208 protein-coding genes and 3 pseudogenes (2 of these 211 running past the window's edge) are annotated in these 228,351 nt (G+C 64.6%); 105 read left to right on the top strand and 106 right to left on the bottom strand.

The genetic code is table 11. The features are described from left to right. The 3 genes and pseudogenes from ACS7SF_RS06315 to ACS7SF_RS06305 form a co-directional block, all read right to left on the bottom strand. On the bottom strand, positions 1-129 hold the start of the coding sequence (locus tag ACS7SF_RS06315) for a thioredoxin family protein (RefSeq protein WP_439892193.1). Its footprint begins 417 nt before the window's first position; the window shows 129 of its 546 coding nt (coding positions 1-129); the start codon lies at positions 127-129; its stop codon lies beyond the left edge, outside the window. A gap of 76 nt (positions 130-205) precedes the next feature. Continuing rightward, the gene (locus ACS7SF_RS06310) at positions 206-622 is read right to left on the bottom strand and encodes an organic hydroperoxide resistance protein (protein ID WP_439892192.1); all 417 of its coding nucleotides are present in this window, start codon (positions 620-622) and stop codon (positions 206-208) included. Between the two features lie 206 nt (positions 623-828). Beyond that, positions 829-1,554 (bottom strand): annotated as a pseudogene (locus ACS7SF_RS06305) (cytochrome c biogenesis CcdA family protein); the annotation flags it as partial. 203 nt (positions 1,555-1,757) lie between these two features. Here ACS7SF_RS06305 and ACS7SF_RS06300 point away from each other — a divergent pair. The 4 genes from ACS7SF_RS06300 (at position 1,758) to ACS7SF_RS06285 (ending at position 5,623) form a co-directional block, all read left to right on the top strand. Further along, entirely contained in the window at positions 1,758-2,501 is a 744-nt protein-coding gene (locus tag ACS7SF_RS06300) for a response regulator (protein ID WP_439892191.1), read from the top strand. Between the two features lie 8 nt (positions 2,502-2,509). Beyond that, on the top strand, positions 2,510-3,811 hold the full coding sequence (locus ACS7SF_RS06295; protein ID WP_439892190.1) for a sensor histidine kinase: 1,302 nt from the start codon (positions 2,510-2,512) through the stop codon (positions 3,809-3,811). A 187-nt stretch (positions 3,812-3,998) separates the two neighbouring features. Next, positions 3,999-4,430: a DUF1090 domain-containing protein gene (locus ACS7SF_RS06290; protein WP_439892189.1), complete on the top strand. Its 432-nt coding sequence runs from the start codon at positions 3,999-4,001 to the stop codon at positions 4,428-4,430. 110 nt (positions 4,431-4,540) lie between these two features. After that, positions 4,541-5,623 carry a M14 family metallopeptidase gene (locus ACS7SF_RS06285; protein ID WP_439892188.1) on the top strand — a complete coding sequence of 361 codons (1,083 nt, stop codon included), beginning with the start codon at positions 4,541-4,543 and terminating at the stop codon, positions 5,621-5,623. Between the two features lie 2 nt (positions 5,624-5,625). Here ACS7SF_RS06285 and ACS7SF_RS06280 read toward each other — a convergent pair whose 3' ends face one another. The 5 genes from ACS7SF_RS06280 to ACS7SF_RS06260 form a co-directional block, all read right to left on the bottom strand. Then, positions 5,626-6,513, bottom strand: coding sequence for an EamA family transporter (locus ACS7SF_RS06280; RefSeq protein ID WP_439892187.1), 888 nt, complete (start codon positions 6,511-6,513; stop codon positions 5,626-5,628). A 110-nt stretch (positions 6,514-6,623) separates the two neighbouring features. Continuing rightward, on the bottom strand, positions 6,624-7,988 hold the full coding sequence (locus ACS7SF_RS06275; RefSeq protein WP_439892186.1) for a peroxidase: 1,365 nt from the start codon (positions 7,986-7,988) through the stop codon (positions 6,624-6,626). 309 nt (positions 7,989-8,297) lie between these two features. Beyond that, positions 8,298-8,753, bottom strand: a complete 456-nt coding sequence (locus tag ACS7SF_RS06270) for a DUF2147 domain-containing protein (RefSeq protein ID WP_439892185.1) — start codon at positions 8,751-8,753, stop codon at positions 8,298-8,300. Positions 8,754-8,827: 74 nt separating this feature from the next. Continuing rightward, entirely contained in the window at positions 8,828-9,922 is a 1,095-nt protein-coding gene (locus ACS7SF_RS06265) for a collagen-like triple helix repeat-containing protein (RefSeq protein WP_439892184.1), read from the bottom strand. 130 nt (positions 9,923-10,052) lie between these two features. Continuing rightward, positions 10,053-10,829 (bottom strand): collagen-like triple helix repeat-containing protein, encoded by a 777-nt coding sequence (locus tag ACS7SF_RS06260; RefSeq protein WP_439892183.1) that lies wholly within the window; start codon positions 10,827-10,829, stop codon positions 10,053-10,055. 1,756 nt (positions 10,830-12,585) lie between these two features. Here ACS7SF_RS06260 and ACS7SF_RS06255 point away from each other — a divergent pair. Further along, complete coding sequence (locus ACS7SF_RS06255; RefSeq protein ID WP_439892182.1) at positions 12,586-13,194, top strand: histone H1-like DNA-binding protein; 609 nt, start codon at positions 12,586-12,588, stop codon at positions 13,192-13,194. A 257-nt stretch (positions 13,195-13,451) separates the two neighbouring features. Here the strand turns inward: ACS7SF_RS06255 and ACS7SF_RS06250 are convergent, their stop codons facing one another. The 10 genes from ACS7SF_RS06250 to ACS7SF_RS06205 form a co-directional block, all read right to left on the bottom strand. Continuing rightward, positions 13,452-13,919, bottom strand: a complete 468-nt coding sequence (locus ACS7SF_RS06250; protein WP_439892181.1) for a hypothetical protein — start codon at positions 13,917-13,919, stop codon at positions 13,452-13,454. 9 nt (positions 13,920-13,928) lie between these two features. Next, entirely contained in the window at positions 13,929-14,864 is a 936-nt protein-coding gene (locus ACS7SF_RS06245; protein WP_439892180.1) for a carbohydrate kinase family protein, read from the bottom strand. A 95-nt stretch (positions 14,865-14,959) separates the two neighbouring features. Beyond that, complete coding sequence (tpx, locus tag ACS7SF_RS06240; RefSeq protein ID WP_439892179.1) at positions 14,960-15,460, bottom strand: thiol peroxidase; 501 nt, start codon at positions 15,458-15,460, stop codon at positions 14,960-14,962. A gap of 51 nt (positions 15,461-15,511) precedes the next feature. After that, the gene (locus tag ACS7SF_RS06235) at positions 15,512-16,966 is read right to left on the bottom strand and encodes a DUF3426 domain-containing protein (RefSeq protein ID WP_439892178.1); all 1,455 of its coding nucleotides are present in this window, start codon (positions 16,964-16,966) and stop codon (positions 15,512-15,514) included. 96 nt (positions 16,967-17,062) lie between these two features. Further along, complete coding sequence (gene prmA / locus ACS7SF_RS06230; RefSeq protein ID WP_439892177.1) at positions 17,063-17,959, bottom strand: 50S ribosomal protein L11 methyltransferase; 897 nt, start codon at positions 17,957-17,959, stop codon at positions 17,063-17,065. Continuing rightward, positions 17,956-19,323 carry an acetyl-CoA carboxylase biotin carboxylase subunit gene (gene accC, locus ACS7SF_RS06225; protein ID WP_439892176.1) on the bottom strand — a complete coding sequence of 456 codons (1,368 nt, stop codon included), beginning with the start codon at positions 19,321-19,323 and terminating at the stop codon, positions 17,956-17,958. Before accC ends, prmA begins: the two co-directional genes overlap by 4 nt. Positions 19,324-19,461: 138 nt before the next feature. Beyond that, entirely contained in the window at positions 19,462-19,929 is a 468-nt protein-coding gene (gene accB / locus ACS7SF_RS06220; RefSeq protein ID WP_439892175.1) for an acetyl-CoA carboxylase biotin carboxyl carrier protein, read from the bottom strand. A gap of 146 nt (positions 19,930-20,075) precedes the next feature. Further along, entirely contained in the window at positions 20,076-20,555 is a 480-nt protein-coding gene (aroQ, locus tag ACS7SF_RS06215) for a type II 3-dehydroquinate dehydratase (RefSeq protein ID WP_439892174.1), read from the bottom strand. Positions 20,556-20,737: 182 nt separating this feature from the next. Further along, positions 20,738-21,262 (bottom strand): TlpA family protein disulfide reductase, encoded by a 525-nt coding sequence (locus ACS7SF_RS06210; RefSeq protein ID WP_439892173.1) that lies wholly within the window; start codon positions 21,260-21,262, stop codon positions 20,738-20,740. A 62-nt stretch (positions 21,263-21,324) separates the two neighbouring features. Next, positions 21,325-22,008, bottom strand: coding sequence for a UDP-N-acetylmuramate--alanine ligase (locus ACS7SF_RS06205; protein WP_439892172.1), 684 nt, complete (start codon positions 22,006-22,008; stop codon positions 21,325-21,327). Between the two features lie 78 nt (positions 22,009-22,086). Here ACS7SF_RS06205 and mpl point away from each other — a divergent pair, with 78 nt between their 5' ends. The 7 genes from mpl to mtgA all read left to right on the top strand — a co-directional run bounded on the left by mpl (position 22,087) and on the right by mtgA (position 29,568). Then, complete coding sequence (gene mpl / locus ACS7SF_RS06200; RefSeq protein ID WP_439892171.1) at positions 22,087-23,460, top strand: UDP-N-acetylmuramate:L-alanyl-gamma-D-glutamyl-meso-diaminopimelate ligase; 1,374 nt, start codon at positions 22,087-22,089, stop codon at positions 23,458-23,460. 7 nt (positions 23,461-23,467) lie between these two features. Beyond that, the gene (locus ACS7SF_RS06195) at positions 23,468-24,094 is read left to right on the top strand and encodes a YqiA/YcfP family alpha/beta fold hydrolase (RefSeq protein WP_439892170.1); all 627 of its coding nucleotides are present in this window, start codon (positions 23,468-23,470) and stop codon (positions 24,092-24,094) included. Next, positions 24,091-24,669 (top strand): chorismate--pyruvate lyase family protein, encoded by a 579-nt coding sequence (locus ACS7SF_RS06190; RefSeq protein ID WP_439892169.1) that lies wholly within the window; start codon positions 24,091-24,093, stop codon positions 24,667-24,669. The genes ACS7SF_RS06195 and ACS7SF_RS06190 overlap by 4 nt, the downstream gene beginning before the upstream one ends. Before the next feature lie 154 nt (positions 24,670-24,823). Continuing rightward, the gene (locus ACS7SF_RS06185) at positions 24,824-26,947 is read left to right on the top strand and encodes a ribonuclease catalytic domain-containing protein (RefSeq protein ID WP_439892168.1); all 2,124 of its coding nucleotides are present in this window, start codon (positions 24,824-24,826) and stop codon (positions 26,945-26,947) included. Between the two features lie 53 nt (positions 26,948-27,000). After that, entirely contained in the window at positions 27,001-27,915 is a 915-nt protein-coding gene (locus ACS7SF_RS06180) for an energy transducer TonB family protein (protein WP_439892167.1), read from the top strand. An 11-nt stretch (positions 27,916-27,926) separates the two neighbouring features. Next, positions 27,927-28,844, top strand: a complete 918-nt coding sequence (gene aroE, locus ACS7SF_RS06175) for a shikimate dehydrogenase (protein ID WP_426395015.1) — start codon at positions 27,927-27,929, stop codon at positions 28,842-28,844. Between the two features lie 19 nt (positions 28,845-28,863). Next, complete coding sequence (mtgA, locus tag ACS7SF_RS06170) at positions 28,864-29,568, top strand: monofunctional biosynthetic peptidoglycan transglycosylase (RefSeq protein WP_439892166.1); 705 nt, start codon at positions 28,864-28,866, stop codon at positions 29,566-29,568. A gap of 13 nt (positions 29,569-29,581) precedes the next feature. Here the strand turns inward: mtgA and corA are convergent, their stop codons facing one another. After that, positions 29,582-30,544 (bottom strand): magnesium/cobalt transporter CorA, encoded by a 963-nt coding sequence (corA, locus tag ACS7SF_RS06165; RefSeq protein ID WP_439892165.1) that lies wholly within the window; start codon positions 30,542-30,544, stop codon positions 29,582-29,584. Between the two features lie 216 nt (positions 30,545-30,760). Here corA and pyrF point away from each other — a divergent pair, with 216 nt between their 5' ends. After that, positions 30,761-31,576 (top strand): orotidine-5'-phosphate decarboxylase, encoded by an 816-nt coding sequence (gene pyrF / locus ACS7SF_RS06160; protein WP_439892164.1) that lies wholly within the window; start codon positions 30,761-30,763, stop codon positions 31,574-31,576. A 40-nt stretch (positions 31,577-31,616) separates the two neighbouring features. Further along, positions 31,617-31,835 (top strand): metal transporter, encoded by a 219-nt coding sequence (locus tag ACS7SF_RS06155; RefSeq protein WP_439892163.1) that lies wholly within the window; start codon positions 31,617-31,619, stop codon positions 31,833-31,835. A 1-nt stretch (position 31,836) separates the two neighbouring features. On the opposite strand, the gene ACS7SF_RS06150 is transcribed toward ACS7SF_RS06155, so the two are convergent. The 3 genes from ACS7SF_RS06150 to thiL are packed head-to-tail and all read right to left on the bottom strand — an operon-like array spanning position 31,837 to position 33,964. Beyond that, positions 31,837-32,337 carry a CinA family protein gene (locus ACS7SF_RS06150; RefSeq protein WP_439892162.1) on the bottom strand — a complete coding sequence of 167 codons (501 nt, stop codon included), beginning with the start codon at positions 32,335-32,337 and terminating at the stop codon, positions 31,837-31,839. 32 nt (positions 32,338-32,369) lie between these two features. Continuing rightward, positions 32,370-32,960, bottom strand: a complete 591-nt coding sequence (locus tag ACS7SF_RS06145) for a phosphatidylglycerophosphatase A family protein (protein WP_439892161.1) — start codon at positions 32,958-32,960, stop codon at positions 32,370-32,372. Next, the gene (thiL, locus tag ACS7SF_RS06140; protein WP_439892160.1) at positions 32,957-33,964 is read right to left on the bottom strand and encodes a thiamine-phosphate kinase; all 1,008 of its coding nucleotides are present in this window, start codon (positions 33,962-33,964) and stop codon (positions 32,957-32,959) included. Before thiL ends, ACS7SF_RS06145 begins: the two co-directional genes overlap by 4 nt. A gap of 240 nt (positions 33,965-34,204) precedes the next feature. On the opposite strand from thiL, the gene ACS7SF_RS06135 reads away from it, so the two are divergent. The 3 genes from ACS7SF_RS06135 (at position 34,205) to ACS7SF_RS06125 (ending at position 38,077) form a co-directional block, all read left to right on the top strand. After that, on the top strand, positions 34,205-36,550 hold the full coding sequence (locus tag ACS7SF_RS06135; RefSeq protein ID WP_439892159.1) for an NADP-dependent malic enzyme: 2,346 nt from the start codon (positions 34,205-34,207) through the stop codon (positions 36,548-36,550). A 463-nt stretch (positions 36,551-37,013) separates the two neighbouring features. After that, positions 37,014-37,445 (top strand): ribonuclease, encoded by a 432-nt coding sequence (locus tag ACS7SF_RS06130; protein ID WP_439892158.1) that lies wholly within the window; start codon positions 37,014-37,016, stop codon positions 37,443-37,445. Continuing rightward, the gene (locus ACS7SF_RS06125; RefSeq protein WP_439892157.1) at positions 37,442-38,077 is read left to right on the top strand and encodes a barstar family protein; all 636 of its coding nucleotides are present in this window, start codon (positions 37,442-37,444) and stop codon (positions 38,075-38,077) included. The genes ACS7SF_RS06130 and ACS7SF_RS06125 overlap by 4 nt, the downstream gene beginning before the upstream one ends. 86 nt (positions 38,078-38,163) lie before the next feature. On the opposite strand, the gene araH (ACS7SF_RS06120) is transcribed toward ACS7SF_RS06125, so the two are convergent. The 7 genes from araH (ACS7SF_RS06120) to ACS7SF_RS06090 all read right to left on the bottom strand — a co-directional run bounded on the left by araH (ACS7SF_RS06120) (position 38,164) and on the right by ACS7SF_RS06090 (position 46,851). Further along, positions 38,164-39,174: an L-arabinose ABC transporter permease AraH gene (gene araH / locus ACS7SF_RS06120; RefSeq protein WP_439892156.1), complete on the bottom strand. Its 1,011-nt coding sequence runs from the start codon at positions 39,172-39,174 to the stop codon at positions 38,164-38,166. 27 nt (positions 39,175-39,201) lie between these two features. Next, a complete protein-coding gene (araG, locus tag ACS7SF_RS06115) occupies positions 39,202-40,734 on the bottom strand; it encodes an L-arabinose ABC transporter ATP-binding protein AraG (RefSeq protein ID WP_439892155.1) in 1,533 nt (510 codons plus the stop codon). A gap of 68 nt (positions 40,735-40,802) precedes the next feature. Then, positions 40,803-41,807 (bottom strand): arabinose ABC transporter substrate-binding protein, encoded by a 1,005-nt coding sequence (locus tag ACS7SF_RS06110; protein ID WP_439892154.1) that lies wholly within the window; start codon positions 41,805-41,807, stop codon positions 40,803-40,805. Positions 41,808-41,863: 56 nt separating this feature from the next. Then, on the bottom strand, positions 41,864-42,802 hold the full coding sequence (locus ACS7SF_RS06105; RefSeq protein ID WP_439892153.1) for a Gfo/Idh/MocA family protein: 939 nt from the start codon (positions 42,800-42,802) through the stop codon (positions 41,864-41,866). 2 nt (positions 42,803-42,804) lie between these two features. Beyond that, positions 42,805-43,734: a dihydrodipicolinate synthase family protein gene (locus ACS7SF_RS06100; RefSeq protein WP_439892152.1), complete on the bottom strand. Its 930-nt coding sequence runs from the start codon at positions 43,732-43,734 to the stop codon at positions 42,805-42,807. Between the two features lie 41 nt (positions 43,735-43,775). Then, positions 43,776-45,098 carry an MFS transporter gene (locus ACS7SF_RS06095; protein WP_439892151.1) on the bottom strand — a complete coding sequence of 441 codons (1,323 nt, stop codon included), beginning with the start codon at positions 45,096-45,098 and terminating at the stop codon, positions 43,776-43,778. Between the two features lie 16 nt (positions 45,099-45,114). After that, a complete protein-coding gene (locus ACS7SF_RS06090; RefSeq protein WP_439892150.1) occupies positions 45,115-46,851 on the bottom strand; it encodes an IlvD/Edd family dehydratase in 1,737 nt (578 codons plus the stop codon). Positions 46,852-47,047: 196 nt separating this feature from the next. Between ACS7SF_RS06090 and ACS7SF_RS06085 the strand changes: the two genes are divergently transcribed. Further along, a complete protein-coding gene (locus tag ACS7SF_RS06085; protein WP_439892149.1) occupies positions 47,048-47,998 on the top strand; it encodes a LysR family transcriptional regulator in 951 nt (316 codons plus the stop codon). 78 nt (positions 47,999-48,076) lie between these two features. Here ACS7SF_RS06085 and ACS7SF_RS06080 read toward each other — a convergent pair whose 3' ends face one another. The 4 genes from ACS7SF_RS06080 to gcvA form a co-directional block, all read right to left on the bottom strand. After that, positions 48,077-48,664: a YidB family protein gene (locus ACS7SF_RS06080; protein ID WP_439892148.1), complete on the bottom strand. Its 588-nt coding sequence runs from the start codon at positions 48,662-48,664 to the stop codon at positions 48,077-48,079. 88 nt (positions 48,665-48,752) lie between these two features. Next, positions 48,753-49,511 (bottom strand): 16S rRNA (uracil(1498)-N(3))-methyltransferase, encoded by a 759-nt coding sequence (locus tag ACS7SF_RS06075; protein WP_439892147.1) that lies wholly within the window; start codon positions 49,509-49,511, stop codon positions 48,753-48,755. Positions 49,512-49,545: 34 nt separating this feature from the next. Next, the gene (locus ACS7SF_RS06070) at positions 49,546-49,968 is read right to left on the bottom strand and encodes a VOC family protein (RefSeq protein WP_439892146.1); all 423 of its coding nucleotides are present in this window, start codon (positions 49,966-49,968) and stop codon (positions 49,546-49,548) included. Positions 49,969-50,040: 72 nt separating this feature from the next. Then, a complete protein-coding gene (gene gcvA / locus ACS7SF_RS06065; RefSeq protein WP_439892145.1) occupies positions 50,041-50,967 on the bottom strand; it encodes a transcriptional regulator GcvA in 927 nt (308 codons plus the stop codon). Between the two features lie 175 nt (positions 50,968-51,142). On the opposite strand from gcvA, the gene ACS7SF_RS06060 reads away from it, so the two are divergent. From ACS7SF_RS06060 to ACS7SF_RS05995, 14 genes are all read left to right on the top strand, one after another. Then, positions 51,143-52,207, top strand: a complete 1,065-nt coding sequence (locus ACS7SF_RS06060; RefSeq protein WP_439892144.1) for a porin — start codon at positions 51,143-51,145, stop codon at positions 52,205-52,207. A gap of 34 nt (positions 52,208-52,241) precedes the next feature. Then, positions 52,242-53,255 (top strand): 2-dehydro-3-deoxygalactonokinase, encoded by a 1,014-nt coding sequence (locus ACS7SF_RS06055; RefSeq protein WP_439892143.1) that lies wholly within the window; start codon positions 52,242-52,244, stop codon positions 53,253-53,255. Positions 53,256-53,371: 116 nt separating this feature from the next. Next, a complete protein-coding gene (locus ACS7SF_RS06050) occupies positions 53,372-54,376 on the top strand; it encodes an arabinose ABC transporter substrate-binding protein (protein ID WP_439892142.1) in 1,005 nt (334 codons plus the stop codon). A 33-nt stretch (positions 54,377-54,409) separates the two neighbouring features. Then, complete coding sequence (gene araG / locus ACS7SF_RS06045; protein WP_439892141.1) at positions 54,410-55,945, top strand: L-arabinose ABC transporter ATP-binding protein AraG; 1,536 nt, start codon at positions 54,410-54,412, stop codon at positions 55,943-55,945. A 17-nt stretch (positions 55,946-55,962) separates the two neighbouring features. Then, entirely contained in the window at positions 55,963-56,982 is a 1,020-nt protein-coding gene (gene araH / locus ACS7SF_RS06040) for an L-arabinose ABC transporter permease AraH (RefSeq protein WP_439892140.1), read from the top strand. A gap of 10 nt (positions 56,983-56,992) precedes the next feature. Then, positions 56,993-57,907 carry an SMP-30/gluconolactonase/LRE family protein gene (locus ACS7SF_RS06035; RefSeq protein WP_439892139.1) on the top strand — a complete coding sequence of 305 codons (915 nt, stop codon included), beginning with the start codon at positions 56,993-56,995 and terminating at the stop codon, positions 57,905-57,907. Further along, positions 57,888-58,772, top strand: coding sequence for an aldose 1-epimerase (locus ACS7SF_RS06030; protein WP_439892138.1), 885 nt, complete (start codon positions 57,888-57,890; stop codon positions 58,770-58,772). Before ACS7SF_RS06035 ends, ACS7SF_RS06030 begins: the two co-directional genes overlap by 20 nt. Then, on the top strand, positions 58,769-59,566 hold the full coding sequence (locus ACS7SF_RS06025) for an SDR family oxidoreductase (RefSeq protein WP_439892137.1): 798 nt from the start codon (positions 58,769-58,771) through the stop codon (positions 59,564-59,566). Before ACS7SF_RS06030 ends, ACS7SF_RS06025 begins: the two co-directional genes overlap by 4 nt. A gap of 3 nt (positions 59,567-59,569) precedes the next feature. Next, entirely contained in the window at positions 59,570-60,205 is a 636-nt protein-coding gene (locus ACS7SF_RS06020; protein ID WP_439892136.1) for a 2-dehydro-3-deoxy-6-phosphogalactonate aldolase, read from the top strand. Then, positions 60,202-61,350 (top strand): galactonate dehydratase, encoded by a 1,149-nt coding sequence (gene dgoD / locus ACS7SF_RS06015; RefSeq protein WP_439892135.1) that lies wholly within the window; start codon positions 60,202-60,204, stop codon positions 61,348-61,350. The genes ACS7SF_RS06020 and dgoD overlap by 4 nt, the downstream gene beginning before the upstream one ends. Before the next feature lie 131 nt (positions 61,351-61,481). Then, positions 61,482-63,497 (top strand): transketolase, encoded by a 2,016-nt coding sequence (gene tkt, locus ACS7SF_RS06010; protein ID WP_439892134.1) that lies wholly within the window; start codon positions 61,482-61,484, stop codon positions 63,495-63,497. 74 nt (positions 63,498-63,571) lie between these two features. Further along, positions 63,572-64,570, top strand: coding sequence for a type I glyceraldehyde-3-phosphate dehydrogenase (gene gap, locus ACS7SF_RS06005; RefSeq protein WP_439892133.1), 999 nt, complete (start codon positions 63,572-63,574; stop codon positions 64,568-64,570). Positions 64,571-64,585: 15 nt separating this feature from the next. Beyond that, on the top strand, positions 64,586-64,831 hold the full coding sequence (locus ACS7SF_RS06000; protein ID WP_439892132.1) for a hypothetical protein: 246 nt from the start codon (positions 64,586-64,588) through the stop codon (positions 64,829-64,831). A gap of 13 nt (positions 64,832-64,844) precedes the next feature. After that, positions 64,845-65,885 carry a LysR family transcriptional regulator gene (locus tag ACS7SF_RS05995; RefSeq protein WP_439892131.1) on the top strand — a complete coding sequence of 347 codons (1,041 nt, stop codon included), beginning with the start codon at positions 64,845-64,847 and terminating at the stop codon, positions 65,883-65,885. A 72-nt stretch (positions 65,886-65,957) separates the two neighbouring features. On the opposite strand, the gene fur is transcribed toward ACS7SF_RS05995, so the two are convergent. Then, positions 65,958-66,389: a ferric iron uptake transcriptional regulator gene (gene fur / locus ACS7SF_RS05990; RefSeq protein ID WP_426394952.1), complete on the bottom strand. Its 432-nt coding sequence runs from the start codon at positions 66,387-66,389 to the stop codon at positions 65,958-65,960. Between the two features lie 153 nt (positions 66,390-66,542). Here fur and ACS7SF_RS05985 point away from each other — a divergent pair, with 153 nt between their 5' ends. From ACS7SF_RS05985 to ACS7SF_RS05950, 8 genes are all read left to right on the top strand, one after another. Beyond that, positions 66,543-67,211, top strand: a complete 669-nt coding sequence (locus ACS7SF_RS05985; protein ID WP_439892130.1) for an outer membrane protein assembly factor BamE — start codon at positions 66,543-66,545, stop codon at positions 67,209-67,211. A gap of 102 nt (positions 67,212-67,313) precedes the next feature. Then, on the top strand, positions 67,314-68,105 hold the full coding sequence (gene dapB, locus ACS7SF_RS05980; RefSeq protein ID WP_439892129.1) for a 4-hydroxy-tetrahydrodipicolinate reductase: 792 nt from the start codon (positions 67,314-67,316) through the stop codon (positions 68,103-68,105). Positions 68,106-68,281: 176 nt separating this feature from the next. Further along, positions 68,282-70,915, top strand: coding sequence for a leucine--tRNA ligase (leuS, locus tag ACS7SF_RS05975; protein ID WP_439892128.1), 2,634 nt, complete (start codon positions 68,282-68,284; stop codon positions 70,913-70,915). A gap of 24 nt (positions 70,916-70,939) precedes the next feature. Then, positions 70,940-71,458 (top strand): LPS-assembly lipoprotein LptE, encoded by a 519-nt coding sequence (locus ACS7SF_RS05970; protein WP_439892127.1) that lies wholly within the window; start codon positions 70,940-70,942, stop codon positions 71,456-71,458. 14 nt (positions 71,459-71,472) lie between these two features. After that, positions 71,473-72,549, top strand: coding sequence for a DNA polymerase III subunit delta (gene holA, locus ACS7SF_RS05965; protein ID WP_439892126.1), 1,077 nt, complete (start codon positions 71,473-71,475; stop codon positions 72,547-72,549). A 76-nt stretch (positions 72,550-72,625) separates the two neighbouring features. Continuing rightward, complete coding sequence (locus ACS7SF_RS05960; RefSeq protein ID WP_439892125.1) at positions 72,626-73,906, top strand: glutamate-5-semialdehyde dehydrogenase; 1,281 nt, start codon at positions 72,626-72,628, stop codon at positions 73,904-73,906. A 60-nt stretch (positions 73,907-73,966) separates the two neighbouring features. Beyond that, positions 73,967-74,389, top strand: coding sequence for a CopD family protein (locus ACS7SF_RS05955; protein WP_439892124.1), 423 nt, complete (start codon positions 73,967-73,969; stop codon positions 74,387-74,389). A 17-nt stretch (positions 74,390-74,406) separates the two neighbouring features. Next, positions 74,407-75,792, top strand: a complete 1,386-nt coding sequence (locus tag ACS7SF_RS05950) for a THUMP domain-containing class I SAM-dependent RNA methyltransferase (protein ID WP_439892123.1) — start codon at positions 74,407-74,409, stop codon at positions 75,790-75,792. Positions 75,793-75,829: 37 nt separating this feature from the next. Here ACS7SF_RS05950 and ACS7SF_RS05945 read toward each other — a convergent pair whose 3' ends face one another. The 9 genes from ACS7SF_RS05945 to ACS7SF_RS05905 all read right to left on the bottom strand — a co-directional run bounded on the left by ACS7SF_RS05945 (position 75,830) and on the right by ACS7SF_RS05905 (position 86,059). Then, the gene (locus tag ACS7SF_RS05945; protein WP_439892122.1) at positions 75,830-76,837 is read right to left on the bottom strand and encodes a response regulator; all 1,008 of its coding nucleotides are present in this window, start codon (positions 76,835-76,837) and stop codon (positions 75,830-75,832) included. Positions 76,838-76,910: 73 nt separating this feature from the next. After that, complete coding sequence (gene phcR, locus ACS7SF_RS05940; RefSeq protein ID WP_439892121.1) at positions 76,911-78,017, bottom strand: two-component system hybrid sensor histidine kinase/response regulator PhcR; 1,107 nt, start codon at positions 78,015-78,017, stop codon at positions 76,911-76,913. A gap of 8 nt (positions 78,018-78,025) precedes the next feature. Beyond that, on the bottom strand, positions 78,026-79,369 hold the full coding sequence (locus ACS7SF_RS05935; RefSeq protein WP_439892120.1) for a sensor histidine kinase: 1,344 nt from the start codon (positions 79,367-79,369) through the stop codon (positions 78,026-78,028). Beyond that, on the bottom strand, positions 79,370-80,764 hold the full coding sequence (locus ACS7SF_RS05930) for a class I SAM-dependent methyltransferase (protein WP_439892119.1): 1,395 nt from the start codon (positions 80,762-80,764) through the stop codon (positions 79,370-79,372). A 640-nt stretch (positions 80,765-81,404) separates the two neighbouring features. Continuing rightward, complete coding sequence (locus tag ACS7SF_RS05925) at positions 81,405-82,442, bottom strand: response regulator (protein ID WP_426394928.1); 1,038 nt, start codon at positions 82,440-82,442, stop codon at positions 81,405-81,407. A 150-nt stretch (positions 82,443-82,592) separates the two neighbouring features. Then, positions 82,593-84,053, bottom strand: a complete 1,461-nt coding sequence (locus tag ACS7SF_RS05920) for an NAD(P)(+) transhydrogenase (Re/Si-specific) subunit beta (RefSeq protein ID WP_439892118.1) — start codon at positions 84,051-84,053, stop codon at positions 82,593-82,595. After that, positions 84,050-84,388: an NAD(P) transhydrogenase subunit alpha gene (locus tag ACS7SF_RS05915; RefSeq protein WP_439892117.1), complete on the bottom strand. Its 339-nt coding sequence runs from the start codon at positions 84,386-84,388 to the stop codon at positions 84,050-84,052. The genes ACS7SF_RS05920 and ACS7SF_RS05915 overlap by 4 nt, the downstream gene beginning before the upstream one ends. Before the next feature lie 85 nt (positions 84,389-84,473). After that, entirely contained in the window at positions 84,474-84,836 is a 363-nt protein-coding gene (panD, locus tag ACS7SF_RS05910) for an aspartate 1-decarboxylase (protein WP_439892116.1), read from the bottom strand. An 83-nt stretch (positions 84,837-84,919) separates the two neighbouring features. Next, on the bottom strand, positions 84,920-86,059 hold the full coding sequence (locus ACS7SF_RS05905) for a Re/Si-specific NAD(P)(+) transhydrogenase subunit alpha (RefSeq protein ID WP_439892115.1): 1,140 nt from the start codon (positions 86,057-86,059) through the stop codon (positions 84,920-84,922). A 321-nt stretch (positions 86,060-86,380) separates the two neighbouring features. Between ACS7SF_RS05905 and ACS7SF_RS05900 the strand changes: the two genes are divergently transcribed. The 5 genes from ACS7SF_RS05900 to ACS7SF_RS05880 all read left to right on the top strand — a co-directional run bounded on the left by ACS7SF_RS05900 (position 86,381) and on the right by ACS7SF_RS05880 (position 92,940). Beyond that, positions 86,381-88,429, top strand: coding sequence for a TonB-dependent siderophore receptor (locus ACS7SF_RS05900; protein WP_439892114.1), 2,049 nt, complete (start codon positions 86,381-86,383; stop codon positions 88,427-88,429). Positions 88,430-88,431: 2 nt separating this feature from the next. Next, positions 88,432-89,574, top strand: coding sequence for a DUF1624 domain-containing protein (locus ACS7SF_RS05895; protein ID WP_439892113.1), 1,143 nt, complete (start codon positions 88,432-88,434; stop codon positions 89,572-89,574). A 73-nt stretch (positions 89,575-89,647) separates the two neighbouring features. After that, a complete protein-coding gene (locus tag ACS7SF_RS05890) occupies positions 89,648-90,142 on the top strand; it encodes an NUDIX hydrolase (RefSeq protein ID WP_439892112.1) in 495 nt (164 codons plus the stop codon). Then, complete coding sequence (gene mnmA, locus ACS7SF_RS05885) at positions 90,139-91,251, top strand: tRNA 2-thiouridine(34) synthase MnmA (RefSeq protein ID WP_439892111.1); 1,113 nt, start codon at positions 90,139-90,141, stop codon at positions 91,249-91,251. Before ACS7SF_RS05890 ends, mnmA begins: the two co-directional genes overlap by 4 nt. 90 nt (positions 91,252-91,341) lie before the next feature. Further along, complete coding sequence (locus ACS7SF_RS05880) at positions 91,342-92,940, top strand: FMN-binding glutamate synthase family protein (RefSeq protein WP_439892110.1); 1,599 nt, start codon at positions 91,342-91,344, stop codon at positions 92,938-92,940. 10 nt (positions 92,941-92,950) lie between these two features. Here the strand turns inward: ACS7SF_RS05880 and ACS7SF_RS05875 are convergent, their stop codons facing one another. Further along, the gene (locus tag ACS7SF_RS05875; protein ID WP_439892109.1) at positions 92,951-93,559 is read right to left on the bottom strand and encodes a glutathione S-transferase; all 609 of its coding nucleotides are present in this window, start codon (positions 93,557-93,559) and stop codon (positions 92,951-92,953) included. A 251-nt stretch (positions 93,560-93,810) separates the two neighbouring features. Here ACS7SF_RS05875 and purB point away from each other — a divergent pair, with 251 nt between their 5' ends. The 4 genes from purB to ACS7SF_RS05855 all read left to right on the top strand — a co-directional run bounded on the left by purB (position 93,811) and on the right by ACS7SF_RS05855 (position 97,375). Then, positions 93,811-95,190 carry an adenylosuccinate lyase gene (gene purB, locus ACS7SF_RS05870; RefSeq protein WP_439892108.1) on the top strand — a complete coding sequence of 460 codons (1,380 nt, stop codon included), beginning with the start codon at positions 93,811-93,813 and terminating at the stop codon, positions 95,188-95,190. A 250-nt stretch (positions 95,191-95,440) separates the two neighbouring features. Then, entirely contained in the window at positions 95,441-96,022 is a 582-nt protein-coding gene (locus ACS7SF_RS05865) for a cytochrome b (protein WP_439892107.1), read from the top strand. A gap of 127 nt (positions 96,023-96,149) precedes the next feature. Then, the gene (locus tag ACS7SF_RS05860) at positions 96,150-96,728 is read left to right on the top strand and encodes a YceI family protein (protein WP_439892106.1); all 579 of its coding nucleotides are present in this window, start codon (positions 96,150-96,152) and stop codon (positions 96,726-96,728) included. 50 nt (positions 96,729-96,778) lie between these two features. Then, a complete protein-coding gene (locus tag ACS7SF_RS05855) occupies positions 96,779-97,375 on the top strand; it encodes a YceI family protein (RefSeq protein WP_439892105.1) in 597 nt (198 codons plus the stop codon). 75 nt (positions 97,376-97,450) lie between these two features. Here the strand turns inward: ACS7SF_RS05855 and secF are convergent, their stop codons facing one another. The 5 genes from secF to queA form a co-directional block, all read right to left on the bottom strand. Further along, the gene (gene secF / locus ACS7SF_RS05850; protein ID WP_439892104.1) at positions 97,451-98,422 is read right to left on the bottom strand and encodes a protein translocase subunit SecF; all 972 of its coding nucleotides are present in this window, start codon (positions 98,420-98,422) and stop codon (positions 97,451-97,453) included. Positions 98,423-98,502: 80 nt separating this feature from the next. Continuing rightward, positions 98,503-100,392 (bottom strand): protein translocase subunit SecD, encoded by a 1,890-nt coding sequence (gene secD, locus ACS7SF_RS05845; protein ID WP_439892103.1) that lies wholly within the window; start codon positions 100,390-100,392, stop codon positions 98,503-98,505. A gap of 111 nt (positions 100,393-100,503) precedes the next feature. Further along, complete coding sequence (yajC, locus tag ACS7SF_RS05840) at positions 100,504-100,833, bottom strand: preprotein translocase subunit YajC (protein ID WP_426394897.1); 330 nt, start codon at positions 100,831-100,833, stop codon at positions 100,504-100,506. A gap of 105 nt (positions 100,834-100,938) precedes the next feature. Continuing rightward, positions 100,939-102,090 (bottom strand): tRNA guanosine(34) transglycosylase Tgt, encoded by a 1,152-nt coding sequence (tgt, locus tag ACS7SF_RS05835; protein ID WP_439892102.1) that lies wholly within the window; start codon positions 102,088-102,090, stop codon positions 100,939-100,941. 2 nt (positions 102,091-102,092) lie between these two features. Then, entirely contained in the window at positions 102,093-103,154 is a 1,062-nt protein-coding gene (queA, locus tag ACS7SF_RS05830) for a tRNA preQ1(34) S-adenosylmethionine ribosyltransferase-isomerase QueA (protein ID WP_439892101.1), read from the bottom strand. A gap of 92 nt (positions 103,155-103,246) precedes the next feature. Here queA and recG point away from each other — a divergent pair, with 92 nt between their 5' ends. Beyond that, a complete protein-coding gene (gene recG / locus ACS7SF_RS05825; RefSeq protein WP_439892100.1) occupies positions 103,247-105,433 on the top strand; it encodes an ATP-dependent DNA helicase RecG in 2,187 nt (728 codons plus the stop codon). 27 nt (positions 105,434-105,460) lie between these two features. On the opposite strand, the gene ACS7SF_RS05820 is transcribed toward recG, so the two are convergent. After that, positions 105,461-106,633 carry a metallophosphoesterase gene (locus tag ACS7SF_RS05820; protein WP_439892099.1) on the bottom strand — a complete coding sequence of 391 codons (1,173 nt, stop codon included), beginning with the start codon at positions 106,631-106,633 and terminating at the stop codon, positions 105,461-105,463. A gap of 154 nt (positions 106,634-106,787) precedes the next feature. Between ACS7SF_RS05820 and ACS7SF_RS05815 the strand changes: the two genes are divergently transcribed. From ACS7SF_RS05815 to ubiA, 5 genes are all read left to right on the top strand, one after another. Beyond that, on the top strand, positions 106,788-107,735 hold the full coding sequence (locus ACS7SF_RS05815) for a LysR substrate-binding domain-containing protein (RefSeq protein WP_439892098.1): 948 nt from the start codon (positions 106,788-106,790) through the stop codon (positions 107,733-107,735). A 268-nt stretch (positions 107,736-108,003) separates the two neighbouring features. Continuing rightward, on the top strand, positions 108,004-108,246 hold the full coding sequence (locus ACS7SF_RS05810) for a hypothetical protein (RefSeq protein ID WP_439892097.1): 243 nt from the start codon (positions 108,004-108,006) through the stop codon (positions 108,244-108,246). Between the two features lie 154 nt (positions 108,247-108,400). Further along, positions 108,401-108,901 carry a Dps family protein gene (locus tag ACS7SF_RS05805; protein WP_439892096.1) on the top strand — a complete coding sequence of 167 codons (501 nt, stop codon included), beginning with the start codon at positions 108,401-108,403 and terminating at the stop codon, positions 108,899-108,901. A 129-nt stretch (positions 108,902-109,030) separates the two neighbouring features. Next, complete coding sequence (gene katG / locus ACS7SF_RS05800; protein WP_439892095.1) at positions 109,031-111,196, top strand: catalase/peroxidase HPI; 2,166 nt, start codon at positions 109,031-109,033, stop codon at positions 111,194-111,196. A 64-nt stretch (positions 111,197-111,260) separates the two neighbouring features. Beyond that, the gene (gene ubiA, locus ACS7SF_RS05795) at positions 111,261-112,136 is read left to right on the top strand and encodes a 4-hydroxybenzoate octaprenyltransferase (protein ID WP_439892094.1); all 876 of its coding nucleotides are present in this window, start codon (positions 111,261-111,263) and stop codon (positions 112,134-112,136) included. A gap of 75 nt (positions 112,137-112,211) precedes the next feature. Here ubiA and proC read toward each other — a convergent pair whose 3' ends face one another. Both proC and ACS7SF_RS05785 read right to left on the bottom strand, forming a co-directional pair. Continuing rightward, positions 112,212-113,036, bottom strand: a complete 825-nt coding sequence (gene proC, locus ACS7SF_RS05790; protein WP_439892093.1) for a pyrroline-5-carboxylate reductase — start codon at positions 113,034-113,036, stop codon at positions 112,212-112,214. Positions 113,037-113,066: 30 nt separating this feature from the next. Next, a complete protein-coding gene (locus ACS7SF_RS05785; protein WP_439892092.1) occupies positions 113,067-113,789 on the bottom strand; it encodes a YggS family pyridoxal phosphate-dependent enzyme in 723 nt (240 codons plus the stop codon). Positions 113,790-113,911: 122 nt separating this feature from the next. On the opposite strand from ACS7SF_RS05785, the gene ACS7SF_RS05780 reads away from it, so the two are divergent. The 16 genes from ACS7SF_RS05780 (at position 113,912) to ACS7SF_RS05705 (ending at position 131,786) form a co-directional block, all read left to right on the top strand. After that, a complete protein-coding gene (locus tag ACS7SF_RS05780) occupies positions 113,912-114,955 on the top strand; it encodes a type IV pilus twitching motility protein PilT (protein WP_439892091.1) in 1,044 nt (347 codons plus the stop codon). Between the two features lie 58 nt (positions 114,956-115,013). After that, complete coding sequence (locus ACS7SF_RS05775) at positions 115,014-116,153, top strand: PilT/PilU family type 4a pilus ATPase (protein WP_439892090.1); 1,140 nt, start codon at positions 115,014-115,016, stop codon at positions 116,151-116,153. 220 nt (positions 116,154-116,373) lie between these two features. After that, positions 116,374-116,820, top strand: coding sequence for a type IV pilin protein (locus ACS7SF_RS05770; RefSeq protein ID WP_439892705.1), 447 nt, complete (start codon positions 116,374-116,376; stop codon positions 116,818-116,820). Positions 116,821-116,823: 3 nt separating this feature from the next. Then, the gene (locus ACS7SF_RS05765; RefSeq protein WP_439892089.1) at positions 116,824-117,321 is read left to right on the top strand and encodes a GspH/FimT family pseudopilin; all 498 of its coding nucleotides are present in this window, start codon (positions 116,824-116,826) and stop codon (positions 117,319-117,321) included. Continuing rightward, positions 117,321-117,908 carry a type IV pilus modification protein PilV gene (gene pilV, locus ACS7SF_RS05760; RefSeq protein WP_439892704.1) on the top strand — a complete coding sequence of 196 codons (588 nt, stop codon included), beginning with the start codon at positions 117,321-117,323 and terminating at the stop codon, positions 117,906-117,908. The genes ACS7SF_RS05765 and pilV overlap by 1 nt, the downstream gene beginning before the upstream one ends. Then, positions 117,905-118,957, top strand: coding sequence for a PilW family protein (locus tag ACS7SF_RS05755; RefSeq protein ID WP_439892088.1), 1,053 nt, complete (start codon positions 117,905-117,907; stop codon positions 118,955-118,957). The genes pilV and ACS7SF_RS05755 overlap by 4 nt, the downstream gene beginning before the upstream one ends. A 3-nt stretch (positions 118,958-118,960) precedes the next feature. Beyond that, the gene (locus tag ACS7SF_RS05750; protein WP_439892087.1) at positions 118,961-119,542 is read left to right on the top strand and encodes a pilus assembly PilX N-terminal domain-containing protein; all 582 of its coding nucleotides are present in this window, start codon (positions 118,961-118,963) and stop codon (positions 119,540-119,542) included. Positions 119,543-119,574: 32 nt separating this feature from the next. Next, the gene (locus tag ACS7SF_RS05745) at positions 119,575-122,802 is read left to right on the top strand and encodes a pilus assembly protein (RefSeq protein WP_439892086.1); all 3,228 of its coding nucleotides are present in this window, start codon (positions 119,575-119,577) and stop codon (positions 122,800-122,802) included. An 87-nt stretch (positions 122,803-122,889) separates the two neighbouring features. Then, on the top strand, positions 122,890-123,396 hold the full coding sequence (locus ACS7SF_RS05740) for a glutathione peroxidase (protein ID WP_439892085.1): 507 nt from the start codon (positions 122,890-122,892) through the stop codon (positions 123,394-123,396). A gap of 341 nt (positions 123,397-123,737) precedes the next feature. After that, positions 123,738-124,259, top strand: a complete 522-nt coding sequence (locus ACS7SF_RS05735; RefSeq protein WP_439892084.1) for a type IV pilin protein — start codon at positions 123,738-123,740, stop codon at positions 124,257-124,259. Beyond that, on the top strand, positions 124,259-124,921 hold the full coding sequence (locus ACS7SF_RS05730) for a pilus assembly FimT family protein (protein WP_439892703.1): 663 nt from the start codon (positions 124,259-124,261) through the stop codon (positions 124,919-124,921). Before ACS7SF_RS05735 ends, ACS7SF_RS05730 begins: the two co-directional genes overlap by 1 nt. Positions 124,922-124,967: 46 nt before the next feature. Beyond that, positions 124,968-125,393 carry a type IV pilus modification PilV family protein gene (locus ACS7SF_RS05725; RefSeq protein ID WP_439892083.1) on the top strand — a complete coding sequence of 142 codons (426 nt, stop codon included), beginning with the start codon at positions 124,968-124,970 and terminating at the stop codon, positions 125,391-125,393. Next, positions 125,390-126,634 (top strand): PilW family protein, encoded by a 1,245-nt coding sequence (locus tag ACS7SF_RS05720; protein ID WP_439892082.1) that lies wholly within the window; start codon positions 125,390-125,392, stop codon positions 126,632-126,634. Before ACS7SF_RS05725 ends, ACS7SF_RS05720 begins: the two co-directional genes overlap by 4 nt. Before the next feature lie 2 nt (positions 126,635-126,636). Beyond that, the gene (locus ACS7SF_RS05715) at positions 126,637-127,251 is read left to right on the top strand and encodes a pilus assembly PilX family protein (protein WP_439892081.1); all 615 of its coding nucleotides are present in this window, start codon (positions 126,637-126,639) and stop codon (positions 127,249-127,251) included. 71 nt (positions 127,252-127,322) lie between these two features. Next, positions 127,323-131,069: a pilus assembly protein gene (locus ACS7SF_RS05710; RefSeq protein ID WP_439892080.1), complete on the top strand. Its 3,747-nt coding sequence runs from the start codon at positions 127,323-127,325 to the stop codon at positions 131,067-131,069. A 78-nt stretch (positions 131,070-131,147) separates the two neighbouring features. Next, positions 131,148-131,786: a hypothetical protein gene (locus ACS7SF_RS05705; RefSeq protein ID WP_439892079.1), complete on the top strand. Its 639-nt coding sequence runs from the start codon at positions 131,148-131,150 to the stop codon at positions 131,784-131,786. Position 131,787: 1 nt separating this feature from the next. On the opposite strand, the gene ACS7SF_RS05700 is transcribed toward ACS7SF_RS05705, so the two are convergent. The 4 genes from ACS7SF_RS05700 to ACS7SF_RS05685 are packed head-to-tail and all read right to left on the bottom strand — an operon-like array spanning position 131,788 to position 134,583. Further along, positions 131,788-132,897, bottom strand: a complete 1,110-nt coding sequence (locus ACS7SF_RS05700; protein WP_439892078.1) for a TPM domain-containing protein — start codon at positions 132,895-132,897, stop codon at positions 131,788-131,790. Between the two features lie 11 nt (positions 132,898-132,908). Next, a complete protein-coding gene (locus ACS7SF_RS05695; protein WP_439892077.1) occupies positions 132,909-133,607 on the bottom strand; it encodes a helix-turn-helix transcriptional regulator in 699 nt (232 codons plus the stop codon). Between the two features lie 42 nt (positions 133,608-133,649). Further along, positions 133,650-134,129: a cupin domain-containing protein gene (locus tag ACS7SF_RS05690; RefSeq protein WP_426394833.1), complete on the bottom strand. Its 480-nt coding sequence runs from the start codon at positions 134,127-134,129 to the stop codon at positions 133,650-133,652. 58 nt (positions 134,130-134,187) lie between these two features. Next, a complete protein-coding gene (locus tag ACS7SF_RS05685; protein WP_439892076.1) occupies positions 134,188-134,583 on the bottom strand; it encodes a VOC family protein in 396 nt (131 codons plus the stop codon). Between the two features lie 637 nt (positions 134,584-135,220). Between ACS7SF_RS05685 and ACS7SF_RS05680 the strand changes: the two genes are divergently transcribed. Both ACS7SF_RS05680 and ACS7SF_RS05675 read left to right on the top strand, forming a co-directional pair. Then, positions 135,221-135,997, top strand: a complete 777-nt coding sequence (locus tag ACS7SF_RS05680) for an RNase A-like domain-containing protein (RefSeq protein ID WP_439892702.1) — start codon at positions 135,221-135,223, stop codon at positions 135,995-135,997. Between the two features lie 15 nt (positions 135,998-136,012). After that, on the top strand, positions 136,013-136,348 hold the full coding sequence (locus tag ACS7SF_RS05675) for a hypothetical protein (protein ID WP_439892075.1): 336 nt from the start codon (positions 136,013-136,015) through the stop codon (positions 136,346-136,348). Positions 136,349-136,444: 96 nt separating this feature from the next. Here the strand turns inward: ACS7SF_RS05675 and ACS7SF_RS05670 are convergent, their stop codons facing one another. From ACS7SF_RS05670 to ACS7SF_RS05630, 9 genes are all read right to left on the bottom strand, one after another. Continuing rightward, positions 136,445-137,176, bottom strand: coding sequence for an LrgB family protein (locus ACS7SF_RS05670; protein WP_439892074.1), 732 nt, complete (start codon positions 137,174-137,176; stop codon positions 136,445-136,447). Continuing rightward, positions 137,173-137,550 (bottom strand): CidA/LrgA family protein, encoded by a 378-nt coding sequence (locus tag ACS7SF_RS05665; protein ID WP_439892073.1) that lies wholly within the window; start codon positions 137,548-137,550, stop codon positions 137,173-137,175. The genes ACS7SF_RS05670 and ACS7SF_RS05665 overlap by 4 nt, the downstream gene beginning before the upstream one ends. A gap of 37 nt (positions 137,551-137,587) precedes the next feature. Then, complete coding sequence (glcF, locus tag ACS7SF_RS05660) at positions 137,588-138,832, bottom strand: glycolate oxidase subunit GlcF (RefSeq protein WP_439892072.1); 1,245 nt, start codon at positions 138,830-138,832, stop codon at positions 137,588-137,590. Positions 138,833-138,844: 12 nt separating this feature from the next. Further along, positions 138,845-139,978, bottom strand: coding sequence for a glycolate oxidase subunit GlcE (gene glcE, locus ACS7SF_RS05655; protein WP_439892071.1), 1,134 nt, complete (start codon positions 139,976-139,978; stop codon positions 138,845-138,847). 23 nt (positions 139,979-140,001) lie between these two features. Further along, complete coding sequence (locus tag ACS7SF_RS05650) at positions 140,002-140,922, bottom strand: ion transporter (RefSeq protein ID WP_439892070.1); 921 nt, start codon at positions 140,920-140,922, stop codon at positions 140,002-140,004. A 5-nt stretch (positions 140,923-140,927) separates the two neighbouring features. Then, positions 140,928-142,433 carry an FAD-linked oxidase C-terminal domain-containing protein gene (locus tag ACS7SF_RS05645; RefSeq protein WP_439892069.1) on the bottom strand — a complete coding sequence of 502 codons (1,506 nt, stop codon included), beginning with the start codon at positions 142,431-142,433 and terminating at the stop codon, positions 140,928-140,930. Between the two features lie 78 nt (positions 142,434-142,511). After that, complete coding sequence (locus tag ACS7SF_RS05640; RefSeq protein ID WP_439892068.1) at positions 142,512-144,506, bottom strand: PEP/pyruvate-binding domain-containing protein; 1,995 nt, start codon at positions 144,504-144,506, stop codon at positions 142,512-142,514. A 524-nt stretch (positions 144,507-145,030) separates the two neighbouring features. Further along, a complete protein-coding gene (locus ACS7SF_RS05635) occupies positions 145,031-145,915 on the bottom strand; it encodes a LysR substrate-binding domain-containing protein (RefSeq protein ID WP_439892067.1) in 885 nt (294 codons plus the stop codon). A gap of 27 nt (positions 145,916-145,942) precedes the next feature. Beyond that, entirely contained in the window at positions 145,943-147,361 is a 1,419-nt protein-coding gene (locus tag ACS7SF_RS05630) for an FAD-binding oxidoreductase (RefSeq protein WP_439892066.1), read from the bottom strand. Positions 147,362-147,502: 141 nt separating this feature from the next. Here ACS7SF_RS05630 and ACS7SF_RS05625 point away from each other — a divergent pair, with 141 nt between their 5' ends. Next, positions 147,503-148,060: a cob(I)yrinic acid a,c-diamide adenosyltransferase gene (locus ACS7SF_RS05625; RefSeq protein ID WP_439892065.1), complete on the top strand. Its 558-nt coding sequence runs from the start codon at positions 147,503-147,505 to the stop codon at positions 148,058-148,060. A gap of 69 nt (positions 148,061-148,129) precedes the next feature. Here the strand turns inward: ACS7SF_RS05625 and ACS7SF_RS05620 are convergent, their stop codons facing one another. Together ACS7SF_RS05620 and aroG are read right to left on the bottom strand one after the other, a co-directional pair. Further along, the gene (locus ACS7SF_RS05620; protein ID WP_439892064.1) at positions 148,130-149,032 is read right to left on the bottom strand and encodes a mechanosensitive ion channel family protein; all 903 of its coding nucleotides are present in this window, start codon (positions 149,030-149,032) and stop codon (positions 148,130-148,132) included. A 178-nt stretch (positions 149,033-149,210) separates the two neighbouring features. Further along, positions 149,211-150,291, bottom strand: a pseudogene (gene aroG, locus ACS7SF_RS05615) (3-deoxy-7-phosphoheptulonate synthase AroG). A 63-nt stretch (positions 150,292-150,354) separates the two neighbouring features. Between aroG and ACS7SF_RS05610 the strand changes: the two are divergent. After that, the gene (locus ACS7SF_RS05610; RefSeq protein WP_439892063.1) at positions 150,355-150,627 is read left to right on the top strand and encodes a hypothetical protein; all 273 of its coding nucleotides are present in this window, start codon (positions 150,355-150,357) and stop codon (positions 150,625-150,627) included. 58 nt (positions 150,628-150,685) lie between these two features. On the opposite strand, the gene tldD is transcribed toward ACS7SF_RS05610, so the two are convergent. Genes tldD through ACS7SF_RS05595 form a run of 3 tightly spaced genes read right to left on the bottom strand, consistent with a single transcriptional unit; the run spans position 150,686 to position 157,368 of the window. After that, a complete protein-coding gene (gene tldD / locus ACS7SF_RS05605) occupies positions 150,686-152,149 on the bottom strand; it encodes a metalloprotease TldD (RefSeq protein WP_439892062.1) in 1,464 nt (487 codons plus the stop codon). 30 nt (positions 152,150-152,179) lie between these two features. Next, a complete protein-coding gene (locus ACS7SF_RS05600; protein ID WP_439892701.1) occupies positions 152,180-153,031 on the bottom strand; it encodes a carbon-nitrogen hydrolase family protein in 852 nt (283 codons plus the stop codon). 32 nt (positions 153,032-153,063) lie between these two features. After that, positions 153,064-157,368 (bottom strand): YhdP family protein, encoded by a 4,305-nt coding sequence (locus ACS7SF_RS05595; RefSeq protein ID WP_439892061.1) that lies wholly within the window; start codon positions 157,366-157,368, stop codon positions 153,064-153,066. A gap of 183 nt (positions 157,369-157,551) precedes the next feature. Here ACS7SF_RS05595 and glnE point away from each other — a divergent pair, with 183 nt between their 5' ends. Both glnE and rrtA read left to right on the top strand, forming a co-directional pair. Next, on the top strand, positions 157,552-160,404 hold the full coding sequence (glnE, locus tag ACS7SF_RS05590) for a bifunctional [glutamate--ammonia ligase]-adenylyl-L-tyrosine phosphorylase/[glutamate--ammonia-ligase] adenylyltransferase (protein WP_439892060.1): 2,853 nt from the start codon (positions 157,552-157,554) through the stop codon (positions 160,402-160,404). Continuing rightward, complete coding sequence (rrtA, locus tag ACS7SF_RS05585; protein ID WP_439892059.1) at positions 160,401-161,018, top strand: rhombosortase; 618 nt, start codon at positions 160,401-160,403, stop codon at positions 161,016-161,018. Before glnE ends, rrtA begins: the two co-directional genes overlap by 4 nt. A gap of 82 nt (positions 161,019-161,100) precedes the next feature. On the opposite strand, the pseudogene mprA (ACS7SF_RS05580) reads toward rrtA, so the two are convergent. The 6 genes and pseudogenes from mprA (ACS7SF_RS05580) to ACS7SF_RS05555 form a co-directional block, all read right to left on the bottom strand. Next, positions 161,101-163,144, bottom strand: a pseudogene (gene mprA / locus ACS7SF_RS05580) (MprA protease, GlyGly-CTERM protein-sorting domain-containing form). A 188-nt stretch (positions 163,145-163,332) separates the two neighbouring features. Beyond that, a complete protein-coding gene (locus tag ACS7SF_RS05575) occupies positions 163,333-165,291 on the bottom strand; it encodes a S8 family serine peptidase (RefSeq protein WP_439892058.1) in 1,959 nt (652 codons plus the stop codon). 207 nt (positions 165,292-165,498) lie between these two features. Then, entirely contained in the window at positions 165,499-167,151 is a 1,653-nt protein-coding gene (mprA, locus tag ACS7SF_RS05570; RefSeq protein ID WP_439892057.1) for an MprA protease, GlyGly-CTERM protein-sorting domain-containing form, read from the bottom strand. A 267-nt stretch (positions 167,152-167,418) separates the two neighbouring features. Further along, positions 167,419-167,865, bottom strand: coding sequence for a hypothetical protein (locus tag ACS7SF_RS05565; protein ID WP_439892056.1), 447 nt, complete (start codon positions 167,863-167,865; stop codon positions 167,419-167,421). A gap of 102 nt (positions 167,866-167,967) precedes the next feature. Continuing rightward, a complete protein-coding gene (recN, locus tag ACS7SF_RS05560) occupies positions 167,968-169,674 on the bottom strand; it encodes a DNA repair protein RecN (protein WP_439892055.1) in 1,707 nt (568 codons plus the stop codon). 157 nt (positions 169,675-169,831) lie between these two features. Then, the gene (locus ACS7SF_RS05555; protein WP_439892054.1) at positions 169,832-170,806 is read right to left on the bottom strand and encodes an NAD kinase; all 975 of its coding nucleotides are present in this window, start codon (positions 170,804-170,806) and stop codon (positions 169,832-169,834) included. Between the two features lie 110 nt (positions 170,807-170,916). Between ACS7SF_RS05555 and hrcA the strand changes: the two genes are divergently transcribed. The 4 genes from hrcA to ACS7SF_RS05535 all read left to right on the top strand — a co-directional run bounded on the left by hrcA (position 170,917) and on the right by ACS7SF_RS05535 (position 174,804). Further along, on the top strand, positions 170,917-171,975 hold the full coding sequence (hrcA, locus tag ACS7SF_RS05550) for a heat-inducible transcriptional repressor HrcA (RefSeq protein WP_439892053.1): 1,059 nt from the start codon (positions 170,917-170,919) through the stop codon (positions 171,973-171,975). A 113-nt stretch (positions 171,976-172,088) separates the two neighbouring features. After that, on the top strand, positions 172,089-173,150 hold the full coding sequence (gene tauA / locus ACS7SF_RS05545) for a taurine ABC transporter substrate-binding protein (RefSeq protein WP_439892052.1): 1,062 nt from the start codon (positions 172,089-172,091) through the stop codon (positions 173,148-173,150). Beyond that, on the top strand, positions 173,147-173,938 hold the full coding sequence (locus tag ACS7SF_RS05540; RefSeq protein ID WP_439892051.1) for a taurine ABC transporter ATP-binding protein: 792 nt from the start codon (positions 173,147-173,149) through the stop codon (positions 173,936-173,938). The genes tauA and ACS7SF_RS05540 overlap by 4 nt, the downstream gene beginning before the upstream one ends. Beyond that, a complete protein-coding gene (locus ACS7SF_RS05535) occupies positions 173,935-174,804 on the top strand; it encodes an ABC transporter permease subunit (protein WP_439892050.1) in 870 nt (289 codons plus the stop codon). The genes ACS7SF_RS05540 and ACS7SF_RS05535 overlap by 4 nt, the downstream gene beginning before the upstream one ends. A 12-nt stretch (positions 174,805-174,816) precedes the next feature. On the opposite strand, the gene hutC is transcribed toward ACS7SF_RS05535, so the two are convergent. Then, entirely contained in the window at positions 174,817-175,530 is a 714-nt protein-coding gene (hutC, locus tag ACS7SF_RS05530; RefSeq protein WP_439892049.1) for a histidine utilization repressor, read from the bottom strand. A gap of 180 nt (positions 175,531-175,710) precedes the next feature. Here hutC and ACS7SF_RS05525 point away from each other — a divergent pair, with 180 nt between their 5' ends. From ACS7SF_RS05525 to hutI, 9 genes are all read left to right on the top strand, one after another. Continuing rightward, a complete protein-coding gene (locus ACS7SF_RS05525) occupies positions 175,711-176,895 on the top strand; it encodes an ABC transporter substrate-binding protein (RefSeq protein ID WP_439892048.1) in 1,185 nt (394 codons plus the stop codon). A gap of 27 nt (positions 176,896-176,922) precedes the next feature. Continuing rightward, complete coding sequence (locus tag ACS7SF_RS05520) at positions 176,923-177,786, top strand: branched-chain amino acid ABC transporter permease (protein ID WP_439892047.1); 864 nt, start codon at positions 176,923-176,925, stop codon at positions 177,784-177,786. A 10-nt stretch (positions 177,787-177,796) separates the two neighbouring features. Then, entirely contained in the window at positions 177,797-178,687 is an 891-nt protein-coding gene (locus tag ACS7SF_RS05515; RefSeq protein WP_439892046.1) for a branched-chain amino acid ABC transporter permease, read from the top strand. Beyond that, positions 178,684-179,484 carry an ABC transporter ATP-binding protein gene (locus ACS7SF_RS05510; protein WP_439892045.1) on the top strand — a complete coding sequence of 267 codons (801 nt, stop codon included), beginning with the start codon at positions 178,684-178,686 and terminating at the stop codon, positions 179,482-179,484. Before ACS7SF_RS05515 ends, ACS7SF_RS05510 begins: the two co-directional genes overlap by 4 nt. Beyond that, the gene (locus ACS7SF_RS05505) at positions 179,477-180,181 is read left to right on the top strand and encodes an ABC transporter ATP-binding protein (RefSeq protein WP_439892044.1); all 705 of its coding nucleotides are present in this window, start codon (positions 179,477-179,479) and stop codon (positions 180,179-180,181) included. The genes ACS7SF_RS05510 and ACS7SF_RS05505 overlap by 8 nt, the downstream gene beginning before the upstream one ends. 41 nt (positions 180,182-180,222) lie before the next feature. Next, positions 180,223-181,941 (top strand): urocanate hydratase, encoded by a 1,719-nt coding sequence (hutU, locus tag ACS7SF_RS05500; RefSeq protein ID WP_439892043.1) that lies wholly within the window; start codon positions 180,223-180,225, stop codon positions 181,939-181,941. A 121-nt stretch (positions 181,942-182,062) separates the two neighbouring features. Next, on the top strand, positions 182,063-183,619 hold the full coding sequence (gene hutH / locus ACS7SF_RS05495; protein WP_439892042.1) for a histidine ammonia-lyase: 1,557 nt from the start codon (positions 182,063-182,065) through the stop codon (positions 183,617-183,619). Between the two features lie 3 nt (positions 183,620-183,622). After that, on the top strand, positions 183,623-184,609 hold the full coding sequence (hutG, locus tag ACS7SF_RS05490; protein WP_439892041.1) for a formimidoylglutamase: 987 nt from the start codon (positions 183,623-183,625) through the stop codon (positions 184,607-184,609). Beyond that, positions 184,602-185,834 (top strand): imidazolonepropionase, encoded by a 1,233-nt coding sequence (hutI, locus tag ACS7SF_RS05485; RefSeq protein ID WP_439892040.1) that lies wholly within the window; start codon positions 184,602-184,604, stop codon positions 185,832-185,834. The genes hutG and hutI overlap by 8 nt, the downstream gene beginning before the upstream one ends. A gap of 63 nt (positions 185,835-185,897) precedes the next feature. Here the strand turns inward: hutI and ACS7SF_RS05480 are convergent, their stop codons facing one another. Beyond that, entirely contained in the window at positions 185,898-186,902 is a 1,005-nt protein-coding gene (locus tag ACS7SF_RS05480) for a CsgG/HfaB family protein (protein WP_439892039.1), read from the bottom strand. 260 nt (positions 186,903-187,162) lie between these two features. Between ACS7SF_RS05480 and hemH the strand changes: the two genes are divergently transcribed. Together hemH and ACS7SF_RS05470 are read left to right on the top strand one after the other, a co-directional pair. Continuing rightward, complete coding sequence (hemH, locus tag ACS7SF_RS05475) at positions 187,163-188,278, top strand: ferrochelatase (protein ID WP_439892038.1); 1,116 nt, start codon at positions 187,163-187,165, stop codon at positions 188,276-188,278. Continuing rightward, positions 188,275-188,670: an RNA-binding S4 domain-containing protein gene (locus tag ACS7SF_RS05470; protein WP_439892037.1), complete on the top strand. Its 396-nt coding sequence runs from the start codon at positions 188,275-188,277 to the stop codon at positions 188,668-188,670. The genes hemH and ACS7SF_RS05470 overlap by 4 nt, the downstream gene beginning before the upstream one ends. 13 nt (positions 188,671-188,683) lie before the next feature. On the opposite strand, the gene ACS7SF_RS05465 is transcribed toward ACS7SF_RS05470, so the two are convergent. Together ACS7SF_RS05465 and ACS7SF_RS05460 are read right to left on the bottom strand one after the other, a co-directional pair. Next, positions 188,684-188,875 carry a hypothetical protein gene (locus ACS7SF_RS05465; protein ID WP_439892036.1) on the bottom strand — a complete coding sequence of 64 codons (192 nt, stop codon included), beginning with the start codon at positions 188,873-188,875 and terminating at the stop codon, positions 188,684-188,686. An 11-nt stretch (positions 188,876-188,886) separates the two neighbouring features. Continuing rightward, on the bottom strand, positions 188,887-189,105 hold the full coding sequence (locus ACS7SF_RS05460; RefSeq protein WP_439892035.1) for a hypothetical protein: 219 nt from the start codon (positions 189,103-189,105) through the stop codon (positions 188,887-188,889). Positions 189,106-189,145: 40 nt separating this feature from the next. Between ACS7SF_RS05460 and grpE the strand changes: the two genes are divergently transcribed. From grpE to rnk, 3 genes are all read left to right on the top strand, one after another. Next, positions 189,146-189,781, top strand: a complete 636-nt coding sequence (gene grpE / locus ACS7SF_RS05455) for a nucleotide exchange factor GrpE (protein WP_439892034.1) — start codon at positions 189,146-189,148, stop codon at positions 189,779-189,781. Positions 189,782-189,794: 13 nt separating this feature from the next. Next, positions 189,795-190,220 (top strand): thioredoxin family protein, encoded by a 426-nt coding sequence (locus ACS7SF_RS05450; protein WP_439892033.1) that lies wholly within the window; start codon positions 189,795-189,797, stop codon positions 190,218-190,220. A 330-nt stretch (positions 190,221-190,550) separates the two neighbouring features. After that, positions 190,551-190,958 carry a nucleoside diphosphate kinase regulator gene (rnk, locus tag ACS7SF_RS05445; protein ID WP_439892032.1) on the top strand — a complete coding sequence of 136 codons (408 nt, stop codon included), beginning with the start codon at positions 190,551-190,553 and terminating at the stop codon, positions 190,956-190,958. 18 nt (positions 190,959-190,976) lie between these two features. Here the strand turns inward: rnk and ACS7SF_RS05440 are convergent, their stop codons facing one another. After that, entirely contained in the window at positions 190,977-192,284 is a 1,308-nt protein-coding gene (locus ACS7SF_RS05440) for a phospholipase A (protein ID WP_439892031.1), read from the bottom strand. 263 nt (positions 192,285-192,547) lie between these two features. Between ACS7SF_RS05440 and dnaK the strand changes: the two genes are divergently transcribed. The 3 genes from dnaK (at position 192,548) to ACS7SF_RS05425 (ending at position 197,697) form a co-directional block, all read left to right on the top strand. Beyond that, complete coding sequence (gene dnaK, locus ACS7SF_RS05435) at positions 192,548-194,500, top strand: molecular chaperone DnaK (protein ID WP_439892030.1); 1,953 nt, start codon at positions 192,548-192,550, stop codon at positions 194,498-194,500. A 135-nt stretch (positions 194,501-194,635) separates the two neighbouring features. Next, positions 194,636-195,775 (top strand): molecular chaperone DnaJ, encoded by a 1,140-nt coding sequence (dnaJ, locus tag ACS7SF_RS05430; protein WP_439892029.1) that lies wholly within the window; start codon positions 194,636-194,638, stop codon positions 195,773-195,775. Between the two features lie 35 nt (positions 195,776-195,810). After that, on the top strand, positions 195,811-197,697 hold the full coding sequence (locus ACS7SF_RS05425; protein WP_439892028.1) for a chorismate-binding protein: 1,887 nt from the start codon (positions 195,811-195,813) through the stop codon (positions 197,695-197,697). Here ACS7SF_RS05425 and ACS7SF_RS05420 read toward each other — a convergent pair. From ACS7SF_RS05420 to ACS7SF_RS05380, 9 genes are all read right to left on the bottom strand, one after another. Beyond that, entirely contained in the window at positions 197,641-198,339 is a 699-nt protein-coding gene (locus ACS7SF_RS05420) for an ABC transporter ATP-binding protein (protein WP_439892027.1), read from the bottom strand. The two genes, ACS7SF_RS05425 and ACS7SF_RS05420, sit on opposite strands and share 57 nt — an antisense overlap. Next, positions 198,336-199,043 carry an ABC transporter permease gene (locus ACS7SF_RS05415; RefSeq protein ID WP_439892026.1) on the bottom strand — a complete coding sequence of 236 codons (708 nt, stop codon included), beginning with the start codon at positions 199,041-199,043 and terminating at the stop codon, positions 198,336-198,338. Before ACS7SF_RS05415 ends, ACS7SF_RS05420 begins: the two co-directional genes overlap by 4 nt. An 11-nt stretch (positions 199,044-199,054) precedes the next feature. Next, positions 199,055-199,873 (bottom strand): 3-methyl-2-oxobutanoate hydroxymethyltransferase, encoded by an 819-nt coding sequence (gene panB / locus ACS7SF_RS05410; protein WP_439892025.1) that lies wholly within the window; start codon positions 199,871-199,873, stop codon positions 199,055-199,057. A gap of 64 nt (positions 199,874-199,937) precedes the next feature. Then, a complete protein-coding gene (locus tag ACS7SF_RS05405; protein WP_439892024.1) occupies positions 199,938-200,582 on the bottom strand; it encodes a deoxynucleoside kinase in 645 nt (214 codons plus the stop codon). Between the two features lie 38 nt (positions 200,583-200,620). Next, on the bottom strand, positions 200,621-201,136 hold the full coding sequence (folK, locus tag ACS7SF_RS05400; RefSeq protein ID WP_439892023.1) for a 2-amino-4-hydroxy-6-hydroxymethyldihydropteridine diphosphokinase: 516 nt from the start codon (positions 201,134-201,136) through the stop codon (positions 200,621-200,623). Beyond that, a complete protein-coding gene (pcnB, locus tag ACS7SF_RS05395) occupies positions 201,133-202,725 on the bottom strand; it encodes a polynucleotide adenylyltransferase PcnB (RefSeq protein WP_439892022.1) in 1,593 nt (530 codons plus the stop codon). Before pcnB ends, folK begins: the two co-directional genes overlap by 4 nt. A gap of 12 nt (positions 202,726-202,737) precedes the next feature. Further along, positions 202,738-203,412 (bottom strand): HAD family hydrolase, encoded by a 675-nt coding sequence (locus ACS7SF_RS05390; RefSeq protein WP_439892021.1) that lies wholly within the window; start codon positions 203,410-203,412, stop codon positions 202,738-202,740. Positions 203,413-203,473: 61 nt separating this feature from the next. Further along, positions 203,474-204,175, bottom strand: coding sequence for a DnaA regulatory inactivator Hda (hda, locus tag ACS7SF_RS05385; RefSeq protein WP_439892020.1), 702 nt, complete (start codon positions 204,173-204,175; stop codon positions 203,474-203,476). Between the two features lie 34 nt (positions 204,176-204,209). Continuing rightward, positions 204,210-205,280, bottom strand: a complete 1,071-nt coding sequence (locus ACS7SF_RS05380; RefSeq protein ID WP_439892019.1) for an AI-2E family transporter — start codon at positions 205,278-205,280, stop codon at positions 204,210-204,212. 152 nt (positions 205,281-205,432) lie between these two features. Here ACS7SF_RS05380 and purM point away from each other — a divergent pair, with 152 nt between their 5' ends. Then, entirely contained in the window at positions 205,433-206,488 is a 1,056-nt protein-coding gene (gene purM, locus ACS7SF_RS05375; RefSeq protein ID WP_439892018.1) for a phosphoribosylformylglycinamidine cyclo-ligase, read from the top strand. 73 nt (positions 206,489-206,561) lie between these two features. On the opposite strand, the gene ACS7SF_RS05370 is transcribed toward purM, so the two are convergent. The 8 genes from ACS7SF_RS05370 to mutL all read right to left on the bottom strand — a co-directional run bounded on the left by ACS7SF_RS05370 (position 206,562) and on the right by mutL (position 213,777). After that, a complete protein-coding gene (locus ACS7SF_RS05370; protein WP_439892017.1) occupies positions 206,562-206,981 on the bottom strand; it encodes a hypothetical protein in 420 nt (139 codons plus the stop codon). Positions 206,982-207,033: 52 nt separating this feature from the next. Next, the gene (gene ada, locus ACS7SF_RS05365; protein WP_439892016.1) at positions 207,034-208,104 is read right to left on the bottom strand and encodes a bifunctional DNA-binding transcriptional regulator/O6-methylguanine-DNA methyltransferase Ada; all 1,071 of its coding nucleotides are present in this window, start codon (positions 208,102-208,104) and stop codon (positions 207,034-207,036) included. Positions 208,105-208,206: 102 nt separating this feature from the next. Then, complete coding sequence (locus tag ACS7SF_RS05360) at positions 208,207-208,848, bottom strand: DNA-3-methyladenine glycosylase family protein (protein ID WP_439892015.1); 642 nt, start codon at positions 208,846-208,848, stop codon at positions 208,207-208,209. Between the two features lies 1 nt (position 208,849). After that, positions 208,850-209,506, bottom strand: coding sequence for a DNA oxidative demethylase AlkB (gene alkB / locus ACS7SF_RS05355; protein WP_439892014.1), 657 nt, complete (start codon positions 209,504-209,506; stop codon positions 208,850-208,852). Positions 209,507-209,516: 10 nt separating this feature from the next. Further along, complete coding sequence (locus ACS7SF_RS05350) at positions 209,517-210,257, bottom strand: 2OG-Fe(II) oxygenase (RefSeq protein ID WP_439892013.1); 741 nt, start codon at positions 210,255-210,257, stop codon at positions 209,517-209,519. A gap of 88 nt (positions 210,258-210,345) precedes the next feature. Then, complete coding sequence (locus tag ACS7SF_RS05345) at positions 210,346-210,870, bottom strand: GNAT family N-acetyltransferase (RefSeq protein WP_439892012.1); 525 nt, start codon at positions 210,868-210,870, stop codon at positions 210,346-210,348. Next, a complete protein-coding gene (gene miaA, locus ACS7SF_RS05340) occupies positions 210,867-211,847 on the bottom strand; it encodes a tRNA (adenosine(37)-N6)-dimethylallyltransferase MiaA (RefSeq protein ID WP_439892011.1) in 981 nt (326 codons plus the stop codon). The genes ACS7SF_RS05345 and miaA overlap by 4 nt, the downstream gene beginning before the upstream one ends. Before the next feature lie 7 nt (positions 211,848-211,854). Further along, positions 211,855-213,777 (bottom strand): DNA mismatch repair endonuclease MutL, encoded by a 1,923-nt coding sequence (gene mutL, locus ACS7SF_RS05335; protein WP_439892010.1) that lies wholly within the window; start codon positions 213,775-213,777, stop codon positions 211,855-211,857. Positions 213,778-213,912: 135 nt separating this feature from the next. On the opposite strand from mutL, the gene ACS7SF_RS05330 reads away from it, so the two are divergent. Then, positions 213,913-214,560, top strand: a complete 648-nt coding sequence (locus tag ACS7SF_RS05330) for a VTT domain-containing protein (RefSeq protein WP_439892009.1) — start codon at positions 213,913-213,915, stop codon at positions 214,558-214,560. 3 nt (positions 214,561-214,563) lie between these two features. On the opposite strand, the gene ACS7SF_RS05325 is transcribed toward ACS7SF_RS05330, so the two are convergent. Both ACS7SF_RS05325 and murJ read right to left on the bottom strand, forming a co-directional pair. Then, positions 214,564-215,409, bottom strand: coding sequence for a SirB1 family protein (locus ACS7SF_RS05325; RefSeq protein ID WP_426394713.1), 846 nt, complete (start codon positions 215,407-215,409; stop codon positions 214,564-214,566). Then, positions 215,409-216,962 carry a murein biosynthesis integral membrane protein MurJ gene (gene murJ / locus ACS7SF_RS05320; protein WP_439892008.1) on the bottom strand — a complete coding sequence of 518 codons (1,554 nt, stop codon included), beginning with the start codon at positions 216,960-216,962 and terminating at the stop codon, positions 215,409-215,411. Before murJ ends, ACS7SF_RS05325 begins: the two co-directional genes overlap by 1 nt. A 294-nt stretch (positions 216,963-217,256) precedes the next feature. Here murJ and rpsT point away from each other — a divergent pair, with 294 nt between their 5' ends. Next, positions 217,257-217,523 (top strand): 30S ribosomal protein S20, encoded by a 267-nt coding sequence (rpsT, locus tag ACS7SF_RS05315; protein ID WP_004631753.1) that lies wholly within the window; start codon positions 217,257-217,259, stop codon positions 217,521-217,523. A 141-nt stretch (positions 217,524-217,664) separates the two neighbouring features. On the opposite strand, the gene ACS7SF_RS05310 is transcribed toward rpsT, so the two are convergent. Continuing rightward, on the bottom strand, positions 217,665-217,988 hold the full coding sequence (locus ACS7SF_RS05310) for a DUF3579 domain-containing protein (RefSeq protein WP_439892007.1): 324 nt from the start codon (positions 217,986-217,988) through the stop codon (positions 217,665-217,667). A gap of 380 nt (positions 217,989-218,368) precedes the next feature. Between ACS7SF_RS05310 and argF the strand changes: the two genes are divergently transcribed. Further along, positions 218,369-219,295, top strand: a complete 927-nt coding sequence (gene argF, locus ACS7SF_RS05305; protein WP_439892006.1) for an ornithine carbamoyltransferase — start codon at positions 218,369-218,371, stop codon at positions 219,293-219,295. 83 nt (positions 219,296-219,378) lie between these two features. Here argF and argG read toward each other — a convergent pair whose 3' ends face one another. Both argG and ACS7SF_RS05295 read right to left on the bottom strand, forming a co-directional pair. Continuing rightward, positions 219,379-220,716: an argininosuccinate synthase gene (gene argG / locus ACS7SF_RS05300; RefSeq protein ID WP_021195855.1), complete on the bottom strand. Its 1,338-nt coding sequence runs from the start codon at positions 220,714-220,716 to the stop codon at positions 219,379-219,381. 32 nt (positions 220,717-220,748) lie between these two features. Beyond that, positions 220,749-221,066, bottom strand: coding sequence for a pyrimidine/purine nucleoside phosphorylase (locus ACS7SF_RS05295; protein WP_439892005.1), 318 nt, complete (start codon positions 221,064-221,066; stop codon positions 220,749-220,751). Positions 221,067-221,209: 143 nt separating this feature from the next. On the opposite strand from ACS7SF_RS05295, the gene ACS7SF_RS05290 reads away from it, so the two are divergent. Further along, positions 221,210-222,259 (top strand): patatin-like phospholipase family protein, encoded by a 1,050-nt coding sequence (locus ACS7SF_RS05290; protein ID WP_439892004.1) that lies wholly within the window; start codon positions 221,210-221,212, stop codon positions 222,257-222,259. A 4-nt stretch (positions 222,260-222,263) separates the two neighbouring features. On the opposite strand, the gene murB is transcribed toward ACS7SF_RS05290, so the two are convergent. Beyond that, complete coding sequence (gene murB, locus ACS7SF_RS05285; protein WP_439892003.1) at positions 222,264-223,292, bottom strand: UDP-N-acetylmuramate dehydrogenase; 1,029 nt, start codon at positions 223,290-223,292, stop codon at positions 222,264-222,266. A 106-nt stretch (positions 223,293-223,398) separates the two neighbouring features. Between murB and ACS7SF_RS05280 the strand changes: the two genes are divergently transcribed. Beyond that, positions 223,399-223,884: a YajQ family cyclic di-GMP-binding protein gene (locus ACS7SF_RS05280; RefSeq protein ID WP_009241389.1), complete on the top strand. Its 486-nt coding sequence runs from the start codon at positions 223,399-223,401 to the stop codon at positions 223,882-223,884. A gap of 60 nt (positions 223,885-223,944) precedes the next feature. On the opposite strand, the gene aspA is transcribed toward ACS7SF_RS05280, so the two are convergent. Further along, a complete protein-coding gene (gene aspA, locus ACS7SF_RS05275; protein ID WP_439892002.1) occupies positions 223,945-225,351 on the bottom strand; it encodes an aspartate ammonia-lyase in 1,407 nt (468 codons plus the stop codon). 209 nt (positions 225,352-225,560) lie between these two features. After that, positions 225,561-227,948 (bottom strand): acylase, encoded by a 2,388-nt coding sequence (locus ACS7SF_RS05270; RefSeq protein ID WP_439892001.1) that lies wholly within the window; start codon positions 227,946-227,948, stop codon positions 225,561-225,563. A gap of 158 nt (positions 227,949-228,106) precedes the next feature. Between ACS7SF_RS05270 and ACS7SF_RS05265 the strand changes: the two genes are divergently transcribed. Next, positions 228,107-228,351 carry the start of a GlxA family transcriptional regulator gene (locus ACS7SF_RS05265; protein WP_439892000.1) on the top strand. The gene runs 772 nt beyond the window's last position, so 245 of the gene's 1,017 nt are visible here — the first part of the coding sequence; its start codon is at positions 228,107-228,109; its stop codon lies beyond the right edge, outside the window.

Genomic DNA, 228,351 nt, shown 5'->3' with positions numbered 1-228,351 from the left:
GATGCCGGCAAACTCAGGCGCTGTCGCATTGGTGGCGGCGGTCTGGCTGAAAGCCGGCGCGCCGGTGCCGACAAAGTAGACGGCGCCGATAGCGAGGGCCGCAAGGGCGGCGCGGAGGGGTGTGCGCATGATGTGGAATTCCTGAAAGGTTGGAAACGGCGGCCCGCCCGCCGCTGGTGGCATGGATGGCGGGCCGTGCGGTGCGTCAGACCAGGTTCAGCTCGACGTGGATGTTGCCGCGCGTGGCCTTGGAATACGGGCAGAGCTGGTGTGCGGCTTCCACCACGGCTTGCGCCACTTCGCGGTCCAGGCCGGGCAGGCTCACGTTCAGGCGGGCTTGCAGGAAGAACGCGTCGTTGGTGGTGCCCAGGTCGACTTCGGTGTCGAGTGCCACGTCGGCAGGCAGCTTGACCTTCATCTGACTGGCCGCACGGCCCATGGCGCCGATGAAGCAGGCAGACCAGCCCGCGGCAAACAGTTGCTCGGGGTTCGTGCCGCGGCCGCTGCTGCCCGGGGGCGACAGCTTCAGGTTCAGGCGGTCGTCGTCGCTATGCGCCTGGCCGTCGCGGCCGCCGGTGACGTTGACCTTGGCGGTGTACAGCACGTTCTCAATGCGGGTCATGGTGAGGCTCCTGGTTGATCCATTGAAAAAAGGGGGGGAGAGGTGTGTCGCCGGCTGCCCGGGCCACGAGACGTATTAGAGAAGGCCGACGTATCCCAGACGTAGCGCGAAAGGGCCTTTCTGTCTGGGCATGTATCGGTGTCGAGGCTGGATACAAACGCGTACAAAAAGGCCGCGTTGTCGGCTTATGGCGCAGGCCGATTCACGCCTAGCCCGTTGACCAGCACTTGCTCAAGCTGCGTGGTGTTGCTGGAAGACAGCCGCGCCAGCAGGCCGGTATCTGCGCCGAGTGCGATGAGGGCCACGCCGCCCAGCACGCTGGCGCCCATGACACGGCGGACCCATTCGCCCATGCCCATGGAGCGCTTCATCGCGTTGAGCACGCGGCCACCGAGTCCCAGTGCCGCCGCCAGCGACGTTGCCGCGCCGGCCGCATACGCCGCCAACGCCAGCGCGCTCGACACGCTGGCGCCTTTGAGGGCCACACCTGTCAGCACCAGGCCAAGGATCGGACCCGCGCATGGCGCCCACAGCATGCCGGTGGCCACGCCCAGCAGCAGAGAAGCCGCCATCGACGGTTCTGCCGACGCATCCCCTGTAGCCGCCCGACCTGCGAGCCGGTTGCCCAGCGCCACCGCTGGCCGTGTCATCAGATCGGCCAGCGTGGGCCACAGCAGCGACAACCCGAACACCGCCAGCAGCGCGAGCGCCGCAAACCGGCCGACTTCATTGGCGTGCACGGCCCATGTGCCACCGGCCGAGAGCAACGTGGCAAAGCCGGCAAATGTCAGTGCCATGCCGGCGAGCATCGGCAGTTTGCCGCGCAGGAAGGGCTGTCCGGTACGGCTTAGGACGAAGGGCAGCACGGGCAGGATGCACGGGCTCAGGATGGTCAGCGCGCCGCCCAGGTAGGCGAGTATCAGCAGGCTCATGATGGACAGTCCTCTGCAAGGGTTGGAATGCCGTCCATCAGACGCCGCGCGCGTAGCTGGCATGTATCACTACGGGGGCGATTTGTATCGGACTGTACAAACGCGCTGGTCAGACGCATTGCGATACAAGGTGGGCGCCCTGCGTCACACGCAGCGGTGCAAAATGACGCCTACCTTCCATCTTCCATCGCGCCGAGGACACCATGGACGCCCACGTCGACCACATCCTGATCGTCGATGATGACCGCGAGATCCGCGAACTGGTTTCGACCTATCTCACCAAGAATGGCCTGCGTGTGACGGCATCGCCCGATGGGCGGCACATGCGTGCGTTCCTGGAGGCCAACACCGTCGACCTGATCGTGCTCGACCTGATGCTGCCCGGCGACGACGGTCTGGTGCTATGCCGCGAGCTGCGCGCCGGCAAGCACAAGGCCACGCCCGTGCTGATGCTCACCGCGCGCGACGATGAGACTGATCGCATCATCGGCTTGGAAATGGGCGCCGACGATTACCTCGCCAAGCCGTTTGCGGCACGCGAGCTGCTCGCCCGCATCAAGGCCGTGCTGCGCCGCACGCGCATGTTGCCGCCCAATCTACAGATCTCCGAAGCGGGGCAGATGCTGGCCTTTGGCGACTGGCAGCTCGACACCACCGCGCGGCACCTGGTCGATGCTGAAGGCACGATCGTCGCCCTGAGCGGGGCGGAATACCGGCTGCTACGCGTGTTTGTCGACCACCCCATGCGCGTGTTCAATCGAGACCAACTGCTCAACCTCACGCAAGGGCGCGAGGCCGAGATGTTCGAGCGCTCAGTCGACCTGCTGGTCAGCCGTCTGCGCCAGCGCCTGAATGACGATGCGCGCGATCCGGCCTACATCAAGACCGTACGGAGCGAAGGCTATGTCTTTTCCAAGCCCGTGGAGATCAAGGAGGCGCGCCAGTGAGTGCCCCGATGAACGCCAGTAAGTGGGCTTGGCCGCGCACGCTGGGCTCGCGCCTGTTCGTGATTTTGCTGGCGGGGCTGGTGGTGGCGTATGCGCTGTCGTTTGCCGTGCTGTTTTCCGAGCGCTACATGAGCGCGCGCGAGGTGATGCTGGGCACGCTGGAAACCGATGTGTCCACGGCCATCGCCATCCTCGACCGCCTGCCCGCGCACGAACGCCCGCAGTGGCTGCCGCGCCTGAACCGTGGCAACTACCAGTACATCCTGGGGCCGGGTTCGCCCGGCGTGCCGGAGATGACGCAGCGTGGCAAGGACATCGCCGCCCGCGTCACCGAGGCCAGCGGCGGGCGCTTTCCCGTGACGGTCGAGTCGATTCCCGGCGACGGCAAGCAACTGCAGGCGCACCTGACGCTGAGCGATGGCAGCACGCTCACCATCGACGTGCATCCGCGCATGACACCCATCGCGCAGTGGCTGCCGTATGTGCTGGTGGTGCAGCTGCTGCTGCTGATCGTGTGCTGCTGGTTTGCGGTGCGATTGTCGATCCGCCCGCTGGTGGCGCTGGCGGATGCCGCCGATGCGCTCAACCCCAACGCGCAGACGTCGCCGCTGGACGAAACCGGCCCCACCGAACTGGCACGCGCCGCGCACGCGTTCAACGCCATGCGCCAGCGCATTGCCCGTTTTGTGGAAGAGCGCGTGCAGATCCTGGCGGCCATCTCGCATGATCTGCAAACGCCCATCACTCGCATGAAGCTGCGCGCCGAGTTGGCCGAAGACTCCGAAGAAAAACGCAAGCTGGTGAGCGATCTGGCCGAGATCGAAACGCTGGTGCGTGAGGGTTTGGCCTACGCGCGCACCGCCCACGGCGACGGTGAAAAGCCATCACGCATCGACGTCGGCGCGTTTGTCGAAAGCCTGGCGTACGACTACCAGGACACCGGCAAGCCGGTCACGCTGGAGCAGAACGCCACCGGTGCCATCGTCACGCGCCCGCACGCGCTGCGCCGCGTACTGACCAACCTGACCGATAACGCCATCAAGTTTGGCGGCGCAGCCGAACTGTGCGTGCGCCGCGATGGCGACGCCGTGGTGATCGAGGTGCGCGACCGCGGCCCTGGCATTCCGGAAGACAAGCTCGACGCGGTGTTGCAGCCGTTTGTGCGGCTGGAGAATTCGCGCAGTCGCGAGACAGGCGGCACCGGGCTGGGGCTGGCGATTGCGCAGCAGTTGGCGGCCGCCGCGGGCGGTGCGCTCAAGCTGCGCAACCGCGAGGGCGGCGGCCTGGTGGCAGAAGTCCGGCTTGGATAAACCGACATGTGTCAGTGCCCGGTAGGACGCTGTCCAGGGATGGCCCCAGTCCTTGAAACTTGAAAACGGGTCCGTCAGGGCCTTTTTTATTGTTGCGACTGTTGAGAATGTGTTGATCCGTATGGGGCTGGGCTTCCGGTCGTCCTATGGTTCGCCTTCAGCCAAACTGACGACAAGGACATTCCTGATGAAAAAGACGCTACTTACCGCCATTGCTCCGTTGACTCTGCTGGCCGCGCCGTCGGCCTTTGCCGATAGCGTTGACTGCGCCACCAAGGTCCGCGCCATTGAGGCGCAGATCACCGAAGCCCAGCAGTACGGCAACGCCAACCGCGTGGCAGGCCTGCGGACCGCGTTGGCCAAGGCCAAAACCAACTGCAGCAACGCCGGTCTGGTCGACCAAGCCGAGCGCAAGGTGCGCGAAGCCCAAGAGGACGTCGACAAGGCACAGGCGGACGTGCGCGCAGCCCAAGACAAGCTGCGCGACGCCCGCTACGACGGCAACACCAAGAAGATCCGCAAGGCTGAGCGCAACCTGTCCGACAAACAACGCAAGCTGCGCGAAAAGACGGAAGACCTGCGCACCGCCGAAGCGGATCGGGCGGCAGTGAAGGGGTAAGCGTTGCGGCGTCCACTACACTGGCGGGCACGCTTTTCTGCTCCCCATTGAGTGCCCCCAGACCTGCCGCTTCGCGCCAGGCCCCCCGAGTTTTCTTGAGAGGTCGAGACATGGCGGTCGCACCGTTCTTCGCGCAGACGTACGATGAAGCGCGCAGCAAATTCCTGGCGGCTGCAGAGGCCCGTGGATTGCACATCGAGCGTCGTCTGCACCCGAATGCCGTCGGCCCCGCCGGCGAGCCGCTCTCAATCGACACGGCGCTGTTCTCGCCACCGCGGGCTGAGGCGCTGTTGATCGTCACCTCCGGCGTGCATGGTGTGGAGGGGTTCTGTGGGTCGGGCTGCCAAGTTGGCCTGCTGCACGATGATGCGCTCTTCACAGCGCTGGCATCGGCCAGGCTGGCATTGCTGCTGGTGCATGCCGTCAACCCCTATGGGTTCGCCCATCTGCGCCGCGTGAATGAAGACAACGTGGACCTGAACCGCAACCACGTCGACTTTGCCGAGGCCGCATCCGCCAACCCCGCTTACCTCGACGTCGATCCGCTGTTGCTGCCGCAGACCTGGCCGCCCAGCCAGGCAGATCAGGCCGCGTTGCAGCACTACCTGGCCACGCGCGGCGAGAGAGCCCTGCAAGACGCTGCAACGATGGGCCAGTACCGCGTGGCGGATGGCATGTTCTACGGCGGTACGCAGGCCTGCTGGAGCACGCGGCAACTACGCGAGACTCTGTCCCATCATGCCGTTGGATTCCGCCGCCTGGTGTGGATCGATCTGCATACCGGGCTCGGCCACTACGGCCACGGCGAGAAGATCTTCAACAGCCCCGATCCTGCCGAACTGGAGCGCGCTGTGCGTACCTGGGGTGCCGATGTTCGGCCCATTTCGGCGCCGGGCTCTGTCTCTTCGGTGGTGAAAGGCGAGTTGACGGGCTTGCTCTACACGCAGTTTCCCGGCGTTGAGAAAACGTGCATTACGCTGGAGTTCGGCACGCTGGCTCCGATGGCCGTACTGCAGGCGCTGCGTGCCGACCACTGGCTATATCGACACCCCGAACGCGGCGCCACGCAGGCGGCGGGCATCCGCCAGGCGTTGCGCGATGCGTTCTATTGCGATGCGCCCGAGTGGAAGGGCATGGTGTTCGCACAGATGCGCATGGCGGTGCTGCAGGTAGCGGCGCGATTCTCCGGCTAGTCCTACGCGCGCTTGGGCGCCCGCACCGTCAGCGCACAGCCGGCCGACGCGGCGATGATGGCCACGATCGCCACCCACTGCCGCCCCGTCAGTTGCTCATGCAGCACGATCGCCCCGGCCAGCGCGCCGATGGCGGGCTCCAGACTCAGCAGCACGGAAAACGTCTTGCCCGGCAGGTGCTTGAGCGCCACCATTTCCAGCGAATACGGAATGGCACTCGATAGCACGCCAATACCCAGCCCCGCCAGCATCAGCGACGGCGACAACAGCGCCGAGCCCGCCTGCGCCACGCCAAACGGCAGCGCAAACAGCGCTCCCACCGTCATCCCGAGCGATGTGGCTTGGCCCGCGTGCAGGCCACCGAGGTTCTTGCCCGTCAGGATATACAGTGCCCAGCACACGCCGGCCGCCAACGCGTAAGCCGCGCCCAAGTGGTCGACCTTGCCGACGGATTGATCCGCCACCGTCAGCATCAGCAAGCCCACCACCGCCAGCCCGATCCACACAAAGTCGAGCGCCCGACGCGACAGCACCACCGCCAACACCAGCGGCCCGGTGAACTCAATGGCGATGGCAATGCCGATCGGCAGCCGCTGGATCGACAGATAGAACAGCAGGTTCATGGTCGCCAGCGTGATGCCGTACAGCGCGATGCGACCTGCATCTGCGCGGCGCAGGTGCAGGCGCCACGGCCGCCAGAACGCCAGCAGGATCACCGCGCCGATGGTGACGCGGTATGTCACCGTGCCGGCTGCGCCCAGCGCGGGAAACAGCGTTTTCGCAAACGAATTGCCGAGGCACACGGAAGCCATCGAGCCCATCAACGCAAGAATGGGCATCCACGGTGACGACGAGGACGAAGCAGGGGAGGAGGAAGCAGCGGAAGGCATGGGTGATGGCGAGGGGCGCCCGGGCAGCAGCGCAACGCCACAGCATAGCCGAGCACCGCCGGACGCGCCTTGCGGTCCGTTGTTTGGCGGTGCGGGCTATTTCGGGGGAACTACAGGGCGGCGGCGCTGGGGCGGATCACGTCGATCAGCAGCACGCGCTGACCTTCGCGTTCACCATCGGGGCGTGGGGTCACACCGCGCTGCGGGCGCGGGGCGGCCAGTGGTGCCGGGTCTTCGGCGCTCATGCCGAATACCGCCAGCTTGGACGCCGCAATGCGCTGCAGCGTGCCGCGCACGCCGGGCACGTCCAGGTCTTCGGGGTCGAAGCCGGTGGTGGCCGTCCAGTCGTCGCGGGCAATGTCCTGCAGGCCGTTGGCCATTTCGAACTGCAGCGAGGCGCCAAAGCCCTTCTGCAGCGAATGCGTGCCGAGCAGGTATTCCGCCGTCAGAAAGCCGCGCAACCGTGTCCAGAACGCCAGCGAGCTGATGTTGCCGCTCTTGAGCGCATGGCTGGGCGCAACTTCCCAGCTATGGTCGAGCAGCTTGTTGATGAGGCGGCCCCAGGTCGGCACGTCGGTGCCGGCGGAGCAGTCCTCGCCGGGGCCTTCCGGGCGGGCGAGCTGGCGCAGCAAGCCCGTGAACGAGCCCGAACTCGGGCGCGTGCCACCGGCCTGCGGGCCCGAGGGCCAGCGCCATTGCAGCGGCGAGGGTGGCCGGGCGCCAGGCCACTGTGCGTACTGCTGCAGACCCATGCACGGCGTCAGATAGCGCCATTGACGCTGGTCCGGGCCGATGCGGCGCAGCGGCTCCAGATCGGTCAACAGTTCAAACTTGCCAAGGAAGGTGGCATTGCGCGACTTGATCGGCGAGCGGGCGTACACGTTGAAGTCTGGCCAGCCCTCGTACAGATTCACCTGCGGCAGTGCGTGATGCTTGTCCAGTGCATCATCCGGTTGGTCGATGCGGCGGGCGGTGAGGAACAGCGCGCGGCAATCCAGCGTCGGGACTGCGCCACGCAGGCGCAGCAGTACGAGCAGGTCGCCGAACTCCGCGGGGCGCGCTTCGGCGCGGGCGGGGTAGGCGTGCGGCTGCTCGTCGGGCCAGAAGGTGGTCAGGCGCAGGGCCGAGCCAGGAAACGCGCTGCGCAGTCCTTGCCGGAGCAAGCGCAGCCCGTCGGCGTGGCGCAGGATGCGCAGGACGGACAGATCGTCGTGCAGGGCGGCGTCGGGGTGCGGGGCGCGGCCACCGTGTTCAGCAGCCAGCGCAAAGCGCCACAGCGCGGTGTCGCTCGCCACATCCTGGGCGGCAAGCTGCGCCGCGCTGGGGGCGGTTGCGGAGCGGGCACCGGACATCGGCTCACGGGCGCTGCCGCGGGGGGCTCCGGGGTGGTCTCCCGTCGCGGCTTCGGCGCGGATGGTCGACCCGGCTATCGCGCCCAAAAGGCCCTTGTATGGCGGCCGGTTGCGCTCGGGCATGGTTATTCCAACGTTTGTTTGTATTGATTCCTCTGGCGCGCAGCATAGCACCATGCCGCATGCCCGAGAATGCGCCGACGCCCCTACCCTCGTTGGGATGCGGCGGCACACCCGGGCCATGCGGAATGCGGTTTCCCACAAAATCGGGGGCTTCCCAAGAAGTAACGGCGGCGAGGCGCGTGTTCTTGAGTTGCGCAGGGGCCTGGGCAAAAAAGAAGGCGCCGGCTTGCACCGGCGCCCCAAGAGACGGCACCCGCTCACAAGGAAAGGGTGCCGCCGCGCGTTGGAAGCTGCGTTATCGGCGGGCGGTCATTGCTCGCGGATCCACGTCTGCGTGCGGCCCAGCAGGCTGATCCCCAGGAAGCCGCGTACGTTGAGCTTCTGGCCATCTTCCGACAGCGACATCTTGGCGCTGTAGACCTTGCCGTTTTCAGGGTCCAGGATCTGGCCGCCATCCCAGTTGTTGTTGCCGTTCGGCTTCAGGCCCGTGAGGATGGTCAGCCCTTTGATGGGCTGGTCCTTGCGATCGTCCGTGCACTTGGTGCAGGTCTTGTTCTCGTCGCCGGGCACCAGGATCTTGCTGACCTTGCCAGTGAACACGCCGCCGTTATCGACGATGACGACTTCGCCCTTTTGCTTGCCGGTGTTGTCGTCGATCGTCTTCCAGGTGCCGGCCGGGGTGGCCTGCGCGAAGGCACTGCCGGTGACCAGTGCAAAGGCCATGGCGCCAGCCAGGCGCACGAGAGAGAGGTGAGTCGGTTTCATTGTGTGGTCTCCTTGTCAGAGTAGAAATTAGAAATAGAAAGAGGGGTAGGGCAGGCCGGCGCAGGCCTCGCGGGTCAATGGGTGCCGAGCGCGCCGGTCACGGTGGACAGCGGATTGCTGCCCGAGCCACCCGTGGTGTTTGTGACACCGCCGAGCGCATTCGTAATGGGGGCGAGCGGATTGCTGCTGCCGCCGGCTCCACTCAACGCGCCGGTGACGGGGGCAAGCGGATTGCTGCCGCCACCGAGGCCACCACCCAGTGCACCCGTGATCGGCGCAAGCGGATTGGTCGAGCCGCCACTGCCGCCATTCACCAAGCCACCGGCGCTGGCCACCGTGGCGCCCACGGCGCCGACCACGCCGCCCACGTCACGCGTGAGTGGGTTGCCACCGGCAGCGCCCACTTGTGCGCCACCGGACTGAAGTCCGCCGCCCACGGTGTTCAACGCCCCGGCCAGCGGGCCGCCGAGCATGGTTGCGGCGCCCGCCTGTTGCGTACCTTGAGCGACCTGCGATGACAGCGGCACGATCGCGTTGCTCGTCTGTTGCGTGATCTGCTGCACGGGGCCGCTCGACGTGCCGATGGTCACGAGCCCGCCCGCACCCTGCAGCACCTGGCCGAGCGCCGAGACACCGCTGCCCACCGGCGACGTCACCGGGTTCAGTGGTGCGAGCGGGCTGCCGGCCGCGCCGAGGTCCGACACAGTCTGCCCGGCGCTGCCCACCGTCACGCCAGCCGAGCGCACCACATCGCCCGAGCTCTGCACCGTGGTGCCGACCGGATCCGGCGTCGAGCCGATCTTGCCGAGCCCGCTGCTGATGCCATTGCCGAGCACCTGCACGGTGTTGCCCGCCGACGTCACGGTCGTGCCCAGATCCTTCTGCGCCGCCGTACCGCCGATGATGGGCACCGATGCCGTGCCGATCGTCGTGCCGAGGTCGCTGACTGTCTTGCCGGTCTGTGTGACGACGTTGCCGCCGTTGCTCGCCACGTTGCCGACCGGCACCGCGCCCGGATCGTTGTTGGCGGTCGACGCGGGTGTGTCACCGTTTGGATTGCCACCCGACGCGCAACCGGCCAGCGTCAGCACGGCGAGTGCGGTTGCGGCCAGCAGCGCGCGCGGCGAAACAGAAACGGAAGAAGCATGGAGCGGGGTTTGAGTCTTCATGGTGTGTCTCCTTGTTAGCGCGGCCCGTACCGCGTAAAACCGCCGGGTGTCAGAAGAACGCGCATCTGGCGTCCAGCGGGTAGCATCCGCGTGCGTTTGCCGTCGAATGCAAAGAAAGTTCTGTGGTGCGTCAGTGATGCGTCGTCGCTGTCACACCCGACAGCACGCCGCCTACCAACCCACCCACGGTGGAGCCGATGCTGCCCAGCCCACCCGATGGCGTGCTCGCACCACCGGTGCTCCCCAGCGTGCCGACGCCGGGAATCCCCGCCGTCAACGTGCCCACCGCCGATGTCACAGGCGCCAGCGCGCCGCCAAGGGCGCCAGTCAACGCGCCGCCCGGTGTGCTGGTTCCCGCCGACGGCGCCGTGGGTGACACCAGCGTCGACAGCCCACTCGTCAGCGTGCCGACAGTGCTGACCGTGTTGCCCAGCGTCGACACCAGTGCGTTGCCACCACCCGCCGACGTGATCGTGCGGCCCTCACTGCCGAGCGCACTGCCCAGCGTCGTCAATGCCGTGCTGACTGGTGCGCCGAGACCGGTCGCTGTGGCCAGCGTCTGCGTCGCGGAAGTCAGCGTGGAAGTGAGCGGCACGATGGCCGTGATGGAGGTGGTCGTCACCTGCTCAACCGGGCCCGTCAACGTGGCAACCGGCGTGCTGCCAGTCGAACCGTTGCTGCCCGACGATGTGTCGCTGCCGGTGCTCGACCACGTCGGTGAACTCGATGCCGTGATCGACGGCTTGGATTGCGAATCGCTACCGCCGCCAAGCGATGTACCCATGTCGCCGCTGCCGGAATTCGCGCACCCTGCCAGTACGGCAAGCGATGCCGCCGACAGTGCACACTGCAAAAACATCCGTCGCCTCGGCGGGTTTGATTTCAACAAGAACGCCAGATCGCGCATCTTGTGCCTCCACTGCTCAGAACGCTTGTGTTGGACCCCTTCTGTCTTGCGCTCTTTGTTCGTCGGGTGGGTCATCGCCGTGCCGCTGGCGTAGCGAAGGCCTCCCTGTCTTGTCACGGACCACGCGCAGGCCCGTGCCACACCGCCCGATCGATGCCGTGCTGATGTGGTGAGCGGATCGTGAAGTGAAACCGAATGACGTGGCAATCAGCGGCAACCTGACACGCCAATATGCGCTCGCAGCATTTCGTCAGATCGATTCTCTCTAGAGCGAGGTAGTGAGCCAACCTTCAGAGTTCTGGAGTGCAGCAAAAATGGCCTGCGAAGGACCGTAGAACAATCCTTCTATCGTCGCAAAACCACCTCGTTTCAAACGCGGTGGCACGAACTTTTCAGTCGTTGCTGAACAGGGTTTTCCCGCAATGTGCGAGGTGCCATTGCACACGCGCATCACCATGACGACGCAACTGCGTGCGCGAGATTTCCACCCACGTCGGCGACGCGCACATCAACACGCATCGCGATGGTCGCGTGACATGTCGCATTGCCATCGGCCTGCAGTCGGTCGATCGATCCATCTCGACATGCATTCGCATTTCGTTGATCACTCCTCCGATGCGCGGCACGCGACTTGCGGCTCGTCTTGTGCATGTCGACGGCCATGTCGAGCATCGCAACCGCATGCATTCGCTCCACGCGCATCGCACGCGAATGACATGCGCATCGGCAGCGTGTTGCTGGTGTCGATCGACACACGCAACACGTCGATGCACGCGCGTGCAACGCGTTGATTGCGTGCGAGCGGGTGAAAAATTCGCGCGCGTTGTCGCATCCACGCATCGTTTTTTTCGACACGCATCGCGTTGCTCACGCGTCAGCGCGCACGACGATGCGTTGCTCGCGCGCCGTGCATCCACGCGTTCATGATCGCCACGCGTGTCACAACGTGTGTTGCTGTAAACCGGCATGAACACTGGGTTTGCGGGAGGCGTGTGTCTGCGCAGAGCAACGCGTTGACGTGATGTTACGACGCAAGAAAATGCGCATTCACGAAGGTGATCACCGTGCATGCGCGATCCAAATCGTGTCGATGCACAGAGGCAACGCAATCCTTCACCAAAACTCACCGCGCTTTTTGCATAAATCTCTTAACATCACCGCGCAAACGAATTATGATTCGCCTTGACAAGACGTTGACTTCGATGCAAGGGCGCTTCGCGCGATCAACGACGATGCAGTTCCAAGCGACAAGTGAAAGGTAGTCGAGGAGCGTAACCACTTTGATGCACGCCACGCCGACAGGGCTGTTTGAACTCGGTGCCGTCTCTGCGATCCCCCCGTCGGGATGGGCGTACTACCCCCAAAAGAAAACGCGCGCTCTCCAGATTTCCGCTGTCCGCAAAGGCACGCTGCAAGCGGCTTTGCAACCTACACAGCGATTCGCGCAAGATCAGATTTCGACCGGTGTGGCCACGATGCCCCGGTCCTCTCAATTGATGAAGACTCGCCGGATGCGGTTCGTTCGGCCGGCTGCGGTTGCGCGTGTCTGCGCAGCCGAGGCGTGCAACTTGCTGCGTGTGTCTGCCGCGCGAGTTGCGGGTCTTCCTACCGAATTCATTAGCGTGCGACTGCCGTTGGGTGGCGCGCCGATGAATCGCTCGCTCGGTTGGTCTGGCGATGCCAATGCATCGTGGGATCGGGCCGGTCGGGTTGCTCAATCTCGATAGTTCGATACCCAATCTCGAAGGAGTTTCCCATGGCAACTGCTGCTAAGAAGAAACCGGCCGCCAAGGCCCCGGCCAAGAAGGCCGCTGCAAAGAAGGCTCCGGCCGCTAAGAAGGTCGCTGCAAAGAAGGCAGCTCCGGCCGCCAAGAAGGCACCGGCCAAGAAGGTCGCTGCGAAGAAGGTTGCAGCTAAGAAGGTCGTTGCCAAGAAGGCACCGGCAGCCAAGAAGGCCGCAGTGAAGAAGGTTGCCGCCAAGAAGGCACCGGCAGCCAAGAAGGCCGCAGTGAAGAAGGTTGCTGCCAAGAAGGCACCGGCAGCCAAGAAGGCCGCAGTGAAGAAGGTTGCTGCCAAGAAGGCACCGGCAGCTAAGAAGGCTGCAGTGAAGAAGGTTGCCGCCAAGAAGGCACCGGCTGCCAAGAAGGCTGCTGCTAAGCCGGCTGCCAAGAAGGCGCCTGCTGCGAAGAAGGCACCGGCTGCGAAGAAGGCTGCTGCCAAGCCTGCTGCGAAGAAGGCTCCGGCGAAGAAGGCTGTCGCCAAGCCCGCTGCTGCTCCGGCCGCTGCACCTGCTGCTGCACCCGCTGCCAAGACCGCGCTGAACCCGGCTGCTGCATGGCCGTTCCCGACTGGCAACCGTCCGTAAGTCATTCTTGCGACGGTGATCCTCCGGGACCACAGCGGCGCACGCGTTGCGCCCACCTGACCGGATACCGCGTATCCGGTCCGCAAGACCTCAGCGTCTTGCACCGCCCGCCGATCGGCTCACGCCCCGGCGGGCTTTTTCTTGGCTGCGCGATTACTCGTGCGCTTGTCCGTGCGACTTGTGCGGGCAAAAAAAACCGCACCGGCGCGATGCCGATGCGGTGTACTTGTGGCGCTAGACCGATCGTCTAGCCGCGATCAGTGCGTCACGCGCGTCACGCCGCCGGACGACAGCAGGCGCACACGTTCGCCTGGGCGGAAAGCCTCGTCGGCGTCTTGCGTGATGGCGCGGTATTCGCCGTTGTCCAGCTTGACGGTGATCTCCAGGCCGGGGCGCTTGTTCGCCTGACCTTCGATCGCGCTACCGGCGATGCCGCCGACGATGGCGCCCAGCACGCCCGCTGCCACCGAGCCGTTGCCGCGCCCGATGGCCGCTGCCGAACCGATGCCGCCGATGGCGCCACCGGCGATGGTGCCGACGCCGGTCTGCTCACGGTCGATCACGACGTTGCGCACGGAGTCGACCGTGCCGAAGCGCACCGTCTGCTCGCGCTGAGCCTGGCCCGACGTGTAAGCGCTGTTGGAGTTGGTGCCCATGGCGCAGCCTTGCAGGCCGAGCGCGGCGACCAGCAGGGTCGCGGCACCGATGCGATAGATGGGTTTCATGTGCGTTCCTTATTGATACCGGTACCCGAAAGCGGATTCAAAGCGCCGGGCAATCTCGTCCACGGGCAGGCCGTAGTTCTGCGGGCCCTGGCAAGCGATTTTAAGCGAGCCCATCAGGCTGGCAAGCCGGCCGGTGGTTTCCCAGTCCAGACCGTTTTCGATGCCGTAGAGCAGACCGCCGCGGAAGGCGTCGCCGCAACCGGTCGGGTCGACCACACGCTCGGCGGGCACGACAGGAATCTTATATTGCTGGCCGCCGGCGTGAATCTCCGCCCCTTCTTCCCCGCGCGTGACGATGAAAGCTTCGACGCGCTGCGCAAGCTCTGTCGCACTGTAGCCCGTGCGTGACAGCATGACCTGCGCTTCGTAGTCATTGACCACCACGTAGCTGGCGAGTTCAACGAAGCGGCGCAGGTCGTCGCCGTCAAACAGCGGCATCGCCTGGCCCAGGTCGAAGATGAACGGCACGCCCGATTCGGCAAATTGTGTGGCGTGATGCAGCATGCCGTCGCGGCTGTCGGGGCCGACCAGGCCCAGCTTGGCCGGCAGTGCATTCTTGACCGAATTGACGCTTGACTGGCTCATCGCGCCTGGGTGGAACGCGGTGATCTGGTTGTTGTCGCGGTCGGTCGTGATCATGGCTTGCGCCGTGAACGTGTCGGGAATCTCCGTGATGTGCTGCGTGGAGATGCCGAGCCCCTTCAGGTATGCGATGTACGGCCCAGCGTCTTGCCCGACGGTGCCCATGATGATGGGCTCGCCGCCCAGCAGCTTGAGCGAGTACGCAATGTTGCCTGCGCAGCCGCCGAACTCCCGGCGCATGCTCGGCACCAGGAAGGAGACGTTCAGGATATGAATCTTGTCGGGCAGGATGTGTTCGCGGAAGTGTCCGTCGAACGTCATGATGGTGTCGTAGGCAACCGAGCCGCAGATCACGCTGGCCATATTGAGGCGCTCCAGATATGACGCGGCCGCCCCAGTGGACGGCCGTGTGGTGAATGAGAGACCCGGACTATCTCACGGGCGGGTCTCGGTGCAGCTTACTTCAGCGCGGCCAGGGCAGCGTCGTAGTTCGGCTCTTCCTTGATCTCGGGCACGAGCTGGGAATACAACACGTTGTCGTTGCCGTCGAGCACGACCACGGCACGCGCGGTCACGCCGGCCAGCGGGCCGCTGGTGATGTTGACGCCGTAGGCTTGCTTGAAGCCCTTGTCACGGAAGGTCGACAGCGGCACGACATTCTCGATGCCTTCGGTGGTGCAGAAGCGGCCGGCAGCGAACGGCAGGTCGGCAGAGATGGAGAACACGACCGTGTTTTCCAGCTTGGCGGCGGCTTCGTTGAACTTGCGCGTGGAGGTGGCGCACACCGGGGTGTCCAGGCTCGGCACGATGTTCAGGACCTTGCGCTTGCCGGCAAAGTCAGCCAGCGAGACGTCCTTTAGGTCCTTGCCGACCAGCGTGAATGCCGGGGCCTTTGCGCCGGCGCTCGGGAATTGGCCGCCGACTTCGATCGGGTTGCCGCCAAGGGTCACGTTTGCCATGGTGTGCTGCTCCTTCGTTTTGATACGTGTTGGGGTGAGTTGGGAGTCCACTCAGGGGTAGAAAATCAGGACCCGATAGTTGGCCGTCGGGCGCTGGGACTGGAATCGTACCCGAATCGGCAGCTCGCCGCGGGCAGGGAGACCGGACTTGCTGTAAGCACGGTCGCTCGGGTTCAGATAGTCGGCCGGCAGCAGGGCTCTGCGCGACAGCAGTTGGTCCTGCAGGTCGGTGGTAATGAGTTCGATGGCGGGCAGCGCGACGGGGTTGCCGGCACGGTTGCGCAGCGTGGCGGTCAGCACGTACTGGTCGGACGTGTCGCCTTCCTGGCGTTGCAGTTGCGACGATTCGATCTGCAGCGCGTCGAGGTCACGCGGTGGGGCGAGCTGGCAATGCAACGGCTGGCAGAGCGATTCCCACAGCGGGCGGGTGGCCGGCACGCGGCGAGCGATTTCCGCACGGCCGAGAAACGCCACCTGTGCGACCGCTGTGATGATCAGCAAGCCGATCGCGACGCGTGCGAGGGCGCGGCGTCCGCTGGACTTGCGGACCTGCTCGCGCGCTTGCGCTGCACGCAGGAAATCCAGCGTGGCCGCAGAGACACCGTGATTCGGCCCGCGCGCCTTGCGTGGACGCGGTGCGCCGGTCAGCGTGCGCTGCGGCGTCGGGCCGGTGCCCTCAGCGTATTCATCGTGCGTGCGGCGGACCTGGTTGCCATGGCGGCGCGGCACCGGCGCAAACTGCGTGTGCGGATCGGGCTCGTGGCGCATCCACACCGAGTCGAGCTTTTCGTTCTCGGACTTGCGTGTTGCCGCGGGCGCGGGTGCCGGCACGATCGCGGGTTCGGTCGGCAAATCCGCCGACGGCTGCTTGGGGACGGCTCCCGCGAACGTCTCTTCGTCGTCGTCGAGTTCGCGGATGGGCGGTAAGCCGTGGAACGGGTCGGCGGGCGGCGCGGGCGGTTCCGCTGCGGCAGGTGCGACCGGCTCAGGCGCGGGTGCGGGTGCCTCGGGTTCTTCGGGTTCTTCGGGTTCTTCGGGTGCGGCTTCGGGCAGCGGGCGCGTATCGGGTGCCGTCGGCTGCGTGTCGGGGATGGGCGTCGCGCCTTCCACTTCGCCCAGGTGAACCTCGGCGACGCCGTCTTCGGCGATGTTCTCTTCCCAGATCAGCGTCATGCCGAAGCCGTGGTCGTCTTCAGCGGCGGGCTCTGCTGCGGGCGGTTCCGTTTGTGGGGCGGGGGATTCGGCCTGCTGTGGCTGGGGCGACGCGGGTGCGGGTGTGCTTGAGGCCGGCGTGTGCGGTGCCGGTGCAGCGGGCGCGGTTTCGGCGGGCGCTGGTGTGGCGCCAAGCTCGATCAGATGCGCGCGGCCATCGAAGACATGGTTGCAGCGCCCGCAACGGACGAGTCCGCCGCGCAGCCGAAGCTGGTCGGCAACAACGCGAAATGCGGTTTGACAGTTGGGACAGCGGGCGGCCAAACGTGGCGCAGCTTGTGGCGCAGTTGCCATGCGAGACGAGGAGAAGAAAGCCGACCGCGCGAGTATTGCAGACAGTGACGCCAGCGTCGACCTTTGCAGGTGACGCTGGCACGCAATCTCGCGAAATTACGCGGGCTTCACACCGTGCAGGCAGACCCAGCCGTCACGTGCACGCCACACCGTGAGCGGAATGGCCGATGCATAGGCGGCGGCAACTTCCTCCGCCTGGCGCTCCAGCACGCCCGACAGAATTAGCCGGCCGCCCGGGCGCACGCGTGCGCACAGCATGGCCGACATCAGCTTGAGCGGGTTCGACAGGATGTTGGCGACGACCAGATCGAACGTACCTTCCGGCGCATCGTCGGGCAGGGCGAAGGTGGCTTCAACATGGTTGCGCTCGGCGTTGTAGCGCGACGCTTCCACGGCGTTCGGGTCGATATCGACGCCGACGGTTTCACCGGCACCGAGCTTCTTGGCGACGATGGCCAGGATGCCTGAGCCGCAGCCGTAGTCGAGCGTACGTTCGCCGGGCTGAACGTGCTGCTCCAGCCATTCCATGCACAGGCGCGTGGTCGGGTGGCTGCCGGTGCCGAAGGCGAGGCCGGGGTCCAGCTCCAGCACCACGGCGTCGGGTTCAGGCGCATCGTGCCACGAGGGCACGACCCAGATGTGCTCGCCGATGTGGATCGGCTCGAACTGCGATTGCGTCACGCGCACCCAGTCCTGCTCTTCGACTTCGCGCACGGTGTACGCAGGGATGGGCGAGAGCTTGATCTCGTTGGCTGCGGCTGCCACCAGCAGTGCCGGATCGGCATCGTCGGCCAGCAGCGCGACCACGCGCGAACGGTTCCACGCCAGGCGGGTCGGCTCGTGGCCGGGCTCGCCGAAGAGCGGTTGTTCTTCCGGCGTGTCGGCATCGGCGTCTTCCACCGAAACCGACAGTGCGCCGAGATCAAACAGTGCCTCGGACAACGCTTCCGCGTCGTCGCGAGACACCTCAAGTACGCATTCGCGGTACGTCACTTGCCGCCACCCTTGGCCACTTCCTGTTGCGCCAGACGGTGCTCCAGGTAGTGGATGTCGGTGCCGCCTTCGACGAAGTTGGCGTCGAGCATCAGATCGCGGTGCAGCGGCACGTTGGTCGAGATGCCTTCCACCACCATTTCCGACAGGGCGATGCGCATGCGGGCAATCGCCTGCTCACGCGTGGCGCCGTACGTGATGACCTTGCCGATCATCGAGTCGTAGTTGGGCGGCACGAAGTAGCCGTTGTAGGCGTGCGAATCGACACGGACGCCCGGGCCGCCCGGCACGTGCCACGACGTGATGCGGCCCGGCGACGGCGTGAACTTGAACGGATCTTCCGCGTTGATGCGGCACTCGATGGCGTGGCCCTTGAGCGTGATGTCCTTCTGGCGGAAGCGCAGCTTTTCGCCGGCCGCCACGCGGATCTGCTCTTGCACGATGTCGACACCGGTGATCATTTCCGTGACCGGGTGTTCGACCTGCACGCGCGTGTTCATTTCGATGAAATAGAACTCGCCGTTCTCGTACAGGAACTCGAACGTGCCGGCGCCACGGTAGCCGATCTTCTTGCAGGCGTCGGCGCAGCGGTCACCAATGCGCTCGATCAAGCGGCGTGCGATGTGCGGTGCCGGCGCTTCCTCGATCACCTTCTGGTGACGGCGCTGCATGGAGCAATCGCGCTCGCCAAGCCAGATGGCATTGCGGTGTTGGTCGGCGAGGATCTGGATCTCCACGTGACGCGGATGCTCCAGGAACTTCTCCATGTAGACCTCGGGGTTGCCGAAGGCACGGCCGGCTTCTTCGCGCGTCATGTTGACGGCGTTGATCAGCGCAGCCTCGGTGTGCACCACGCGCATGCCGCGGCCACCACCACCACCGGCGGCCTTGATGATGACCGGATAGCCGACCTTCTTGGCCGTTGCCAGGATTTCCTTCGGATCATCGGGCAGGGCGCCATCCGAGCCCGGCACACACGGCACGCCGGACTTGATCATGGCCTGCTTGGCCGACACCTTGTCGCCCATCAGGCGAATCGATTCGGGCGTCGGGCCGATGAAGGTGAAGCCGGATTGCTCCACGCGCTCGGCAAAGTCGGCGTTTTCCGACAGGAAGCCGTAGCCGGGGTGGATCGCTTGGGCGTCGGTCACTTCAGCCGCCGAGATGATGGCCGGCATGTTCAGGTACGACAGCGGCGACGGTGCCGGGCCGATACACACGGCTTCGTCGGCCAGCTTGACGTATTTGGCTTCCTTGTCCGCCTCGGAATAGACCACCACGGTCTTGATGCCGAGTTCGCGGCAGGCGCGCTGGATGCGAAGCGCGATCTCGCCGCGGTTCGCAATCAGGATCTTGTCGAACATCGTGTTCTCGCTACAAAAAGGGGAGGCGAGGGCGCTGTGGCTAGGCCGTTCTCAACGGACCTGTGCACTCGGTTGCGTCAACTCGCGCTCGGATGCGGCGCGCTGGGCGCCGCACGATGAGGGTCAGATGCCGGAAGATCAGCCGATCACGAACAGCGGTTGGCCGTATTCCACAGCCTGGCCGTTGTCGATCAGGATTTCCTTGATGACGCCAGCCTTGTCCGCTTCGATCTCGTTGAGCAGCTTCATCGCTTCGATGATGCAGATGGTCTGGCCTTCCTTGACGGTGTCGCCCACCTTGACGAACTCGGCGGCGCCCGGCGACGGCGAGCGGTAGAACGTACCGACCATCGGCGAGGTCACGATGTGACCAGCCGGCAGGGCCGGAGCGGCAGCTTCAGCGCTGACGGCAGCCGGAGCGGCGGCGGGCACGCCCACAGCGGGTGCAGCCTGCATCGGCATCGGCGCGTATTGCATCGGTGCCATCACTTGCTGCGGTGCCGACTTGACGATGCGGACCTTGCCTTCGCCTTCGGTCACTTCGAGTTCCGAAATGCCCGATTCGGCCACCAGGTCGATCAGCGTTTTCAGCTTGCGCAAATCCATGAACGTTCTCCTGCAGCGTCGGCGGTCTGGGGCGAGCAATGCGCGCGAATGGCTCTTCAGCCACGCATCGTAAAGTCAGAGCGCTCCAGGCGCTGGCGTCGTTGCGTTGGTTAAGTGATTGAAATAAAAGGGAAGAAGACGGCTGGCTAGCCGCCGCGTTGATCGTTGCTTTGGTCGATGCAGTAGTCCAGTGCAGCCAGATAGCCGCGCCAACCCAGCCCACAGATCACGCCTACTGCCTGGTCCGCCAGATACGAATGGTGGCGGAACGGCTCCCGGCGGTGCACGTTGGACAGATGGACTTCAATGTACGGAATCGCCACCCCGGCCAGCGCATCGCGCAAGGCCACGCTTGTGTGCGTGTAGGCCGCCGGGTTGATGATGATGAATTCGACGCCTTCGCCCTTGGCTGCGTGGATGCGATCGACCAACGCGCCTTCGTGGTTGGACTGAAAGTGCGTCAGCGTGACACCACGCGTTTGGGCACGTTCGACCAAGGCGGCATTGATGTCGGCCAGCGTGGTCGCGCCATAGACTTCCGGCTCGCGTGTACCGAGCAGGTTGAGGTTCGGGCCGTGCAGGACGAGCACGTTGCGAGGCGCTTTGTCGTTCGGTTTGTCAGCCACGATTTGACGGGTTGAGCGAAGTTGGGCGCAATTTACAGCAACTTAGAATGCTTTGTCTAGTTTTTGCTAAAAAACTATCGAAGAGCCGGTGTTTTCGCCGATGTTGCCGTCGCCGCTCGGTGTTTTGCGCAAGAAGAAGGGGATTTGCGCGCACATGCCCGACATATGACGTTTTTGAACCTTCACGTGCGTTGCAGCGCGTCCCGCAGTTCCTCAGCATGCACCCGGCCCATCTTTCGGAAGGTGATCTCGCCGTGTGCGTTGAGGATCACGGTAAAGGGCAGGCCACCCACTTCGTTGCCAAACTGACGCCCCAGTTCGGTGCCACCAAAGCCCGCCACCGCTATCGGGTACGTGACCGGCACCTTGTTCAGGAACGTCTGAATATTGGCGGCGGTATCGATGCCGATGCCGACAAACTTTACCTTGGCCTTTTGCTCCTGGGCCAAAGCCGACAGTTCCGGCATCTCTTCTACGCAAGGACCGCACCATGGTGCCCAAAAGTTAATCACCACGGCTTGGCCTCGAAAGGCTGCCAGATCCAGTGGCGTGCCGTTGGCATCGGGAAGCTTGCTGCCGTAAAACGCGGCGACGGCGTTGTCGGCAGGTGTTTTCGGCGCCGTGGTGCGATGCCCAGCGTAGACGCCCAGCGCCGCGGCAACCAGGCCGGCGATCAGCAGGGCAATCAGGGTGGTGCGGCGGGACATGGTGTGCGGTCTCTATATATAGACAGAGGCGAAGCGTGCGGGATTGTACTCCTGTCGGCTGGCTACCCCGCCGAAAGGAGGGCGCGCACCGCCGTGGCGTCCCCGCGTTGCGTCTTGCCGCTGGCATCGGCGCGTCGGGCACCCCGCACGTCGTTCATGTCGTACAGGGCGATGTGGACGCCGACCGGTGTGCCGGTTTCCGCGCGCAACGCACGGGCCAGTTCCCGCGACTCGGGGCCCCCAGGCCATTGGCCGCGCCATAGAAAACTGAGGGTTTCCACCTCTTCGCGACCCGCGCGGCTCGCAAAATGGGCGCTTTCGGTGGTGTCGAAATCCACGCCGGCATTCAGCAGGAAGATCGCCACGTCCTTCGGGCTGTCGCAGAAGACTTGCAGGTGGATGTCGGAGTGCTCGCTGGCGGTGCCGTTGAACACGGCGCCGGCCAAGTAGGGATGATACGTCTCCAGCCCGTCCATCAGCACCAGGGCGATGCGGCGCAGCAGCGCCAGCACGCGCGGCTGCGATTGGGCCTGGAACAGCGCCTGGTATTCGCGGACTTCCGTTTCGACCTGCTCGTTATCGGGCAGCCACTCGCCGGCGGCGCGCGCTTCCGTGCCGAGGACCTGGCGCGCGGCCTTGCGCTTGGCGGTGGCGTAATCGGCACCATCCTCCGCGATCATGCGGGCGGCGACGGCGGCGATTTCCTCCCGCACGCGGGCGGGATCGAGGGTGGGGCGTCTGGACATGGCTCTATTTTACTGAAGCGCGCAAGCCGGCCTGAAGCGGCAGGTACAATGCCGCGCAACGAAGTTGAGATGGCTCCCATGCATATCCACATCCTTGGAATCTGCGGCACCTTCATGGGCGGCATTGCCCTGATCGCCCGCCAGGCTGGTCACCGGGTGACCGGCTGCGACGCCAACGTCTACCCCCCGATGAGCACCCAGCTCGAAGCCCAGGGCATCGAACTGATTGAGGGTTTCGACCCCGAACAGCTCTCGATCGGTGCGGATCTGTACGTGATCGGCAACGTGATCTCGCGCGGCAACCCGCTGATGGAAGCCATCCTGGATCGCAATCTGCCCTACATTTCGGGCCCGCAATGGCTGGGCGATAACGTCCTGCGCCAGAAGTGGGTGCTTGCCGTGGCAGGTACGCATGGCAAGACGACTACCACGTCGATGCTCGCCTGGATTCTGCAGGACGCCGGCTACAACCCCGGTTTTCTGGTGGGCGGCGTGCCGCGCAACTTCGGGCTCTCGGCACGGCTGACGGACTCCGACTTCTTCGTCATCGAGGCCGACGAGTACGACACCGCGTTCTTCGACAAGCGCAGCAAGTTTGTCCACTATCGCCCCCGTACCGCCATTCTCAACAATCTCGAATTCGATCACGCGGACATCTTCCCGGATCTTGCTGCGATCGAAACGCAATTCCATCATCTCGTGCGGACTGTGCCCGGCCAAGGGCGCCTGCTGGTCAATGGGCGCGAAGACAGCCTGAAGCGCGTACTTGAGCGTGGATACTGGTCAGAAGTCGAGGAGTTCGGGGCGGAAGGCGACCCCGGCTGGGAGATCGCCAATCTGGGCCACGATGATAGCTTTGAAGTCGTCTTCAACGGCCAAACGCAGGGCCGGGTACGCTGGGCGCTCCAGGGTGACCACAACCGAATGAACGCGCTGGCTGCCATCGCCGCCGTCCGTCACGTAGGGGTGCCGCCTGCGCAGGCCATTGAAAGCCTCGCCCGTTTCGAAAATGTGAAACGCCGCATGGAAGTGCGCGGCACGGTCAACGGCATCACTGTCTACGACGATTTTGCCCACCACCCCACGGCCATTCGCACGACGATCGAAGGCTTGCGCCGCCGTGTCGGTTCCGGCCGCATCCTGGCTGTGCTGGAGCCGCGCTCCAATACGATGAAGCTGGGTGTGATGAAGCAAGCGCTTCCCGACAGCCTGTCGGGTGCCGATCAGGTGTTCGCTTATGGCGCCGCCAACGGGCGCGACGCCATCGGCTGGGATCTGGCCGGTGCACTCGCGCCGTTGGGCGACCGCGCCACGGCGTTTTCGGATCTGACAGCCTTGGTCGATGCGGTGACGGCTGCTGCGCGCCCGGGCGACCACGTGCTAGTCATGAGCAACGGCGGGTTCGGCGGCGTGCATCAAAAGCTGCTCGACGCGCTCGGTACGGCCAACTGACTGCGATATGCCGGCCTCCATCGTCTATCTGCACGGATTCCGCTCGTCGCCGCGCTCATTCAAGGCCCAGTTGCTGGGCAAGCGCATGGCGTCCATCGGATTGGCGGACCGGTATGTGTGTCCGATGCTGCCAGTCTCGCCGCGCGAAGCAATCGTAGAAGTCGAGGCCTTGCTCGCTGAGGTAAGTACGCGGGACGGCGCCAAGCCGGTGTTGATTGGCTCTTCACTGGGTGGCTTTTACGCCACATGGTTGGCAGAGCGCCACGGCTTGCGTGCCGCGATGCTGAACCCGGCGACGCGGCCCGAGCGCGATCTCGCCAAGTACGTGGGCGAACAGCCGCTTTGGCACGGCGGCGGCACCATCCGCGTCGAGCCTCACCATTTGGATGAACTCCGGGCGCTGGCTGTGCCCGCCATCTCGCAACCTGAGCGCTACTACCTCCTTGCCGCCACCGGCGACGAGGTGCTCGACTACCGCGAAATGCTCACGCACTTCCCCGGCGCCACGACCAGGCTGATCGAGGGCAGCGATCACGGCATCAGCGATTTCGCCCAGTACATGGACGAAGTGCTCGTCTTCTGTGGCGTTCCTGCCGATTTGCTGGCCGCGCATCCGTTCGATAGCGCGGCATGACGGAATCCCCGTCGTATCCGCGCAGCTTGTGGCGCAGCGCGTTGCCCCCTGCCGTCGTCTACGGCCGGCATTGGGCGCGCTGGGCGGTGGGCGCCGATTCCCTGACTGCACGCTTGCGCGCCGCGTCGTCGAGTTTCCACGTGCAACTGCTCGGCCAGCATCGGGCGATGCCATTGCGCGATGAGTGGCGTTGCCTTGGCATGGTGGGCCCGGCGGAAACACTCGTTCGCGAAGTTTTGCTGATTTGCGACGACATTCCCGTGGTGTATGCGCACACCATCGTGCACCCGCGCAGCGTGGCGCTGGACTGGCCATTCCTGAAGGCGTTAGGGACCCAGCCGCTGGGGCATTCCCTCTTTGCCGATCCGCGTGTCAAGCGGAGCAGATTCGAGTTTGCGCTGTTGGATGCGCGCCACCCGCTGGTCCGCCGCGGGCACGCTGCGTTGGGCGATGTGCCGATGACGCGCACAGAGCGGCTGCCCGCTCGCCGCTCGGTGTTCCGGCGCGGGGCCAGCGCAATGCTGGTGACCGAGGTTTTCCTGCCGGCATTGGCGGATTTTCACCCGCCCCAGTAAGCGTATTTCGCGGGCCGGGCGGCCGGCCAGTGCGGTATCATCGCCCCCAACTTTTTGTCGCCGCGCGCAGGGCCTTCGGTGCCCGAACAGGCGGCTTATTCACCTCATTCAAAGCGGCGCGCTGTCGTGTGGGCGCCGCCATCCAGACAAATCCATGCAGTTGCTGTTTGAAGAAGGCGGCGAGATCCGCGCGGGCACCGTGTTGTCCCAGCAGGGCGAGGCCTATCAGGTTGAATTGCCGAGCGCCAAGCGCACCAAGGTCAAGTCGCGCGATGTGTTGCTGCAGTTCAACCAACCCTCGGCCGGCGAGCTGTCGAAGGCTGCGCAGGTGCTGTCGGCGGACATCGACCTGGATTTCCTCTGGGAATGCGCACCCGCCGATGAGTTTGGCTTTACCGATCTGGCGGGCGAATACTTTGGCGCCGGTGCGGACGCCACCCAACAAGCCGCGCTCGCGATGGCGTTGCACGGCTCGCCCGTTTACTTCCGCCGCAAAGGACGCGGCCGCTACCAGCGCGCGCCGGAAGATCAGCTGAAGGCTGCGCTGGCCGGGCTGGAACGCAAGAAGCAGCAGGCCGCCCTGCAAGCCGAGTACGAAGCTGAGCTGAAGGCGATGCGCCTGCCTGAGGCGTTCCGCGGCAAGACCCTGCAACTGTTGTTCAAACCGGACAAGAACAGCCTCGAGTACAAGGCGCTCGACGCGGCATGCACGGCACTCGGCCTGTCGCCGATGCGGCTGATGGTGGCGGTTGGCGGCGTCGCCAATGCGCGCGCCCTGCACGAGGCGCGCTTCCTCTCGGAGTGCTTCCCCAAGGGCACCGGCTTCCCCGACGTGACCGTGCCGGAACCCACGCTGGCATTGCCGGCGGCGGATGTGCAGGCGTTCTCCATCGATGACGTCACCACCACGGAAATCGACGACGCCATCTCCGTCACGCCCATCGACGATGCCACCGTGCGCATCGGCATCCATATTGCGGCGCCCGGCTTTGGCATTCAGCGTGGCGATGCGTTGGACGCCATTGCTCGCCAACGTCTGTCGACGGTGTACTTTCCCGGCGACAAGATCACGATGCTGCCGGAGTCGGTGGTCGATCGGTACACGCTCCAGGAAGGGCGCGCATGCCCGGCGCTGTCGCTGTACGCGACGGTGGACCGCGCCACGTGGACGGTCACGGCCAGCGAAACGCGCTGCGAATCCGTGACAGTGGCGGCCAACCTGCGCCACAACCTGCTCGACGACGTGATCACTGCCGAGGCACTGGCCGACGGCTCGGGCGAGTACCCGTTCAAGGCCGAACTGGCGGTGCTGTGGCCGTTTGCGTGCGCGTTGTACGACGGCCGCCAGCAGGCCCGTATTGCCAGCGGTCTGAAACCCGAAGGCGCGCAGAAGGGCGACTACTCGTTCTACATCGACCCGATTCCCGAGGCCGACCGTGGCGAGGGTGACGCAACTGAGCGCGTCCGCATTGAGCAGCGCAAGCGTGGCTCGCCGCTGGACAAGATCGTCGCCGAGATGATGATCCTGGCCAACAGCACGTGGGGCCGCATGCTGGCCGACGCCGGTGTGCCGGGCATCTACCGCACGCAGAAGGCGTGGGGCATGCACCGCACGCGCATGCAGACGTATCCGGCGCCGCATGAAGGGCTGGGCGTGGCGCAATACGCGTGGAGCACGTCGCCGCTGCGCCGCTATGTCAACCTGGTCAACCAATGGCAGATCGCTGCCGTGGCACAGCATGGCGTGACCGCCAAGCTGGTCGCCCCGTTCAAGCCGAAAGACGCCGATCTGCTGGCCGCCGTGGCCGACTTTGAAGCCACCTACGCCGCCTATGCCGAGCACCAGTTGACCATGGAGCGCTACTGGTGCCTGCGCTGGCTGAAGCAGGAAAATCGCACGCGCATGCAGGCCGTGGTGCTTAAGGACGGCGCTGTGCGCTTCGCCGAGATTCCGCTGGTGACGAAGGTGCAGGAGTTGGCGCAGACACCGCGTGGCACACACGTCGTGCTCGATATTCTGGACACGGACGAGATCGGCCTGGAAGTGTCGTGCCGCGTGGTGGAAATCCTCGCGCCCGCAGCCGATGCCCAGGCAGAAGCCGAGGCCATCGAAGCGGAACTGGCTGAGGCGGAAGCCGACGCGTCCGATGCGCCGGCCGAGCCACAACCGGCTGCCGACGGGGAAGAGGCCCGTGCGGAAGCCGCCGCTGTTCCTGATTCTGCTGTGGCGCCGCCGCCGCAGGGCGACGAGAGCGGTGGAACGCCCGCCGCTGCCTAACTACAATCGCAGTCTGACCGTTATCTCGCGCATCGCCCCAGGAACCGACCCCCATGGCCGCCCTCGCAAACCGTCCGGACTGGTCCGGCAGCAGCACGCTTACCAAGGCGCTAGTGGTGTCACTGGCCGTGCATGTGCTGCTGCTGTTCGTGCGCGTGGTGGCGCCCGAGGCGTTCGACATCAAGCGCGATGATCCCGGGCTGGACGTGGTGCTGGTCAATGCCAAGTCCTCCACTGCGCCGTCCAAGGCGACGGCCGTGGCGCAGGTCAACCTGAATGGGGGCGGCGAGTACGACCAACAGCGCGCCACCACACCCCTGCCGGCGGATACGAACGAGCAGACCGGCGATTCCATCAAGCTCACGCAGCGCCGCCTCGAGTATCTCGAACAGGAGCAGCGCCGCCTGCTCACGCAGTCGAAAGACCGCGCGCCGCTGGTCAATGATCGCCAGGTCAAGCCGGGCGAGCGCCCGCAACCGTCGCCCACCAACGGCACGGACGACCGCACCACACAGGATGAAATCGCCCGCCTGCAGGCCGAGATCGACCGCAACCTCGAGAACTACGCCAAGCGCCCGCGCCGCAACGTGCTGACCGCCGCCAGCGCCCGCCAGGTGGACTACGCCCGCTATTACGACGCCGTGCGCCGCAAGATCGAAACGCGCGGCACCGCCAATTTCCCCAGCCAGAACGGCCACCCGCTGTACGGCGAGTTGATCCTCGTCATCAGCATCAGTCGTGAGGGCCAGCTTGGTTACAACCAGGACGGCTACAAGATCGAAGGCATTGAAGTGGCCAAGAGTTCCGGCAATCCGGCGCTGGATCGCCAGGCCGTGGCGATCGTGCGGTCTTCCGCGCCGTTCGGCCCCTTCCCTGCGGAGATGCGCAAGCGCGTCGACATTCAGGATGTCGTCGCAACGTTCAAGTTCACCCGCGCAGGCCTGGAAACTCACCTGCAGACCCGCTGAGGTCGTTGTTTATGCCGTCGTCGTTTCAAGAGGCCATCCTCGCTGCCGCGAGTGCGCCCCCCACAGATCGCTATGGCGTGATCGGCAACCCGATCTCGCATAGCAAATCGCCCACCATCCATGCCGCGTTTGCCCAGCAGACCGAGCAGCTCATCCGCTACGACCGCATCTACGCCGAGCTGATCGCGTTTGAAGAAACCGTGCTGACCTTCGTGCGCGAAGGCGGGCGTGGGCTCAACGTGACGGTGCCGTTCAAGCTCGATGCGTATGCGATGTCGACTTCGCTGTCGCTACGGGCCGAATCGGCTGGCGCGGTCAACACGCTTAAGTTTGACGGTGACGAAATCTTTGGCGACAACACCGACGGCGTCGGCCTGATGCGCGACATCACGCACAACATCGGCAATGCGCTGCAAGGCGAGCGCGTGCTCCTGTTGGGTGCGGGCGGTGCGGCCCGTGGCGTGTTGCTGCCGCTGCTGGAACACAAGCCGGCGCGCGTGTTCGTTGCCAACCGCACGGCCGATCGCGCGAACAAGCTGGTCGATCGCTTCGAGGTCTCCGCCAAGCTGCACGAGGTCGAACTGGTGGGTGGCGGCTACGACGAGCTTGCCGTGGATGACGTGTTTGACGTCATCATCAACGCCACGGCGGGCAGTCTGCAGGCCGTGGTGCCGCCGATTCCCTCCACGGCGTTCGGCCCCAACGCCTTGGCCTACGACATGATGTACGGCTCGCGGCCAACGGTGTTCATGGAATTCGCCAAGCGCAATGGCGCGCGTGCCTGGGATGGCCTCGGCATGCTGGTGGAGCAGGCGGCGGAATCGTTCTTCGTCTGGCGCGGGGTGCGTCCGAACACGGCGCCCGTGCTGCTCGCCATGCGTGAAGGGCTGCAGGGCGAAGCCGCGGTCGCCGCGCGCGCCCAGCGCTGAACAAGAGCAGCGTCCCCCCATGATGCGTTGGCTCGGCTATGTGATCGGCTGCTTCGTGGCAGGCGTGGTCGCGCTCAACCTGTACTTCTTTGCGGCCATCGCCAGTTGGCAGGTGTTCGCGCCGTCCTCCACGGCATTCATGCGCGCCGAGCGCATGCGCCTGTGCGGCGCCAACGTCTTCACCTGCAAGATCGATCATCGCTGGGTCGGGTACGACCAGATCTCGCGCAACCTCAAACGCGCCGTCATCGCCAGTGAAGATGCCGACTTCGTCTCGCACAGCGGCTGGGAAGTCGATGCCATGCTCGATGCATGGGAGAAGAACAAAAAGCGCGGTCACGTGGTCGCCGGGGGTTCCACCATCACGCAGCAGTTGGCCAAGAACCTGTTCCTCTCGGGCGAGCGGCACTACCTGCGCAAGGGCGAAGAGCTCGTCATCACCTGGATGCTCGAGTTCTGGCTCGACAAGGAGCGCATTCTCGAGATCTATCTGAATTCGGTGGAGTGGGGCGAAGGCGTGTTCGGCGCAGAAGCCGCCGCGCAGCATTACTTCAAGCGCCCGGCTTCGCAGTTGACGGTGGGGCAGGCTGCGCGACTGGCAGCAGCGCTGCCCGCGCCCAAGTGCTTCGATAAGAAGAGCTATTGCGCCAATGTGCACGTCAACTTCACGCGCAAGGCCACTGTGATCGCCAACCGGATGGGCTCCGCCACGCTGCCGGACTGATCCGGTCCGGCGCTTACTTGAGCCAGCCCTTGCGCCGGAAATACACCAGCGGAATCGCCGCCGACACGATCATCATCACGATCGCATACGGGTAGCCTTGGGCCCAGTCCAACTCCGGCATCACCTTGAAGTTCATGCCGTAGATCGACGCGATCAGCGTGGGCGGCATCAGCGCTACCGACACCACCGAGAACAGCTTGATGATCTTGTTCTGGTTGATGTTGATGAAGCCGACCGTGGCATCCATCAAGAAGTTGACCTTGTCCGACAGGAACGCCGTGTGGTTCTCGATGGAGTCGATGTCGCGCAGCACCTGGCGTGCTTCGTCCTGCTGATCGGTCGAGAGCAACTGGCTGCGCAACAGGAATGAGATCGCGCGGCGCGTGTCCATTACATTGCGGCGGATGCGGCCGTTCAGGTCTTCCACCCGCGCGATGATTTCCAGCACGTCGGCAGCGGCGGCATCCGTCACTTCGTCGGCCAACACACGCTTGCTGGCGTCTTCCAGGCGTTCGTAGACTTCTTCGATGGAGTCCGCCGAGTATTCCGCGTCGGTGGCGTACAGGTCCATCAGCACGTCCTTCGCATTGCGCACGGAGCCCGGGCGCAGCCGAGCACGCATGCGCACCAGGCGGAAAGCGGGGAGGTCTTCGTCGTGGATGGAGAACAGCACATCCTTGGTCAGCACAAAGGCCACGCGCACGTTGCGCGAGGTGGTTTCTTCGTCGAGCAGGAAGTCGGTACGGATGTGGATGTTGCCGTCTTCGCCTTCAAAGTAGCGGGCGGAGGCTTCCAAGTCCCCCAGTTGTTCCAGTTCCGGGAGCACGACGCCGTAGGTTTCCTTGATCCACGCCAGCTCCTCGTCGTCCGGGTCGATCACGTCGATCCAGATCGGTTTGTGTTGCAGGAGTTCGCTGCGTTCTTCGACCTGTTCTTGCGCGAGACGGCCTTTTTGCACGACGAACAGGTTGATCATGGAGTTTCCTTGCTGCGATGCGTTGAATGGGACACGGCGAAAAATCGCGCCGAGTGTAGCGTAAAGGCGTGGCAGGTTCAGCCACAAACCGTGCCTCGGCGGGCCGGGCGTCGGGCTGAAGCCACGCTTCCGAAGAGGCCGCCACCGCGTCGCCCGACGGGTAAAATACGGTCAAGTCATGCGGCAGTCCGGCCGCGTCCTCACCTTCCCAACACCATGCGATTCACCGAACAACTGGCTGCCGCCTGGCAGCGCAACAATTCCCTGCTGTGCGTCGGGCTCGACCCCGATCCGGCGCGCCTGCCGGCGTCGTTGACTGGCACGGGCGGGGCGATCTTCTCGTTCTGCCGCGCCATTGTCGATGCGACTGCCGACCTGGTCTGCGCCTTCAAGCCGCAAATCGCCTACTTCGCCTCGCAACGCGCCGAAGACCAGCTCGAGCAGCTCATCAGCTACATCCACGAGGCGTATCCGGGCATCCCGGTCATCCTCGATGCCAAGCGTGGCGACATCGGCTCCACCGCCGAGCACTACGCCAAGGAAGCCTTCGAGCGCTACGAGGCCGACGCCGTTACGGTCAGCCCGTACATGGGTTTCGACTCGATGCAACCGTATCTCGCGCATGCCGACAAGGGCGTGATCGTGCTGTGCCGTACGTCCAACGCCGGCGGCAGCGATGTGCAGTTCCTCGAAACGGGCGGCCGCCCGGTCTACCAGGTTGTGGCCGAGCGCGCGCGCGACGTCTGGAACACCAGCGGCCAGATGGCCCTGGTGGTGGGCGCGACCTTCCCGGAAGAGATCGCCAAGGTGCGCGAGATTGTCGGCGATATGCCGCTGCTGATTCCGGGTGTCGGCGCACAGGGCGGCGATGTGGAAGCGACCGTGCGCGCTGGCCGCACCGCCAATGGCACCGGCATGATGATCAACTCGTCGCGCGCCATCCTGTACGCCAGCAGCGACAGCGATTTCGCCGATGCTGCCCGTAAGGTCGCCCAAGCCACCCGCGACCAGATCAATCAGTTCCGCAACTGATCGACGCTGTCGGTCCGGTTGCGGCGAGAGCGAGGACGCCATGACCACGCACCCGCATCATCCTGCCGCCGGGACCCACCGTGAGGAAACCGGCAAGGACCCGGACCGCAAGCTCGAGAAAGAGCGCGACGATACTCACGAACACGAAAAGACACGTCGCGATCATGACCGCGACCGTCGTCACGAGCACGACCACGAACATCAGCCGGAACACGATCACGACGATCGCCGCCGGCCGGACCATCCCAGCGAGATCTAGATCAGGACTCCGCTGTATCCAGAAAGTCGAGCAAGCCGCGCAGCGCATGCTCGGCGGCCTGCAGGCGAACCTGTTTGCGGTCGCCCTTGAAGTGGCGCGTTTCCACGCGGGTTTGCAGGCGGTTGCTCCAGCCGAAGCAGACCATGCCGACGGGCTTGTCGGGCGTGCCGCCCGTGGGGCCCGCCACGCCGGTAATCGCCACCGCCACCTGTGCGCGGCTGTTGAGCACCGCGCCTTCGGCCATCGCATGCGCCACCGGCTCGCTCACCGCGCCGTGCTCGCGGATCAGCGCCGCCGGCACGCCCAGCATCTGCGATTTGGCCTCGTTCGAATACACGACAAAGCCGCGCTCGAACCACGCAGATGAGCCCGATACGTCGGTGATGGCGGCAGATACCAGCCCGCCGGTACACGATTCGGCGGTCGCCGCCATCAGGCTACGCTTGTGCAGCGTGTCGCCAACCAATTCGGCCAATTGAGCCAGGGCGCGGGTTTCAGCCATTGCAGTACCTTCCGGGCTTCAGACTTCGGACTTCAGAACGAGCGCCACAGCGCAAACACGAGCAGCGTGTAGAACGCCGCCAGGATGTCGTCGACCATCACGCCATAGCCGCCGCGCAGGCCGAAGCCCTTGAGCTTGCGATCGTAATACCGGATGGGTGCGGGTTTGACCATGTCGAAAAAGCGGAACCACAGGAAGGCCGCAAACTGCCCCCCCAGCGTGGTCGGCGAGACAAACGCCAGCACCAGCCAGAATGCGATGATCTCGTCCCACACCATGGCGCCGTGGTCCGCGACACCGAGATCGCGCGACGTGCGCGCGCAGGCCCAAATGCCGATGACAAAGCCGATGGCGGAGATCAGCAGCCAGCCCGGTCCGGAAATCCACCGCGCCAGCACCACGTAGATGAGCCATGCGTACAGCGTGCCCATCGTGCCCGGCATGATGGGCGACAGCCCCGACCCGAAGCCCAGCGCCAGAATGCGCGCCGGATGGCCGAGCATGAAGCGGGCCGTGGGGCGGCGCACTTGCGCCGTCTGGCCGGCTTCGAGCACGACGGATTCAGGCTGGCCCGGTGTGTTGGAAGGCGAGGGGGGCGGGGGGAACGGTGCAGAAGACATCATGATGCGGACGAAAAATGGTCGAAGCTGCCGTGCGTGAACGTAATGGGCGCGCCTTGCCTGTCCACTAGGCGCAACCCAGGTTGGGCGTCGATATGGCCGATGCGGGTGACGGTAACGCCCGCTTGTTTGCCCGCGGCGAGCACAGCGTCGCGCGCCTCGGCGGGCGCGGTGAAGCAAAGTTCGTAGTCGTCACCGCCTGCCAGCGTGCATTGCAACTGGCGGGCTGCGGGTTGCGCGGCCAGCGTTGGCGAACGCGGCACGCGGTCCACGTCGACGGTTGCCCCGACGTGCGACTGGGTGAGGATGTGCCCCAGATCCCCCAACAGGCCGTCGGAGATGTCGAGCGCCGTCCGGGCAATGCCGCGCAATGCCAAGCCGAGCGCGATACGTGGCGTCGGCCTATCCATGCGCGGCTGCACGTGGGCGAGCATCTCTGGCGTCAGCGGCCACTCGTTGCGTAGGGCGCCCAGCGCGAGCCGCGCATCGCCGACAGTGCCGGAGACCCACAAATCGTCGCCTGGCTTGGCGGCATCGCGGCGCAACGCCACCGTGGCGGGTACGTCGCCGAACACCGTCAAGCTGAGCGTGAGCGGCCCGCGCGTGGTGTCCCCACCGATAAGTTCGCAGTGAAAGGCGTCGGCCAGCGCGAGCAAGCCTTCGGAAAACGGTGTGAGCCAAGCCGGATTGGCCTCGGGCAGCGCCAGCGCCAGTGTAAAGGCACGCGGCTCCGCACCCATGGCGGCCAAGTCGGACAGATTGACGGCCAGCGCCTTGTGCCCAAGTGCGCGCGGCTCCGCATCCGGGAAGAAATGGCGGCCGGCGACCAGCATGTCGGTGGAAATCGCCAGTTCGTGGCCGGGGCGCGGTCCAAGCAGGGCGCAGTCGTCACCCACCCCCAGGATGGCGTGACGTGCCGGACGCGTGAAATAACGCCGGATCAGCCCAAATTCGGACAATTCGGCGGGGGGATCAGCGGAGTAGGCGGGCGCGGCGGGCTTGGACACGGCAGCGACGATGGAAAAGAAGGGGTGACCCCGATGGTGCCGTGACAGGACGGTGGAATATTGTAGCGAATGCGCATGGCAGTCCCACCCAAATTCCCGTTGTGAGATCAGTTTTCACTATATAAAATGACGGGCCCAAGGAGGCGGACCGTAATCCCGTGACCCTCATGTGGTTTCCCGGTGGCCCGCTAGATGCGACGGCCGGCGCGTGCGCCGGTCACCCGATACGAGAGACACCTCATGACCACGGTGGATACCCAGCCTCAACAGCCCGCCCGCACGGACGAAGAACTCAAGGCGCAGCAACGCGCCGCCCTGCGTAAAGCCGCGCTGGAGTATCACGAGTTTCCGACCCCGGGCAAGATTTCCGTCACGCCGACCAAGCCGCTGTCGAACCAGCGCGATCTGGCCCTGGCGTACTCGCCCGGCGTGGCCGCGGCCTGCGAAGAAATCGTCGAAGACGTTGCCAACTCGTTCCGCTATACCGCCCGCGGCAACCTCGTCGGCGTGGTGACTAACGGCACGGCTGTGTTGGGCCTGGGCGACATCGGCCCGGAAGCCTCGAAGCCGGTGATGGAAGGCAAGGCCGGCCTGTTCAAGAAATTCGCCGGTATCGATGTGTTTGACATCGAGATCAACGAAAAAGACCCGCAGAAGCTGGTCGATATCATCGCCTCGCTGGAGCCGACCTTCGGCGGCATCAACCTGGAAGACATCAAGGCACCGGAGTGCTTCTTTGTTGAGCGCGAGCTGCGCAAGCGCATGAAGATCCCCGTCTTCCACGATGACCAGCATGGTACGGCCATCGTCGTGGGCGCTGGCATCACCAACGCGCTCAAGGTGGTCGGTAAGGACATCAAGAAGGTCAAGCTGGTGGCTTCGGGCGCGGGCGCTGCGGCGTTGGCCTGCCTGGACCTGCTGGTCGACCTGGGCCTGCCGCGTGAAAACATCTGGGTGACGGACTTGGCGGGCGTGGTCTACGAAGGCCGCACCGAACTGATGGACCCGGACAAGGCCGTGTTCGCGCAGAAGACCGACCTGCGCACGCTGGCTGAAGTCATCGACGGCGCCGACATTTTCCTGGGCCTGTCCGCCGCCGGCGTGCTCAAGCAGGACATGGTCAAGAAGATGGCCGACAAGCCGATCATCTTCGCGCTGGCCAACCCGAACCCGGAAATCCTGCCGGAGTTGGCCAAGGAAGTGCGCCCCGACGTCATCATGGGCACCGGCCGCACCGACTACCCGAACCAGGTCAACAACGTCCTGTGCTTCCCGTTCATCTTCCGCGGCGCGCTGGATGTGGGCGCCACGACCATCACGCGTGAGATGGAAGTTGCCGCTGTGCACGCCGTGGCGGAGTTGGCTCGCCAGGAGCAGAGCGACATCGTCGCCTCGGCCTACGGCATCCAAGACCTCTCGTTCGGCCCTGAATACCTGATTCCGAAGCCCTTCGACCCCCGCCTGATCGTCAAGATCGCGCCGGCCGTGGCGCAGGCCGCCATGCTCTCGGGCGTGGCACAGCGCCCGATCGAAGACATGGACGCCTACCGCCAGCATCTGCAGCAGTTCGTCTACCACTCGGGCACGCTCATGAAGCCGATCTTCTCGGCTGCTCGCAAGGTGCCGATGGAGAACAAGCGCATCATCTTTGCCGAGGGCGAGGAAGAGCGCGTGCTGCGTGCCGTGCAGATCGTTGTCGATGAAAAGCTTGCCAGCCCGATCCTGATCGGCCGCCCGGCGGTCATTGCCCATCGCATCGAACGCTTCGGCCTGCGCCTGCGCGAGGGTGCGGACTTTACCGTGGTGAACCCCGAGCACGATGAGCGCTTCCGCGACTACTGGGAAACGTATTACAAGCTGATGGCCCGCAAGGGCGTGACGCCGCAGTACGCGAAGCTGGAAGTGCGCCGCCGTTCGACGCTGATCGGCGCCGTCATGATCCACAAGGGCGAAGCCGACGGCATGATTTGCGGCACGGTCAGCACCACCGCTGCGCACCTGCGCTACATCGATCAGGTCATCGGCGGCACGAACTGCGTGTACGCCGCTATGAACGGTCTGGTCCTGCCTGGCCGTCAGATCTTCTTGACGGATACGCACGTCAACGTCAACCCGACCGCCGAGCAACTGGCCGAAATCACCATCATGGCCGCCGAAGAGCTGTGCCGTTTTGGTATTAAGCCGAAGGTTGCGTTGATGTCGCACTCGAACTTCGGTTCGTCGGAGGCGCCTTCCGCTGTCAAGATGCGCGAAACGCTGGCCATCCTGCGCGAACGTGCCCCGAATCTCGAAGTGGATGGCGAGATGCACGGCGATGCCGCACTCGACGAGAAGCTGCGTGATGCGCTGGTGCCGGACTCGACGCTCAAGGGTGAGGCCAACCTGTTGGTCATGCCCAACATCGACGCCGCCAACATCGCCTACAACCTGCTGAAGGCGGCCGCCGGCAACAACATCGCCATCGGCCCGATCCTCCTGGGCGCCAAGAAGCCGGTGCATATCCTCACGCCGTCCGCCACGGTGCGACGCATTCTCAACATGACGGCGCTGACCGTCGCGGATGCGGCGGCACAAGCGCAGCGCTGATCGACACTGCACCAAAAAGGGAGCGCACGATGCTGCGCTCCCTTTTTTTGTTCACTAAGTGTGCGTGTGCTTACATTTGTTCTATCTCAATCGTGGCGTCATAAACCCCTTCAAGGCTGTGCCGCCGGTTGATTGTTGTCATCGATGAGCGTACCCTTACGGGCTGAAGGGGTGCTTCTGAGCACATGAGGTCCGTACCAGGCCAGACGCGGTTTAAGGAAGCGGTTTTCCATGCACACGTCTGACCAAGTCGCCTCGATTGGTGCGCGCAATTTGCTGGCGGAAGGATTCCCCAAGTCTTCGGCAGTCGCCCGACTTGTCATTTTCCCGCAAGCTTTTACGCATTGAGCCGCTTCGCTTTTCAGCTGCAAACCGGCCGTCCGTTCTTCATTGGATGGCCACCTGCGCTTGTGACCTGCGCCGGTCTGTCCGGCTGGCGCGATTCTCCCGTTAGGGCCTGCTGATGACAAAGCGACTTGGAGCGTGGATCGGCCGCTCCGTATCTCAGGCAGTGGCGCGTGGCGCGCTGGCAGCAACGCTTGCGCTGGCCGTGGTCGGCTTGCCTGCCAACGCGGTTGCCCGGGACACCACCGGCATGTCTGCCGTCGTGGGAACCATTCGCTCAGCAGACTTGCCCAATGAGGCGCAGCGCACGCTGGCGTTGATCGAGCAAGGCGGCCCGTTCCCATATGGGAAAGATGGCACCACGTTCGGCAACTATGAGCGACGTTTGCCAGCACAGCGGCGCGGGTACTACCACGAGTACACCGTCAAGACGCGGGGGGCGCGCAACCGGGGTGCCAAGCGCATCATTTGCGGCGGCGATCAGCAGGCGGCCAACGACTGCTACTACACGGAAGATCACTACAACAGTTTTCAACGGATACAGCGATGACGACCAACATGTTTGGGCTGGACGACTCGCTCACCGCACGCGATGAGCGCGTGGCCCGCGAGGTGTGGCACAAGGCGCAGAATCTGTACGATGGCGTGGTCGGGATGCAATCCCTCGGCGCACGCATCGGCGGCGCGGCCAAGTTGCCCCAGAACGCGCCGCAAAATGCACCGCATAACATCATGACGCAGGACATCACCAAGACGGACGACGACGGAGCTCGTGAAGACGCCATGAACCTGTTCAAGACGGTGCGTCCGAATATCGTGCAATCGATCCGCGCGTTCCGGGTGGCGGATCTGGCGGAATCGGCGGCAAGCCTCGGTCAGCATTTTCTGTATGCGAACTGTGCGGCTGCCACTACCAAGAGCGAAGTGCTCGACGTGATCGCGCGCGAATTCCTGTTCCCCAAGCACTTCGGCAAGAACTTCGACGCGCTGGCGGATTGCCTGACCGACATGATCTACAAGGCTGGCCCGCAGCCGGGTTTCGTGATCGTGCTCGAGGGCCTGCCGTGCCAGCCGAAGTTTGACAAGGAAGCGCGCGAAGTGCTGCTCGACGTGTTCCGCGATGCGGCTGAATTCTGGGCCGAACGCAAGGTGCAGTTCCGCGTGTTCTACTCGTTCGCGTGAAGTTGTGCGCCGCCGATTGAGCGGCGTTGAAATGAAAAAGCCCGCAATTGCGGGCTTTTTTTTGCGTTTGGCGAACCGACCGCGTCTCAGGTCGCACGCTTGTTGCGGCGAATGCGGTCAAACCAGACCGCCAGCAGCAGAATGCCACCGCGGATCAGGTACTGATAGAACGTCGGCACATTCATCAGGCTCATCGCGTTTTGCACGGAGCCCATGATCAGCACGCCGACCAGCACGCCGGACACCGTCGCCACCCCGCCCGTCAGCGAGACGCCGCCCAGCACGCAGGCGGAAATCACGCCAAGCTCCAAGCCGACCGACGTTTTCGGGTCGCCCAGGCTCATGCGCGAGGCCAGCATCACGCCGGCAAAGCCCGTCACCAGGCCTTGCAGCACGAACACAGTGATCTTGATGCGCGTGACTGGCAAACCGGCCAGCAGGGCCGCCTCCTCGTTGCCGCCGACGGCGAGCACGTTCTTGCCGAAGACGGTTTTCTTGAGCAGGAAGCCGAACAGCACGAAGCCGATGATGTTGCTCCAGATCGGGTAGGAGATGCCGAGGAAGGCGCCGCCACCCAGGTCGAAGAAGCTTTCTTCCGAGATCATCACCGCGTCGCCGTTGGAGGTGATGTAGGCGAGGCCGCGTACGACTTCCATCATGGCCAGCGTGACGATCAGCGAGTTGATCTGATAACGCGCGACCAACACGCCGTTGACCAGGCCGACCAAGCCGCCTGCCAGCACGCCCGCCGTCACCCCGAGCGTCACGCTGTGTGTGGCAGTGATGAGCGTGGAGGCGACCACGCCCGCAAACGCGACGATGGACGCGACGGACAAGTTGACCTCGCCGAGCGCGAGCACGAACATCATCGTCACCGAGATCGAGCCGATGAGCGTGACGGAGAGCAGCAGGCCCTGGATATTGCGGCTGCTGAGAAAGCCCGGCACCGTGAACGCGAGCGCGGTGAACAGCAAGAGGAACACCAGCACGATGCCTGACCGGTTGAGCAGCTCCCAGGTGAGGGCGGCGCGGCCGGGCATGCCCGAGGATGCCAGTGGCGGACCGCCCGCCACGGATTCGGTGGATTGCGTTTGCATAGGATCGGTTTCCATGAGTGACGCGCTTTAGCGCGGCAGTGCGAGTTTGATGAGCGTGTCGGGCGAGGCTTGCTCGCGGGGCAGATCCCCGACGATGCGGCCTTCTTTCATGACGACGATACGGTCGGCCACGCCAATGACTTCAGCCAAGTCACTCGACACAACGATGACCGTGCGTCCGGCTTCGGCCAGGCTGTAGAGCAGGCTGTAGATCTCGCTGCGGGCCCCCACGTCGATGCCGCGTGTGGGCTCGTCCATCAGGAAGACGTCGATGTCTTCAGCCAGCCAGCGCGAGAGGATCACCTTCTGCTGATTGCCGCCGGAGAGCTTGCCGATGGGCGTTTCGCCATTGCGCGTTTTGATGGCGAGCTTGTCGATGAACGTCTTCGTGGTCTGCGATTCCTGCCGGTTGTTCAGCACGTTGAAACGGCTGAAGTGGCGCCGGCAGCTGATGTTCAGGTTGTCGGATACCGAAGCGATGGCAACGATGCCCTCTTGTTTGCGGTCTTCGGGGCAGAGCGCCACGCCGGCACGCACGGCTTCGCGCGGCGTATTGAACTGCACGCGCTTGCCTTTGAGATGGACTTCGCCGGCGGTCGGTTTGACTGCGCCGTAGAGCAGCTTCATCAATTCAGAACGTCCCGCACCGACCAGCCCGAAGAAGCCGACGATCTCGCCCGCGCGGGCGGTGAACGAGGCCGGCTCGCGCAGGCCGGGGCCCATCAGGCCGCGCACGTTGACCTGCACATCGCCGAGTGGACGTGCCCGGTAGCCGTACACGTCTTGGATGTCGCGGCCGACCATGCCGCGGATCAACCGTTCGCGGTCGAGACCCGCGCCGGCGTCAAACGTGTCGATGCGCCGGCCGTCACGGAACACGGTGACGCGGTCGCACAACTCGTACACCTCTTCCATGCGGTGGGTGACGTAGATGACCGCGCGGCCTTCGGCACGGAGTGCGCGGATGATGCGGAACAACTGTTGCGTCTCGCGCGAGGACAGCGAACTCGTCGGCTCATCGAACGCAATGACGCGCGCGTCGCGCATCAGCGCCTTGCCGATTTCGATCATCTGCCGCTGGCCGATCGACAGCTGCTTGACCGGCTGATTCGGATCGAGTTTTTCGCCGAGCCGTTCCAGCTCGCGCAGAGCGCGGGCGATCAGCGTTTTCTCGTCGAGCACGCCAAAGCGGTTGGGCAGCGCGCCGAGCATCAGGTTTTCGGCCACCGTCAGTTCGGGCACGAGGTGCAGTTCCTGATAGATGATCGCGATGCCCGCCGCGATGGCCGCGCGCGTGCTCGTGAACTGCTGCGGCACGCCGTCGAGCGACAGCGTGCCGGCTTCCGGTTGATTCACACCCGACAGCACCTTGAGGAGCGTCGACTTGCCGGCGCCGTTCTCGCCCATCAGGCCGTGCACTTCACTGCGGCGAATGTCGAGCGAGACGTGGTCGAGCGCCAGCACGCCGGGAAAGCGCACGGTGATGCCGTCGAGCTTCAGATAGGCATCGTGTGGGGCACCATCGGGCGCGCCGGCTTCATCAAGTGATAGGACTGTCATCGATTGCTCTTTGCGGATGCGCGTGGGCGCGGGTGGTTGCTACGAACCGGCCCGCGCCACGCGTTGCATCAAATGCCCAGTTCCTTGCGTACATCCTGCCAGTTGCTGCGCGTCATCAGCTTGCCGGTGGTTTGCGTGTCGGCCGGCGGTTGCTTGCCGCCCTTGATCCAATTGACGAGGTTGGCGGCGCTGTCCTTGCCATGGTTGGTCGAACTCACTGCGATCGTGCCGAAGAAGCCGGTCGGTTCTTTGCGCTGGAATTCGGCAAACGCCTCGCCGGCGCCGTTGATGCCCACGCCGATCACGTCGGCTGCGGGAATCTTCAACTGCTCGGTCGCGCGCACGCCGCCCAGCACGGTTTCCTCATTGAGCGCGAAGATCACCCACTTCTTGATATTCGGATGCTGCGCCAGCACCGGCGACGCGGCATTGAAGCCGCCCGCGTCATCGGTGGTCTTTTGCGGCGCGTCGAAGATGTTCTCTTTCTTGAAGCCGCCGGCCAGCAGCGTTTGCGTGGCGCCGTCGGTGCGCAGCTTGGCGGTCGGCAACTCGTAGTTGGTGATGCGCAGCGCGCCGACTTCCTCTGGCTTCCAGCCGCGGCGCTTCATCTCGTCTGTGATGGCCTGGCCGACCTGGTTGCCGATCTTGAATGCCGACATGCCGAGGTGCGGCACGTTGGCCAGCGGCTTGCCGGACGAGTTGACGAGCTGGTCGTCCACGGTGACGAATTTCATGTCGTACTTCTTGGCACGGGCGGAGATGGCCGGTCCCAAACGCACATCGGGCGCGCAGATAACGAAGCCCTTGGCGCCTTGCGCGCCGAGGTTGTCGATGGCGGACAGCACCTTTTCGCCATCGGGCGTGCCGATGTTCACGACCGAAAAGCCGTCCTTCTTGCCGAGGTCGGTGGCGGCCTTTTGCTCGTTGATGAACCACGCCTGCTCGGGCATCTTGACCAGGAAGCCGATCTTGAGCGGCTCGTCGGCATGGGCGGGCAGGCTGGCGGCGAGCGGCCCCAGGCACATGGCGGCAGCGAGGGCAGATAGGGTCAGCCGGCGAAGTTTGCGTTGCATGGTTTGTCTCCTCGTTGGTATGGCTCTAGTGGCACTACGTAAATGGGTGGCGGGTTTCAGGGCTCAAACGGTTCGACCAGATGGCGCCGGCCGAGCAGCATGGCGTCGGCAACGTGCTGCAGGGGGCGGACATCCACGTCGCTCTCGCCTGCGGCGATGAGTTCCAGAAAGCGGGCGTACAGGCTCGGGTATTCGCGCTCCGGGCCGACGTCGATTTCCGCGCCGTCGATGGTCAAATGCTTGCCGCCTTGAGCGAGCCGCAATGCGCCATCGCGCGTGGTGACGTCGATCTGCCAGAGCTCACCGGCGTCATGGCGCCAGTCGAATTCCGCTTGGATGTCGGTGCCGTGGATATCGGTAAAGGCGAGGTTGGCGGCGATCGGCGTTTGCTGATTGGCAGGCACCCACAGGTCGGCGGACTTCAGGAAGAACGCCTGCGGCAACACGCGCGTCAGGATCGACAACGCGTTGATGCCGGGGTCGAACACGCCCAGCCCGCCCGGCTCCCAGATCCATGCCTGGTTTGGGTGCCAGCGGCGCACGTCTTCTTTCCACTGCACGTTGACGGATACGATGGACTGGCTCGCCAGCCACGTGCGTGCCGCTTCAACGCCGGGTGCGTGACGCGAATGCCAGGACGCGAACAGTGAGCAACCATGCTGCTGTGCCAGCTCCGCGAGGATCGCGACCTCCGACACGCTCGCACCCGGGGGCTTTTCCAGCATCACGTGCTTGCCTGCGGCGAGTGCAGCACGGGCCTGCGCAAACCGCACCTGCGGGGGCGTGCACAGGGAGACAGCGTGCAACGCAGGCTCGACCGCCAACATCGCTTCGAGCGTGGTGTAGTGCGTCAGACCTTCGACGCGCGAATGCGGGCTCGCGCAGGCTGCAAGCCGGAACCCGGGCTCGGCGGCCAGTGCGGGCAGATGCTGGTCGCGTGCGATCTTGCCGACGCCGACAATGCCGATGGCGACTGGTGTGGTTTCGCGGCGCATGATCAGCGGCCCCAACGCAACACCAGCGGGTCGAGCCGCCGGGCAATGTCGATCAGTTGTCGCCGTGTGTCCGGATGCATCGGCGGCAACGGGTGGCGCGAGGCCTCGCAGGCAATCACGCCGCCTTCCTTCATCAGCGCCTTGGCGGTCAGGATGCCGCCCTGGCGGTTCTCGTGGTTAATGAGCGGCAGCCAACATTGATACCGCTCGAACGCCAGATCGAGCTGCCCTTGGGCGTGTGCCTCGATGATCGGCCGGATGCCATCGGGAAACCCGCCGCCCGTCATGCTGCCCGTGGCACCGGCATCCAGATCGGCCAACAGCGTGATGGCTTCTTCGCCATCCCACGGGCCTTCGATGGCATCGCCGCCCAGGCGGATCAGCTCACGCAGCTTGGCGGCCGCGCCAGCGGTTTCCATCTTGAAGTACGACACCTGCTCGATCTCGCGGGCCATGCGCGCGAGGAAGGCGGGCGACAGCACCGTGCCGCTGGCCGGCGCGTCCTGGATCATGATCGGAATATCGATGGCGTCGGACACGCGTGCGAAGAACTCGTAGATTTGCGGCTCGGGCACGCGGAAGGTGGCGCCGTGGTAGGGCGGCATCACCATCACCATGGCGGCGCCCATGTCCTGCGCCCGGCGGCTGCGTTGTGCGCAGACCTGCGTGCCGTAGTGCGAGGTGGTGACGATCACGGGCACGCGGCCGGCGACGTGTTCGAGCGCGGTGCGGGTGAGCACTTCGCGCTCGTCGTCGGCCAGCGAGAACTGCTCGGAAAAATTGGCCAGGATGCACAGGCCATCCGAGCCGGCATCGATCATGAAATCGATGGCGCGCTTCTGGCTGGCGAGGTCGAGTTCGCCGGTTTCAGTGAACGTGGTGGGTACCACGGGAAAGATGCCCTGATAGCGCGGCTTGTTGTGGCGGGTCATGGAATCTGTGAGGTCGGAAAGTCAGCAGAAGCGGTTGCGGTTCAGTGCGCGGGCCGCGTCGTCAGCAGGGCACGCACGACAAACGACATCACCACGGCAAACACGAGCGCAGCGGCGAGGAAGTACAGGCCGGCAGACAGGCTGCCCGTGGCGTTCTTGATAAGGCCAATGCCATAGGGGCCGATGTAGCCGCCCAGGTTGGCCAACGAGTTGATGGTCGCGATCCCCACTGCGGCGCTCGCGCCAGTCAGGAACTGCCCCGGCAACGCCCACACCACGGCCTGAATCGAATAGGCCGCGAATGCGAACAGGCAGAGGCAGGCCAGTTGCAGCACGGGCGTTTGCGCCCACGCGCTGGCCGCCATGCCGAGCGCAGCGAGTGCCGACAGGATGGCGATATGCCAGTAGCGCTCGCCGGTGCGGTCCGAATGGCGCGGCACGAGGAACAAGCCCACCACGGCAAACAGATAGGGCACTGCCGACAGCAAACCCGTGGTGGCATCGCTCACACCAAACTGTTTGATGATGGTCGGCAGCCACAGCGAGAGGCCGTAGATGCTCATCGGAAACGGCAGAAACAGCAGTGCCAGCATCAGCACGCGCATGTCCTTGAGTGCCTTGAGCGGGCTGCCGTGCGATTTCAGCGCATAGGCGGCGTGGTCTGCGGCCAGCTCACGCTCGATCCAAGCGCGGTCGGCCGCAGGCAGCCAGCGTGCGTGCGCGGGGGATTCCGGCAGGATACGCAGCGTCGGCAAGCACAGCAGCGTGGCCGGCAGACCGCTGAGTACAAACAGCGTTTGCCAATTCGACATGCCGAAGAACCCCGGCAACGACAGCAGCCACCCCGCCATGGGCCCCGTGATGATGAGCGCGATGGGCTGCGCCAGCACCAGCAAGCCGACGATGCGCGCACGGTGGCGCATCGGAAACCACTTGGTCAGGAAGTACAGAATGCCCGGATACAGGCCGGCTTCCGCCGCACCCAGCAGAAAGCGCAGCACATAGAAGCTGATGGGGCCGCTGGTCAGCGCCATGGCCATGGTGATGACGCCCCAGGTGAAGAGGATGCGCGCAAACCAGCGGCGCGCGCCGAAGCGTTCCAGCGCCAGATTGCTCGGCACCTCGCACAGGAAGTAGCCGATGAAGAACAACCCCGCACCCAACCCGTAGGCCGCGTCGCCGATACCAACAGCCGCATTCATGTGCAGCTTGGCGAAGCCGACCACGGAGCGGTCGATGTAGGCCACCACGTAGATCAGCGCGAGGAATGGCATCAGCTTGCGCGTGAGCAGGCTGATGATGCGTTGCTCCTGCGATGCGTCGCCCGAAGCCGGAACGGCGCCTGCGGTCTGGGAGATTTCCATCTGTCTCGCCTCCCGCTCAGTGCGAGTGGCGCGGCACAGCGGCGCCGCGGCATCCGACCAGGAAGTCGAGGTCGCAACCTTCGTCGGCCTGCAACACGTGGTTCACGTACAGGCGCTGGTAGCCACCTGCCTCGCCGTGCGAACGCTGCGGCTGGTAGGCCGCCAGGCGCTGCGCGAGTTCTTCGGGGCTGATGTCCAGGTGTAGCGTGCCGGCCTCGCAGTCGAGTTCGATCCAGTCGCCGTCCTGCACCGCGGCCAGTGGGCCACCGGACGCCGCTTCGGGCGCCACGTGCAGCACGACCGTGCCGTAGGCCGTGCCGCTCATGCGCGCGTCGGAAATGCGCACCATGTCTTTCACGCCCTGGCGCAGCAGCTTGGGCGGCAAGCCCATGTTGCCGACCTCGGCCATGCCCGGGTAGCCCTTCGGCCCACAGTTCTTCATCACCAGAACGGAGCTGGCATCCACCTCCAGGCTTTCGTCGACGATGCGTTCCTTGTAGTGCTCCAGGTTTTCGAAGACGACGGCGCGGCCGCGATGCTTGAGCAACTCGGGGCTCGCCGCAGACGGCTTGAGCACCGCACCGCGCGGCGCCAGATTGCCGCGCAACACGCGAATGCCGCCATCGTCGATCAGCGGATTGCTCAGCGGGCGGATCACTTCGTCGTCGGTGATGGGTGCGGTTTTCACGTTGTCCCACAGCGTCTTGCCGTTGACGGTCAGCGCATCGGGATGCGGCAGCAGGTTCGCCTCGCCCAGGCGGCGCAGCACCGCGGGCAGGCCACCGGCGTAATAGAACTCCTCCATCAGGAAGCGGCCCGAAGGCATCAGGTCGACGATGGTCGGTGTGTCTTTGCCGATGCGCGACCAGTCTTCCAGCTCCAGCGGCACGCCGATGCGCCCGGCAATCGCCTTGAGGTGGATGACCGCGTTGGTCGATCCGCCAATCGCAGCGTTGGCGCGGATGGCGTTTTCAAACGCAGCGCGCGTGAGGATCTTCGACAGCGTCAGTCCCTGCAGCGCCATCTCGACGATGCGGATGCCGGACATATGCGCCAGCACGTAGCGCCGCGCATCCACTGCGGGAATCGCCGCGTTGTGCGGCAGCGAGGTGCCGAGCGCCTCGGCCATGCAGGCCATGGTGGACGCCGTGCCCATCGTGTTGCACGTGCCGGCCGAGCGTGACATCCCCGCTTCCGCCGACAGGAAATGATGCAGATCGATCTCGCCCGCCTTGAGCGATTCGTGCAGCTGCCACACGGCCGTGCCTGAGCCGATGTTCTTGCCATCGAGCTTGCCGTTGAGCATGGGCCCGCCCGTCACCACGATGGCCGGCACGTCGCAGCTGGCCGCGCCCATCAGTAGGGCAGGGGTGGTCTTGTCGCAGCCGGTGAGCAGCACCACCGCGTCGATCGGGTTACCGCGAATCGCTTCTTCCACATCCATGGCCGCGAGGTTGCGCGTGAGCATGGCCGTCGGGCGCAGGTTCGACTCGCCGTTGGAGAACACCGGAAACTCCACCGGAAACCCGCCCGCCTCGTAAATGCCACGCTTGACGTGCTCGGCCAGTTTGCGGAAGTGCGCGTTGCACGGCGTGAGCTCCGACCACGTGTTGCAGATGCCGATGATGGGGCGACCGTCGAATTCATGATCGGGAATGCCCTGGTTCTTCATCCAGCTCCGATACATGAAGCCGTTCTTGTCGGCAGTGCCGAACCATTGGGCCGAGCGCAGCTTGCGTTTTGTTTCCGACATGGGTGCGTGTGACGGACGCAGGCGAGCGCTAGGCATGCGCACCGACCGGCTGCGTGGCAGGTCGCCGCGCGGCACGTCCGTTGTCTCCGGTGTGGTTGTGGTTTTGATCGGCCCGAGTGTACGGAGCGGCCTGATATCCTTCCAATGAAATATTGGTCTTCATTGATATCCAATCCGGTATCTCAGGGAAACCCCCATGTCGAATTCCAGCCCGTGGTATGTGCGTGCGCGCTTGAAGACGCGGCAATTGCTGCTGCTGATTGCGCTGGCCGAGGAAGGCAACATCCACCGTGCGGCGGCGGTGCTCAACATGACGCAGCCGGCGGCCTCCAAGCTGCTACGCGAGCTGGAAGCGATGCTGGATGTGCCGCTGTTCGAGCGCATGCCGCGCGGCATGCGGCCCACGCGTTACGGCGACGCGCTGATCCGCCACGCGCGCGCAGTGGTCGGCAGCCTGAATCAGGCGCAGGAAGAGGTGCTTGGGCTCAAGGCCGGCCATCTCGGCCACGTGGCGGTCGGCACCATCACCTCACCGGGCGTGCGACTGCTGCCGCCGGTGGTGGCACAGGTCACGCGCGAGCACCCGGGTTTGCGCGTCTCGCTGGAAATCGAGAACAGCAATGTGCTGCTGGAGCGACTCGCACAGGACAAACTCGACCTCGTCATCGGCCGGCTGTTTGCTGAGCACGACAAGCTGCACCTGCGTTACGAGCCGCTTGCCGACGAGCCGGTCGTGGCCGTCGCGCGGCCGGGGCATCCCTTGCTGGCAGAGCCGACGCTGACCCTGCACGACGTACAAGCCGCCACGTGGGTGGTGCCGCCCATCGGCAGCGTGCTACGCCACCGGTTTGACCTGATGTTCCAGCGAGCCAGCCTCACGGCGCCGACCAGCGTGGTGGAAACCTCCGCGCTGCTGTTTCTCACGCGCATCCTGCAGCAGAGCGACATGCTGGCCGTGATCGGCGTGGATGTCGCGCAGTACTACGCGTCGTATCGCATGGTGGAAATCCTGCCGCTGGCGATGCCCTGCCAGATGGACGACTTCGGCATCATCACGCGCACCGATCGGCTGCTGTCGCCGGCCGCCATGCATGTGGTGGAGGCGCTGCGCACGGCGGGGCGCACGGCCTACGACAGCCAGGGCTGATCCGGCGCCCGTCGGACATCGGAAACGAAAAGAGCCCGCAATTGCGGGCTCTTCAACATGACATGGCAGCGAGTGCGCTCAGGCAGCCGGCAGCGCACCTTGCGGCGTGAGATGGTTCACAGCTTCCGGCAGACCTTCGGCGAGCTGGTTGGCGAGATCGCTTTCGTTGATCCCGAAGCTGGACGCCAGTTTCGACACTTCTTCCAGCGCGCCCGTGCCGCTTAGCGCTTGCGTGATCTGCTCGCCGGACACCGGCAGGTTTTGGCCGTTGCCGATCCACGATTTGACCTGCTCGCCCAGACCGGCCTGCTCCAGGATCTGCTGCAGCGGGCCGAGACCGCCTGCCGCCGCCTGATCTGCGTTACCGCCGCCACCGCCGAGCAACCCGCCGAGCACGCCGCCAAGGCCGCCGGCACCGCCCAGCAGGCTGCCGAGCGCGCCGGCTCCACCTGCGGCGCCGAGCAGACTACCTAGCGAACCAAACAGGCCGCCGTCTTGCTCTTGCTGCGGTTGGGCACCGTTGCCGGCGTCTGGCGTTTTGCCGTGCTTCATTGCCAGATAGGCCAGCACGCCCACGGCGAGCAGCACTTTCTTGTTGCCCAGCAACGACGATTGCGCGCCGCTGGCGTCATTGCCGCCGCCGAGGATGGAATCGAGTAGACCCATGATGAAGCTCCTATGGTCAATGGCGGGACAGGGATAGGCGCCCGCCGGGGGATCAAACGGTCAGTGTTGCGTTGTCAGAACACAGAACTCAAAACTCGCCGAGCACGGCGTGCAGCGCGGACACGGCCACGAGCGCCGCCGATTCCGTTCTCAGAATACGTCGCCCGAGTGTCAACGGTAAGAAACCGGCGGCTTCGGCCAGCGCTTCCTCGTCGGGGGAGAGCCCGCCTTCGGGGCCGATCAGCAGGACGATGCCGCGGGCTTCAATCCGCTCGCGCGACTGCACGGCCCATTGCGTGAGCGATTGCGTGCCGCGCGGTGACAGCAACACGCGCGGCACGTCGGTCGCGTTCGTTGATTCGGCGCCCGCCAGCCATTCGCGCAGCGTGGCAATGGGTGCGACAGCCGGCACGCGTGCGCGGCCGCATTGCTCGCAGGCGGCCTGCACCAGCGCTTGCCAGTGCTGCACGCGCTTGGCGGCGCGCTCGCCGGAGAGTCGCACCACGGCGCGTTCGGTCTGCAGCGGAGCGATGGCGTGCACGCCCAGCTCCACCGATTTCTCGATCAGCCAATCCATCTTGTCGCCGCCGGCAATGCCCTGAGCGAGCGTGATGGCGTAGCGCGCCTCGGTGTCGGGCTGCGTCGCATCCGTCAGGCTGGCGGTGGCGTCGCGCTTGTTGATGGCATCCAGGCGGGCGCGGAACTCATTGCCGGAGCCATCGAACAGGCAGACCTCGTCGCCCGTGGCCAGGCGCAGGACATGGATATGGCGTGTGACGGCCTCCGGCAGCGCGATGGTCGTGTGCGGGGCGAGTGGGGTATCGACGTAAAAGCGGGGGAGCCCCATTACAGCAATCCTTATGGTGAATCGGGTGGGGCGATCAGGCGGCGGGCGCAGGCCGGCAGGCGAGACCCCAGCGGTAGCCGTCGGGGTCGCGCACGGCGGCGTAGCGCTCGCCCCAGAAGGCGTCGTGCGGCGCCATGATCGACGTGGCGCCCTGGTCGAGCGCCTGCTGGTAGGCGGCGTCGACGTCGTCGCAATACAGGTGGAAGCTCTGCGGGCATTCAAAGCCCGCACCGGCCGGGGCCTTGGCGGTGGAGCCGAATACGCCCTCGGGCGCGAACATCAGCATGAGCTGGCCTTGGTAGGTCATCTCGACGTGGATCGGCCGGCCGTGGTCGTGCACTTCGTCCTGTACCGCAAAGCCGAACGCGTTGCGATAGAAGCCGATGGCGGCGGACGCGTCGCGCACCGTCAGGTAGGGGACGAGCCACGGGGTATTGGCGGGGCGGGGGAAGCTCATGGCGGGCTCTTGAAATAGGAAAACGCCGGACGATTAGTGTAGAGCGCTTGCCACGCCACAATCAAAAAGAAATCAAAACACCTCGCCCGGCGCCTGTAGATTGCGCGCGCGGCCGGCACCGCGCGCCACTTCGTCGATGAGCCATTGCCGGAACAGCGCAAAGCCCGCGTGCTCCACGGCTTCGCGCGGGTGGATGAGGTAGTACGACAGCCGTAGCGAGGCCTCCGTCGCCAGGGGCCGCACCAGGCGCCCGGCGGCGATGTCGTATTCCACGAGGATGCCCTGGCCGAGCGCCACGCCCTGGCCGTCAATGGCGGCTTGCAGCGCCATCAGCGCTTCGGAGAACGCCGGCCCGCGTGTGGCGTCGATCTGGCGTACCCCCACCTCGTCGAGCCATTGCTGCCACGTCGGGTGATGTGCGAGGTGGCGTCCGCCGCGCTCGTGCAGCAGGGTGTGCGCAGCCAGGTCTTGCGGCATGCGAATCGCCGCTTGCATGGCGGCATTGCACACGGGGAAGAAATCGGTGGAGGTGAACCATTCGACGCGCAGGTTGGGCGCATTGATCTGCCGATCGTCGATGCAGAGGTCGAACTGGCCGTGGTCTTGCACGTCGGCGGTCGAGACCTCGACGCGCACATGTGGGTGCTGGTTGAAGAAGCGGTACAGGCGCGGCACCAGCCATTTGGCGCCGAAGGTTGGCGGCACGGCCACGCGCAATGGCGTGTCGGCGGTGTCCATCAGCAGGTCGGTGGCCTGTTCCAGCGCACGCAGGGCGTCGCGCACGCGGGGGAGGTAGTTCTCGCCGGCGTCCGTCAGCGTGAGCTGGTTGTTGCGGCGCGCGAAGAGCTTCTTGCCGAGATGATCTTCGAGCTGTTTGATCTGGTGGCTGACGGCGGCGTTGGTCACGCAAAGCTCGTCGGCGGCCCGGCTGAAGCTCAGGTGGCGGCCCGCAACTTCAAAGACGCGCAATGCGTTAAGGGGAGGTAGGCGTCTCGCCATGCGTTCTCGTTAAGAAAAATTTAACGTACCGCGAAGAATTTGTAGTTTGCCACGTTCTGCACACTGCAACTACAAATGCGCCTGGGGACGGTTTGCACTCGCCTGGTGTCTGCCTCCAGCGATCTCCATCCACGCGACGCGCCGGCCCCGCCTACAAAAACATTCAGGAGACGTCATGAATCGAACCACCGCTGTTCGCGGGATGCTGGCGTGCGGCCTTGCGCTCGCTGGCTGGACCGCTCCCGCCCTCGCACAAACCAACGTCACGCTGTACGGCCGCGTCGCCAGCGGCATCGACTACCAGAACAACGTCGCCCCCACGGCGACCGCGCCGGGCGGCAGCCTCTGGCGCGCCGCTGACAACCAGTGGGGGACCAGCATGTTCGGGTTCATGGGCAAAGAGGACCTGGGCGGTGGTTTGCAGGCCGTCTTCCGCCTGGAATCCGGCTTTGGCGCCGCGCAGGGTAAAACCAACGGGGATGCGCTCTTCAACCGGCGTTCGTACGTTGGCCTGTCCAGCCCCAGCTGGGGCACGCTGACCGCCGGTAAGAACCTCTTCATCAGCAACGACGTCTGGTTCCTCGACCCGACTGGCCAACAGTTCATCGGCTCCGCCACGCTGGTGCGCGGCCGCAACTGGCAAGGCGCCAACAACATCGTCGAATACCAGAGCCCCACCTGGGGCGGCTTCCAGTTCGGCCTGCAGACCGGCCTGGGCGAACAGCCTGGCTCCTTCACCAATAGCCGCCGCGATGGCGTGTCCGCCGTCTACACCGCCGGTCCCGTGGAAGTGCGCGCGATCTATGACGTGATCCGCGACGCCAACGGCAAGTACACCGACATCTTCAACTTCTCGAAGGAAGCGACGGTGGGCGGCACGTTCACCATCGGCAAGGCCAAGCTGTTTGCGGTGTACGAGAACCTGTCTGCACCCGATGCCCCGGTCGGTGCACCGACCAAGGCCAACCACTATTGGCTGGGCGTGAACTACGAGCTGACGCCAGCGCTTACGCTGATCGGCGCCGCCTACCGCGTCAACGTGAACCACGGCGGCGGCAACGCCAACCTGTTCATGGCCGGCGCCAACTACAACCTGTCCAAGCGCACGCTGTTGTACGCGAGCGTGGGCACGGTGCAGAACAGCGCCAACGCCAATTTCTCGGTGGAGGCGACCAACAACAACCCGGCGCCGGGCAAGAACCAGCTGGGGGCGTACACCGGCATCGTCCACTCGTTCTAACGCCCCCCGGGCCCACTCCCAAGCAATGCCACGCATGAACATCCTCACCATCGATACGGGTACCACCAACACGCGCGTCACCGTGTGGCGTGATGACGTTGCGCTCTGCCAGGCCGCGCGCCAGGTCGGGGTGCGCGACACCGCCATCACCGGCAACAAAACGACGCTGCAGCGCGGCGTGCAAGACACCATTGAAGCCGCGCTGCAGAAGGCCGGTTTCGGCATGAACCAGGTCGACCTGGTGCTGGCCTCCGGCATGATCACCTCCAACGTGGGGCTGCACGAGGTGCCGCACCTGACTGCGCCGGCCGGCCTGCGCGATCTGGCGGCGGGGATGGTGCAGGCGAGCATCGCCGAGGTGTGCGACAAGCCGATCTGGTTTGTGCCGGGCGTGCGCAATCCGGTGGACAACCTGGGCCTGCACAACATCGAGTCGATGGACATGATGCGTGGCGAAGAGGTGGAGACCATGGGGTTGGTCTCGCGCCTGGGCATCACGGAACCGGCGGTGATCGTGCTGCCGGGCTCGCACTCGAAGTTCGTGCATCTGGACGCCGACCAGCGCATCACCGGCTGCGTGACGACGCTGGCCGGCGAACTGCTCCACGTGATCACGCACAACACCATCCTGGCGGATTCGCTGGACTCCGACTTCGCCACGGAAGTCGATCCGGAGATGTTGCTGGCCGGTGCGCGCAGTGCCAGCAGCATCGGCCTAGGGCGTGCCTGCTTCATGGTGCGCACGCTGGGCCAGTTCACGATCTACGAACGCAATGCGCGGGCCAACTTCTTGCTGGGCGCGGTGCTGGGCGCGGATCTGCTCACGCTCAAGAACAGCAGCGCGATCCGCATGAACCCGGGCACGCAGTTCGTCATCACGGGCAAGCCGTTGCTGCGTGAGTCGCTGGCCGTGCTGGTGTCGGACGACGATTTCTTCTCCGGCAAGGTCACCGTGACGAGCAATGAACAGCAGGAACACCTGGCCGGCAGCGGCGCGATTGCCATCGCCCGCGAGCGTGGTTTGGTGAAGACGTTGAAGGCGGCGTAAGCCCAGTGCTGGCGCGGCCAAACCGATTTATCCACAACGGTTATCCACAGCAGTTGTCCACAGTGGTTATCCACAGCAAAACAGGTGTCGCCAAGACGACATCACAAGGAGACAAGATGAACCAACAACGACGCGGTACGTTTAAAGCCATCGCAGCTGCCACGCTGTTCGCCATGGCCGGCGGCTTTTCGGTGTTTGCCCATGCGGCGGACGACGTGAAGATCGGCTTCCTGGTCAAGCAGCCGGAAGAGCCCTGGTTCCAGGATGAATGGAAGTTCGCCGACCAGGCCGCCAAGGAGAAGGGCTTCAAGCTGGTGAAGATCGGCGTGCCCAGCGGTGGCGAAGTGCTGACCGCTATCGATAACCTCGGCGCGCAGCACGCGCAGGGTTTCGTGATCTGCGTGCCGGACGTGAAGCTCGGCCCGGCGGTGGTGGCCAAGGCCAAGCAGAACAACCTCAAGCTGATGACGGTGGATGACCGCCTGGTCGACGGCGCCGGTAAGCCGATCGAGTCGGTGCCGCACATGGGGATCTCGGCCACGAAGATCGGCGAGCAGGTGGGCGACGCCATCGCGCAGGAGATGAAGAAGCGCGGCTGGAACCTGTCGGAAGTCGGCGCCATCCGCATTGCGTACGACCAACTGCCGACCGCCAAGGAGCGCACCGACGGTGCCGTCGCGGCGCTCACCAAGGCGGGCTTCCCGGCCGCCAACGTGCTGACCAGCCCGCAGGCCAAGACGGATACCGAAGCCGCCTTCAACGCCGCCAACATCACGCTCACCAAGAACCCGAAGTTCAAGCACTGGATTGCGTTCGGCCTGAATGACGAAGCGGTGCTGGGTGCCGTGCGCGCAGCGGAAGGCCATGGCGTGAAGCCGGCGGACATCATCGGTGTGGGCATCGGCGGCAGCCAGTCGGCACTCAACGAATTCGCCAAGCCCGAGAAGACCGGCTTCTTCGGCACCGTGCTGATCAGCCCGAAGCGTCACGGCTACGAGACCTCGGTGAACATGTACGAGTGGATCAAGGCCAACAAGGCGCCCGAACCCCTCATCCTCACCAGCGGCCGCCTGATGACGCGCGACAACGAGAAGCAGGTCCGCCAAGAGATGGGTTTGTGATCTTGCGGACAACGTTGTTGAAGGAGACTTGCCATGTCGGCGTTTCTTGAGTTTCGTGGCATCAGCAAGGTGTTTCCGGGTGTGCGGGCGCTGTCCGATGTGTCGTTCGGCATCGAATGCGGCCGCGTGCACGGCTTGCTGGGCGAGAACGGCGCGGGCAAGTCGACGCTGTTGAAGATCCTCGGCGGCGATTACCAGCCGGATGGCGGGGAGATCGTCGTCGAGGGCAAGCCGACCGCGTTCCCGACCACGCGGGCGGCGCTGGCGGCGGGCATTGCGGTCATCCACCAGGAACTGCAGACGGTGCCCGAGCTGACGGTGATGGACAACCTGCTGCTCGGCCACCTGCCGGCCAGCGGCGGGTTTATCCGCCAGCGGGAGGCGATGGCCTGGACGCGCGAACAGCTCGGCCGCATCGGCGTGGATCTGGACCCGCGCGCCAAGCTGAAGCATCTGTCGATCGGCCAGCGCCAGATGGTCGAAATCTGTAAGGCGATCCTGCGCGATGCGCGCGTGATTGCGCTGGATGAGCCGACGAGTTCGCTGTCGATCCGCGAGACCGACATCCTGTTCCGTCTGGTGAAAGACCTGCGGGCGCAGGGCCGGGCGCTGATCTACATCTCGCACCGGCTGGATGAGATTTTCGAGCTGTGCGACGGCTGCACGATCTTCCGCGATGGCCGCAAGGTGGCGGATTTTCCGGCGATGGCCAATGTCACGCGTGACGAGCTGGTGGCGCAGATGGTCGGTCGCCAGATCGACGACATCTTTGACTACCGCGCGCGGCCGCTCGGTGAAGTGCGCTTGCAAGTGGAGGGCCTGATGGGCCCGAAGCTGGCGGAGCCGGCGAACCTGTCCGTACGGCGTGGTGAGATCGTCGGGCTGTTCGGGCTGGTGGGTGCAGGGCGCTCGGAACTGGCGCGTCTTATCTACGGTGCCGATCGCAAGACCGCCGGCAGCATCGCGCTGGACGGCGCGCCGATCCGCATCTGCGATGTGGCCGACGCCATCCGCCAAGGCATCGTGCTGTGCCCGGAAGACCGCAAGGAGGAAGGCATCATCGGCTGCCGCTCGGTGTCGGAGAACATCAACATCAGTTGCCGGCGCAACCAGCGCCGCTTCGGTTTGTTCGTCAACGACAAGCAGGAAGCGAGAACCGCTGATCACTACATCAACCGGCTGCGCATCAAGACGCCCAACCGCGAGCAGCCGATCCGCCTGCTGTCGGGCGGCAACCAGCAGAAGGCCATTCTGGCGCGCTGGCTGGCGGAAGACGACATGCGCGTGCTGATCATCGACGAGCCCACGCGCGGCATCGATGTCGGTGCCAAGAACGAGATCTACCAGGTGCTGTACGAGCTGGCCGAACGCGGCGTGGCCGTGCTGATGATCTCCAGCGAATTGCCGGAGATCCTCGGCGTGGCCGACCGCGTGCTGGTGATGAGCGAAGGCCGCATCGCCGGAGAACTGCCGCGCGAGCAGGCAAACGAACAGGCTGTGCTCAAGCTGGCACTGCGTCCTGAATCTGCGCCGCTGCCGTCCGCACCTTTGCCGCCGCTGGCTGCATGAGAACCCCGGAGTCCAAGATGTCCCAGTCTCAACGTTTGCAACATGCCGACGCCCTGGCTGCGTCGGCCCCGAATAACACAACTGCGTCTATGAACAAAACGCGCCTCCTTCGCCTGCTGGACGATTTCAGCCTGCCGCTGATTTTCGCCATCCTGTTTGCCGCGTTGTCGTTCTCGGTCGAGTACTTCTTCTCGTGGCAGAACATGGTGGGCTTGGCGCTCTCCGTCTCGCAGATCGGCATGGTGGCCTGCACCATGATGTTCTGCCTGGCCTCGCGCGACTTTGACTTGTCGATTGGCTCCACCGTGGCATTTGCCGGCGTGCTCTGCGCGATGATCATCAACGCGACCGGCAGCATCGCGCTGGGCATTGGCGCCAGTCTGGTGGCGGGGGCGGTCATCGGCGGCATCAACGGTTTCGTGATCGCCAAGCTGAAGATCAATGCGCTGATCACCACGCTGGCCACGATGGAAATCGTGCGCGGGCTGGCCTTCATTGCCTCGCATGGACAGGCGGTGGGCGTGGCCGATATGTCCTTCTTCGATCTGGGCAACACCATCGTCTTTGGTGTGCCGACGCCGGTGTGGGTGGCGGGGCTGTGCTTCGTGGTGTTTGGCGTGCTGCTCAACAAGACGATCTACGGGCGCAATACGCTGGCGATTGGCGGCAACCCGGAAGCGGCGCGTCTGGCGGGCGTGAACGTCAACATGACGCGCATCGTCATCTTCCTGATTCAGGGCGTGATTGCCGCGCTGGCCGGCGTGATTCTGGCGGCGCGCATCACCAGCGGCCAACCGAATGCGGCGCAGGGCTTTGAGCTGAACGTGATCTCGGCCTGCGTGCTGGGCGGTGTGTCGCTGCTGGGCGGCCGCGCCACCATCAGCGGGGTGCTGGTCGGCGTGCTGATCATGGGCACCGTGCAGAACGCGATGAACCTGCTGAACATCGACGCGTTCTATCAGTACCTCGTGCGCGGCGCGATCCTGCTGGCAGCGGTGCTGGTGGACCAATTGAAGAATCGCGGTGGTCGGGATTGAGGACGCAGAGATGACGAAAGCAACCATCCTCTCTGATCTGCGCTGCACGCTCGGCGAGGGCATCGTCTGGGACGACGAACTCAACGTGCTGTGGTGGACCGACATCCAGGAATCGCTGCTGTGGCAGCACGATCCCGCGACCGGCAAGGAGCGCCAATGGTCGCTGCCGCAGCGCGTGGGCTCGTTCGTGCTGACGGACGCTCCTGGTGTGCTGATTCTCGGGCTCGCCAAAAAGGTCGTCCTCTTCGATACGCACACCGGCACGTTGCAGCCGCTGGCCGACGTGGAGGCCGACAACCCCACCACGCGCGTCAACGACGGCCGTGCCGACCGCTGCGGCAACTACGTCTTCGGCACGATGCACGAAGGCGGCCCGGAGCCGACCGGCAGCTTCTACCGCTTCACGCCCATGGGCGTGCTGCAACGCCTGGCGCTGCCTCATATCGCCATCGCCAACAGCATCGCCTTCAGCCCCGACGGCGGGACGATGTACTGGTGCGATACGGAGAGTCGCCACATCCACGCATGCGACTACGACGGCCAAACCGGCAACGTCGGCAACATCCGCCTCTTTGCCGATCTGCGTGACCAAGATGCTGAAGGGCACCACAAGGGCTCGCCCGATGGCTCCACGGTCGATGCAGAAGGCTGCCTGTGGAACGCAGAGTGGGGCGGCAACCGCCTCACGCGCTATGCGCCCGACGGCCGCGTGCTGGCGCGCCTGTCTGTGCCGACGTCGCAGCCGACGTGCCCCGCCTTTGGCGGCGCTGCGTTCAATGCGCTGTATTTGACGACGGCGCGCGATGGCTTGTCGGCGCATCGCCTGGCAGAAGACCCGAACGCTGGCGCGACGCTCCAACTCGCTGTGCCCAACGTACGCGGATTGCCGGAGGCCCGTTTCGGCCATGCCCACGTTGCGGCTTGAGAACAGCGCATTGCGCGCCGACGTGCTCCCTGAAGCTGGCGGTGGGTTGCTGCGCTTCGATTGGCTTGGCGATGGCGACATCGTGCCCATCTTCCGGCCGGGCACTGTCGATGCAGCACTGCACGATCCGCGAACGCTCGCCTGCTTCCCGCTGGTGCCGTGGTCCAACCGCATCGGCGGCGGGCGCTTTACGTTCCAGGGGCGCACCGTCGACGTGCCACTCACGCGCGAAGGCGAAGCGTATCCACTGCACGGCCACGGTTGGCTGATGCCGTGGCGGGTGGTCTCGCAGACGGAGGTGTCGGTCGAACTGGCGGCTGTGGTCGACAGCGGTCAGCCGTTCCGCTACGCGGCGCGGCTGCGCTACACGCTGAGTGGCAATGCGCTGCACGTGGCGCTCTCCGTGCGGAACGAAAGCGCGCCGCTGCCATTCGGCTTGGGGCTGCATCCTTTCTTCCCGCGCACGCCGGACGTGCGGCTGCAAGCGTGTGCGACCGGCATGTGGCAGGCCGCGCCCGACCATCTGCCGAAGGTCTTGCAGGCGCCGCCCGCCGACGCGGATTTCCACAAGCTGCAGCCGCTCGCAGCGGGGGCCGACATCAACCACAGCTTCGAGGGCTGGGATGGCCAAGCCCAGATCGTGTGGCCTGGCCGGCGCCTGTCGCTGTCGATGACCGCGGATACCTCGCGCTACGTGCTCTACACACCAACGGGCTTCGACTTCTTCTGCTTCGAACCCGTCGACCACGCCATCAACGCGCACAACCTGCTAGGTTTGCCGGAAGACCACGGGCTGACCATCCTCGGCACCGGCCAGAGCCTGGCGCGCAGCTATCAATTCACCGCGAGCCGTTCTCACGCATGACCGCTTCTCCGACGTCTTTCCCCCCGCGCTTGGCCGGCAAGGTCGCCCTGGTGACGGGTGCCACGCAGGGCATTGGCGGCGCGATTGCCAAGCTGTTCGCACAACATGGCGCGCGCGTGATCGTCAACGCGCTGGTGCGTGACGAACGCGCGGAAGCGTTCGCCGCGTCCATTGGTGACGACGACAACATCCTCCTCATCCAAGCCGACGTGCGCGACCGCAGCCAGATCGACGCGATGGTCGCGGCGGGCGTCGAGCGCTTCGGCGGCATCGATGTGCTGGTCAACAACGCGGGCATCAACGTGTTTGCCGATCCGCTCGAGCTCAGCGAAGCGGACTGGGCGCGCTGCCTCTCCGTCGATCTGGAAGGCGCGTGGCACTGCGCGCGCGCCGTGCTGCCGCACATGCTGGCGCGTGGGGCGGGCAGCATCGTCAACATCGCGTCGGTGCACGGGCACAAGATCATTCCGGGCGCGTTTCCGTATCCGGTGGCCAAGCACGGGCTGATCGGGCTCACGCGTGCGCTGGGCATTGAATATGCGGCGCGCGGGATTCGGGTGAATTCGATTTCGCCGGGACTGATCCTCACGCCGATTGCCGAGGCGGGCTTTGCCGCCGCGCCCGACCCCGAAGCCGAGCGCCGTCGCCAAGCTGAGCTATTGCCCTGCAAGCGCATCGGCGAGCCGGAAGAAGTGGCCTACACCGCGCTGTTCCTCGCCTCCGACGAGGCCCGCTTCATCAACGCGACCGACATCCTGATCGATGGCGGCCGCTCGCAGCTCTATCACGAGTAACGCATGACCTGGACAACTCACCTTCCGCTGATCGCCATCCTGCGCGGCATCCGCCCCGACGAGGTGCTTGCGCACACGCAGGCGCTGGTCGATGCCGGCTTCGACGCGATCGAGATTCCGCTGAACTCGCCCGACTGGGCGCAGAGTGTGCAACTGGCCGGCCGTGCCTTCGGGGATCGCGCCCTGATCGGCGCCGGCACTGTGCTGCGCCCCGAAGATGTCGAGCTGATGGTCGCCGCCGGCGGCAAGCTGGTCGTCACGCCGAATACGAATGCAGATGTCATCCGCGCGGCGGCTGAGCGCAAGCTCGTCACCTGTATCGGCTGCATGACCGCCACCGAGGCCTTCATCGCCTTGGACGCTGGTGCTGAAGCGCTGAAGATCTTCCCCGCTGGCAATCTCGGCCCCGGCTACGTGCGCGCGCTCAAGGCCGTGCTGCCGCCTGAGGTGCCCGTGTTCGCTGTGGGCGGCATCACGCCGGAGAACCTCGCCGATTACCTCGCTGCGGGCTGCATCGGCGCAGGCCTTGGCTCCGACTTGTATCGCCCCGGCCAGCCCGTCGAACGCACCGCCGAACGCGCGCACGCCTTCGTCTCCGCCTACCGTTCTGTCCAATCCGACCGCACGATCCATCCATGAAAATCACCCGCCTGACCACCTACCGCCTGCCGCCGCGCTGGATGTTCCTGAAAGTCGAAACCGACGAAGGCGTCACCGGCTGGGGGGAACCCGTTATTGAAGGCCGCGCTCGCACAGTGGAGGCAGCGGTGCATGAGCTGTCCGACTACCTCATCGGCCAGGACCCCAGCCGTATCAACGACCTCTGGCAGACCATGTACCGCGCCGGTTTCTATCGCGGCGGCCCGATCCTGATGAGCGCCATCGCCGGCATCGACCAGGCGCTGTGGGACATCAAGGGCAAGGTGCTGGGCGTGCCGGTGTATGAACTGCTCGGCGGCCTCGTGCGCGACAAGATGCGCACCTATAGCTGGGTCGGCGGCGACCGTCCGGCCGATGTGATTGCCGGCATGAAGGCGCTGCAGGCCGGCGGCTTTGACCACTTCAAGCTCAACGGCTGCGAGGAGATGGGCATCATCGACACGTCTCGTGCGGTGGATGCGGCGGTGGCGAAGGTGGCGGAGATTCGCTCGGCGTTCGGCAACACGGTCGAGTTCGGGCTGGATTTCCACGGCCGCGTGTCTGCGCCAATGGCCAAGGTGCTCATCAAGGAGTTGGAGCCGTATCGCCCGCTCTTCATCGAAGAACCCGTGCTGGCCGAGCAAGCTGAGACCTACGCCCGCCTGGCCGCGCAGACCCATCTGCCGATTGCCGCCGGGGAGCGAATGTTCTCGCGCTTTGATTTCAAGCGCGTGCTGGAGGCGGGCGGGGTGTCGATCCTGCAGCCGGATCTGTCGCACGCGGGCGGCATTACCGAATGCGTGAAGATCGCCGCCATGGCGGAGGCCTACGATGTGGCGTTGGCGCCGCATTGTCCGCTTGGGCCGATTGCGCTGGCCTCCTGCCTGCACGTCGATTTCGTCAGCTGGAACGCCACGTTGCAGGAGCAAAGCATGGGCATCCACTACAACAAGGGCGCCGAATTGCTCGATTACGTGCGCAACAAGGCGGATTTCGCGCTGGAAGGCGGCTATATCCGCCCGCCGCGCCTGCCGGGCCTGGGCGTGGACATTGACGAAGCGCTGGTCATCGAGCGCAGCAAGGAAGCCCCCGACTGGCGCAACCCCGTGTGGCGCCACGCCGACGGTTCCGTGGCGGAGTGGTAAGCCTGGCGGGCGAGGGGGCCGGGAGGGGGCGCTGTCCCCCGTTTTTCTGACCGCGATCACCCCAGCGGGGACATGTCCGTCTGGTAAAATCGCGGTTTTCCCGCCTACCGTCTCTCCGCCCGCAGGTTCGCATGACCGCCCCCGCACTCCACTCGAATACCACCCAGCCCACTCAGCTGATGGCCAACGCCATCCGCGTGCTTGCCATGGACGCCGTCCAGCAGGCCAATTCTGGTCACCCCGGCGCGCCGATGGGCATGGCAGACATCGCCGTGGCGCTGTGGAGCCGCCACCTGCGTCACAACCCGCTGAACCCGCGCTGGCCGGACCGCGACCGCTTCGTGCTGTCCAACGGTCACGGCTCGATGCTGATCTACGCGCTGCTGCACCTGACCGGCTACGACCTGCCGATGTCGGAGCTGAAGAACTTCCGCCAGCTGCACAGCAAGACCGCCGGCCACCCGGAATACGGCATCACTCCCGGCGTTGAGACGACGACTGGCCCGCTGGGCCAAGGCATCACCAACGCCGTCGGCATGGCGCTGGCTGAACGCCTGCTGGGCCAGGAGTTCAACCGCCCCGGCTTTGACATCGTCAACCATCACACCTACGTCTTCCTGGGCGACGGCTGCCTGATGGAAGGCATCAGCCACGAAGCCTGCTCGCTGGCCGGCACGCTGGGCCTGAACAAGCTGATCGCGCTGTGGGATGACAACGGCATCTCGATCGACGGCGAGGTCGTCCACTGGTTCAACGACGACACCCCGAAGCGTTTCGAAGCCTACGGCTGGAACGTGATCCGCGCCGTGGACGGCCACAACGTCGACGCTGTGGACGCCGCTATCGCCGAAGCCAAGAAGTCGAGCAAGCCGACGCTGATCTGCTGCCGCACCGTGATCGGCAAGGGCGCGCCCAACAAGGAAGGCGGTCACGACGTGCACGGCGCCCCGCTGGGTGGCGTGGAAATCGCCGCTGCGCGTGAGGCGCTGGCATGGCCGCACGCTCCGTTCGAAGTTCCGCAAGCCGTGTACGACGCGTGGGATGCGAAAGGCCAAGGCCAAGCCGTGGAAAAGGCCTGGAACGCGCTGTTCGATGCGTACTCCGAGCGCCACCCGGCCGAAGCCGAACAATTCGAGCGCCGCATGCGTGGCGAACTGCCGGCCAGCTTTGAGAAGGCCGTCGACGAGTTCATCGAGAAGTGCGAACTCAAGGCCGAGACCATCGCCACCCGCAAGGCCAGCCAGAACACGCTGGAAGCCTACGGCCCGGTGCTGGGCGAGCTGCTGGGCGGCTCGGCCGACCTGACCGGCTCGAACCTGACCAACTGGAGCGGCAGCAAGGCCGTGCGCGTGGATGCATGGGGCAACCACATCAACTACGGTGTGCGCGAGTTCGGCATGAGCGCCATCATGAACGGCATCGCGCTGCACGGCGGCTACATTCCGTACGGCGGCACGTTCCTGACGTTCTCCGACTACAGCCGCAACGCGCTGCGCATGGCCGCGCTGATGAAGATCCGCTCGATCTTCGTCTTCACGCACGACTCCATCGGCCTGGGCGAAGACGGCCCGACGCACCAGTCGATCGAGCACGTCGCCAGCCTGCGCCTGATCCCGAACATGGATGTGTGGCGCACCGCCGACACCACCGAAACCGCCGTCGCCTGGGCCGCTGCCATCCAGCGCCAGCACGGCCCGAGCTGCCTGATTTTCAGCCGCCAGAACCTGCCGTTCCAAGCACGCAATCCGGCCACGCGCGAAGCCATCGCCCGCGGCGGCTACGTGCTGCGCGATGCGGCCAACGGCAAGCCGGACGTGGTGATCATCGCCACCGGCTCGGAAGTCGGGCTGGCGGTCGGCGCGGCTGACCAACTGGCTGCCGAAGGCATCCACGCCCGCGTGGTGTCGGTACCGGCCACCACCGTGTTCGACAAGCAGGACTCGGCCTACAAGGCCAGCGTGCTCCCGCATGGCGTGCCGCGCATTGCCGTGGAAGCCGGTGTGACCGACTTCTGGTGGAAATACCAAGTGCAGGCTGTGGTCGGCATCGACACGTTCGGTGAATCGGCTCCGGCAGGCGTGCTGTTCAAGCACTTCGGCTTCACCGTTGAAAACGTGGTGAACACCGCCAAGAGCGTCATTGCTTAATTGAATTTGCGCATGCGGCACCCACGAGGTGCCGCGTTGCTTTCGATTTCATCTTTGCTATCAGGAGACTGACCATGACCATCAAGATCGGCATCAACGGCTTCGGCCGCATCGGACGCATGGTGTTCCGCGCCGCCATCGCCAACTTCAAGGACGTCGAAGTCGTTGCCATCAACGACCTGCTCGAGCCCGACTACCTGGCGTACATGCTCAAGTACGACTCGGTGCACGGCCGCTTCGACGGTGAAGTCGCGGTCGACGGCAACACGCTCGTCGTCAACGGCAAGAAGATCCGCCTGACCGCCGTGAAGGACCCGGCCGAGCTGAAGTGGAACGAAGTCGGCGCCGACGTGGTGATCGAGTCGACCGGCATCTTCCTGACCAAGGAAGGCGCACAGAAGCACATCGACGCGGGCGCCAAGAAGGTGATCATGTCGGCCCCGTCGAAGGACGACACCCCGATGTTCGTGTTCGGCGTGAACCACGAATCGTACAAGGGCGAAGCGATCATCTCGAACGCCTCGTGCACGACCAACTGCCTGGCACCGGTTGCCAAGGTGCTGAACGACAAGTGGGGCATCAAGCGCGGCCTGATGACGACCGTGCACGCTGCCACCGCCACGCAGAAGACCGTGGACGGCCCGTCGAACAAGGACTGGCGCGGCGGCCGCGGCATCCTGGAAAACATCATCCCGTCGAGCACTGGCGCCGCCAAGGCCGTGGGCGTGGTGATCCCGCAGCTGAACAAGAAGCTGACCGGCATGTCGTTCCGCGTGCCGACCTCGGATGTGTCGGTGGTCAACCTGACCGTCGAGCTGGAAAGCGCTGCCACGTATGCTGAAATCTGCGCCGAAATGAAGGCGCAGAGCCAGGGCGCACTGAAGGGCGTGCTCGGCTACACCGAAGACAAGGTCGTTGCTACGGATTTCCGTGGCGATGCACGCACCTCGATCTTCGACGCTGAAGCCGGTATCGCGCTGGACGGCACCTTCATCAAGGTCGTGAGCTGGTACGACAACGAGTGGGGTTACTCGAACAAGTGCCTGGAAATGGCACGTGTGGTGGCCAAGTAATCGCCAAGTAACCTTGTGAAGCTGGAGAAAACGCGCCCGATGGCGCGTTTTTTCTATCAGGCGGCATCCTTTTGTGGGGTGTCGCCTTTTGTTTGTGTTCATTCGGAAACGTTTGCGCGCAAGCAACTGCCGGGCGAGGCTACAGGAATTTGCTTTGAAAATCAGGTTGCAGTCCGTACACTGAACAAATACTACATTCTGACGTGGCAACTATTTTTGTCGCGTCCGGCCCATTGCTGCGGCAAGGGCTGCTGTTCCTGAGCCAAGGCATCCCATGGTCAACGTCGATACCAAACTGTTGGTGATATTTGTCGAGCTGCTCAGCAAGCGGAATGCCACCTATGTGGCTGAGAAAATGCATATGACCGCGCCGGCGGTCTCTCATTCGCTGGGGCGCTTGCGCGAGATTTTCGATGATCCCCTTTTTATCCGCGTCCCGCACGGCCTGACGCCGACACCCAAGGCGCTCGAATTGGGTCCCAAAGTGCGCGAAATGCTGGACCTCTGGGCCGCTATCAACGAGGGCGATATCGCAACGTTTGATCCGGCAGAAGCCGCCGGCACATTCAACATTAGCTTTGCCGGCACGCTGGGCGACGCGCTCTTCGACCGCTTCCTGCTGCGCGTGAAGCGCCTGGCGCCGGGCTTGCAGGTGCGCCTGACGGAATCCTCGTCGTGGGAGTCCGACGTGGCGGCCATGCGCGCCAACGAGTTGGATTTGGCGTTTTCGCCGTTCCCCACGCGCCACGCCGAGATCATGGAAGAGGTGGTGACCTCCTTCAACATGTGGGTCTGCGCCCGCAAGGGGCATCCGATCCTGGCCGATCGCTGCACGCTCGAACAGTATCTGGAGTGCGAGCACATCTTTGTTGCGCAAGGCAGCCCGGGCAGCCGCGCGGCGCCGTCGCTCATTCCGCTGGACTATGCGCTGCAGCAGCGCGGTCTCAAGCGCAACTCGACCATGACCGTGCACGGCTGGCGCACGCAGGCCGAGGTGGCCGGGCAGACCGATATGGTGTTCACGGTCAACTCGCTGATGAAAGATCTGGTGTGTGACGCGTACAACCTGAACGCCTTTCCATTGCCGGCGGAGCTTGAAACCGTGCTTGGCCTGAACATGCTGTGGCACCGCAGCCGCAACACGCACCCCATGCTAGTGTGGGCACGCGGCCTGTTCAAGCAGGTGGTGGCGGAATACACCGGTCAGGCATCTGGCGCACCTGCGCATCCGCTGTCCGCCGGCGAGCCGGGCAAAGCCAGCAAGAGCGGCAAGGGCGATGCAGAAAAGGAGGATGAGACGCGGCTGTCCGCCTGACATCCACCGCTACCTCAGTCCCAACGAAAAACGGCCGCAGATGATGCGGCCGTTTTGCTTTGCGATGGCGCTTCAGCGTTTCGGGCGATGCGGGCAGGGGTCTTTCGTGCAGTTGCCGTAGAGCGACAGCGCGTGTTCCTGCAACGCAAAACCGCGTTCGCGGGCAATGCTTTGCTGCCGCTGCTCGATTTCCGCGTCAAAGAATTCTTCCACGCGCCCGCAATCGAGGCACACCAGGTGATCGTGATGTTTGCCTTCGTTCAGTTCGTAGATCGCCTTGCCGGATTCGAAGTTGTTGCGTGACAGCAGGCCCGCCTGCTCGAACTGCGTCAGCACGCGATAGACCGTGGCCAGGCCAATGTCCATGTGCTCGGCGAGCAGGATGCGGTACACGTCTTCGGCGCTCATGTGGCGCTCTTCGCTGGTCTGAAAGATCTCGAGGATCTTCAACCGCGGCACCGTGGCTTTCAGACCGATGTTCTTGAGGTCTGCAGGACTCGGCATGCGCCAGGCTCCCTAGAGTACAATGTTCGGATATTCCAATCATAAGGGTTTTGGCGGCAAAAGTCCCATTGACGGGCCTGCTCGATGTGCCTGGGCCGTCGCCGATTCCCCCCGTACCGGGTCACTCCGGAACCGTTTGAAGGCCGATCGCTCATGACCTTTTCCTTTGCGCGCAGTCCTGTCCGTTGTGCCCCTGTTGTTGCCCATGCCGCCCGTCGCGGCGGCCTTTTGGTGGGGGCCATGCTGGCAGTGTCGGCGCTGCTGGCTGGATGCGGCACCTACGACAGCACCACGCGCAAGATCGCCAATGCCATCACGCCGTATCGCATCGATATCGTGCAGGGCAACTTCGTGTCGCGCGAACAGGCGGCGCAGCTCAAGGAAGGCATGACGCGTGACCAAGTGCGTTTCGTGCTCGGTACGCCGCTGTTGACCGACATGTTCCACGCCAACCGCTGGGACTACATCTTCTCGTTCAAGCGCGGCAACGCGAGCGTGGTGCAGGAACGCAAGCTGACCGTGTGGTTTGATGGCGATCGCCTCGCCAAGTGGGTCGGCGCGGACGACCTGCCGTCCGAGTCGGAGCTGATCGCCGAAATCGACGGCATCAAACGCCCGAAGAAGGACGCCGCGGCTGCGGCCGCCGCTGCAGGCGCTGCTCCGGCATCGCGCGCACCGTCGATTCCGTCGGCTGAAATGAGCGACCGCGTGCAGTCGACCACCGGCGCCAAGAACAATGTGGATGTGACATTGCCCGAGCGCCGCACCGGCGGTGGCGGCACCGATACCAGCGTTCCGCCCCCGGCAACCACCTCGCCCTGAGCGCACGTAGCCAGCGCATCGGCACACCATCTTCGAGCGAGCGGCGGACCGGTTCCGCCGCTTGTGCGTTTTACAGACCGCCTCTCTTTTGTATCGACCAACATGAAAATCGCGATTGCAGGTGCTTCGGGCCGCATGGGCCAAATGCTGATCGACACCGTACTGCGCACGCCTAGCGTGACACTGGGCGCTGCGTTGGACCGCCCCGGTAGCGACATGGTGGGCCAGGATGCTGGCGCCAAGCTGGGCAAGACCACCGGTGTGATCGTGACCGACGACGTGCGCACGGGTCTTTCGCAAGCGGACGTGCTGATCGACTTCACCCGCCCGGACGCGACGATCAACCATCTGAACATCGCACGTGAGCTGGGTACCGCGGTGGTGATCGGCACGACCGGCTTCACGGCCGAGCAGAAGGCCAGCTTCAAGACCTATGGCGAGTCGATTGGCGTGGTCTGGGCGCCGAACATGAGCGTGGGCGTGAACGCCACCTTCAAGCTGATCGAAGTGGCCGCCAAGATCCTGGCGCAGGGCTATGACGTCGAGATCATCGAAGCGCACCACAAGCACAAGATCGACGCGCCATCGGGCACCGCGCTCAAGATGGGCGAGGTCGTGGCGGAGGCGCAGGGTACCAAGCTGGCCGACCGCGCCGTCTACACCCGTGAGGGCGAAACCGGCCCGCGTGAGTTGGGCACCATCGGCTTTGCCACCGTGCGCGGCGGCGACATCGTGGGCGACCACACCGTGCTGTTTGCCGGCGACGGCGAGCGCATCGAGATCACGCATCGCTCCAACACGCGCCAGTCGTATGCCGAAGGTGCCGTGCGCGCGGCGGTGTACGTGGCCGGCAAGAAGGGCCTGTACGACATGAACGACGTGCTCGGCCTGTAAGTCAGGCGGGCAGGAAAGGGCGTCGGCAGGCCTGTCCGGCGCCTTGTTGGCAGCGCCGCCATCGCCCGGTTGGGGTGGGTGGCGACGGTATAATCGGGCCTTTTCCGTTACTTACTTCTGGCCGCGCGCGCAACGCGAGGCTGCAATCGCCCGGGGCATCTGGGCGACCCATCGCCATGCAAGACAAATACTCCCCGTCCGACGTTGAACAGCAAGCGCAGCAACACTGGCAGGCCCAAGATGCCTACCGCGTGACCGAACACGCGCGCGCTGCTGACGGCTCGGACAAGCCCAAGTTCTACGCCTGCTCGATGCTGCCGTACCCGTCGGGCAAGCTGCACATGGGCCACGTGCGCAACTACACGATCAATGACGTGATGACGCGTCAGCTGCGCATGAAGGGGTACAACGTGCTGATGCCGATGGGCTGGGACGCCTTCGGCATGCCGGCGGAAAACGCGGCGCTCAACAACGGTGTGGCGCCCGCTGCCTGGACCTACGACAATATCGCTTACATGAAGAAGCAGATGCAGTCGATGGGCCTGGCGATCGACTGGTCGCGTGAAGTGGCGACCTGCAACCCGGACTACTACCGCTGGAACCAGTGGCTGTTCCTGAAGATGCTCGAAAAGGGCATCGCCTACCGCAAGACCGGCACCGTGAACTGGGACCCGGTCGACCAGACCGTGCTCGCGAACGAGCAGGTGATCGACGGGCGCGGCTGGCGCTCGGGCGCGGTGGTGGAAAAGCGCGAGATCCCGATGTACTACCTGCGCATCACCGAGTATGCGGAGGAGTTGCTGGCGGATCTGAACCCGCTGGGCTGGCCCGAGCGCGTCAAGCTGATGCAGCAGAACTGGATCGGCAAGAGCGAAGGCGTGCGCTTTGCTTTCCCGCACAGCATTCCCGGTGACGACGGCAAGCTGATCAACGATGGCAAGCTGTACGTCTTCACCACGCGCGCCGACACCATCATGGGCGTGACCTTCTGCGCCGTGGCCGCCGAGCACCCGATCGCCACGCACGCCGCGCAGACCAACCCGGCACTCGCCGCGTTCATCGACGAATGCAAGCACGGCAGCGTCATGGAAGCCGACATGGCGACCATGGAAAAGAAGGGCATGCCGACGGGCCTGACCGTCACGCACCCGATCACGGGCGAATCCGTGCCGGTGTGGGTCGGCAACTACGTGCTGATGACCTACGGCGACGGCGCTGTGATGGGTGTGCCCGCACACGATGAGCGCGACTTCGCGTTCGCCAACAAGTACGGTCTGCCGATCAAGCAGGTCATCGACGTGAAGGGCCAGCCCTACGACACGACCACCTGGGCCGAGTGGTACGGCGACAAGGAACACGGCGTGCTGTTCCACAGCGGCAAGTACGACGGCCTGAACTATCAGCAAGCCGTCGACGCTGTTGCTGCCGACCTTGCCGCCAAGGGCCTCGGCGAGAAGAAGACCACCTGGCGCCTGCGCGACTGGGGCATCTCGCGCCAGCGCTACTGGGGCACGCCGATCCCGCTGATCCATTGCGACAGCTGCGGCGTCGTGCCGGTGCCGGAGCAAGATCTGCCTGTGCGCCTGCCCGAAGACCTCGTGCCGGACGGCACGGGCAACCCGCTCGCCAAGGACCCACGCTTCCTGGAGTGCACGTGCCCGTCGTGCGGCAAGCCCGCACGCCGCGAGACCGACACGATGGATACCTTCATCGATTCGTGCTGGTACTACATGCGCTATACGTGCCCGGACGGCGCCACCATGGTCGACGCACGCAACGATTACTGGATGCCGATGGACCAGTACATCGGCGGCATCGAGCACGCGATCCTGCATCTGCTGTACGCGCGCTTCTGGACCAAGGTCATGCGTGACCTGGGCCTGGTCAAGTTTGACGAGCCGTTCACCAACCTGCTCACGCAGGGCATGGTGCTCAACGAGACGTACTACCGCGAAGACGCATCCGGCAAGAAGCAGTGGATCAACCCGGCCGACGTCGACGTGCAGACCGATGAACGCGGCCGCCCGGTGGGTGCCACGCTCAAGGCTGATGGCCAGCCGGTGGTGATCGGCGGTGTGGAAAAGATGTCGAAGTCGAAGAACAACGGCATCGACCCGCAAGCCTTGATCGACCAGTACGGTGCCGACACCGCGCGCCTGTTCACGATGTTCGCCGCGCCGCCTGAGCAACAGCTCGAGTGGAATGACGCCGGTGTGGAAGGCGCCTCGCGCTTCCTGCGCCGTCTGTGGAACTTCGGTGTGGCGCACGGTGATGCGATTCGTGCCGGCCATGGCAACGGTGTCGTCGCTGGTGCCACGGATGCCGACCGCGCCCTGCGCCGCGAGTTGTACACCGTGCTCAAGCAAGCCAACTACGACTACGAGCGTCTGCAGTACAACACCGTCGTCTCGGCGACGATGAAGATGCTCAACGCGCTGGAAGGTGCCAAGGACGCCGGCGCCGATGCGCGCCGTGAAGGCCTCGGCATTCTGCTGCGCGTGCTGTACCCGGTGGTGCCGCACGTCACGCACGTGCTGTGGCAAGAGCTGGGCTACGCCGGTGCCTACGGCGATCTGCTTGACGCCCCGTGGCCCCCGGTCGACGAAGGCGCACTGGTGCAGAGCGAGATCGAACTCGTGCTGCAGGTCAATGGCAAGGTGCGCGGCAGCATCGTGGTGCCGGCCGATGCCGACCGCGCGGCCATCGAGGCGATTGCCGCCAAGGACGAGGCGGTCCAGAAATTTGCAGAAGGCAAGCCGCCCAAGAAGATCATCGTGGTGCCGGGCCGTCTGGTGAACGTGGTGGCCTGATTGGTCATCTCACTCAAGGAACGCATGGTTATGTCGTTGTCTCGTCGCACTTTCGGCCGTTCTGTCTTTGCCCTGGCGGTTGCGCTGCCGGCGCTGTCCGCCTGCGGCTTCCACATGCGCGGGAATACCGATTTCGCGTTCAAGAAGCTGTACATCAACCTGCCGCAGAACTCGCTGATGCGCGCGCAGCTGCGCCGGTTGATCGACAACGGCTCCGACACCGTCATCGTGTCGGACAAGAAAGACGCCGATGCGCTGCTCGACGTGCTGGCCGAAGACCGCGTGAAGACCATCTCGTCGCTCACGCCGCAAGGTGTGGTGCGCGAATACCGCATCACGTATCGCTTCCGCTTCCAGTTGCGCGATGCGAAAGACAACATGCTGATTCCGCCGTCGGAGATCACGCAGTTCCGCGATCTCTCGTATAACGAGACGCAGGTGCTCGCCAAGGACTACGAAGAAGCGGCGCTCTACCGCGACATGCAGGGCGACGCGATCAACCAGCTCGTGCGGCGCCTGGCTGCCGTGAAGCTGCCGTCGTAAGTGGCAAGCTAGCCATGCAACTGCGGCTCGACGCGCTCGAAGGGCATCTCAAGCAGGCCGCTGCCAAGGGCCTGGCGCCGCTGTACGTGGTGCACGGCGACGAGCACCTGCTCGTGCTGGAAGCCGTCGATGCGCTGCGCCAGGCCGCGCGTGCGCAGGGTTTCTCCGAACGCGAGGTGATGAGCGTCGAGCGCGGCTTCTCGTGGTCGCGCGTGACGGAGGCGCAGCAATCAATGTCGCTGTTCGGCGATCGCAAGATCGTCGAGTTGCGCATTCCTTCCGGCAAGCCCGGCAAGGATGGCGGCGAAGCCCTGCGCGCACTGGCGGCAGGCACGCCCTCCGGCCCGGCCACCGACACCATCACGCTGATCACGCTGCCGCGCCTGGATTTTGCGACCGCCAAGTCGGCGTGGTTCGCGGCGCTGGAAGGCGCGGGCGTGTCGATCAAGGTCGATTCGGTGGACCGCACCAAGCTGCCCGGCTGGATCGGCGAGCGCCTGGCGCGCCAGCAGCAGCGCGTGGAGCCCGGTGAGCCCGGCCGACGTGCACTGCAGTTCATCGCCGACCGTGTGGAAGGCAACCTGCTGGCAGCGCATCAGGAAATCCAGAAACTCGGCCTGCTGCATCCACCGGGCGTACTGACGTTCGACGATGTGCACGATGCGGTGCTCAACGTGGCGCGCTATGACGTGTTCAAGCTGTCTGAAGCGATGCTGGCCGGCGACGTGCCGCGCCTGGTGCGCATGCTCGAAGGCCTGCGCGGCGAGGGCGAGGCCACGGTGCTGGTGCTCTGGACGTTGACCGAAGAAATTCGCGTATTATCAAAAATCGCCTCGGGCGTGGCCCAGGGTAAGCCAGCGGCTTCGATGCTGCGCGAACTGCGGGTCTGGGGCCCGCGCGAACGGCTGGTGCCCCAGGCGGCGCAGCGGCTCTCGCAGCGCGAGCTGGAAGGTGCGCTGTCCATGGCCGCCAAGCTGGATCGGCAGGTCAAGGGCCTGCGTGAACCATCACTGCCGGCCGAGCCGTGGGATGGCTTGCTGCAACTGGCGATGCGCATTGCGCGACCGGGCAGCCTTCCGGTTCCCGCGTAGTCCACGCGATTGGCGGCAACGCCATCCGAAGTGTCCTCACATTGAATTCGCCGGCAGCTTGCCGGCCGCGATCATCATGAAGCAGCTCGACGTGAACGAATACATGGCCCTGGTGGGCCGTCAGGCGCGCGCCGCCTCGCGTGGCATGGCGCGTGCCGGCACCGCGCAGAAGAACCGCGCGCTGCTGCACATTGCGGGTGCCATTCGCCGCGATGCCGCCAAGCTCAAAGAAATCAACGCCCGCGATGTCGAGCGCGCCCGCGCCAATGGCCAGGACGCCGCATTCATCGATCGCCTCACGCTCACCGACCGCGCGATCGACACCATGGCCGCTGGCCTGGAACAGATCGCCGCGCTGCCGGACCTGATTGGCGAAATCAGCAACATGAAGTTCCGTCCGACCGGCATTCAGGTCGGCCAGATGCGCGTGCCGCTGGGCGTGATCGGCATCATCTATGAATCGCGCCCGAACGTGACGGTCGATGCCGCGGCGCTGTGTATCAAGTCGGGCAACGCGACCATCCTGCGCGGTGGCTCCGAAGCGATCGAATCGAATGGCGCGCTGGCGGCGCTCATCGAAGAAGGGTTGGCCGATGCCGGATTGCCCGCCAACGCGGTGCAAGTGGTGGCCACCACGGACCGCGCTGCCGTCGGCAAGCTCATCACCATGACGGAGTACGTTGACGTGATCGTGCCGCGCGGCGGCAAGAGCCTGATCGCGCGCCTGATGGAAGAGGCGCGCGTGCCGATGATCAAGCACCTGGACGGCATCTGCCACGTCTACATCGACGCCGATGCCGACATCGAGAAGGCCGTGCGCGTGTGCGACAACGCCAAGACGCAGCGCTACGCGCCGTGCAACACGATGGAGACGCTGCTCGTGTCGCGCGACATCGCTGCGCGCGCGCTGCCGCCGCTGGTGAAGATCTACCAGGACAAGGGTGTGGAGTTGCGCGTCTGCCCGGCCACGCGCGTCACGCTGGAAGCCGCCGGCTTCGGCAATTTGAAAGACGCCGTTGAAGCCGACTGGCATACCGAATATCTCGCGCCGATCCTGTCGATCCGCACGGTCGACGGCCTGGACGCCGCCATCGAGCACGTCAACACCTACGGCTCCGCGCACACCGATTCGATCATCACCGAGAACTACTCGACAGGCATGCGCTTCCTGCGCGAGGTCGATTCGGCCAGCGTGATGATCAATGCGTCCACGCGCTTTGCCGACGGTTTCGAGTACGGCCTGGGCGCGGAGATCGGCATCTCCAACGACAAGCTGCATGCGCGCGGGCCGGTCGGGCTGGAGGGGCTGACCTCGCTTAAGTACGTCGTGTTCGGGCACGGCGAGATCCGCACCTAATTTGGCATTACCATCAGCGCGCCGCCACGAGCGGCGCGCATTGCTTCTAACGAGAACAACATGCTCTGGGTCAAGGCCTTTCACATCGTTTTTGTCGCGTCGTGGTTTGCCGGCTTGTTCTACCTGCCGCGCATCTTCGTCAACCTGGCGGTGGAAACCGAGCGCGCCGCCATCACGCGTCTGCTGATCATGGCGCGCAAGCTGTTCCGTTTCACGACCATGCTGGCGATCGTTGCGATCCTGCTTGGGGCTTGGCTGCTCTTTGGTTACCGCATCGGCATGTATCCGCCGAACGGTTGGATGCACGCCAAGCTCGCGCTGGTGCTGGTGACGATCGGTTACCACCATGGCTGCGGTGTGCTGCTGCGCAAATTTGAAGCGGGTGCCAACAAGCGCTCGCACGCCTTCTACCGCTATTTCAATGAACTGCCGGTGCTGTTGTTGCTGGCGATCACGATCCTGGTGGTCGTGAAGCCGTTCTGATTTTTTTTGGTTTTCCGATGGCAACTGCATACTTCGCGCCGTGCCCCCGCGGGCTGGAACAAGCGCTGGCCGATGAACTGGCCGAAATCTCCATCCGCCCTGAGGTGGATGAGCTCGCCGCGTTCGAGGTCGGCCGTACCGTGCCGGGCGGCGTGCATTTCTTCGGTACCCTGGGTGCGGCGTATGCCGTCAACCTGCATAGCCGCATCGCCAGCCGGGTGCTGATGCGTTTGGGCTCGCGCGGGTACCGCTCGGAAGACGACATCTACGCATTGGCCGCCGCGCAGCGCTGGGAAGACTATTTCACGCCGGACGAGATGATCCGTGTGGATGTGACCGCGCACAAATCGCCGCTGCAGAGCCTGAAGTTCGTTGGCCTACGCGTGAAGGACGGCGTGTGCGACCGCTTCCGCCAGCGCACGGGCGCGCGCCCCAGCGTCGACACCGTCTCGCCCGACGTGCGCATCTACGCGTACCTGACCGAGACGGATTGCACGATCTACCTCGACACGACCGGCGAGCCGCTCTTCAAGCGTGGCTGGCGCGAAGAGAAGGGCGAGGCGCCGCTGAAGGAAAACCTCGCAGCGGGCATTCTTCGCCTGACCGGCTGGACGGGCGCGAAGGGCGAACCGTTCTACGACCCGATGTGCGGCAGCGGCACGTTCCTTGTCGAAGCTGCGCAGCGTGCCTTGGGTATTGCACCCGGCAGCAAGCGCGCCTTCGCCTGCGAGTGGTTGATTGACCACGACGCCAAATGCTTCAAGCGCCTGCGCGAAGCTGCCGCCGATGCAGCTGCAGCTTCCATGCGCCGTGCGCCGCCGCTGGTGGCGGGCGCCGATATCTCCACCGACATGCTGGCCTACGCCGCCGCCAACTGGCAGCGCGCCGGTCTGCCGGGCGAGCCGATGCTCAAGCAGGTCGATGCGCGTTTCGGCAAGCCGCCGTTCGATGTGCCTGGCGTGCTGCTGATGAACCCGCCGTATGGCGAGCGGATCGCGGTGCGTGGTGCGCAGGGGTCGCGCCGCCGCCGGCCTGAGGGCGAAGACGATGGCACCGTCTTCGAGCGCGCAAGTCGAGCAATGGGCGCCCCGCGCGATGATTTCCGTCGCGAGCCCGAACCGCCGCCGCCCATCGATCCAGAGGAAGAGGCCAAGGCCAACGAATTCGCACAGGCCTTTGCGGGCACGCTCAAGCGTGAGTTTTCGGGCTGGAAGGCATTCGTCTTCACCGGCGATTTGTCGATGCCGCGTCGCATGCGGCTGAAGGAGTCGCAGCGCACGCCGCTGTACAACGGCAACATCGAATGCCGCTTGTTCCGCTTCGAAATGGTGAAGGGCGGCATGCGTGACCGACCCGAACGCGACGCAAAGGGCGACGCCTCAAACGACAACGCCGAAGCGTAGGCTCCGGCGTTGCGTTGAAAGCCAGCGGCAGAACGGCTCAGGCTGCCTGCTGCTCCTGGAAATGCTCCATCCAGCCAGCGAGCTGGTCCGGAGTGAGCTGCGTCTGATTGTCGAGCAAGCGCAGCTTGACGGCGGCTCCGTCGCGCTCCGCCTTGATGGACCAGCCCTGACCGTCCAGCCATAGCAGGAATGCCAGCCATTTGGCGTGCGGCTCCGATACCTTGTGGGTGGATGCCGCCTGCAGGTATTCCGTGAGCGTGCCCAAGTCGACCACCGCTGCGGCATCTGTGCCGGCTAGCGAAACCTTGCCGTTCAGCACCTCGGCCAGCACGTCCAGCGCCTGCGCGGCGGGTTTGCCGTCAAAGCGCGACGACAAGTCTTGATACGCCTGTCGTACCGCGTGGCTGAATTCGCCGGTGCGCAGGCTCTCTTCGCCGACGAGCTCGGTGTAGTCCTTCATCGCCCAGTCGGGCTGTTCGAGCGTGCTTAAGCCCACAGCAGCGGCCGCGCGAAGATAGTCGTTGACCGCGCTGAACGACGACAGCCCCGACACCGCCAAGTACAGCGTCTGCAGCGCGCCGATGCGATGCGTGAGCGTCTGGCTCTGGCGCACGGTCATCTTCTCGCGCAGCAGGGCGTCGCGCTCGCGGCGCAGGTCGGAAAACTCCAGCGCCTGCTTCAGTTCCACGCGCAGCGCCGTGATGTCCCACGGCTTCTTGATGTAGCGGTGGATCTGCCCCTGGTTCACCGCCTCCACCGTGTCTTCGATTTCCGAATAGGCGGTGGTGAGAATGCGTACCAGGTGCGGATAGCGCTCGCGTGCATAGCGCAGCAGCTCGTTGCCGAGTTCGCCGGGCATGCGCTGGTCCGATACGAGCACTCCCAGCGTGGCGGCGTGCTCGTCCAGCATGCGCTTGCCTTCTTCGACCGAGGTGGCGGTGACGACCGGCGCCAGTGAACCGATGGCACGGCCGAAGTACGTCAGCGCCAATGTCTCGTCGTCCACATACAGAATCTTGGGCTCATTGCCCCCGGAATTGGTCATCCATCACTCCTCATAGCAAATGCAGCAAACGCGCGGATCCGGTGCGGCGTGGTTCGTGTTGTTGATGGTGTTGTCATGGGAACGTCAAAGTCACGCGCGTGCCTGCGCTGGGGGCGGATTCAATGGCAATCGCTCCCCCGAACGATTGCATGATCCGCGTACAAAAAATCATGCCCATGCCGTTGCCGCCTTCCTCGGCGCGCGTGGTCACGGGGTCGATGGTCAATCGCCCGAGAACGTCGGGGGCGATGCCGGGGCCGTTGTCCTCGATGCGGATCATGTGACGCGCGCCCGTCGCTTCCGGCGCGTTGCCGGCGACAATCTCCAGCCGGGGGACACTGGTGTGGCGCAGGGCGTGCAGCGCATTGCTTGTCAGCGATGAGAGCACCAGCATCACGCAGTTGGGCAGGGTCGGGATCGGAAAATCCTGCTCCACGCGGTACGACACCCATTCACGTTGAGCGTTCGTGAACGGGTAGGTATCAAACAGCGAGCGGATCAACCCGTCGGCGCTATTGGGCGTGGCGGCCGTGACCGGCTTGCCATAGGTGTTGCGCACCGAATTGAGGAACGTGGCGATCACCGAGAGGCAGTAGCGCGCGTTGTCCTGCACGCGGTCAGCCGCGCGGCCGATCTCGGGCAGTGCGCCGGGTGTCGGCTCGGTCTGGTCCACGCGCATGCGGATGCCGCGCGCAAAGTTGGAGATCGCCGCCAACGGCGTGTTCAGTTCATGCGCGAGAAAGGCCAACGTTTCGTCGATGGCCATCAAGCGCTGCGTGCGCAGCAGGCGGTCTTGCCGCAGCGCCAGCGCCTCCTGCAGCGAACGCCGCACGTCTTCGGGCTGATAGGGCTTCTCCAGGATCTTGAACACACGCCCAGTGTTGACCGCCTGGATCAACAGGTCCTTATCGGCATACGCAGTGACGAGGATGGTGGCGATATCGCCGTACTCGGCATCGATGAAGCGCAGCAACTCGGTCCCGTCACCGCCGGGCATGCGGAAGTCTGTTAGAACCACGCTGATGCGCTCGTGCGCATCGTGCAGCACGGCCTTGGCTTCGTCGACGCTGTTAGCGGTCAGCACCTCGTAGCCGGCGCCGATCGTGCGCGCGAACCACTTGCAGGCCTGCGCTTCGTCGTCGACGTAGAGGATGGTGACGGTGTCCGGCGTGGCGTTCATGGTGCGTTTTACTCCGCGCGCGGCAGGTCGAAGGTGAAGCGTGCCCATTCGCCTTCCTGGCTGGTCACGGCAAGCGTGCCGCCGTGGCGCTGGATCACGCTGTAGCTGATCGACAGGCCGAGCCCCAGGCCCTTGCCGACATCACGCGTGGTGAAGAACGGCTCGAACACACGCGAGAGGTTCTTCTCGGAGATGCCGGGGCCATTGTCCGTCACCACCACGTGCAGGCGGTTGCCGATCCAGTCGGCGGCGATTTCAATGCGCGGGTTCGGGCGCTGCGCCTTCTGCATGGCCAGCGCCGCATTCGACAGCAGGTTGATCAGCACGCCGATGATGGCCGCTTCGTCACCGCGCACCAGCGTATCGGCCGGCAGCTTTCGCTCGAGGTTGACGCCGCGCAGTTCGTGGCTCGTCAGGCGGACGGCGGAATCCACGGCTTTTTCAAGCAGGAACGGGGCATCGACCTCGCCTTTCTCGGGGCTGCGGTAGGCGAAGGTTTTGAGGTCGGACACGATGTGCTGCACGCGCTGCATGCCTTCCTTGGCATCGATGAGGCATTCCGCCAGCATCGGGCTGGTTTTGGCGGTTGGGTCTTCTTGCGCCACGGCAATCGCCATCAGGCAGAAGTTGACCGGGTTGTTGATCTCATGCAGTAGGCCAGCGGAGAGCGTGCCGATGGCGGCCATCTTTTCCTGTTGCAGGAGCTGGCCCTTGATTTCAACCAGACTGCTGTTGGTGTTTTCAAGCTGGCTGTTCTTGTCGGCCACTTCTTCCTTGAGCTTGAAGAGTTCAAACCGGCTGCGCTCGTTAAAGTACGTGCAGAAGACCCCCAGCGTCGAGGTGAAGATCAGGAACTGCGAGTTCACGAAGAACGTGCTGCCTGCCACGCTGGCCGGATCGTGAATCAGGCAGGCCAGGAGATACAGCGTATAGGTGATCAGCCCGAATCCGATGGTCTGCTTGGTATTGAACGGCAGCACGCTGCCGGCCGCAAAGACAGCCAGATGAAGCCCCGTCGCATAGATCGAGTGCGCGCCCTGCGTGGCGGAGATCATCCACGCGATCATGATCTGTGGAAAACACAGCCAGAGGAGGGTCAGATACGACAGCCGCTGCCGTCCCCACCGGGTTGGCAGGATCAGATAGACCACGAAGATCAGCAGCGAAACAAAGACGCGCGCCAGGAAGAACGGCTTGAGGTTGCCCGGGTAGGTGTTGTAGTCCAGGCCGGCGCCCATCAGCACCAGAACGATACCGACGAGCGCGGTGGTTCGGCTGAACGACAGCCGGAAGCCTTCTCGCTCAGCGCTGTAGAACGCGCTCTTTAAGGGATCACTTGCGCTCTGGGCCATCTAGATCACCGTCGCCTCGCAGAACACGTTGACGCCGGTCGCGTCGACGTAGGCCTTGGTATCGCGGCATGCCTCTTCGGGGAATGTCGCGGCGAGCTGCTGTTCATCCCGATAGATGAGATACCACTCGAGCAGGTGCTCCATGGTAAAGAGCCGCTCCGGGTTGCTCGAATGCACGTTGGTGGCCAGGATGCGTCCTCCGGGGCGGGTGCGTGTCGTGAAATAGGTCAGCAGCCGGTTGCAGACCTTGTCCGAAATGTAGTCGAACAGCCCTGCACAATAGACGGCATCGCAATCGCGTACCTCTTCGGCCCTGCGTGCGGGGCGCTTGATGAGTTCGTGCACCGATTGGTGAATGAACTGGGCCGACAGCTTGGCACCGGCCTGCTTGGCGGCTTCGGTCAGCCGGGCTTGCGCGTAGTCCAGCGTTTCCTGGCTGAAGTCGATCAACTCGAACTCGAGCAGGTGGGGTTCTTCGAATTCACGCAGAAAGCGCTGCACTTCGACTGCCGGGCCGCAGCCGAGATTCATGACGCGGTACGGGCGCCCTTCGGCCTTGGCCCGCATTGCGAGCTCTTTGAGAAAGTTGACCAGGATGTCGATGCGATTGCGGTGCGCTTGTGCAACCTGCGCCTTCAGGAATGTGACGTTGATGATCTGGAAATACGTGCTCGGACCGTCCTGCGGGTCGCCCAGAATCTGGTTGACCATTTCGTAGTCGCCCGCATAGCCCAGGGGCTTGGTGAACGTGCGGTGTACGAACGGCGAGCGCAGCAGCAGCGGATGCAGCGCACTTTGCGCGAAGCCGCGATGAGAAGGTGCCAGGTTGGGCTCGATGTCGGCGGCTTCGCCTTCAAGGATGTCCAGGTAATGCTTGACCCGCAACATGACGGGCTCGGCCAACTCCATGAAGACATCGGGCCGCAGCTTGCTATCTTCCCGCGGCAGCGACTTCGATAAGTCGACCTGCTCGATCCAGCGCGAGACCTCCGCCAGGAAGGCGCGCATTTCGTTGATGACGATCTGGTACTCGCGGTGGATGCGGAAGCGTTCCTGCCATTCCTGCACGAACGTTCGCGCTTCTTCGCCCACTGACGCGGGCGTGTCCGCCACCTCTGACAACTCGCGCCATTCATCGATGAGCGTGAGCGACACGACGGCGGTCAGGCCGGTGTTGACCAGGCTGATCACCACGGCCTTGCCAAGATAGACCTGGCGCGTACCGATCTTGATGGCGAGCTCGGACAGAACCTCGCTGACCTGCACGATCGAGTACGGGTTGTAGATCTCCATCACCAGGGCACGTCGCTGCAACGTGATGATGGTGCCGCGGACCTGTTGACCCTGGGAGTTGCGGAAGCTGACTGCCGGATCGATTTGGTTAGGTGAGTACACGGTGCGAATTTGCCGGAGACTTCAGGGGAAACGTCTGCCAAATGGGACGCTCTCTCCAACAACCGCGCATCCGGAATCGCGCCGCAACGCCGGACACCGCGAACACAGCGCGCCCCGCCGACACCGCCGGGCATGCTGCCGCATCAGTCGTGAAAGCAGGCCTGAAGCCGTCCGCTGGCCGCGCGCATGGGCGCGGCCCGGGCGTCTCTCGCCCAAACCCGCTTCGAGAAGATCGGGGAAGGAGGTTGGCCGTCGCAAGGGCGATGCGCCTTCGCGTTTCGGCAATCCTCAGATCAACAGCGTGGCAACGGGAATCGTGCAACCGCGAACAAATTGGAGCGATGCACTCCCCTGATATCCGCAACACGCGCCGTCTTGACTACGCGTGGCCCGCTGCTGCATCCCAAATCGTCTTTCAAGGAGAATCCCGCACAGTAATGCATCCGGGGCGCCATATCGTATGTCGTCGGCGCCCTCGACCGCCATGATGCCGCAGCAAAGCCACGCATGCATCAGGGCGATTCAGCCGGTCCATGCTCTGACGTCATGGCAGCCGGGTGATTCAAACGATTGTACTTGTCCAAGATAGCCCACACAACGTAGAACCCCGCAGCACAACAGGGAGTGGGTTACGTGGTCTTCAGCGCAACTTGCGGCCGGTGAGTGCGTCCGGGTCCTGTTTGTAGTTGGCGAGAAACTGCGTGTAGCTATAGATCTGCGCCGGCAGCAGATGGCTAGGCATGTCGAACAGCGCGTAGTAGTACGGCTCGCGCCCCTGGCAGACCTCGGCTGGCAGGCAATACTGTTCCCACTCCACGCAGGCCGGGGTGTACATGCCATCGCCCGGCCAGAAGAACGGAACGATCTGCTTGTCGCGCAGCCCCTTGAGCAGCGCTTGCGGCGCGTTGTAGGCCTCGGCGTTTTCCAGGTGCGTGAGCATGCTTGCGTTGGTTTCGATGACCATCAGCGTGGCGCGCCCATCCGCTGTGAGCAACAGCACGCCGGCCGGGTGCGGGTACAGGTAGTACTCGATGAAGCGATACCGGGCCGAGAGCTCGCGCACGAGCTTGGTGACAGCCGGGTCCGACAGGAAGCTGAACGAGTGGCGCGACAGCAGGTCACGCAACGTGCTCGACAGGTTGCTGAAGTAGCGCATCTGCAGCGCTTCGATCTCCGCGCTCAGCCGCTCTGCCATGGCGGGGTGGTCTTTCTTGATGTAGCGGTCGATCAGGCCGTCGTTGAAGCCTTGCACCGCGATGTTCTCATCGGCCATGCCGGTGAGCAGGATCGTCATGCAGGGCAAGTCTTTGAGCTTGGCGCAGAACTCCAGCCCGTTCATGCGCGGCATGGAGTAGTCCACGACGATGACGGACGGCTGCAGGAAGCGGTTGACCTCGTGGATCTGGCGGTAAATGCGGTCGACGTCGAGCTGGATGGTGCGGCGCTCGGTAGAGAACGTCAGGTCGTCGTGGGTAACGCGCACCGGCAAAAAACCGGGCATGCGCAGTGAATGCCACTGGCGCAGCCACGCCAGCGCCTCTTCCGGGTCATTGAAGGCGAGCAGCGCACGCGACGGGTCCATCTGGAACCCGAGGCTTTCCACAAACGATTGACTGTCGTCGACCACCACGGTCAGGGTGGGGTGGAAATAGACCGGCAGGGCGCTGTCCTGTTGCATACGTCGGGAAAAATCGGAAGGAGGGCGGCGGCAGCGCCCGGCCGGTTGGGGCTGGCGCTGCCTGATTGCACTAAGTTACTGCCTGGCGCAGCCGGGGGCAAGCGGAACGATGCTGATGTGGCCGCGGGTTGATGGCCGTCAGCGCACGCCTTAGTCGACGGATTTCACCATATCTTCGACGACCTTCTTGGCGTCGCCGAACACCATCATCGTCTTGTCCATGTAGAAAAGCTCGTTGTCTAACCCCGCGTAGCCGGCGTTCATGGAGCGTTTATTGACGATGATCGTCTTGGCCTTATAGGCCTCCAGGATGGGCATGCCGGCAATCGGCGACTTGGGATCGTTCTTGGCGGCCGGGTTGACCACGTCGTTGGCGCCGAGCACCAGCACCACGTCGGCCTGGCCGAATTCACCGTTGATGTCTTCCATTTCGAAGACCTGGTCGTACGGCACCTCGGCTTCGGCAAGCAGCACGTTCATGTGGCCCGGCATGCGGCCGGCGACGGGGTGGATGGCGTATTTGACCGTCACGCCCTTGTCCGACAGCTTTTCGGTCAGTTCCTTCAAGGCGTGCTGCGCGCGCGCCACGGCCAGGCCGTAGCCGGGGACGATGATGACCGTCTCCGCGTTGCCCATGAGGAAGGCGGCGTCATCCGGCGAGCCCGATTTGACCGGACGTTGCTGCCCGCCACCGCCGGCTGCAGCGCCAGCCGAAGCCTCGGAACCAAAGCCGCCCAGGATCACGTTGAAGAACGACCGGTTCATCGCCTTGCACATGATGTAAGACAGAATTGCACCGGACGAACCGACCAGCGAGCCGGCGATGATCAGCATCGGGTTGTTCAACGAGAAGCCGATGCCGGCCGCTGCCCAGCCCGAGTACGAGTTCAGCATCGACACCACCACCGGCATGTCGGCGCCGCCGATCGGGATGATGATCAGCACGCCCAGCACGAAGGCGATGGCCGTCATGATGATGAACGGCAGCCAGCTCTGCGTCAGGAAGAAGAGGATGCCGAAGCCCAGCATGGCCACTGCCAGCAGCAGGTTCAGCATGTGCTGACCGGCAAACTGCACCGGCGCGCCCTGGAACAGGCGGAACTTGTACTTGCCCGACAGCTTGCCGAAGGCGATGACGGAGCCAGAGAACGTAATGGCACCGACGAACGTGCCGATGAACAGCTCCACGCGGTTGCCCAGCGGCAGCACGTTGTCACCGGCCATGGTGATGCCGAAAGCGTCCGGCTCAGCCACGGCGGCTGTGGCGATGCACACCGCTGCCAGACCGATCAGCGAGTGCATCGCTGCTACCAGTTCCGGCATCTTGGTCATTTCGACCGTGCGCGCCACGTAGGCGCCGATGCCGCCGCCGACCACCAGGCCCGCGAAGATCAGGATGAAACCTGTCGATGTGCCGCTCTCGGTGCCGGCAAACATCTCGGACTTGAGTTTGACGATGAGCGCGATGGTGGTGACGGCGGCAATCGCCATGCCCGTCATGCCGAACGCGTTGCCGCGCCGCGCCGTGGTTGGATGCGACAAGCCCTTGAGCGCCTGGATGAAGCACACCGACGCCAGCAGATACAGCAGGGTGACGAGGTTCATGCTCATTGCTTGGTCTCCCCGCTTGTGTCATTTGCGCCGGCCTTGGCCTTCGGTTCTTTCTTCTTGAACATCTCCAGCATGCGCTGCGTGACCAGGAAGCCGCCAAACACATTCACCGCCGCCAGCGCCACTGCGACCACGCCCATCGTGCGGCCCAGCCCCGTCTGCGTGAGGCCAGCCGCTAGCATGGCGCCGACGATGATGATGGCCGAGATGGCATTCGTCACAGCCATCAGCGGCGTATGCAGCGCCGGTGTGACCGTCCAGACCACGTGGTAGCCGACGTAGATCGCCAGCACGAAGATGATCAGGTTGATCACCGTGTGATTGACCAGCTCCATCTTGCTTCTCCTCTTACCCGCTTGCTTGTGCGATTTTTTGCGTTCGGGGGCGGTCGGCGGCACCGGTGGGCGCCGCCGCCGGCGGTCAGATTGCCTTGATTTCCTTGATCTTGTTGCCCTCGCCCAGCAGTACGACCTTGGGCTTGTAGCTGGCGATTTCCTCTTCGTTCATCGGCGCGTAGGTGCAGATGATCAACAGATCGCCCACGTGGGCGCGGCGTGCGGCGGCGCCGTTGAGCGAGATTTCGCCCGAGCCGCGCTTGCCCTTGATGATGTAGGTCGAGAAGCGTTCGCCGTTGTTGACGTTGTACAGCTCGATCTTTTCGTACTCGCGCATGTCGGCGGCGTCGAGGAGGTCCTCGTCGATGCCGCACGAGCCTTCATAGTCCAGATCGGCCTGGGTGACCGTCGCGCGGTGCAGCTTGGCGCGAAGCATGTTGCGTTGCATGAAGCTTTCCTTGAAACAAAAGATGAAATCGCCACTGGCGGCCAAGGCGGGATGTGACACCTGCCCGGCCGCCGTCTCCGTTCTTATTTGGCGGCGCTCGTGGCGGCGGGCGCGCGCACTACCTGGCCGCCTTGACTGAGTAGGCAGGCGGCCACGATGTCGTCTTCGCGGTTGATGACCAGGCCGCCGTCCTTGTCGACGATCAGCTTGAGGAAATCGAGCACGTTACGGGCGTAGAGGGCGGAGGCATCAGCCGCCACCATCGACGCGAGGTTGGTGTAGCCCACCAGCGTGACGCCGTGTTTGACGACGACGCGGTCGGCTTCCGTCAGCGGGCAGTTGCCGCCTTGCGCGGCGGCGAGGTTGACCACCACCGAGCCCGGCTTCATCGCCTGCACGGTGGCTTCGGACAGCAGCGTCGGGGCGCGGCGGCCGGGGATCAGCGCGGTGGTAATGACGATGTCAGCCTGCGTCGCACGCGTGTGTACGAGTTCGGCTTGGCGGCGCATCCAGTCGGGCGGCATCGGGCGAGCATAGCCGCCCACGCCTTGGGCGATCTCGCGCTCTTCGTCCGTCAGGAACGGCACGTCGAGGAATTTGGCGCCCAGCGATTCGATCTGCTCCTTCACGGCAGGGCGCACGTCGGACGCTTCAATGACGGCGCCCAGGCGCTTGGCGGTGGCAATCGCCTGCAGGCCCGCCACCCCGGCACCGAGGATCAGCACGCGCGCGGCCTTCACCGTGCCGGCGGCGGTCATCAGCATCGGCATGAAGCGCTGGTAGTGGTTGGCAGCGACCATCACGGCCTTGTAGCCGGCGATGTTCGCCTGCGAGGAAAGCACGTCCATGCTCTGCGCGCGCGTGGTGCGCGGCGCGGCTTCCAGCGCGAAGGCGGTGACGTTGGCGGCGGCCAGCCGGGCCGTGTTCTCGTCATCGAACGGGTTGAGCATGCCGACGAGCACAGCGCCGGGCTGCATCTGCGCCAGTTCCGCCGCTTCTGGCGAGCGCACCTTGAGCACGATCTGCGCGCCGAGCGCTTCGGCGGTGGTGCCGATCTTGGCGCCGGCAGCTACGTAGGCCTCGTCGGGCTGGGCAGCGGCGACGCCAGCGCCCGATTGCACCGTGACCTGATGGCCTTGCGCGACGTATTTCTTCACCGTCTCCGGTGTCGCGGCAACGCGCGTCTCGTCCGCCCGCGTCTCCTGCGGGATGCCGATGTGCATCGTGTTCTCCTCGTCGTGATGCGCGCGGTGCACGAGGCACAAAGGAGGCGCGCGGGTCGGTTTTTTGTTGAACGATGTGGAGCTTACCCGAACTTTTTCGCAGGCGGACCGGCCCTGAAGCCTTGCTCGATCATGAGCATTGGCTTAGCGGCAGACGGCGGAATGTCGCGTCGAGCCATCCTGTTGTTGCAACTCAATTGCAATTTCGATAGCGTGACCATTTTTCACGCGTTGAGTATTGCTATGCAGCGTAGACGACGTTCCATCCCCTCGCATGCCAGATGGAGCATTGCGGGAGTGGTTTTGTGCGGTGCATCAAACATGAGCAGCGCAGAGACTGCCCCAACGTTTGCGCTGGAGGAATCGATTGTGCGTGGCTCGGCAAGCGACGAACGTTTGCGCGTGCGGCGGGCGAGTTCCGCCACGCTGACGGATACGCCGCTCAAAGATGTGCCGCAGTCGGTGGGCGTCGTCACGCGTGGTGCGCTCGATGACTTTGGCGCAACACGTCTGGACACGGCGCTTGACTGGGTCAGCGGGATCAGCCGGCAGAACAATCTGGGCGGCGTGGCCGACAACTTTGCCATCCGCGGCTTTGCTGGCGATCTCAACACCGGCTCGGATTACCTCGTTAACGGTTTTTCGGCCAATCGCGCCAACAGCGTGCCGGTGGATGCCGTCAATATTGCGCGCATCGATGTGCTCAAGGGGCCATCGGCGGCGCTGTATGGGCGCAGCGACCCGGGCGGCCTCGTCAACATCGTCACGCGCACGCCCCAGTTCAAGCCCTCGCGCGAGATCACGCTCGCGGTGGGCAACCATGACCGATACCGGCTCGCGACAGAGATGACGGGCCCGCTGTCCGAGCGCTTTGCCTATCGACTGGGCGTGGCGGCGGAGAGCAACCAGAGCTTTCGCGATTTCTCGTCGAGCCGGCGATACGTCGTCGCCCCGTCGTTCACGTGGCTGGCGACGGACGACACCGTCGTGACGTATGCGTTCGAGGCGGCGCAACTGAAGACGCCGTTCGACCGAGGCATCGTGGCCATCAACAAGCAGTTGGGCGCGCTGCCGCCGTCGCGCTTTCTGGGGGAACCGGGCGATGGCGATACGACCGTCCGCACGCAAAGCCATCAGCTGACGGTCGAGCACCAATTGAACAGCGGCTGGAAGCTCAATGGCGGGCTGCAGTATCGATCGTCGGAACTGTTCGGCAAGTCGTCGGATGCGGCGAGCCTGCAAGCGGACGGCCGCACCCTGTGGCGCCAGGCCCGCGAACGCGACTACCACGCCAACGATCTCGCCGGCCGTGTCGATGTGCAAGGCGATGTGCACACCGGCGCGATCAAGCACACGCTGGTGGCCGGTGCCGATTTCTACAACTTCCGCTACGACCCGGTGCTGTATCGTGCCAACCCGAGCGCAGCCGCGCCGTATGCCATCGATATCTTCGGCCCAGTTTATGGGCAGCCGCGCCCCAGCGTGCGGCTCACCACCAGCACGCGCGAGACCCAGCGCGGTTTCGGTGCCTTCGTGCAGGACCAGATCACGCTGAGTCCGCAATGGAAGCTGCTGGCTGGCGTACGCATGGATCGCTTCCTGCAACATGCCGACAACCGCCTGACAAACACGCGCGTCGCGCAGCAGCAGACGGCCTATAGCCCGCGCATCGGCATCGTGTATCAGCCCATGCAGACGCTGTCGCTGTACGCCAATACATCGCGTTCGTTCCGGCCCAACACGGGCGTGGGTGCGCAGGGCAACGCGTTTGCGCCGGAGCGCGGGCGCGGCTACGAGGTGGGCGCCAAGCTGGAAACCGCCGATGGCCGGCTTGGCGGCACGCTGGCGCTCTATTCAATCGACAAGACGAATGTGCTGACGGGCGATCCGCGTGACCCGACGTTCCAGCGCACGGCGGGGGCAGTGCGCAGCCGCGGTGTCGAGCTCGATGTGTCGGGGCAGGTGACGGCGAACGTCAAGATGCTGGCCACGTATGCCTATACCGATGCCCAGGTCACCGCCGATACGGTGCTGCCGTCGGGCGCGCCGCTGTCGAACATTCCGCGTCATAGCGCCAGCCTGCTGGGCCTGTATGAGTTTGGTGCCGGTGCATTTGGCCGGGCGGGCGCAGGTGGCGGTGTGGTCTACGTGGGCGAGCGCGCCGGGAACAGTGTCGACAACGGCTTCAAGCTGCCTGCGTACACCACCGTGCGCCTGCATGGCTACGTGCAGCCGACGCGCGCGCTGCGTCTCTCGCTCACCATCGACAACCTGTTTGACAAGCGCTACTACGCCAGTTCGTACAACGAGTTGTGGGTTGCCCCAGGCGCTGAGCGGCAAATCACGCTGGCCGCAACCTACAAGTTCTGACGATGGCGCCAAGTTCTTCGCGGCTTGCCGCGGTGGATGTGCTGCGCGGCCTGGTGATGACGCTGATGGTGGTCGACCATCTGCGGGAGTTTTTCTTCCTGCACGCGCAGGTGACGGACCCGGTGGATCTGGCGGCCACTTCGCCGGCGCTGGCGCTGACGCGATTTGCCAGCCATCTGTGTGCGCCGGTGTTCGTGTTCTTGGCGGGCATGTCGGCGTGGCTGTCCGGCCAGAAGCACGGCGCAGACCTGCGCGGAGTGTCGGTGCACCTCGTCAAGCGTGGGCTGTTTCTCGTGGTGCTGGAGCTAACCGTCGTGAACTTTGCCTGGACGTTCACATTTCCGCCCACGACGGTCTACCTGCAAGTCATCTGGGCGATTGGCTTGTCGATGATCGCGCTGGCGGGGCTGATCTGGCTGCCACGCGGCGTGCTGCTGGCGGTCTCGCTGACGATTGTGGCGGGGCACAACCTGCTGACGGACGTGCACGTGGCGCCCGATGCATCGGGGCATGCGCTGTGGGCGGTGCTGCATCAGCGTGACTGGATCGTGCTGGCTGATGGCTTGCGGCTGCGCACGTCGTATCCCGTGCTTGCGTGGATTGGCGTGATCGGTTTGGGGTATGCGTTTGCGCCGGCCTATGCGCGGCGCTCGCCAGAAGCGCGGCGGGCGTTGTGTTGGCGGCTTGGCGTGGGGTGCCTGATCGGCTTGACGGTGCTGCGTGCGCTCAACGGCTATGGCGAACCGCAACCGTGGACGCACTCTCCCGATGCGCTGACGACCGCCGTGTCGTTCGTGAATCTCACCAAGTACCCGCCGTCGCTGGATTTTCTGTTGCTGACGCTGGGCTTGGGGGTGTGTGCGCTGGCGGGGCTCGACCGTCTGCCCGCACGCGCAGCCGACATGCTGCAGACGCTGGGCAGTGCGCCGATGTTCTTCTACGTGCTGCATCTGTATGTGCTGCACGTGGTGTATCTGGTGGCGCTCCAGGCGTTCGGGGCCAACCAGGGTACGCGTTTCAGCTTCGATTCCGTCTGGCAACTCTGGGCGGCATGGCTGCCGACACTCGCGCTGCTGTACTGGCCGACGCGCTGGTTTGCACAGCTGCGCCGCACGGGGCGCTATCCGTGGATGCGCTATTTGTGATGCAGCCGCCATTTCAAGCGGATGTGGTCTCGCCCGGCTACAATAACGCCTTGTTTTTGTTGCCTTTTTTGCCATGAACCAAGCCGTCCGCTGGAAACCCAGCGTCACTGTTGCCGCCGTCATTGAACAGGACGGGCGCTTTTTGCTGGTGGAGGAGCACACCGATGCCGGTCTGCGCCTGAACCAGCCCGCCGGCCATCTCGACCCCGACGAAAGCCTGGTCGACGCCGTCGCGCGCGAGACACTGGAAGAGACCGCGCACAGCTTCGTGCCGACCGCGTTCCTCGGCTGCTACATGGCGCAGTTCCAGCCGCCGCAAGGGGACCCCGTCACCTATGTACGGATGGCGTTCACCGGCGAACTCGGGCCGCAAGACCCGCGCCGCACGCTCGACGACGGCATTGTCCGCACCGTCTGGATGACGGCGGATGAAATCCGCGCCAGCCAGGATCGCCACCGCAGCCCATTGCTCTTGGCCTGCGTGGAGGACTACCTGGCCGGCAAGCGGTATCCGCTGGAAGTCATCCACACACACCCGAGCACCTATGGCCTGGGGGTGGAGCCATGAGCAAGAAGCGCGTGGTCGTCGGCATGTCCGGCGGTGTGGATTCCTCCGTTACGGCGTGGATGCTCAAGCAGCAGGGCTACGACGTCGTCGGCCTGTTCATGAAGAACTGGGAAGACGATGACGACAGCGAATACTGCTCGACCCGGCAGGACTGGATCGACGTGGTGTCGGTGGCTGACCTGATCGGCGTGGATGTGGAAGCCGTCAACTTTGCTGCCGAGTACAAGGACCGCGTGTTTGCGGATTTCTTGCGCGAATACTCGGCCGGCCGCACACCCAATCCCGACGTGCTCTGCAACGCCGAGATCAAGTTCAAGGCCTTCCTCGACCACGCGATGGCGCTGGGCGCCGACACGATTGCCACCGGCCATTACGCCCGCGTGCGCGAGGCCGATGGCCGTTTCGAACTGCTCAAGGCATTCGACCACACGAAAGACCAGAGCTACTTCCTGCACCGGCTGAATCAGTCGCAGCTCTCCCGCACGCTGTTCCCGCTAGGCGAGATTCCGAAGACGAAAGTGCGGGAAATTGCTGCGGAAATCGGCCTGCCGAATGCCAAGAAGAAGGATTCCACCGGCATCTGCTTCATCGGCGAGCGGCCATTCCGGGACTTCCTGAACCGCTACCTGCCGACCAAGCCGGGCCCGATCAAGACGCCGGACGGCAAGACCATCGGTGAGCACATTGGTTTGGCGTTCTACACGCTGGGACAGCGCAAGGGCATCGGCATCGGCGGCAGCCGCGATGGCAACGGTGATGCCTGGTACGTGGCGCGCAAGGACATGGCGGCCAACACGCTGTACGTGGTGCAGGGCCATGACCACCCATGGCTGTTGGCGCATACCGTGCACGCCGAGGACCTCAGCTGGGTCGCCGGCCATGCGCCGGCCGAAGGCACCCAGATCGGCGCCAAGACGCGCTATCGCCAAGCCGATGCGCCATGTACCGTCGCGCGTGCTACCGATGGCGCGCTCACGCTGACCTTTCCCGAGGCGCAGTGGGCCGTCACGCCCGGCCAATCCGCCGTGCTGTACGACGGTGAGATCTGCCTAGGCGGTGGGATTATTTCTGCAGCTGAGCCTGCTCTCGTCGAAAAGGCGGTCGCCTGACCGGTTTTCGCAACACTGCGTTGTGACGGCTGCGGCGGTTGCTGCGGTCGTTTAAGCTTGCGCCCTGTTTCGTCTTCCACAGGGTTTGTCATGCTGCCACGTCGCTACTGGGCCTTTGCGGGCGTTGTGCTGTTGTTTGCCGTCACCGCTGGGTTTGCGGGGGTGGGGCGCCTGCACTGGGTCTGTGCGGTCATTCCGGGCATGTTCGTGATCCTGGGCGTGCACGACATCACGCAGACGCGCCATTCGGTGCTGCGCAACTATCCGCTCTGGGGGCACTTCCGCTTCCTGTTCGAGTTCATCCGCCCGGAAATCCGCCAGTACTTTGTTGAGGACGACACCGACGAGCGTCCGTACTCGCGTGCCCAACGCAGCATCGTTTACCAGCGCGCCAAAGGTGAAGTCGATAGCCGCCCATTCGGCACCGAAGTCGACGTGAAGGTGGCGGGCCACGAGTGGATCGGCCACTCGCTGGCGCCATCGCGTATCGCTTCGTCGGACTTCCGCGTGATGGTGGGCGAGGGCCGTGCCCAGCCGTATTCGATGTCGGTGTTCAACATCTCGGCGATGAGCTTTGGGGCGCTGTCGGGCAACGCCATCCGCGCGCTCAACCGTGGCGCGAAGCTCGGCAACTTCATCCACGACACGGGCGAGGGTTCGATTTCGCCGTACCACCGCGAAGAGGGCGGCGACCTGATCTGGGAAGTCGCCTCGGGCTACTTCGGCTGCCGCGATGCCAATGGCCGCTTTGATCCGGACAAGTTTGCCGAGCAGGCGCGCAACCCGCAGGTGAAGATGATTGAGGTGAAGCTCTCGCAGGGGGCCAAGCCGGGGCACGGTGGGGTCTTGCCGGCCGCGAAGGTGACGCCGGAGATTGCGGCCACGCGTGGCATTCCGATCGGGCAGGACTGCATCTCGCCGGCCGCGCATTCGGAATTCAATTCCCCGCTGGGGCTGCTGCAGTTTGTGGACCGCCTGCGCACGCTGTCTGGCGGCAAGCCCACTGGCTTCAAGCTGTGCATCGGCCACCCGTGGGAGTTCTTCGGCATCGTCAAGGCGATGCTCGAGTCAGGGATCCTGCCGGACTTCATCGTCGTGGATGGCGCGGAAGGCGGCACGGGCGCGGCGCCGCTGGAATTTACCGACCACGTTGGCACGCCGCTGCAGGAGGGGCTGCTGCTGGTGCACAACACGCTGGTGGGCACCAACCTGCGCGACAAGATCAAGATTGGCGCATCGGGCAAGATCATCACCGCGTTCGACGTGGCCCGCACGCTGGCGATGGGCGCCGACTGGTGTAACGCGGCGCGCGGCTTCATGTTTGCGCTGGGTTGCATCCAGGCCCAGAAGTGCCACACCGACCGCTGCCCGACCGGTGTGGCCACGCAAGACCCGTCGCGCCAGAAGGCGCTGGTGGTGCCCGACAAGGCCGAGCGCGTGCACCAGTATCACAAACACACGCTGCATGCGCTGCTGGAGTTGACGCAGGCGGCCGGCCTGCAGCACCCGGCCGATTTCCGCGCGCACCACATCGTGCGGCGTGTGTCGGGTAACGAGGTGCAGTTGCTTTCCGCGTTGCTGAAGTACCTGGAGCCGGGCGATCTGCTGGCCGGGCGCTACCGTTATCAGCTGTACGAGCGGTATTGGCCGATGGCCCAGGCCGACCGGTTTGAGCCGGTGGCCGTGTAGCGGAAGAGGATTACTGCGGCTGGGTTTCGATGAAGCTCGGCCGCTTTTCCATGCGCGTGTAGAACGTCGCCAGGTTGGCGTGACGTTCGCGCCAGTCGATCTGCGGCTGGCGGAAATCCAGATAGGCGAGTGCGCAACCGACGGCGATGTCGGCCAGTGTCAGGTGGTTGCCGTTGCACCACGTCTTGTCGGCCAGGCCCTGCGACATGGCTTTCAGCGCGTCGTGGATCTTGTGGTTCTGGCGCGCGAGCCAGGTTTCGCTGCGCTGCTCAGGCGTGCGCTGCGTGTGTTCGATGCGCAGCATAAGCGCGGCGTCGAGCAGGCCGTCAGCCAGCGCTTCCCAGCAGCGCACTTCCACGCGCTCGCGGCCCGTGGGTGGAATCAGCCGCGCGACGGGCGACAGCGTGTCGGCATATTCGGCAATCACGCGCGAGTCGAACAGGGCGCCACCATCGTCCATCACCAGGCAAGGCACTTTGCCCAGCGGGTTGAACTGGTGGATCTGCGTGTCGGCGCTCCAGACGTCTTCCAGCACGAACTGGTAGTCGATTTTCTTTTCGGCCAGGACCACGCGCACCTTGCGGGTGTACGGGCTGGCGTGCGATCCGATCAGTTTCATAGGCATGTCATGTTGGAGGCCGAAGTATAGCTGCGCGCTCTTTCGCGTGCGCTGGGCGGCGCTTCCACCAAACGGAGGCTTGCCTTCCATGGTCAATCCGGCCAGATTGGCCATGGAAAGCAGGTGCCGGATGGTAAAATCGCGCGTTTACCGGGTGCGTGCCGGGTGCGCATGTGCACCTTGGTTCAACGCTCGATGCAGCGTCCGGGTTGTCCGGATTGCGTTTCCCTTCACATTTTTTCCCGCCTGCCATGTCGTCGCTTTCTGCCCTGACCGCCCTGTCTCCCATCGATGGCCGCTACGCTGCCAAGGCCGATCCGCTGCGTGAGTGGCTGTCCGAAGCCGCTTTCATGCGCAACCGCGTGAAGGTGGAGGTGCACTGGCTGATCGCCCTGTCGCAGGCCGGCTTGGCGGAAATCCCGCGTTTCTCCGCTGCCGCTGAAGGCGCGCTGCTGGCCCTGGTCGAGAACTTTGCCGAGGCAGACGCTGCCCGTATCAAGGAAATCGAAGCCGTCACCAACCACGACGTGAAGGCCGTCGAGTACTGGATGAAGGAGCGCGTGAAGGGCAACGCCGAGCTGGAAGCCGCCAGCGAGTTCATCCACTTCGCCTGCACGTCTGAGGACATCAACAACACCTCGCACGGCATGATGCTCAAGGGCGCGCGCGACACCGTGATCGTGCCGACGCTGCGCCGTGTGCAGGCCCGCCTGGTGGAACTGGCCCACGCCAACGCCGACGTGCCGATGCTCTCGCGCACGCACGGCCAGCCGGCCAGCCCGACCACGCTGGGCAAGGAAATGGCCAACGTGGCTGCCCGCCTGGACCGCGCTATCCGCCGCATCGAAGCGGTTGAGTTGCTGGGCAAGATGAACGGCGCCGTGGGCAACTACAACGCGCACCTGTCGGCGTATCCGTCGCTGGACTGGGAAGCCTTCTCGAAGAACGTGATCGAGACCCGCCTGGGCCTGACGTTCAACCCGTACACCATCCAGATCGAGCCGCACGACTATATGGCCGAGCTGTTCGACGCCGTGGCGCGCGCGAACACCATCATCCTGGACTTGGACCGCGACGTCTGGGGCTACATCTCGCAGGGCTACTTCAAGCAGAAGACCAAGGCCGGCGAGATCGGCTCGTCGACCATGCCGCACAAGGTCAACCCGATCGACTTCGAAAACTCCGAAGGCAACGTCGGCCTGGCCAACGCGGTGCTGCGTCACCTGTCGGAAAAGCTGCCCGTCTCGCGCTGGCAGCGTGACCTGACGGATTCGACCGTGCTGCGCAACATCGGCGTGGCGTTCGGCTACAGCCTGCTGGCCTACGACGCCTGCCTGCGCGGCCTGGGCAAGCTGGAAACCAACCCGGCCCGTCTGGCAGAAGACCTCGACAACTGCTGGGAAGTCCTGGCCGAGCCGGTGCAGACCGTCATGCGCCGCTACGGCATCGCCAACCCGTACGAGCAACTCAAGGAGCTCACGCGCGGCAAGGGCATCTCGCGCGAGGCGCTGCGTGACTTCATCGGCACGCTGGCGATTCCCGAAGACGCCCGCAAGTTGCTGCTGGACATGACGCCGGGCAGCTATATCGGCAAGGCAGACGAACTGGCGCGCCGGATCACCGCACAGTAATTGTTTCGAAAATTTGGTGGGTGCACCAAAAAACAGCCCCCTCCGTACAGCTACGGAGGGGGCTGTTTTGCTATGTGTGCTCGGTAGAATGAGCCGCCTTGTTATGTCAGCGGCTTGGCCAGGTTCATCAAGAAATTTGAATTTCTCGATGAACTTGGGGCGGTCCTGCGCGATCTGATCGGGCAAATAATGCACAATCGTTTGGCGCTGCAGTCCTCACCAACGCACGCCGCCTTCACCGAGGAAACCGATGTCCCACGCTGCTCAATCGAATTTCGCCATGCGCCGCGCCGCTGATGACGGCGCCTATGGCAAGCCCGCCATCGCGTTGCACTGGATCATTGCGCTGCTGATTTTCGCGGCGTTCGGGCTCGGTCTGTACATGACCGATATTCCGGGCTTTACGCCGACCAAGCTGAAGCTGTACTCGTATCACAAGTGGATCGGCATTACGGTGCTGATCTTCGCCGTGCTGCGTGTGCTGTGGCGCCTGACGCATCCGGCACCGGGTCCGGTGGCGGGCATGCCGAAGTGGCAGCACAAAGCGGCCGAAGGCGCGCATCTGGTGCTGTATCTGCTGATCCTGGCGGTGCCGCTCACCGGCTACTTGCTCAGCGTGGCGGCCGGTATCAAGGTCGTCTACCTTGGCCTGTGGGAACTGCCCATGCCGTTCGACAAGAGCGACGCGCTCAAGGACATCTTTGCCGAGGCGCACGAATGGCTGAACTGGACCATGGCGACCATCGTCGTGCTGCATATCCTCGCCGCGCTCAAGCACCACGTCATCGATCGTGACGGCACGCTGCGTCGCATGCTGCCCTTCTTGCGCTGAATTCGTGCGGTTGGCGGCCCTGACGCTTCCCTGATTTTCAAATGCACCGGTGTGTGCCGGTGCACCTTGCTTCTCCATCCTGACCAAGACTGCCGGCACCGCCCGGCCTGAACGAAGGAGTCTGACGATGAAACGTTTCGTGCGCCCCCGCGCGATTGCCCTGGTTGCCGCCGGCGCGCTGTCGATTGCCGCGCTGTCGGCGTCGGTTTCCGCCTTTGCCCAGGTGGATGCTGCCAAGAGCAGCGTCACCGCCACCGGCAAGCAGCTCGGCGTGCCGATGGACATCAAGTTCAAGAAGTTCGACGCCGCAGTGAACTACAACCCGGCCAACGTGGCTGCGTCCACGGCCAAGGTCAACATCGACATCAACAGCGTCGACGTGGGCGACAAGGCCTACAACGACGAACTGAAGAAGAAAGACTGGTTTGATGCCGCCAAGTACCCGAAGGCGACGTTCGTATCGTCGGCGTTCAAGCCGGGCGCCAATGGCAAGGTGGACGTGGTCGGCAAGCTGACCATCAAGGGCGTGACGCAAGACATCACCGCGCCCGTCACCTTCAAGCAGGACGGCGCCAATCAGGTGTTTGAAGGCGCGCTACCCATCAAGCGCAACGCATTCAAGGTCGGCGACGGCGAGTGGAAGGACACCTCCGTCGTTGCCGATGACGTGACGATCAAGTTCCGCGTCGTCATTGCCAAGAAGTAATCCAAGTTTTTTCGCCCCTTTATTTGCTGCTTTTCTCCGCAGGAGTTGTTATGAAATTGCGTACCCTCGTTGCTGCCCTGTCTGCTGTTGCCGCCACAGCCGCATTTGCTGCACCGGCCACGTACCAACTGGACCCGAGCCACACCTACCCCAGCTTTGAAGCCGACCACATGGGTGGCCTGTCGAAGTGGCGCGGCAAGTTCGAAAAGTCCAGCGGCACCGTCACGCTGGATCGCGAAGCCAAGAAGGGCACGATTGATGTGACCGTGCAGACCGACAGCGTCAACTTCGGCCATGCCAAGATGAACGAGCACGCCAAGAGCGCCGAGATTTTCGACGTGGCCAAGTACCCGACCGCCACGTTCAAGGGCAACTTCACCAAGTTCAAGGGCGATGTGCCGACCGAAGCCGAAGGCCAACTCACGCTGCATGGCGTGACCAAGCCGGCCAAGCTGGAAATCGACGCATTCAAGTGCATGCCGCACCCGATGATGAAGGTCGAGGTGTGCGGTGCTGACGCCGAGATGAAGTTCAACCGCGCCGATTTCGGCATCGACTTCGGCAAGGCCTACGGCTTCAACATGGAAACCAAGCTGAAGATCCAAGTCGAAGGTCTGAAGCAGGACACCAGCGTCGCGAAGCAATAAGCGCGTACGCGACCAACAAAAAACCCCGCAGAGTTTCGCGGGGTTTTTTGTTGCCTGACGGCCGGAGCAGGGCGCTCAGACCTGTGCGCCGAAGTTCGGATCGTCTTCCTTCGGGCCGCCGGCCTTCTTGTCGGACTTGACCAGATCTTCGCGCTTGACGCCCAGCCACATGCACAGCGCAGCGGCCACGAACACCGACGAGTAGATACCAAACAAGATACCGATGGTCAGCGCCAGGGCGAAGTAGTGCAGCGTCGGACCACCAAACACCAGCATCGACAGGACCATCAGTTCGGTCGAACCGTGGGTGATGATCGTGCGCGAGATGGTGCTGGTAATCGCGTGGTCGATCACCTCGTGCGTGTTCATCTTGCGGTACTTGCGGAACGCCTCGCGGATCCGGTCGAAGATCACGACCGATTCGTTGACCGAGTAACCGAGCACCGCCAGGATGCCCGCCAGCACCGACAGCGAGAACTCCCACTGGAAGAAGGCGAAGAAGCCCAGGATGATCACCACGTCGTGCAGGTTGGCGATGATGCCGGCGACTGCAAACTTCCACTCGAAGCGGATCGACAGGTAAATCACGATGCCGACCACCACGAACAGCAGCGCTAGCAAGCCGTCGGTGGCGAGTTCCTTGCCGACCTGCGGGCCGACGAACTCAACGCGCTGCAGCTTGGCGTCGGGGTTGGCGACGTTCAGGGCCGTCATCACCTGCTGGCTCTGCACGGCCGAGGCGATCGGCTTGCCGTCGGGGCCAGTCTTGAGCGGCAGACGGATCATCACGTCGCGCGAGGTGCCGAAGTTCTGCACCTGCGCATCGGCATAGCCGAGCTTCTCGACGTCGCCGCGGATCTTCGGCAGATCAGCGGGCTGGGTGTAGGCGACTTCCATCACCGTACCGCCGGTGAATTCCACCGACAGGTGCAGCCCCTTGTGGAACAGGAAGAAGACAGCGGCGATAAACGTCAGGAACGACAGCGCGTTGAGGATCAACGCGTGCTTCATGAACGGAATGTCGCGGCGGATGCGGAAAAACTCCATGGTCTGCCCTTTGTGGCCACCGCCCCCTTCGTTGGAGTGGGGCGGCGCCGGTTATGCGAGATTCGTTGTGGGTGGCGTACTTACTTGGCGGGCGATTCGGTATTCGTATTGCCCGGCTTCCACACCTGCCCGATGGCGACGCTCTGCAGCTTCTTTTTGCGGCCGTACCAGAGGTTCACGAGGCCACGGTTGAAGAACACCGCCGAGAACATCGACGTGCCGATCCCCAGGCAGTGCACGATCGCGAAGCCGCGCACCGGGCCCGAACCGAAGGCGATCAGCGCCAGGCCGGCGATCAGCGTCGTCACGTTCGAGTCCAGGATGGTCGCCCAGGCGCGGTCGAAACCGGCGGCGATGGCCATCTGCGGCGACGCGCCGTTGCGCAGTTCTTCTCGCACGCGCTCGTTGATCAGCACGTTGGCGTCGATGGCCATACCGAGCGCCAGCGCAATAGCAGCGATACCCGGCAGCGTGAGCGTGGCCTGCAGCATGGACAGCAGCGCGATCAGCAGGAACACGTTCACGCCCAGCGAGATCACCGAGAACGCGCCGAACAGCATGTAGTACAGCACCATGAACGCCGAGACGGCCAGGAAGCCGTACAGCGCCGAATCGAAGCCCTTCTTGATGTTGTCGGCACCCAGCGACGGGCCGATCGTGCGCTCTTCGATGATCTCCATCGGTGCTGCCAGCGAACCGGCGCGCAGCAGCAGTGCCAGATCAGACGCTGCCTCGGTTGAGCCCATGCCGGTGATCTGGAAGCGCGAGCCCAGTTCGGACTGGATGGTCGCCACCGTCAGCACTTCGCCCTTGCCCTTTTCGAAGAGCACGATGCCCATGCGCTTGCCGATGTTGTCGCGCGAGACATCGCGTAGCATGCGGCCGCCTTGGCCGTCGAGCGTGATGTCGACCGACGAATTGTGGTTCTGGTCGAAGCCGGCCGACGCACTGGTGATGCGGTCACCCGTGAAGATCACCTGCTTCTGCAGCAGCACTGGGGCGCTGCGGCCTTGCGTGAAGAGCTCGTCGCCCAACGGCACCGGATCGCCGGCACGCGGCGCGAGCGGCGCGTTCGGATCAGCCAGGCGCGCTTCCAGCGTGGCGGTACGGCCGATGATGTCCTTGGCCTTGGCCGTGTCCTGAACGCCGGGCAGTTGCACGACGATGCGGTCCGGGCCCTGCTGCTGGATCACCGGTTCGGCCACGCCGAGTTCGTTCACCCGGTTGTGCAGCGTGACGATGTTTTGCTTGACCGCGTTGTCCTGCACTTCCTTCATCGCAGCGGCGGTGAAGGTGCCGGTGAGCGTGGCGCCGTCGGCCGTCTTGTCGACGGTGTAGGCCAGTTCGCGGGTCGAGTCGGACAGCAGGCTGCGGGCGCGATCGGCGTCGTCGGCGCTGCTGAACTTGATGGTGATGGTGTTGCCGGCGCGGTCGATGCCGCTGTGGCGGATGTTCTTGTCACGCAACTGCGTGCGGATGTCGCCGGCGAGCGAGTCGAGCTTCTTCGTGACAGCGCCGTTCATGTCGACCTGCAGCAGGAAGTGCACGCCACCGCGCAAATCCAGGCCCAGGAACATCGGCTTGGCAAAGAGCGGCGCGCCGCTGAGCCAGCGCGGGGAGCCCGGCAGCAGGTTCAGCGCGACGATATAGGTCGGGTCGGTCTGGTCGGTGTTCAGGCCGTGGGCCAGGACGTCCTTGGCCTTGAGCTGCGTGTCGGTATCGGCAAAGCGCACGCGCACGCTGGCGGAGGTGCCGTTGTTGTCGAAGAACACGCCGTCGGGCTGGATGCTGGCTGCGGCCAGCAGGCTTTCGACCTGCTTCTGGACGTTCAGGTCGACCTTGACGGTGGCCTTGCCCGAGGACACCTGCACGGCAGGCGCCTCACCGAAGAAGTTCGGCAGCGTATAGAGGAACCCGATGGCAAGCGCCACCAGGATCACAAGGTATTTCCAGAGCGGATAGCGATTCATCTTGGAAAGGCAATGAGGCGACGCCGAGGGGCGCGGGCGCGGATTCTTAGAATAGGCGCTGCCTGGGGTTCCGGCGCCAGCGCAATCGTGCGCGGCACCGGGAGGGGCCGATTACAGCGCCTTGAGCGTGCCCTTGGGCAGCACGGTCGAGACGGCGCTCTTCTGGACGGTGATTTCGGTGTTGGCGGAGACTTCCACGGTGACGTACTGCTCGGCCACCTTGGTCACCTTGCCCAGGATGCCGCCGGCGGTGACGACTTCGTCGCCCTTGGCCAGGGCTTCGAGCATCGCCTTGGTTTCCTTCTGGCGCTTCATCTGCGGGCGGATCATGATGAACCACAGCACCACAAACATCAGGATGATGGGCAGGAAGCTCATCAGGCCACCTGCAGCACCACCTGTCGGTGCGGTTTGCGCGTAAGCGTCGGAAATGAGGAACACGTCAGAACTCCGTAATGGTTCGTCAATCGGTCAAAAATCGGACCGGACATTCTACCATTGCGGTGCTGCGGTAAATGGGCGCACCGGGCGCCCTGTGGCGCGAGGTTAGAGAGCGCCGCGTGCGCGATCTGCAGCAAAGCGCGCCTGGAATGCGGCAAAGCCGTGCGACTCAATGGCGGCGCGCATTTCGGCCATCAGTTCCAGGTAGTAATAGAGGTTGTGGATGGTGTTCAGGCGTGCACCCAGGATCTCGCCCACGCGCTGCAGATGGTGCAGATACGCGCGCGAAAAATTGCTGCAGGTGTAGCAGCCGCACGTCTCGTCCAGCGGGCGCGGATCATTGCGGTGCACGGCGTTCTTGATCTTGATGTCGCCAAAGCGGGTGAACAGCCAGCCGTTGCGGGCGTTGCGGGTCGGCATCACACAATCGAACATGTCGATGCCGGCAGCGACGCCCGCCACCAGGTCTTCCGGCGTGCCGACGCCCATCAGGTAGTGCGGCTTGTTGGCCGGCAGGCGCGGCGCCACGTGCTGCAGCACGCGCATCATGTCTTCCTTCGGCTCCCCGACCGACAGCCCGCCGATGGCATAGCCGCCAAAGCCTTGGCCGCCCGCATCGGCGTCAATGGCTTGCAGACCGGCCAGCGATTCGTCACGCAGGTTCTCGAACATGCCGCCTTGGACGATGCCGAACAGCGCGTTGGGATTGTTCTCCCGCTCGAATTCGTTACGCGAGCGTTGCGCCCAGCGCAGGCTCATGCGCATCGAGGTTGCGGCTTCCGCCTCCGTGGCAGGGCGGTCACCGATCTTGTATGGCGTGCACTCGTCAAACTGCATGACGATGTCGGAGTTCAGCCGGCGCTGGATCTGCATGGAGATTTCCGGCGACAGGAACAGCTTATCGCCGTTGATGGGCGAGGCGAACGTGACGCCTTCCTCGGTGATCTTGCGCAGATCACCCAGCGAAAACACTTGAAAACCGCCAGAATCCGTCAGGATGGGCTTGTCCCAGCCATTGAAGCCGTGGAGGCCCTTGTGCGCATCCATCACATCCAGCCCCGGCCGGAGCCACAGGTGGAAGGTGTTACCGAGGATGATCTGCGCGCCGAGGTCCTTCAGTTCCGCCGGCGACATCGCCTTGACCGCGCCATAGGTGCCCACTGGCATGAAGATGGGCGTTTCCACCACACCGTGGTTCAGGGTCATGCGGCCGCGCCGGGCGAGGCCATCGGTGGTGAGGAGTTCGTACTTGAGCATGATCAGGCGGAAATGGAATCTGCGGGTTTGAGTTCCGCGCGCGTGAGGAACATGGCGTCGCCGTAACTGAAGAAGCGGTAGCGCTGGGCAATGGCGTGCCGGTAGGCGGCGCGGATGGCCTCCGTGCCCGCAAACGCCGACACCAGCATCAGCAGCGTCGACTTGGGCAGGTGGAAGTTGGTCACCAGCGCATCCACTAGGCGGAAGCGGTAGCCGGGGGTGATGAAGATGTCGGTGTCGCCGCTGCCTGCATGGAGCGTGCCGTCGGGCTGTGCTGCGGATTCGAGCGCGCGCATCGATGTGGTGCCCACCGCGATCACGCGCCCGCCCGCAGCCCGAGTGGCGCGGATGGCCTCGGCCAGCGCGGGTGTGATTTCGTACCACTCGCTGTGCATGCGGTGCTCGGCGATGTCCTCCACGCGTACCGGCTGGAACGTGCCCGCGCCCACGTGCAGCGTCAGGAAGCCGCGCTGGATACCCATTGCATCCAATTTGGCGAACAGCGCATCGTCGAAATGCAGACCGGCCGTGGGTGCTGCAACGGCGCCCGGGTTGCGTGCATAGACGGTCTGGTAACGCGTTTCGTCAAAACTGTCGGGGTCGTGCTCGATGTAGGGCGGCAGCGGCAGGCGGCCGTATTGCTCGATCAGATCCAGTGCCGGCTGCGGGAAGCGCAGCGTGAAGAACGGCTCGGCGCGCGGGCCGACCGTCACATCGAAGGCATCGGCCAAGCGCAGCGTGGTGCCCTCGACCGGCGACTTGCTGGAGCGGATCTGGGCCAGCACCGTGTGCTCGTCCAGCAGACGCTCGACCAGCACCTCGACCTTGCCGCCGCTGGCCTTGTGGCCGAAGAAGCGCGCCTTGATGACGCGCGTGTCGTTGAAGACCAGCAGATCGCCGGGGCGAAGGTAATCGACCAGATCGGCGAACTGGCGGTCGTCAAAATGCACGCCATCTTCCGCGCGGCGGACGGCCAGCAGACGGCTCGCGGTGCGGTCGGGCAGGGCGGTTTGCGCGATCAGCTCGGGCGGCAGATCGAAATCGAAATCGGACAGCGTCAGCATGAAAAGTGGCGCAGACGTGGATTGCGCCAATTGATGGTGGCGGGCGCCGGTACAATCGGGCGACTCGCAAAGTTCGCCATTGTAAACGTCCTGTGCCGCCTCGCGCCCGTTCCGCCACTGATGCTGCTCTTACGCCCGACGCTGATACTGCGCCGACGCCGAAGCCCAAGCGGGAGACCGCAGCAGACAAGTCGGCCAAGACCGCCAAAACGGCACGTCCGGCCGACAAACTCGCCAAGCTGGGGCTGCACCGCGACGTCGATCTCGTCCTGCATCTGCCGATGCGCTACGAGGACGAAACCACGCTCCTGACCATTGCCGAAGCCACCGCCCGCGCCAATACCGGCTGGGCCGCGCAGGTGGAAGGCACCGTCACCCGCAACGAAGTGGCGTTCCGGCCGCGCCGGCAGTTGGTTGTGCATATCGCCGATGACTCCGGCGAACTCGTGCTGCGTTTCCTCAATTTCTACGGCAGCCAGGTCAAGCAGATGGCCGAAGGCGTGCGCCTGCGCGTGCGCGGCGAGGTGCGCGGCGGCTTCTTCGGCGCGGAGATGGTCCACCCAACCGTGCGCGCCGTGGCGGAAGACGAGCCGCTGCCCGATCGGCTGACGCCCGTGTATTCGACCGTTGCAGGCGTGCCGCAGGCGTATCTGCGCAAGGCGATTCTGAACACGCTCACGCGCACGCCGCTGCCGGAAACACTGCCGAATAGCCTCATCACGGGGCCGCTCGCACCGCTCAAGCTGATGGCGCCGGCCGAGGCCGTGCGCCTGCTGCACCAGCCCACGCCCGATGTCGACGAACACAGCCTCGTCGAGCGCACGCACCCGGCGTGGCTGCGTATTAAGTTTGATGAACTGCTGTCGCAACAGCTCTCGCTCAAGCGGGCGCAGGCCGCGCGCCGCATGCGCAATGCGCCCGTCCTGCGCGACAGCGGCAAGGAAGGTTTGCTCGCGCGCTTCATGGCTGCATTGCCGTTCAAGCTGACCGGCGCCCAGGCCCGCGTGTGGGAGGAGATCCGCGCCGACCTCGCGCACCCGTACCCGATGCAGCGGTTGCTGCAAGGCGACGTGGGCAGCGGCAAGACCGTCATCGCCGCGCTGGCCGCGTGCCAGGCCATCGACGCCGGCTGGCAAGCCGCGCTGATGGCGCCGACCGAGCTGCTGGCCGAGCAGCACTATCGCAAGTTATGCACATGGCTGGCGCCGCTGGGTGTGGATATTGTCTGGCTGGCCGGCAGCCTCAAACGCAAGCAGAAGGACGAAGCGGCGGCGCGAGTGGCGGCCGGCACCGCGCAACTGGTGATCGGCACGCACGCACTGATTCAAGACGCCGTCACGTTCGCGCGCCTCGGCTTGGCGGTGGTGGATGAGCAGCATCGCTTTGGTGTGGCGCAGCGCTTGGCCCTGCGGGGCAAGGCGAGCAATGGCGATGCACCGGTCGCCGCCAACGCGCAGGTGCCGCACCAGCTCATGATGTCCGCCACGCCCATCCCGCGCACGCTGGCGATGACGTACTACGCCGACCTCGACGTCTCCGCCATCGACGAATTGCCGCCCGGCCGCACGCCCATCGTCACGCGCCTGGTGAACGACGCGCGCCGCGATGAAGTGATCGAACGCATCTACGCCGCCGCGCGCGAAGGCCGGCAGGTCTACTGGGTGTGTCCGCTGATCGAAGAGAGCGAGGCGCTGCAACTGCAGACGGCGGTGGAAACGTTTGAGACGCTCTCGCAAAGCCTGGACGGGCTGAAGGTCGGCCTCGTACACGGCCGCCTGCCGTCCGCCGAGAAGGCCGCCGTGATGAGCGCCTTTGCCGGTGGCGAGTTGCATGTGCTGGTGGCCACCACCGTCATTGAAGTCGGTGTGGACGTGCCCAATGCCTCGTTGATGGTGATCGAACACGCCGAGCGTTTCGGCCTCGCGCAGTTGCACCAGTTGCGCGGGCGCGTGGGGCGTGGCACGGCGGAATCGGTGTGCGTGCTGCTGTATCAGGCGCCGCTGTCACCGACGGCCAAGCAGCGCCTGCAGACCATGCGCGAGACCACCGACGGTTTCGAGATCGCCAGGCGCGATCTGGAGATACGCGGCCCGGGTGAATTCCTCGGTGCGCGGCAATCGGGCGAGGCCATGCTGCGCTTCGCCGATCTGAACCACGATGCTTGGCTGGTCGAATTCGCTCAGGAAGCGGCGGAGGCCATGCTGGCACGCTTTCCCGAAGCGGTGGACACCCACCTCAAGCGCTGGCTGGGCGAGCGCGAGCACTACCTGCGCGTCTAGCGCGCACGGGTCGCGCTGACAGGCCATTCATCGCGCCGTAGGAATGGCCGGCTCCAATCTGAGCAACGTGATTTCCGACGGTGCGCCAAACCGCTTGGGCGGCCCCCAGTATCCGGTACCGCGGCTGGTGTAGATCCACAGGCGACCGAGCCGGTGCAAGCCCGCGGTGAACGGCTGTTGCAGCGGAACGAACAAGCTCCAGGGCCAGAACTGGCCGCCATGGGTATGCCCCGATAGCTGTAGATCAAAACCAGCCTCCGCGGCGGCGGGCGCAGTGCGGGGCTGATGCGCGAGCAGGATGGCAGGCGTCACGCCGGCAGGTGACCCGGCCAGTGCGCCACGCGGATCGCTCGCATGTGTTGCGTCGAATTGGCCCGCCGTGAAGTCCGTCACGCCGGCGATGATCAACGGCGCGCCGTCGTGCTCAAGCACCGCATGCGCATTCATCAGCACGCGCATGCCAAGCCGTTCGAACTCGGACACCCACGGGCCCACGCCGGAGTAGTACTCGTGATTCCCGGTCACCGCAAAAACGCCGTGCCGAGCCGACATGTCGGCCAGCGGCGCGATATGGGGGCGCAGGACTTCCACCTCGCCGTCCACCAGGTCGCCTGTGACGGCGATGACATCCGCCTTGAGCGCGTTGAGCCGCGCCACCACGCCTGCGACGTACGCACGCTTGATGGTCGGGCCGACATGCAGGTCGGTGATCTGCGCAATGGTGAAGCCGTGGAGCGGCGCGGGGAGGTCCGCAATCGGCACAGTCACATGCGCGACGCGCGGAATGCGCCGCGCGTTGATATAGCCGATCAAGGTGACCAAGGCAGCGAGGCCCGCAACGACCCAGGCGGAATCGTGGCGATAGACCGGGGGCAGCACGATCAGCGCGATGTCCCGCAGCACGGTCAGCACCAGCAGCGATGAGAACAGACCCAATAGCAACGCGCCAAACCACGTAGCCCGGTCTGCCAGCGAGATGGACCGGATCAAGAAGCGCGCCGCCAATCCGAGCGGGATCATCCAGGTCGATACGACCAGGAAGACAACGCCTGCCGCCCATCCTGTGCCGTTCAAGCCCAGGTCAGGCAACAGCCGCCACCCAATGTAGAAGTGCAGCACAGCCATCAGGAACACAGTCGTCGCCAGGAAGCGGCGCCTGCTGCGGGACAGAGTCGGTCTGTCATTCGGTTGATCAGGCATGCTGGGCCGTGCTCCTTTGGGTTTGTGCTGGGCGAATCTATGAAAGATGGGGGCGTAGCGGATGTTGTCAACGGCGGGTCGGTCACTCGAGCCGCGAGCAACATTCCGCGTCATAAGGTAAAATCTATCGACATTAAAAAGCCGATTGATTGCCATGACGCTCACCGAACTCAAATACGTCGTCGCCGTCGCGCGTGAACGCCACTTTGGGCGTGCCGCCGAGGCTTGCTTCGTCTCGCAGCCGACGCTGTCGGTCGCCATCAAGAAGCTGGAAGACGAATTGGCCGTGCAAATCTTCGAGCGCGGTGCCTCGGAAGTGAGCGTCACGCCGGTGGGCGAGCAGATCGTCACCCAGGCCCAGCGCGTGTTGGAGCAGACCATGGCCATCCGCGAGATTGCCAAGCAGGGCATGGACCCGCTGGCCGGGCCGCTGCGCCTGGGCGTGATCTACACCATCGGCCCGTACCTGCTGCCCGCGCTGGTCAAGCAGATGATCGACACCGTCCCGCAGATGCCGCTGATGCTGCAGGAGAACTTCACGGTGCGGTTGGTGGAGCTGCTCAAACAAGGGGAAATCGACTGCGCCATCATGGCCGAGCCGTTTCCCGAAGCCGGGTTGATGACGGTGCCGCTGTACGACGAGCCCTTCGTGGTGGCGGTGCCGCGCGGCCACGAGCTGTCCAAGGTGGATGCGGTGGACCCCGAAGCGCTCAAGCAGCAGACCATGCTGCTGCTCGGCAACGGCCATTGCTTCCGTGACCACGTGCTGGGCGTGTGCCCGGAGCTGTCGCGCTTCTCGCAGAACGCGGATGGCATCCAGAAGACGTTTGAAGGCTCGTCGCTGGAAACGATCCGCCATATGGTGGCCAGTGGCGTGGGCATTACCGTGTTGCCGCGCACGTCAGTGCCGAACATGCAGCCGGCCGCCAACGATCTGCTGACCTACGTGCCGTTCCAAGAGCCGGTGCCCGACCGCCGTGTTGTGCTGGCCTGGCGCAAGAGCTTCACCCGCATTGCCGCCATCGAGGCGGTGGCCAAGGCCGTCGCGCAATGCGACTTGCCGGGCATCAAGCCGCTGCCGTTCACGCCGCTCATTCACTGACACATCGGGATGGCCGTCTTTTTCATGACGCCCATAGCGCACGCCTAATCGATAGATTAAAACAATTAAATTAACGTATCGATAGTGTGTTGGTAGACTGCTTTCCATGGTGAGCCAGACGGGCTCGCCGCACTCACCGGGGAACCAGTCATGCCCGCGCACCTTGCCTCGAACGCCGTTGCAACCGTGCTGGAATGGCTCGCGGCCTACGGTGAATCGCATTGACCTAACGCTCCTGAAAGGGCGCAGGGTTGTAAGGAGAAAGATCGTGGCAATGGTGCGGATGTTCGTTTCGGAATGGCAGGGGTTTGCGGACACGGTTCGCGCTGCGCAAGCGGAGGTGCCGATGTTGTCGGGCATGCCAGGCAGCGCGGCGGGCGGCCGGGGCGCACGCCTTGCGGAGTCCGCCCGCCTGCAACGGAAGTGGGTGCGTAAGCAGATCGGTCTGGCCATTGTGGCGGCGGGCGCTATGATCGTGCTCCTGCACAGCATGGTGCAGTTGACAGTCTGAGTTCGGTTGCCGCGTGCGCGTGGTTTCGTCATAGGGCGATGCCATGCTCTGAACTCGCAGCAAGCGCAGCAACCGAAAGCAGGGCTGAATGCGCGTGGCTGACCGACTCGTCGGCATTCGCGATTTTGCACACCACTTTTCCAGGGGATTTCAGATGGCTAAGAAGAACGGCGGCGCAGTGGCCGCAGCCCAGATCAACATCGGTATTGCAGACAAGGACCGCAAGAAGATCGCCGAAGGCCTGTCGCGCCTGCTGGCCGATACGTACTCGCTCTACCTGAAGACGCACTACTTCCACTGGAACGTCACCGGCCCGATGTTCAACACGCTGCATCTGATGTTCGAGACGCAGTACAACGAACTGTGGAACGCCGTCGACCCGGTGGCTGAACGTATTCGTGCGCTGGGTTATCCGGCGCCGGGCTCGTACACCGAGTTCGCCAAGCTGTCGTCGATTCCGGAATCGAAGGGCATTCCCGAGGCGATGGACATGGTGCGCGAACTGGTGGCCGGCCATGAAGCCGTGACCCGTACCGCCCGTAGCCTGTTCCCGGATGTCGACAAGGCTGCCGACGAACCGACGGCGGACCTGCTCACGCAACGCATGGACATCCACGAAAAGACCGCGTGGATGTTGCGCTCGCTGCTGGCGTAAGCGCACCTGGCAGTCGTATCCGCACACCGACGGCAGGCGTTCTACAGCAGCAAACTTCCCCCACTTGCAGCGTCAGTCGCTGCGTTGCGGGTGGGGCCGCATCACCCCCCCAGACCTCACGAGAACACCATGACTTCTGAAGCCAAATGCCCGTTTTCGGGCCATGCTCCCGATGGGTCCCATGCCTTCGGTGGCGGTACGTCCAACAAAGACTGGTGGCCGAATCAACTGCGCGTTGATCTGCTGAACCAGCATTCCGAGAAGTCTGATCCGCTCGGCAAGCAGTTCAATTACCGCAAGGCCTTCAAGGCGATTGACTATGACGCCCTTAAGGCCGACCTGCGCAAGCTGATGACAGATTCGCAGGACTGGTGGCCGGCCGACTTCGGTCACTACGGCCCCCAGTTCATTCGCATGGCGTGGCACGCTGCCGGCACCTACCGCACGGGCGATGGCCGTGGCGGCGCCGGGCGCGGCCAGCAACGTTTCGCGCCGCTCAATTCGTGGCCCGACAACGTCAACATCGACAAGTCGCGCCGCCTGCTGTGGCCAATCAAGCAGAAGTACGGCCAGGCCATCTCGTGGGCTGACCTGCTGATCCTGACCGGCAACGTGGCGCTCGAAACCATGGGCTTCCGCACCTTCGGCTTTGCCGCCGGCCGTGAAGACACGTGGGAGCCGGACAACGACGTCTACTGGGGCAACGAGACTAAGTGGCTGGAAGCCACCCGCTATTCGGGCGAGCGCAACCTCGCGAACCCGCTCGCTGCTGTGCAGATGGGCCTGATCTACGTGAACCCGGAAGGCCCGGAGCACGCCCATGGCGATCCGCTCGCGGCGGCCAAGGACATCCGCGAAACCTTCGCCCGCATGGCGATGGACGACGAGGAAACTGTGGCGCTGATCGCCGGTGGTCATACCTTCGGCAAGACGCACGGTGCCGGTGCCGCAAGCCATGTTGGCGCCGATGTCGAAGCCGCACCGCTGGAAGCGCAAGGCCTGGGCTGGGCCAGCACGTTCGGCACCGGCAAGGGCGCGGATGCGATCACCAGCGGGCTGGAAGTCACCTGGACGCAGACGCCTGCGCAATGGAGCAACTTCTTCTTCGAGAACCTGTTCAAGTACGAATGGGTGCAGGAGAAGAGCCCGGCCGGCGCGCTGCAGTGGGTGGCCAAGGACGCTGAGGCCGTCATCCCCGGCCCGACGCCCGATTCGCCCAAGCGCAAGCCGACCATGCTGACGACCGACCTGTCGCTGCGCTTCGACCCGGCGTACGAGAAGATCTCGCGCCGCTTCCTGAACAACCCGCAGGCCTTTGCTGAAGCCTTTGCGCGTGCGTGGTTCAAACTGACGCACCGCGATCTGGGCCCGAAGTCGCGCTACCTCGGCCCGGAAGTGCCGCGCGAAGACCTGATCTGGCAAGACCCGCTGCCGGCCGCCACGCATAAGCCGACCGAAGCGGACATCACCGACCTCAAGGCAAAGATTGCGGCTTCGGGCCTGTCGGCATCGGAACTGGTGGCGGTGGCTTGGGCTTCGGCTTCGACGTTCCGCGGTTCGGACAAGCGCGGTGGTGCCAACGGTGCACGCATTCGCCTGGCGCCGCAGAACGACTGGGCCGTCAACCAACCGGTAGCCGGCACGCTGGCCAAGCTGGAAGACATCCAGCGCGCCTCGGGCAAGGCATCGTTGGCCGATGTGATCGTGCTGGCCGGCGGCGTGGGCATTGAACTGGCGGCCAAGGCTGCTGGTACGACCGTTACCGTGCCGTTCACGCCGGGCCGCGTCAACGCCACGCAAGAACAGACGGATGCCGTCTCGTTCTCCGTGCTCGAGCCGGTGGCCGATGGTTTCCGCAACTATGAGAAGACGAAGTTTGCGGTGCCGGCCGAAGTGCTGCTGCTCGACAAGGCGCAACTGCTGACGCTGACGGCGCCCGAGCTGACCGTGCTGATTGGTGGCCTGCGCGCCATCAACATCAACGCGGATGGCAGCCAGCGCGGTGTCTTGACGAAAACGCCCGGCGCGCTGACGAACGACTTCTTTGTCAATCTGCTCGACATGAACACCGAGTGGAAGCCCGCTGGCGACCTCTACGAAGGCTATGACCGCAAGACGGGCGAGCTCAAGTGGACGGGCACGCGTGTCGATCTGGTGTTCGGTTCGAATTCGATCCTGCGCGCGCTGGCTGAAGTGTTTGGCAGCGCCGACGGCAAGGACCGCTTCATTAGCGAGTTCGTGGCCGCCTGGGTCAAGGTGATGAATCTCGACCGGTTCGATCTGGCTGCCGCCTAAGCTGGTTTCGGCGGGACTAAAATGGCGCCTTGCCTCGTGCAGGCGCCATTTTCCTTTTTGGACCATGCAGTCTTCTACCGCCCAACCCAGCCGCCTCGTGCTTTACGCACGCCTCATGCGCATGGACAAGCCCATCGGCACCGTGCTGCTGTTGTGGCCGACGCTGTGGGCGCTGTGGATGGCAGCGGACGGGCATCCACCGGTTTCGTTCGTGTTGATCTTCGCGGTCGGCACGTTCCTCATGCGCTCGGCCGGCTGCGCCGTCAACGACTGGGCTGACCGGGATTTCGACAAGCACGTCAAACGCACCAAGGAGCGGCCGATCACGGCAGGCTTGATTGCCCCGTGGGAGGCGCTGGCTGTGGCGGCTGTGCTGTCCATCATCGCTTTCACGCTGATCTTGCCGCTCAATGCGTTGACCAAGTGGATGTCAGTCGCCGCCATTGTGATTGCCGGCACGTACCCGTTCTTCAAGCGGTTCTTTGCGATTCCGCAGGCCTATCTGGGGATTGCGTTTGGCTTTGGCATTCCGATGGCGTACGCAGCGGTGCAGGATCAGGTGCCTGTGCTGGCGTGGCTGATGCTCATTGGGAATGTGTTCTGGGCCATCGCTTACGACACCGCTTATGCGATGGTCGATCGGGATGATGATCTGCTCATCGGCATCAAGACTTCCGCCATTACTTTTGGCCGTTTTGATGTGGCGGCGATCATGCTGTGCTACGTGGCGTTCTTCGGGATCATGGCGTGGGCGGGCCATGTGATGGGGCTGGGGGTGGCGTATTGGATCGGGTTTGCTGCGGCTGTGGCGTTGGCGCTTTGGTATTACCCGATGCTGCGTACGCGCGATCGGATGAAGTGCTTTTTTGTGTTCCGGCATAACAACTGGCTGGGGGCCTGTTTGTTTGCTGGGGTGGCGGTGGCGTACTTGATGCGGTGAGTTTTTTTGGCTGCGGTGGTCCATCCCTTGTTTCATCCCCTGCCGGGGCCGATACCGGGGATGGACCAATCAGCTTCAATCCCGCCCGAATTCCTCACCCATCTCCTTGCCACGCGCTGCGGCAGCATGCATGGCACGTACGAAGGCGGCCTTGATGCCGGCACCCTCCATCGCCGTGAGTGCCGCGTAAGTCGTCCCACCCTTGGACGTCACGCGCTCGCGCAGCACCTCCACCGGCTCGCTCGACTGCCCGGCCAGCGTGGCCGCTCCAATAAACGTTTCCACGGCCAGCGTGCGCCCGTCTTCCGCTGACAAGCCCAACTCCTGCGCCGCCTGCTGCATCGCCTCGATGAAATAGAACACGTACGCCGGGCCGCTGCCCGAGATGGCCGTCACGGCATCGATCTGTGCCTCGGCGGGCACCCAAACGCTCTTGCCGACAGCATTGGCGATGGCGCTGGCCATGGCGCGATCCGCTTCAGACACGCCGGCGTTGGCCGCCAAGCCTGTCATGCCCAGGCCCGAGAGCGCGGGCGTGTTCGGCATCGCCCGCACGATGCGCGCATGCCCATTCAGCCAACGCGACATGTCCTGAATGCGGATGCCCGCCGCCACCGACAGCACCAGGCTGTTACCCAGATGCGGCGCCAGTTGCACGCACACTTCGCGCATCTGTTGCGGCTTGACGGCCAGGACGATCACGTCGCGGTCGGCTAGTTCGGCGCCGGGGGCGGCAGCGGTGCGGGCGCCCCAGGTTTGCTCGGCGCGAGCGCGGGCGGCATCCGTCGGGTCCACCACCACGATATTCGCGCCGTGCGCGCCCTTGGCGATCAGGCCGCCGATGAGGGCCGCCGCCATGTTGCCGCCGCCGATAAAGCCGAGTTTCAGAGTGTCGAGCATGAGAGTGGTGGTGTGAGAGAAAACAGGAATTCAGGCGGGCGCGTTGGCATAGTGCCGCGCGCCAAAGATGGCGCTGCCGACGCGCACGATGGTGGCGCCTTCGGCAATCGCGTCTTCCAGATCGGCGGACATGCCCATCGATAGCGTATCGAGTGGGACGCCGGCCCCACTCAGCTGATTCGCCAGGGCACGCAGATCAGCAAAGGGCTTGCGCTGGGCGATAGGGTCGTCGCTGGGTTCGGGCACAGCCATCAGGCCGCGCAACTGCAGGCGGGGCAGGGCCGCCACGGCGCGTGCCACGGCAAGCACCTCGTCGAAGTCGGGCAGCAGCCCGTGCTTGCTGGCCTGGCTGCTGATGTTGATTTCCAGGCAGACCTGCAACGGCGGCAGATTTTCGGGGCGCTGGGCAGACAGACGTTCGGCAATCTTGAGCCGATCGACGCTATGCACCCAATCAAAGCGCTCGGCTACGGCACGCGTTTTGTTGCTCTGCAGGGGGCCGATGAAGTGCCAGCCGATGGGGTCGGCGCCGGTGCGCAGGTCGGCCAGCGCGTCGATCTTGGCGATGCCTTCCTGCACGTAGTTTTCGCCGAAAAGGCGTTGCCCGGCGGCGTGGGCGGCGCGCACGGCATCGGCATCGAAGGTCTTGGAAACGGCCAGCAATGTGACACCCGCAGCATCGCGCGAAGCCAGTGTGCAGGCCGTTGTGATCCGTTGACGCACGGCTTGCAAGTTGGCGGCGATTACAGACATAATCCGGCGACGTTTGTTACAAATAAACAAGGCTCCGGCACGTTGTCAACAATGGCCGGCAGCCCCCGGGATGCGCCATTGCGACGCCTGGGCGACATAAAAAAGTCGGGGGTCATTATAAGATGGACATCGCGCAGCTTCTGGCCTTCTCGGCCAAGAACAAGGCGTCGGACTTGCACTTGTCGGCCGGCTTGCCGCCGATGATCCGGATCCACGGCGACATGCGCCGGATCAACGTGCCGCCGCTCACGCACCAAGATGTGCACGCCATGGTGTACGACATCATGAGCGACGGGCAGCGCAAGGTCTACGAAGAAAACCTGGAAGTCGACTTCTCGTTTGAGATCCCGGGGCTTTCGCGTTTCCGGGTCAACGCGTTCAACCAGAATCGCGGCGCTTCGGCCGTGTTCCGGACGATTCCGTCGAAGGTGCTCTCGCTGGATGACCTGAAGGCGCCGGCCGTGTTTGCCGACTTGGCGATGAAGCCGCGCGGTCTGGTGCTCGTCACGGGCCCGACCGGTTCGGGCAAGTCGACCACGCTCGCCGCGATGGTGAACCATCGCAACGAAAACGACATGGGCCACATCCTCACGGTGGAGGACCCGATCGAATTCGTGCACGAATCCAAGAAGAGCCTGATCAACCAGCGCGAGCTCGGGCCGCATACGCACTCGTTCGCCAACGCGCTGAAATCGGCACTGCGTGAAGATCCGGACGTGGTCCTGGTCGGCGAATTGCGTGATCTGGAAACCATCCGCTTGGCGCTCACCGCGGCGGAAACCGGCCACTTGGTGTTCGGCACGCTGCACACGAGTTCCGCTGCCAAGACCATCGACCGGGTCGTCAACGTGTTCCCGTCGGACGAGAAAGAGATGGTCCGGACCATGCTTTCCGAATCGCTGGAGGCGGTGATCTCGCAGACGCTGCTCAAGACGCGCGACGGCTCGGGCCGGATTGCGGCGCACGAGATCATGATCGCCACGCCGGCCATCCGGCACTTGGTGCGCGAGAATAAGATCTCGCAGATGTACTCGATGATGCAGACCAGCAGCGGCATGGGCATGCAAACGCTCGACCAGTGCCTGGCAGAGCTCATCAAGCGCTCGGCGATCAACTACGCGGATGCGCGCGCCATCGCCAAGAACCCGGACGCGTTCGCGAACTGACACTGACGCGCTGACCCACCGTTAGCGCGTCATCCATTTCTTTCAGGAGGGGCACGCCATGCTGGACCGCGAAGCCGCCACCAAATACATCCACGAACTCTTGCAGTTGATGGTGAACAGCCGTGGCTCGGACTTGTTCATCACCTCCGACTTTCCGCCCGCCATCAAGGTGGATGGCAAGGTCACGCCGATCTCGCAGCAGCCGTTGAACGCAGGTCAGGCGCTGGGCTTGGTCAAGTCGATCATGAACGACAAGCAGTTGCGCGAGTTTGAAGAGAGCTCAGAGTGCAACTTCGCCATTACGGCGCCGGGGGCGGGGCGGTTCCGCGTGTCGGCGTTCATGCAGCAGGGCCGCGGGGGCATGGTGCTGCGGACCATCAACTCGAAGATCCCCACGCTGGGCGAGTTGGATCTGCCGCCGATCCTTAACGAGATCGTGATGAGCAAGCGCGGGCTGGTGATCATGGTCGGCGCCACGGGCTCGGGCAAGTCGACCTCGCTGGCGGCGATGGTGGGCCATCGCAATGCGAATTCATACGGCCACATCATCACGATTGAAGACCCGGTGGAATACGTGCACGCGCACCAGAACTGCGTGGTGACGCAGCGCGAGGTGGGCGTCGATACCGAGTCGTGGCACGTGGCGCTGAAGAACACGCTACGCCAGGCGCCGGACGTGATCCTGATCGGCGAAATCCGGGATCGCGACACGATGGAATACGCCATCCAGTACGCGGAAACCGGCCACCTGTGCCTAGCCACGCTGCACGCCAACAGCTCGAACCAAGCCATCGACCGGATCATCAACTTCTTCCCCGAAGAGCGGCGTCAGCAGTTGTTGATCGACCTGTCACTGAACCTGCGCGCGATGATTGCGCAGCGCCTGTTGCCGCGCAAAGGCAAGAAGGGGCGCGTGCCGGCGGTAGAGATCATGCTCGGTACGCCTCTGGTGCAAGACCTCATCTTCAAGGGCGAGGTGCACGAGTTGAAGGAGGTCATGAAGAAATCCCGCGAGCAGGGGATGATCTCGTTCGACCAGGCGCTGTTCGAGTTGTACGAGGCCGACAAGATCACCTACGAAGATGCGCTGCGCAACGCCGACTCGCTGAACGATCTGCGCCTGCAGATCAAGCTGCACAGCAAGCGCGGTGGCCAGACCGATCTGTCGGCCGGCACCGAGCACCTGAATGTGGTGTGATGCGCGCCGCGTCCGTGTGACGCGGCAAAACAACTACGCCGTTTGAGGTAATTTGCGGCGCACAACGTTTGCGCCACTTCACCAGCCACCCAGAGTTCATTTTCATTCCTTAATATTTGCTGAGAATTGCCGTATAAACCGGCGAGCGCGTCTGTTCGATCACTCGATGGACGCGCGACAAAACGATAAGCACAACAGCAAATCCGGGTGGGTGAACAACGTGGCAAGCAAGCCTGTATGCCAGCGGGGCGCGTGCGCGCAAGCGGCGCGGGGTTTTACGCTGATCGAGGTCATGATCACGGTGGCGATCGTCGGCATCCTGACGGCCATCGCCTATCCCTCGTACGTCAGTTACATCGTGCGCTCCAACCGCGCGGCCGCCGAGTCCTACATGCAGGAAGTGGCCGCGGCACAAGAGCGCTTCCTGCTCGACAACCGGGCCTATGCGTCTGATCTGACGACGCTGCAGTACGCCAGCAACGTACCCGCCAACGTAGCGCCCAACTACACGTTCCTGCTGAGCGCCAGCAGCACGCCGCCTTCCTACCAGCTCACCGCCAGCCCGCAGGGTTCGCAACAGGCGAACGACACCGGGTGCGGCAAGCTCACCCTGACGAACACCGGCGCCAAGAGCGCGACCGGCACGGCGTCGAACTGCTGGAAGTGAGCCATGGACATGTCGCGCAAACCGCATCGCTCTGCCAAGGCGCTCTGCCGGGGTTTCACGTTGACGGAGCTGATGGTCACGCTGGCCATTCTGGCCATCCTCGTGGTGGTGGCCGTGCCGTCTTTTTCCAGCCTGATCGCCACACAGGCCACGCGCAACGCCTCGTTTGATTTGTCTTCGGCGATGGCGCTGGCGCGCAGCGAAGCGGTCAAGCAGAACACCACGGCCACGGTTTCCACCCTGTCCACCACCAGCACCTGGGCGACCGGCTGGGTGCTGACCGTGAACAGTGCCGTGGTGCGCACGTTTGGGCCCTACAACGGCGTCACCATCACGCCCAGCAGCGGCAACACGCTGGCTTTCGGCAATGATGGTCGGCCCACCGCGGGCACGGCCACCTTCCAAGTCACGCCGAGCGGGCAAGGGCAGTCCATCTCGCCAGCGTGTGTGCAGGTGGGCGGCACTGGGCGGGTCGCCATCGTGTCGGGGGCGTGCTCATGATGATGAGGCCCTCCACGCGTTTGCATCGTCGTGCGCAACAACGCGGCACCACGCTGATCGAAATCCTCATCTCCGTAGTCATTCTGCTGGTGGCCCTGCTGGGCGCGGCCGGCTTGATGGCGCGCTCCAACCAGTCGGAGATGGAGTCGTACCAGCGTGAACAGGCGTTGACGCTGCTGCAGGACATGACGGCGCGGCTCAATGCGAACCGACAGGTCGCCGTGTGCTATGCCGTGGCTGGCGCGACCACCACGGCGGGCAATGGCGGCGTGTCCGCACCCACATGTGCAGCGGGCACGGCTGCGCAGCAGGCCACCGTCGCGGCGGACTTGGCTGCCTGGAACACGGCCTTGCTCGGCACCGCAGAGAGCACCGCCAGCGGCACCATCGCCGTGGGCGCCATGATCGGCGCACGCGGCTGCATTGAAGCGGTGGACACCACCAACCAGATCTACCGCATCACCGTGGCGTGGCAGGGCTTGGTCCAGACGACGGCGTCGTCATTGCCCTGCGGCAGCGGCAGCTTTGGCAATGACGCCTACCGCCGTGCCATCAGCGTGCAGGTCCGCATGGGGGTGCTGTCATGAGGCAGATGCGCCCTTCGTTGCGCAGCCCGTTGCGCCGGCAGCGCGGTATCTCGCTGATCGAGTTGATGGTCGGCATGACGCTCGGTCTGCTGCTGCTGGCGGCACTGTCCAGCCTGTATGCATCGACCTCGCAGTCGCGCGTGCAACTGGGCAACAGCGCCACCCAGATCGAGAACGGCCGCTACGCGCTCGATGTCATCAATCAGGAAGTCGGCCTGGCGGGTTACCTGGGCGGTTTGAACCTGCGCGGCACGTCGGCGATCTCCACCCCGGACGTCTGCTCGGTGGCCACCAATGCGCTCGGCTTCAGCAACAGCCCGGCGACCGTGCCGGTGGCCATTTATGGCTACGCAGCGGGCAGCAACCCGGCAACGTGCCTGCCCAATCTGTCGAGCAACTCCGAGATTTTGGTGGTGCGGCGCGTGTCCACCACCGCGGTGGCGCCCACCGCCATAGCGGCCGGGCAGGCGTATCTGCAGGATTCCTTCTGCACGACCGACACCGCGCCGTTCGTGTTCAGCAGCACCGCCACGGATTTCACGTTGAACGACAAGACCTGCGGCAACAAGGCCGAACTCCGTCAGGCGAGCGTGCGCGCGTTCTACATCGCCACGTGCGATCTGTGCAATGGCAGCGACAACGGCGTCCTCACGCTCAAGGTGGCGGAGCTGTCCGGCGGCGCCATGCAGGTCAAGTCGATCGCCCAGGGCATCCAGGACGTGCATTTCGCGTATGGCGTGGATGTGGATGGCAATGGCTCGCCCGATTGCTACGTCGCCGACCCTGGCGTCGACAACAACGCCGTCTGCAACAACGTTGGCGGCTACAACTGGACCGCCTCTGCCACCAACAACTGGAACAACGTCACGGCTGTGCGTGTGAACGTGCTCGCGAGCACGCTCAAGCCATCACCCGGCTGGACGGATAACCGGACCTATGACCTGGGGCGCGGCGGCAACGTCAAATCCGGCCCCTTCAACGACGGCTACAAACGGCATGTCTACGCGGAAGTGGCGCGGGCGGTCAATGTGGCCGGCCCTCGGGAGTAAGCCATGCGGCGCTTAGTGGTACGCCAATCGGCACGCCGGTCCGCGCAACAATCGGGCGTGACCCTCGTTGTCACGCTGATTTTCCTGGCCATCTTCATGGCCGTGGTCGTGATGATCATGAATTCGAGCGTCATCAACACCAAGATCGCGGCCAACCAACAGTACGGCGTGGAGGCGCGCGGTGCTGCGCAGCAGGGCATCGAGCAGGTCATCAGCCAAGACTTCACGGCCAACCCCGTCGCCACCAGCGTGCCGGTGGACGTGAACGGCGACGGCAAGCCCGACTACACCGCGCAAGTGGCCGCGCCTCAATGCCTGGCAACCAAACAGATTGCCGATACGCAACTGACGACCGACCCCACCAACGCCAACTACGCCGCGGATTCCTCATGCTTCAGCGGCGTCAACAACAACTCGGACACCGGCATCCTGACCGCCGCCGGCACGCCCGGCGGCATGTCGAACTGCAGCGCAACGCAGTGGGACGTGGCCGCCAGCGTCAACGATGCCAACGCGACAAGCGTCAACACCACACTGCATCAAGGCGTTGCCGTGCGCGTCTTGACCGGTACCGCCTGCCCCTAAGCCTGACCGCTACACAGCCAGGAAGAATCACCATGCGCTCCATTGCTCAACGACTTGCCCTGACCGCCGCGGCTGCGCTCGCGCTTGTGCTGGGCGCCGCTCAGCCAGCGGGTGCCGAAGACATCGACTTGTACACCGGCCTGCAGCAGAACGCCGGCAAGCCCAACGTGCTGATCGTCTTTGACGATGGCGCCAACTCCGACGCCAATGCCAGCTTTACGTGCAATGCCACGGGTCTGACCGTTGCCAACCCGACAAAGAGCTCCGGCGCAGAGCAGTGCGCACTGTATGGCGCCGCACAGTCGATCGCGAACAACGCAGCACTGCTGGGCAACGTCAACCTCGGCCTGATGATGTTCGACCCGAAGAGCCCCGGTGGGTTGTTCACCTTCCCGAGCGCGAACCCGAGGTCATCGCAGACGCTGCAACTGATGGACAGCGCCGGGGTGAACAGCCTTCTGTCCTACATGCAGAACCAGTTCCCGAAAGACTTGAACGGCAACAACGTGCAGACCTCTGGCGCCATGCAGGAGGCCTGGGCGTTCTATGCCGGCTACAAGAACACCGGCGTGACGGGGCTGTCGGGCACCAAGTACACGTCGCCCATCACCAACCCGTGCCAGCGCAATTTCGTCATCTATATCGGCAACGCCACCAACAGCGGCCACCCTGCCGAGAGCGACACGCAGATGTACAACGCGCTGGCGGCCGCGGTGCCCACGCCCACATCGGCGCAACTGTCGCAGATCTCGATCAACAGCAAGTACGCAGGCAACTGGGGCGATGAGTGGGCGCGCTACATGTACCAGAGCGACCTGCAGGGCACGGCCAACACTGCCAACCCGCAGAACGTCATCACCTACGCCATCACGGTGACGGACGGCAAGAACCAGGACTACGTCAATTTCGACAACAGCATGGCCACCAACGGCGGCGGCAAGGCCTACACCGTCCAGTTGGGGGACGTGCAGGCACTGCAAGAAGCATTGCTGTCGATCCTGAATGAAATCCAGGCGGTGAACAGCGTATTTGCATCGGTCAGCTTGCCGGCCGCCGTGAATACGCAAGGCCAGTTCCTGAACCAGGTCTACATCGGCATGTTCCGCCCCGATGCCAGCGCCGCACCGCGCTGGATGGGCAACCTCAAGCAGTACCAAGTTGGGTACGACACGAACGGCAACCTCCAACTGGTGGATGCGGTCGGCAAAGCCGCGCTCAGCAATGCGGGCACCGGTTTCATGTCGCCCAATGCCGTGAGTTTCTGGACGGCGGACCCGCCGCTCTCGTTCGGTTCCAGCGGCTATGGCAGCAGCTTGAGCAACTGGCCGGCCAACGGCTTCTGGCAGAACAGTCCGTCCAGTAAGGGGTGGGCATTCGATTCGCCCGACGGCGAGGTGGTGGAGAAGGGCGGTGCCGGCGAAATGCTGCGAGCCCAATTCCTGACCAGCCAGACCGGCCGGACTCTGCTGACCTGTAATGGTGTGGGCACGTGCTCCACCACCAAGGCCATGCCCACTTTCGACACGTCCAACACCTGGCTCGCTGGCACGTCAGGGTTGAACGCGATCAATTCGTACAACGGTACCAACGGCGCACCCACCATTACATCGAGCGAGCAAACCAACTTCATCAATTGGGTGCGCGGTCGCGATGTCTTTGCACTGGACGGCTCTACCGTAGCCGGGCAGGAAGCGGAGACGGGGCCGGGCTCGCCCGTGACGATTCGGCCGTCGATCCACGGTGACGTGCTGCATTCGCGTCCGGTGGTGGTGAACTACGGAGGCACCACGGGCGTCGTGGTGTATTACGGCGCCAACGACGGGGTCTTCCACGCCATCAACGGCAACCAGACCATGGGTATCAATGGCGTGCGCCCGGGCGGTGAGTTGTGGGGCTTCATTCCGCCCGAGTTCATCGGCAAGCTGAGCCGCCTGTATGCCAACTCCCCGGAGGTGAAGCTCTCCACCACCCCCAACGGCATCACGCCCACGCCCACCCCACGCGACGACTTCTTCGACGGCAGCACGACCGTCATGCAGGACCAACGTAACGCGAGCAGCCCGCGCACGATCATCTACCTGACTGCGCGGCGCGGTGGCAGCCTCGTCTACGCGATGGACGTGACGGACCCGCTCAACCCGCGCTATCTGTGGTCGCGCAGCAATAGCGATATTCCGGAACTGGGCCAGACGTGGTCCAAGCCGCGCCTGATGCGTGCGACGGGCTACGCCAATCCGCTGCTGATCATGGGTGCCGGCTACGACGCCGCTTCGGAAGACAGCGACCCCGCGCCCGGCTCCGACACGATGGGCCGCGGCATTGTGGTGCTCGATGCCTATACCGGTACGCCGGTGTGGAGCGCACTGGCCAACTGCGCTGGCGTGGCCGGCGTGTGCGTCAAGAACAGCGGCCTGACCCGTTCGATCGCCTCCGATGTCACGGTGGTCGACCGCACCGGCAGCGGCTATATCCAGATGGCCTACGTGGGCGATGTGGGCGGCAACATCTGGCGCGTGGATTTCCAGCCCGCCGCCGGTAACGCCCCCGCCAACTGGACGCTGACGCTGTTCGCCACGCTGGGCGGCGCAGCCAATACCAACAACGCGCGCAAGTTCTTCTACGCGCCCGATGTGGTGCCCACGTCGGGCTTCAACGCCGTCATGGCGGGTACGGGCGATCGTGAGCACCCACTGTATTCGGCGTCTTCTGCGCCGGGCACGGCCTACAACGTGGTCAACCGCTTCTACATGCTCAAGGACCCGAACCTCGGGGCCATGCCTGCAGGCTGGACGCCGCTGACCGAGGCGAACCTCGTCGACGCGACCTCCACGGCCTATACCGGGCTCGGTTCGGGCTTCTACATCACACTGCCTAACGCGGGGGAGAAGGTTGTGAACGCCCCGCTCACGGTGGCCGGTTACACCACGTTCGGTACCAATACGCCCGCCGTTCCCAGTGCTGGCGCGTGCTACCCGAACCTGGGCATCGCCCGCACCTACTCGGTCAGCTTCCTGACGGGCGTGGGCCAGAACACCAATCGATCCGTGGTGCTCGATGGCGGCGGTTTCCCGCCTTCCTCCGTGTATGGCGTGGTGCTGGTCAACAACGGTGGCGGCACGTCGGCGGTGCCGGTGTGCTTTGGCTGCGGTAACCAAAGCGGAACGGGCGGCGGCGGTTCTGCACTGGCGCCGGTCAAGGTCACCCCGACCGGCCTTGGTAAGCGCAAGCGCACCTTCTGGTACTCCAACTCCGACAAGTAGCGTCTCCAACGGCCCGCCCAGCGCGGGCCGCTACAATTCGAGCCACGCGCGGAGCGCCCCTGTTTCCGCCGACACCCGGAGAACGCCATGAGCGACGTCTACGCATTCGAAGCCGATTCCCTGACGGGCCAGCGCGTGCCGTTGTCGCAGTACAAAGGCAAAGTCCTGCTGATCGTGAATACGGCAAGCAAGTGCGGGTTCACCCCCCAGTACGCCGGGCTGGAGGCCGTGTACAAACAGCTGCACGACAAGGGCCTGGAAGTGCTCGGCTTTCCGTGCAACCAGTTCGGCAAGCAGGAACCGGGTCGCGCGGACGAGATCGGCGCGTTCTGCGAGAGGAATTACGGCGTGTCGTTCCCGATGTTCGACAAGATCGACGTGAACGGGTCGAACGCGCATCCGCTCTACAAGTGGCTGACCGCCGAGAAGCCTGGCGTGCTCGGCATCGGCGCCATCAAATGGAACTTCACCAAGTTCCTGCTGCGCCGCGATGGCTCGGTCTACAAGCGCTACGCGCCGCTGACCAAGCCGGAAGACATCGCCAGCGATATTGAAACGCTGCTGGCAGAGCCCGATCCCACCCGTGCCTTCTGAGCCCTGAAAGCGACTTGGCGGCGTGCAAAGGGCGAACCCCCGCAGAGTTTGACGATTCGAACTGTCGCGAATCCCGGGTTGCATCGACCCAACAAGTGACGATTACGTATCGGCTGGGGGCTATTGACACTGGTTGGCCGCTTCCTCCATGATTGCGAGCGTTAAGGCTTGAAGCCGTATCTGCCGATATCACAGGCAGAAGAATCAAAAGAACGTAATCGGGTAATCGGGAATGGCGCATCTTTCACGAAGATGCGTCTGTCGTTTCAAGCAGCCGGGGGGCTATATGCACAGGGTCAAAGTCACGCCTTCGCCGTCGATCATTCTGCGGCGGTACTGACATGTCCGCGCCGCTCTGCTCCAACGCAAGCGTGCCGCGCAACTCCGATGTAGCAGGTCTCTCTTCAGCGAGAAGAGGGCGGCTGCGTCCGGCAATTGCGCGCGCTTCGGGGTTCACGCTTGTCGAACTCATGATCACGGTGGCTATCGTTGGCATCCTGGCCATGATTGCGTATCCCAGTTATACGGATTACGTCATGCGTGGCAAGCTGGCCAACGTGACCAACATGCTCGCGGGTATTCGCGCGCAGATGGAGCAGTATTACCAAGACAATCGCACCTACGCCGCAGTCGGGACGTTCACCCCACCCTGTCAGGCGATTTCGGCTGTGGCCGAGTTTTCGTTGGCTTGCAACATCACGAATAACGGTAATAGCTACGCGATGATTGCCACGGGCTCCGGAACAACGACCGGCTTCACCTACACAGTCAATGAAGCAAACGTTCAGGCGACGACTGCGGCGCCCCGCGGCTGGAACACTTCCACGACCTGTTGGGTAACCAAACGAGGCCAGTCGTGCTGATGGGCGTCGGCGCTCAGCGCCGCGGCTTCACGCTGGTCGAATTGCTCGTCACGGTTTCCCTGTTTGGCCTTCTGGCGGTCTTGGCGGCGCCCAGTTTTTCGAGCTGGATTCAGGATGCGCAGGTGCGCACTGCGGCCGAGTCTCTGCAGAACGGACTACGCGTGGCACAAGCCGAAGCCACACGCCGCCATCGACAAGTGGCGTTCGTGCTGACCAACAGTGCGCCAGCCGCCGGTGCAACAGCAGTGACTGCCGGAGCGGCAGCACAAGTCAGTGGCAAGTACTGGGTTGTGACGGTCATCGCGAACCCGCTTGCCAACAAGCTCAACAACACGACCGCGACGCCGGTCGACGGCACGGACGTCAATACCAACCTGATGGTTCAAAGCGGTGCGCTGGGTGCGACTGCGCCCAACGCGCAGGTTAGCGTCGCGCCGCAGCAGGCTGCGATCTGCTTCAATTCATTGGGTCGGCTGACCACGCTGAATGACGGCACGTACAACTGCACAGTTCCTGCCACCGGCACGGTGACTTACACCATCACGAACAGCCGGTTCCCGTCTGCGCGGGCGCTGAATGTGAACGTGAGCCTCGGCGGATTGATCCGTGTGTGCGATCCGAAAAAGTCTCTATCGCAAGGTAGTCCAGATGCGTGCGCATAACCCCGCTTCGAACAGGGCCAGGCGCAACCGACGATCGGAGAGCGGAATGACGCTCGTCGAGGTGCTGATTGCGATGTTGCTGCTGACTGTGGCGTTGATGGCCATGGTGATGGCACAGGTCCGGGCCTCGCAGGTGTCGCTGGATGCCGAGGACCGCAATCGGGCGGCTCTGCTCGCCAATGAGCTCGCGAGCATGATGTGGCAAAACCACACGATCAATTTACCGGCCTCATCAGTCGCTGCGTGGCAAACGATGGTTGGCACCAACGTGAGCTACCGGAGCGCCACCGCCTCGAGTCCCGTAGGCAGCGGTCTGGGCGGTCTGCCCAATGGTGCGGGTACGGTGTCCGTCGATAACACGACCAATATCGCGACGATCACCATCACGTGGCAGGCGCCGTCTCACGGTGTTAACGCGACCGCCGGTATGAACAGTACGAGCAAGTACGTGACGCAGGTGGTGCTGCCGTGATCGCCCGAACTTCAACCAAGCGGCCGTTGCGCGCCGCCCGCCAGACTGGCCTCAGCCTGATTGAGCTGATGGTGGCCCTCGTCGTCAGCATGGTTATCGTGGGTGCGGTGTTTGGCCTGATGAGTGTGTCGGAAGGGCGCAAGCGCACCACGATGTCGGTCAACGATATCAACCAAAGCGGCGTGTTCGCCTTGTACCAGTTAGACAAGGCGATTCGCAGTGCGGGGTCGGGCTATTCGCAGAACTGGCCGCTGACCTATGGTTGCCGCCTCAACGTTAATTTGAACGGCACTCAAATTCTCCCGTCTCCGGCGAGTCTCCCTGCGCCGTTTGACAAACTGTCGGCGCAGTTGGGTGGGTTCCGGTTGGCGCCGCTATTGATCGTGCAGAACGGCACGACGCTGCCTGCAGGAAGTTCCGACGCGATCATCACGATGGCGGGCAATGCCGGCTATGGTGAGATTCCGACTGAGTTTTCCAATACTGCGCCGACGGTTACCCCAGGCGCAGTGACTCTCAGCCTGATCAACACCATGACTTTCAATGCGGGCAACCTCGTGCTGGTGGCGGACCGCAATAACACGGCGGGCAACGTACAACCCTGCTATATCGGGCAGGTGAAGACTGGCTTTACCGGTAGCGTTGCAGTACAGCTGCCACTGGCGGGTACCTATGACGCCTCAGTGGGTGCGGACGGCAACGCGGGTAGCGTCTCCGCAACAGGCGTGGCCATGAACCTTGGCAATGTCGGCGGGGGCAACTTGCCGGCGTTTGGCGTGTACGGCGTGGGTGCCAATAACACTTTGATGTTCTACGACCTGCTGCAATCGGGGGGCAGTACTAACGCAATCCCGCTTGCTGATGGCGTGATGGAAATGCACGCCTTGTACGGCATCGATCCGAACAACACGGGCAACGTCACCTGGCAAGCCCCGACGGGCGCATTCGATGCGGTGACGCTATCCAACGGCTCGCAGACTGCGGCGGCCAATCTCTATGCGATCAAGGCGGTGCGGATTGCCTTGATCCTGCGGACGTCGTTGCCGGAGCGCGCACAGCAACTGGTTGGGAATGCCAGCGCCGCCACTGCAACGGGCGTGGTCAGCCCCGGGCCGCTTGTGCTGTTTGCCGATGTGCCGGGGCTGACCTACACCCGGAAGCTCCAGGGCGACGAGCAAAACTATCGTTACCGCGTCTTGGAAACCACGATTCCCTTGCGCAACACCTTGCTGCAGCGCTGACGATGCCGATCACACCAAACGTTCGTCCGGGTCGCGCCTCGCGCCTTGCGTTGCGTCGGCGTCAGTCCGGCGTTGTTCTACTGATTGCGCTGATTGCCGTGGTCATTCTGGCCATTGGTACCGTCGCGCTGTTTCGCTCATCCGATGCCGCGCTGCTCAATGCGGGCAATCTCGCGTTCAAGCGGGATATGACCAACCGTGGTGAGTTGGGCATCGTTGCCGCCAAGGCTGCTCTAACAAGTGGTGCGCTCAATTCGGAGGCGGTGCGCCAGAGCGACCAGGCTGCGAGCGGCTACTACGCGACGATGCAGACCACGGACAAGCACGGTGTTCCAGACAACCTGGTCGAATTGGCAACCGCAGTCCTCAATACGAAGATCAACGGCGGTGACGGCATCACCATCTACTACATGATCGACCGGCTCTGTACCGCGACAGGCTCGACCGACCCATCCAATGCTTGCGTGGTGAGTTCGATCGGCTCGGCCAAGGGCGGGACTGTCCTGCCATACCGTGGTCAGGCCCAGCCGCCTTCGGTGCCCGTCTACCGTATCAGCGTGCGGGTCGACGGGCCGCGTAGTACCCAGACCTACCTCCAGACCACTGTTTCTCTCTGAGTTGCTGAACTGCCATGCATCCCACTCGTGACCGAGGTTGGAAGGCCAGCGCTTCGCGGAGCCCTTCCGTTATGACTTTCCTGCGTAGCTTGCTTGCAAGCGCCTTGTTGTTGCCTGCGATGCTGGTGTCGGCGGCACAAACCGATCTGGCCGACCAGCCGCTGTTCAGCTCCGTGTCGGTGCCGGGCAATCTGCTGCTCTCGCTGTCGGTGGAGTATCCGACTGCCAACAGCATTGCGTACGTCGGTAGCTATGCGGCGGGGACCAAATACCTGGGGTACTTCGATCCGCTCAAGTGCTACACCTATCAGTACGACGCCAACACCGATGCGAATAACTATTTCGTGCCGGCCGCCGCAGCGGATAGCAATTTCCAGTGTGCGACCGGCAAGAACTACTGGGCCGGCGCGTTCCTGAACTGGGCGGCGATGCAAACCATCGACCCGTTTCGATGGGCGCTGACGGGCGGCTACCGCGTTACGGATACGGCATCGCTGACCGTGCTTGAGAAGGCCTGGGCGTCTGGTCAGGGTGGCTCCGGTGAAACGCCGAATCGCACTATCGGCAGCGGTGTGTCATCAGTTACGCCGTTCAGTTGGGGCAGCCTCAGCGTACGCATCTATGGTGCGGGCAATAAGCTCTATTTCACCCAAAGTGGCAATTTGGATTCGGACAGGGTCAATACCTACAGTTCCGGCTCGTCGCAAGACTCCTCAAAGGTGTGGTCCGTCATCGTGCGCGTCAAGGTGTGCGACCCGTCGCAATTGGAGACCAACTGCACGAAGTACGGCAGCAACTACAAGCCGGAAGGGCTGATGCAACAGTACTCGCAGCGCATTCGTTTTGGTGCGTTCGGATACATCAATGATTCGGACAAGCTGCGTGATGGCGGGGTGCTGCGCGCAAACATGAAATTCATTGGGCCCACGCAACCAGTCCCGGGCAAGAGCCCCACGACCAACGCGTTGGCCGAGTGGAGTGCGACAGACGGCACAATGATCACCAATCCGAACCCGAATGATGCTTCCGCGAGCAACGTTAGCAACAGCGGGGTCATGAACTACCTCAACAAGTTCGGGTCGACTTCCCACACCTACAAAACGTTTGACCCGGTGGGTGAGTTGTACTACGCCGGCATTCGCTACTACAAGAAGCAAGGGGACGTTGCCGTCTATTCCGACGTAACGCACGATGCCAGCGGTAATAGCGTTAGCGCCAGCACCACAACAACCTATATTGACGGCTTCCCGGTGATTCAGGGTCAGAAGTGGGAGGATCCCATTCTCTATTCCTGCCAGAAGAACTACATACTTGGCATTGGCGACGTCAATACCCATGCGGATGCCAATTTGCCGGGTAGTACGGCCATCAATAGCGCCCTTGAGCCCGCGCTGCCTCCGGAGGTTTCTGCAGATACCACGGTCAACGTTGATTCCGCGACCAGCCTCGTGGGCAAGATGGAGGGCCTGGCTAACCTCAACACGGCGTCGCCAGCGGGTGACAACAGCACCTACCTGATGGCCGGGCTTGCCTACGATTCGCACGTGCGCGACATCCGGCCGAACGATTTCAAGGACGGCCTGGGTAACAAGTCCAAGATCCAGACCATCTCCACCTACTGGCTGGATGTGCAGGAGTACCAGCAATACAAGTATCGGAATCAGTTCTGGCTGGCCGCAAAGTACGGCGGCTTCAGTGTCCCGAGCAACTACAACATGAGTAACACCACGGCGTTGGCCCAGTCGCTTTGGAATGCGAGCGGCAATACCGACCCCGGCGGCAAGCCGATGCCGGACAACTACTATCTGGCGGGTCAGGCGGACTTGATGGTGAATGGCCTGAACACGGCCTTCCAGAACATCTCCAACGATATTCAGGCAGCCACGACGGCACTCGCGGTCTCTTCCGCCAACGTGAGCCTGACCGGCAACATTGGATATTCGGCTTCCTACAATTCCTCGACCTGGACCGGGGATGTCATCGGCAGTACGCTCAGCTTTGACGCCAAGACCGGGCTGCCTACGCAGACTCAGGCATGGTCCGCGCAGGCAAAGCTGGGCAGCCAATCGAGTACATCACGCCTGATTGCCACGAGCAACACAGTCGGCAATGCACAGGGTGTGCCGTTCCGATTCGCGAATCTGACGACGGCCAACCGGAGCGCGCTTAGCAATTCGGCCGTGACCAACTGGAACAACCAGGACTTCCTGAATTACCTGCGTGGAGACCAGACCAATGAAGGCACGAGCGGCAAGGCGGTTTATCGCCAGCGTGCCTTTTTGTTGGGCGATATCGTGGGTTCGAAGGTCGATGCCGTAGGCCCGCCCATCGCCGTGCTGTCCAGCGCGACCAACCCAGGTTATTCATCGTTCAAGAGCACCTACGCCAGTCGCAACCCGGTCGTCTACGTCGGCGCTAACGACGGCATGATGCATGCGTTTGACGGCACGATTGGCCAGCCCACCAGCGGCAATGAACTGTTTGCCTATGTGCCGAGCTTCCTCTACCAAGGACCGACGGGTACGCCGACGGTCAATGGCTTGGCATCCCTGGGTCGGGCGGGCACGAATTTCGTCCACCATGCCATGGTGGATGCCACGCCGCAGGCATTCGACGTTGACCTCGCTCGCGCAGGCGGAGCCACGCCCAGTTCATCCAGCACCTCGGACTGGCACACGATTCTGATCGGCGGCCTGGGCAAGGGCGGCAAGGGCTACTACGCACTCGACATTACGGACCCCACGACGATCACTACCGAGACCGCACTGGCGGGCAAGGTGATGTGGGAGTTCGGCGGCCCCTCCAACTCGTTGCAGGGCACCCTGGGCTTCACCTATGGTGACCCGATCGTCGCGAAGACCAAGAAGTACGGCTGGATCGTTGCGGTGCCGTCGGGCTACAACAACGCCGATGGCGTGGGTCGGCTCTTCATCCTGAACCCGACGAACGGCGCCTTGCTGGAGTCGATTTCGACGGGCGTCGGTTCCGCAAGCTCGCCCTCCGGTCTGGCCTACGCGTCTGCCTATGTGGCCGACTACACCGACAATACCACGGACTCGATCTACGCGGGCGATCTGCTGGGCAACGTCTGGCGTTTCGATCTCACGGGCACCCCTGCGTCCTATCCGGCACCGACCAAGATTGCGCAGCTGACGGACCCGAGCGGCAACGCACAACCTGTGACGACGCCGCCGCTGATCGAGATCCAGCCGAACTCGCTCAAGCGCTACGTGATGGTGGGGACCGGCCGACTGCTCGGCAGTACTGATATCGCCAGCACCCAGACGCAGAGCTTCTATGTCATCTATGACGGCGTGGTGCAGCGCTTTAACAGCAGCACCGATCTGCCGAGCGGTGTCACGTTCCCGATCCAGCGCAGCAATCTCAATTCGGACACGGATCTGTTGAAGGGCATCGGTAGCGCACCGGCGTCGGTCATGGGCTATTACATCGACCTCGGCCAGGCGTCCAACGGCGTGGCGGAGCGCGTGAACGTGGCCCCGGTGTCGAACTTCGGTACGGTGTCGTTTGCCGCCAACCTGCCCAACGGTGACGCCTGCAACCCGTCCGGCAGCAACCGCGTGTTCTCGCTGGACATCGGTACGGGCATCAGCCGCGTGGTCAATAGTACGGGCGTGCTGCAGCCGTACTACACCGGTGGCGGCCTGGTGGTGGATCTGTCCTACCTGAACGTCAATGGCTCTGTGCGCCTGGAGGCGGGTACCGACAACAGCGCGATCAACTCCGTGCCGTTGGTGCCGACGGTGGTGCAGGCGATCCGCCAGATCAACTGGCGCGAAGTCCCCACGGCGGACTGACGGCGACTGAAACGGTAACTGGACGATGAAGGCGCCGCGCACCCGCGTGGCGCCAACGCCCAATAAGGGATCGGCTGGATGAAGCGCCTCTGGATCGTCTGCACCGTTGCTGCGGTGGGCCACTTGGCCCTCCTGCATGCTGCGGGCTTGTGGACGCCGCTGACGGTGCGGAACAACCAGCCCGCCGATCTCCGGCTGGTATGGGTCGCCCCTCCAATGCCTTCCACGGGGGAGGTCGCGATCGGCAACGGTCAACCCAGCACGGGTTCGCATCCTACGCCCACGCCGCCGGAGCCTTTCGGCATTCCACAGAAACCCAGCTTGCCCACCGAGGCGCGCCTTCCGCAGGAAGGGGCGACGCCCGGGATTCCCCGTTCCGAAGACATCGATGGTGTCCGGTTCTACACCTCAACGGAAGTAGACCGGCAGGCCTTGCCAGCAAGCTCGTTGGAGCTGCTGGACGTGATGGCCTTGGTGACAGACGCGTCGCCCATGATGGTGCGCGTGTATATCGACCGGGATGGCACCGTTGCCCGTGCCGAAATCGTCAGCGCCAGTGACGGAAATCACGCTGCCGCAGCCCGGCTCGCTCTGATCCTCATGGAGACACGCTTCGTTCCCGCCAAGCGTCTGGGCGCGGATGTGGCCGCGGTGCGGGAGCTGCAATTCCAGATCGAGCCTTCTGGTCAGGGCAGCCGGCCCGCGTTGGCGTCCTGACCTACCAGCTATCTGACGAGCCACCGCCGCCGCTGGAACCGCCATCGCCGGAGTGGCTGCCGCTGTCGCTCGAATAGCTGGAGTCCGAACTGTAGCTGCCGCTACTGCCACTGCTGCTGCGCTCGCGCTCGGTCTCCCACACATAGGCGGCCGACGTGTTGTCGTCATCGGATCCGGAACGTTGCTGCCGTCTTGGTCGGCGAGTTGCTTTGCGAGCGGCTTTGCGCTTCGGCGCAGCAGGGACGGAGGGCGACAACCGGCGCCATTTATTCCACGTATGCCAGAGGGCGGCACTGATCGCGCCACTTGTCAGCACGGTCATTGGCAAGGCGAGCAGCCAACTGGTCCACTCGTCCCCGTCGATGTTGCCGGCCAGCATGGCGCACAGGACCGCAATGGCCGGCAGCAGCCAGAGCCAACGCGATGGGCGTGCTGCCAGCGCAGGCCCGGCAGGCGCACCGATCAGGATGGCCATCAGCAGCGCGAACGCTTCGTAGGAGAGGTGCCCCGCTGGCGCAGTCCGCGTGGGCGTCGGAACCGGCGGCGCATCGCTGACGGTGATGGGGGCGCCCGAGCCCGGCACCAGTTCGATCAGTGCATCGACGGCGCGCTCAATGCCGTCGTGGAAATCTCCCCGGCGAAAGGCCGGTGCCATGATGTCCCGGTTGATACGGCTGGCTTTGAGATCGGTGATGCTGCCTTCCAGGCCGTAGCCCACTTCAATCCGCATCTTGTGGTCTTGCTTGGCGACCACCAGCAGCACACCGTCGTCCACGCCGCGCCGGCCGAGCTTCCACGCCTCAAACACACGTACGGCATAGGCTTCGATGGGATCGGGCTGGGTGCTATCCAGAATGAGTACGGCAATCTGCGCGCCGGTACGTTCTTGCAGGATGGCCAGCTTGCGTTCGACCCGCGTGCTCACGCTGCCGTCGAGCGTGCCTGTCAGATCCGTCACGCGGCGGGCCAGTGCCGGCACCGGCTGCTGCGTTTGCGCCAAGCCGGGCGTGGCGGTGAAGAGTGCCGCCAGCGTGCCAAGCAGCCACATCAGAAATGGCAGCCACACGCCTGCGCTGGCGCGCGGGTTGGGCGCGTTGGGTGAACGGTACATCGGTATCCCGGTTAGTCGGATGCGCCCCGCACCTTGCGCATGAAATCCGCCAGCGAGCGCTCGGCGGATTCGGCAAAGTGGCGCTCCAGAATGTCGACCTTCACGCAGCGGTCGAGGCGGAAGGTGCGATAGTCCTGGCGATGCTCGCACCAGGCGGCCACCAGCCAGACTTGTCCCCAGAAAAACAGCCCCAGCGGCTGGATGCACCGCTCGGTCAACTGGCCCTGGGCGTCGCGGTAAGAAAGCCGCGCGACGGCATGGCGGCCCAGCGCGGCATGCAGCGTGTCGAAGACCTGCTTGACCTCGCTGCCCATGCCGTAGCCGGGCGCAAAGATGCGCGTGGTCTCGGCTTCGGCGCGGCGCTCGGCGGGCAGGGCGCCCATCAGCTTCTCCAGTGCCGCTTCGACGGAGCCAGCCATGGTGCCGCCGCTCCACGCCTTGATCATCCGCGCGCCAGCCACCAGCGCTTCCACTTCGTCGGGCGTGAACATCAGCGGCGCGAGGTCGTAACCGGCGCGCATGCGGTAGCCGATGCCCGCTTCGCCTTCGATCGGCACGCCCGAGACGGACAAGTCGCGGATGTCGCGATACACCGTGCGTTCGGACACGCCAAGGCGATCCGCCAGCATGGCCGCCGTGGTCAAACGGCGGCCGCGCAGGATTTGCGCAATCTGGAAGAGGCGGTCGGCGCGGCGGGTCATGCGCGGCATTGTAGTGGCCTTCTTGCCGCGCGCAATCCGCATGTTGTATCCCTACGCGCCGAAGGGCGTCAGCTCGCGTTGCGGGTGGATATCCACCACATCCACCTGCTCCCCACGGCGCAGCATTCGCTTGCCCAGCCGGGGGAAATCGGCAATCTCGATGTTCAGATGCTCGCCGCCGCACAGGTAGAGCAGATCGTCCTTGCCGCAGTTGCGCAGGTGATGCGCCACGCCCACGGGGAAGGCCATGAAATCGCCCGCGCGCACGGTAAAGATGCTGTCATCGATCTCGGCCTGCGCCTCGCCCGAGAGGATGTAGATCCACTCCTCTTCACGCTGGTGCGAGTGGTAGACGAACGACTCCTTGCCCGGCGGCACGCGCGCGAAATTCACGCCCGTGCGCTTGAGCCCGAGCAGCCGGCCCATCATGGTGCCGTGGATTTCCGACAGGCTGTTCCAGGGGTGTGAAAACGACTGCGTGCGCGCAGCAATGTCGGCGGCGCGCATGAGATACGGGGACTGACTCGGCATGGTGTTCTTCTCTGTCTCGGTAAGTCAGGCCGACGCCCGCGCGCCGGCCTGCGGGGCGTTACTGCTGGAGTAGGTACGCCTGCGTCTTGGCATCCGGCTCGTGCAGGCCGATGCGGTTGCCTTCGGTGTCGACGATGTGGGCGATGCGGCCCATGTGGTCGGGCAGCGTCATCGGGCCGAACACGCACTGGCCGCCGCTGCCGTTCACGCGTTCGAGCACGGCATCCAGGTCAGGCGCGTTGAGGTAGATCACGCTGCCTTTGTCGGACGGCGCAAAGCCCTCGCCCTTGACCAGCGCGCCGTGGATGGTCGTTTCACCCGCCGGGAACACGCCCATGGTCAGGTCGCCCATGTCTTCCTGCTTGAGCTGGGTGTCGAAGACGTTCTCGTAAAACTTCACCGCGCGCGGGAAATCGTTGGCGGGGATTTCAAACCAGTTGATGACGCTTGCCATGATGTCGCTCCAGTTGGTGAGGCAGGTGGTTGGGGGAAACCTGTCTCGTTAAGGTGAAGCGAATTCTGGCGGGGGGCTCCTGACAGCGTTCTGTCAGGAGCATTCAGGAGGGGGGCTGACGATGTGCGCGGGTCCGTCCATGCACACCGGAGTGCCGAGAATGCAAGTCTGCGGCGCGTGAATGCATAAAAAAGCAGCATTCACGACAGTCCAAGGCTCGATAACGACAGTCTGCGGTCCGTTAATGCCTAAAAAAGCGGCATTGACGGCTGTCTGGCGGTCGTGAACGCCAGTCCGCGCATCGTTCATGTCTAAAAAAGCAGCATCAACGCCAATCAGAGGGGCGTGAATGCCAGTTGGGGAGGCGTTCATGCCCAAAAAAGAGTCATGAACGACGGTCCAGGCTGCATGAACGCGATTTCGGACGCCGTGAATATTGCTCTGGCCATCGCCCGAGATGCAAAACCTGCCGCGCGCCAGCGCCTGGCAGATGCACGGTTCAACATGGTCTTTTGTTGCGAGTGCCTGACGAAGACATGCACCTCGATAGCATGTGGCTTCCTACCAACCTGTTGGAATCAAGCCGATGTCGCAAGCGGATCAAGAGGGCGTTCGTGTAGTTCTTTCACCGGTGCAAATGGCGGCCGTGCTGGCCGGAGAGTCACTCAGCCAAGAAGCTACGTTATCCAACCGCCTATGGGGTGGGTTGAGCCTGGTGGGTGGCGTGCTGGAAATGACAGGGGCCGCCGCGCTGTGCGTCCTGCCCGAGCCCACCATGACGAGCAAGGTTGGTTGCATCGTATTTGGCGTACATGGCTCAGACGTTGCTGGCACCGGCCTCAAGCAAATCTGGACAGGCCAAGACACGCGCACGCTGGTTCAGCAAGGCACGGCAAAGCTGGCCGAAACGATGCGGGTGAGCCCTGATCTTGCCGACAATATTGGACTGTCATTGGATATTGCGGTGCCAGTAGGCCTGTCGAGCATGGTGGGTGCGGTGCGGGCGACCAGCATTCAGTTGGGCCGGATCAGTCTCATGCAACATGAGGCCAGGGTCGGGACCTCAATTGGCGGACACACTATTGCCAAGCATGTTGGTCGGACCGAGCAACAATTGCGAGCCAGATTAAAGGCTGAAACCAAAATCAAAGTGGCTTCGTCCTTCCGAGATATGAAAGCAGCCGAGTGGGCTATTTCACAGGCCATGAAAGCGGATGCCATGCGTATCAAAGCTTGGGTGCAGTCATCGGGAAGTAAACTGGAGATTGTCCACGACGTAGGCGTGGACGTTGGCTACGGGGTCGTCCGTGCAACCGGGGCGTTTGTGAAAATGCGCAAGGTGAAAATGTTTTTGAAACGTGAAATATATAACGGGATGCCATATTATATTTTGACGGCATATCTTGAAATATAAAGATGGTTGGAATCCATGAACGTAGAAAAAGAGCACTTCATTGATTGCAGTGACCCGGATGCGGACGGGATGTATGACTATTACTATGAATACGATGTTTACGAGTTTCAGGATGGCGGCATGAGCTATGTTGTTCGTTGCTACACCGATGAGCCATTGCAGGCCAGCTTCATGGGCGTTAGGCCGACAGGCAAGGAGGGCGACGAGTGGGGGTTTCTTCAACTTAGCGATATGCAGACTGATCTATTTCGGCAAGTGGTCTCGTATCTGACGGATGCCGGAAAAAGAGATATCACGTTCTTGAGCGAAGAGGGCTATCAAGCGATTCCTTCATTGCCCAAGAGCGTGTAAATAGAATTCCGTTTAGCCTCTGTGCGAAAAGTGCGCAAGTTGTAACGGAAAATGGAACTAAAGTCTGTGGCGGGATAGGCGGGAGGGGCGTATCCGCTAATGAGGAATCCAGCCCGCCAGCAGCGGCACGAGTATCGCCGTCAGCACGCCGTTCAGCCCCATGCCCAGCGCCGAGAACGCGCCCGCTTCCGGATGGACCTGGAACGCGCGCGCCGTGCCGATGCCGTGCGCGGCAATGCCGGTGGCGAAGCCGCGCACGCTGTACTCGCGGATGCGCAGCAGGTTCAGCAGCCGCGTGGTCGTCGTGGCGCCCACGATGCCGGTAATGAGCACCAGCACGGCGGTGATCGTCGGTGCGCCGCCGATCTTCTCTGAGATGCCCATGGCGATCGGGATGGTCACGGATTTCGGCGCCATCGAGCGCAGCGTTTCCGGCGATGCACCCAGCAGCCAGGCAATGCCCACTGCCGACACCACGGCCACCACCGACCCCGCCAGCAGTCCGATCATCAGCGGGATCGCATGGCGGCGCAGCTTCGCCCATTGCTGATACAGCGGTACCGCCAGCGCCACCGTGGCCGGCCCCAGCAGGAAGTGCACGAACTGCGCGCCATCAAAGTACGTTTTGTACGGCGTGCCGGTCACTGTTAGCAGCGTGCCGAGAATCACCACCGCAATCAGCAGCGGATTGACCACGGGGTTGAAGCCGCTGCGCTCGTGCAGGCGCACGCCGATCAGGTAGGCGATCAGCGTGGCGGTCAGGCCCAGCAGCGGGCTGGCGGCCAGGTAGACCCAGAGCTGGTGCAGGTTGGGTGCCATCGTGTTCATGGGGCGAGCTCCTCGTTGGCTTCGCCGTGGTCCCCCATGCGGCGCATCAGCGCGCGCGTGACGAGCGCGCCTGCGGCAATCGACAGCCAGGTCGACACGACGGTCGCCACCACGATCGGCAGCCATTCCTGCCCGATGCGGTGCAGTTGCGTCATCACGCCGACGCCGGCCGGCACGAACAGGATGGTCAGGTGCTTTAGCAGATCGCTGACGGTGCCCTGCATGACTTCGAGCACGCGGCCCTTGTCCACCAGCAGGTAGATGACCAGCAGCACCATGCCGATCACCGGACCGGGCACGGGTAGGTGCAGCGAATACGTCAGCAGCTCCCCCACCGACTGGAACGTCAACAGGATCGCGAAGGTTTGCAGCATGGGATCTCCGAAACAGATGAGGCGGGTCGTCTGAACGTCAGGCCAGCATGCGGTCGACTAATTCGATCCAGTGCTCGACGGGCGTGTCGGTGCCGCTCTGCAGATGCGTCACGCAGCCGATGTTGGCGGTGACGATGCGCTCGGGCTGCGTCGCCTCCAGCTTGGCAAGCTTGTCGTCACGCAGACGGTAGGCCAGCTCGGGCTGCAGCACCGAATACGTGCCCGCCGAGCCGCAGCACAGGTGGCTGTCTGCGCAGAGCTTGACGTCCACGCCCAGCGAGCCGAGCAGCGTTTCCACCGCGCCACGGATCTGCTGACCGTGCTGCAGCGTGCACGGTGGGTGCCAGGCCACGCGCGGGCGTTGTGCTTCGGGTTTGGCCTTCTGCAACAACTCGGTGGAGAAAGCGGGCAGCACTTCGCACAGATCGCGCGTCATGGCGGATACGCGTGCTGCGCGTTCGGCATAGGTCGGGTCCTCGCGCAGCAGGTGGCCGTACTCCTTGACCATGGCGCCGCAGCCGGAAGCCGTCATGACGATGGCTTCGGCGCCGGCTTCGATATGCGGCCACCATGCGTCGATGTTGGCGCGCATGTTGCCGAGCCCGCCCACGTGGTCGTTCATGTGATACCGGATGGCGCCGCAGCAGCCCGCGCGCTCTGCGCTGATGAGCTGCACGCCCAGCTTGTCGAACACGCGTGCCGTGGCGGCATTGATGTTGGGTGACATGGCTGGCTGCACGCAGCCTTCGAGCAGCAGCATCTTGCGGGTGTGCGTGGTGGTCGGACGCACGCCGGCATGCGGCTGTTTGGCGGGAACCTTGTTGCGCAGCACCGGCGGCAGCAGCCCGCGCACGGCTTGTCCCACCTTGAGCGCGGGGCCGAACAGCGCCGGCCGCGTCAGGCCTTCGCGCAGCACCCAGCGCACGGCGCGCTCGCCAAAGGGGCGCGATTCGCCTTTGGCATCGAGCTGGTCATCGACGATCTTGCGGCCGATCTCCACCAGGCGCCCGTAGGTCACGCCGGACGGGCAGGTCGATTCGCAGTTGCGGCAGGTCAGGCAGCGGTCCAGGTGCAGGCGCGTGGCCGGGCCGGCGGGCTGGCCCTCCAGCACCTGCTTCATCAGGTAGATGCGCCCGCGCGGGCCGTCCAGCTCATCGCCGAGTAACTGGTAGGTCGGGCAGGTGGCCGTACAGAAGCCGCAGTGCACGCACTTCTGCACGATGCTTTGGGCTTCTTCGCCGTCGGGGGTGTTGCGCAGGAACGCCGCGAGCGTGATTTGCATGATGAGCGTGCGTTAGAAATCGGCGTACAGACGGCCCGGGTTGAAGATGCCGTGCGGATCGAAGCTGTCCTTCAGGCGCTTGTGTACCGCCATCAGCGGTGCGGCGACGGGCGTGAAGATGTCGCTCGCGCGGTCGCCGTTGCGGAACAGCGTGGCGTGGCCGCCGGCCTTGCGGGCGGCGTCGCGGATGGTGTCAGCAGGGGTATTGGCGGTGTCGATCCACCAGCGTTGGCCACCGCCCCATTCGACGAGTTGCTCATCCGCCGATGCGGCGCCGAGTGCCAGCGGCGGCGTAGCCGGGGGCAGGGCGATGCGCCACAGCGGCAGGTTGCCTTGCACGGCGCGAGCAAAGAACGTGTGCGATTGCTCGCGCAAGTCACGCCAGAACGCAGCGGCGTCAGCCTCGTCCACACGATCGCCGCCGAGCTTGGTAACGGCCGCGCGCACGGCCGCATCGGCGCCGCTCAGGCGTACCCACAGCGCTCCGTCGATCCACGCAGACGCGGCAATCGGCAACGGCTGGCCGCCCCATCGATTGAGCGTGTCGATGGCCTCGCTTTGGGCCATGGCAAAGCGCAGCGTCGCATCGCAGAACGGCATCGGCAGCACCTTGAGCGACACCTGCACGACGAGGCCCAGCGTGCCAAGTGCCCCCGCCATCAGACGCGAAACGTCGTAGCCGGCCACGTTCTTCATCACCTGGCCGCCGAAGTTGAGCATGTCGCCACGGCCATCCATCACCACTGCGCCGAGCACGAAATCGCGCAGCGCGCCCACCGATTGTCGGCGTGGACCCGACAGGCCGGATGCAAACGCGCCGCCCACGGTGGCTTGTTTGCCGTCCGCAGCAAAGTGCGGCGGCTCGAACGCCAGCATCTGCTTGTGCTCGGCCAGCGCGGCTTCGATCTCGACGAGCGGTGTGCCGCTGCGTGCGGTAATCACCAGCTCGGCGCAGTCGTAGTCGACGATGCCGGACCACTCGCGCGTGTCGAGCACGGTGGTGTGGGGTGCCGGGGCGCGGCCGTAGAAATCCTTCGTGCCGCCGCCGCGCAGGGTGAGCGGCGTGCGGCTGTCAGCGGCCTGCGCGATGGCATCGCGAAAGCGCCCAAGCGTGGGTGAAAGCGTGGTGTCTGGCGTGATTGACATGGCGAACGTCCGGGCACGGCAGCTCACTGGCTGCGGGCGGTTTCCGTGGAAAGGGGCGGCAGCTTGGTCGCGCAGCGCTTGCAGAACACGGCGTCGGTGTCGTGGCCTTCGGTGGCGCAGTGGGTGCAGGCGCGTGCCTTGGGCGAGCGCTCGCGCATGGTGTTCACCAGTTCCGCACCGATGATGCCGGTGGGGAACGCGATGATGCTGTAGCCCAGCAGAATGGTCATCGACGTGATGAACTGCCCCAGCGGCGTCTTCGGCACCAGGTCGCCAAAGCCCGTGGTGGTGAGCGTGACCACCGCCCAGTACATGCTGACCGGGATGCTGGTGAAGCCATGCTGCGGGCCTTCCACCACGTACATCACCGTGCCCAGGATGATGGTGATGATGAACACCGTGCCCAGGAACACGAAGATCTTGCGCCGGGCGTTGACCAGCGCACGCAGCAGCACCTGCGCTTCTTCAAAGTAGATCGTGAGCTTGAGCACCCGGAACACGCGCAGCAGCCGCAGCAGGCGCACGTCGATCAGGTACGCCAATTCCGGCGCGAACACCGCCAGCCAGGTCGGCAGGATCGAGATGAAATCGATGATGCCGTAGAAGCTCAACACATAGCGCCACGGCTTGCGCACCACCAGGATGCGCATGATGTATTCGGCCGTGAACAGCAGCGTGGCGAGCCATTCGATGACGGTGAAGAGCGTGCCCGCGCGCTCGTGAACGCTGGGCAGGCTGTCGAGCATCACCACCAGCACGCTGGCGAGAATGGCGACCAGCAGGGTCACGTCAAACTGGCGGCCGGCGCGGGTCTCGGCCTCGAAGATGATGACGTACCAGCGGCGGCGCCAGCCGTCCTCTTCGGGCTTGCCGAGGTATTCGCCCAGGCGCGCGTTGTGCGCGTGCCAGCGGTATCGGTCGGGGTGGGATGGGTTCTGGCTCATGGCGCTCAGAAGCGGGGCAGGTCCGGATGCGGCAGCAGCCCGTTGCGCACGTGCAGCTTGCCGTATTCGGCGCAGCGCGCGAGCGTGGGGATGGCCTTGTCGGGGTTCAGCAGGCGCGCCGGGTCGAAGGCGGCCTTCACGCTCAGGAAGGCATCGCGCTCTTCGGTCGAAAACTGCACGCACATCGAGCTGAGCTTCTCCACGCCCACGCCGTGCTCGCCAGTCACGGTGCCGCCCAGCTCCACGCAGGTCTCGAGAATGTCGGAGCCGAACAGTTCAGCGCGGTGCCACTCGTCCTGGTCTTCACCGTTGAAGAGGATGAGCGGGTGCATGTTGCCGTCGCCCGCATGGAACACGTTGATGCAGCGCAGGGCGTACTTCTGCTCCATCTCCTGGATGCGGCGGAGCAACGTGCCGATGTGCTTGCGGGGGATCGTGCCGTCCATGCAGTAGTAGTCCGGCGAGATGCGCCCGGCGGCGGGGAACGCATTCTTGCGCCCGCTCCAGAACTTCAACCGCTCGGCCTCGCTTTGCGAGACCTGGATACGCGTGGCGCCGGAGGCGCGCAGCACCTCGCTCATGCGTGCGATTTCTTCGGCCACTTCTTCGGGCGTGCCATCGGATTCGCACAGCAGGATGGCGGCGGCGTTCAGGTCGTAGCCGGCGCAGACGAACTCTTCAACGGCGGCGGTGGCGGGCTTGTCCATCATCTCCAGCCCGGCCGGGATGATGCCTGCGGCAATCACGTCGGCCACGGCGTTGCCGCCGCTTTCCACATCATCGAAGCTCGCCATGATCACCTGCGCCAACTGCGGCTTGGGGATCAGGCGCACGGTCACTTCCGTCACCACGGCCAGCATGCCTTCGGAGCCGATCACGGTGGCCAGCAGGTCCAGGCCGGGCGCATCGGGCGCCTCGCTGCCGAACTCGACCACCTCACCATCCATCATCACCGCGCGCACGCGCAGCACGTTGTGCACGGTCAGGCCGTACTTGAGGCAGTGCACACCGCCCGAGTTCTCGTTCACGTTGCCGCCAATCGTGCAGGCGATCTGCGACGACGGATCGGGCGCGTAATACAGCCCGTGCGGGTTGGCCGCTTCCGAAATGGCGAGGTTGCGCACACCGGGCTGCACGACCGCCGTGCGCGTGTACGGATCGACCTTGAGGATGCGCTTGAACTTGGCCAGGGACAGCACCAGCCCGCCCGGCGTGGGCATCGCGCCGCCCGACAGGCTCGTCCCCGCGCCGCGCGGCACCACGGGCACGCCCATGCGGTGGCAGACGCGCAGGATCTCAACGACCTGCGCCTCGGTGTCCGGCAGCACGACGGCCAGCGGCACTTGGCGATAGGCGGCCAGGCCGTCGCATTCGTACGGGGTGGTGTCCTCGCGTTTCCACAGCAGGGCGTCGTCGGAAACGATCTGGGACAGTGCGGCGGTCAGTTCGGCCTGCACGGCAGCCGGGTCGCGGGTGGGAGCGGCGGCGGACAACGACGAGGGCGCATTCATGGGGTGTCTCTCTTGGTGGTGCCCCGCAGCGCGGCCGGGGCATAGAACACGATCGTGGCGGCGGCAGCCCTGCGGCGCCTAGAGCCGGTTGCCATCACGCTGGTTGCCATCAATATAGGGCCGGGATTGCAGGATGACGATGTCATTGCCGACGACCGCCCACTCAATGTCCTGCTCCTTGCCGCCTAAGGCTTGCTTGGCCTTGTTCCCCACCGCCGCCAGCCGCGCGATCAACGCATCGGTCAGCACTTGGCGCGGCCCGGTCAACGACACTTCGCGCACGCCGCCATTGGTCTCGGCCACCAGCTGGGTGTCTTCCTGGGAATGGCTCAGCACTTGCACCGCCTTGGACCAGGTCGAGTACATGACCTGTTCGGCTTGCCGCTTGCCTTCCACCACGCGAATGCCCAAGCCACGTTTGGCCGAGATATAGCTGATGTGGCGGCGGCCTGCATCAAACGGATCGCGGGTGATCATCACGCCGGAACTGTCCGACGGCGCGGTCACTTGCACCAGCACCGCCATCGACACGGCATCCTGCCCCAACCCTGCCGCTTGCCGCGCTTCGTAAGCCTCGAAGTTGTAGACCGACGCCCAGACGGTCTGCACCGCACGGACCAGCGCATCGGCCTGCGTTACGTTGGGCACGGTGGTGTACAGCCCTGCGCCGCTGAAGCCCGGCAGGTCTTCTGAGTTGGACGAGCTGCGCACGAACACGCCGCGACCTTGCAACTGGTGTTGCCATTGCGCTTGCAGGGTACGCACCAGCGCCGCGTCGGGCGGCGCATCGGCAATTTCCGCGCGTAGCGTGGCGAGCGCCTCCTTGCGCACGGCGGCGTCGGTCGCAAAACCCGGGCGTTGCTGCAAGGTGGCAAGCCGCTCCGGGATGTGCAGCCTCTGCATGGCGGCCTGGAATTGCGAGAACGGGATGCAAAAGCCATCCGGCACGCTGGCAGCGGGCGGCAGGGCAGATTTGAGTGTGCCGAGGTTGGCGGCCTTGCTGCCGCAGTAACGGCTGCTCGATGCGCGCAGCGCCGACAGTGGCCGGAGGTCCGTCACCGATACGTCCGGCTTGGGAAGGGGGCGCGATGTCTGTGCGAGCGGCTTGGGCTCGACGGTAGTCGGGCGGGCGATCGGGTGGACCTGGTAGTCGTTGGGGCTGACCTCCAGTGACACCCATTGCCCGTCGTACTGCCGCAGCGTAGCTTGCGCGTCGCGCACGTAGGCGTTCGGGATACGCCAGCCCTTGGCAAGGAGGTTGGCGTGCGACAGCAGGGTGGAGGGCCGCTGGGTGATCAGGCCTGCAATGGGCGGCAGGGCGATCGGCACCTCATCCAGCACCACGATGTCGTGCGGCGAGAGATCCGTGGCTTGCTCGACCGACGCGATGATGCGCAGCCGCCCCTGCGCACGGCCCGTGTTCAACGGCAGGAAGGTCTGTTCGTGCAGCAGCGCTTCCTGGGTGACGAAGGGCACGTTGGCGGATTGCGCGGTCTGCTCATGCAGCGTGGAGTTCGACTTGAAGCGGATCGCGTCGTAGAACGAGGCATGCACGATTTTGTCGGCTTGCGTCAGCAACGCGGGGGTGAGCTTGTCGCCCTCCCAAAACTCATAGGTGTAGCCCGGCAGGTTCTGTTGCCAGCTCAGCGTGCCAAACAGGAAGCGCCGCTGCGGGCTGGTGTACTGCGCGTTGAGCGTGGCCTTGTCCCACTTCGCAATCCGCTTGTCGTGCTGCACGAAGCGGTCGTGCAGCACGTAACGCGGCGTGTTGATGTAGTCGATCCGCCCGCCGTTCTGCAGGTCAATCACGAACAGCACGTGCGGCATTTCCAGCGGCGTGCCGCGGTTGTAGACGCGCGCCAGGCGCATGAAATCGTCGCGGCTGCGGAGGCTCGAAAGCGAGGCGGGACCTTGCTTGCTGCGCATGTCGTCTACGGGCGAACTCTGCCGCGATTCGTAAGACGACGGCTTGCGAGCGAGCTGAGCGAGGGCGGCTTGGTCATGGGCTACAGCCAGAAACAGCGCGCACAGCGCCATGCGAGAGACAACAGGGTGCCGGGGGCGGCGAGGCATACGGGTTGGATTCACGATGTGTTGCTGGAAATAGGCAGCGCCACCCAGGGTGCCGCACGGCGGCTGTCCTGAGCGTTGGGGTGGGAGGCACTATAGCGCCGCTACAGTGCCGCGCGCTGGGTAAAGGACTTTTGCGGCGATGAATTTGGCTCGCTCAAGCGGCCAATCGCATTCATCGCGGTGCAGCAAGGCTGCGATTGTCGGTGGCGGACCTTCAAGCTCCGTCATCGAGGCTTCCACTGCCGACGGCGGAGTTCAAAGGTCCGACTTCCACACTAAAAGTTTCGAATCCGGAGCTCGGGTGCTCCGGGCGCGGAGGTCAAACGGTCAGCGTTGATGAAAAAAGCAGCAACGCCGGAGTAAAAAGAGTCGGGCGTCGGGCCTCTGAGGTGCAACGTCGGACCTCCAAGGTCCGGTGGTGCTGCTTTTTGCATCAACGTCGGAGGCCCAGAGGTCCAGCGTCGGTACTAAAAGTTTCGAATCCGGAGGTTTGAGGTGCGATGGCCCGCCACAGCGCTGGCGTGTTACCAATCGAGCCCAAGCAGCCAGTCCACAAAGTGCTGCGCCTCGGGCTTCATCGGCGCCTGCTCGCGCTGGACGATGTAGTACGCATGCGGCGGTTCGATGTCCAGCAGCCGCACGATCTGCCCCGAGGCCAGCCAGTTGCGCGCCATGGCTTGCCGCACCAGCGCCACGCCCTGATTGGAGGCCACGGCTTCCAGCATCAGGCCGATGTCGTTGAAGAGCGAGCCGGTGGCAGGCTCCGGCGCATCCAGCCCGGCAGCCTCGAACCACGGGCGCCACGGCTCCAGCGGGCTGCGCAGCAACGTGAGGTTCAGCACCTGCGAGGCTTCGGTGATGGTGTTGCCGCTGATCTGCTCGAAGTACGCGCGCCCGCATGCCGGGAACACCGGCTCGTTGAGCAGCAGCGTCGTCTTCAAATCCGGATAGCGGCCCGTGCCGTAGCGGATTTCGACATCGGTGTCCTCGGCCTTCACGTCGAGGAACGGGATGGACAGGTGCAGCTCCACGTCGATGTGCGGATACAGCGCGTTGAACTCGGGAATGCGCGCCACGAGGTGCTGGCGGCCAAACGTGGGCGGAATCGCCACGCGCAGCCGCGCGCGCTGCTTGCTGAAGTCGGGCCGCGCCAGTTCGTGCAGGCTTTTGAGCGCGTCCTGCACGCTGCGCAGGTAGCGCGTGCCGGCCGCCGTGAGCCGCAGTGCCGTGCCGGTGCGCACGAACAGATCTTCGCCCCACAGCTCTTCGAGGTTCTTGATGCGGTGGGACACGGCGCTGGGCGTGACCGACAACTCTTCGGCCGCCCGCGCGAAGCTCGCATGGCGGGCCCCCGCCTCAAAGGCAATCAGCAGGTGCAGCGGAGGAACGCGCTTGAAGACGGAGGACATGCGGACGGTCGCCGGTGGTTGAGCCGATTACAGGTGGAAGATCTTGCCGGGGTTCAGGATGTGCTTCGGGTCCAGTGCCTGCTTGACGCTGCGCATCAGGTCGATCGCATCGTTGCCGTGCTCGGCGATGAGGAAGTCCATTTTGTGCAGACCGACACCGTGCTCGCCCGTGCAGGTGCCGTCCATGGCAATCGCGCGCGACACGATGCGCTGGTTGATGCGTTCGGCTTCTTCCAGTTCTTCCGGCTTGTTCGGGTCGATCAGCAGCGCGACGTGGAAGTTGCCGTCACCCACGTGGCCGACGATGGGGGCGGGCAGCTGCAGCGCGCTGGCGAGCAGGTCGCGTTCGGTTTCCACCACGCAGTCAGCCAGGCGCGAGATCGGCACGCACACGTCGGTGGTGACGGCGCGGCAGCCGGGCTTGAGCTGCAGGAAGGCGAAGTAGGCGTTGTGCCGCGCGTTCCACAGGCGGCTGCGGTCCTCGGGCCGCGTGGCCCATTCGAAGCCCTGGCCTTGGTGTTCGGCGGCGATTGCCTGCACCGTCTCGGCCTGCTCCTGCACGCCGTGCTCCGAGCCGTGGAACTCGAAGAACAGCGTCGGCATTTCGGGCAGCGTGAGCTTGTCGTACTGGTTGATGGCGCGGATGGCGAGCGCGTCGACAAACTCCGCGCGCGCAATCGGCACGCCCATCTGGATGGTGTCGATCACGGCGGACACCGCATCGCCCATGCTCGGGAAGGCGCACACGGCAGCAGACACCGCCTCCGGCTGCGGATACAGCTTCAGCGTGATCTCGGTGATGATGCCCAGCGTCCCTTCGCTGCCGATGAACAGGCGCGTCAGGTCATACCCCGCCGACGATTTGCGCGCGCGGTTGGCCGTCTTGATGATGCGGCCATCGGCGGTCACCACCGTCAGGTTCAGCACGTTCTCGCGCATCGTGCCGTAGCGCACGGCGTTGGTGCCGGACGCGCGCGTCGCGCACATGCCGCCGATGGATGCATCGGCGCCCGGGTCGATCGGGAAGAACAGGCCCGTGTCGCGGATCTCCGTATTGAGCTGCTTGCGCGTGACGCCCGGCTCGACCGTCACCGTCAGGTCTTCCGGGTGGACGGCCAGCACGTGGTTCATCTGCGAGAGATCGAGGCTCACGCCGCCGGCCACGGCCAGCAGGTGGCCTTCGAGCGACGAGCCCGCGCCGTACGGGATCAGCGGAATCTCGTGCTCAAAGCAGAGCTTGGCGACGGCGGCGACTTCCTCGGTGGTCTGCGCGAAAACGACAGCGTCGGGCAGCATCGGGTCGTAGGCGGATTCGTCGCGGCCGTGGTGGGCGCGCACGGCTTCAGCGGTGGAGAGGCGATTGCCGAAGCGGGCACGCAGCGCGTCGAGCATGGCGGCCGGAATCGGTTTGCGAATCGACTGGGAGGGCGGTGCGGGGTGGTTCATGGTGTCTCGCGCGGTGTGCTGGAGCTGCGGTCTGGGGCCGCAGTTTGGGAGCAACGTGGGCTGTCATTCTAACGCCGGGGGTGCGCAGGGCTTGCGATAATGGGTGCCACCAACATTGCACCGCATCAAAGGAGACGCACCGTGGGGAACCGCCTATCCAAGATCGCCACGCGCACTGGCGACGACGGCACCACCGGCCTCGGCGACGGCAGCCGTACCGCCAAGGACAGCTTGCGCATCGCCGCCATCGGCGATGTGGACGAACTGAACTCGCACATCGGCGTACTGCTGACGGAAACGCTGCCTGACGGCGTGCGCGCGGCACTGACCGCCATCCAGCATGACTTGTTCGATCTGGGCGGCGAGTTGTGCATTCCGGGCTACACCATGGTGACGACGGCGCACGTGCTGCGGCTCGACCAATGGCTGGCGGATTACAACGCCGATCTGCCGCGCCTAGCGGAGTTCATCCTGCCGGGCGGCAGCCGTGCGGCGGCGCAGGCGCACATCTGCCGCACCGTTGCGCGCCGGGCGGAACGCAGCATCGTCGCGCTCGGCCGTGCCGAGACGATTGGCGAGGCACCGCGCCAGTACGTCAATCGGCTGTCGGACCTGCTGTTCGTGCTGGCCCGTGTGCTGAATCGCGTGGACGGCGGTACGGATGTCCTCTGGAAACGCGAAGAGAACAAGCCGGCATAGCCGTCGTCATCGCACAAAACAAAACGGCCCGGTGCAGAACCGGGCCGTTTGCTTTTGCGCAGGCGTGGATCAGTTCACGCTCGTCGGCGTTGTCGTACTTTGCGCCACGGCGGCCAAGCCGGTCAGTTGCCCCGGCGTGGTGATGGTCAGCGCTTGCGACGGCGTGGGCGCAGGGAAGCCGCCTTCGGCCAGGGCTTCCTTGATGGTGCGGTTGGTGTCGAAGTAGACCTGCCAGTAGTGGTCGTTGTGCGTGTATGGGCGCACGGCCAGCACTGGCCCGACCAGGTTGAACTCCAGGATCTCCACGTCGACGGCTGGATCGGCCAGCACGTTCGGGATGGCGGTGATCTTTTCCTTGAGCAGCGCGATGGCGGCGCGGTGGTCGGCGCTGCCCGCCAGCTGTGCCTTCAGCTCGACACGGCGGAAGGGGTTGGAGGTGTAGTTCTGGATCGTGTCGGCGAAGATCTTGCCGTTGCCAACGATGGTGACGACGTTGTCCGGCGTGTTGAGCGAGGTGGCAAACAGGCCAATCTCCTTCACGGTGCCGGTGATGCCGCCGACCGTGACGAAGTCGCCCACCTTGAACGGCCGCAGCACGATCAGGAACGCGCCTGCCGCAAAGTTCGACAGCAGCCCCGACCAGGCCATGCCGATGGCCACGCCGGCCGCCGCAATCAACGCAGCAAACGTCGTCGTCTGGATGCCGAAGTAGCCGAGGATGCCGATCACCAGCAGCACGTTCAGCGTGACGGTGATGATCGAGCCGACGTAGCGCAGCACCGTTGGATCGACTTTCTGTCGGCTCAACGAGCCCTCCACCATGCGCACGGCCAGGTTGATCAGCCAGCGGCCGACCACCCAGAAGACGATGGCGGCGAGGATCTTCATGCCGACGTCGGTGGCGTACTGCGCGATGATCGCCTGGTACTTGCTTGCGGTGTTGACGGCGGTGTCCGCCAGGGTGTCTGCCATGGTCGCCTCCGGGGGATGAGCAGGGGAACCCACCTAAGATATGTCAAAGACGGCCAATTTGTGTGACTTTGGCGCCTTTTGCTCACATTTGTTATACATCCGGCACGTCTGGCGCGGCCGATAAAAAAGGACGCCCGCCGGCGTCCTTCCTCAAATCACTTCGGCGTAGCGCGGTGGCTCAGTTACCGCTGCCCGCCACCAGACGGCGCTTGCGCACGGCGTCGGCCAGCGTTTCCAGCACCTTCACCGAATCGTCCCAGCCGATGCAGGCGTCGGTCACGCTCTGGCCGTAGGCGAGGTCAGACACCGGCGTGCCCTGCACGTGGTCTTGGCGGCCGGCGTTGATGTGCGATTCCACCATCACGCCGACGATGCGGTTGTCGCCTGCAGCCATCTGGCGGCCGATATCTTCGCACACCGGGATCTGGTTCTCGTGCTTCTTGCTGCTGTTGGCGTGCGAGGCGTCGATCATCAGGCGCGCGGCCAGGCCGGACTTGGAGATGGCGTCGCAGGCTTCCTGCACACTCGCGGCATCATAGTTGGGCGCCTTGCCGCCGCGCAGGATGATGTGGCAATCCTCATTGCCCGCCGTCGAACACGATGGCCGAGTGGCCGCCCTTGGTGACCGACAGGAAGTGGTGCGGCTGCGATGCGGCCTTGATGGCGTCCACGGCGATCTTCACGTTGCCGTCGGTGCCGTTCTTGAAGCCGACCGGGCACGACAGGCCGGACGCCAGCTCGCGGTGCACTTGGCTTTCAGTCGTGCGCGCACCGATGGCGCCCCAGCTCACCAAGTCAGCGATGTACTGCGGGCTGATCATGTCGAGGTATTCGGTGCCGGCGGGCAGGCCGAGCTCGTTGATGTTCATCAGCACCTCACGCGCGGTGCGCAGGCCGTCGTTGATCTTGAAGCTGCCGTCCATGTACGGATCGTTGATCAGGCCCTTCCAGCCGACCGTGGTGCGCGGCTTTTCGAAGTACACGCGCATGACGATTTCCAGCTCGTTCTTGAAGCGCTCGCGCTGCTCGACCAGGCGGCGGGCGTAGTCCAGCGCGGCCTTGGTGTCGTGGATGGAGCAGGGGCCGATGATGACGATCAGGCGGTCATCCATGCCGTGCAGGATGCGGTGCATGGCGTTGCGGCTCTGGTAGATCAGCTCCGACACGGTGTCGCTGCACGGGAATTCGCGAATCAGGTGCGCCGGCGGCGTCAGCTCTTTGAGTTCGCGAATGCGCAAGTCGTCGGTGTTCTTCGGCATGGAAAGCTCCTGGGGGTGTCTCGTTGTATTGGAAGTATTGGAAACGTCTACTGTGTTCGGATCATGTTTCGCGTCGGTGCCGGGGTGGGGCGGGTGACAGGGCGAAAAAAAACCGCCAGGGTTGCTGGCGGTTTTCGGTATCTGCTGGGTGCTTTATTTTTGCTGCAAGCGCCCCTCTCCTTCCGCCAGCGGTGCGAGATGCCAAAAGTAAAAGTAAAAAAACTTGGCGAAGGACATGGAGAGAAAGCTAAGTCGTGCAACAAAAATCAGGAAAGCGCGGGTGACAAAACTACCGCGCCGCACCAATCGAACCGTCTTTATAGCTGCTTTTTCTGAGCGCCGCAAGCGCGGATTTTCCGGGCCTGCGGCGCCAAAACGACGATTCCGACGCGGATCAAACCGTGCCGCCCACCGTCATGTTCTCCATGCGCAGGGTCGGCTGGCCCACGCCCACCGGCACGCTCTGGCCTTCCTTGCCGCACACGCCGATGCCCGAATCGAGGCGCATGTCGTTGCCGATCATGGTCACGTGCTTGAGCGATTCCGGGCCGCTACCGACCAGCGTCGCGCCCTTGACCGGCGCGGTGATCTTGCCGTCTTCGATGAGGTAGGCCTCGCTGGCGGAGAACACGAACTTGCCGTTGGTGATGTCGACCTGGCCGCCGCCGAAGTTCACCGCATACAGCCCCTTCTTGACGCTGGCGATGATCTCCTGCGGATCTTTGTCGCCGCCGAGCATGTAGGTATTGGTCATGCGCGGCATGGGCAGGGCGGCGTAGCTCTCGCGGCGGGCGTTGCCGGTCACGGGCATCTTCATCAGGCGCGCGTTGAGCGTGTCCTGCATGTAGCCGGTGAGAATGCCGTCTTCGATGAGCGTGTTGCACTGCGTGGGATTGCCCTCGTCGTCGAGGTTGAGCGAGCCGCGGCGGTTGGCAAGCGTCCCGTCATCCACCACGGTGACGCCCTTGGCTGCCACGCGTTCGCCCATGCGGCCGGAGAAGGCGGATGAGCCCTTGCGGTTGAAGTCGCCCTCCAGCCCGTGGCCGATGGCTTCGTGCAGCAGCACGCCGGGCCAGCCCGGGCCGAGCACGACGGTCATCGTGCCCGCCGGTGCCGGCTTGGCTTCCAGGTTGACGAGCGCGGAAGAGACCGCCTCGTCCACGTATTCGCGCAGCAGGTCGTCGGTGAAATAGCCGTAGGCATAGCGGCCGCCGCCACCGGAGCTGCCCATTTCGCGGCGCCCATTCTGCTCGGCGATGACGGTGACGGAGACGCGCACCAGCGGGCGCACGTCGGCTGCGATCACGCCGTCGCTGCGTGCCACCAGCATCACGTCGTATTCGCCGGCGAGGCCGGCCATGACCTGCACCACGCGCGGGTCCTTGGCGCGGGCGAGCTTTTCGATGCGCTCCAGCAGGGCGACCTTTTCGGTGGCCGTCATCGAGTCGAGCGGGTCGTTCGGTGCATACAGCGAGTGGCCGCTCGGGCCGCTGACCAGGCTGTTCGCCACCTTCACGCGGCCGGAGCCGGCCTTGCCGATCGTGCGCGTGGCGCCGGCGGCCTGCATCAGCGCGGGCAGGCTGATGTCGTCGGAGTAGGCAAACGCGGTGCGGTCGCCCGAGACGGCGCGCACACCCACGCCCTGATCGATGCTGAAACTGCCCGACTTGACGATGCCTTCTTCCAGGCTCCACGCCTCGTTGCGGGTGTACTGGAAGTAGAGGTCGGCGTAGTCGACGCGGTGCGTGAAGATGTCGGCCAGCGCGCGTTGCAGGTGCGCTTCGTCGAGGCCGTATGGGTCGAGCAGCACGCGGCGCGCGATGGACAGATTCTGGATGGCGATGTCGCCTGCGTTCATGGTGAGTTCTCGCAAAGAAATTCGGTTGGCTTACATCACGCGGTGTTTGAGCGCTGGCAGATCGCGCCGCACTTGCGCCAGGCGCGCCGGGTCCATATCGCCAATGGCCACGCCTTCGCCTTCGGGCACGGAGGCAATGATCTCGCCCCACGGATCGACCAGCATGGAGTGGCCCCAGGTGCGGCGGCCGTTTTCATGGTGCCCGCCCTGTGCGGCGGCGAGCACGTAACACTGATTCTCGATGGCGCGGGCGCGCAGCAGGATTTCCCAGTGCGCGGCGCCCGTCACGTAGGTGAAGGCCGCCGGCATCAGAATCAAGTTCAGGTTGCCTTGCGCCGACAGGGCGCGGTACAGCTCCGGAAAGCGCAGGTCGTAGCACACCGACATGCCCACGCGGCCGCACGGCGCATCGAAGGCGACCGGCGTGGCACCGGGCTCGATGGTGCGGGCTTCGTCGTAGCGCTCTTCGCCGCGCACGAAGTTGAACAGGTGGATCTTGTCGTAGCGCGCGACGCGCATGCCGGCGGGGTGGAACGCGAGCGAGGTATTGCGCACGCGCTGTTCGTCTTCACACCACATCGGCAGCGTGCCGCCGACGAGCCACAGCTTGTGGCGCCGCGCGGCATCGGCCAGGAACGTCTGGATCGGGCCATCCTGATCGTTCTCGCGGATGGCGACCTTGTCGCTGTCTTTGCGGCCCATCTTGCAGAAGTACTCGGGCAGCAGCGCGAGTTGTGCGCCCTGGGCGGCGGCTTCGGCGAGCAGCGCGTCGGCGTGCGCCAAATTGGCGTCTACCTCAATGCCCGAGACGGTCTGGATGGCGGCAACGCGAAAAGGTGCGGCGAAAGGCGCATCCGAGCCGGAGGGGGCGGATGCGGACATCACAGTCGTGGTGGTCGTGGAAGTCATGGCGCCTATTTTGCCGAGGTTTGCGGTGCGCTGCCTGAATTGCTGCTGGACGCGATCTTTTCGATCTTCGGATCGGCCCAGCTGCCGGTGACGTGATACTGCGTGGCAAATGCCTTCGACAACTGGTCGCCCAAGACGAGCTGCGCCGCCAGTGTGCCGAGCCCGATGGCCGGGTTGATGAATGCGGCCGCCAACGATGCGGAGGTCGCATCCACCTTGGGCGTGACCTTGACGTGTAGATCCTGTGTTTCCTCGAGGATGTTGGCCGAGCCCTGCATGGCCACCTGGAACTGCGGACCTTTGACGGCGAAGTCTTCCGTGCGTGCGACACCGCCGGCGATCGTGCCGGTGGCGGTGACACTGTCAAACGGCGTGCCGCGCCCCGTGGCGCCGCGGAGGTCGGTGGCGAAGTGCAGCAGCCCTTGCAGGCTCAGCACCCCGGCCAGCTTGGCGAGGCCCGGATCGACCGGCAGGAACTGGCCGCGCTCGAGGTTCAACGCCATGCGGCCGTTGAGCGTGGGGGTGTCGATCGACATGGGCGAGCCACGCCACACCACGCGACCTTCGAGCTTGCCCTTGGCACCATCGAGCACCTTGGCGAAGCCCATTTTCTGCAGCAGCTCGCCGGAGTCGCGCAGATCCAGGTGGAAGTCGAGCAGCGTGCGGCGTTCAGGGTCATCACCGCCGCCACGCAACCGGCGCGGGATGCGCCACGTGCCCTGCGCGGTGAGCGTGGCGGCCGGCTGCTCGATCTTGAGCGTTTCCAGTGTCCACACGGGCGCGCCGTCGTTGATCTGGCTGCGCGCCTTGATTTCGAGCTTGCCGAGCGTCTTGCCGCGCAGGTCGAACTTGTCGGCCACGAGGTCGAGCGACGGGATTTCCTGTGAGCTGCTGGCCAGGGACTCGGTCAGCGCGGTTTCTTCCTTCGCGTCGGGGATGCTCATGCGCGACAGGCGCATGGTCAGCTCGCCGAAGGGTACGGCGGCGCTCTCGGCGTGCCAGCGCGTGTTGCCGGCGATCTCGCGTGATTCGATGGTCGATTGCCAGTTGGCGCCATCGCGCGTGGCGTCGATGCGCACGGCGTTGAAGTCGCGGCCCAGCATGTGCAGTATTTGTGCCCGCGCGTTCAGGCGGTTTGGCAGATACGCGTTGTGGCTGGCATTGGCGCTGGCCGCGGCATGTTCGGAGGCGACCTGGGTAGCGCTCTTGTCGGCCGAGGGCTTGGCGAACACTTGGCGCCAGGCGTCAATGTCCAGCTGATCCAGCGCGAGGTTGGCCTGCACACCGTCGGCCAGTTGCGGCACCGGTTGGCGTACGCCGATGCCACCGCGCAGCACCTCGACGCCGTTGCCATTGCTGCGCTGCTCATAACGCGCGCTGACGATATTGCCGATCTGCAGCGTGATTTCGTCGAGCGCGCTGTTGGCGGCCAGCGGCTGCATTTCAAAGCGCACCGGCAGCGGCTGCCCGGCGGCTTTGTTGAGCGGGGCGGGCAGGCGAACCGTCATCGGCGTGAGGTCGGACTGCACCTGGATGATCGGTCGATGCTGCTTGACGCTGATCGTGGCGCTGTACGGCGCGCTGCCCTCCAGCGCACGGGCAATCGCGGCGATGGGGCTGCCCTCCGGCGTCGTCTCGCGCAGGCCCTGGGCCGAGGCGGTGCCCGCGACCTGGATGCGGATCGTGCCATCCGGTGCGGTGCCGCCAGTCGGGCGGATTTCGCCACCGGCAAAGCGCGCACGCAGGTTATTGAAGCCGATGCCCTTCTGCGTGAAGGTGAGTGCGCCCGTCACGTCGGTCAGCGGCGGCGCTTGCGACAGCAGGGTGACGTCATTGCGCAGGAAGGTGACGCTGCCCTGCGCGCGGGTGTTGTGCATTTCGTGCAGCGGCAGCTCCAGCTTGAGCGCCAGCGTGGCATTGCCCTGCGCACGCGCATCCTTGGTGAAGTGGCCGATCCACCCGCTGATGGGGCTGGCCTCCAGGTATTGCAGGAAACCTTGAGTGGGCCCATCGCCACGGCCCTCGATGGTCAGCAGCGGCGAATGGTCGCCCATGTCGGGCAGGTTGCCGTTCACGTCCTGCAGATCCACGCCCATCACCTTGGCGTGCGCCACCTTGAATGCCAGTGAAGCCTTGTCAAAGATGACCGTGCCATCGATGTTGGTAAACGCAGGCCATTCGCCGGGATGCGTCGGCACAGAACCGGGGGCGTTATGCGCCGTTTCCGGCGGGGCAGACTGGTACGTCACATCCTGGATCGGCACTTCGACGCGGAAGGCGCCCTTATGCGGCGCCCGGAATGGGAATTCCAGCAGATCGCCCGCCAGCGTGAAGCTGACGTTGCTGGCTGTGCCGCTTTGCAGCGCACCGGTCAGGTAGTCGCGCAGATGCTGTCCGATGGACAGCGGCAGATAACGCGGCACGCGGGGTACGTTGGCGTGCTCCAGCGTGCCGGTCAGATCGATGGTGCCGACATGGCTCGTGTTGGGGGCGTGACGATAGTTGCCGCTGATGCGCGCTGACAGGTCGGCGTTGGAGAACGCCAGGTTGTCGCTGGTCACCACCAGTTCCTGCTTGCGGTAGGTCCAGTTGAAGGTGCCTTGCAGACGGTCCAGCGGCACGCGCGGCTCGGCAAAGGTGCCGGGCAGCAGCAGGGCGGCGTCGGTGGAGTCAATTCGGAGCGTGCCCCGCACGGTGCCTTTCTCGTCGGAGAACACGGCATTGCCGGAGAGGTTTTCCACCCCGGGCACCGCGGACTCGGGGTGATGGCCAGGCGGTACGGCCGGCAGCGCACCCGGCCCAAACGACACCTGCCGCAGCGTCGCGCGGCCGGTCAGGTGCACCGGCGCCGGCGCGTTCGGGCGCCAGCGGGACACATCGCGCTGCCAATTGATGTCGAGATCGTCCAGCCGGCCGGCGGGCTGCTTGGCGCGCAGCGGCTCCAGCACGCCGGCCGGCAGCGGCAGCGTGGTGGCGATGCCGCGCACGTCGGCCAGGTCCATGGTGGCGGCTTTGATCTGCAGATAGCGCAGGGCCTCGTGGCTATCCAGCGCCCAGCCCACGGTAACGTTGCGCAGCCCGCGCGGTGTGCCGGCGGGATTGAGCGGCGTGACGATGCCGGGGCCGGCCAGCTCGGGCGTCGGCGGCTGGACGGTTTGCGTGGATGGGTTCAGTGGTTGCCAGAGCAGGGTGTCGACGCGCAGGGTGTGTTCACCGGTGCTCGCGCGCTGGTGCGTGGCCAACACTTGCAGGCTGCGCAACTGCAGCGGGTCAAGGTCTTTGCGGACCTGTAAATCCAGCGCCTGGCCCGTCAGGCGCGCCTGGCTGCGTGTGAAGACGCCATCGGCAAACTCCACCGAGCCGTCGGACGACAGCGTGCCGCTATTTGCGGACGCCAGCACCGGCACATAACGCTGTGCGGCGGCCAGTTGCAGCGTATTGACCTGCCAGTTGGCTTGGCCGTGCCAGTGCTGCCAGTCGCCCGGGCGGGCCAGCAGGTCGTGGCGGAAATCGGCGTGCAGCTTGATGGGGCCGTTGAACAGCGTGGGTGACGTGCCGCTGGCGTCCAGGCGGTGGCGGGTCGGGCCGCTGCGCAACTGGATGCGCACATTGCCCAGCGCCACCTCGGGCAGTTTCTGCTGCTCGTCGAGCCAGCGCACCGCGCCCTCGCGCACATCGATGTCGCCCTGGGAGAGCAGTTGATCCAGGAAGCCGCTGTCGCCGCTGGTGTTGGCCGACAACGGCATGCCGGCCACGAGCAGCGCGCCCTCGGCGCTGCGGCGGACCAGCACGTCGGCGCGACTGGCGTGCAGTACGGCAAATGTGATTTCCATACGCGGCAACGATCGCCACGACAGCCGCGCCTGCACGTCCTGCACGGCGAAGGTATGGCGCCCGGCAGTGTCGCGGGCATCGATGCGTTGTGCGCGGAAGGCCGGATGCCAGCCTTCCCAGTAGGTTTCCAGCGAGCCGATGCTGACCGTGGCGTGCAGTGCGCTGGACGCCTCGCGCTCCATCCACTCGCGCGCCAGGCTCACACGCGGCCACAACACAAAGCGCACCAGCAGCATGCCGATGATGGCCAGCACGGCCAGCACCGCCAGCGTTTTCCACAGCATGCGCCACAGCTTGCGCCAGATCGGGGCACGCATGACAGCGGCGACACCGCCGCCAATGGCGCCCACCCGTCGCGCGAGCCACGCCCACGCAGCCGGCCCGGCCGCGCGCATGCCGGTCGGGCGGGATGACAGGGTACTGGTGTGTCCGCCGTCGGACTTCGGCGATTCTGGGGGCTGGGGCGGGCGAGGCATGACCGGGATTATCCGATATTCGTGACGCGGCGCCACATCAACAAGGGGTTGCTGCGGCCGCTGCAGAAGCGGCAAGCACGTGCGATACCCGCGAAAGTCTGTGACCGCCGTCCGGCTCAGCGGACATTTCAGCGAGAATGAGCGCTTCCTGTTGTTGTCCCCGCTGTTGACCCGATGGTTCGCATGACTGATTCCGCCTTGTCTGCCCAGCCGTTTCTGCAAGCGCCGGCCCGTGCGCCGGAAACCTCCGCCCCCGCCCTGCCGTTTGCGCTGGCGTATTCGCGTTATGTTCAGCGCCTTGCACACGCGCGCGAAGGTTGGGCCGAGCGTGCCCAGGCTGCGGCCGCAGGGGTGATCGACGTGGCGTGGCTGTCCGCGCGCTTTACCGAACTGTTCGATACCACCGCCGTGGACCTGGAGCCCGCGCTCAAGCGTGCTTTGCGGCTGCTGCGCAACGAGGTGTTTGCCGGACTGGTCGAGCGCGATCTGACGGGCGCGGCCACGCTCGATGAAGTGACCGGCACCATGACCGACCTGGCCGAATTTGCCGTGCGCGCGGCCATTTCCGTGATCGGCCGGGAGCTGGAAGCGCTGCATGGCCAGCCCATCGGGCAATCCTCGGGTGAGGTGCAGGAGCTGGTGGTGGTCGGCATGGGCAAGCTGGGCGGGCGAGAGCTTAACGTCTCGTCCGACATCGACCTGATCTTCCTCTACGACGACGATGGTGATACGCAAGGCGGCCCGCGCCCGCTGTCCAACCACGAATACTTCACCAAGCTTGGCCGGCGGCTGATCAACGTCCTGGCTGATGTGACGGAAGACGGCTACGTGTTCCGCGTCGACATGCGCTTGCGCCCGAATGGCGACGCGGGGCCGCTGGTGTGCAGCCTGGGCATGCTGGAGGAATACTTTGTCGTGCAGGGGCGGGAGTGGGAGCGCTATGCCTGGATCAAGGGCCGCGTCATCACCGACCCGACCAGCCCCCATGCAGCGCGCGTGATTCAGCAGCTGGAACGTGTGACCACGCCGTTCGTGTTCCGCCGCTATCTGGATTACGGCGTGATTGCCGCGATTCGCGCCCTGCACGCGCAGATTCGCAGCGAGGCGGCCAAGCGTAGCAATAGCGCCATTCGCCAGCACGGCCCCAGCGATGGCCAGGTGCATGCGCGTTCGCCGAACATCAAGCTCGGGCGCGGCGGCATCCGCGAGATCGAGTTCGTCGCGCAGGTGTTTCAGCTGATTCGCGGCGGGCAGGATTTTGCATTGCGCGTGCGGCCCACGCTCGAGGTGCTGCGCGCTGCAGCCGAACGCGGCCTGATCGGCGAAGACGTGGTCGCGCGGCTGACCGAGGCGTATCGCTTTCTGCGCCAGCTTGAGCACCGCCTGCAATACATCGAAGACGCGCAGACGCATAACCTGCCGGGCTCGCCCGAAGACCAGCATCGCGTGGCGCGCATGATGGGCTTTGACGACTACGCCGCGCTGGTCGCCAAGCTGGAGGCGTATCAGGAAGAGGTCGCGCAGCAGTTCGAGCAGACCTTCTCTGACAAGCAAGACAGCCAGCCGCCGTGTGCGTCGATCTGGCATGCCGATCTGCTCGACGATGAGCACACCGAAGCCGCCCACGCGCAACTGGCAGACCTCGGCTATGCCGACCCCCACAGCGTGCTGGACCGCCTGCGCGCCACGCGCAATTCGCCGCGCTACCGGGCGTTGTCGGAAGTGAGCCGCCAGCGTTTCGACCTGCTCATCAACCGCGCGCTCGACCACGCCGCACGGCAGACCGATGCGGATGTCACCATCGCGCGCTTTCTCGATTTTTTCGATGCAATCAGCCGACGCGCGTCGTACCTCTCCCTGCTGAGCGAATACCCGCAGGCCATGGAGCGCGTGGCACACACGCTGCATGCATCGCGCTGGGCGGCGGACTACCTCACGCGCCATCCGCAACTGCTCGATGAGCTGCTCGATATGGAGGCGCTGTCGGCGGAACCCGATTGGCCCGCCTTCCGCGAGCGCGTGCGCGAACGCCTGCATGCCGCGGAAGACCACGTTGAAATGCAGATGGACATCCTGCGCCAGGAGCACCATGCCGAGACCTTCCGCGTGCTGCTGCTGGACCTGCAGGGGCTGCTGAGCGTGGAACACATCAGCGATCGTCTGTCGGATCTGGCTGACGCCGTGCTCGACCTGACGCTGGAGACGGTGTGGAAGCAGGTCGGCACGCGCCATCGGGAGGTGCCGCGTTTTGCGGTCGTCGCCTATGGGCGCCTGGGCGGCAAGGAACTGGGCTATGCGTCGGACCTCGACATCATCTTTCTGTATGACGATGACGACGAGCGTGCCCCGGAAATCTATGCGTCATTCGCGCGCAAGCTGATTACCTGGTTGACCAGCCACACCGCTGCCGGCACGTTGTTCGACGTGGATACGCGGCTGCGGCCGAACGGTGCGGCGGGGCTGATGGTCACGCACTTCGAGGCCTTCCGCCGTTACCAGATGCGCGAGGGCGACAACGCTGCGTGGGTGTGGGAACACCAGGCGCTCACGCGCGCGCGCTTCTGTGCGGGCGATGCGGACATCGGCGAACGCTTTGAAGCGCTGCGGACCGCCGTGCTGCGGCAAGTGCGCGAAGCGGGCCCCCTGCGCGACGAGATCGTGGCGATGCGCGAGCGGGTGTCGGAGGGCCATGCGAATCCGACGCAGTTGTTCGACCTCAAGCACGATCGCGGTGGCATGGTGGATATCGAATTCACCGTGCAGTTTCTGGTGCTGCTGCACAGCGCCGTGCATGCCGAACTCACCCGCAACAAGGGCAACATCGCGCTGCTGCACATGGCCGCCGAGCTGGGTTTGATCGACCCCACGCGTGCCGCACAGGTGGCGGATGCCTACCGCGATTTCCGTGCGCGGCAACACAAGCTGCGTTTGGATGGGCAATCCGCTGCGCGCGTCCCGGCTGGTACCTGCGCGCACGAAACCGCCCAGGTACTGGCGTTGTGGGCTGAGGTATTTGGAGCGGCGCCAGCGCAATGAGGGTGCATCGTCAGACCTTGCAGACGTGGGGCGCGTGCGCTGGCGTTGCCGTGTTGTCGGCGGCATTTTCGTTTGTGCCGTGGCTGCATGCAGTCGGGTTGTATCAGCGTGAGGCGGTGCGTGCGGGGCAGTGGTGGCGCCTCGTTACGGCCATGTGGGTCCACCTCGATCTATGGCATTGGCTGGGCGACGGGATGGCGGCAGCGGGGCTGACCTTGCTGCTGGCGCGCGTGCTGCGGCCACAAGCCATCGTGGGCGTGCTGGTGGCGTGTGGTGTGCTGGTGCAGGTCGTTTTGCTGAATCAGCCTGCAGTGCAGTGGTATGGCGGCCTTTCCGGTGCGCTGCACGGGCTGGCTGCATGGGGTGGCCTACGGTTGCTACAGCCTGCGGCTGACGAGGACGAGGATCGCCTCTCGCGCTGGATTGGTGTGGCGCTGTGCGTGGGCGTGCTGGTGAAGGTGTGGCTGGAACAATCGTGGCTGTCGCCCATCATCTATGACCCGCACTGGGGCTTTGGCGTGGTGCGCATCGCCCATGCCGTGGGCGCGGCAAGCGGGCTACTGATCTGGGTATTGGGGGAGTGGCGCGCTCGCGGCAAGCGGCTGAGTATGTGAGCAGCGGGCCGCCGATGCGGCCGAGTCGAAAATAAAACGGACACGCCAGCGAAGGCCGGCGTGTCCGTTTTGCGTTACCCGATCAAGCCTTGCGATGGCGGAAGGCGAACGCGCCGCCGACGAGCAGCAGGCCCGCTAGCCACAGGGGAAGGGCGCCGCCACCCCCGCTTTGGTTCAGGGGGCCGGTGCCGCTGGTGCCGCCACTGAAGGGCAAGGTGCTACCGCCTGTGCCGCCTGTGCCGCCTGTGGTCGGCGGAGCGGTGACCGTCACGGAAATCGAATTGGTTACCGTGCCGCCGGCGTTGTTGGTGACCGTGACCGCGAAAGTGTAGGTGCCCGCCGCAGTGGGAGTGAACGTTGCCGTTGCATTGCCGTTGCTGTCGGGGCCTGCCGTTGTGACCGTTACACTCGTGCCGGCGGTTTGCGCCCATACGACGCTGGAGAGCGTGTTGCCAAAGCCTGCTCCAGCAACTGCGGTGAGCGTTACGGCGTTGTTGGCGACGATCGTGCTCGCCGAGCTGGATAGGCTCAACGTGGGGTTACCCACCGCCAGCGTGAGCGCAGCGCCCGCGTCCAACATGCCGGCACCGCACGCGCCAGTGTGTTGCGCACAGAATGTCCCCGCCGGGAAGGCGCGCGCCGATTGCGTGAGGATCGCCTTGATGTCATCCACAGTCAGTGTGGGTTTGAAGGACAGCAGCAGTGCAGCGACGCCCGCCACATGCGGCGTGGCCATCGAGGTACCCATTGCACTGGCATACGTATCTGCAACTGGCGTTGTCGTGCCTGTATTCGATAGCGACACGATCTGATTGCCGCCGCCGGCCGATACCGTGCCCGAGCCACCGCCCGGTGCACTGATCGTGGTGCCGGTACCGACGTTGGCATAGTTGGCGCTGTCGCCGTCGATGGTGTGTGCTGTCACGGCAATCACGCCGTTGCAGTTGGCTGGCGAGCCGATGCTGGCGGCGCCGTCGTTCCCGGTTGCCACCACGATCGTCGCACCACGATTGCGCGCCGCGGTGATGACAGCCTGCTCTGCCGCGGAGCACGCGCCAGCACCGCCCAAGCTCATATTGACCACGTTGGCCGCTGGCGAATTGACGGTAAGCGCAGTACCACCCGCGCCGGGGACGCCACTTGCCCCAGTCACCCAGGCCAGTGCGTCGATGATGTCCGACGACGTGCCGCCGCACTTGCCGAGTGCGCGAGCCATCTGGATGGTTACGTTGGGTGCAATGCCCGCGATGCCGACCGAGTTGTGCTGCGCAACGATCTGCCCCGTCACAAAGGTGCCGTGCCAACTGCTGTTGCTTTGAGTTCCCGCGGTGCCGCAGTAGCTCGGGTAGCTCGTGGTGTCTCCCGAGGTCACCCAATCGCCGGGGTCTGCAGGGTTGCTGTCACGGCCTGCCGGGGTGTCGCCGGGGTCGTTTTCGACAAAGCCCAATGGCACCGTGTTGTGGGTGACCGGATCAGGCGTGCCGTGGTACGCGTCGTTGCTGATGAAATCGTAGCCGGGGCGGATGTGTGCGAGTGCGAGGTCTTGGTGACCGGCCAGCAAGCCGGTATCGATGACCGCGACATTGACGGTGCTGGCACCCTTCGTCTTGTCCCATGCCGTGGTGATATTGGCTCCCCCCGCTGCGGACGTAGCTGGGCCGTTGGCCACGACAGTACTCGGCCACAGACTCCACTGATTGACGAACTGCGGGTCATTCGCCACGGCAGTGGGGCGCATGATGCGGTCCGGCGAGACATACTCGAACTGGCCGCTGGCTTCCATGCGCTGCGCTACCGTTTGCGCATCAGCGAGTGACATCGCGCTGGGAAGCGTCACCACATGGGCACCGCCCGACATGGCTCGTTTGTACGTCATCGGCAGTTGCGCTGCAGCAGACCAGCGCTGCAACGTCGCAACGTCAGCACGCGAAACCACGCCCCCCGCCGCAACCGATTGCGTCTTCAGCCCGCTGCTTTTCTCCTTGACAATGAGTTGCGTCACCCATTGCAACTGCACGGCTGGTGCGGCGTTCTTGCCTACTGCCAGCGCTGGCGTCATTTGATACGAAACCAGTCCGAGCGCGATCAGCGCACGGACCATCCCCCCCCGGGACAATCGCCTTCATTTGAAAAGTCCTATTGTTGTAACAAAAAGAGGCGGAATTATCTCAATATTGACGACGCGGCACGACAAAAAAAGAACTAAATACGGAATTGAAAATTTCTTACAACTTCACAAACGCTGATGCGATGGGGTGCTAGGGGATGCAATCCCACGCTCGAAGGATGCAACGTGAAACGGGCCGGCAATCGCTTAACGGGCGCCGCGCCTAAGCCGATGCGTGAGGCTTGCTGCGAGCAATAGCGCCGCATAGGCGAATCCGATTGCCCCACCGCCACCCCCACCGCCCGACGAGGCTCCCGTGCCGGCCCCCGTATCGGTGCCGGGCGACGTGGGTGCCCCCGCTACGGTCACGCTCACGGTGTCGCTGGCCGTGGCGCCTGCGTTGTTGGTCAACGTAACGCCGAAGCTGTAGACCCCAGCCGCGGTTGGCGTGAAGGTGGCCGTGCTGTTGCCGTTGGCATCGGGCGCGGAGGTCGTCAGCGAGACGGGTGCGCCTGCTGTCTGCGCCCAGATCGGGTTGCCGGCGCTTCGTCCATAGCCGGGGCCGCTGACGGCTGTCAGCGTGACATTGGCGCTGGGGGCGACGCTCGAAGCCGATGCGCCAACGTGCACGGTCGGCTGCCCCAGCGTCTGCGCAATGGCCGAGCCGGCATCGAGCATGCCGGCGCCGCATACGCCCGGGTGCGTGGCGCAATAGGTGCCTGCTGGGAACGGACGGGCCGATTGCTTGAGGATCGCGGTGATGTTGTCGGGCGTGAGCGCCGGCTGGATCGACAGCATGAGCGCCGCCACGGCCGACACATGCGGCGTGGCCATGGATGTGCCGATGTCGTTGGCATACCGGTCGCCGCTGGGCGATGCAACCGGCCCGTTGGTGCCCGTGTTGGACAGCGACACGATCCCGGTGCCTGCGCCACGAATGACCGTGCCCACGCCGCCGCCCGGCGCGCTGATGGCCGTCTGCGTGCCCACGTTGGCATACCAGGCGCTGTCGCCCTCGACCGTGTGCGCGGTCACGGCGATAGTGCCTGTGCAGTTGGCGGGCGAATCGACGGGCCCCGATTCGTTGCCGGCTGCCACGACGATGGTGGCGCCCAGCCCGCGCGCCGCAGTGATGGCCGCTTGCTCGCTGCTCGAACATGGACCCGTGCCACCCAGGCTCATGCTGATGACTTTGGCGGGCGTCGGGTTGTTGGCCAGGCGCGGGACGGTGCCGCCGGCCAGCCACGTCATCGCGTCCATGATGTCGGAGGTCGCGCCCCCACACTTGCCCAGCGCCCGCGCCATCTGCACGCGCACGCCCGGCGCGATGCCCGCGATGCCGATGCTGTTGTGTTGCGCCGCAATCTGGCCGGCGACGAACGTACCGTGCCAGCTGCTGTTGCTCTGGCTGCCGCACAGCGTGGGAAACGATGCGGCATCGCTATTGCTGATCCAATCGCCGGGGTCCGACGGGTCGTAGTTGGCGGCGTTGTTGTTGGCGCCGTTGTTGACGAACCCGGTCGGGAAGGCGTTGCCGGTCTTCGGGTCGGTCAGGCCGGTCATTGCGCTGCTGCGCACGAAGTTGTAGCCCGGGACGAAGGTCACGCCAGCAAAGTCTGCATGGTCAGCGCGGATGCCCGTGTTGACGATGCCGATGCCGACCGTTGGCGCGCCGGTGGTCGTGTCCCAGGCGGCCGTTACATTGGCGCCGCCCGCGACAGCGGGGCTGGGGGGCAGCAGGTTCCATTGCTGATTGAAGAGCGGATCGCCAGCCATGGCCATCGGCCGCAGGATGCGATCGGGCGACACGTAATCAAACTGGCCGCTGGCTTCCATGCGCTGCGCTACCGTTTGCGCGTCTTCCAACGTCATGGCTTGGGGCAGTGTCACCACGTGGGCCCCGCCGGACATGGGGCGCAGATATGCCACCGGCAATTGCGCTGCGGCGGACCAGCGCTGCACGGCAGCCGCACCCGCATATTCGGACTGCGGCCGCAACGTGCCGCTGGCCCCCGATGTTTCCTTGACGATGAGTTGCGTGACCCACTGCAACTGGGTATTGAACGTCGCCGATTTCTCTGTCGCAAATATCGGTGTGGCCGAATACGATGCCAGTCCGAGTGCTGTCAGTGCATGAACAAAACCCCTGGTGACCGATTTTTCCATAGGATTTTCCCTATTTTTTTGTTGATAAACGTCACGTGATTGTTGGGGTAGATCGGCAAGCCCTCTGCCTAAATGAATTAGGTGGAAACCTGGGTGTTAATCAGACAAGGCTCGGCGCGAGCCCGAAAACCTGGGCTCGGAGAGAAACAGCGAGGCGGGGAAAATCAGACGCCCGCACCGGGCGGTGCGGGCAGGCGGGAAAGGGTGTCAGCCGCGGCGACGTCGTTGGCCGACCAACCCGGCGGCCAGCAGCAATGCGGCCACGGCCAGCGGCATCGCGCCGCCGCCGCCGCCGCCACCACCACCACCGCTGCTGGAGCCGGCGGACGTGCCGGAACCGGATGTGCCACTGCCGATGCCGGCGGGCGTGGTGCGCTGTGCGTAGCCGACGGCCCCTGCCGTATCCAGCAGCCCGGCACCGCAGATGCCGCTGTTGACGGCGCAATACGTGCCGCTCGGGTGCGGGCGCGCCGTTGTTTGCAGGCCGGCGAGGATCTGGGCGTTGGACAACTGCGGCTGCACGCTCAACATGAGCGCAATCGTGCCGGCTACCTCTGGGGTGGAGAAGCTCGTGCCGGCCACCGACTTGACGACGTAGTTACCCAGCGTCTGCGCGCCGTCATTCGAGTCGGCCTGGATAGCGGAAGGCGTTTCGGCGCAGGTTGCCGGGTTTGTGCTGGTGATGACCTTGGAGTTGCCGCAGCCCCCACCCGGCGCAGACAGTGCGACTTGCGATCCGACATTGGCGTAGCTGGCGTTTTCACCGCTATCCACGTGGGCAGTCACGGCGATGGCACCTGTGCAATTGGCCGGCGCATCCACGGTTTGCGCGGCTTCGTTGCCGGCTGCTGCCACCACGACGGTGCCCAGTGCTGCCAGCCGGTTCACTGCATCCTGCTCGGCCGCCGAGCATGAACTTGTGCTGCCCAGGCTCACGTTCACCACACGCGCCGGGTGGTTGTTGGTGGGCACGCCCGACACGGCGATGCCGCCGGCCCACAGCATGCCGTCCACCGTGTCGGACAGCAGCGCACCGCATTTGCCCGATACGCGCACCGGCACGAACTGGGTGTTCCAGCCCACGCCAGCGATGGAGAGCCCGTTGTTGGTGCCGGCGGCCAGCACGCTGCCGACCTCGGTGCCGTGCCAGCTGCTAGTGGCCGGATTGCTAATGTCGCTGTTAGTACAGCCTGAGATCTTTGGCACATCAGCTGCTGTGACGATGTCACCCATGTCATGCGCGTCCGTGCCACGGCCAAACGAGTTGCCCGCGCGCGCCGGGTCGGAGATGAAGTTGTAGCCGGGCAGGATCTTGCCCGACAGATCGGGGTGGTCGGTATAACCCGTGTCCACCACGGCAACCACGATGTTCGAACCCTGCGTAATGCTCCAGGCCGATGCCACGTTGATCCCGCCCGGCACCACCGTGGGCGAGGCCAGGTTGTTCTGCGAGGCAAACAGCGGGTCGTTGGGGACGGTGTTGGGATGCAGGACGCGATCAGGCACCGCATAGGCCACACGCGCATCTTGCGCGATCTTGGCGGCGGCGGCTTCAATGCTGGCCGAATCGGTCAGGCCCGTGCGCATGAGTTGCGCATCGGTGGCCAGCGTGCGCTTGACTTGCAGCGTGCTCCCCGCCGCTTGTGCGATCGATAGCAGCCGGTTGTTCGCTTCCGTGGCCGACAGCGTCTTGCGTGTGCCGCTGGTGTCGTCGCGCCATTTGATGATCAGGTCGCCCGTGTATTGCGCTTGCGCCGGGGCGGCGTTGGCGGGCAGCGCGCCAAGCAAACCGGTGGCACAGGCCATGCTCGCGCCTGCGCGGAGCCAGAACTTCAACCGGAAGAGGGAGGAGGGGGTCATCAATGCGTGCTCCGAGGCGTCTTGCTGAGATGAGAAACGTCGTCAGGATGTGACCGTTGACAAGACGTTACACAAAAGCAACGTTAGCACGCAGCTTGCCCATTTGTGATGACGAGAGGCGCCTGAGGTATGGAGGAAGGCCTCAAGCACGCGTGCAAGAGGTCGGAGCTGCAGCGCAGCAGGCTGCCGCCGGGCGCGTGAGGCGCCGCATTGTTCACAGTGTGGAGCGGTGCACCCCCTACGGTGGAGGCGCGGAAGGGCGAAGGCTTATCGCTGAATGCGCATCACGCGATCGGCATCTGCCGAGGCGATGCCCGGTGCAGCGCGCAATGCCGCGATGGCGCCATCCAGCGTGGCCGACGCATCGCCCGAACTGGCCCGCACCACCCAGAAGCCGCCCGACATCGGACGCACGACAGTAAAGGCCAGGCGCGGCGTGGCGCGTGCGCCTGCTGCGTCGACCACGTTTTGCACGGTGGTCGACGAAGTCGTCGGCGTGCTCAGCCCGATGATGATGTCGCCCAGGTTTTGTGCGGCCGACACGGACGCGGGCGGCTGCGTGTTGGCGGAAGCGGGGTCCATGGCAGGCGGCTGGCCCGGGTCAATGGCAGGGACCGATTTGCATGCGGCCAGCAGGCACAGGCCGAGCGTTGCAGCCAGCGCGGGCTTGACCAGCGCTAGCAGGGATCGGTGTTGGGCAGCCGGACGGGCCATGAAATTCTCCTTGGATTCGGGTGAAGGCAGCTGCGTCAGGCAGCGCCGGAATGTTGCACAGAATGGCCGATGCGCTCTGACTGCTCTGATGGGTATAGGCGATCACTGCGCCACGCGCCGGGTTTTCCGCGCAGACGGCGCGGGAGCCGGCTGCGCGCGGCCAGCAGCGAGCATTTCGTCCGCATGGCGCCGCGTGGTGTCGGTGAGCGACGCGCCGCCCAGCATGCGGGCGATCTCGTCCACGCGGCCGGTGGCGTCCAGCACCAACAGGTCGGAGCGCGTGCTGCCGGCCACGGTCTGCTTGGCGACTTGAATGTGGTGATTGGCCAGTGCGGCCACCTGCGGCAGGTGGGTCACGCACAGCACCTGGCGACGCGTGCCGAGTTCGCGCAGGCGCCGGCCAACGACTTCTGCCACGGCGCCGCCGATGCCGGAATCGACCTCGTCAAAGATCAGTGTGGGGGTGGGGCTGGCCTCGCTGGCGATCACGGAGATGGCCAGGCTGATCCGCGCCAGCTCGCCGCCCGAGGCGACTTTCGCCAGTGGCCGCGGCGAGACGCCCGCATGCCCGGCGACGAGGAATTCGACTTGCTCCAGCCCCGCCGCGCCACCGTGCTCCAGCGCATGCAGCGCGATGTCGAAACGCCCGCCGGCCATCGACAGGCCTTGCATGGCGCCCGTCACGGCTTCGGCCAGTTCGCGCGCGGCCTTGGCGCGGGCACGTGACAACGCCTGCGCGATGTCGACATACGCCGCACGGGTTTGCGCTTCCTGGGCCTGCAGCGCCTCCAGATCGGATGCCGCCTGCAGCGCAGCCAGTTGCGTCTGGCGCTCGGCCAGTTCAGCCGGCAGCGTTTCGGGCGCGACACGGTATTTGCGCGCCATGGTGTGCAGCGCCTGCATGCGCGCGTCGACTTCGGCCAGGCGGTCCGGGTCCAGCTCCGCACGATCCGCATAGCGGGCGAGCGAGTGCACGGCTTCCTGGATCTGCACCTCGGCCGGTTCGAGCGCGGCCAGCACATCGGCCAGCGCGGGGTCGATCTCGGCCAGTTCGCGCAGCGTATGCAGCGTGGCGCCCAGCTGGGTCAGCACGGCGCCTTCCGATTCGGACAGGCCATCCAGCGCCGCGCGCGTGCCTTCGATCAGGCTGGCGGCGTGCGACAGGCGGTGGTGTTCGGCCTGCACGTCTTCCCACTCGCCGGGCTGGGGCCCGAGCTTCTGCAGTTCATTGACCTGCCATTCGATGCGCTCGCGTTCGAGCTGCGCCTCGCGCGATTGCTGCTCGGCGGCTTCGCGCAGGCGCACCACGGCCTGCCAGGCGCGATAGCGCTCGCCGACGGCGCGTACGTCGTCTTCGAGGCCGGCGTGGGCGTCAAGCAGGCTGCGCTGCGCGTCGGTCTTGAGCAGCAGTTGATGCGCGTGCTGGCCGTGGATGTCGACGAGTTGTTCGCCCACCTCGCGCAGCTGCGCCAGCGTGACAGCGGCCCCGTTGATGAAGGCTTTGCTGCGGCCAGCGGCATCGACCGTACGGCGCAGCAGGATGACGCCTTCATCATCGTGCAGCTCGTGGGCTTCCAGCCACGCGGCCACGTGCGGATGGACGTCGAATTCGGCGGTGATGTCGGCCCGTGGCGCGCCTTCACGCACGACGGCCGCATCTGCGCGCTCGCCCAGCGTGAGCGCCAGGGCGTCGATCAGGATGGACTTGCCCGCGCCCGTCTCGCCGGTGAAGACGGTAAAGCCGTCGGCCAGATCGAGGTCGAGCGCGTGAACGATGACGAAATCGCGGATGGTGAGGCTGCGCAGCATGGAAGCGGTGAGCGTGGAGTTCTAGAACGTGCTCATGATCCGTAGCGAGCGGCCCGAGGTTGGCGTGACGCATTTGCCAGATTCGGCAGCCGTACATGGGTACGGCGAGCATCGCAAAGCCAAGATCGGGGCGCGCAGTAGGATCATGGGCAGGTTCTTAAAGACGGTTGTCTTCGGTCGGGTATTCATGCCAGTGCAGCTTCTTGCGCAGCGTGGCGTAGTAGCTGTAACCGACCGGGTGCAGCAGGTGCACGGTGCGCTCCGAGCGGCGCACCACGATGCGGTCGCCCGGCAGCAGCGACGTGAGCGACTGCATATCGAAGTTGACGCTGGCGTCGCGCCCGCTGGTGACCTGGATGACGACTTCCGCGTCGTGCGGAATGACGATCGGCCGGTTGGACAGCGAGTGCGGCGCGATGGGCACCAGCACAAAGCCCGAGAGCGCCGGATGCAGGATCGGCCCGCCGGCCGACAACGCATACGCCGTCGACCCGGTGGGCGTCGAGACGATCAAGCCGTCCGAACGCTGGTTGTACATGAAGAAGCCATCCACCGACACCGCCAGCTCGACCATGCCCGAAATGCCCGAGCGGTTGACCACCACGTCGTTGAAGGCGAGGGCGGAGAAGATGACATCGTCGTCGCGCACCACCTGGGCTTGCAGCAGCGTGCGCGTTTCCGATTCGTACTGGCCGGCCAGCATGGCGGGCAGCACGTTGTGCACGTCGTCGAACGGGATGTCGGTCATGAAGCCGAGCCGTCCGTGGTTGACGCCGATCACGGGCACGTTTGCGCCAGCCAGGTGGCGGCCGATACCCAGCAGCGTGCCGTCGCCGCCGAGCACGACGGCCACGTCGGCCTGTCGTGCCATGTCTTCGGGCGGCAGCGCCGGGTAATCCTGGACGCCGATATTGAGCGCCGTTTCGCGCTCGAACACGATGTCGCGGCCGCTGGCGGCGATGCACGACGCCAGTTCCATGAGCGGGCCGGCAATGTTGGCGGCCGAATACCGGCCCACCAGCGCAACCGTCTTGAACGGCGCGGCGGGCGAACCAGGCGCAGCCGGTGAACTGGGTGAACCGGAGGGGGCGGCGGGAGCTTGCGGGGCCACGGCAGATGGGGAAATCGACATGCGCGCATTACACCATATCGATATGACCCCCGCCACGTTTGACCGTGTTTGACGAGAAACGCCCACATCACCCGTAGGTTGGCGCTGATTTTGCGTAAAATTGAAGAATCATGGACAAGCGCGCCACCATCCTCCTCAAGACCCTGATCGAACGGTACATCGCCGAGGGGCAGCCTGTCGGCTCGCGCACCTTGTCGAAGTATTCAGGGCTCGATCTGTCGCCGGCCACCATCCGCAATGTGATGTCGGACCTGGAGGAGATGGGCTTCATCGCCAGCCCGCACACCTCGGCCGGGCGGGTGCCCACGCCGCGCGGGTACCGCCTCTTCGTCGACACCATGCTGACCGCCAGCCCGCTGGATGTGCTCAGCACGCAAGACCGGATGGCCCAGCAGATGGTGGGCGCGATTGCCGAGCAGGTGCGCACGCAACTGGCGTCGCATGGGTCGGAATCGTCGCAGCGGGTGATTGCGGCGGCGGCGCAGACGCTGTCCAACCTGTCGCAGTTTGCCGGCGTGGTGATGACGCCGCGCCGCTCGCACGCGTTCCGGCAAATCGAATTCCTGCGGCTGTCGGAAAACCGCATCCTGCTGATCGTCGTCACGCCCGAGGGCGACGTGCAGAACCGCATCATCCACACCGATACGCCATACACCCCGTCGCAGTTGGTGGAGGCGGCCAACTACATCAACGCGCATTACGGCGGCCTGACCTTCGACGCCGTGCGCGAGCGCCTGCGCGGCGAGCTGTCTGCGTTGCAGGCCGACATGACCTCGCTGATGCAGGCGGCGGTGGAGGCGGGCAGCAGCGCTGTGTCGGAAGAAGAGCCGGTGGTGATCTCCGGCGAGCGCAAGCTGCTCGATGTGGAAGACCTGTCGTCTTCCATGGACAAGCTGCGGCGCCTGTTTGCCGTGTTCGAGCAGAAGACGGGCCTGCTGCAACTGCTGGATGTGTCGAGCCGCGCCGAGGGCGTGCAGATCTTCATTGGCGGCGAAAGCAGCCTCGTGCCGCACGAGGACATGGCGGTCATCACCGCGCCGTACGAGGTGGACGGCAAGATCGTCGGCACGCTGGGCGTGATCGGGCCGATGCGCATGGCGTATGAGCGCGTGATTCCGATCGTGGACATCACGGCCAAGCTGCTATCGAGCACGCTCAGCCAATATTGATCTGCGGCCGAGCTGCATAAGCTCAGCCATTTTTCTTCGACGACAGCGCGGTCTGCCGTCTCACACAATCGACTCCGGCGCATGTGCGCGTTTCTCTTCTGCCGGAGTCTTTCATGGCTGGTCTCTCCATCCCCCGTTTGCTGGCTGCAGCATTGTCTGCGGCCGTTTCGTTTGCCTTGTTTGGTGTCGCCCCCGCACGCGCGGCTGACCGCGAGGTCGTCATCGCCTATCAGGACATGGTGCTGCCCTGGCGCTACGCCCAGGCCACCGGTGAGGTCGAGCGCGCCACCGGCTACAAGGTGACGTACCGCCAGCTCGCCAGCGGCGCCGATGTGGTGCGCGCCATTGCGTCGGGTTCGGTGCAGATTGGCGAGGCGGGGTCGAGCCCGATTGCGGCCGGTGTGTCTCAGGGTGTGGACCTGTCGCTGTTCTGGATTCTGGACAACATCAATGACGCGGAAGCGCTGGTCGCCCGCAACGGTAGCGGCGTGGCGCGCGTGGCGGACTTGAAGGGCAAGACGCTGGGCGTGCCGTATGTGTTGACGTCGCACTTCCATGCGCTGGTGGCGCTGCAACAGGCGGGGCTCGATCCGCGCGATGTGAAGGTCGTCAACCTGCGGCCGCAGGAGTTGTCGGCCGCATGGGATCGGGGTGATGTCGATGCCGCCTTCATCTGGGACCCGGTGCTCGCCAAGGTGAAGAAGAACGGCACGGTGCTGACCACCTCCGGCAAGATCGCCGCCGCTACGGGTAAGTCGACGTTTGATGGCTTTGTGGCCGACCGCAAGTTCGCGCGTGACCACGCGGACTTTGTCGCCAAGTTTGTCGAGGTGCTGGCCAAGGCCGACGCGGCGTACCGCGACAACAAGGCCGCGTGGACGGCAACCTCTCCGCAGGTGGCGGCGGTGGCCAAGACCTCGGGCGCGACGGCGGCTGACGTGCCGGCAAGCCTGGCGCTGTATGCCTTCCCGGATGCGGCGGAGCAGGCGTCCAAGCGCTGGCTGGGTGGCAGTGCCCAATCGGGCGCAGCGCAATCGCTGCTGGCCACGGCGCAGTTCCTGAAGACGCAGGGCACGATCCAGGCGGTGCTGCCGGATTACGGCGCGACCATCGATTCGCGCTTCGTGCAGCGTGTGGCCGGTGGTGCCAAGGCCGTGGCAACGGCAGCACGATGAGCCGCATTGAAGTCCGCGGCCTGCGCGTCGACTACACCGATGCGCGCGGTCGCACGACGCAAGCGCTCGGCGGCGTGGATCTGTCCATTAACCCCGGTGAGTTCGTTGTCGCCCTCGGGGCCTCCGGCTGTGGCAAGACCACGCTGCTGAATTGCTTGGCCGGTTTTGTTGCGCCAACGTCTGGGCAGATCCTGCTCGACGGACGCGAAGTCGACGGGCCTGGTGCCGAGCGCGGTGTGGTGTTCCAGCGCTACGGCCTCATGCCGTGGTTGACCGTGCGCGACAACGTGGCGCTCGGTCTCAAGCTGCGCGGTGTCGATCGCAAGACGCGACACGCGCGAGCGCTGGAATTGCTGCGACTGGTCGGGCTGGAGGCGCATGCCACGTCGCCGGTGTATGCGCTATCCGGCGGCATGCAGCAGCGCGTCGGCATCGCCCGCGCGCTGGCGACTGAACCGCGCGTCTTGTTGATGGACGAACCGATGGGCGCGCTCGACGCGTTCACGCGCGAGACCATGCAGACGCTGGTGCTCGACGTGTGGCAGCGCACCGGCACCACGGTCTTCTTCATCACGCACGATGTGGAAGAGGCGTTGTTCCTCGCGACGCGGCTGGTGGTGATGTCGCCATCGCCGGGGCGCATCGTGCAGACGTTCGATCTGCCGTTCTCCCGGCAGGCGCTGGCGGGCGGCGATGCACGTGCGGTGAAGTCGTCGCCGGAATTCATTGCGTGGCGCGAGCGCGTGCTGGGGCTGATCCACCGCGCGCCTGAGGAATTGGCGGCATGAGCGCGATCGAGACAGCGGCCATCAGGGGCGCGCCCGTTGAGGCAGCGGTGCCTGCGGCTACCCCCCAACGCAAGTTGCGCGGTTACCGGCTACCGGGCCAGGGCAGCGCGCTGGGGTTGAGCGTGTTGTCAGTCAGCGCGTTGCTGGTGCTGTGGTGGGCGGCGACCACGTTTCATTGGGTACCGCCGCTGTTCCTGCCCTCGCCGCAAGCGGTCGGGCGGGCATTCATTGATGCCTGGCACGGTGATATTCAAGGCGGTCAGCCGCTGGCTGCGCATCTGGGCTGGAGCGCGCTGCGCGTGTTTGGTGCGTTTGCGCTGGCGGCGGTGACCGCAGTGCCGATCGGTTTGGCGATGGGTGTATCGCGCACCGCACGTGGCCTGCTGGATCCGCCTATCGAGTTTTATCGTCCGCTGCCGCCGCTGGCCTATCTGCCGCTCGTGGTCATCTGGCTGGGCATTGACGAGCGCGCCAAGATCGTCGTCATCTATCTCGCCTGCTTTGCGCCGATTGCGATGGCTGCGCGGGCCGGCGTGCGCAGTGCCACGCGCGAGCAGATCAACGCTGCCTATGCGCTGGGCGCGAGTTTCACGCAGGTGGTGCGGCACGTGATTCTGCCGGCGGCGCTGCCGGAAATCCTCACCGGTTTGCGCATCGCCATCGGCTTTGGCTGGACCACGCTGGTGGCGGCGGAGATGGTGGCTGCCACGGTGGGGCTCGGGCAGATGGTGCTCAACGCATCGAGCTTTCTGCGCACCGACATCGTGGTGATGGGTATTGTGCTGATCGGCGCGATTGCGTGGGCGTTTGACCTCGCCATGCGCGCTATCGAAGCACGCGTGGTGCCCTGGAAGGGCCGCAGTTAGTGCGTCTCAGGCTCAGAAACTCCCCGTGAACTGATACCGCCCACCCGGGTGCCACATGGTCGCCACCGAGGCGACCTGCCCCTGCGACAACGTCTTCCGTCGCAACATCAGGCACGGCTCGCGCACGTCCATGTGCAGCATCTCGGCGATTTCGCGCGGAGGCAGGCGGGCCTCGATGCCGTATTCCACGCCCTGCAACGGGGCGGCGCGCATCAGATACGCGTTTGGCGTGGTCTGCGTGAAATCCTGCTCCATGTATTCGGGCGCCAGCGCGGCATTGACCCAGCGGTCTTCCACCTGGATCGGCAGGTCGTTCTCAAAATGCACGATCAGGGAATGGAATAGCGAACGCCCGACCGGCACGTCAAACATGGCTGCCATGGCATCGGCGGCGCGCGCCCGTTCCAGCCGGTGCAGTTCTGCGCGGTGCTTGTGGCCGCGTGCGGCAATTTCCTCGGCGATGTTGCGGATCGCCACCAGCGTCGCCTGGTACTTCTGCTGCGCCACGAATGTCCCCAACCCCTGTACGCGCGTAAGGATTTGCTCGGCCGTCAACTCGCGCAGCGCGCGGTTGACCGTCATGCGCGACACGCCAAAGGTCTGCGCGAGCGTGGTCTCGCCCGGAATCATCTCGCCTTCCTGCCATTCGCCGCTGCCGATGCGCGCGAGGATGTCTTCCTTGATGCGCTGGAAGGCGGGCGTGGAATCGGGTGCAGGCTGAGTCATGGCGAATCGATGCGCAAACGTCGGGTTCAGAGTTTACCGGAGTGTATCGGATGGTTGCGGAACTTGTATATACAACTTAGAATCTTTCGCATCCATTTGTCGAGACAAGAGCGCGTGCGGTTGAGGGAATAGCCAGCAAAGCGCCACGTAATGCGTCGATCACACCAGAGGAGACCTTCCATGCAGGCTGCTGCCCCCCGTCGTTCTGTTTTCCGCTTGTTGTTTCTATCGCGCGCTGCCGTGGCGCTGGCCCTCGGTGCCGGTGCGCTGGCTGCGCACGCCGACATCCGTATCGGCCTGAATGTGCCGCGCACCGGGTTTGCGGCGGCCGATGGGCAATCCGCGCTGGAAGGCGCGCAACTGGCCGTGGCGCGTGCCAATGCGGCCGGCGGCGTGGCCAACCAGAAGATCGAGTTGGTGGTGATCGACGATCAGGCTTCGCCCAAGGAGGCCGCGCCGGCTGCCACCAAGCTCGTGCAGAAAGAGAAGGTGGTGGCTGCCGTGTCGGGGTCGTACTCGGGTTCCACGCGTGCAGCGGCGCCGATCTTCCAGCGCGCCGGCGTGCCTTATGTGACGGCGTATGCGATCCACCCCGACATCACGCTGGCTGGCGATTACATGTTCCGCGTGGCCGCCATGGGCGAAGTGCAGGGCCGCGCCGGTGCCAAGCTCGTGCACGACCTGGGCAAAAAGCGCGTGGCGCTCGTCACCATGAAGAACGACTTCGGCCAGGCGCTGTCGGCGGGCTTCAAGGAAGCGGCACCCAAGTTCGGCATCACGCTGGCCGGTGAATACGAATACGGCCTGCAGGACCGCCAGTTCGGCCCGCTCGTCACCAAGCTCAAGGCCGATAACCCGGACGTGATCTACGCCTCGGGCTACTACTTCACGGCGGGCCCGCTGGTCAGCCAATTGCGCGCGGCCGGCGTGACCGCCCCCGTGATCGGCCAGGAGGGCTACGACTCCGACAAGTTCATGGAGATTGCCGGCGCGGCAGCCGAGGGCACGCTGGTGACCACGTCGCTGGACCGCGATTCCGCATCGCCGGTGACGCAGGCGTTTCTGGCGGACTTCCGCAAGGCCACCGGCCACGGCGCCGACATGGTCGCCGCGGGTGCCTACACCGCCACCAACGTGCTGATCGACGGCCTGCGCAAGACGGGCGGCAAGGGTGGCATTGCGCTGCGCGATGCGCTGGCCACGGGCACGTTCGACACGCCCATCGGCAAGCTCAGCTTCAATGATCTGCACGAGGTGAAGAAAGACATCCAGGTGCAGGTGGTGAAGGACAAGGCCTTCCGCCGCCACTCCGTCATCTCCGATGCCACGCTGCTGGCGCCGCCTACCAAGGTCGCTTCCAAGTAAGCGCAGACCCACGGAGAAGGAGCAGCCATGTTGTGGCTTGAATTGGTGGCGCAGGGGCTCGTACAGGGCAGCCTTTATGCGCTGATTGCGTTGGGATTGACGCTGGTGTACGGCCTGTTGCGGGTCTTGCACGTGGCGCATGCGGCGTTGTTCACGCTGGGCGCGTACGCGGGCGTGCTGGTGTGCAACAGCACCGGCAGCCTGTTGCTGGGCTTTGCCGTGGCGATGCTGGTGGCGGGCGCTGCCGGCGTGCTGATGTATCGCGTGGCCTATCAACCGCTGATGGGCCAGCCGCCGTACGTGGCGCTCATCGCGTCTATCGGCTTGTATATCGCGTCGGAAGAGATCTTCCGCATCGTGTTCGGCGCGACCGGCATTTCGTTTGCCGATGCGCCGCTGCAAGGCCAGGTGCCGCTGTTCGGCGGGCTGCAGTTCAAGCAGGCCGAACTGCTGGCGATGGCGGGCGCGGTGGTCATCATCACCGTGCTGGCGGTGCTGCAGACGCGTACCCGGATCGGCGTGGCGTGCCGCGCGACGGTGTCCGATCCGCAGATGGCGGAGTCGTTCGGCATTTCGCTGCGCAAGGTCCGTGACCTGAACTTCTTCGTCGGCTCTGCGCTGGCGGGGTTTGCGGGGGTGGCCGTGGCGCTGCTCAACAACCTGGTCGAGCCGACCATGGGCAGCGTGCCGTCGTACAAGGCGCTGGCCATCATCGTGCTGGGTGGGTTGGGCTCGGTGCCGGGCACGCTCGCTGCCGCGCTGGTGCTGGGCGTGGTGGAGTCGTTCGGCACGATCTACATCGGCCAGTTCCTGGACCGCAATGCGATTGCCTTCGCGTTCCTGATCCTGGTGCTGATGGTGCGGCCGCAAGGCTTGTTCGCCCGTCGTTAAGGAGAGCCACATGGATTACGAAATCTCCCTGTTGACGACGATGGGCATCGCCATCCTCTTTGCGCTGTCGCTCAACCTGATTGCCGGTTTCTGCGGACAGATCAGCCTCGGGCACGCCGCGTTCCTCGGCATTGGCGCGTACACCACGGCGCTGCTGGCCAAGGCGGGCATGCCCATCTTCGCCACGTTGCCGATCGCCATGTTGGTGACCGGCTGCGTGGGCGTGGTTGTGGGCCTCGCCAGCCTGCGCGTGCGGGCGGACTTTCTCGCCATCACGACCATGGGCGTCGGCTTTCTGTTTGTCGGCATCGTGCGCCAGCAGGAATGGCTGGGCGGCGAAATGGGCATCGCCGCCATTCCCGAAGCCGGTGTGTCGAAGTTCGCCTTCATGGCGATCGTGCTGGCGCTGTGCGTGGCGGTGGCGGCGCTCTCGTTCTACATCCGCCGCGCCTGGATGGGCCGCGTGTTCGGCGGCATTGCGGAAGACGAAGACACCATGCGCGTGCTCGGCATTGACGTGCCGCGCTACAAGCTGGTGGCGTTCGCCATCGGCACGGCGCTCGCCGGTCTGGCGGGTGGGCTGTACGCCGCCAACCTCGGCTTCATCAGCGTGGATAGCTTCGGCTTTGTCGACTCCGTGACCGTGCTGTCGATGGTCGTGGTGGGCGGCATGGGCTCAGTGGCGGGCGTGACGATCGCGGCGGCGGTGTTGTCGGCGCTGCCGGCATGGTTCGATTTCATCGGCGACTACAAGCTGCTTGTTTACGGTGGCCTGCTGTTCCTGATGATGCGTTTTGCGCCGGGCGGCATGGCGGCCATTGCCACGCGCGTCTTCCGTGCAGGCGGCACCGCGCGCAACAGCGCTTCTCCGGCAGCCGTGAAGGGAGGGCAGCAGGCATGAGCACGCAACTGCTTTCCATCGACAACGTGACCGTGCGCTTCGGCGGCCTGACCGCCATCGACGGTGTGTCCTTCAACGTGCAAGCGGGCGAACTGCTGGGCCTGATCGGCCCGAACGGCGCGGGCAAGACGACCATGCTGCGCTCGATGACGGGCGTGGTCCGTATCAGCGACGGCAACGTGTCGCTCGACGGCGAATCGCTGAATGGTCTGCCGGTGCACAAGCGTATCCGGCGCGGGCTATCGCTCTCGCAGCAGTTGGTGAAGCCGCTGCGTGCGATGTCCGTGCTCGACAACGTGGCGCTGGCTGCAGGTTCGACGAAGACGGCGTCACCGCTGCGTGCGCTGATGAACGTCTCGCGTGATGCTGAATTGGCGGCGGCGCGTGAAGCGCTGGAGCGCGTCGGTATCGCCCACGTGGCGGACCAGGCACCGGCCATCCAGCCGCTGGGCATTCTCAAGCGCCTGGAAATGGCGCGTGCACTGGCGCTGCAACCACGTGTGCTGTTGCTCGACGAACCGCTGGCCGGTCTCAACTCGCGCGAGGCTCGTGCATTGGCCGACACCATCGCCGAGGTCAACCGCCAAGGCGTAACCATCGTGCTGATCGAACACAACCTGGGTGAAGTCATGCGCATCTGCAGCCGCTTGGTCGTGCTCGACAACGGCCGCAAGATTGCCGAAGGCGCCCCGCGCGCCGTGATGGACGACCCCGCCGTACGCGCCGCCTATCTGGGCGGCGATGCGATCTCCGCCAAAGCCGCAGCCAACCCCACCACGGAGGTCGCCCATGCTTGAACTGCTCAACCTCTCTTGCGGCTACGGTCCGTTCCAGGCCGTGCACGAGCTGTCGCTCACGTTGCGCCCGGGCACCATCACCGGTCTGCTGGGGCCGAACGGCGCTGGCAAGTCATCCACGCTGATGAGCGTGGCGGGCCATGTGGGCGTGCAGGGCGGGCACATCCGTTTCGATGGCATCGATATCGCCACGCTGCCGCCCACCGAGCGTGTGCGCCGTGGCATTGCCATCGCACCGGAAGGCCGCCGGCTGTTCAAAGACCTGACGGTGCTCGACAACCTGCGCGTGGGTGGCGTGATCCAGCCCGCTGCCAACTTTGCGCACGACCGTGACTACGTGCTCTCGCTGTTCCCTCGGCTGGGCGAGCGCTTGCACTCGCTGGCCGGCAATCTGTCCGGTGGTGAGCAGCAGATGCTCGCCATCGGCCGCGCGCTGATGACGCGCCCGCGCTTGGTGATGATCGATGAACTGTCCCTGGGTCTCATGCCCAAGGTCATCGACCTCTGCTACCAGGCGCTGCGCCGCCTGCGCGAAGACGGCATGACCATCCTGCTGGTGGAGCAGAACACCGAACGCGCACTGGCCGTGGCCGACGACATCTGCGTCCTCGAATCCGGCCGCGCCGTCTGGCAGGGCAGCGCCGCCGATGCCGCCAATGACCCCATGCTTGCACAAGCTTATTTAGGGCTGCACTGAGCGCACCACGCCATGCACCTCGTTGAACGAAGGAGACTGAAATGAACGCCATGACCGACGCCACCCACCTGACCAACGACCCGCGCTACGACGCCTCGCGTGAAATCCGCGCCCCGCGTGGCACCGAGCTGCACTGCAAGAGCTGGCTGACCGAAGCCGCCTACCGCATGCTGCAGAACAACCTCGACCCGGACGTGGCCGAGAACCCCAAGCACCTCGTCGTCTACGGCGGCATCGGCCGCGCAGCACGCGACTGGGCCTGCTTCGACAAGATTCTCGAAACGCTGCGCGAGTTGAACGACGACGAATCGCTGCTGGTGCAATCGGGCAAGCCGGTCGGCGTGTTCAAGACGCACCCGGACGCCCCGCGCGTGCTGATCGCCAATTCGAACCTCGTGCCCAAGTGGGCAAACTGGGAGCACTTCAACGAGCTGGACCGCAAGGGCCTGTTCATGTACGGCCAAATGACCGCTGGCAGCTGGATCTACATCGGCAGCCAGGGCATCGTTCAAGGCACGTATGAGACGTTTGCCGAAGCCGGCCGCCAGCATTACGACGGCAAGCTGGCCGGCAAGTGGATCCTGACCGCCGGCCTGGGCGGCATGGGCGGCGCGCAGCCGCTGGCCGCCACGCTGGCCGGTGCCGTGTCGCTGAACATCGAATGCCAGCAATCGAGCATCGACTTCCGCCTGCGTACGCGCTACCTCGACAAGCAGGCCAAGGACATCGATGACGCATTCAATCTGATCCGCCACCATTGCGAGCGCGGCGAGGCCGTGTCCATCGGCCTGCTGGGCAATGCCGCGGAAATTTTGCCGGAGCTGGTCAAGCGTGCCCGCGCCGGCGGCCTGAAGCCGGATCTGGTGACCGACCAGACCTCGGCACATGATCTGGTCAACGGCTACTTGCCGATTGGCTGGACGGTCGAGCAATGGCGTGCTGCGCAACGCGATCCGTCGCAGCACGCCCGCCTGACCGACGAGGCTGCCAAGTCGTGCGCCGTGCACGTGCAGGCCATGCTCGACTTCCAGGCCATGGGCATTCCGACCGTCGATTACGGCAACAACATCCGCCAGGTCGCGTTCGACCAGGGCGTGAAGAATGCCTTCGACTTCCCGGGCTTCGTCCCGGCCTACATCCGTCCGCTGTTCTGCGAGGGCAAGGGCCCGTTCCGCTGGGTGGCGCTGTCGGGCGACCCGGAAGACATCTACAAGACCGACGCCAAGATCAAGGAACTCTTCCCGCACAACACGCACGTGCATCGCTGGCTCGACATGGCGCGTGACCGCATTGCCTTCCAGGGCCTGCCGGCGCGCATCTGCTGGCTGGGCCTGGGTGAGCGTCACCTGGCTGGCCTGGCCTTCAACGAGATGGTCAAGAACGGCGAGCTGAAGGCCCCGATCGTGATCGGCCGCGATCACTTGGACACCGGCTCCGTCGCCAGCCCCAACCGCGAAACCGAAGCCATGCGCGATGGCACCGACGCCGTATCCGACTGGCCGCTGCTCAACGCGCTGCTCAACACCGCCGGCGGCGCGACCTGGGTGTCGCTGCACCACGGTGGCGGCGTCGGTATGGGTTACTCACAGCACTCGGGCGTGGTGATCGTGGCGGACGGTACTGACGCGGCAGCCAAGCGCCTGGGCCGCGTGCTGGTCAACGATTCCGGCTCGGGCGTGATGCGCCACGCTGATGCAGGCTATGAGACCGCCATCGCCTGCGCCAAGCGCAATGGTTTGAACCTGCCGATGATCGGCTAAGCCCGGATCGGATTCCGGCATCCCCGCGCGGGCGGGGACTTTGATACGACTAGACGATGTGCCCCTGCGATGTACTCCCTTTCACGCAGGGGCGACAATGAAACATCCAATCGCTTTGACCATGAACACCATGACCACGCCCCCCATCCTGACGCTGCAACCCGGCGAGATGACCTTCGCCGACCTGCGCCGCGTGTGGCTCGCGCCCACGCCCGTTGCGCTGTCGGGTGATTGCGCTGCCGCCATCGAGGCATCGGCTGCTACTGTGCAGGCCATCGTCGCCAAGGGCGACCCCGCTTACGGCATCAACACCGGCTTCGGCTTGCTGGCCAAAACGCAGATCCCCACGCACGAGCTGGAGCGTCTGCAACGCAACCTGATCCTGTCGCACGCCGTCGGCACGGGCGAAGACGTGAGCGACAGCGTTGCGCGCCTCGTGCTGTTGATGAAGGCCGCGAGCCTCGCACGCGGTTACTCGGGCGTGCGCCGCGTCGTGATCGACACGCTGCTGGCGCTGCTGAACGCGGGCATCACACCGTGCATTCCGTCCAAGGGTTCGGTGGGCGCCTCGGGCGATCTGGCACCGCTGGCGCACATGACGCTGGCCCTGCTGGGCGAGGGTGATGTGCGCGTGAACGGCGTACGCACCCCGGCGCGTCAGGCACTGGCCGCCGCCGGCATCGAGCCGATCGCACTGGCCGCCAAGGAAGGCCTGGCACTGATCAACGGCACGCAAGTGTCGACCGCGCTGGCACTCAACGGCCTGTTCCTCGCCGAACGTCTGTTGCAAGCGGCCACCGTGACCGGTGCGCTGTCGGTCGATGCGGCCAAGGGCAGCGATGCGCCGTTCGACCCGCGCGTGCATGCCGTGCGCGGCCAGCAAGGGCAGATCGCCACTGCCGCTGTCTACCGCAACCTGCTGGCCGGTAGCGCCATCCGCCAGTCGCACCTCGTGGGCGACAAGCGCGTGCAAGATCCGTACAGCCTGCGCTGCCAGCCGCAAGTCATGGGCGCGTGCTTCGACCTGATCCGCCAGGCCGGCGCCACGCTGCTCACCGAAGCCAACGCCGTGACCGACAACCCGCTGGTCTACGCCGATGCCGGTGAAGTGATTTCGGGCGGCAACTTCCACGCCGAGCCGGTGGCCTTCGCCGCCGACATGCTGGCGATGGCGATTGCCGAAATCGGCGCGCTCTCGGAGCGCCGTATCGCGCTGCTGATCGACTCCACGCTGTCGGGCCTGCCGCCGTTCCTGGTCGAGCAACCGGGCCTGAACTCGGGCTTCATGATTGCGCACGTCACGGCCGCCGCGCTGGCCTCGGAGAACAAGACCTTCGCCCACCCGGCCAGCGTCGATAGCCTGCCGACTTCCGCCAACCAGGAAGACCACGTCAGCATGGCAACCTTCGCGGGTCGCCGCCTGCAGGACATGGCGGACAACACCGCCACCATCGTCGGCATTGAAGCGCTGGCTGCGGCGCAAGGCGTGGACTTCCATAAACCACTGGCCACGTCCGACACGCTGGCGAATGCACATGGCTGCATCCGCTCGCGCGTGGCGTATTACGGCGAGGATCGTCTGTTCGCGCCCGACATCGAAGCGGCCCGCCGCCTCGTGCTCGATGGGCAACTCGGCGATTCGTGCCGCGAGCACGTGGCCGCACTCACACTCAACTGATCCATGCTCGTTCAAGCTGAACCGAACGTCTGGCAAGGCCGCGTCGATGCGGAAGAGGGCCCGCTGGGCCTGCGTTGGCACCAGACGGTGCGCCGTATCGATGCCGAAGATGCCGGCGCGCCGCTCGCCAATACTGTTGCACTGGCCGGTTTTGCCTGCGACGAGGGTGTCGCCCGCAACCATGGGCGCACCGGCGCGCAAGCGGGCCCGAACGCCATCCGCAAAATGCTCGCGAACCTGCCAGCGCGTGCCGGCCGCGTGGTCGTCGACGCAGGCGATGTGACGTGCCAGGGCGATGCGCTGGAAGCGGCACAAAACGAGCTCTCCGGCGTGCTGCACGCTCTGCTGGACCGCGGCGCGTTTCCGATTGCGCTCGGCGGCGGGCATGAAATCGCGTGGGCATCGTTTGGCGGCTTGGCGCGGCATCTGGCAGCGAAATCCGATCGGCCCCCGCGCATCGGCATCCTCAACCTCGATGCGCACTTCGATTTGCGCGCGGGCGAGCGGGGCAGCTCCGGCACCCCATTCCGCCAGATCGCCGAAGACTGCGCTCGGCGCGGCTGGCCGTTCCACTACGCCTGCCTGGGCGTGAGCACCTACGCCAATACCGAAGCGCTGTTCGCCCGCGCCCGCCAACTCGGCGCGCGCTGGATGCACGATGACGAGATGGACATCCTGCAACTCCCCCACGTGCTGCAGGTGGTGGACGTGTTCCTGAGCCAGGTCGACCACGTCTATCTGACGATGTGCCTCGACGTGCTGCCGGCCAGCGTCGCCCCCGGTGTGAGTGCGCCGTCCGCACGCGGCGTGTCGATGGACGTGATCGAACCCATCGTCGATCGCGTGATCACCTCGGGCAAGCTTCGCCTGGCGGATGTGGCGGAGCTCAACCCGTCGCTCGATATCGACAACCACACGGCGCGTGTCGCCGCCCGCTTGGTCGCGCGCGTGGCCGACGGCATTGGCCTGCAAGGAACCGCCCATGACTGACCAAGCCAATCTGCACTGGGATGCGCTCTGGACCAACGTCCACCTCGCCACGCTGGCGGCCGATGCCGACGGCTACGGTGAAATCCGCGACGGCGCCATCGCCGTCAAAGATGGGCGCATCGCGTGGCTAGGGCGTCGCGCGGATGTGCCCGCCAACGCCCGCGCCGAGCGCGAACATGACGGCGGGGGCGCCTGGCTCACGCCCGGCCTGATCGATTGCCACACGCATCTCGTCTACGCCGGCAACCGCAGCAACGAATTCGAAGCGCGCCTGAACGGCGTGCCCTACGAAGAGATCGCGCGATCGGGAGGCGGCATTGTCTCCACCGTGCGCGCCACGCGTGCGGCCAGCGAAGACGCATTGGCCGAAGCCAGCCTGCCGCGCCTGAACGCGCTCCGCGCCGAAGGCGTGACCACCGTTGAGATCAAATCCGGCTACGGCCTCGATCTGGAAACCGAACGCCGCATGCTGCGCGTCGCACGTCGCTTCGGCCAGACTTTGCCGGTGCGCGTGCGCACGACGTTCCTCGGCGCGCACGCCGTGCCGCCTGAGTTCGCCGGCCGCGCCGATGACTACATCGACCATCTCTGCACCGACGTGCTGCCCGCGCTTGCTGCTGAGGGCCTCGTCGATGCGGTGGATGCTTTCTGCGAAACCATCGGCTTCTCCCCGGCGCAGACGGCCCGCATGTTCGACGCCGCGCAACGCCTGGGGCTGCCGGTCAAGCTGCATGCGGAGCAGCTCTCCGACCAGGGCGGAGCCGCGTTGGTCGCGCGCTACGGCGGCCTGTCTGCCGATCACCTCGAATGCCTGACCGCCGAGGGCATCGCCGCCATGGCGCAAGCCGGTACCGTCGCGGTGCTGCTGCCCGGCGCGTTCTACTGCCTGCGGGAAACGCGCCTGCCACCGATGGCCGCGCTGCGCGAAGCGGGCGTGCCGATGGCCGTGTCGACCGACTGCAACCCCGGCACATCGCCGCTCACGTCGCTGCTGCTGGCGATGAACATGGCCTGCACGCTGTTCCGCCTGACGCCGCTCGAAGCGCTGACGGGCGCTACGCGCCACGCTGCCGCCGCGCTTGGGTTGTCCGGCACCTGCGGTGTGCTCGCCCCCGGCTGTGCCGCTGACTTCGCCCTGTGGCGCATTGAGCGGCCTGCGGATCTCGCGTATGCAATGGGGCTCAATCCCTGCGCGGGCATGGTCAAGGATGGGGTGTTGGTGTAGGGGCGGATCCGCTCAACGCTGCGCAAATTTGCACGGCGTTGAGCGTGTAGGAGCCGCGATCGTTCAGCGTCGCGTCGTCTGCGATGCCGAGGCGCGTGCGTCCCCGGGCTTCTTCTTCAGCTTCTCCTGCTCCGCAATGCCATTGCGGACCCGAGCGAGCGCCGCATTGACGTCGGCATCCGGCTTGGTCAACGCACCGTCAATCTGCTGGTATTTCACCAGCGCTGCGTCGAGGCGGCCACTGACCTCATCGCACACCGCCAGGTTGTACTGAAGCGCAAAGCTGGAAGGGTTGGTGCGTGCAAGATCGGCCCACTGCGTGCACGCGCGATCCAGCCTGCCCGCATTCGCAAATTCCAAACTGCCCTTGAAGGACTCGACAGACTGCGGGTTGAGCCCGTCCGTACTGCTCTGGAATTTCACGAGCACATTCCGTTCGTACGGCGCCACATCTTCCCGCGCCTGTCGGAATGCATCGGCTGCGGCCTTGGTTACCAGAACCTGTTCAGAATCGTCGGTTGCCTGATCGTCGCACCGGTACGAACTGGCCAAACCAATCTTGGTCTCGCTGTAGACAACGGTGCCACGCGCCACCTCAACGAGTCGCGGGGTCAACTCGAAGCGGGCGGTTTTTGTCGTGCAGCGAATCTGCGTGGTGTAGCACTTCTTGTCTTTGGGACAGACGGAGCGGGGTTCGGTGGAGTATTTGTAGGCGACCGGCGCAATGATGGCCGCGCCGCCGTATAGCGCTTCAGCACCGGTGAGGCGTCCAATCTTCGACGCCGTACGGGGGTCAACCAGTCCGGTGCGCTGCAGCGCGAGTTCTCCGATCACGTTCAGTAACTGTGTCCGATCGACGATCGTGAAGTAAGGCTTCTGCTCGTATTTCACCGAAGCCAGCATGCTTTCGAAGTCGATGGCGGCCTTGGCGCCGCCGTCTCCATCAAACGGCAGCACTGCGACACGGCGATACTTTGCCGCATCGGTTTTCGCCGCAAATTGCATGGATACAGGCGCCGTATTGCTCGCACATGCGAGCAGCACCAACGGTGTGATCAGCGCGAGCATGCGCGCGATTTTTGTTGCTCCCATAAATCACCTTATTTTTGTGTGTGTCGAATGCCATGGTCGATGGCGTGGTGCATGGCTCCCTCGTCGCGCGGGGGAGCCTTCTTATCCTAGAAGGCGGTGAGGCCGCCGTCACTTGCGCGGCGAGTGTAGCCGACGCTGTGGCAAGCATTGAGCGGATTGAGCACGCATTGCCCGACAAGCCGTACGCAATACTCCCGCTCGTATAATCGGCCGGGTTACCCGCGAACCCGCGTTCCATGCCCTTTTTGCCCGAACCCCTGTTCCAGCACGGCCAGCCCGATCGCACCGCGATTCTGCTTGTCAACCTCGGCACGCCCGATGGCACTTCGCCGCGCGAGGTCGGCCGCTACCTGCGCCAGTTTCTGTCCGACCCGCGCGTGGTGGAAATTCCGCGGGCGGCGTGGTGGTTCATTCTCAACGGGTTAATCGTGCCGCTACGTTCGCGGGCATCGGCACACAAATACGAGAGCATCTGGCTGCGCGAGGCCAACATGACGGGCTCGCCGCTCCTGGTCTACAGCGAGCGCCAAGCGCATGCGCTGCAGCAGTTGCTGAATGCGCAAGGCCACGACGTTGTCGTCGCGTGTGCGATGCGCTATGGCAATCCGTCGATTCCGTCCGTGATGCAGGCGCTGCGCAAGCAGGGCGTGGAGCGCATCCTCGTGCTGCCGATGTATCCGCAGTATTCCGGCACCACCACCGCCACGGCGTTCGACGAGGTCTTCCGCGTGCTGGGCCAGATGCGCAATCAACCGGAGCTGCGGCTGGTGAAGCATTTCCACGACGACCCCGCCTACATCAACGCGTTGCATCAGCAGGTGGGCGCGTATTGGGCGCAGCACGGCGCGCCGGATTTCGCGCACGGCGACAAGCTGTTGCTGTCGTTCCATGGCGTGCCGCGCCGCACGTTGGAACTGGGCGATCCGTACCACTGCGAATGCCTGAAGACCGGCCGCCTGCTGGGCGAGGCGCTCGGCCTGCAACCGGGCCAGTACCTCGTCACGTTCCAGTCGCGCTTTGGCAGCGCCGAATGGCTGCAGCCGTATACCGCGCCCACGTTGGAAGAACTCGGCCGCGTGGGCACCAACCGCGTCGACGTGTTTTGCCCTGGCTTTCCGGCCGATTGCCTGGAGACGTTGGAGGAGATCGCGATGGAAGGGCAGTCCACCTTCCGCATCGCCGGCGGCAAGGATTTCCACTACATCCCGTGCTTGAACGATAACGAAGCCTGGATCGCCGGTATGGCCGACATTGCGTTGGCGCATCTGCAAGGCTGGCCGCTCAAGCTCACGCATCCGCACGTGCTCGAAGCCAGCCGCACGCGGGCGCAAAGCAAGGGGGCGGCAGCGTGAAGGTGAGTACCGACGCCGCAGGCTGCGTGCGCATCGACAAATGGCTGTGGGCTGCGCGATTTTTCAAGACGCGCTCACAGGCGACGGATGCGGTGGAACGCGGTCGCGTGCAGATCAACGATCAGCCGGTCCGCCCCGCCAAGGATGTGAAGATTGGTGATCGCGTGCGGGTGTACGCGCATGAACAGCAGTGGGAATTGCAGGTGCTGGCGCTGGCCGAAGTGCGCGGGCCGGCGTCGGTTGCGCAAACGCTCTACGCCGAAACGGAAGCCAGCCGCTTAAAACGCGAGGAAGAAGTCGACCGCCGCCGGCTATACCGCGAGCCCGCCACGCAAATCGCCGGCCGCCCGACCAAGCGGGACCGTCGTCGTATCGACAAATTGGGCGACTGACCCAAAGTGTGTGCTAACTTGATAAGCTCAGCCCACGCGGCACCTGCATCTGCGCGGGTTTGCTGATGTAGTGCTTGAAGATGGCCTTGCCGCTGCCGTACTCCGTATAGCGCGGTGTGACGGCGCCGGAGAGGCAGATGAACGTTGTGGCTGCTGTCAGAGTCAACAGCAGGAGCACGGTCAGAACGGGCAGCTTGTTATGCATGGTACGAACCCTCAAAGAAGCTCGCGCCCCCCAGATTTTTCTTGCATCATAGGCGGCCGATTAAGGCCCCGCAATTGCTGTGCCGTGGCAATCAGATGAAACTTGTAACGCGATATTTCGTGATGCATGGTGCACAGTTCCCGCGCATCCTGCGCCCTTGAAAGGCGCGCCAAATGCCCCATATCGGGGAGAAATTGTTTGTGAAAATCCAGCGGATCGGTGCGCGGCACATGTTGTGCGTCGAGTACGCCGATCCCCTTATTCAGCGCTATGAAACACACTTCGGAAAACCCATCGCAACCGGATATGCAAGCCGCCCAGCCGAACCCCTCGTCTGCCGGCCAAGCCGCCAACGCCTATTCGAGCCAGGCCCAGCGCGCCAGCGCCGACGCCCAGGCCATCGCCGGTGACGAAGCCGCCGTGGCGGAAGCCGTGGCTGACGTGGACGCCGCCGAACTGCGCCGCCAACTGGAAGCGGCTGAAGAGAAGGCGCGCCAGAACTACGAAAACTGGGCTCGCGCCACGGCCGAAGGCGAAAACATCCGCCGCCGTGCGCAGGACGACGTGGCCAAGGCGCACAAGTTCGCCATCGAAGGCTTTGCCGAATACCTGTTGCCGGTGATGGACAGCCTGCAAGCCGCCCTGGCCGATACGTCGGGCGATGCCGCGAAGCTGCGCGAGGGCGTTGAACTCACGCTCAAGCAGCTGTACGCCGCGTTCGAGAAAGGCCGTGTGACCGAACTGAACCCGGTGGGCGAAAAGTTCGATCCGCATCGCCACCAGGCCATTTCGATGGTGCCGGCTGATCAGGAGGCCAACACGGTGGTGGCCGTGCTTCAGCGTGGCTACACGCTGGCCGACCGCGTGCTGCGCCCGGCGCTCGTGACGGTGGCCGCGCCCAAGTGAGTTAGCTCGCCCCATGATCCAGAACACCACCACCTCGCACGCAGCGCCTGCCGCGATCTCGGTCGACAAGACCGCGTTCGCGGCGTTCGGCATGCGCGAGGTGAATGGCGAGACCATCGACGCGGCCATTGCGGCAGCGGGCGATGCGCTCGTCTGCGTGTTCTTCTGGGGCGACGATTGCTTCAACTGCGAGATGGCCAAGCAGGCCATGCTCGCGCAGCCGGCGCCCGTGCGTGAGCTGGGGCTGCACTGGCTGCATGCCAATGTCTACGAACATCCGGAGCTCGGCCAGCGGTTTGGGCTGCATGGCATTCCGGTGTTCCTGTTTTTCCACCGTGGCAAAAAGCTTGGCCGGGCGACCGGCTGGCATGGCCACGCGCAGTTTGCCGCCGCCGTTGCCAATGCGCGCAACAAGCTGGCCGGCAAGCCGCTGGTCTGAGGCCGCGTTTGTGATGACGCGCGTGCCGATGGCTGCGGCCTTCCTCTTTTCTTCGTCTTCTCGTGCCGTGCGCCCCAAGCGCGGTGCGTACGCTCAGTCGCGCGCCGCTCAGGCGATGATCGCGACCCTTGCCGCCGCCCGGCGGTTGTCTTAGTGCCCTAGCGGCACCTTGCCGCCGGGCTCGCACCACCTTCATCTGCAGTTCCAGATCCGTATCACTGCCGGCCGGCGTTTGCGCCCGCTGGTGTTCTTGCCGCTGCATTGCGTTGGCCCGGAAGGCCATCGGCAGCGGTTTTGCCTAGTGTTGAAAACAGACCGTAGGAGATCGACATGTCCAAACCAGCCGCCATCTACCTGACCGAGCTCGACCTCACCCGCCTGGAAAAGGCAGCCGAACGTGCCGGCAACAGTTCGGCGCTCGCCGATCTGGTCGATGACCTGATCGCCCGTGCCAATGTGGTGCCGGGCAACAAAATCCCCGCCGATGTGGTGACGATGAATTCGGTTGTGCGCGTGGTGGATGACGCGGGCGCCGAGCAGGAGTGGACGCTCGTCTACCCGGAGGACGCCAATGTGGCTTCTGCCAAGCTGTCGGTGCTTTCGCCGATGGGCGCGGCGCTGCTGGGTTCGCGCGCAGGCAAATCGGTCAAGTACTCGTCGCCTAATGGTGCTCAGCATTCCCTGCGCATCGAGCGCGTTGCTTTCCAGCCCGAGGCCAGCGGCCAGCACACGCTGTAAGCCGCTTGCCGCAGAGGCTCAACGCGAGAGGCTGTACCCGACACGCAACTGCGAGCCCAGCTTGTGGTTGTAGTCGAGCAGGCTCTCGCCGTAGCCGGTGAAGTACTGGATGAACAGGTAGCCGGCCGTGCCGGTGAAGATCCGGCTCATCGGATAGGTCAACTGCGCATCGACGCTGCCGTAGCCCTTACGCGTGCCTTTGCGCAATGTGGCCGCCAGCTCCCAGCCATTGGGGGCGCCGTACGAGACGCGGAAGTCGCCAAAACCCCGGTAATGCGCGATGTCGGTATTGCCGGTACGCGTGAGATACGCGTACAGCTTGGGCTCGAACTTCCAGTGGTAGTCGGCCAGATCGCCAAAGTGGAAGGTCGGGCGTACGAACACGGTGTTGATGGCGCGCGAGGTGTCGCCGTCGCGGCCGTTCGATTCGTGTTCGATGCCGCCCGCGAACGACAGCCGTGTGAGCGCGCCACCGCGGATGCCGACGGGCAGGTCAACGTCGGGCCGGTAGTAGAACAGGCTCGGCCGGTAGTTCGTATCGCGGAACGGTGCCGATTCCTTGCCCAAGTCCCATAGCGAGAACTGCGTGTAACCGAAGTACAGGTTATCCAGCAGGGCCGTCGAGGCCGGGTTCTCCGGCTGGAAAAGCCGGAGCTTGAAACTCAACTGAAATTTGACGTTCAGGCCTTCGTGCGCGCCAACGGCGGCGAACATCGGCTCGTGGAACGTCAGGCGTGCGGTCTCTTCCACTGGGCGAAGCGGCTCGCCGGCCCCCGCCACCGTCACGGTTGCAGGCGAGGCAACGTTTGCTTCAGCGGTTTGCGCAATCGGGTTGGCGCCCAGGGCACCGCCCGGGCGGGCGCCATTGGCGGCGGCGTTAGGGGCTGCGCCCGCCGGTGCGCCCTCGGCGGCGACTTGCCCCGCGTCCGCGCCGCGTACCAGCGTCACGAGAACAGGCGCCGCATCCAGGTCCGGCGCATCGATGCGGACCGTGCCGCGCAGCACCTCAGGCAGCGTGCCGGTATAGGCGACGGTCCGGACTTGGCCCGGACGCAGATGTAGCGTTTCCGCTCCGGTGTCATGTCGATTCAGCAGCACTTCCACCGGGCCCTGCAGGTCGGCGGTGGCGGTGAGGCGCAACCGGGTCGGCACCGTGTAGCTGCGCTGGGCGGTATCCCCCGAGACAACGAGGGTCAGTGTGAACGGCTGGTTGGCGTCAACGCGGCGGGCGGGTTGAAGCAGGGCGACGGCGGCATCGGCAGAGGGCACGGCGCATGCGGCAAGCACAGCGGCGCCAAGAACGGCTCGGATGGGGGGTAATTGCATGGGTACGAAGGCCACCGGGTTCCGGCGAATGGCAATGCGGGCAAGGGTACCATCCCGGCCTTTGAGGCCCGCGTAGCCCCTCCATGGCGTTCAAAACAGCCGTTTTTGCCCGGGAGCGCACGTTTTCGGGTGCTTTCCCCAGAAAAACCGGCCAAAATGCTCAACTTTTCAAAATTCGGCCTTGAAAAGCCGGGCGGCACTCCCACATCCGAGCCAAGTTTGTATTTCAGTGCAGTCCTGACACCAGATTCGAGGAGTAAGACATGGGCAAAATCATCGGTATCGACTTGGGTACCACCAATAGCTGCGTTGCCATCATGGAGGGCAACACCCCCAAGGTGATCGAGAACGCCGAAGGCGCGCGCACCACCCCGTCGATCATCGCCTACATGGAAGACGGCGAGATCCTGGTCGGTGCCCCGGCCAAGCGCCAGGCCGTCACCAACCCGAAGAACACGCTGTACGCAGTCAAGCGCCTGATCGGCCGCAAGTTTGAAGAGAAGGAAGTCCAAAAGGACATCGGCCTGATGCCGTACACCATCACCAAGGCCGACAACGGTGACGCCTGGGTGGAAGTGCGCGGCCAGAAGCTGGCGCCGCCGCAAATCTCGGCCGAGACCCTGCGCAAGATGAAGAAGACCGCCGAGGACTACCTGGGCGAGGAAGTGACCGAAGCCGTGATCACGGTGCCGGCCTACTTCAACGATTCGCAGCGCCAAGCCACGAAGGACGCTGGCCGCATCGCCGGTCTGGACGTCAAGCGCATCATCAACGAGCCGACCGCGGCTGCGCTGGCTTTCGGCCTGGACAAGAACGAAAAGGGCGACCGCAAGATCGCCGTGTATGACCTGGGCGGCGGTACGTTCGACATCTCGATCATCGAGATTGCCGACGTGGACGGCGAGAAGCAGTTCGAAGTGCTGTCGACCAACGGCGATACGTTCCTGGGCGGCGAAGACTTCGACCAGCGCATCATCGATTACATCATCGGCGAGTTCAAGAAAGAACAAGGCGTTGATCTGTCGAAGGACGTGCTTGCGCTGCAACGCCTGAAGGAAGCCGCTGAAAAGGCCAAGATCGAGCTGTCGAGCACGCAACAGACCGAAATCAACCTGCCGTACATCACGGCCGATGCCTCGGGTCCGAAGCACTTGAACCTGAAGATCACGCGCGCCAAGCTGGAAGCGCTGGTCGAAGACCTGATCGCACGTACGATCGATCCGTGCCGTACCGCCATCAAGGATGCTGGCGTGAAGGTGTCGGACATCCATGACGTGATCCTGGTCGGCGGTATGACGCGTATGCCGAAGGTGCAGGAGAAGGTGAAGGAGTTCTTCGGCAAGGAAGCCCGCAAGGACGTGAACCCGGACGAGGCTGTTGCCGTGGGCGCCGCCATCCAGGGTCAGGTGCTGGGCGGTGACCGTACCGACGTGCTGCTGCTGGATGTGACGCCGCTGTCGCTGGGCATCGAAACGCTGGGTGGCGTGATGACCAAGATGATCGGCAAGAACACGACCATCCCGACCAAGTTCTCGCAGACTTTCTCGACCGCCGACGACAACCAGCCGGCCGTGACGATCAAGGTCTACCAGGGCGAGCGCGAGATGGCCTCCGGCAACAAGATGCTGGGCGAATTCAACCTGGAAGGCATTCCACCGGCACCGCGCGGCACGCCGCAGATTGAAGTGTCGTTCGACATCGACGCCAACGGCATCCTGCACGTGGGCGCCAAGGACAAGGCGACCGGCAAGGAAAACAAGATCACGATCAAGGCAAGCTCTGGCCTGTCGGAAGCCGAGATCGAACGCATGGTGAAGGACGCCGAGGCCAACGCCGAGGAAGACAAGAAGCTGCGCGAACTGGTCGACTCCCGTAACCAGGGTGAAGCGCTGGTCCACTCGACCAAGAAGGCACTGGGCGAGTACGGCGACAAGCTGGAAGCCGGCGAGAAGGACAAGATCGACGCTGCGATCAAGGAACTGGAAGAGGCCCTGAAGGGCACTGACAAGGCCGCGATCGACGCCAAGACCGAAGCGCTGGCAACCGCCTCGCAGAAGCTGGGCGAGAAGGTCTATGCCGACATGCAAGCCAAGGGCGAAGCCGGTGGTGCGGAACAAGCCGCGGGTGCCCAGGCAGGCGCGCACGCTGGGCAAAGCGCACCGCACGACGATAACGTCGTCGACGCCGAGTTCAAGGAAGTGAACGACAAGAAGTAAGCCCCGAGTCCGCTGCGGCGGACTTGAGGTCTCGCCGGGCGGTGGTTATCGGAGTGCGGATTTCGCCACCGATGCCACGCTCGGCTTTTTTGCTATTCGACCAAGCAGTAAGAACAAGCGAATTGACGAGCCACCATGGCAAAACGTGATTACTACGAAGTGCTCGGGGTGGGCAAAAACGCGAGCGACGACGAGATCAAGAAGGCCTATCGCAAGCTCGCGATGAAGTACCACCCGGACCGCAATCCGGACAGCAAGGAAGCGGAAGAGAAGTTCAAGGAGGCCAAAGAGGCCTACGAGATGCTCTCCGATGCCGACAAGAAAGCTGCCTATGACCAGTACGGCCACGCGGGTGTTGATCCCAACGCTGGCTTTGGTGCGGGTGGTGCTGGCTTTGGCGGCGGCTTTGCCGAAGCCTTTGGCGATATCTTTGGCGACATCTTTGGTCAGGCACAGGGCCAGGGCCGTCGTGGCGGCGGCCCGCAGATGTATCGCGGCGCTGATCTGCGCTACAGCATGGAGATCACGCTGGAGCAGGCCGCGCACGGCTACGACACGCAGATCCGCGTGCCGCACTGGGACGAGTGTGACCACTGTCACGGCAAGGGCGCCGAGCCGGGCTCGAGCGTGGAAACCTGCCCGACCTGCCATGGCGCCGGCCAGGTGCGCGTGTCGCAGGGCTTCTTCACGATGCAGCAGACTTGCCCGAAGTGCCACGGCAGCGGCAAGTACATCCCCAAGCCGTGTACCAAGTGCCACGGCCAGGGCAAGCTGAAGAGCCAGAAGACGCTGGAAGTGAAGATTCCGGCCGGCATCGACGAAGGCATGCGCATCCGCTCGTCGGGCAATGGCGAGCCGGGCATCAACGGCGGCCCCCCGGGCGACCTGTATGTGGAAATCCACATCAAGCCGCACCCGGTATTCGAACGCGATGGCGACGATCTGCACTGCCAGATGCCGATTTCGTTCGCCACGGCGTGTATTGGCGGCGATATTGAAGTGCCGACGCTGGGTGGCCGTGCCTCGTTCACGGTGCCCGAAGGCACGCAGGCCGGCAAGACGTTCCGCCTGCGCGGCAAGGGCATCAAGGGCGTGCGTTCGGGCTACGCGGGCGACCTCTATGTGCACGTCAACATCGAGACGCCGGTCAAGCTGACCGAGCACCAGAAGGATCTGCTCAAGCAGTTCGACAAGTCCGTGCACGAAGGCGGCTCGCGGCACAGCCCGCAAGAGCAGTCGTGGATGGATAAGGTGAAGAACTTCTTCTCCTCATAAGCACAGCACTACCGCAGTTACCGGGGGACATCGTCATGCAGTTGCCGCAAGCCGGCGCGCCGTTTGCGCTGCTGGACGATGCCACCTCGGGCGGCGCACCGTGTTCGCGCTGGTACACAGACTACGCTGGTGAATTCTTCCGGCCCGCTGGTGTGCTGGACGGCTTGGACGACGATCTGCGTGCTGCTTGGCACGAGGGTTTGCATGTGCTGATCGTCGCGCCGTATGAGTTTGGTGGGCCGCTGGTCGGTCTGCCAGCTTCCACTGGAACTTCCTCTCGATTGCCCGGCCACGATGGCCGCCTGCGCGTGCTGCTGTTTCGCACGCTGCAGGTGCTGTCGCAAGCCGAGGTCGATGCGCTGTTCGATGCGTGGCCCGAAGCGGCCGGCGCGGCCGGTCTGTTCGACTGTGCCGCCAGCGTCGATCACGCCGTCTATACAGACGCCATCGCGCGCATCCATGACTGGATCGCGGCGGGCGACACCTACGAAGTCAACTACACCTACCGCCTGCGCATGACGGCGTTCGGCGCGCCGGCCGCGCTGTATAGGCGCCTGCGCGCACGTCAGCCCGTGCCGTACGGCGCGTTCATCGGGCTGCCGGAGGGCGGGGCGATCCTGTCGTGCTCTCCGGAGCTGTTCTTCTCGCATCGCGCTGGCAAGCTGGTCGCACGGCCGATGAAGGGCACCGCGCCCGCCACGGGCGATGTGGAAGTCGACGAGGCCCGTGCCATCGCCCTGGCTGCCGATGAAAAGAACCGCGCCGAAAACCTCATGATCGTCGACCTGCTGCGCAACGATCTGGGCCGCCTCGCGCGTCCGGGCTCGGTGCGCGTCCCGGCGCTGTTCGAGGTGACGCCGTTCGGTAGCGTGCTGCAGATGACGTTGACCATGGAGGCGGAGATTCCGCCTGCTACCGGCTTGGCCGATTGCCTGCGCGCGTTGTTCCCGTGCGGCTCCATCACCGGCGCGCCCAAGCGGCGCACGATGGAGATTATCGAAGCGCTGGAGCCAGAACCACGTGGCTTGTACACCGGTGCGATCGGGTGGGTCGATGCGCCCACCGACGATCGCGCGATGGGCAATGCGTGCTTCTCCGTGGTAATCCGCACGTTGGTGCTGAGCGAGCCCGGAACCGATGGCCTGCGCAAAGGCGAACTTGGCATCGGCTCCGGCATCGTGCACGACAGCGTCGCCGACGAGGAATACGCCGAATGCCAGTTGAAGGCGCGTTTCGTGACGGCGCTTGATCCTGGCTTGTCGCTGTTCGAAACCATGCGGGCTACGCGCGACGGCGTGCCGCTGCTGGATCGCCATCTGGCGCGCCTGGAGCGTTCTGCACGAGCATTCGGTTTCCCATTCGAGCAAGCAACGATGGCCGCTGAGGTGGCGCGCGCATGCGCGTCATTGCAAGGTGCGGGCGATTTCCGCATGCGCCTGTCGCTCGAGCGTGATGGCAAGGTCAGTGTCACCGCTGCGCCGCTACCGCCATTGTTGCCGTTGCATACGCCGGTCAGCCTGCGTGTTGCTGAACAGACGCGCGAGGCCGCGCACAGCCTGCCAAGTCACAAGACGAATCTGCGCGCCGCTTACGACGCCGCCTGGCAAGCCGCCGAGCGCGAAGGTGCGTTCGATGCGGTGTTCTTTAATGCGGACGGCACACTGGCCGAAGGTGGGCGTTCCACGGTGCTGGTGAAGCTCGATGGCGCCTGGTGGACGCCGCCGCTGTCTGCAGGCGTCCTGCCAGGTGTGATGCGCGCGGTGCTGTTGGAAGATGCAACGCCCTGGCTGGGTGCGCCGCTGCGCGAACGCGTGCTCACGCGCGCGGATGTCGCTCGCGCCGAAGCCATCGCCGTCTGCAATGCCTTACGTGGCGTGGTGCCCGCGCATTTCGAGCCGCCCTTGGCCGCCGACGTGTTCTAGTTTCCACCGCGCGACGCCGGGCAGGTTGATGAGCTCGCGGTCGTGGCAGACCATCAGCAGGGCGCGGCCCTCGGCTGCCAGTTCCCCAACCAGCGCGATCACCTGTTCGCGTGCGGCACCGTCCAGATTCGAGGTGGGTTCATCGAGCAACAGCACGTCGGTTTGCAATGCGCGCGCGCGGGCGAGTGCCAGGCGCTGCGTTTCGCCGCCGGACAACCGTTCGGGCGGCACATCGACCACGTGCTCAAGGCCGGCCCACTGGATGGCATCGTCGACACGGGCAAGCACTTCCGCATGTGCCACACGGTGTGGCCCCGTGGTCAGCCCATAGGCGAGATTGGCGCGCACCGACGTGCGGAAGAGGTACGGGTGCTGATGCACATAGGTCAGTCGCGCTCGCAGCTCAGCCGGATACGGTGATAGCGGTTGACGGCCGTGTCCGAAGTCGACCGTTGCGCCATTGGCCGGCGCCAGCCCGGCCAGCATGCGCAGCAGCGTGGTCTTGCCGACGCCGTTGGCGCCGGTAAGGACGATCGCGTGGCCGGCTGACAGTGCCAGGCGTGGAATGTCGAACAGCGCCCGCGTGCCATGCTGGCAGCGCAGGTTTTCAAACACCATCATCGGCTGCGAGGGCGTGCTCATGCGCTTTCCCTCCGATAGGTTCCGGCGCCTTGCAGCCACGCGAGCACGAGGTTGACGAGCAGCGCCAGCACGATCAGCACGATGCCCAGCGCAATGCCCTGCGCGAACTCGCCCTTGCTCGTCTCCAGCGCGATCGCTGTCGTCATGGTGCGTGTGATGCCCTCGATGTTGCCGCCGACCATCAACGCCGAGCCCACCTCTGCGATGACGCGGCCGAAGCCCGCCACCACGGCGGCCATCAGACCGAAACGCAATTCACGAAAGACGGTCAGCAGCAGCCGGATGCGCCCCGCGCCGAGCACGCGGGCTGTTTCAGCGAGTCGTGGGTCAGCGCGTTCGAGCGTGGTCAGCGCAAACGCAACAATGACCGGCAGACCGAGCACTGCTTGTCCAAGAATCATGCCGCCCTGCGTGAACAGCAGCCCGAAGCTGCCCAGCGGCCCCTGGCGAGAGAGCAGCAAATACAGCAGTAGCCCGATCAGCACGGTGGGAAACGACAGCGATGCTTGCGCCAGCACCACCAACGCGCGGCGCCCGACAAAGCGGTGCATGGCAATGAGGTAAGCGATGAGCAAGCCCGGCGGCGCCGCCAGCAGCAGCCCGGCAATCGCCACCTTCAACGACACCCAGACGATCGTCCACAACGCCGTATCGCCGCTGGCGAGCAGGGCGAAGGCGTCGACGGTGGCCGACCAGATTCCCATATACGCGGGTTTTAAGCGAACGTGTGCTCGGGGCCGGGAAACGTGCCGTCCTTGACGGCCGCTACGTAGGCCGCGACAGCGCCATCGATGGTGGTCTGCCCGTCCATGAAGTTGCGCACGAACTTCGGCCGGTGGCCGGGGAACACGCCCAGCATGTCGTGCATGACGAGCACCTGGCCCGAGCATTCCAGCCCGGCGCCAATACCGATGGTGGGAATCGCCAGCAGGCGCGTGACCTCGCCGGCCAGCGCGGCAGGAATCGCTTCCATGACGACGAGCTGTGCGCCCGCATCCTGCACGGCCAGTGCGTCGGCCTTCAGTTGCGCGGCGGCCTCATCGCCGCGACCTTGCACTTTGAAGCCGCCAAAGGCGTGCACCGACTGCGGCGTGAGGCCGATGTGCGCACACACCGGAATGCTGCGTTCAACGAGGAACTTGATCGTGGGCGCCAACCACACGCCGCCCTCGAGCTTGACCATCTGCGCGCCGGCCTGCATCACGCGAACGGCGCTGTGGAAGGCTTGCTCGGGCGTGCCGTACGTGCCGAATGGCAGGTCCGACACGAGCAGCGCCTTATCGATGCCGCGCGACACGCATTCGGTGTGGTAGACGATGTGTTCGAGCGTGACCGGCAGCGTGGTCTTCTGCCCCTGCATCACGTTGCCGAGCGAATCGCCGACGAGCAGCACGTCGGTGCCGTTGCGATCCATCAGGGCGGCAAAGCTGGTGTCGTACGCGGTGAGCATGGCGATGCGCTCGCCGGCGGCACGCATGGCCTGTAGCGACGTCACGGTAACGGCCTTGCGGTTCGATTCCTGGAGATAGCTCATGGACTGGTGTTCCGTGGGGCATCGTGACAGCCCACGCAGACCATGCGGTGCGTCGGCGATTGGCTTATCGCGTTGCCAGCTTGATGAATTCCTTGGGCCCGCGCATTGCGTCGATGCGGGTGAGCAAGGTGCGGAAATCGTCGTCGTTGCCCGCGGGGTCGAAGGCCGCCGTATCGACGATCATCGTCGGTGCGGCATCGTAATACAGAAACAGCTCGCCGTATGCGGCACAGATGCGTTGCAGGTATTCAGCGTCGATGCCTGTTTCGTAAGGAACGGCACGCTTGGCAATGCGCGGCAGCAGGTCTTCGGCACGCGCCTGCAGGCAGATGACGAGGTCGACGCGCTGCTGCGGCAGGGCCAGCGCATTGGCCATCGCGTCGTACAGCGCGAGTTCATCCGCAGGCAGCGTGAGCTGAGCGAACAGGCGATCGCGCGGCAGGAAGCTGTCGCCGACGATGCGTTCGCCGGCAAGCGTCGCCTTGTGCCACGCCTTCAAGCGCTCGGCGCGTTGCAGCAGGAAGCGCAGCTGCACCGGCAGCGCATAGCGCGCGGGGTCTTCGTAGAAGCGGGCGAGGAAGGGGTTCTCGTTCGGCGTTTCGAACGACGTGGCAGCACGCAGGTGGTCGGCCAGGCGTTGGGCCAGCGCGGTCTTGCCCACGCCGATCGGGCCTTCAACGACGATACGGCGCAGGTGATCAAGAGCCATCAGTAGTGGTGGTGCGTCAGGTGCAGAGAGGCAGAGAATCAGGCAGCGGGCTGCTTGGCGCGCATGCATTGGCACATCGTGGTCTTCTCGATGCGCTGGTCGGCCACGCCGGGCAGCAGTTCGGCCACTGCGCCGATGCCCGGGATCACGAGATCAGGCGCCAGCTCATGCAGCGGCAGCAGGGTGAAGGCACGTTGGCCCACGCGCGGATGCGGCACCGTCAACTCAGGTGAGGTGAGGACGTGGTCGCCGTAGAGGAGCAGGTCCAGGTCCAGCGTGCGCGGTGCGTTATGAAATGGGCGCTCGCGGCCGAACTGGTCTTCGATGTGGTGACAGATGCGCAGCAGTTGGTCTGCCGTGAACGGCGTCTCGATGCGGACGACCGCATTGATGTAGTCGTCGCCGCTCGATTCCACCGGTGCGCTGCGATACAGGCTCGATTTGCCCGTGACGGTGATGCCGACCTGCTGTGCGAGGCAGACCACGGCGTCTTTCACTGCCTGGCGTGCGTCGCCCAGGTTGGCGCCGATGCCGATGTACGCCACTGTCTTCACGTTTCCTCCGAACTTCCCGGATTGACGTCAACGACTGTATCCGATTTCGCCGGACCGCGTCGGCGGCGACGGCGCTTGCCCGCGCTGCTGGTGCCTGGGGTACCGCTCGGGCCGGTATTGCTGGCGCTGGCGGGGGCGTGCTTGGCCTGCGCCATGAGCGCTTCACGGGTTTCGCCGTCGCCGTTCTGGAAGGCGGTCCACCAGTCGGCGAGCTCTTGCGGCAATTCGCCCGAGGCGCAGCGCAGGACGAGGAAGTCATATCCGGCGCGGAAACGCGGCGTTTCCAGCAGGCGATACGGCATGCGGCCCGAGCGCTTTTCAAAGCGCGGCTGCATGCTCCAGATTTCCTTCATGTCCGACGTGAAGCGGCGCTGGATGGCGAGCTGCTCGGTCTGGCGGTCGAGCACTTCGTCCATGGCCGTGTGCAGCGCGGGGATGAGCGGCTCGCCGGCCGAGCGGCGGCGGTTCCAATGCTCGACCACGTGATGCCACAGCAGCGAGGCAAACAGGAAGCCCGGCGAGACCGGCTTGCCGGCCTTCACGCGATCGTCGGTGTTGTCGAGCGCGAGCTGCACGAAGCGCTGGCCCATCGGCTGCTCCAGCGCCACATCGAGCAGCGGCAGCAGGCCTCGGTGCAGACCGGCCTTGCGCAGCTCCTGCAGCGACGCCCAGGCGTGGCCCGACATCAACAGCTTGAGCATCTCGTCGAACAGGCGGGCAGCCGGCACGTTGTGGATCAGCGGGCCCAGTTCGGCGATGGGTGCACGCGTGTCGGGGTCGATGTCGAAACCGGTCTTGGCCGCAAAGCGCACCACGCGCAGCATGCGCACCGGGTCTTCACGGTAGCGGGTGAGCGGGTCGCCGATCATGCGCAGCGTGCGGGCGCGCATGTCTTCCATGCCGTGATGGTAGTCATGCACGGTTTCGTCGGCGGGGTCGTAGTACATCGCGTTGACGGTGAAGTCGCGGCGGGTGGCGTCTTCGGCCTGGGTGCCCCAGACGTTGTCGCGCAGCACGCGGCCGCTGGCATCGACGGCGTGCGTGTGGTGGTCAAGCTCGGTGCGCTTGACGCGCTTGCCGGCGGGCACCTGCTCGGCGTCCACCGCATCAACGAGCGCGCGGAAGGTCGAGACTTCGATGATTTCCTGATCGCGCCCGCCGTAGAACGTGACGTGCACGATCTGAAAGCGCCGGCCGATGATGCGCGAGCGGCGGAACAGCGCCTGCACCTGCTCGGGCGTGGCGTTGGTGGCAACGTCAAAGTCTTTCGGCTTGATGCCCAGCAGCAGGTCGCGTACGGCGCCGCCGACGATGAAGGCGTCATAGCCCGCTTCCTGCAGCGTCAACGTGACCTTGACGGCGTTGCGCGAGAGCAGCTTCGAGTCGATACCGTGCTCGTCCACGCTCCACACACGCGCCTGACGGGGCACGCCGCCGGCGGACTTAGCCCGCGGCTTTGCTGCCTTCGATGTTCTAGGCGCCTTGGGTGTGCGGGGTTTCTTGGCGGCGGGTGTGCCCGGCTCGGTGGTCGAGGCGGGTTCTGCAGCGGTCTTCTTGCCCAGCAGACGATTGATGAGTTTCTTGATCACGCCGCGCCTTGCTCAGAAGATGTCCATGATGCGCCAGTTGCGCGCGGCTGCGAGATTGCGCAGCGTGTCATCGGGGTTGGTGGCGACGGGGTCGGTCACTTCCTCCAGCAGCGGCACATCGTTGGCCGAATCGCTGTAGAAGGTGCTGCGCTCGAAGTCGCTCCAGCCGCGGCCCATGTTGGCGAGCCATTCATGCACGCGCGCGACCTTGCCTTCGCGGAAGCTCGGCGTGCCGAACACGTCGCCGGTAAAGGCGCTATCGGGGTTGCCGTCGGCGGTGGCCGGTTCGGTGGCGATGAGGTGGTCGATGCCGAAGGCCTGGGCAATCGGCCGCGTGACGAAGCTGTTGGTGGCGGTGACCACGCAGCACAGGTCGCCCGCATCCAGGTGCTTGTAGACCAGCGCCTGCGCTTGCGGGGTGATCTTTGGCAGGATCACGTCATGCATGAATTCAGCGTGCCACTGGGCGAGCGTGTCGCGCGAGTGTGCGGCCAGCGGCGCCAGTGCAAAGCGCAGAAACGCGTGGATATCCAGCGTGCCGGCCTTGTAGTCGGCATAGAACTGATCGTTCTTGCGTTGGTATTCGGCTTCATCCACTACGCCGCGGCGGATGAGGAAGCGCCCCCACTCGTGGTCGCTATCGGTGGGGATGAGGGTGTGATCGAGGTCAAAGAGGGCCAGATTCATGGGGCGCGATTTTACCCGAAGGTGATGTCACCTGATGTCGCCACCCCGGCGGCCCTCCGGCTCACTTGATCGGCGCGAGCATTTCGCGCACGAGCGGCAGGGTGACAGCGCGCTTGCGGGCGAGCGAGTAGGTGTCGAGGGCGTCCAGCAGAGCCATCAGGCTCGGCATGTCGCGGTAGGAGTGCGTGACAAGCCACTGGGGTACGTCTGCGGAGAGCTGCATGCCGCGCTCGCGGGCGGCTTGGCGCAGGGCTTCGACCTTGTCGGCGTCGGACAGCGGGCGCAGCCAGTAGACCAGCCCCCAACCCAGGCGAGTGCGCAGGTCTTCCCGCAGTGGCATCGACATGGGGGCGGCTGCCCCGGCGATGGCGATGGCGGCATGCGGGTGCGCGCGCACTTCATTGACAAGATTGAACACCGCCACCTGCGCCCATTCGTCCAGGCCCTCGGCATCGTCGATGGTCCAGACGGTGATGTCGGGGTCGAATTCGTAGGCTTCGAGCGGCGCATCGGGGGCCAGCGTGCGGACTTCGTAGCCGCCGGCCTCTGCCTGCGCACAGATGGCTTGCAGCAGATGGCTGCGCCCGCTGCCTTCTTCGCCCCACAGGTAGACGAGGCGGTCGGTGGCGGTGCCGTCTACCACCTGCGGAACCAGGGCGCGCAGGCGCAGCAACGCCTCTTCGTTGCCAGCGGCGACGAAGTTGTCGAAGGTCGGGGCCGGAGGCGCGCCGAGTTCGAGCGGTAGCTGTTCTGGTTGGGCCATGAGGCGTGAAACTAGCGGTAAGGCAGCGGGTGAGTTATTCGCGGTAGAGCCTGCTATTCAGATAAAGGTGCCGGATCTGCCGCAAACCGACCAGTAGTACAGCGCTGATCGGCAGGGCCAGCAGGATACCGAAAAATCCGAACAATTGGCCAAAAGCCAGCAAGGCAAGGATGACCGCCAGCGGGTGCAGGCCAATGCGCTCGCCCACCAGGCGCGGCGTCAGGTAGAAGCCTTCGAGCACTTGGCCAATGCCGTAGACCACGGCCACCGCCAGCAAGCCATACAGATTGCCAAACTGCAGCAGCGCCGCGAGCACTGCCAGCGTCAGGCCGATGCCGAAGCCGATGTACGGGATAAACACGGCCAGCCCCGTAAAGATACCGACCGGCAGGGCCACGTCAAAGCCCGCCAGCGCTAGGCCAGAGGCGTAGTACACCGCCAGCACCAGCATGACGATGACTTGCCCGCGCAGGTATTGCGATAGGAGGCCGTCGGTTTCGGCTGCCAGTTCGCGCGTCTTGGCTAGCCAGCGGCGCGGCACGGCGGTTTCCAGGCGGCGCATGAGCATGTTCCAGTCCATCAGCAGGTAGAACATCACGATCGGCACCAGGAACGCGAGGGCCAGCACCTGCAGCGCGGCGGAACCCGACACACGCAGATAGGCCAGCGCCGTCGACATCACATCCTCCGGGCCGGCGGCCAGCTGGTCAGTCAGCAGGCGCCGCAGGCCCGGGAAGTCGAAGCGCACACGCACGCCTAGCTCGGCCAGCTTGGGTGAAACCACCGCATTGAGCTTGGCCAGCATGCCGGGCAGTTGATCGCGAATGGCGGGAATTTCTTTTTGCAGCACCGCCAACACCAGCAGTGCCAGCGCCACGCCCATCACCGTCAGCAGCAGGATCATCAGGAACACCGCCAGCACGCGCGGCACGCGGTGGCGTTGCAGCCATTCCACGCCGGGGTGCAGGATGTACGACAGGATGAACGCGCAGACGAAGGGCGTGAGCGTCGGCGCCAGCAACTTGAGCAGCGCCAGGAAGATGACCGCCACGGCGATCCAAGCCAGCGTGCGCTTGGTTTCTTGCGTGAGCAACGGGGCGTTCATGGGTGGCGAGGGTTCCGATGGCGGGTGGGGGAGTCGGAAAAGCAGCCTTGGGGTGGCCGCATCCGGTAAAATCGCGATTTTACTGGACCGGCGGGGCCAAATTTTGTGACGCCCGCCGCGCGCCACCGGATTCCTTCAATTTCCTCCACTGTATGAGCGCTTCCGAAACCCCATCCGCATCCACGGGCCTGTCTTATCGCGACGCGGGCGTCGACATCGAGGCGGGTGACGCCCTCGTCGACCGTATCAAGCCGTTTGCCAAGCGCACCATGCGCGAAGGCGTGCTGGGCGGCATCGGCGGCTTCGGCGCGCTGTTCGAGCTGTCCAAGAAGTACCAAGAGCCCGTGCTGGTGTCCGGCACCGACGGCGTGGGCACCAAGCTCAAGCTGGCCTTTGCACTGAACCGCCACGACACGGTCGGCCAGGATCTGGTCGCCATGAGCGTGAACGACATCCTGGTGCAAGGCGCCGAGCCGCTGTTCTTCCTCGACTACTTTGCCTGCGGCAAGCTGGACGTCGACACCGCAGCCACCGTGGTCAAGGGCATCGCCCAGGGCTGCGAGCTGGCCGGCTGCGCGCTGATCGGCGGCGAAACCGCTGAAATGCCGAGCATGTACCCGGACGGCGAATACGACCTGGCAGGCTTTGCCGTCGGCGCGGTCGAAAAGCGCAAGATCATCGACGGCACCACCATTGCCGAGGGCGATGTGGTGCTGGGCCTGGCCTCGTCGGGTGCGCATTCGAACGGCTACTCGCTGGTGCGCAAGATCATCGAGGTGTCGCGCCCAGACCTGAACGCGGACTTCCACGGCCAGCGCCTGCAGGACGCCATCATGGCGCCGACGCGCATCTACGTGAAGCCGCTGCTGTCGCTGATCGAGAAGCTGACCGTCAAGGGCATGGCGCACATCACCGGCGGTGGTTTGACCGAAAACGTGCCGCGCGTGCTGCAAGACAACCTGACCGCCGTGCTGCACAAGAGCGCCTGGACGCTGCCGCCGCTGTTCCAGTGGCTGCAGAAGGCCGGCAACGTGGCCGATGACGAAATGCACCGCGTGTTCAACTGCGGTATCGGCATGGTGGTGATCGTGTCGGCAGCCGATGCACCGGCTGCCATCTCCCACCTGAAGGATGCGGGCGAGACGGTCTACCAGATCGGCGAAATCCGCGCCCGCCAGGCTGGCGAAGCTCAGACGATCGTGGTCTGACGCAGCATTCCCGCCCAATAAAAAACCGCCGATGACCTCGGCGGTTTTTTTATGCGCGGTGTGTTGCGGGCGCTTACTTGAGTGGCACGTATTCGCCCGTGGCAGGGTCGTCTTTTTGCGCGGCGCCGGTGGTCTTGTCGATCAGCAACGTGACCACGCGCGGGGCGGTGTTCGGATCGCCACCGCAGGCGGGGGTGTGGTTTTCCAGCACTTCAACGCTGTAGTGCGCGGCGTCTTGTTCATCAGGCAGGAAAGACAGGCACTCCTGCGGCAGGCTGGTCAGCTTGTACTTGTCGATGGCGGCGCGGGCGAGGTTGGTTGCCTTGGCTTGTTCGACTTCACTGAGGGCCGGGGGGCTGGCAACCGGTGCGCTGGCTGGGGCGGTGGCAGGTGTGGACGCCGGCGCCTGGGCGGGTTTGGGCGCTTCGTTGGAGCGGCCGCAGCCCGCTAGCGTAAGGGCGGCGAGCGCTGCAATAAGCAGAGGGCGAATCATGGTGCGCGGAATCGATGTGCAGAGAGATCGCCACTGTACCCGCAAGCGCCGCTTACGGCTGCGCTTCGCGCTCCAACAACACACGCTTGCGTTCCACGCCCCAGCGATAGCCCGAGGTATTGCCATCACGCCGAATCACCCGATGGCACGGGATGGCCACGGCAATGTGGTTGGCCGCACAGGCCTGCGCGACCGCCCGGACGGCCTTGGGCGCGCCAATGCGCGCGGCAATCTCGGTGTAGCTGGTCGTGCTGCCGGGCGGTACTTCGCGCAGGGCCTGCCACACGCGCTCCTGGAAGGCGGTGCCGCGCACGTCCAGCGGCAAATCCAGGCCAAGGGACGGCGCTTCAACGAATCCGACCACCTTGGCCACCAAGTCTTCAAAGCCCGCATCGCCGCCGATGAGTTCGGCCTTGCGGAAGGTGTCCTGCAGATCGCGCACGAGGGCGTCGGGGTCGTCGCCCATCAGAATCGCGCAAATGCCGCGATCGCTTTGCGCCACGAGGATCGAACCGAGCGAGCATTCGCCCACGGCAAAGCGGATCGTGGTCTGTGCACCGCCCGCGCGGTAGCGGCTGGGCGTCATGCCAAGCACGTTGTCTGAGGCTTCGTAGAAGCGGCTGCTGGCGTTGAAGCCGGCATCGTAGATGGCTTCGGTGACGGAGCTGCCACGTCCAAGCTGCGTGCGCAGTTTGCGGGCGCGGTGTGCCGCAGCGTAGGCCCTGGGCGTGAGACCGGTCACGCTCTTGAACAAGCGGTGAAAGTGATACGGGCTCAGGCCGGCTTCTTCGGCCAGCATGTCGAGCGTGGGCGGCGTTTCTGCCGCCTCAATGCGGCGGCACGCGGCGGCCACCAGCGCGGCCTGCTGCGTGCGTGCGGTGGTCTGGTCGGGGCTGGCGCGGCGGCTGGGGCGATAGCCTGCGGCCTCGGCATCGGCCGGCGTGTCGAAGAACTCGACGTTCTCCGGGCGCGGCAGACGCGATGGGCTGCTCGGCTGGCAATACACGCCGGTAGTCTTGACGGCATAGACGAACTGGCCGTCGGCGGACGGGTCGCGTGCGAGCACGCGGGCCCAGCGTGGGTCGTGTTCGGTGGCGAGGGTGGGGGCGATCTTGGCGGACATGTGCATGGCATCAGTCGGTGAACATCGATGCCTGTACTGTAGGCGTGCCCCTATGCCGGGACACTCCGGGGCTTGCGGTCAAATTCGGGGGCGATGGCCATGTCACTTGCTGGGCATCCGCCACAAATACCATGCGGCGATGGTGCGATAGGGGCTCCACGCGCGGCCGATTTCGATCATCTGCTTGCGCGTCGGTGCGGTTTCCACGCGCTTGAGGCGGCGGTAGCCATCACGCACGCCGAAGTCGTCGGCGGGCAGGATGTCGGAGCGCTCCAGGGTGTAGATCAGCAGCATCTCGACCGTCCAGCGGCCGACGCCGCGCAGCGTTGTGAGCCGATCGATGAGCGCTTCATCGGGCGTGACTAGCGCTTCGTCGCGCGTCGGCACAGTGCCGTCCAGCGTGGCTTGGGCGATGCCGCGAATGGTCGCCAGCTTGGTCGCCGAGAAACCGCAGCCGCGCAAGGCGGCTTCATCGGTGGCGAGCACCTGTTGCGGTGCCGGGAACGTGGTGCCGGGGTAGAGCGCCAGGAAGCGGCCGAGGATGGCGTCTCCCGCCTTGGCGTGCAGTTGCTGATAGGCGATGGCGCGCACCAGCGCTTCGTAAGGCTCGCGTGCGGGCTTGGCGGCGTGGCGGCACGGGCCAATGGCGGCGATGTGGCATGCCCAGTCATCGTCGAGCGATGAAAGGAATTCGGCGGCTTGCCGGTACGCGAGCTCGGACAGATCTGCGGCAATGGCGGTCATGTTAGCCAGCCTTGCGAAACGTGAGGTTGATGCGCTGGCTACCCAGTAGCGGATGCGGGTGGTCTTTGAGCGGCGCCACGCCGTGGTAGCGCAGGCGATCCGGGCCGCCCCAGACCACGACGTCCCCGTGGAACAGTGGGATGCGCTGTGTCTTGTCTGCACGCTTGTGCCCGCCGAACAGGAACATCGCGGGCATGCCCAGCGAGACGGACACGATGGGCGCGCCGTAGTCCTGCTCGTCTTTGTCTTGATGCAGCGATAGGCGCGCACCGGGCACGTAGCGGTTGATGAGGCAGGCGTCGGGCGTGAAGCCTGGAAAGCCCGCTTCGGCAGCCGCGTTGCGGGAAAGGCGCAGGAACACATCGGGCAGCGGTGGCCACGGGTTGCCGGTGAGCGGATCGTGCATGGCGTAGCGATAGCCGTGGCGGTCGGACGTCCAGCCCAGGGTGCCGCAGTTGGTGAGCGCCACCGACATCTCAAAGCCGCCCGGCGTGACCATGTGCCTAAACGCCGCTTGCTGCGCGATGGCGTCTACGGCGGCGAGCAACGCGGGCGCATCGGGCAATGCGAAGCCACGCAGCACGAACGCCGCCTCCCCGAGCACGATGCGTGCGTCGTCGGTGGGTACGTGGTCGGCAAACAGATCGCCGGTGGTCATGGTGAAGGGGCTACAGCGCGTCGTGGAAGATGATGCCGACAGTATGCCGCCGGCCCGAGCGCAGCCGGCTCACACCGTGGCGCATGTTCACGCGGTAGGTGCCGCGTGTGCCCTGCACGGGGCGATGGTGCACCGCAAAGACCACCGCATCGCCCTTGGCGCAGGACACCACCTCGGGACGCGATTGCATGCGCGGGCGCTGCTCGGTCATGACGAACTCGCCGCCGGTGAAATCGGCGCCGGGTTCCGACAGCAGGATGGCGACCTGCAGCGGAAAGACGTGCTCGCCGTAGAGATCCTGGTGCAGGCAGTTGTAGTCGCCGGGGCCGTATTGCAGGATCAGCGGGGTAGGGCGCAACTGGCCGGCTTCGTGGCAGCGGCGCAGGAAATCGGCGTGCTTGGGTGGGTAGCGCACGTCGATGTCCATGGCCTCGTTCCAGCGGTTCGCGATGGTGGCCAGCGGCGGGTAAAGCGACGTGCGCAACTGCGCGATCAGATCCGGCAGCGGATAGGCGAAGTACTGATACTCGCCCCGGCCGAAGCCGTGGCGCTCCATCACTACGCGTGAGCGGTAGAGGCGCTCTTGCGGGTACAGCGCGGCCAGCGCGTCGCAGGCATCGTGCGTGAGCAGGCCTGGTAGCACGGCGCTGCCGACGTCGTTGAGGGCGTCTTCAACGGCATGCCAGTCGATGCCAGCGAGGTTGGGGTGGTGCTCCGAGCCTGTCTGCACGGTGGCGGTGGAAGGCGGCATATCCGTTCTGTCCGAAGAAGTCCGATATGCCAAGCCTACGCTTACGGGAGTGCGCGGGGCACTCCGGAGCTTGCGGTCAAATTCAGCCTTACGCGGCCAGGGCCGGCGGCATGGGAATGGCAGCCAGTTTGGTCAATGCATCGCCCGTGGTGCGGCAGATGCGCCACTCGGGCAGCACGTCGGCGCCCATGGCTTCGTAGAAAGCGATCGACGGTGCATTCCAGTCGAGCACGCTCCATTCGAAGCGGCCGCAGTCGCGCTCCTGCGCCAAGCGCGCGAGGTGGATCAGCAATGCCTTGCCAATGCCCAGGCCGCGATATTCCGGTTCCACAAACAGGTCTTCCAGATACAGGCCGGGCTTGCACAGGAAGGTCGAGAAATTGTGGAAGAACAGCGCAAAACCCACGGCGCGGCCGTCGACTTCTGCCAGCACGGCTTCGCAATACGGGCGCGGGCCGAACAGCATCGTGGCGAGCGCCTCGGGCGTGGTCTGTACGAGGTGCGTGAGCTTTTCGTATTCGGCCAGCGCGGTGATCAGGCGGACGAGCGAAGCGCAGTCATCCGGCGTGGCGGGGCGCAACGTGAAGGTGGCGGTTGTATCGGTGGTCGTCATTGCGGTGATCGGGATTGCAGTGAGGTTTGGACCAGGCGTGCAACCTGGTCAACGTAATCGGGCGCAAGGCAATCGACCACGTGCCGCTCGGGCGTGCTGCGCAGCCACGTGATCTGGCGCTTGCAGAGTTGGCGCGTGGCGGCAATGCCTTGTTCGCGCAGCGCAGCCATGTCGATCTCGCCATCGAGATAGGCCCATGCCTGGCGATAGCCCACGCAACGGATGGATGGCAGCGTAGGCGAAAGATCGCCGCGCTTGCGAAGTGCCTCCACCTCGTCGAGCAGGCCGCCCGCGAGCATGGCATCAAAGCGCTGGGCGATGCGTGCATGCAGCACGAGACGATCTGATGGCTCTAGCGCAATCGTCAGGTAAGGCGCAGCGGCTTCGTGCTGCTGGAACGCATTCGCACCAACCTCGCGTGCGAGCAGTGCAGACATCGGTTGGCCCGTCAGCCGGTACAGCTCCAGCGCGCGTTGGATGCGCTGCGCGTCCGTCGTATGCAATCGCGCCGCAGTGATCGGATCGATGAGCGCGAGCTTGGCGTGCAGCGCTGGCCAGCCGTCGCGCGCAGCTTCGGCATCGATCTCGGCGCGGATGGCCGGATCGGCACCAGGCAAATCGGACAGGCCCTGCGTGAGCGCCTTGTAGTAGAGCATCGTGCCGCCGACGATCAGCGGCAACTTTCCGCGCGCGCGGATGGCGTCGATCAGCGCGTTCGCATCGTTGGCAAACTGCGCGGCCGAATACGCATCGAGCGGATCAATGATGTCGATCAGGTGATGCGGCGCGATGGCCTGTTCTTCGGCGCTGGGTTTGGCGGTGCCGATGTCCATGCCGCGATACACCAGCGCGGAATCCATGCTGATGATCTCGACCGGCCAGCGCTCCGCCAGCTTCAATGCGGCAGCGGTTTTGCCGGACGCGGTGGGGCCAAGCAGGCAGATGGCGCGGGGCGCGCTTGCGAAAGACTCGGTCATCACAAACTCACTGGCCGCGCAGGAACAGGCGGTCGAGGTCAGCCACGGTGAGCTGGATCCACGTGGGGCGGCCGTGGTTGCATTGGTCGGCGCGTTCGGTGGCTTCCATCTGGCGCAGCAGCGCGTTCATCTCGTCGATGTTCAAGCGGCGGTTGGCACGCACGGCGGAATGGCACGCCAGCGTGGCGAGCAGTTCGTTCTGGCGCTCGGCCAGCACGCGGGAGCCGCCGTAGGCCTGCAGATCGCGCAGTACGTCGCGAGCGAGCGCTTGTGCATCGGCCTTTTGCAGCAGCGTTGGCACGGATCGCACCGCCAGCGTGGTGGGCGATACGGCGGAGATATCGAAGCCGAGCAGCGTGAGCGTGTCACGGAATTCCTCCGCAGTGCCGATTTCCACCGGGCTGGCGGCAAACGTGACCGGAATCAGCAGCGGCTGCACCTCGACGCGCTTGGCTTCCAACGCGGTCTTGAGCTGTTCGTAGAGGATGCGCTCGTGTGCGGCGTGCATGTCGACGAGCACCATGCCGCGCGTGTTTTGCGCCAGCACGTAAATGCCGTGCAACTGGGCGACGGCGAAACCGAGCGGGTGGGCGTCGTCGTCATCGGTTTGCTGCGCGACGACGGGCTCCGCAATGGACGTCGGTGCTTCGGCAGTCGCCGTGCCGCCATCGAACAATGTCGATGCGCTCGGCACGTCGGCCATCCAGGCCGGGCGCGACGACGGCATTGGCGTAGTGTCGCCCCGCATCATCGACAGGTATTGCCCGCGCGGCTGCTCGATGCCGAGCGACGTCTGCCGTGCGGCCATCTGGTTGATCCAGCGCGTCGTGTTGTCTGCGGGCGATGGTGTAGCCGCCGCCTCAGGCGCATCGGCGATGTCGGTGCGCAGGCTGTCGCCCTGTTCACCAGCGTGGCGGGACAGCGCGCGCTGGATCGCGTGATAGACGAATTGGTGCACCGCGCGGCTGTCGCGGAAGCGCACCTCGATCTTGGACGGATGCACGTTCACGTCCACGGCTTCGGGCGGCAGCTCCAGGCACAGCACGTAGGCGGGGAAGCGGTCGCCGTGCAGCACGTCTTCATAGGCGCTGCGCACGGCGTGCGTGAGCAGGCGGTCGCGCACAAAGCGGCCGTTGACGTAGAAGAACTGATGGTCAGCCCGCCCGCGCGAGGCGGTCGGCAGGCCGGCAAAGCCGAAGAGGCGCAGCTCGCCGGCTTGCTCTTCAAATGGCAGGCGCGCGCGGGCGAATTCGGTGCCGAGCACGGCGGCGGTGCGCGAGTCGGCTTGCGTCGCATTCCAATGTTCCAGCGGCTTGCCGTTGTGATGCACGGAGATGGCCACATCGGGGCGTGCCAGCGCCGTGCGACGGATCACCTCCATGCAGTGGCCCAGCTCGGTCTGCTCGGTCTTCAGAAACTTGCGGCGCGCCGGCGTGTTGAAGTACAGGTGCTGCACGTCGACGGTCGTGCCGACGCCGCCCGAGGCCGGCTGCACGCGCCCGCTTTGCGCAATGATTTGCGTGGCGTGGGCATCATGGGCGGTGCGCGAGGTGAGCGTCAGCTCCGCCACAGAGGCAATCGAAGCCAGCGCCTCACCGCGAAAGCCCAGCGTCGCCACCGATTCCAGCTCTTCCAGCGAGCCGATCTTGCTGGTCGCATGCCGCATCAGCGCGACGGCCAGCTCATCGGCCGGAATGCCGCCGCCGTTGTCGGTGATGGCGATGCGCCGCACGCCGCCTTCTTCCAGCTTGATCTGGAGTTGCGTGGCGCCGGCGTCCAGCGCGTTTTCCAGCAGTTCCTTGACCACGGACGCCGGCCGCTCGACCACCTCGCCGGCCGCGATCTGGCTGATCAGCTGATCGGGCAGCGGGCGGATGGAGCGGCGGGCGGGGGTGACGGCTGGGGTAGCGGATTCGGAGGCGGAATTCATCGGCGCATTATAAATGTCACACCCTGTGTGGCGCACCGATGCAAGCACTGGATGTCCCCACCAACGGCTAGGGGAAATCTAAGTCGCATCCGGTATCATTCCCCGCTCGCTTAGGGGGATGGTTTGGATATCGTGATGCAACTGGTCGACATCGTGCTGCATGTCGACAAATCGCTGGGCCTGCTGATTCAGCAGTACGGCGCGTGGGTGTACGTGCTGCTGTTTGCCATTGTGTTTGCCGAGACCGGCCTGGTGGTGCTGCCCTTCCTGCCGGGCGATACGCTGCTCTTCATTGCCGGTGCCATGTGCGCGGCCGGCCAGATGGATGCCTGGCTGCTGATTGTGCTGCTGGTGATTGCCGCCACGACGGGCAACACGGTCAACTATTTTGTGGGCTCCTGGATCGGCCCCAAGGTATTCGACGGTCACATCCGCTTCCTCGACCACCAAGCGCTGATGAAGACGCACGGCTTTTATGAGCGCCACGGCGGCAAGACGCTGGTGATGGCGCGCTTCATTCCGGTGGTGCGCACCTTCGCGCCGTTCGTGGCCGGTGTGTCGAAGATGACGTTTGCCAAGTTCCAGCTCTTCAACATGATCGGCGCCGTGCTGTGGGTCGGTCTGCTGGTGGCTTCGGGCGTGTTCTTCGGCAATCTGCCGATGGTGCGTGACCATCTGAACACCATCGTGCTGATCGGCCTGGGCGCAGCGATTGTGCCGCTGATGCTGGGCGGGCTGTGGAAGCTGCTCAAGCGCCGTCGTGGCGCGGTGGTGCAGAAGTAAGCGTCAGTTGAGGTTCTTGCTCATGGCGCGCAGCGTCGGCATGCGCTCCTTGAGCTTGGCCGTGTCGGCCGCATCGGGCCGGGCGTCCACGTAGGCTTCCAAGTCTTCCAGCGCGGGCCGGAAGCATTCCAGATTGGCGTAGGCCAGCCCGCGATCGCGCACTTCTTCAATCGAATCCGGCAGCAGAATCACCAGCCTTTGCTGCACAGCCAGCAAGCGTTGCCAGCGCGATTCCTGCAAGTAGATCGCCTTCAGATTGCGCAACATGCGCGCGATGATCTCGCGGTGCGTCGCCACCTGCAGGAACACCCCGAGCGGCACCGAGTTCGGGTCTTCGATGCCTTCCTTTTCCAGGTACGGGTCGAGCATGTCCTGCAGCTCTTCCTTCGACAGTGTCTGCCCCGTCAACGGATCGAGCACGACCTCGCCCGCCGGAATGCTCATACGCACCAGGAAGTGATTCGGGAAGGACACCCCTTTGAGCGGCAAGCCGATCTGCTGGCCAATCTCCATCAGCAGCACCGCCAATGAAATCGGGATGCCGCGCCGGCTCTGCAGCACGGCGTTCAGGTAGGAGTTCTCGGGGTCGTAGTAATCGTTGGCGTTGGGGCCGAAGCCCAGCTCGCGATAGAAGAACTGATTGAGCAGGCGCAAGCGCTGGATGGCCGGCGTGCCCTCGGCGATGCGGTTCTTGATGCGCGCGACCAGCACGTCGATGGCGGCCAGCTCGCTTTGCAGGTCCAAGTCCGGATACGCATCCTGTGCAATCGACAGGGCGGTTTCGGTGAGGGGGATGCTGTCGTCGTCCGCAACTAAAGCCGAAAAATAATCGAGGACTTTTGTCGTCATCAGATGGCCTTCTTTCGGAACGTGGAGAACTTCAACCCAGTCAGCCACAGTGTACCGAAATAGACCACCGCGCACAGGACCAGGCTTGCCCCGAGCAGCGCAATGCGCACAAGCGGCTTGGCGCCCAGTCCCACCCAGTCAAAATTGTGCGCAAGCCATAGCAGCAGACTCGCCAGCAACAGCACGGCCGACATCACCTGTGCCAGAAACAGCCCCCAGCCCGGCAGCGGGTGGTAGTAGCCGCGACGGCGCAGGCCAAAGAACAGCAGCGCCGCATTGATCGTTGCGCCAAAGCTGATCGACAGCGCTAGCCCCGCATGCCCGAAGATCGGCACGAAAACGTAGTTGGAGAGTTGCGTCGCCACCAACACCACCAGCGCGATCTTCACCGGTGTACGGATGTCCTGGCGCGCATAAAAGCCTGGCGCCAGGATCTTGATGACGATCAGCCCGATCAGCCCAACGCCGTACGACACCAGCGCCTGGCGGGTCATCTCGACATCCATGCCGTTGAACTTGCCGTAGTGGAACAGCGTGGCCGTGAGCGGCGCACCGAACACGAACAGCCCCACCGCCGACGGCACCGCCAGCAGCACCGTCAGCCGCAAGCCCCAGTCGAGCAGCGATGAATACTCTTCGCGGTTGTTGTCCGCGCTGGCCTTCGATAGGCTCGGCAGGAGGATCGTCCCGAGCGCCACGCCCAGCAGCGCGGTCGGAAACTCCATCAGCCGATCCGCGTAGTTCAGCCACGACACGCTGCCCGTCGGCAGGCGCGAGGCAATGTTGGTGTTGATGATCAGGCTGATCTGCGCCACCGACACCGATAGCGTGGCCGGCAGCATCTGCTTGAGCACGCGCCGCACGCCCGGGTGATGCCACGCTGCCCGAAAGTTGAACGAAACGCGTGGCAGCATCCCCACCTTGCGCAGCGACGGAATCTGAATGGCGAGCTGCAGGATGCCGCCCACCATCACCGCATACGCCTGTGCGTAGATGGGCGTTGCCAGAAACGGCGCCACAAACACCGCCGCCACGATGAACGACAGGTTCAGCAGCACCGGCGTGAATGCGGGCACCGCAAACTGCCGCCACGTATTCAGAATGCCCGAGGCCAGCGCCACCAGCGACACCAGCCCGATGTACGGAAACATCACGCGCGTCATGAAGATCGCCGAGATGTAAGCCTGGCTCTCGTGCTCCTTGAAGCCTGTCGCGACCGCCGTGACGATCAACGGCGCGCCAATGACCCCCAGCGCCGAGATGATGACCAGGAACCACGTCATCACTGTCGCCACCGAATCGACCAAGGCGCGCGTCTCGGCTTCGCCCTGACGGTTCTTGAACTCGCCCAGAATCGGCACGAACGCCTGCGAGAATGCGCCCTCAGCCGACAGTCGGCGCAGCAGGTTGGGAATGCGGAAGGCGACGTTGAAGGCGTCGGTATAGACCGAAGCGCCAAAGGCGCGGGCGATCAGCGTTTCGCGAATGAGTCCGGTGATGCGCGAGAGCATCGTCAGGCCGCTGATCGTGGCGAGGGTTTTGAGGAGATTCAAGATGAATGCGGGGTTGGGCGCCGCACCGCGGTTCTGCGGCGATGGCGGTCTGACCGGCGATGCGAATTAGGGTTCGCGCAGGCGCGCGCAATTGGGGCCGTATTATAGGGACCGGCTTGCTGCGTGCCTCAAAGTGCGGCAAAAGCCGCAATCCGCTGTCATTCAGGCGATTTCACAACACGGTTTGCATTGAGCGCAGAAGTCTGCGTATAATTGCCGTCTTTCACCAATTTGCGCGCTTCGGCCTTCCGTGTCTCCCGGGGCGCTTGCTACCGTTTCTTCAGGGATTTTTCCATGGCAAACACCGCACAAGCACGCAAGCGCGCACGCCAAGCCGTCGTTCAGAACGCTCACAACTCGGCTCTGCGCTCGCGTCTGCGTACCGCAATCAAGGGCGTCCGCAAGGCTGTGGCCGCTGGCGACAAGACCGCTGCTGCTGCTGCTTTCAAGACGGCTCAAAGCACGATCGACAGCATCGCTGACAAGAAGATCGTCCACAAGAACAAGGCTGCGCGCGCCAAGTCGCGTCTGTCCGCTGCCATCAAGGCAATGGCTGCCTAAGTTCGGGTGATGCCGGCCCAGCCGGCATGGCGCGACACGCAACGTCGCGCTCCGACGATAAAAAAGCCCGTCTTCGGACGGGCTTTTTGCACTCTGCGCGCCTGCAATGTGCGAGGCGCTGCGTCGGGTGATCTTGCGGAATTAGCCTTTTGCGGGCGCGCCGCCTTCCGGCAGGATGCAGGCTTCTACGAGTTGCAGATTGTTGTCGTGCGCGAAGTTCAGGACGAAGTCCAACGCCTTGGGTTCGATCTCGCGCAGGCGCTCATCGACGAACACGCTGCGGATGCCGCCCGACATGACGGGGCGCACGTAAGGGGAGTAGGTGAAGCGCGGGTCCCCGGTATCGCCGGCAGGGCGAAACTGCGCCATGACACCGCACAGCCGGTCGGCCCAGTCGCTCGGGCGGAAGGTCTTTCCGTCGCGGGTGACACCCTGAATGAAGAATTGGCGGGGGTTGGCGGCCATGGACTGCGTGGGGCTGTGGAGATTTGCAAACGACTTCGACCGAGCGGGTGCCGCAACGTTCGAACGGGGTGCACTTGTGGTGCGGATGATGCGCTTGCTCGGTTGCCGATTCATGAACCCAACGGGCCGACTTGTCGTGCCGGTTTGCGGGCGATCGGGGCATCCAGAGCAGCCAGTATTATATCTTATATAAGACTTTCATCGGCCTTTCACCGCTGCCCCGCAGGGGGCCGTGTGGTAGCCGGGCCGCCGGGGTGGGGAACTCGCCAAATGAGTGGCGATCCCGTATGATGGACTGAATCTTCAACAGACAAGGCGGCTAGGGCGACGTGCCACGGGATGTTTCCGGCGCGTCATCTGCGGGCCGCCTTCGTTGTTTTATGAACCCACCAAGCTCGATCAAGCACTACCTGCAGTTCAAGGACTTTTCGCTGGAAGAGTACGAATACCTGCTGGACCGTTCCGCGATCCTCAAGGCCAAGTTCAAGAACTACGAGACATGGCACCCGCTGCACGACCGCACGCTAGCCATGATCTTCGAGAAGAATTCCACCCGAACGCGCCTGTCGTTTGAAGCCGGCATCCACCAGCTCGGTGGCCACGCGGTCTTCCTCAACACGCGCGATTCCCAGCTGGGCCGCGGTGAACCGATCGAAGACGCGGCACAGGTCATCTCCCGCATGACCGACATCATCATGATCCGCACCTTCGGGCAGGAGATCATCGAGCGCTTTGCTGCGCATTCGCGCGTGCCGGTCATCAACGGGCTGACCAACGAATACCACCCGTGCCAGGTGCTGGCCGACATCTTCACCTTCATCGAGCAGCGTGGCCCGATCAAGGGCAAGACGGTCACCTGGGTGGGCGACGCCAACAACATGGCGTACACGTGGATTCAGGCGGCTGAGATTCTCGGCTTCCGCTTCCATTTCTCCGCGCCGAAGGGCTATCAGCTCGATCCGGCCATGGTGGCCGATTCCAGCCTGCCGTTCGTGCACGTGTTCGAAAGCCCGCTCGAGGCTTGCGACGGTGCCCACCTAGTGACCACCGACGTGTGGACCAGCATGGGCTACGAGGCCGAGAACGAAGCGCGCAAGAAGGCCTTCGGCGACTGGATGGTCACCGAGGCGATGATGCAGCGTGCGCAACCCGATGCGCTGTTCATGCACTGCCTGCCGGCACATCGCGGCGAGGAAGTCGAAGCGGCCGTCATCGACGGCAAGCAGAGCGTGGTGTGGGACGAGGCGGAAAACCGCTTGCACGTGCAGAAGGCGCTGATGGAATACCTGCTCTGCGGGCGCTACTAAGCCGCTACTGAGCTGAAGCCATATAAAAAGGCCGCTCCGATTGACGTCGGAGCGGCCTTTTTTTGCCTTGAATCAGCGGGCTGTTACTTCTTGCCGCCGTCCAGCTGGGGCAGTGCGTTGCTGGTGCCCAGCGACAACAGGCCAGCCTTCGAGTAGATGGCCAGCTTGTCGCGCGTGTCCATCAGGTCCAGGTTGCGCATGGTCAACTGGCCGATGCGGTCGGCCGGGCTGAACGGCGCGTCTTCGACCTTTTCCATCGACAGGCGCTCAGGCGCGTAGGTCAGGTTGGCCGACTCGGTGTTCAGGATCGAGTAGTCGTTGCCGCGGCGCAGTTCCAGCGTCACGGTGCCGGTCACGGCGCGGGCCACCCAGCGCTGGGCGGTTTCGCGCAGCATGATGGCTTGCGGGTCGAACCAGCGGCCCTGGTACAGCAGACGGCCCAGGCGCAGGCCGTTGATGCGGTACTGCTCGATGGTGTCTTCGTTGTGAATACCGGTGACCAGGCGCTCGTAGGCGATGTGCAGCAGCGCCATGCCCGGGGCTTCGTAGATGCCGCGGCTCTTGGCTTCGATGATGCGGTTCTCGATCTGGTCGCTCATGCCCAGACCGTGACGGCCGCCGATGCGGTTCAGCTCTAGGAACATCTCGACTGGGTCGGCGATTTCCTTGCCGTTGACGGCGACCGGACGGCCCTCGTCAAACGTGACCGACACTTCTTCCGCCTTGACTTCGACTTCCGGCTTCCAGAACGCCACGCCCATGATCGGGTTGACGATGCGGATGCCGCTGTTCAGGTGCTCCAGGTCCTTGGCCTCGTGGGTGGCGCCTAGCATGTTGCTGTCGGTCGAGTAGGCTTTCTCGGCGCTCATCTTGTAGCCGAAACCTTCCTTCGTCATGAAGGCCGACATTTCAGCGCGGCCGCCGAGTTCGTCGATGAAGGTCTGGTCCAGCCATGGCTTGTAGATCTTCAGCGCCGGGTTGGTCAGCAGGCCGTAGCGGTAGAAGCGCTCGATGTCGTTGCCCTTGAAGGTCGAGCCGTCGCCCCAGATGTTGACGTCGTCTTCTTTCATGGCGGCGACCAGCATGGTGCCCGTCACGGCGCGGCCCAGCGGCGTGGTGTTGAAGTAGGTGATGCCGCCGGTGCTGATGTGGAAGGCGCCGGCCTGGATGGCCGCGATGCCTTCATTGGCCAGTTGGGGGCGGCAGTCGATCAGGCGGGCCTTCTCTGCGCCGTACTCCATGGCCTTGCGCGGAATGGCATCGTAGTCTTCTTCGTCGGGCTGGCCGAGGTTGGCAGTGTACGCGTAGGGCAGGGCACCCTTGTTCTTCATCCAGCGCAGGGCTGCGCTGGTATCGAGACCGCCGGAGAAGGCAATGCCGACCTTCTGGCCGACGGGAACGTGTTGCAGGATGGTTTCCATAGTCTTTCTCTTCAGATGATCGCTGCTCGCGCTTAGGCGTAGTGGCAGATGTAGTGGTACGCGTCGGTCACACGGATGTCGAACTTCGAGTTGGCCGGGACGTGGAAGCTTTCACCGGCGGCGGAGGTTTTCCATTCGTCGGTGCCGTCGAGCTTGTATTCGCACGAACCACCCACGCATTCCATGATTTCGGCCGCAGCCGTGCCGAACGTCAGTGTGGCCGGCAGCACCACGCCTACGGACTTCTTGGTGCCGTCGGGCAGGGTAAAGCTGTGGCTGACGCACTTTCCGTCAAAGTACACATTGGCCTTGGTGGTCAGGCGGACGCCGTCAAAGGTTTCGGTGGTCATGGAAAGGAACGAAAAAATAGACGAAAAAGGTGTGGGCTACGGTCGAACCTGCCATTTTAGGGCATATACGCCATGATCTACCGGTATCCTGGGTGATTCGAAGCGCGCTAAGGGGCGAGCGCTTTCAAAAAAAGGGGGAAATCATGCAGAAGCCGCACGCCAAACACATCAACCTCGCGCTGCAGGGTGGCGGGGCGCACGGGGCCTTCACCTGGGGCGTGCTGGATGCGCTACTCGAAGACGGGCGCCTGTCGTACGAGGGCATCACGGGCACGAGCGCAGGCTCGATGAATGCCGTGGTGATGCTCGACGGTCTGCTGGAAGGCGGCCCCGAGCGAGCACGCGAGAAGCTGCATGCGTTCTGGCTGGCGGTATCGACGGCCGGCTCGCCGCTCTCCGCCATGGGCGAGAATGCCAAGACGCTGTTCTCCGGCAAGCCGCTGTTTCCCGATAGCTGGCCGGTGACGGACTGGATGCGCCTGTGGGATAACTGGATCAGCGCCACCGCCCAGGGCGCCCACTACAACCCGCTGCGCGATCTGCTCGCCCAGCACGTCGATTTCGACCGGCTGCGCGCCTGCGAAAGCACCAAGCTCTTCCTGGCCGCTACCGACGTCAACACCGGCAATGTGCGCGTGTTCAACACGCCCGAGATCGACGCCGAAACGGTGCTTGCGTCCGCCTGCCTGCCGTATCTGTACCCGGCCATCGAAATTCACCACCACCACTACTGGGATGGTGGCTACATGGGCAATCCGGTGCTGTTCCCGTTCTTCTACGAGACCAAGACACAGGACATCCTGCTCGTGCACGTGAACCCGATCGTGCGCAAGGAGGTGCCCGACCAGCCGCACGAGGTGATGGAGCGACTGAACGAGATCACCTTCAACGCGTCCTTGCTGCGTGAGATGCGCGCCATCGCGTTCGTGCAGAAGCTGATTGCCGAGGATTGGCTCAAGCCCGAATACCGCGATCGCCTGAAATACATCTACCTGCACGCCATCCGTGCCGACAAGCCGCTGGGCGATTTGTCATCGTCGACGAAGCTGGTGACGGACTGGAGCTTCCTGAGCATGCTCAAGGAGCGCGGCCGGCACGAGGGCAAGGCGTGGCTGCGCAAGCATTTCGACGATGTCGGCAAGCAGGGCACGGTCGACATCCAGAAGGAATACCTGCGCGGCCAGGAGATTTAAGCGGTCAGATGACGACGGGTTCCGGTTCGATGCGTACGCCAAAGCGCGCATGGACCGCGTCCTGAATCTCGCGTGCCAGTGTCATCAATTGCACGGCGCTGCCGCCGCCCCGGTGCACCAGCACCAGCGCCTGCTTTTCATAGACGCCGACTGCGCCGCTCTGGCGGCCCTTGAAGCCGCACTGGTCGATCAGCCAGCCGGCGGCGAGCTTGTACGTGCCGTCCGGCTGCACATAGCCGACCAGATTGGGGAAGCGCTCGACCACCGCATCGCGCGTGGCGGCATCGACGATGGGGTTCTTGAAGAAGCTGCCCGCGTTGCCGATCTCGGCCGGGTCGGGCAGCTTGCGGCGGCGGATGGTGACCACCGCGTCGAAGATGTTCTGTGCCGTGGGGTTGGCGATGTTCTGCGCAGCCAGCTCGCGGGCGAGTTCGGCGTAGTGCGTGTCGGGCTGCCAGTCGATGGGCAGGGCGAACGTCACCTCGGTAATGACGTAGCGATCGGCGCCCGCACGCTTGAAGAGGCTGTCGCGGTAGCCGAAGGCACAGTCGGCTGCGGTGAGGGTGACGAACTCGCCGGCATGGCGGTCGTAGGCGCGCAGCGAGTGGAAGCGGTCTTTGATCTCCACGCCGTATGCGCCGATGTTCTGGATGGGGGCGGCGCCTACCGTACCGGGAATCAGCGCGAGGTTTTCCAGCCCAGGCAAGCCATTGGCGACGGTGTGCGCGACCAGCCCGTGCCACGATTCGCCGCCGCCGGCAGTCACCGTGTGAACTTCGCGGCCATCGAGCGTCGCGTGGCCGGTGGTGATGCCCGGAATCTCCATCAGCAGCACCAGCCCGTCAAAGTCACGCGTGAGCACGACGTTGCTGCCGCCGCCCAGCACCAGCACGGGCAGGTCCTGCACGCGCGGGTCGGCCAGCGCGGCGGGGATGTCGTCCGGCGTGCGCACATGTGCTGCGTAGCGGGCGGTGGCTTCAAAACGGAACGTGTTGTGCCGGCCTAGGGGATAATGCGGGTCGAGCAACGCCATGGCGCCAAATCTGCTGGGAAAGCGGAGATTATAGAAGCCATGGCGCACGCGGCACCCGCAGGAAGCTGCCGCAGCAACCCGAATTCAAGTCTGCAAGGAGAACACGATGCCGTCGTTTGACGTGGTATGCGAAGCCAACATGGTGGAAGTGAAGAACGCCGTGGAACAGGCCAACAAAGAGATTTCGACGCGATTCGACTTCAAGGGCTCGGACTCTCGCGTCGAGCACAAGGAACAGGAGCTGACCCTGTTTGCCGATGACGATTTCAAGATCGGCCAGGTCAACGACGTGCTGATGAACAAGCTCGCCAAGCGCAACGTCGACGTGCGCTTCCTGGACTACCAGGACAAGCAGAAGATCGGCGGCGACAAGATGAAGCAAGTCGTCAAGATCAAGAAGGGCGTCTCGGGCGATCTGGCCAAGAAGATCGTCAAGACGATCAAGGACAGCAAGATCAAGGTCCAGGCCAGCATCCAAGGCGACGCGGTGCGCGTGACCGGCGCCAAGCGCGATGACCTGCAGAGCGTGATCGCCATGCTGCGCAAGGACGTGAGCGATACGCCGCTGGATTTCAACAACTTCCGCGACTGATCCGAGCCGCTTCCAACAAGACGCCCCGAATGTTCGGGGCGTTTTTGTTTTCTGCGGGGATCAGCCTGCCGCTACGGCGCGCGGCTGTGTCAGCATCTCCGGCTGCAGGATTTCGTCCAGCGCCTCGCGGCTGAGCAGCGCTTTGTCCAGCACGAGCTGATACACGCTGGCGCCGCTCACCAGCGCTTCTTGTGCGATGGCGGTGGCGTTGGTGTAGCCGATGTGCGGGTTCAGCGCGGTGACGATGCCGATGGAGCGCTCCACGTTGTCGCGCAAGTGATCGACGTTGGCGGTAATGCCGTTGACGCACTTGTCGGCCAGCGTCAGGCAGCCGTTGCGCAGGTGCACGAGGCTCTTGAACAGGCTGTGCGCAATCACCGGCTCAAACGCGTTGAGCTGAAGCTGACCGGCCTCGGCGGCAAAGGTGATGGTGACGTCGTTGCCGATCACCTCATACGCGATCTGGTTGACCACTTCCGGAATCACCGGGTTCACCTTGCCCGGCATGATGCTGGAGCCCGCCTGCATGGCGGGCAGGTTGATCTCGCCCATGCCGGCGCGCGGGCCGCTGGAGAGCAAGCGCAAGTCGTTGCAGGTTTTGGACAGTTTGGCCGCCATGCGCTTGAGCACGCCCGAGATGTGCATGAACGCGCCCACGTCCGGCGTGGCAGCCACCAGGTCCTGCGCGGTGATCAGCGGGATGCCGGTGATCTGCGCCAGGTGCTTGCGCGCGGCCTCTGCGTAATCGGGGTGCGTGTTGATGCCGGTGCCAATGGCGGTGGCGCCGAGGTTGATCTCGCGAATCGTCGATAGCGCTTCCAGCAACCGCGCCTGATCTTCGGCTAGGCCGACTGCGTAGCTGCCGAATTCCTGGCCCAGCGTCATCGGTACGGCGTCTTGCAGTTGCGTGCGGCCCATCTTCAGCACGCTGCGGAATTCGTTGGCCTTGCGCTCGAACGCTGCGCGCAACACGCTCATCGCCTCCACCAGCTCCAGCACGAGATCGTGCGTGGCGATATGCAGCGCCGTCGGATAGACGTCGTTGGTGCTCTGGCTCATGTTCACGTGCTCGTTCGGGTGCAGGTGCTCATACGCGCCACGCGCGTGGCCGAGCTGTTCGAGCGCGAGGTTGGCGATGACCTCGTTGGCGTTCATGTTGGTGGACGTGCCTGCGCCGCCTTGGATGACGTCGACGACAAAGTGCTCGTGCGCCACACCCGCCTGCACCTGCTTGCAGGCTGCAACGATGGCGTCTGCACGTGTCTTGTCCAGCAGACCGAGTTCGTGATTGGCGAGCGCCGCAGCGGCCTTCACGCTGGCCAGCGCATTGATCAGTTGCGGATAGACCGAAATGGGCGTGCCGGTAATCGGAAAGTTCTCCAACGCGCGCAGCGTGTGGACGCCGTAGTACTTCTCGTTGGGGATGTCGCGGTCGCCGAGCAGGTCGTGTTCAATGCGTGTGGCCATGGCTGGGTGTGTCTCCAAGTGGGGCGGTTATGCGCCGAATGCACCAAAAGAAATGGCCCGCGATGAACGCGGGCCAGCTCGGGTGATACCGGAAATGCAGGGTGCCTTCTGTGAACAACTGGCAAGAGTGGTTCAGGCAGGCGGAATCGTCCTGATGCGCGGCAAAAGGACGCGTCCCCGCGTTGCACGGGGACGACGCACGTACTGCGTTACTGCGACAGCTTGGTCACCTTCAGCGCAGGGTCCGCTGCAATGGCGGCCTCCGAGAACGGCAGCCGGTTCCAGCGCTTGGCCGAGAACTCGCGCATCTGGTCGAACGCATGCGGCGAGGCCGGGTCGCTCGATTCGCCATAGGTCAGCAGCGCATCGGCCACCGGGCCCTGGTCGTCAAACGTGACGGTCTGGATGTAGCTGGTGCCGAAATACACCTGCAGCCCCTTTGGCCCGATCGGCGTGCTTTGCAGCTTGTTGAGCACGCCTTCGTACTCCTCGCCGCCGTGCAGGGCGATGTCCCCGCCCGGTGCGTGGGCTGCCTGCACGGTGCCCAGCGGGGCATCCAGCGCAAAGCCGGCGGTGCGCACTGCGCCCACAGCGTCCTTCAGCGCCTTGAATACGGCCGTGCGGACCGTCGCGTCGTTCATTCGCAGGCCGCGCGGCGTGTAGATCGGGTCGGCCGGGTTGAAGTCGACCGCGTAGACGTGCGGGATGTCCTTGGCGCGCATCCAGAACTCGCGGAACAGGTGGCCGGCGCGGGCGTCGGCATTGCTCGTGAGGTTCCATTGCACGAGGGCAGCGCAGCCGTCGCGCACATCGGCATCGACGTTGGGCGTGGCTTTGCACGCAGCCAGCAGATCGTCGCGCACCAAATGCCCGGCGAGGTTGGCATCGCGGAAGATCATCGCTTGCAGGTTCGGCAGGTTGACCTTGTTGCCGGGCAGGCCGTCGGTACCGTTCAGGCGGCGCTCGATCTCGATGATGCCGATGCGGGTGCGCAGGCGCTGCGGCACGTCGGTCGAGCCCATCACTGGGGAGTAGCCGGTCAGCTTCTGCGCCGGGTTGGTCAGCCACGAGCTGTCGTTGCTGTTGGCGACGTAGTCATCGCGCTCCAGCACCGGCATGCGGGCGGGCGCCACCAGACCGGGCACGGGCGATGCCGGATCGACCTGCCAATCGCACGCGCTGCGCGAGCCATCGAGCAGCACCAGCCCCACGCCCTTGAACAGCTTGTCGGCCAGCGGCGACGGCGCGCAGCGCTTGAGCGTATCTGCGGAGACATCCGGCGTGGTCAACACATCGGCAAACAGCGCGCGGCCGTTGCGATCGGTGGCGATCGTGTTGACCCAGGGGATGCCGAGGTTGCCGATCGCCTGCTGGATGCCAGCCACGTCCTCGGCCTGTGCGATGTGCAGCCACGTGTCGATCGAGCGCGTGTTGTTGCGGTTGGCATCACGCAGCGTGTAGGCCTTCTGCGAGGTCCACGGCATGCCGCCTGCGGGCATCGACAGCACGGGGCCATACACCGTGTTGTAGAAGGTGTGCGTGCGGCGCTCGATGCGGCCATCCGGCGGCTTCACATCAAACGCCACGGTGCGCGTGGTCATCTTGTGCGGCTTGCCGTCGATCAGGTACGTGGTCGGATCGCCCTCGGCCAGCTTCAGCTCGAACACGGTGAAGCGGCGGCCGGTGGACACGGTGTGCGTCCACGCCACGTCTTTGTTGAACCCGATGCTGACGACGGGGAAGGCGGCAATCGATGCGCCCATCACGTCCAGCTTGCCAGGCACGGTCAGGTGGACCTGGTAGAAGCGGTTGGTGGTCGTCCAAGGGAAGTGCGGGTTGCCGAGCAGCACGCCGCGGCCGTTGTCCGTGGCGGCCTTGCCGAAGGCCCAGCCGTTGGAGCCGATGGGCATGTCGCGCAGTTGCAGGTCGCGGTCGAGCGCGGCAGTGTCGACGGCATGCGGGGGAATGACGGCAGACGCCGGGGCACCGCCTGGCGGCTGCGCGGCGACGATGCTCTGCAGCATGGCGCCCGCGCTGGCCTGAATGGACTTCTCTTCGCCCATGCGCATCATGTCGACCAGTGTGAGCGGACGTACCCAGGTGGCGTTGCGGCAGGCAGCGGGGCGGTCGGCGGCCGGCGTGTCTTTCAGATAGCGGTTGTAGCCGGCGAGGTAGCCGCGCAGCAGTTCGCGCGCTTCCGGCGACATCTGCGCGTAGCCTGCGCGCAGGCCAGCCTCGTCGAACGCGCCCTTGAAAAACGCATCTGACTGCGTGTTCGGGATCGGCTTGAACGACACGGTGACGGTGCCGTCCGGCCCGAAGGTCTTCGAGCGCTCGCCGTTGACGGTGACGACCTGGTCGGCCAGCAGGCAGACGTTGTCCTGCGCATAGGCGTAGGCCATGCCGAAGCCGAGGCTGGCGTAGTCGTTGGCGCGGACGTGCGGAATGCCGAAGCGGGTGCGGCTGATCTCGGCCGAGAGGCCCGTGTCCGATGGCGTGGCCCAGCCGCTGTCGGCGCTTGCGCAACCCGCCAATGCCGCAAGCGCGGCCATGGCAAGCGTGCCGCGCAGCGCGAATCCCTGTCTGAATTGCTGCATCGTGTGGTGTCTCCTGATCCTTGTGTTGTGATGGGGCCGCATCCGTGCGCAGCCACCGTCGCATCCTCAATCAGACGGGTCTGAACCGAAAGAGGTATTCCCGCCAGAGTTGGGGTCAATCCCGCCACGTGGATTGCCGCCCATGCCTATACTGCGGCATGCCAAACATCGACCTGCTGACCTTTCCCGACGCTGGTTTTTCCACGCTCGCCACCGCCGCCGACACGCTGGGCGCGGCGAATGCGTTGGCCTCCATGCAAGCCAGCAAGCGCGCCGATACCGCCAAGACGCCAGTGTTCGGCTGGCGACTCCTCGCGCGGGATCCGGCGCGTTGGCAAGCAGCCGCTGAAACGCTGGTCTGCCGCTGCGAGGCGCTGCCGCAGCACGATGCGGAACTCGGTGA

It is taken from the genome of Ralstonia sp. 25C, from assembly GCF_051904805.1.
Lineage (GTDB): Bacteria > Pseudomonadota > Gammaproteobacteria > Burkholderiales > Burkholderiaceae > Ralstonia.
The sequence above is the reverse complement of the archived record's forward strand: the minus strand, read 5'-3'. Positions and strand labels throughout refer to the sequence as shown.

Bases quoted from the DNA above. Each gene is read 5' to 3' on its own strand.
- ACS7SF_RS06310 (WP_439892192.1), bottom strand. From the start codon at position 622: ATGACCCGCATTGAGAACGTGCTGTACACCGCCAAGGTCAACGTCACC.
- ACS7SF_RS06300 (WP_439892191.1), top strand. From the start codon at position 1,758: ATGGACGCCCACGTCGACCACATCCTGATCGTCGATGATGACCGCGAG.
- ACS7SF_RS06295 (WP_439892190.1), top strand. From the start codon at position 2,510: ATGAACGCCAGTAAGTGGGCTTGGCCGCGCACGCTGGGCTCGCGCCTG.
- ACS7SF_RS06290 (WP_439892189.1), top strand. From the start codon at position 3,999: ATGAAAAAGACGCTACTTACCGCCATTGCTCCGTTGACTCTGCTGGCC.
- ACS7SF_RS06285 (WP_439892188.1), top strand. From the start codon at position 4,541: ATGGCGGTCGCACCGTTCTTCGCGCAGACGTACGATGAAGCGCGCAGC.
- ACS7SF_RS06280 (WP_439892187.1), bottom strand. From the start codon at position 6,513: ATGCCTTCCGCTGCTTCCTCCTCCCCTGCTTCGTCCTCGTCGTCACCG.
- ACS7SF_RS06275 (WP_439892186.1), bottom strand. From the start codon at position 7,988: ATGCCCGAGCGCAACCGGCCGCCATACAAGGGCCTTTTGGGCGCGATA.
- ACS7SF_RS06270 (WP_439892185.1), bottom strand. From the start codon at position 8,753: ATGAAACCGACTCACCTCTCTCTCGTGCGCCTGGCTGGCGCCATGGCC.
- ACS7SF_RS06265 (WP_439892184.1), bottom strand. From the start codon at position 9,922: ATGAAGACTCAAACCCCGCTCCATGCTTCTTCCGTTTCTGTTTCGCCG.
- ACS7SF_RS06260 (WP_439892183.1), bottom strand. From the start codon at position 10,829: ATGCGCGATCTGGCGTTCTTGTTGAAATCAAACCCGCCGAGGCGACGG.
- ACS7SF_RS06255 (WP_439892182.1), top strand. From the start codon at position 12,586: ATGGCAACTGCTGCTAAGAAGAAACCGGCCGCCAAGGCCCCGGCCAAG.
- ACS7SF_RS06250 (WP_439892181.1), bottom strand. From the start codon at position 13,919: ATGAAACCCATCTATCGCATCGGTGCCGCGACCCTGCTGGTCGCCGCG.
- ACS7SF_RS06245 (WP_439892180.1), bottom strand. From the start codon at position 14,864: ATGGCCAGCGTGATCTGCGGCTCGGTTGCCTACGACACCATCATGACG.
- tpx (WP_439892179.1), bottom strand. From the start codon at position 15,460: ATGGCAAACGTGACCCTTGGCGGCAACCCGATCGAAGTCGGCGGCCAA.
- ACS7SF_RS06235 (WP_439892178.1), bottom strand. From the start codon at position 16,966: ATGGCAACTGCGCCACAAGCTGCGCCACGTTTGGCCGCCCGCTGTCCC.
- accC (WP_439892176.1), bottom strand. From the start codon at position 19,323: ATGTTCGACAAGATCCTGATTGCGAACCGCGGCGAGATCGCGCTTCGC.
- accB (WP_439892175.1), bottom strand. From the start codon at position 19,929: ATGGATTTGCGCAAGCTGAAAACGCTGATCGACCTGGTGGCCGAATCG.
- ACS7SF_RS06210 (WP_439892173.1), bottom strand. From the start codon at position 21,262: ATGTCCCGCCGCACCACCCTGATTGCCCTGCTGATCGCCGGCCTGGTT.
- ACS7SF_RS06205 (WP_439892172.1), bottom strand. From the start codon at position 22,008: ATGTCCAGACGCCCCACCCTCGATCCCGCCCGCGTGCGGGAGGAAATC.
- mpl (WP_439892171.1), top strand. From the start codon at position 22,087: ATGCATATCCACATCCTTGGAATCTGCGGCACCTTCATGGGCGGCATT.
- ACS7SF_RS06195 (WP_439892170.1), top strand. From the start codon at position 23,468: ATGCCGGCCTCCATCGTCTATCTGCACGGATTCCGCTCGTCGCCGCGC.
- ACS7SF_RS06190 (WP_439892169.1), top strand. From the start codon at position 24,091: ATGACGGAATCCCCGTCGTATCCGCGCAGCTTGTGGCGCAGCGCGTTG.
- ACS7SF_RS06185 (WP_439892168.1), top strand. From the start codon at position 24,824: ATGCAGTTGCTGTTTGAAGAAGGCGGCGAGATCCGCGCGGGCACCGTG.
- ACS7SF_RS06180 (WP_439892167.1), top strand. From the start codon at position 27,001: ATGGCCGCCCTCGCAAACCGTCCGGACTGGTCCGGCAGCAGCACGCTT.
- aroE (WP_426395015.1), top strand. From the start codon at position 27,927: ATGCCGTCGTCGTTTCAAGAGGCCATCCTCGCTGCCGCGAGTGCGCCC.
- mtgA (WP_439892166.1), top strand. From the start codon at position 28,864: ATGATGCGTTGGCTCGGCTATGTGATCGGCTGCTTCGTGGCAGGCGTG.
- corA (WP_439892165.1), bottom strand. From the start codon at position 30,544: ATGATCAACCTGTTCGTCGTGCAAAAAGGCCGTCTCGCGCAAGAACAG.
- pyrF (WP_439892164.1), top strand. From the start codon at position 30,761: ATGCGATTCACCGAACAACTGGCTGCCGCCTGGCAGCGCAACAATTCC.
- ACS7SF_RS06155 (WP_439892163.1), top strand. From the start codon at position 31,617: ATGACCACGCACCCGCATCATCCTGCCGCCGGGACCCACCGTGAGGAA.
- ACS7SF_RS06150 (WP_439892162.1), bottom strand. From the start codon at position 32,337: ATGGCTGAAACCCGCGCCCTGGCTCAATTGGCCGAATTGGTTGGCGAC.
- ACS7SF_RS06145 (WP_439892161.1), bottom strand. From the start codon at position 32,960: ATGATGTCTTCTGCACCGTTCCCCCCGCCCCCCTCGCCTTCCAACACA.
- ACS7SF_RS06135 (WP_439892159.1), top strand. From the start codon at position 34,205: ATGACCACGGTGGATACCCAGCCTCAACAGCCCGCCCGCACGGACGAA.
- ACS7SF_RS06130 (WP_439892158.1), top strand. From the start codon at position 37,014: ATGACAAAGCGACTTGGAGCGTGGATCGGCCGCTCCGTATCTCAGGCA.
- ACS7SF_RS06125 (WP_439892157.1), top strand. From the start codon at position 37,442: ATGACGACCAACATGTTTGGGCTGGACGACTCGCTCACCGCACGCGAT.
- araH (WP_439892156.1), bottom strand. From the start codon at position 39,174: ATGCAAACGCAATCCACCGAATCCGTGGCGGGCGGTCCGCCACTGGCA.
- araG (WP_439892155.1), bottom strand. From the start codon at position 40,734: ATGACAGTCCTATCACTTGATGAAGCCGGCGCGCCCGATGGTGCCCCA.
- ACS7SF_RS06110 (WP_439892154.1), bottom strand. From the start codon at position 41,807: ATGCAACGCAAACTTCGCCGGCTGACCCTATCTGCCCTCGCTGCCGCC.
- ACS7SF_RS06105 (WP_439892153.1), bottom strand. From the start codon at position 42,802: ATGCGCCGCGAAACCACACCAGTCGCCATCGGCATTGTCGGCGTCGGC.
- ACS7SF_RS06100 (WP_439892152.1), bottom strand. From the start codon at position 43,734: ATGACCCGCCACAACAAGCCGCGCTATCAGGGCATCTTTCCCGTGGTA.
- ACS7SF_RS06095 (WP_439892151.1), bottom strand. From the start codon at position 45,098: ATGGAAATCTCCCAGACCGCAGGCGCCGTTCCGGCTTCGGGCGACGCA.
- ACS7SF_RS06090 (WP_439892150.1), bottom strand. From the start codon at position 46,851: ATGTCGGAAACAAAACGCAAGCTGCGCTCGGCCCAATGGTTCGGCACT.
- ACS7SF_RS06085 (WP_439892149.1), top strand. From the start codon at position 47,048: ATGTCGAATTCCAGCCCGTGGTATGTGCGTGCGCGCTTGAAGACGCGG.
- ACS7SF_RS06080 (WP_439892148.1), bottom strand. From the start codon at position 48,664: ATGGGTCTACTCGATTCCATCCTCGGCGGCGGCAATGACGCCAGCGGC.
- ACS7SF_RS06075 (WP_439892147.1), bottom strand. From the start codon at position 49,511: ATGGGGCTCCCCCGCTTTTACGTCGATACCCCACTCGCCCCGCACACG.
- ACS7SF_RS06070 (WP_439892146.1), bottom strand. From the start codon at position 49,968: ATGAGCTTCCCCCGCCCCGCCAATACCCCGTGGCTCGTCCCCTACCTG.
- gcvA (WP_439892145.1), bottom strand. From the start codon at position 50,967: ATGGCGAGACGCCTACCTCCCCTTAACGCATTGCGCGTCTTTGAAGTT.
- ACS7SF_RS06060 (WP_439892144.1), top strand. From the start codon at position 51,143: ATGAATCGAACCACCGCTGTTCGCGGGATGCTGGCGTGCGGCCTTGCG.
- ACS7SF_RS06055 (WP_439892143.1), top strand. From the start codon at position 52,242: ATGAACATCCTCACCATCGATACGGGTACCACCAACACGCGCGTCACC.
- ACS7SF_RS06050 (WP_439892142.1), top strand. From the start codon at position 53,372: ATGAACCAACAACGACGCGGTACGTTTAAAGCCATCGCAGCTGCCACG.
- araG (WP_439892141.1), top strand. From the start codon at position 54,410: ATGTCGGCGTTTCTTGAGTTTCGTGGCATCAGCAAGGTGTTTCCGGGT.
- araH (WP_439892140.1), top strand. From the start codon at position 55,963: ATGTCCCAGTCTCAACGTTTGCAACATGCCGACGCCCTGGCTGCGTCG.
- ACS7SF_RS06035 (WP_439892139.1), top strand. From the start codon at position 56,993: ATGACGAAAGCAACCATCCTCTCTGATCTGCGCTGCACGCTCGGCGAG.
- ACS7SF_RS06030 (WP_439892138.1), top strand. From the start codon at position 57,888: ATGCCCACGTTGCGGCTTGAGAACAGCGCATTGCGCGCCGACGTGCTC.
- ACS7SF_RS06025 (WP_439892137.1), top strand. From the start codon at position 58,769: ATGACCGCTTCTCCGACGTCTTTCCCCCCGCGCTTGGCCGGCAAGGTC.
- ACS7SF_RS06020 (WP_439892136.1), top strand. From the start codon at position 59,570: ATGACCTGGACAACTCACCTTCCGCTGATCGCCATCCTGCGCGGCATC.
- dgoD (WP_439892135.1), top strand. From the start codon at position 60,202: ATGAAAATCACCCGCCTGACCACCTACCGCCTGCCGCCGCGCTGGATG.
- tkt (WP_439892134.1), top strand. From the start codon at position 61,482: ATGACCGCCCCCGCACTCCACTCGAATACCACCCAGCCCACTCAGCTG.
- gap (WP_439892133.1), top strand. From the start codon at position 63,572: ATGACCATCAAGATCGGCATCAACGGCTTCGGCCGCATCGGACGCATG.
- ACS7SF_RS05995 (WP_439892131.1), top strand. From the start codon at position 64,845: ATGGTCAACGTCGATACCAAACTGTTGGTGATATTTGTCGAGCTGCTC.
- fur (WP_426394952.1), bottom strand. From the start codon at position 66,389: ATGCCGAGTCCTGCAGACCTCAAGAACATCGGTCTGAAAGCCACGGTG.
- ACS7SF_RS05985 (WP_439892130.1), top strand. From the start codon at position 66,543: ATGACCTTTTCCTTTGCGCGCAGTCCTGTCCGTTGTGCCCCTGTTGTT.
- dapB (WP_439892129.1), top strand. From the start codon at position 67,314: ATGAAAATCGCGATTGCAGGTGCTTCGGGCCGCATGGGCCAAATGCTG.
- leuS (WP_439892128.1), top strand. From the start codon at position 68,282: ATGCAAGACAAATACTCCCCGTCCGACGTTGAACAGCAAGCGCAGCAA.
- ACS7SF_RS05970 (WP_439892127.1), top strand. From the start codon at position 70,940: ATGGTTATGTCGTTGTCTCGTCGCACTTTCGGCCGTTCTGTCTTTGCC.
- holA (WP_439892126.1), top strand. From the start codon at position 71,473: ATGCAACTGCGGCTCGACGCGCTCGAAGGGCATCTCAAGCAGGCCGCT.
- ACS7SF_RS05960 (WP_439892125.1), top strand. From the start codon at position 72,626: ATGAAGCAGCTCGACGTGAACGAATACATGGCCCTGGTGGGCCGTCAG.
- ACS7SF_RS05955 (WP_439892124.1), top strand. From the start codon at position 73,967: ATGCTCTGGGTCAAGGCCTTTCACATCGTTTTTGTCGCGTCGTGGTTT.
- ACS7SF_RS05950 (WP_439892123.1), top strand. From the start codon at position 74,407: ATGGCAACTGCATACTTCGCGCCGTGCCCCCGCGGGCTGGAACAAGCG.
- ACS7SF_RS05945 (WP_439892122.1), bottom strand. From the start codon at position 76,837: ATGACCAATTCCGGGGGCAATGAGCCCAAGATTCTGTATGTGGACGAC.
- phcR (WP_439892121.1), bottom strand. From the start codon at position 78,017: ATGAACGCCACGCCGGACACCGTCACCATCCTCTACGTCGACGACGAA.
- ACS7SF_RS05935 (WP_439892120.1), bottom strand. From the start codon at position 79,369: ATGGCCCAGAGCGCAAGTGATCCCTTAAAGAGCGCGTTCTACAGCGCT.
- ACS7SF_RS05925 (WP_426394928.1), bottom strand. From the start codon at position 82,442: ATGCAACAGGACAGCGCCCTGCCGGTCTATTTCCACCCCACCCTGACC.
- ACS7SF_RS05920 (WP_439892118.1), bottom strand. From the start codon at position 84,053: ATGAGCATGAACCTCGTCACCCTGCTGTATCTGCTGGCGTCGGTGTGC.
- ACS7SF_RS05915 (WP_439892117.1), bottom strand. From the start codon at position 84,388: ATGGAGCTGGTCAATCACACGGTGATCAACCTGATCATCTTCGTGCTG.
- panD (WP_439892116.1), bottom strand. From the start codon at position 84,836: ATGCAACGCAACATGCTTCGCGCCAAGCTGCACCGCGCGACGGTCACC.
- ACS7SF_RS05905 (WP_439892115.1), bottom strand. From the start codon at position 86,059: ATGCACATCGGCATCCCGCAGGAGACGCGGGCGGACGAGACGCGCGTT.
- ACS7SF_RS05900 (WP_439892114.1), top strand. From the start codon at position 86,381: ATGAGCAGCGCAGAGACTGCCCCAACGTTTGCGCTGGAGGAATCGATT.
- ACS7SF_RS05895 (WP_439892113.1), top strand. From the start codon at position 88,432: ATGGCGCCAAGTTCTTCGCGGCTTGCCGCGGTGGATGTGCTGCGCGGC.
- ACS7SF_RS05890 (WP_439892112.1), top strand. From the start codon at position 89,648: ATGAACCAAGCCGTCCGCTGGAAACCCAGCGTCACTGTTGCCGCCGTC.
- mnmA (WP_439892111.1), top strand. From the start codon at position 90,139: ATGAGCAAGAAGCGCGTGGTCGTCGGCATGTCCGGCGGTGTGGATTCC.
- ACS7SF_RS05880 (WP_439892110.1), top strand. From the start codon at position 91,342: ATGCTGCCACGTCGCTACTGGGCCTTTGCGGGCGTTGTGCTGTTGTTT.
- ACS7SF_RS05875 (WP_439892109.1), bottom strand. From the start codon at position 93,559: ATGAAACTGATCGGATCGCACGCCAGCCCGTACACCCGCAAGGTGCGC.
- purB (WP_439892108.1), top strand. From the start codon at position 93,811: ATGTCGTCGCTTTCTGCCCTGACCGCCCTGTCTCCCATCGATGGCCGC.
- ACS7SF_RS05865 (WP_439892107.1), top strand. From the start codon at position 95,441: ATGTCCCACGCTGCTCAATCGAATTTCGCCATGCGCCGCGCCGCTGAT.
- ACS7SF_RS05860 (WP_439892106.1), top strand. From the start codon at position 96,150: ATGAAACGTTTCGTGCGCCCCCGCGCGATTGCCCTGGTTGCCGCCGGC.
- ACS7SF_RS05855 (WP_439892105.1), top strand. From the start codon at position 96,779: ATGAAATTGCGTACCCTCGTTGCTGCCCTGTCTGCTGTTGCCGCCACA.
- secF (WP_439892104.1), bottom strand. From the start codon at position 98,422: ATGGAGTTTTTCCGCATCCGCCGCGACATTCCGTTCATGAAGCACGCG.
- secD (WP_439892103.1), bottom strand. From the start codon at position 100,392: ATGAATCGCTATCCGCTCTGGAAATACCTTGTGATCCTGGTGGCGCTT.
- tgt (WP_439892102.1), bottom strand. From the start codon at position 102,090: ATGCTCAAGTACGAACTCCTCACCACCGATGGCCTCGCCCGGCGCGGC.
- queA (WP_439892101.1), bottom strand. From the start codon at position 103,154: ATGCTGACGCTGTCCGATTTCGATTTCGATCTGCCGCCCGAGCTGATC.
- ACS7SF_RS05820 (WP_439892099.1), bottom strand. From the start codon at position 106,633: ATGCCTGATCAACCGAATGACAGACCGACTCTGTCCCGCAGCAGGCGC.
- ACS7SF_RS05815 (WP_439892098.1), top strand. From the start codon at position 106,788: ATGACGCTCACCGAACTCAAATACGTCGTCGCCGTCGCGCGTGAACGC.
- ACS7SF_RS05805 (WP_439892096.1), top strand. From the start codon at position 108,401: ATGGCTAAGAAGAACGGCGGCGCAGTGGCCGCAGCCCAGATCAACATC.
- katG (WP_439892095.1), top strand. From the start codon at position 109,031: ATGACTTCTGAAGCCAAATGCCCGTTTTCGGGCCATGCTCCCGATGGG.
- ubiA (WP_439892094.1), top strand. From the start codon at position 111,261: ATGCAGTCTTCTACCGCCCAACCCAGCCGCCTCGTGCTTTACGCACGC.
- proC (WP_439892093.1), bottom strand. From the start codon at position 113,036: ATGCTCGACACTCTGAAACTCGGCTTTATCGGCGGCGGCAACATGGCG.
- ACS7SF_RS05785 (WP_439892092.1), bottom strand. From the start codon at position 113,789: ATGTCTGTAATCGCCGCCAACTTGCAAGCCGTGCGTCAACGGATCACA.
- ACS7SF_RS05780 (WP_439892091.1), top strand. From the start codon at position 113,912: ATGGACATCGCGCAGCTTCTGGCCTTCTCGGCCAAGAACAAGGCGTCG.
- ACS7SF_RS05775 (WP_439892090.1), top strand. From the start codon at position 115,014: ATGCTGGACCGCGAAGCCGCCACCAAATACATCCACGAACTCTTGCAG.
- ACS7SF_RS05765 (WP_439892089.1), top strand. From the start codon at position 116,824: ATGGACATGTCGCGCAAACCGCATCGCTCTGCCAAGGCGCTCTGCCGG.
- pilV (WP_439892704.1), top strand. From the start codon at position 117,321: ATGATGAGGCCCTCCACGCGTTTGCATCGTCGTGCGCAACAACGCGGC.
- ACS7SF_RS05755 (WP_439892088.1), top strand. From the start codon at position 117,905: ATGAGGCAGATGCGCCCTTCGTTGCGCAGCCCGTTGCGCCGGCAGCGC.
- ACS7SF_RS05750 (WP_439892087.1), top strand. From the start codon at position 118,961: ATGCGGCGCTTAGTGGTACGCCAATCGGCACGCCGGTCCGCGCAACAA.
- ACS7SF_RS05745 (WP_439892086.1), top strand. From the start codon at position 119,575: ATGCGCTCCATTGCTCAACGACTTGCCCTGACCGCCGCGGCTGCGCTC.
- ACS7SF_RS05740 (WP_439892085.1), top strand. From the start codon at position 122,890: ATGAGCGACGTCTACGCATTCGAAGCCGATTCCCTGACGGGCCAGCGC.
- ACS7SF_RS05735 (WP_439892084.1), top strand. From the start codon at position 123,738: ATGTCCGCGCCGCTCTGCTCCAACGCAAGCGTGCCGCGCAACTCCGAT.
- ACS7SF_RS05730 (WP_439892703.1), top strand. From the start codon at position 124,259: ATGGGCGTCGGCGCTCAGCGCCGCGGCTTCACGCTGGTCGAATTGCTC.
- ACS7SF_RS05725 (WP_439892083.1), top strand. From the start codon at position 124,968: ATGACGCTCGTCGAGGTGCTGATTGCGATGTTGCTGCTGACTGTGGCG.
- ACS7SF_RS05715 (WP_439892081.1), top strand. From the start codon at position 126,637: ATGCCGATCACACCAAACGTTCGTCCGGGTCGCGCCTCGCGCCTTGCG.
- ACS7SF_RS05710 (WP_439892080.1), top strand. From the start codon at position 127,323: ATGACTTTCCTGCGTAGCTTGCTTGCAAGCGCCTTGTTGTTGCCTGCG.
- ACS7SF_RS05705 (WP_439892079.1), top strand. From the start codon at position 131,148: ATGAAGCGCCTCTGGATCGTCTGCACCGTTGCTGCGGTGGGCCACTTG.
- ACS7SF_RS05700 (WP_439892078.1), bottom strand. From the start codon at position 132,897: ATGTACCGTTCACCCAACGCGCCCAACCCGCGCGCCAGCGCAGGCGTG.
- ACS7SF_RS05695 (WP_439892077.1), bottom strand. From the start codon at position 133,607: ATGCCGCGCATGACCCGCCGCGCCGACCGCCTCTTCCAGATTGCGCAA.
- ACS7SF_RS05690 (WP_426394833.1), bottom strand. From the start codon at position 134,129: ATGCCGAGTCAGTCCCCGTATCTCATGCGCGCCGCCGACATTGCTGCG.
- ACS7SF_RS05685 (WP_439892076.1), bottom strand. From the start codon at position 134,583: ATGGCAAGCGTCATCAACTGGTTTGAAATCCCCGCCAACGATTTCCCG.
- ACS7SF_RS05680 (WP_439892702.1), top strand. From the start codon at position 135,221: ATGGCGGCCGTGCTGGCCGGAGAGTCACTCAGCCAAGAAGCTACGTTA.
- ACS7SF_RS05675 (WP_439892075.1), top strand. From the start codon at position 136,013: ATGAACGTAGAAAAAGAGCACTTCATTGATTGCAGTGACCCGGATGCG.
- ACS7SF_RS05670 (WP_439892074.1), bottom strand. From the start codon at position 137,176: ATGAACACGATGGCACCCAACCTGCACCAGCTCTGGGTCTACCTGGCC.
- ACS7SF_RS05665 (WP_439892073.1), bottom strand. From the start codon at position 137,550: ATGCTGCAAACCTTCGCGATCCTGTTGACGTTCCAGTCGGTGGGGGAG.
- glcF (WP_439892072.1), bottom strand. From the start codon at position 138,832: ATGCAAATCACGCTCGCGGCGTTCCTGCGCAACACCCCCGACGGCGAA.
- glcE (WP_439892071.1), bottom strand. From the start codon at position 139,978: ATGTCAATCACGCCAGACACCACGCTTTCACCCACGCTTGGGCGCTTT.
- ACS7SF_RS05650 (WP_439892070.1), bottom strand. From the start codon at position 140,922: ATGAGCCAGAACCCATCCCACCCCGACCGATACCGCTGGCACGCGCAC.
- ACS7SF_RS05645 (WP_439892069.1), bottom strand. From the start codon at position 142,433: ATGAATGCGCCCTCGTCGTTGTCCGCCGCCGCTCCCACCCGCGACCCG.
- ACS7SF_RS05640 (WP_439892068.1), bottom strand. From the start codon at position 144,506: ATGCCTCGCCGCCCCCGGCACCCTGTTGTCTCTCGCATGGCGCTGTGC.
- ACS7SF_RS05635 (WP_439892067.1), bottom strand. From the start codon at position 145,915: ATGTCCTCCGTCTTCAAGCGCGTTCCTCCGCTGCACCTGCTGATTGCC.
- ACS7SF_RS05630 (WP_439892066.1), bottom strand. From the start codon at position 147,361: ATGAACCACCCCGCACCGCCCTCCCAGTCGATTCGCAAACCGATTCCG.
- ACS7SF_RS05620 (WP_439892064.1), bottom strand. From the start codon at position 149,032: ATGGCAGACACCCTGGCGGACACCGCCGTCAACACCGCAAGCAAGTAC.
- ACS7SF_RS05610 (WP_439892063.1), top strand. From the start codon at position 150,355: ATGTTTCGCGTCGGTGCCGGGGTGGGGCGGGTGACAGGGCGAAAAAAA.
- tldD (WP_439892062.1), bottom strand. From the start codon at position 152,149: ATGAACGCAGGCGACATCGCCATCCAGAATCTGTCCATCGCGCGCCGC.
- ACS7SF_RS05600 (WP_439892701.1), bottom strand. From the start codon at position 153,031: ATGTCCGCATCCGCCCCCTCCGGCTCGGATGCGCCTTTCGCCGCACCT.
- ACS7SF_RS05595 (WP_439892061.1), bottom strand. From the start codon at position 157,368: ATGCCTCGCCCGCCCCAGCCCCCAGAATCGCCGAAGTCCGACGGCGGA.
- glnE (WP_439892060.1), top strand. From the start codon at position 157,552: ATGACTGATTCCGCCTTGTCTGCCCAGCCGTTTCTGCAAGCGCCGGCC.
- rrtA (WP_439892059.1), top strand. From the start codon at position 160,401: ATGAGGGTGCATCGTCAGACCTTGCAGACGTGGGGCGCGTGCGCTGGC.
- ACS7SF_RS05575 (WP_439892058.1), bottom strand. From the start codon at position 165,291: ATGGAAAAATCGGTCACCAGGGGTTTTGTTCATGCACTGACAGCACTC.
- mprA (WP_439892057.1), bottom strand. From the start codon at position 167,151: ATGACCCCCTCCTCCCTCTTCCGGTTGAAGTTCTGGCTCCGCGCAGGC.
- ACS7SF_RS05565 (WP_439892056.1), bottom strand. From the start codon at position 167,865: ATGGCCCGTCCGGCTGCCCAACACCGATCCCTGCTAGCGCTGGTCAAG.
- recN (WP_439892055.1), bottom strand. From the start codon at position 169,674: ATGCTGCGCAGCCTCACCATCCGCGATTTCGTCATCGTTCACGCGCTC.
- ACS7SF_RS05555 (WP_439892054.1), bottom strand. From the start codon at position 170,806: ATGTCGATTTCCCCATCTGCCGTGGCCCCGCAAGCTCCCGCCGCCCCC.
- hrcA (WP_439892053.1), top strand. From the start codon at position 170,917: ATGGACAAGCGCGCCACCATCCTCCTCAAGACCCTGATCGAACGGTAC.
- tauA (WP_439892052.1), top strand. From the start codon at position 172,089: ATGGCTGGTCTCTCCATCCCCCGTTTGCTGGCTGCAGCATTGTCTGCG.
- ACS7SF_RS05540 (WP_439892051.1), top strand. From the start codon at position 173,147: ATGAGCCGCATTGAAGTCCGCGGCCTGCGCGTCGACTACACCGATGCG.
- ACS7SF_RS05535 (WP_439892050.1), top strand. From the start codon at position 173,935: ATGAGCGCGATCGAGACAGCGGCCATCAGGGGCGCGCCCGTTGAGGCA.
- hutC (WP_439892049.1), bottom strand. From the start codon at position 175,530: ATGACTCAGCCTGCACCCGATTCCACGCCCGCCTTCCAGCGCATCAAG.
- ACS7SF_RS05525 (WP_439892048.1), top strand. From the start codon at position 175,711: ATGCAGGCTGCTGCCCCCCGTCGTTCTGTTTTCCGCTTGTTGTTTCTA.
- ACS7SF_RS05520 (WP_439892047.1), top strand. From the start codon at position 176,923: ATGTTGTGGCTTGAATTGGTGGCGCAGGGGCTCGTACAGGGCAGCCTT.
- ACS7SF_RS05515 (WP_439892046.1), top strand. From the start codon at position 177,797: ATGGATTACGAAATCTCCCTGTTGACGACGATGGGCATCGCCATCCTC.
- ACS7SF_RS05510 (WP_439892045.1), top strand. From the start codon at position 178,684: ATGAGCACGCAACTGCTTTCCATCGACAACGTGACCGTGCGCTTCGGC.
- ACS7SF_RS05505 (WP_439892044.1), top strand. From the start codon at position 179,477: ATGCTTGAACTGCTCAACCTCTCTTGCGGCTACGGTCCGTTCCAGGCC.
- hutU (WP_439892043.1), top strand. From the start codon at position 180,223: ATGAACGCCATGACCGACGCCACCCACCTGACCAACGACCCGCGCTAC.
- hutH (WP_439892042.1), top strand. From the start codon at position 182,063: ATGAACACCATGACCACGCCCCCCATCCTGACGCTGCAACCCGGCGAG.
- hutG (WP_439892041.1), top strand. From the start codon at position 183,623: ATGCTCGTTCAAGCTGAACCGAACGTCTGGCAAGGCCGCGTCGATGCG.
- hutI (WP_439892040.1), top strand. From the start codon at position 184,602: ATGACTGACCAAGCCAATCTGCACTGGGATGCGCTCTGGACCAACGTC.
- ACS7SF_RS05480 (WP_439892039.1), bottom strand. From the start codon at position 186,902: ATGCTCGCGCTGATCACACCGTTGGTGCTGCTCGCATGTGCGAGCAAT.
- hemH (WP_439892038.1), top strand. From the start codon at position 187,163: ATGCCCTTTTTGCCCGAACCCCTGTTCCAGCACGGCCAGCCCGATCGC.
- ACS7SF_RS05465 (WP_439892036.1), bottom strand. From the start codon at position 188,875: ATGCATAACAAGCTGCCCGTTCTGACCGTGCTCCTGCTGTTGACTCTG.
- grpE (WP_439892034.1), top strand. From the start codon at position 189,146: ATGAAACACACTTCGGAAAACCCATCGCAACCGGATATGCAAGCCGCC.
- ACS7SF_RS05450 (WP_439892033.1), top strand. From the start codon at position 189,795: ATGATCCAGAACACCACCACCTCGCACGCAGCGCCTGCCGCGATCTCG.
- rnk (WP_439892032.1), top strand. From the start codon at position 190,551: ATGTCCAAACCAGCCGCCATCTACCTGACCGAGCTCGACCTCACCCGC.
- ACS7SF_RS05440 (WP_439892031.1), bottom strand. From the start codon at position 192,284: ATGCAATTACCCCCCATCCGAGCCGTTCTTGGCGCCGCTGTGCTTGCC.
- dnaK (WP_439892030.1), top strand. From the start codon at position 192,548: ATGGGCAAAATCATCGGTATCGACTTGGGTACCACCAATAGCTGCGTT.
- dnaJ (WP_439892029.1), top strand. From the start codon at position 194,636: ATGGCAAAACGTGATTACTACGAAGTGCTCGGGGTGGGCAAAAACGCG.
- ACS7SF_RS05425 (WP_439892028.1), top strand. From the start codon at position 195,811: ATGCAGTTGCCGCAAGCCGGCGCGCCGTTTGCGCTGCTGGACGATGCC.
- ACS7SF_RS05420 (WP_439892027.1), bottom strand. From the start codon at position 198,339: ATGAGCACGCCCTCGCAGCCGATGATGGTGTTTGAAAACCTGCGCTGC.
- ACS7SF_RS05415 (WP_439892026.1), bottom strand. From the start codon at position 199,043: ATGGGAATCTGGTCGGCCACCGTCGACGCCTTCGCCCTGCTCGCCAGC.
- panB (WP_439892025.1), bottom strand. From the start codon at position 199,873: ATGAGCTATCTCCAGGAATCGAACCGCAAGGCCGTTACCGTGACGTCG.
- ACS7SF_RS05405 (WP_439892024.1), bottom strand. From the start codon at position 200,582: ATGGCTCTTGATCACCTGCGCCGTATCGTCGTTGAAGGCCCGATCGGC.
- ACS7SF_RS05390 (WP_439892021.1), bottom strand. From the start codon at position 203,412: ATGAATCTGGCCCTCTTTGACCTCGATCACACCCTCATCCCCACCGAT.
- hda (WP_439892020.1), bottom strand. From the start codon at position 204,175: ATGGCCCAACCAGAACAGCTACCGCTCGAACTCGGCGCGCCTCCGGCC.
- ACS7SF_RS05380 (WP_439892019.1), bottom strand. From the start codon at position 205,280: ATGAACGCCCCGTTGCTCACGCAAGAAACCAAGCGCACGCTGGCTTGG.
- purM (WP_439892018.1), top strand. From the start codon at position 205,433: ATGAGCGCTTCCGAAACCCCATCCGCATCCACGGGCCTGTCTTATCGC.
- ACS7SF_RS05370 (WP_439892017.1), bottom strand. From the start codon at position 206,981: ATGATTCGCCCTCTGCTTATTGCAGCGCTCGCCGCCCTTACGCTAGCG.
- ada (WP_439892016.1), bottom strand. From the start codon at position 208,104: ATGTCCGCCAAGATCGCCCCCACCCTCGCCACCGAACACGACCCACGC.
- ACS7SF_RS05360 (WP_439892015.1), bottom strand. From the start codon at position 208,848: ATGACCGCCATTGCCGCAGATCTGTCCGAGCTCGCGTACCGGCAAGCC.
- alkB (WP_439892014.1), bottom strand. From the start codon at position 209,506: ATGACCACCGGCGATCTGTTTGCCGACCACGTACCCACCGACGACGCA.
- ACS7SF_RS05350 (WP_439892013.1), bottom strand. From the start codon at position 210,257: ATGCCGCCTTCCACCGCCACCGTGCAGACAGGCTCGGAGCACCACCCC.
- ACS7SF_RS05345 (WP_439892012.1), bottom strand. From the start codon at position 210,870: ATGACGACCACCGATACAACCGCCACCTTCACGTTGCGCCCCGCCACG.
- miaA (WP_439892011.1), bottom strand. From the start codon at position 211,847: ATGACCGAGTCTTTCGCAAGCGCGCCCCGCGCCATCTGCCTGCTTGGC.
- mutL (WP_439892010.1), bottom strand. From the start codon at position 213,777: ATGAATTCCGCCTCCGAATCCGCTACCCCAGCCGTCACCCCCGCCCGC.
- ACS7SF_RS05330 (WP_439892009.1), top strand. From the start codon at position 213,913: ATGCAACTGGTCGACATCGTGCTGCATGTCGACAAATCGCTGGGCCTG.
- ACS7SF_RS05325 (WP_426394713.1), bottom strand. From the start codon at position 215,409: ATGACGACAAAAGTCCTCGATTATTTTTCGGCTTTAGTTGCGGACGAC.
- rpsT (WP_004631753.1), top strand. From the start codon at position 217,257: ATGGCAAACACCGCACAAGCACGCAAGCGCGCACGCCAAGCCGTCGTT.
- ACS7SF_RS05310 (WP_439892007.1), bottom strand. From the start codon at position 217,988: ATGGCCGCCAACCCCCGCCAATTCTTCATTCAGGGTGTCACCCGCGAC.
- argF (WP_439892006.1), top strand. From the start codon at position 218,369: ATGAACCCACCAAGCTCGATCAAGCACTACCTGCAGTTCAAGGACTTT.
- argG (WP_021195855.1), bottom strand. From the start codon at position 220,716: ATGGAAACCATCCTGCAACACGTTCCCGTCGGCCAGAAGGTCGGCATT.
- ACS7SF_RS05295 (WP_439892005.1), bottom strand. From the start codon at position 221,066: ATGACCACCGAAACCTTTGACGGCGTCCGCCTGACCACCAAGGCCAAT.
- ACS7SF_RS05290 (WP_439892004.1), top strand. From the start codon at position 221,210: ATGCAGAAGCCGCACGCCAAACACATCAACCTCGCGCTGCAGGGTGGC.
- murB (WP_439892003.1), bottom strand. From the start codon at position 223,292: ATGGCGTTGCTCGACCCGCATTATCCCCTAGGCCGGCACAACACGTTC.
- ACS7SF_RS05280 (WP_009241389.1), top strand. From the start codon at position 223,399: ATGCCGTCGTTTGACGTGGTATGCGAAGCCAACATGGTGGAAGTGAAG.
- aspA (WP_439892002.1), bottom strand. From the start codon at position 225,351: ATGGCCACACGCATTGAACACGACCTGCTCGGCGACCGCGACATCCCC.
- ACS7SF_RS05270 (WP_439892001.1), bottom strand. From the start codon at position 227,948: ATGCAGCAATTCAGACAGGGATTCGCGCTGCGCGGCACGCTTGCCATG.